The sequence below is a fragment of the Pseudomonas sp. 21LCFQ010 genome, from assembly GCF_024129905.1.
Classification (GTDB): Bacteria; Pseudomonadota; Gammaproteobacteria; order Pseudomonadales; family Pseudomonadaceae; genus Aquipseudomonas.
This window is the reverse complement of the sequence record NZ_JAMYDZ010000001.1, coordinates 114,022-344,707: the sequence shown is the minus strand read 5'-3', so window position 1 is coordinate 344,707 and position 230,686 is coordinate 114,022. Positions and strand designations below refer to the sequence as shown.

Sequence of the window (230,686 nt, the reverse complement as noted above, 5' to 3'; positions counted from 1 at the left end):
CAATCAGCACCACCCCGAACGGGCTGGCCTCCAGCGCGGCGATGGTTGCGCCGGACAACACCTCCAGCCGATGCAGGCGCCGATGCAGGGCGAACGCGGCCTGCAAATGCGGCATCAATATCTCGATAACCTGCAACTCCTCGCGGCTGTAAGAGCCGGCCTGTTCACTGCGTACCACCGTGACATTCAGCGAGCGATCGTCCTGCCGGGCGACAATCGCCGCCGATGAGTTGAAGATATTTTGCGGCCGCAACCAGTCGTTGTAGTACTCGGTGCGTTTGAGCAACTCGTCCGGGTACAGGCTGGCCGAGGTGACGATCTGCCCCTCCTTGTGCCGCAACGGGTCGTCCATCCACACATTGCGCTGGCAGTAATACTCGGCAAACGACTCCATGGCCGCCGGATCAATACCGTAATGAGTGGCGATCGAGCCGCTGCGCCCGTCGATCTGCGCACTGCGATCACTGAAGTCATGGCCCCAGATCATCGCCGCATGCGAGCCGAGCCGCGCCGCGAACATGGCCAGAAACTGATTCCAGCGCCGACTGTCCAGTGCAGCTTCATAGATGCTGCCGATCATCGCGCCCAGATCGTGCGCGTTGTTGTCTGCCATGTGAGCCCCTGACGCGGATGAGCGGCTATCGACCACCTCCCCCCGAGGTAGCGATCCGCCCCACCATTTAGCCAATTGTGGTGATGCGCGCAATCGATGCGCGAAGAAAAATACTGGCCATGTGACAGACCCAACACTTGGCAGCCTGCAGCGCACACCCGCAAGAAGGTTTCCTGCCGCGCCGCCCTCCCTGGAGCAACACCTTGATGCGCACATTGACCGTAATAATGGGCTGCCTGCTGGCAGCGAACGCCGTCGCCGTGGAATTCCCGCAAACCAGCGATCCGCTGGAGCAGTCTTATATCGCTCGGTACAAGCAGGACCGGCCGCGCCTGGAATCGCCCGACCTGTTCGCCTTCCCGGCCAGCACACCGGCCTGGCCATGTGAAGTGCCGCAGATCGAGCAATACCGCCTGGCCGGGCTGAACATGGCGCATCCTGAACTGAGCAAGGACATCGAAAAACAGACCCGCAAGCTGTTCCGTGCCCAGGGCATGTCGCCCGACAGCATCCCGGTGACGACCTATAGCAACATCCGCATCGTGCCGGTGAAGGCGCAATGCAGCGCCGGCAAACTGTCCGGTGAGCTGGTGCTGCTGGTCGCCTATGACAGCCTGATGGAGACCCGGATAGCCGCCGCCAGTGGCAATCAGGTTTCACGCATCCGCTCGCAGGTGGTCAAGCGCAGCGAACAGCGGGTCGACGCCAGCAAGGAAAACCTTGCTGCGGCCCACTTCACGCGCACAACGACCTTCATCACCACCGACAACGACAACCCGCAAATGGACGCCATGAGCAAAAAGCTCGGCTTCAAGAACGCGGAGCCGTCGACCATCATCAGCGTCAATTACATGGGCGCATTCGGCACGCTGGCCTCGTTCACGGAAATGAACATGGGCCCGGCCGGCATCCAGTTACTCAGTTCGTTCATCGTAAATCCCACTGAACAGAGCGGCCGCCACAGCAACTACCTCGACCGCAGACTCACAACAATCACGCCCACCCGCGAAGGCCTGCCGCACGGTGAGCAAATCACCTACATGGACAACTTTGCGAAAAAGAGCAACCTGAAGCTGGACAAAATTCCCGGCATGGAAAACGCCAGAGAGGTCACCCTTAATGGGGTTGACCTGATTGAAAAACGCCAGTGTTTCCAGAATGGCCAGATGGTCATGATCTCACCTTGCCCGGCGAACTGAACATGAAGCCTGTTGTGTGGACAGCCCTGTGCCTGCTCAGTCAGCTAGCGATGGCCAAAGACATCAGTGACCCGCAGCGTTACAGCTGCCTGCAGGGCGACTGCCGCATGGGTCAGGGGATCGTGCGTGACAACCTGCTGGGGGTCGATCTGCGCGGGCGCTGGTCGAACGCCAGCACGGTTGCCGGAGAAACCTACAGCGTGACCCTGCCCAGGGTGCCTGAACGCCAGTTTGTCCAGCGCTATGGCGCCGATGGCCTGCTCGACAGCGGCGACAGCCCGCTCAGCCTTGGGGTTATTGGCCAGGTGGTACCCAGCTTCAGCGGCACGTACAAACGCATCGAGCATCCGTTCGTGCGCAGTGTCGTGGCGGTCATCGACCAGGGCGTGTACGACACCGGCACCGGCATCCAGTACCGCGGCAGGTTTCAGTACCTGCCCTCGCGGGGTGTGGCCGCCGGGCACTGGACCCATGGCTATTGGGTGTTTTATGGCGACCGGGTGGACCTGGAAGAAAACGAGCGCGAACACGGGCTGTACGTCAGCAGCGAGTCGGCAGCCGCGATGAAAGTCACGTTCTTCAAAGCCGACCCCGGCTACCTGGCGATTCTGGAGAACAAGCGCCGCCGCGACCTGGAGATTGCCGGCGAAGAGTTCGATGAGCAGGCGTCGCGCAAGCGCTGGCTCTATGCGCTGTCGATCCTGGGTGAAGTCGCCACCACCGTGACCCGTGGCGGCCTGGACGCCGCTCAGCCAGGCGGTGGCTCACTGGCCGGCAGCCTGCTGGGCGCCGGCGGTCTCAAGGCCAATGTGGGCAATGACATTGCCATCGAGCTGGTGTCCTCGATGCTCAGTGGCAACACCGAGCAACTGGATATCACTCACCTGGCGTTGCAAGCGGTGGGCAGTTCGGTCAAAGACAAAGCGCTGGCCGGCCAGCTCAACACTGTGATCCGCGCTGTGCAGCAGGTGCCCTGAGCCACGCTTACTGATCCAGCGACTCGACACCCAACTCGTCCCACACCTCTTCGGCCATGTGAAAGGTCGCATTGGCCGCCGGAATGCCACAATAGATCGCGCTCTGCATCAGCACTTCCTTGATCTGGTCGCGGGTCACGCCATTGTTTTTGGCGGCGCGCAGATGCAGGCGCAACTCACCTTCGCGGTTCATGCCGATCAGCATGGCAATGGTGATCAGGCTGCGGGTGTGACGCGGCAGGCCGGGGCGGGTCCAGATGTCGCCCCAGGCATGGCGGGTGATCATTTCCTGAAACTCTTGATTGAACGGCGTGAGTTTTTTCAGGCTGTTGTCGACGTGGGTATCACCCAGCACAGCGCGGCGCACCTGCATGCCGGCGTCGTAACGGTCTTGCTCGTTCATTTGCAGTTCCTTGATTCAGTGAAAGTAGTGTGTTGCGCGACGGCGCGTTCGACCCAATGGCTGGCCTGGCCGAGGTAGTGCACCGGGTCGAGCAGCCGGTCGAGGTCCGCCGCCGACAAGTGGTGGCTGACCTGCGGGTCGTCGCCCAGCACCTGGCGCAGATGCACGCCCTGCTCCACCGCCCGGCGGCAGCTTTGTTCGATCAGGTGATGGGCCGCATCACGGCCCATGCAGCGCGCCAGCGCGATGCTCACCGCCTCGGCCAACAGCAGCCCTTGGGTGGCATCAAGATTGGTGCGCATCCGCGCCGCATCCACTTGCAGCTGCGGCACCATCAGCAACGCTTGCTGCAAGGCGCCGGAGACCAGGCAGCACAGATCCGGCAGGGTTTCCCACTCGGCATGCCACAGGCCCAGGCTGCGCTCGTGTTCTTGCGGCATGGCGCTGAGCATGGTCGCCACCAGTCCCGGCGCACGGGTTGCCGCGCCAATCAGCACGGCAGCGCCTACCGGGTTGCGCTTGTGCGGCATGGTCGAGGAACCGCCCTTGCCCGGCGCCGAGGGTTCGAACACCTCGCCGACTTCGGTCTGCATCAGCAAGCTGATGTCACGGCCCAGCTTGCCGAGGCTACCGGCCAACATGCCCAGCAGGCTGGCGAACTCCACCAGGCGGTCGCGCTGGGTGTGCCAGGGCTGTTCGGGCAGTTGCAGATCCAGCTCTTGAGCCAGCGCCTGAGCCACCTCGAACGCCTGCCCGCCCAGCGCCGCCAGGCTGCCGGACGCGCCGCCGAACTGCAGGCACAGCAAACGCGGCCTGAGTTCAGCGAGGCGCTGGCGATGGCGGGTCAAAGCGCCCAGCCAGCCGGCGATTTTCATGCCCAGCGTGACCGGTGTCGCCTGTTGCAACCAGGTACGCCCGGCTAACGGCGTGGCGGCATGGCGCTGGGCCTGAACGGCCAGCGCTTCGCCCAACTGTTGTAAATCGTCTTCCAGCAATTCGATGGCGCGACGCAGTTGCAGTACCAGACCCGAGTCCATGGCGTCCTGGCTGGTCGCGCCCATATGCACATAGCGCTCGGCCTCCGGATTGACCGCCGCGATGCGCTTGCCCAGCGCCTTGACCAGCGGGATCGCCGAGTTGCCAGCGCTGCCGATGGCGATGGCCAGCGCGTCGAAGTCAAACAGCTCGGCGCGGCACTGGCTCTGGATATCCGTCACCAGTGCCTGAGGCAGCAGGCCGACGCGCGCCTCGGCCCGCGCCAGTGCGGCCTCAAAATCCAGCATGCCCTGCACCCGACCGGTGTCGGAAAACACCTCGCGCATCTGCGCCTGGGTGAAGTAGGCATCGAACAGTTGATTGCTTGCGGTGCTCATTTCAGCGCTCCGGTAAAGATCAGGTTGCATCAGCATGGCTGACCCGGCCCTTGAGCAGGATCGCCAGAGCAGCGAGGCTGGCCGGCACAATCAGTGCGGTCAGTACCTGCTCGAAGTTCCAGCCCAGCCCCAGCAGGGTGGCGCCGGCCCAGGCGCCGAGAATCGCGCCGAAGCGGCCGATACCCAGCATCCATGACACGCCGGTGGCGCGGCCTTGGGTCGGGTAGAAGCGTGCGGCCAGCGACGGCATCGCCGACTGTGCGCCGTTAATGCACATGCCGGCCACCAGCACCAGGCTGGCGAGCAGCAACACGCTGTCAAGGCTCTTGCCCACCAGCCAGGCGAACACCCCGGCCAGCCCGTAGGCAATGCCGATCACCCAGTGCGGGTTATAACGGTCCATGGCCCAGCCGACCCCCACTGCGCTGAGCACCCCGCCCAACTGGAACAGCGCGCCAATCACTGCCGACTGCTCCAGGCTCGCGCCACTGTCACGCAACAGGGTCGGCAGCCAACTGGTCAGCAGATAGACGATCACCAGGCCCATGAAATAGGTCAGCCACAGCAGCAAGGTGCCGGTACTGTAGGTCCCGGAAAAGATCACCTTGAACACGTTGCGGCTGCTCACGGTGCTTTGCTCCGGCACACTGAAGTCAGTGACGCCGATCAGCGCGGCCGGGGCGATGGGCTCCAGCACTTTGCGCACCTTGGCGCTACCGCGGTTGCGCACCACCAGAAACCGCGCCGACTCGGGCAACCACAGCATCAGTGCCGGGACCAGCAGCAGCGGCAGCAGGCCACCGATCAGCAAAAGGCTGTGCCAGCCCAGCGCCGGGATCAGTTTCGCCGAGACAAAACCGCCACAAGCCATGCCCAGGTTGAAGCCGCAGAACATGCTGGTCACCAGCAACGACTTGAGCCGCTCAGGGGTGTATTCAGACAGCAAGGTGGTGGCGTTGGGCATCGCCGCGCCCAGGCCGATACCGGTCAGCAGGCGCAGGATCAGCAACTGATCGAGGTTGCTGCTGTAAGCCGACAACAGGCTGAACAGACCAAACAGAAACACCGCAGCCACCAGCACCAGCTTGCGCCCGAAGCGGTCGGCCAAGGGACCGGAGCCCAGCGCACCGAAGACCATGCCGATCAACGCGGCGCTCATCACCGGGCCAAGGCTTGCGCGTTCGATGCCCCACTCCTGGCTCAGGGCCGGGGCGATAAAGCCCATCGCGGCAGTGTCCAGGCCGTCGAGAAACACGATCAGAAAACACAGGATCACCACCCGCCACTGGAAGGCCGACAGCGGCTGGTCATTGATGAAGCGTTGTACATCGAGGGTCTGGCCCCCGCTTGCGCTTTTACCAAGCGTCATATGAGTTCCCTTTTGTTCTTATATGGGAAAGCCTCCGGGTTCAATGAACGCGGAGGCGTCAGGCACGCAGGATGGTTTTAGAAGTCGAAAAACACCGTCTCGCCCTCGCCCTGTACCCGGATGTCAAAGCGGTACGCCAGTTGCCCGTCGACCGTGCACCGCTTGGCCACCAGGGTATCGCGGCGCTGCACCTGCTCGACCAGGTTGATCACCGGGTCATTGGCATTGGCGGCGGCTTCATCATCGAAGTACAGGCGGGTGTGCAAGTGAATGTTGATACCGCGCGCGAACAGCGACACGTTGATGTGCGGCGCCATCGGCACCCCGGCGGCATTGTTGACCACACCCGGCTTGACAGTTTTCAGGTGCCAGACCCCGTCATCACCGGTGGCGGTGCGGCCAAAACCGTTGAACGGCCGGGCCGGATCATAGGTCGGGTGATACTGCCCCTGATGGTCGGCCTGCCAGAATTCAAGGTAGGAATCACGCATCAACTGGCCATTGCCATCGAGCACCGTCCCCAGCAGCAGAATGTGTTCGCCGGCAGCACCGGGACGGGCCATCTGGTTCCAGATTTCCAGCTCGCGGGTCGGGTTGCCAGCCACTTCCAGGGCCAGGCCGATATGCACATAAGGGCCAGCCGTTTGCGACGGGGTTTCCGGCAGTAATTGAACAGGCATGACAAGCTCCTCAGCGATTCTCGAAGTGGGTCTGGCGCTGGCCGCGCAGCACGATGTCAAAACGGTAGGCCAGGCAATCCATCGGGTTGCCCATGCCCATGTCCAGCCGCGCCACCAGGCTCTGCACAGCCTCAGGATTGGCAATCGACTTGACGATCGGGCACAGCGGGATCAACGGGTCGCCTTCGAAATACAACTGGGTAATCAGCCGGGTGGCAATCGACGGACCACTGACCGAGACATGGATATGCGCCGGACGCCAGTCGTTGGGACCGTTGCGCCACGGGTACGGGCCTGGCTTGATGGTCCGGAAACTGTAGTTGCCATCGCGGTCGGTCAGGGTCCGGCCGACACCGCCGAAGTTCGGGTCGATGGGTGCCAGGTAGCTGTCACGCTTGTGCCGATAGCGACCACCGGCGTTGGCTTGCCAGATCTCCACCAGGGTGTTGGGCACCGGCTTGCCATACTGATCGATCACCCGGCCGGCAACGATGATGCGCTCGCCAATCGGCAGGCCGCCATGGTCGAAGTTGAGCAGCAGATCATTGTCGTGACGGCCGAGAATCAGATGGGAGAAATCCGGGCCGGTGGTTTCCGAGATCGACTGGCCGATGCTCACCAGGGCCTGGCGCGGCGAGCGCAGCACGGAGGTTTTGTAGTCAGGGGTCAGGGCTTTGGGGTGCCAGTTTCGATCGCGAATGACGAAGCGGCTGTTGTCGGCAACAGACATGGCTTGGGTCCTTGAAGTTGTTGTTATCGGACGCACAACCATGGGCTGCGCATCAGGCTTGGCGCAGTGTCACGCGATTCGAAGGTTGCGAAAATTGAAAAACCTGGGGCATTCCATAACCTTTTGGTTATGGATAATCAGGCGTAAAGCCCGTCACGGTAAGCCCCGCCGACCTGGCGCAGTTGCTCGACGCACCACAGCGCCGCCCGTGACAGCGGCACTGCGGGATTGCTGCACACCCCCACCGAGCCGCCCGGCTCGCGAATACCCAGGTCCAGTTCCACCAGCGTGCCGTTGCGCAGTTCCTGCAAGACCGCATCCAGCGGCGCGATCCAGATCGCATTGCTGCGCTCCACGTAGCAGCGGCTCAAGGTCAACGACAGGGTTTCCAGACGCTGGCGCGGCGGCTGGATGCCGTACTGCACGAACAGGCTATCGGCAAAGGCGCGAATGGTGGTGCCGGCCAAAGGCAGCACCAGCGGATAATCCTGCAGGCTTTCCCGGCGCAGCGGCGCCGCCAGCAATGGATGCGCCGGGCGCGCCACCAGAGTCATGGACTCGTTATACAGATGCTCGAAACTGAGGCCATGAATCTGCGGGCTGTCGGTCATCCGCCCGACCACCAGGTCCAGTTCACCGACCCGCAGTTGCGCCAGCAGGTAGGCACTGGGTCCGGTCATGACACTGACGATCAACGCCGGGTGCTGCTCATGCAGACGAGCGATGACTTCCGGCATCAGCAGGCTTTCAGCGGTGGACAATACCCCCAGCCGCACGGTCGCGGTTTCATGCTCGCCAGAGCGCAGGCTGTTGACCCCTTCGCGCAGCGCCTGGACGCTGGGCCCGGCAAAACGCATGAAGGCCACCCCGGCCTCGGTCAGCGTGGCGCCATGCTTGCCGCGCAGAAACAGCGTGGCATCGAGCAGCCCTTCCAGCTCTTTGAGTGCCTTGGACAGCGCCGGTTGACTGATCGCCAACTGATCGGCAGCTTTGGCCAGGCTGCCCTGGCGGGCGACTTCGAGAAAACAGACCAGATGGCGGTATTTGATCCGCGTGTCGATGTTCACCGCGACGCCGGCCGGCTGAGGAAAAAGGCAATCTGCTCGGTGTCGAAGGGCCAATCCAGTTCGGCGCCGGTATCGATCCGGCGCAGTACCGGGATGCGCAGACCGTAGCGCTCGACCAGTTGCGGGTCATCGGCAATGTCCAGCAGTTCGACCAACAGGCCGTGCTCGACCAACGGCATCAGCTCGGCTTCGGCCAGTTCGCACAGGTGGCAGCCGAGGGTGCTTAAAAATTGACATTCGGGAGGCATGACAGGTACCTGCAAGCAGCAAGATATACGGCGAACAGCGTTATTCTATGCCGGGTCCGGGAACGCGTCGAGGTTGGCGGGGCGAGCATCTGCTGTGAATGTGCCGCCGTCTTCGCTGTGGTCCGGCACCCCGGCAAGCCAACGAATGCTGTGGCACATCGACAGAGCAAGCGCCCACAGGTGGCCGAACGATCACCATAATCAGTGAAGTTGCCGCTAAACCGAAGCCACCGGCGCCCGCCTCGCAAAACGCTTTTTGCAGTACGCATTGGCCCGATCCAGGATCGGCTTTTCAAACAACCGATAGCCGACCCAGCCATAACACAGCACCGCCGCCATCATCAGCAGCGCAAAGCCGACGTTGTCCAGGTAGCTGCCCGGCCACGGCCCCAGCCACGCCCACAGTCGGCCGATCACCCCGAGCACCAGCAGGTGCGACAGGTAAATGGTGTAGGACATATCCCCAACCGCCACCAGCGCCGTGCTCAAGCGCAAATGGGCACGGCGCTCCAGCAGCACCATACTCAACACCAGCGCACCGAACACCAGCGCCACAGCCAGCATGCGTGGCAGACCATGACTCTGGTAAAGGTGCCAATAGCCAACAAGCGGCATGCCCACCAGCGTGGCCAGCAGCAGCATTGCCCAGACCAGTCGATCCGGCAGCCGCGCACTGTGCGGGCTGTAAAAGAACAGCGCCAGCGCTGCACCAGCGATGAATTCCAGCGCATGCGGGTGCAGCATGATCTGCACCGCCGGCGAGTAGTCCCGCCAGTCCTGCAGGCTGTTGAACACCAGCAGAATCAGCGCCCAGACCGCCAACGCGGCAGGTAGCCAGCGTTCACGCAAAGGCAGCAACGCGCTGAACACCAGATAGAACCAAAGCTCGAACACCAGTGACCAGGCGACCATGACCAACAACACCTTGTCGCTGGGCAGCAGCAAGAACGACAGCAGCAGGTTCGACTCACCGTGGCTGCTATTGACCATGCCCGGCTGCACGAGCAACACCGCCAGGGTCAGGAAGTAGTACAGCCAGTAGGTCGGGTAGATCCGCGACACGCGGTTGAAGACAAAGCGCTGGGCCTGCACACGGTCCTGAAAGCGTCCGCGGCTGACGATCACCATCACAAAGCCGCTGATCACGAAAAACAGGTCGACGCCCAACTGGAAAAAATCCAGCCACGCCGGCAGCAGACGATCACCACCGGCGTATTTGGCCTCGACCGAGGTCATGTGAAACAGCACAACGCCCAGTACTGCCAGGCCCCTGAGCCCTTGCAGGGAAAACAGCCGCTCCATGCCCACCTCATGCACTACCCGATTCGCCGAGGATCGCTCCTCATCATGCGGCTAGAGCATAGCAAGGCTGGCAGCTATTGCCGGTTTCAGTCCTGGCTGACCGCACCGATCTTGTGGATCGACAGGTCGGCACCGTAGTACTCCTGTTCCTGGTTCAGGCGTAAGCCAACAGTAAACTTGAGCAGGCCATACACCGCAAAGCCGCCGGCCAGCGCCACCACGACACCGAGCAGGCTGCCGATCAACTGGCTGATCAGGCTGACGCCGCCCAACCCGCCGAGTGCCTGCTGGCCAAAGATTCCGCAAGCGATACCGCCCCAGACGCCGCAGATGCCGTGCAGCGGCCAGACACCCAGCACATCATCGATCTTCCAGCGCACCTGGGCGGCGGTGAAGCACCAGACGAACATCGCGCCAGCAATCGCGCCGGTGACCAGTGCGCCAACCGGGTGCATCAGGTCAGAGCCGGCACAGATCGCCACCAGCCCGGCCAACGGGCCGTTGTGCAAAAAGCCCGGGTCATTGCGGCCAACGATCAAGGCCGCCAGGGTGCCGCCGACCATCGCCATCAATGAATTGACCGCCACCAGACCACTGACTGCAGGCAGGGTCTGGGCACTCATCACGTTAAAACCAAACCAGCCGACGATGAGGATCCACGAACCCAGGGCCAGAAACGGAATGCTCGACGGCGGGTAAGCCACCAGCCGACCGTCGCGATAGCGGCCGTTACGCGAGCCCAGCAGCAACACCGCCGCCAGCGCCAGCCAGCCACCCATGGCGTGCACCACCACAGAGCCGGCAAAATCATGGAAGCTGGCACCGAAGCTGGCTTGTAACCAGGCCTGCAGGCCATAGTTGCCGTTCCAGATCATGCCTTCGAAGAACGGATAGACGAACGCCACGATCAACGCAGTGGCGCACAGCTGCGGGACGAACCGCGCACGTTCGGCAATGCCGCCGGAAATGATGGCCGGTATCGCAGCGGCAAAGGTCAGCAGGAAAAAGAATTTGACCAGCCCGTAACCATGGTCGGCATTGATCACCGCCGCCGGCTGCATGAAGGTCACGCCGTAGGAGATCCAGTAGCCGATAAAGAAATACGCCACCGCCGATACCGCGAAATCGCTGAGGATTTTCGACAGGGCATTGACCTGATTCTTCTGCCGGACCGTACCGACTTCAAGAAAGGCGAACCCCGCATGCATGGCCAGGACCATGACGGCCCCGAGCAACAGAAACAAGGTGTTGGAACTATGGACCAGAGTGTCCACGGCGCTGTGCAAATTTTCCATTGCGAAGGCAGACCTGCAAGTTCTTGGAAGCACCAAAGCGAGACGTTCTGCATCCGCGCGCACCGAACTGGAGCAGCGCACGGACTCCCCGATCCATAGGCCGTGCTCTGATAACGAGCACGAAACGAAAAAAGCTCAGGATGTTTCCCGGTTATTAAAGTTTGGCGTAAGGTTTGCGCCCGGCAGGCGCGCCTATCTGGCGCAGCCAGCGGCGTTGACGCACCATGACGAAGCAAAAGCTGTACCAGCCGCTATGAAAAACACACTGATTCAATTCAAATGAACCTTCTGCAACACGCCATACTCTGAACCCAGACACGCCATTTCACGGAGAACACCATGGCCCGCCGTACTGCCCAGACCGCCCAGGAAATCCTGCTGGCCGACTTCCAGACCCTGGTTGCCGACACCGAAAAACTCCTTGACCACACCGCCTCGCTGGCCGGTGAACAGGCCGACCAATTGCGTGATCAGATTAAGGACAGCCTTGAGCGCGCCCGTGAAACCCTGCAACTGACCGAGGACTCGCTGCGTCAGCGCGGTGAAGCGGCGGTGCAGGCGACCGAAGATTATGTGCAAAACAATCCCTGGCAGTCGGTGGGCATCGCCGCCGGGGTCGGTTTTCTGATCGGCCTGCTGGCCTCCAGGCGTTAAGGCCATGCACGGGCAAAACGAATCCGCCGCCCAGGCCGAGCAACCGGGGTCTGCGCCACGGCGCCTGGGCGCCGCGTTTCTAGGCTTGCTGCACAGTCATGTCGAGCTGTTCGGCATCGAGCTGCAAGAGCAGAAAGCCCGCACGGTGAGCCTGCTGCTGTTTGCCGGTCTCGCCCTGGTATTCGGCCTGCTGCTGCTCACCGGGCTCTCGGCGCTGCTGTTGATTGTGCTATGGGACAGTTATCGCCTGGTCGGCATCATCGGCCTGTGCGTGTTTTATTTCCTGGCCGCTGTGTTCTGTGGCTTGCGCCTGCGCGCGGCGATCTTCGACGAGTCCTCGCCGTTCAGCGCAACCCTCGAAGAGCTGGCCAACGACCGTGAGCGATTGCTGCCATGAGTGAACCGAAGTCTCATCAAGGCAATACCCGCCGGGAACTGCGCAAGGCACTGGTACGCCTGCGCATGGAAATGCATCGTCAGGAGATCCGCCACGAGTCGACCCAGGTCCTGCAACCGCTGCGCCGGGTGCGCGGCATGGCTCAAGGGTTGCCGGGCTCGCTGGGGATTCGCCATGCGCCGTTATGGGGCGTGGGCGCCGTCGCGCTGCTGGGGTTTCTCGGCGGTCGTGGCGCCAACAAGCCACCCCGGCAAGGTGGCGGCGGCCTGGCTCGGCTGATACGTCTCGGGGTAACCCTGATGCCATTGATCAAACTGGCGATCCAGAGCCGTACCCGCAAGCCCTGATGGCTGTTTGGCCTCTGTCTTGCAACACACGATCACATTGACCGCGCTGCGCAGCATCTGCACCGCGCGGTTTTTTATTATGTGCGCAAGGAGTGTCATGTGATCACGGGGCAACCCATTGCCTGCTTCCAGCCCTTCATCGACACCGCTACGGGGCGAATCGCCGGTATCGAAGCACTGGGTCGACTGCGCGATGAGCAAGGCCAACTGCATTCGGTAGGGCCGCTGTTCAATGACCCCGCCCAATCGGCCGACAGCCTGCGCCAACTGGACCGACTGATTCGTGATGATGCGCTGAGCCGCTTGCATCTGGCGCCGCAGGACTGGTTTCTGAGCCTGAACATGTCGCCGCGCTGGATCAGCAGCCTGACACCCGGCGCGCCGCTGCCAAGCCTTGAGCAGTTGCAGCGCCATGGCGTGGCGGCGCAACGGATCGTGTTTGAAATCACCGAACTGGGCGGTGATATCCAGCGCCTGAGCGAGGTCGTCAGGCGCTACCGCGAAGCCGGGGCACGGATCGCCATCGACGACTTTGGTGCCGGCTATTCGCAGTTGGATCGGGTTCTGGCCTTGCAGCCGGACATTCTCAAACTCGACATGCGCCTGTTTCAGGCTGCGGCCCGCGGTGGTCCGAGCAGCGATGTAGTACGTGCGCTGGCGCAGATGGCTGAAAAGACCGGCTGCTGGATCATTGCCGAAGGCGTCGAGACCGAGGCCGAGCTGCATTTTGCCCTGGAGTGCGGTGCACGCTATGTGCAGGGCTTTCTGTTCGCCCGCGCCGAACCGGATTTCTTCGCTGCCGACAGTTTCGTCAACGCCTTTGCCGTGCTGCGCGACCGTTACGTGCTGGCTAAAGTGGCCGAGCGCGCCAGACTGATGGTGCTGCGGCGCAAGCTGGCCGCACTGATGAGCGCACTGCAACGCTGGACGCTAAACGAACTGCCGGGCAGCGAACTCAACGAGCTGGCCCGCCCCGAAGAATACCCTTGGTTGCTGCGCTTTTATCAGTGCGACCGGCATGGCACCCAGCTCACCCCGAATCTGGAGTGGCGCAACGGCACCTGGCAGGCCGATAGCCGCTACGTGGGGCATAACTGGTCGTGGCGGCCCTACTTCTACCACCTGCTGGCCGAGGGTTGGGAAGAACGCCGGCTGATTCTCTCTACCACCTATCGCGACGCGACCAGCAACCAGTACTGCCTGACCGCCGGGCAGTTCTTCGACGCCGGCCAGCGCTTGCTGTTGATCGACATCGATGCCGCCGGGTTATGAGCGCCCTGCCCCTTGCAGCCTGCGCCTTGAACCGGGAAGCTAGGGGTTTGTGAACAGACGGAGCAATGGCCTTGGACTGGCAGACCCTGCTTAACCGCGAACGACTCGGCAAACCGCTGCATAGCCCCGAAGAACTGGGGCGCAGTCCGTTTCACAAGGACCATGACCGGATCATCTTTTCCGGCGCGTTCCGGCGTCTGGGGCGCAAGACCCAGGTGCATCCGATGTCGAGCAACGACCATATCCATACCCGTCTGACCCACTCGCTGGAAGTCAGCTGTGTGGGCCGCTCGCTCGGCATGCGGGTGGGCGAAACCCTGCGCGCCAGCCTGCCGGACTGGTGCGAACCCAGTGATCTGGGGATGATCGTGCAGTCGGCGTGCCTGGCCCATGACATCGGCAACCCGCCCTTTGGCCACTCCGGCGAAGACGCCATTCGCAACTGGTTCAAACAGGCGGCCGGGCGCGGCTGGCTCGATGGCATGAGTGACACCGAGCGGCTGGACTTTCTCAACTTCGAAGGCAATGCCCAGGGCCTGCGGGTGCTCACCCAACTGGAATATCACCAGTTCGATGGCGGGATGCGCCTGACCTACGCGACCCTGGGCACCTACCTCAAATACCCGTGGACCGCGCGCCACGCCGACTCGCTAGGCTATAAAAAACACAAGTTCGGTTGCTACCAGAGCGAGCTGCCGGTGCTTGAGCAGATCGCCAACAAGCTGGGCATCCCGCAAGTCGAAGATCAACGCTGGGCGCGCCATCCGCTGGTCTATCTGATGGAAGCGGCCGACGACATCTGCTACGCCCTGATCGATCTGGAAGACGGGCTGGAGATGGACCTGCTGCAATACAGCGAAGTCGAAGCCCTGCTGCTGGATCTGGTCGGTGACGACCTGCCCGACACCTATCGGCAACTGGGTGCCGACGACTCCCGGCGGCGCAAGCTGGCGATTCTGCGTGGCAAGGCCATCGAGCACCTGACCAATGCGGCGGCCCAGGCCTTTGTCGAACAGCAACAGGCGCTGCTTGACGGCACGCTGGAAGGCGATCTGGTCGAGCATATGCACGGTCCGGCCAAACGCTGTGTCCTCAATGCCAAGGACATGGCACGCAAGAAGATCTTCCAGGACAAGCGCAAGACCCTGCTCGAGATCGGCGCCTACACCACCCTGGAAGTGCTGCTCAATGCCTTCTGTGGCGCTGCGGTGGAGCAATTCGGCGGGCGCACCCCGTCGTTCAAGCATCGGCGCATTCTCGACCTGCTGGGTAGCAGCGCGCCGGCAGCCGATGCCCCACTGCACAGTGCGTTTCTGCGCATGATCGACTTCATTGCCGGCATGACCGACAGCTATGCCAGCGAAATGGCTCAGGAAATGACCGGCGGCGCGGGGCATCATCGCTGAGCGGAACAGGCCGGGGATCCAGCATCACCCCGGCCCGCTTTGCATCTTCAGACGTTTCCTACAAACCCACCAGAATTCTCCTATCGCCCTGTAAGCAAAGTTTTCTGAATAATCCCGGCATTCAATACTGTTGGGCACCTCTAAAAACGTAGGCGAAGCAGCCAGCGCAAGGCGAAAACCGGTGAAAAACGGTCGGAGTCGCGTTCGACTTTACGGCTTGTAAATGAGCATTTTGAGCCGGTTTTCAACGCAGCGATGGCGCGCGTAGCGCCGCAGGCGTCCAGCCAGTTGGTAGTTTTTTGAGATGCCCTGTTCCCACCTGCCGCACAGCTGGCCTGAACATTGGGCAGCCGGTACCAGAATGCCCCGGAAAACCAATGCCCAGACACAACCTGCGGATCCTGCTGGTGGAAGATCATCCGTTCCAGTTGATCGCCACCCAAGCGTTGCTCAACAATCAGGGCTATTTTCTGCTCACGCCGGCGCTTAACGCCGCCGAAGCCTTCGCCGCGCTTGAGCGCAGCCACACGCCTTACGACCTGCTGCTCTGCGATCAGGGCCTGCCCGACCTGCCAGGGCTGGAGCTGGTCGGCCAGGCCTGGCGCAAAGGGCTGGTGCGCCAGGCGATCATCTTCAGCGGTCTGACCGAAGCGGGCCTGCTGCAGCTCGAACACAGCGCCCGACGCCGCGCGCTGCCGCTGCTGGGCTGCCTGAGCAAACCGCTGCGCGCTGCCGATCTGGCCCGCTTGCTCGATACACCTTAAGCAACCCGCGCGGTACAGCCTCGCCGGCCACTAACCTTGTTACGACTAATGGCACTTAACACCACCTCACTGTCAGGCGCTGTTTAATGCATTCAACAATGATTTTATCTAGCCATCTTTTAGCGCCCTGACGCTGAAGCTTCATTAAACAATTCACTGAACATCGGGTTCATTTCGTACGCCGATACTTTAATTGCTGTAGGAACTTTCCTATATATATCAACAGACCGGATTCATTCATGTGACTCGCTAAACATCTGAGCTAATGTGCGCGCTTTCTTCGCTGCCTGTATGGATTTAATTATGAACTCAGTATTTATCATCGACGATCATCCGGTCATTCGCCTGGCCGTTCGTATGCTGCTGGAAAACGAAAACTATGAAGTGGTCGGCGAGACCGATAACGGCGTAGACGCCATGCAGATGGTCCGCGAGTGCATGCCTGACCTGATCATTCTCGACATCAGCATTCCCAAGCTTGATGGCCTGGAAGTGCTGGCGCGCTTCAACGCCATGGGCCTGCCTTCGAAAATTCTGGTCCTGACCTCCCAGACCCCCAGCCTGTTCGCCATCCGCTGCATGCAGTCGGGCGCGGCCGGTTATGTGTGCAAACAGGAAGACCTCAGCGAACTGCTCAGTTCGGTCAAGGCGGTATTATCCGGCTACAATTACTTCCCCAGCCAGGCACTTAGTGCGCCCCCCGGAGAAGATGGCAAGCCCAGCGAAATCGAACTGTTCAAACTGGTCAATGATCGCGAATTGATGGTACTTCAGTTATTTGCCCAGGGACGCTCCAACAAGGAAATCGCCAAAGGCATGTTTCTCAGCAACAAGACGGTCAGCACCTATAAAACCCGTCTCATGCAGAAGCTCAGAACCCGAACCCTGGTAGAACTTATCGACATGGCAAAACGCAATTCGTTGGTATGAATATGCTGATATCAAGATGCCTTGAACCTGGCAAGCCAGCCATCTGCCTGTTACTGATACTGGTGGCCACATCGGCGCTCGGCACCCCCGCACCATACACATTGCTGGGTCGCACCGGGCCGGTGGCGATATCACCGCAACTGAGCCACCATCAGCAGCGCTGGCTGGCCCAGCGCCACGAGCTGGTCCTTGGTACCTCGGCCCCCGATTACCCGCCGTTCGACATCAGCGTTTCAGGCCGTGACTACGAAGGGATCAGCGCCGACTACGCCAGCGTCATCTCCCAGGCGCTCAACGTGCCGGTCCGGACCCTGCGCTTCGAAAGCCGCAGCGCAGCCATCGACGCACTTAAACAGGGACGTATCGACCTGCTGGGCAGCGCCAATCGCTTCGAGGCCATTGACAGCGGCATCAGCCTGTCGCAGCCCTACGCAACGGATCAGCCGGTGCTGGTCACCCACAGCGACGATACCCGGCCACTGAGCGCCGGCCTTGCGGGCCTGCGCCTGAGCATGGTCTACCACTATCTGCCACCCGACGAGGTCCAGATCCAGTACCCGGGCGCAATACTGCAGACCTACCCGTCGTTTCGCAGTGCCATCAACGCCGTGGCGTTCGGTCAGGCCGATGTGTTCCTCGGCGACACCATCTCTACCCGCTACGTGATCAACCACGGTTATCTCAATAACATCCGCATGGCGCGCTTCGGCAAACACGAAGCCAGTGGCTTTGGTTTTGCCGTGCGCCACGACAACCCCGACCTGCTGGAGATTCTCAACAGCACACTGCGGGCCATCCCAAGCGAAACACGCAACGACATCGCGCGCCGCTGGAACGCCGCAGACGACCTGTCGCCGTCAGACCAGAGCCTGCAACTGAGCGCAGCCGAACACGCCTGGATCAGCCAACACCCAAGACTGCGCGTCGTTGTGGACCCTGCCAATGCGCCGCTGAGCTTCTTCGACAACACCGGCAACCTGCGTGGCGTCAGCGCCGATGTGCTGGACCTGCTGCGCCTGCGCACTGGTCTGCAGTTCGACATTCGCCCGGCCAGCAGCGCGCAAGACATGGCCCAGCAACTGGCCCGTGATGAAGCTGACCTGATCGGTGCTCTGCTGCCGGACCGAGCGCTGGGCGAACAACTGACTTACAGCCGCCCGTACCTGGACAACGCGTTTGTACTGGTCACCCGGCTGGGTGAGAATCAGCCGACCCTGTTGCAGCAACTGAGCGGCAAACGCCTCGCCGTCGCCGGCGCCGACACCCTGCAAGCCTGGCTCGCCCAGCACCATCCGCTGATTGAACAGACGCCCTTCGACAGCGCACACCAGGCCCTGACACTGCTGATGCGCGGCCAGGTCGAAGGGGTAGTCATGCCGCTGCTCAGCGCCAATTACCTGCTATCGGCACCCGAATTCGAAAATCGCCTGCATATCACGGCCACCGCCGGTGAAACCCCGGCCCTGATCACCCTGGCCAGCCGCAACAACAACCCGGAACTCGCCGCGATCATCAACAAGGCGCTGGTCAGCATCACGCCACAGGAAATGGCCAGCATCCACGATCGCTGGCGGACCTGGAGCAGCGCAGCCAGTCACCATGACTACCGGCCGCTGCTCTACCGCGTGCTGCTCGGCGCGGGCGTGACGCTTCTGGCGCTGCTGGCATGGAACGCCTGGATGCGCCGCCAGATCAGCCAGCGCAAAGCCGCCGAACGCGCGTTGAGCGATCAACTGCAGTTTATGGGCGCCATGCTCGACGGCACACCCCATCCGCTCTACGTTCGCGACCGCGAGGGTCGCCTGCGCCTGTGCAACGACAGCTATCTACAGACCTTTGCAACACAGCGCGACCAGGTCATCGGCCACACCGTCACCGAGGGCGTGCTGAGCGATCCGGACCAGGCACGGCAGTACGCCGAGGATTACCGCCAGGTGATGGCCAGCGGTACGCCGCTGATCAACGACCGGCCTCTGCACATCGGCCAGCGGCGCCTGACCATCTATCACTGGATCCTGCCATTTCACGACTCGCTCGGTGAGATACAAGGCATCATCGGTGGCTGGATTGATATCAGCGAGCGGCGCCAGTTGCTCGAAGACCTGCAGGCCGCCAAAGACAGCGCCGATAACGCCAACCGGGCGAAAAGCACCTTCCTGGCGACCATGAGCCATGAAATCCGCACCCCGATGAACGCCGTGATCGGCATGCTTGAACTGGCCCTCAAGCGCGCTGATCAAGGACAACTGGAACGCTCGGCCATCGAGGTGGCCTACAGTTCGGCCAATGACCTGCTGGAACTGATCGGCGACATTCTCGATATCGCGCGTATCGAGGCCGGGCAATTGAGCCTCAACCCTGAACGCGCCCGCCTGCGCCTGCTCAGCGGCGCGGTGGTGCGCATGTTCGAAGGCCTGGCGCAACAGAAAAACCTTGCACTGAAACTTGAATTCGACAGCCGGCTCGACGTTGACGTGCTGATTGACCCGTTGCGCTTCAAGCAGGTTCTATCCAACCTGATCAGCAACGCAATCAAGTTCACCGCGACCGGCCAGGTGCGCGTCACGCTGCAAGCCGGCAAGCAATCGAGCCATGAACACCTGGATCTGAAACTGAGCGTTCAGGACAGCGGCATCGGCATCAGCGCCAGCGACCAGCAACGCCTGTTCGAACCCTTCGCCCAGGTTGAGAACAACGGACAAATGCCGCGCAGCGGCGCCGGCCTGGGCCTGGTCATTTGCCGCACGCTGTGCACCATGATGGGCGGCAAGCTGCACTTGCAAAGCCGTCCAGGGCAAGGCACCTGTGTGACCTTCGAACTGATGCTGGAGCGTCTGGCAACTGACCAACCCGCTGCGCAGGAGACGTCCGTCATATTGCCTGCCGTTTCGCCCCCAACACGTGCGCTGAACATTCTGGTGGTCGACGACCATCCGGCCAACCGGATGGTGCTGACCCAGCAGCTGGAGTTTCTCGGCCATCGCTGCCAGAGCGCAGAACATGGCAAGGTCGGCCTGCAGCTGTGGCAGCAAACCGATTTCGATCTGCTGATGGTCGACTGCAACATGCCAGTGATGAATGGCTATGAACTGACTGCTGCGATCCGCGATCAGGAGCTGCTTGAGCAACGCTTGCCGTGCATCATCTGGGGCTTCACCGCCAACGCTCAACCGGAAGAAATCCAGCGCTGCCGGGACGCCGGCATGGATGACTGCCTGTTCAAACCGATCGGCCTGGGCGTGCTGGGTGAGCGACTGGCAAGCCTTGCAGCGGCACCAGAGCACGGTGCCAGAGCGCTGCTGTTCGACCCGGGCAGCCTCGAAAAGCTGACCGCAGGACGCAACGAGATGACCCGGCGACTGCTGCGCCAGTTGCTCGACAGCAACCAGCAGGACCGTCAGGCGCTGATCGGCCTCGACCCGCATCACCAGCGCCCGGACCTCCAGGCCATGGCCCACCGGATCAAGGGCGCAGCGCGGATCATCTGTGCGACCCCCTTGGTCGAAGCCTGCGAAGCTCTGGAGCGGGCCTGCACCCCGGTCGCGGCAACAGGCCAAGTCAGAGCCTGCCAGCAGCATCTTGATGCCGTCATGCAGACGCTGGAAAAACAGCTGCAGGAGCAGTTGCGCAAAAGCTGAGCGATACCCCGGCCTGAACGGATACACCCTAAGGGCCTGAAAGGGGCCTCTAAAGACAACCAAGCGTTGTCATGGCTTAGCTGTTAGACTGCGCGGCGAAAATACTCAAGAGGATTGCTTCATGGCTACTAACCGCTCCCGTCGTCTGCGCAAGAAGCTCTGTGTGGATGAGTTCCAGGAACTGGGTTTTGAACTCAACCTGGAATTCAAGGAAGACCTGTCCGAAGAAGCAATCGACGCCTTCCTCGACGCCTTCCTGACCGAAGCCATGGACGCCAATGGCCTGGACTATGTCGGCGGTGACGACTACGGCCTGGTTTGCCTGGCCAACCGCGGCTCGGTCAACGAACAACAGCGCGCAGCCGTGGAAGCCTGGCTCAAGGCTCGCCCGGAGCCAACCAAGGTCGAAGTCAGCCCGCTGCTGGATGCCTGGTACCCGGACAAGCCGATCAACCCGGCGGCCTGATCCTTCAGGGTTGCCGAGCGCTGATCAACAAGCCATCCCTTGCGGATGGCTTTTTTGTGCCCAATCGACAGCCCGGCGAACAGCGGCAGGCTCTGGAATCGGCCTGTGCAGATGAAAATTCCCGGCGCAGCGCCCGAAGCCCGGCGCGCTTGGGGCATAATGCAAGCTTGTTGCCGCGCATGCTCACTACCTCTGCGCCTTTATTGTTCAGCGAGGGCTTTTTCACCCTTATCTGGCTTTTCATCTTTGCATCAGGGTTTTATTGATGATCAGATCCTTGCGCCCCTTGTTACTGGCCAGCGTTCTTCTGCCGTTCGCTTTCCAGGTCCATGCAGCACCGATCAACACCACCCTCCCGCCCAAGGTCCAGCAGGCGCTGAAAGCCAGCAAGCTGACCGACGACGCACTGTCGCTGGTGACCATACCACTCACCGGTCCCGGCACGCCCACCGTGTTCAATGCCGATGTGTCGGTCAACCCGGCCTCGACCATGAAACTGGTCACCACCTTCGCCGCCCTGGAAATCCTTGGCCCCACCCACCAATGGAAAACCGAATTCTTCACCGACGGCACCCTGAGCAACGGGGTCCTGCGCGGCAATCTGTACCTCAAAGGGGGTGGCGACCCCAAGCTGAACATGGAAAAGCTCTGGCTGCTGATGCGCGACCTGCGCGCCAATGGCGTACAGCAGGTCACCGGCGACCTGATCCTGGACCGCAGTCATTTTGTCCAGCCACAACTGCCCGTCTTCGATGATGACGGCGGCGACCACAGCAAGCCGTTTCTGGTCCGCCCTGACTCGCTGCTGGTCAACCTCAAGGCCCTGCGCTTCGTGACCCGCAACGACGACGGGCGCATTCTGGTGGCGGTAGAGCCGCCGATCGCCACGATCCGGATCGACAATCAGGTCAAGAACATCGCCGCCAAGCAGTGCGGCGACGATGTCCGTTACAACCCGGTGCCGCAGGCCGACGGTAGCCTGCTGGTGCAGGTGACCGGCCAGTTGGCCAAAGGCTGCAACTCTCAGACTTATCTGTCGCTGCTTGATCATCAGGCCTACGCGGCCGGGGCCGTGCGCGCGATCTGGCAAGAGCTGGGCGGCAGCATCCAGGGCGCTGACAAGGTCGGTAACGTGCCATCGGGTGCCAAGTTGCTGGCCCGGGCTTTTTCGCCGGATCTGGTGGAAGTGATCCGCGACATCAACAAATACAGCAACAACACCATGGCCCAGCAGTTGTTCCTGAGCCTCGGCCAGGAGTTCCGCACCAGCGCCGATGGCGATGACGCCAAGGCCGCGCAACGGGTGATTCGCCAGTGGCTGGCCAAAAAGGGCATCACCGCACCGCATCTGGTCATGGAAAATGGCTCTGGCCTGTCGCGGGCCGAGCGGGTCAGTGCCCGCGAAATGGCCGTCCTGCTGCAAGCCGCCTGGCGCAGTCCGTATGCCGCCGAGTTCACCAGCTCGATGCCGCTGGCCGGGATGGACGGGACCATGCGCAAACGCCTCAAACGCACACCGCTGCTGGGTGAGGCGCATATCAAGACCGGCACCCTGAACACCGTTCGAGCGATTGCCGGCTACAGCCGCGACAGCAACGGCAACACCTGGGCGGTGGTGGCGATCCTCAACGACCCGCGCCCGTTCGGCGCCTCATCGGTGCTCGACGAGGTGCTGGTCGATCTGTACCGCCAGCCCAAGCTGAACGCCCCCACCGTGTCGATCCAGCAGCCTTGAAGTTTCAGGGCTGCTCGGGCTGCACCCGGTCGCGGCCAGCCTGCTTGGCCGCGTAGACCCCCGAGTCGGCGCGCAGCAGCAAGGCGTCGGCGCCCTCGCCCCGACGCCAGCTGGCGATGCCGAAACTGGCCGTCACCTGGCCAACGGTGTCCAGCGGCTGACTGCGCATGCTCTGCCATAGCTGAGTCGCCAACTGGCCGGCTTCTTCTGGATTGGTCGACGGGCAAAGAATAATGAATTCTTCACCGCCCAACCGACAGAACACATCCTCGGCACGCACACGCTGGCTGATGCTGCGGCAGATCGCCTGCAACACCGCATCACCCACCGCGTGGCCATACTGGTCGTTGATGCGCTTGAAGTGGTCGATATCCATCATGATGACCGATAGCTGGCCGCCATGACGTGCAGTGCGGCGCAGTTCAGCCTGCAGGCGCTCCTGGAAGTAACGCCGGTTGTAGGCACCTGTGAGCACGTCGGTGATCGACAAGGCGCGCAATTCATCTTCGACGCGCTTCATGTCAGTGATATCGCTTAAAAAACCATGCCAGAGAATCCCGCCGTCAGGCAGCCGCTCCGGGGTCGCCTCGCCGCGTATCCAGCGGATTCCGCGTTCGGGCAGGTTCAGGCGAAACTCGTCGCGCCACGGCTTGCACTGTTCGGTACTGGCGGCCATCACGCGCATGACCCGCGGCTTGTCTTCCACGTAGGTACGCTCGAACACCAGCGACGCATCGGCGACAATTTGCGCCTCGGTCAGCTCATACAGGCGGCACATCCCCACGCTGATGTAATTGAACTGCGGACTGCCATCGGCCGAGCGCTGGAACTGGTAGATACCGCCCGGCACCTGGGAGCCAAGGCGCTCAAGCAAGCGATCACGGGCCGCCAGGGCCTCGTGAATCTGCTTGCGCTCGGTGACATCGATACACACCGCCAGGTAACCGATCCATTGATCCTGGTCGTCGCGCACCGCCGTCACCAGCATATTGACCGTCAGGGTGCTGCCATCGCTGCGCCGGAATGTCCACTCGCGGGCCGGATGGCTATCGGGCTCGGCGGCCTCCAGCAGCATGGCCTGCTCGGGCATGACCTCGCGCCGGTAACGCTCACTGAGCCGGGCCGCGTGGGCGTGCAATTCGGCCGGGTCATGCAGGTCGCTGATATTGACCCTGCCCAACACCTGCGCCTCGTGGTAATCGAGCATTTTCTGCGCGCCAACGTTGAAGGTGCTGATCAGCCCGTTGAGATCGGTGGCAATGATCGCGACCTCCGTCGAGGCATCGAGCACGTTGCGCAACTGACCGTGGGTAATGCGCAGCTGTTGTTCACGCAGACGCAACTGGGCAGTGCGCTGGTCGACCAGCAGCAGCGCCCGCTGGCGCTGGCCGATCAGGCTGAACAGCAAGGCGCTGAGCATCAGGCTCAACAGCCCGCCCAACACCGCGACACTGCCGGCCATGGACTGGTTGTTTTGCAGAAATGACTCGGTTGGCCGCACCTCAAGCAGGTAGTCGCGATCGCCCAGACTGAGCAGGGTACTGACCCGCAAATCGGCCTGGGCCGGCTGCACCTGGGACTGGTACAGCAACTCGGGCTCAGCGGGCGAACTGAGGTCCAGCATCGTCACCGCCAGATTATCCTGGGTCGGCAGGCCTTCGTTCATCAACTCGCCGACGCTGATGACCGCCATCACGTAGCCACGCAACGCAGCACTGCCCGCATCACGATTGTGCGTGGCAAAAACCGGTGCAACCAGCAGCACGCCGTAGGCGTAATCCTGTTCCAGCCCCACCAGTTCGATGCGCGGTGTCGCGGCAATCGAGCCAAGCATCCGCGCACGCTCCAGGGTCTGGTGGCGCAGGGTTTCGGAATTGATGTCAAAGCCGTACGGCAGCGACAGCGAACTCATTGACTGAGTGAACAGCACCGGAAAGTACTCTTCGCGTTGCCCGGCCACTTGCAGTTGTCCATCAGGGCCTTTTTCGCGGATGGCGAAGTCGGCAAGTTCCTCCTCACGGCGCATTTTGGCTTCGAAGTCGGCTCTCTCTGCATTGGTAACCCGCGGGCTCCAGGAATAGGCACGAGTGCCATCGAGCAGAGCCGAGCTGAAACCATTGTATTCGTGACGCGAGACCTCCTCGGAATACAGAAAGAACCGCCGCAAGCTGTCGAGCCGGCTGATCTGGCTGTCGAGACGTTCCTGAATACGGACAAAACGCTCGCTGGCCAACAGGTCGAAGCGCTGCCGCAACTGGCGCTGATATAACTCGTAGTTGCTCAGCGCCAGCAATGCGGTGAGGGCCAGCCCGGCCATCAGTACCAGGCTGGCTACCAACCATGCCGATGCCTGTTCGCTGATGAAACCGAGGATTCTGGGTCTGGATTGTTTTGCAGCCATACTCACGACTCGTGACGCCAACAAGGCTGTGACGTCAAGCTGGCCGTGCTTCCCTTATAGCTATTCGCCATTAATTTGCCTAGCCCATGAAAGACATAACTTGGACAAATCGAGCCATCCCCGAACCGGTTGCCGGGGATGGCCAGAGCATCCTGCTCCTGTATTGCTTCAGCTGTGAGCATAGCGGCGCTGGCTGATCGGTCATGCCTGGCGTGGAGTGATTTTCCAGGCGCGGTGGATCCGGTCATTGCGGGCGAAGTCAGGATCAATGGTCTGCGCCGAAATATCCTGCACGCTGTAGCGCTGGGCAATGTGCTCATCGAGCACGAACTTGCGGAAGTTGTTGGAGAAATACAGCACCCCACCCGGCGCCAGCCTGGCCATGGCCAGATCGATCAGTTCTGCCTGATCGCGCTGCACATCGAACACCCCTTCCATGCGCTTGGAGTTGGAGAAGGTCGGCGGGTCGATGAAGATCAGCTCGTACTCTTCCCGGCACTCACGCAACCAGTTCATCACATCACCCTGCTCCAGGCGGTTCTTGTCGGAAAAACCGTTGAGCGACAGGTTACGCCGTGCCCAGTCCAGATAAGTGCGCGACAGATCGACGCTGGTGGTGCTGCGCGCACCGCCCTTGGCCGCATGCACACTGGCCGTGGCGGTATAGCAGAACAGGTTGAGAAACCGCTTGCCCTCGGCCTCGCGCTGAATACGCAGGCGGATCGGCCGATGGTCGAGGAACAACCCGGTATCCAGGTAATCGGTCAGGTTGACCAACAACCTTACGCCGCCCTCGTTGACTTCCAGGAACTGGCCCTGGGCCGATTGACGCTCGTACTGACGAGTGCCGCTCTGGCGTTCACGGCGCTTGACCACTACCCGGCTCTTGTCGATACCCAAGGTCTGCGGAATCGCCGCCAGCGCGTCAAAAAGGCGCGCCGACGCCTTTTCAGGGTCTATCGACTTGGGCGCCGCGTACTCTTGAACATGCACCCAATCGCGATACAGATCGACCGCCAGGGCATACTCAGGCATATCCGCGTCATACACCCGATAGCACTCGACCGCCTCACGGCGTGCCCACTTGCCCAGTTGCTTGAGGTTTTTCTGCAGACGGTTGGCGAACATCTGCCCGCCCTCGCTCAGGCGTGCCTGCTCGACCGCGGCCGGCTTGCTTTCGTCGCGGGTTGGCGGGCGCTCGACGTCGGCCTGGCGCTGCTCGGGGCTGCGCCGCTCGCCGGTAACGAACTGATCGGGCTGCACCTTGAGCAGCAGCAGCTTGCACGGCAAGGCGCCGTTCCAGAACGCATATTGCTTGTGGCTGCGGATCCCCATGCGCTTGCCCAGGTCCGGCGCGCCGGTGAACACTGCCGCCTCCCAGCCCATACATGCCTGGCGCAGACGCTCGCCCAGATTCTGGTAGAGATACAGCAGGCTGGCTTCGTCACCCAGCCGCTCACCGTAGGGCGGGTTGCAAATCACCAGGCCTTTCTGGTTCTGGTCGGTGCGCGGCTCGAACGTGCCGACTTCCCCCTGATAGACCTTGATCCAGTCGCTCAAACCGGCACGTTCGATGTTGTTGCGCGCCGGCTGGATCAGCCGCGGGTCAGCCTCGTAGCCACGAATCCACGACGCTGGCCGGGCCAACCCGGCTTCGGCACGCGCCAGTGCCTCGTCGTGCAGCTTGCGCCACAGCGCCGGTACATGGCCAAGCCAGGCCGAAAAGCCCCAGCGCTCGCGCTTGAGGTTGGGCGCGATGTCGGCAGCGATCATGCCCGCTTCGACCAGGAAGGTGCCCACCCCGCACATCGGGTCAGCCAGCGCCCCGCCTTCGGCGGCAATGCGCGGCCAGCCGGCCCGGATCAACACGGCCGCGGCGAGGTTTTCCTTGAGCGGTGCAGCGCCTTGCTGCAGTCGGTAGCCGCGCTGGTGCAGGCTGTGCCCGGACAAGTCCAGCGAGAGGATCGCCTGGCCACGGTCCAGGCGCAGGTGCACCCGCAGGTCCGGGTTGATCTTGTCCACCGAAGGGCGCAAGCCATCGCGGGTACGCAGCTTGTCGACGATCGCATCCTTGACCTTCAAGGCGCCGAAGTGGGTATTGTCGATGCCCGAGCCATGCCCGCTGAACTCCACGGCGATGCTGCCGTCAGCCTCCAGATGATCCTGCCAGTCGACGTGCAGCACCTGCTCGTACAGATCATCGGCATTGCTCATCGGGAAACGCTTGAGCACCAGCAGCACGCGGTTGGCCAGGCGCGACCACAGGCAGAGCCGGTAGGCGGTCTCCATGTCGGCAGTGCCGCGAATGGCACTGGTGTGTTCCCGGGTTTCTTCAAGGCCCAACCCGCAGGCTTCTTCGGCCAGCAGGCCCTCAAGGCCCTTGGGACAGGTGAGGTAAAGTTCGTAGCGATCCGACATGTGTATTCCAGGGCCTGAGCCGTCAGCGGCGGGCAACGCATTGCCCGACCAGATTCAATACAGGCGCTTTTCAGCAAACGCCTGCGTGGCACATAACGTGTGCCGGTCCACCGTGTGAAGCGTTGTAGGCTTCAACGACAGTTATGCAAAAGGGGAAATATCGCCCCGTGCCAGTGAGCCCTAGTTTTGAGGACATATAAAGTCACATTCTTACCCTTCGTCGAATAATAACTAAAAGCATTCAGCCATTATGTCGCCCGGCCCGGTTTACCGTTGATCGACGCAACTCCTTGCGGGGGCAGGATTATTGACTGTTTCGCCGGTGAAACACAGGTGTTCTTATCGCTCATCAGTCCTAAATGTGACGTGCTTATGACAAATCGATCATTCACAGCCGTTAACGCATTGGTTAGAAATCTCTTCAGGCTGTCACCGCAACGGTGTCGGCACCACGCCCGTGACGCCGGCAGCGGGCAGACAAGGCAGAAGATTTCTGCCTAACCTCGACATGAGGTTCATGGACATTACATAGTCAACAGACGAGGGCAACACCCTATGAGAAGACTTAAGCGTGATCCGTTGGAAAGAGCATTTTTACGCGGATATCAATACGGCGTTAATGGTAAATCCCGTGAGCTTTGCCCATTTACTCTACCGTCAGTGCGTCAGGCATGGATCAATGGCTGGCGCGAAGGACGAGGCGACAACTGGGACGGTATGACCGGCACCGCGGGCATTCACAGACTCAACGAACTTCACGCAGTCGGATGAGGTAATTCCGACCAGTCAATCTGAAAATTTGTCTGACTTCTCGATCAACATCGTTACTGCCTCATCCGGCAGCGGGCCACAGGCTCAGGGGCTTCTTCATGAAGCCCCTTTTTATGTCCATGGTTACCGGCTCAGTGACGCGACAACGCGGCAATCGCATCCACCGACTCGCGAATCAACGCAGGTCCCTTGTAGATAAAGCCAGAGTAGATCTGCACCAGGCTGGCACCGGCCTGAATCTTCTCGGCTGCATGGCGGCCTTCGGTGATGCCGCCAGCGGCGATGATCGGCAGACGCCCGCCCAGTTCCCCCGCCAGAATCCGTACCGTATGGGTGCTCTTGTCGCGCACCGGTGCGCCTGACAGGCCACCGGCTTCAGCGGCATGCGCCAGGCCTTCGACGCCTTCGCGGCTCAGGGTGGTGTTGGTGGCAATGACCGCGTCCATCCCGGTTTCGAGCAAGGCCGCCGCAACCAGCGCGGTTTCTTCATCGCTCATGTCCGGCGCGATCTTGATCGCCAGTGGCACGCGCTTGCCGTATTGCTGGGTCAGCGCTTGCTGACGCATCTGCAGGGCTTCGAGCAACTGCTTGAGCGAATCACCGAATTGCAGGCTGCGCAGGCCCGGGGTGTTGGGCGAACTGACGTTGACGGTCACATAGCTGGCATGGTCGTAGACCTTGTCGAGGCAGATCAGGTAGTCGTCTACCGCGCGCTCGACCGGGGTGTCGAAGTTCTTGCCGATATTGATACCCAGCACACCACGGTATTTTGCGGCCTTGACCCGGCTGATCAGGTGATCGACGCCCAGGTTGTTGAAGCCCATGCGGTTGATGATGCCTTCAGCCTCGGGCAGGCGGAACAGACGCGGCTTGGGGTTGCCGGGCTGGGCCCGCGGGGTGATGGTGCCGATCTCGACAAAGCCGAAACCCAGCTGGGCAAAACCGTCGATGGCTGCGCCGTTCTTGTCAAGGCCGGCGGCCAGCCCTACCGGGTTGGCAAAGCTCAGGCCCATGACCGTCACCGGTGCCTGCGCAGGCGCCCTGCACAGCAAGCCGTTCAGGCCCAACCGGCCACCCGCACCGATCAGGTCCAGCGACAGGTCATGAGAGGTTTCCGGAGAAAGTTTGAAGAGTAACTGGCGGGCCAGGTTGTACATGGGCGGGCGGGCTCACAGGCGGCTGGAATCAGCCGGCGATTATAGCCGTCAGAGTGCCCGGCAGGCGAGAAATCCGCATCTCCGGGCGCTGGCACATGCCTTGCACCCCTCTTCGGATCACGCCACATGCAAGGCGGCGCCTTTTTTGATCGAAGCAAGTGTGAGCAGGCAAGACCGATGATCCCTCGAGCAAGCAACGCCCTGGACTGGGTGGCGGGCAGCGATGCCCCGGAAATGAACAGCATCGACATAGGCTTCATGGCCCTGACCGACTGCGCTTCGCTGGTCGTGGCCGCGACCCAGGGGTTCGCCCAACCTTACGGGCTGACCCTCAACCTGCACCGCCAACCGTCCTGGGCAAGCCTGCGCGACCGGTTGCTCAGCGGTCAGTTGCAGGCTGCCCACAGCCTTTACGGCCTGGTGTACGCCATGCAACTGGGGATCAGCGGCGGCGCGAGTGCCGACATGGCGATCCTGATGGGGCTGAACCAGAACGGCCAGTGCATCAACCTGTCCAGCGCGTTGCAGCAGGCTGGCGTGACCAGTCCTGAAGCACTGGAACAACGCGCGCACCATAATGGCGCACGCATGACCTTTGCCCAGACCTTCCCTACTGGCAACCATGCCATGTGGCTGTATTACTGGCTGGCAAGCCAAGGCATTCATCCACTGGCAGACGTCGACAGTGTGGTGGTGCCACCGGCGCAGATGGTCGAGCACCTCAAGGCCGGGCGGATCGATGGCTGTTGTGTCGGTGAGCCGTGGGGCGCCAGCGCGATCAAACAACAGCTGGGCTTCACCCTGGCCACCAGCCAGTCAATCTGGCCCGACCATCCCGGCAAAGTGCTGGGTTGCACCCAGGAATTCGCCGAGCGTAACCCCAACACCGCTCGCGCCCTGACCATGGCGGTGCTGGAAGCCAGCCGCTTCATCGAGCAGAGCGTCGAGAATCGCCGCAGCACCGCGCAATTGCTCAGCGATGCTGACTATCTGGATACCCCGGTGGACTGCATCGAGCCGCGCTTGCTCGGCCATTATGAAGATGGCCTGGGCAACAGCTGGCAAGACAGCCACCCGCTGAAGCTGTTCGGTAATGGCCAGGTGACCTTCCCCTGGCTGTCCGATGGCATGTGGTTCATGACCCAGTTCCGCCGCTGGGGCCTGCTGCGCGAGGACCCCGACTACCTGGCCATCGCCCGCCAGGTTCACCGCCTTGACCTGTACCGTCAGGCCGCCGAAGCGCTGGACATTGCCGTGCCGAACACGCAGATGCGCAGCAGCCAGTTGATCGACGGGCGGGTCTGGGACGGCAGCGATCCGGCCGCTTATGCCCGCAGCTTTGCCCTCCACGCCAGGGTCGATGGCAGCCCTGCCGTCGCCGCTTACTGAGAGGCAGCCGACCATGTTGCGTATCCTGCTGATCAATGACACGGCAAAAAAAGTCGGCCGCCTCAAGGCCGCGCTGAGCGAGGCCGGCTTCGAAGTGATCGATGAGTCGGGCCTGAGCATCGACCTGCCGGCGCGGGTCGACGCATTACGCCCGGACGTGATTCTGATCGACACTGAATCCCCCGGCCGCGACGTCATGGAACAAGTGGTGCTGGTCAGCCGCGATCAGCCGAGGCCGATCGTGATGTTCACCGACGAACACGACCCAGGCGTCATGCGCCAGGCGATCAAGTCCGGGGTCAGCGCCTATATCGTCGAGGGCATTGATGCCCCGCGCCTGCAACCGATCCTCGACGTGGCCATGGCCCGCTTCGAAAGCGACCAGGCACTGCGCGCCCAGCTACTGGCCCGCGACCAGCAGATGGCCGAACGCAAACGCATCGAGCAGGCCAAGGGCCTGCTGATGAAAATGAAGCACTGCAACGAAGAAGAGGCCTACACCCTGATGCGCCGCCAGGCCATGAGCCGCCAGCAAAAGCTGATTCAGGTCGCCGAACAGATCATCGCCATGAGCGAGATGCTGGGCTAAGAGCAGTTACGACCCGAAATGCACCATACCACCCGCCCGACGCGCTGCAATGGAGCGTTTAAGCATCCGTAGGAGCGGCTTGAGCCGCGAATAGCGCCGTCTGTGACCTTTGTTCGCGGCTCAAGCCGCTCCTGCCGGGTAATGCCGATCAGTTAAGGTCGGCGCGATCCTTGTGGGAGCGACCTTGGTCGCGAAAGGGCCAGTAAAACCGGCACATCTGCTGTGGATGCACCGCAGCATTCGCCAGCAGAGCTGCCTCCCACAAGACCGCGTTGTCCTTTACTGATCGGCATTACCGCTGTTCGCGGCTCAAGCCGCTCCTACCGGGCGTTCGTGGATTTGGCCCAGGTCTTGCAAACACCTCCATGCAGGTAGCCAACGGCGGTTGCCCCCTTACATACGACAAAGACGTCGCCCTCTCCCTTCGCTACGCAGCGAACCGAGATGCGGCGTCTTTTGCGTTCAGGGTGCCTTTAAAAACGTAGGCGAGGCAGTCAGCGCTAGGCGAAATCAGGCGAGAAAGCGGAGTTTACAGTTTGTAAATGAGCATTTTGAGCCTGATTTCAACAACGCGATGGCAACGCAGGTAGTTTTTAGAGGTGCCCTTGAGGCCCCGGTGACGGGGTTGGGTGAGCCGCCGGCTAATCGCGCACTCACCCCTGACAACTTCCACGTCGCGGCCAAGACCCTCGACGAACTCCTTCTGGCAGATGATGAGGTGTGCAATGGATACAAGTTTCTGGAAGGCCGGACATAAACCGACCCTTTTCGCAGCCTTTCTGTACTTCGACCTGAGCTTCATGGTCTGGTACCTGCTCGGCCCGCTGGCGGTGCAGATCGCCACTGACCTGCAATTGACCACCCAGCAACGCGGCCTGATGGTTGCCACGCCGATTCTGGCGGGTGCGGTGCTGCGCTTCGTGATGGGCATGCTGGCCGATCAACTGTCGCCCAAGACTGCCGGGATCATCGGCCAGGTGATCGTGATCGTCGCGCTGCTGTGTGCCTGGCAACTGGGCATTCATACCTATGAGCATGCGCTGTTACTGGGCCTGTTCCTGGGCATGGCCGGTGCATCGTTTGCCGTCGCGCTGCCGCTGGCCTCGCAGTGGTATCCGCCGCAGCATCAGGGCAAAGCCATGGGCATTGCCGGTGCCGGTAACTCTGGCACGGTGCTGGCCGCGCTGATCGCGCCGGTGCTGGCCGCCAGTTTCGGCTGGGGCAACGTGTTCGGCCTGGCGCTGATTCCGCTGGTGCTGACCCTGATCGCCTTCAGCCTGATGGCCCGCAACGCCCCGGAGCGCGCCAAAGCCAAGTCGATGGCCGACTACTTCAAGGCCCTCGGCGACCGTGACAGCTGGTGGTTCATGTTCTTCTACAGCGTGACCTTCGGCGGCTTCATCGGCCTGGCCAGCGCCCTGCCCGGCTACTTCAACGACCAGTACGGCCTGGACCCGATCACCGCCGGCTACTACACCGCTGCCTGCGTGTTCGGCGGCAGCCTGATGCGCCCATTGGGCGGTGCGCTGGCCGACCGTTTCGGCGGCATCCGCACGCTGACGGCGATGTACATGGTCGCGGCAATCGGCATTGCGGCAGTGGGCTTCAACCTGCCCAGCTCGGTCGCGGCGCTGGCGCTGTTCGTTACCGCCATGCTTGGCCTGGGCGCCGGTAATGGCGCGGTGTTCCAACTGGTGCCGCAGCGCTTTCGCAAGGAAATCGGCGTGATGACCGGCCTGATCGGCATGGCCGGCGGGATCGGCGGTTTCTTCCTGGCGGCCGGCCTTGGCAGCATCAAACAGAACACTGGCGAATACCAACTGGGTCTGTGGCTGTTCGCCGGGCTTGCCGTGCTGGCCTGGTTCGGTCTGCTCAACGTCAAGCGCCGCTGGCGCACCACCTGGGGTTCGGCAGCCGTGACCGCCGCCCGGGTATAAGCCACGCCATGCCCTTGCAATTGAGTTGTGCGCAGTTCAGCGCCAGCGGCCCGCGCAGCGAAAACCAGGACGCTTTGCGCCTGGTGACGCCAGTGCCGGCGCTGGCGGCCAGCAAGGGCCATTTGTTTGCCTTGGCCGACGGGGTCAGCCAGTGCGCCGATGGTGCACTGGCGGCTCAATCCACGCTTCAGGCACTGGCCCTGGACTACTATTCAACGCCGGAGACCTGGGGCATCACCCAATCGCTGGACCGTCTGCTGCTGGCGCAGAACCGCTGGCTGTTGGCCAACGGCCTGCTGACCACTCTGAGCGCGCTGGTGTTGCGCGGCCGGCGCTTTACCCTGGCCCACGTCGGCGACTGCCGGGTCTATCGCTGGCACGCGGGGACGCTGCAACGCATCAGCGAAGAGCATGTCTGGGAACAGCCGGACATGAACCACGTGCTCAAACGTGCGCTGGGTCTGGACCAGTACCTGGTGATGGATTATCTGGAAGGCGAACTGCGCGAAGGCGAGCGCCTGCTGCTGGTCAGCGATGGCGTGTGGGCGACCCTGGGCGACAACGGGATCCGTTCGATCCTGGCCGACCAAGAGCCATTGCAGGCGTGCGTCACCGCGCTGGTCAACAGTGCCCATCTGGCCGGCAGCCAGGACAATGCCAGCGCCTTGCTGATTCAGGTCGACAGCCTGGGCCATGATGACCTTGGCGACACCTTGCGCCAGTTGCAGCAATGGCCGCTGCCGCCGCAGCTCAAGCCCGGCCAGTCGTTCGAGGGCTGGCAGGTCGACAAGCTCGTGGCCCGTTCGCAGCAATCGCTGCTTTATCAGGTGCTGGATGACAATGGTCAGCCCTGGTTGCTCAAGACGCTGCCCGCCAGCCGCGCAGACGAAGACGGTGCCGGTCAGGCGCTGCTGCTGGAGGAGTGGTTCCTGCGGCGGGTGGCCGGTCGGCATTTTCCGGAAGTGGCGCCGTTACCGCAGCGCCAGCATCTGTATTACCTGATGCGCCGTTATCCGGGGCGCACGCTTGCGCAGTTGTTCAGCGTGACCGGCCCGTTGCCCTTGGGCCAGTGGCAGGATCTGGCGCTACGGCTGTTGCGCGCCAGCGGGTTGTTGCACCGGCGCAACATTATTCATCGGGATATCAAGCCGGACAATCTGCTGCTCGATGATGACGGTGAGTTGCGGCTGCTGGATTTCGGCCTGGCGTTTTGTCCGGGGCTGTCGACGCAGGTGCCCGGTGAGTTGCCGGGCACGCCGAGTTTTCTGGCGCCGGAGGCGTTTCAGGGCGCAGCGCCCTCAGCGCGTCAGGATCTGTATGCGGTGGGGGTGACGCTGTATTACTTGCTGACCGGGCAGTATCCCTATGGTGAGGTGGAGGCGTTTCAGCAGCCGCGTTTTGCCAGTCCGGTGCCGGCGAGCCGGTATCGGCCGGATGTGCCGGATTGGCTGGAGCGCAATCTGGGCAAGGCACTGGCGGCGGATCCGCAGCAGCGTTATGAGACGGCTGAGCAGTGGTTGCTGGAGCTGGAACAGGGTGAGCAGCAGGTGATGACGGTACGGCCCCGACCGTTGCTGGAGCGCGAGCCGTTGAAGGTCTGGCGGACCCTGGCGCTGGTGTCGCTGTTGGGCAATCTGCTGCTGGCGATTGTGCTGTTGCATGGGTGAAGGCCTTTCGTTTTGTACACAGATCATTGCCGCGGTTGTCTGAACTGCGGGTTCCGCCCCTACGGGCGGGTTCCTTTGGCTTGTCAAAGGAACCAAATCGCTAGCTCCTGGCTTGGGTCCGCCCTGCGGGCGAACTACCCTCCGTCCGGCATCGATTCGGGGGCCGGCGCGATGGGCATCCCTGCCCAGCGCACCTGAAACCGGCTTCCCTGCCGGTTTCTCCCCCGAATCGACGCCTACCCTCGGCCAGCGCCCAAGTCGCGATTCGTGTCGTCTGTGCTATCTCGGCTCGAAGATCAAAATCACCAGCAACGGCAACGGCAACGGCGAATCAAAGCCGTACGCGGCTTTCTTTGGAATGCGGTCTTGCAGGCGCCGCGAGTCGCGACGTTTGGCGCTGGCCGAGTGGAGGTGTCGATTTGGTGGGGAAACCGACATGGATGTCGGTTTCAGGTGCGCTGGGCAGGACGCCCATCGCGCCGACCGCCAAATCGGCACCGGAGAGAGGGTACTCCGCCGCAAGGCGGGGCCAAGCCTGTCGCAATGGTTTCCCCCCTTTGCCGAAACAAAGGGGGTCGTCCGCCAGGACGAAACAGGGCGGCCTGATGAACACCACAGAAACCAACAGAGAGCACTCAAAGATCCAAAGACGCCCCGCATCCGTGCACGGCGCCTCAAGCCGGTGCAGCCATACAGACCAATACTCCAGAAAGCCCCCGATTTACCGGCCAACGCACACATGGCACGCCCCCTGCATTAACCTGAACAACACACACATTACGTGCGGTCTTCAATGGCGAAGGCGGCATTTCCCGGTTTACGGGAGCGGACAAAGGCGTCCTCGTCAGGCTACTGGCGAGGGCGCTTTTTTGTTTGCGATGGATTCATACGCATTCAGGCGGTAACCCGGAGGCCCGATGAAAAAACTCAAACTGGTGATGATCGGTAATGGCATGGCCGGGGTTCGGACGCTTGAGGAACTGCTCAAGCTCAGTGACGAGCTGTATGACATCACGGTCTTCGGCGCCGAGCCGCATCCCAATTACAACCGCATCATGCTGTCACCGGTGCTGGCCGGCGAGCAGGACTTCACCGACATCGTGCTCAATGACCTGGACTGGTACAGCCGTCACGGCATCAACCTGCTGTTGGGCCGGCGGGTGGTGAAGATCGACCGGGTCAAGCGCCGGGTGATTGCCGACGACGGCACTGAAGCCGCTTATGACCGGTTGCTGATCGCCACCGGCTCCCGGCCCTACCGGCTGCCGATTCCTGGCAACGAGCTGGACGGGGTGATCGGCTACCGCGATATCGCCGACACTCAGCAGATGATCGACACTGCCAATACCCATCGCCGCGCGGTGATCATCGGTGGCGGCCTGCTGGGCCTGGAAGCGGCCAATGGCCTGGCCATGCGCGGCATGCAGGTGACCGTCGTGCACCACGGCAAGAGCCTGCTGGAGCGGCAACTGGACAAGACCAGCGGCGACTTGCTGCAAAAAGCGCTGGAGCAACGCAACCTGACCTTCTGCCTCAACGCCCACACCGCCGAGTTGCTGGGCGACGAGCAGGGACGGGTTCGTGAAGTGTGCTTCACCGATGGCAGCCGGGTGGCAGCCGATCTGGTGGTGATGGCCGCCGGCATCCGCCCGGAAACATCGCTGGCCGAACAGGCCGGGCTGCCGTGTGACCGCGGGATTCTGGTCAATGACACCTTGCAGACCTTCGACCCGCGCATTTACGCCATCGGCGAGTGCGTCAGCCATCGCGGCATCGCCTACGGCCTGGTCGCACCGCTGTTCGAACAGGCCAGGGTCTGTGCCAATCATCTGGCCCAGCTGGGTTTTGCCCGCTATCAGGGTTCGGTGACTTCAGCCAAGCTCAAGGTGACGGGCATTGACCTGTTTTCCGCCGGCGACTTTCTCGGTGGCGAAGGCACCGAAAGCATCACCTACTCAGACCCGATCAGCGGGGTCTACAAAAAGCTGGTGATCAAGGACGACATGCTGGTCGGTGCCTGCCTGTACGGCGACACCTGCGATGGCAGTTGGTACATGGAGCAGATCCGTACCAACAGCCGGATCGAGTCGATCCGTCAGCACCTGATGTTTGGTGAACAGGCGATGCAGCCATGACCGACCTCAGCCTGCCGGTGCGCACCACCGCCTCGACCTGCTGTTACTGCGGCGTGGGTTGCGGGGTGTTGATCGAGCACGATGACCAACGTATTTACGGTGTAACGGGCGATCCTGCGCACCCGGCCAATTTCGGCCGGCTGTGCAGCAAAGGTTCGAGCCTGCACCTGACCGGCGACCTGTCGGCCCGGGCGCTGTACCCTGAGCTGCGCCTGGGTAAAAGCTTGCCGCGCAGCCGCACCGACTGGGACAGCGCACTGGATCATGCCGCACAGGTGTTTGCCCGTACCCTGCATGAGTACGGCCCGGACAGCGTGGCGTTTTACATTTCCGGGCAGCTGCTGACCGAAGACTATTACGCCTTCAACAAACTGGCCCGCGCACTGGTCGGCACCAACAATATCGACAGCAATTCGCGGCTGTGCATGTCGTCGGCCGTGGTTGGCTACAAACGCAGCCTGGGTGCTGATGCGCCGCCGTGCAACTATCAGGACATCGAGCTGGCCGACACCCTGCTGATCGTCGGCAGCAACATGGCTTACGCCCACCCGATCCTGTTCCGGCGTCTGGAGCAAGCGAAAAGCCAGCGCCCGGACATGAAGATCATCGTCGTCGACCCACGGCGCACCGACACCTGTGAACTGGCCGACCTGCACCTGGCGATTCAGGGTGGCAGTGACGTGGCGCTGTTTCACGGCATCCTGCACCTGTTGATCTGGGACGAGCAGATCGACCGCGACTATATCGAGGCGCACACAGAAGGCTTTGCCGAACTCAAGGCCCTTGTGCGCGACTACACGCCTGAGCACGTGGCACGTCTGTGCGATATCAGCATCGAGGACTTGCACACCTGCGCCCGGCTGATCGGCCAGGCGCCAGCGTTCCTGTCGCTGTGGTGCATGGGGCTTAACCAGTCCACTGCCGGCAGCGCCAAAAACAGCGCGCTGATCAATCTGCATCTGGCCACCGGGCAAATCGGCCGCCCCGGCGCCGGCCCCTTCTCGCTGACCGGCCAGCCCAACGCCATGGGCGGGCGTGAGACCGGCAGCCTGTCCAACCTGCTGCCAGGCCACCGCGAAGCCGGCAACCCCGAGCATCGCCGGGAAGTCGCCGAGTACTGGGGCGTCGACGCGCTACCGGCCAACCCTGGGCTGTCGGCGGTGGACCTGTTCGAGCAGGTGCGCAACGGCACAATCAAGGCGCTGTGGATCGCCTGCACCAACCCGGCGCAATCAATGCCGGACCAGACCGCGATTCGCCAGGCACTCACCAGTTGCCCGTTCGTGGTGTTGCAGGAAGCTTTCCATACCACCGAAACCGCACACTATGCCGACCTGCTGTTGCCGGCCGCCAGTTGGGGTGAGAAGCAAGGCACGGTGACCAACTCCGAACGGCGCATCTCCAACGTGCGCAAGGCGATTGCCGCGCCAGGCGAAGCACGGGCCGACTGGTCGATCACTGTCGACTTCGCCCGCCGCCTGCAAGCGCGGCTGCTGCCCGGCAGTGCGCCGCTGTTTGACTTCCCGACCCCCGAGTCGCTGTTTGACGAATACAAGCAACTGACCCGTGGCCGCGATCTGGACCAGTCAGGTATCAGCCGCGACCTGATCGACAGGCTCGGGCCGCAGCAATGGCCATTTCCCGAAGGCGCCACGGCAGGCACCGCGCGGCTGTATGCCGATGGGCTATTCCCGACCGCGACAGGCCGGGCGCGTTTTGTCAGCGACGCCTATGCAGCCCCGGTCGAGCGCCGCGACGCCCGGTTTCCGCTGACCCTCAACACCGGCCGCCTGCGCGATCACTGGCACGGCATGAGCCGCACCGGCACCGCAGCGCGGCTGTTCGGCCATGTCAGTGAAGCGGTACTGAGCGTCAACCCCGATGACATGCAACGCCAACGCTTGCAGGACGGCGACCTGGTGCAACTGCATAGCCGGCGCGGCAGCCTGGTGGTGCCCATCAGCGCCGACGACAGTCTGCGGGCCGGGCACGTCTACCTGCCGATGCACTGGGGCGACCGGTTTCTCAAAGGCGGCGTCAACCAGTTGACCCAGCCCGCCTATGACCCGCTGTCCAAACAGCCGGAACTGAAACACGCCGGCGTGCGCCTGGAGCGAGCCAACCTGCCGTGGCGCTTGTTCGCCCTGATCGAGGGTGACGTGCAGCGCCATTTGCAGGCGCTGCGCCCGCTGTGTGAGGCGTTCGGCTACGCCAGCCTGAGCCTGATCGGCCGCGAGCGGGCGGCGCTGGTGATCCGCGCTGCGCATCCGGCGCCGCCAGATGCCGCGCTGCTGGCGCAGATCGATCAACTGCTGAACCTGGACCACGGCCCGGTGATTGCCTACGACGACCCCAAACATGGCGTCGGCAAACGGGTCCGTATCGAGCACAACCGGATAACCTCGCTGCGCCTGGCCGGCGAAACCCTGGCTCAGCACTGGCTGCAGAACCTGTGGCTCGAAGGCCGGGCCGACCAGCCGCTGCGGCGCTGGATGCTCGCCCCGCTAAGCAGCGAGCCTGGCAAAAGCGCGTTCCAGAACCGCGACAAGGTTCTGTGTAACTGCATGAACGTCAGCCAGAGCGCGATCAGCGCCGGGATCGAACGCGGGCTGGGGCTCGATGAACTCAAACAACAATTAGGCTGCGGGACTCAATGCGGGTCTTGTGTGCCGGAAATAAAACGCCTGATCAATCTGGTCGCCGTACCCTGAATGAGGAATACCTGATGAGCGCAAAAGTCTGGCTGGTGGGCGCAGGCCCTGGCGATCCTGAATTGCTGACCCTCAAGGCGGTGCGGGCGCTGGGCTGCGCCGATGTGGTGATGATCGATGATCTGGTCAACCCGGCGGTGCTGGAGCACTGCCCGGCGGCCCGGGTGATCAAGGTCGGCAAGCGTGGCGGCTGCCGCTCGACGCCGCAGGCGTTCATTCACCGGCTGATGCTGCGCTATGCCCGGCAGGGCAAGTGCGTGGTACGGCTCAAGGGCGGTGACCCGTGCATTTTTGGCCGTGGCGGCGAAGAGGCGCAGTGGCTGCGTGAACGCGGCGTCGAAGCAGAGCTGGTCAACGGCATTACCGCCGGCCTTGCCGGGGCCACCCAATGCGATATCCCGCTGACCTTGCGCGGCGTCAGCCGCGGCGTAACGCTGGTGACGGCGCATACCCAGGATGACAGCGAGTTGAACTGGCAGGCGCTGGCGCAGGGCGGCACCACGCTGGTGGTGTATATGGGCGTGGCCCGCCTGAGCGGGATTTGCGCAGGGTTGCTGGCCGGCGGCATGCGTGCCGACATGCCGGTGGCGATGATCGAAAACGCCTCGTTGCCGCACCAGCGCGAGTGCCGCAGCACCCTGGGCAACATGCAGCGCGATGCATTGGCATTTGCCCTGCAAAGCCCGGCAGTGCTGGTGATTGGCGAAGTGGCGGCGGCACAATCGGTCGCGGCGAGCCCGCTCGCGCAGGCTGTGGCTGGCTGATTGCTGCGCGGCGAGCGCGCCCGCCAGCGCCTTCGCCGCGGACCCGCTGGCACGCTGGCACGCTGGCACGCTGGCACGCTGGCACGCTGGCACGCCAGGCAGTGTCATTTCTGTCAGGTTTCAGATGCAATGATCAGCGCTATGCTGGGCCGCAGGTTTCCATGGATGAGGACCTTGCGATGAACCGTAATCAGCAACCGGCAAACGGCTGCGCTAGCGACACCCCCCTCCCCGTCAGGCTGACCCACAAGGAACTGGAGACCCTGCACTGGGTGATCCGCGGCAAGACCGCCTGGGAAATCGCCCGGATCCTGGGGCGTAGCGAAGCGGTGATCAACTTTCATCAGGGCAACATTCGCCGCAAGTTCGGCGTGTGCAATATGCGGACGGCACTGGTGAAGGCGATTGAAATGGGGATTGTCGAGTTGAATGGATGAAGTTGAAAGCAGAGCGGCTTCGGGTAAAGCCGCTCTGTGAGAGGTGACACGGTTTCAACCTACCCTGCCCCCGGCGTCCGGCAGACACTCAATCGGGATTAATGCCCAGCGACTTGTTCTCAGATGCTGAGCGAATATCATGAACCTGCGCAGCCTGAGCCTGGCCCTGCGGCGTTATGAGTGATCGCAAATACTCTTGTCGCGGAGCGTTTTTGGCTGCTGTTCGTTTAGCCTGAAAACCCGCTAACTGATCTTCGATATCTCTGCGCGATTGCTTAGTAATACCTTGGTGACCTTGACGACTCTTCGCGTAGTCCAAGTCGGCAACCGTCGACTTCAGAGCTTTGTTATAGGTAAACAGACGGTTCTCGCTCTTAAGATATTCAGACGGATCAACCCCGCGAGCCAGCAGTTCGTCCTGGTACTTCATCAAGTCTCCGATTTTGTTCTGTTGAGCATCTTTGATCCGCTCCATATTCTGCACATCCGTAGCAGTAATCTTGCTAAGCCTTGCCGCGCCTTCCTTAGAATTGGTCGCAAACCGTGCTGGCACGCTATGAGTCCGGGTGGTCTTTACATTCCGGAACAAGCGCTTGATCGCCCCCCAGGGCGTATGCCCCGTCGGATCAGTCACATTCACCGGGTCGCCCTCGCAATACGCATACGCATTCACCCCACCCTGATCAAACGGGCTGAGGCTATCGGGGCTGTGAAAGCGCATCAGCACCGGGTTGAAGGCCCGGTAGCCGTTGCCCAGCAGTTGCCATCCGGTGGCGGGCTCGGCGTACTGTCCATTAAACGCCGGCCCGCCGTCAGCCTGGGGGCGCAGGCTCCGGTGGCCGTAGGGGGTGTAGGCACTGGCGGTGCCCCCGCTGGCGTCGGTTTCATGCAGCACGCTGTTGGCGGTGTCGGTGGCCAGCGGCCCTTGTCCGGCCTGGGCCAACAGCCTGTCGTCGCCCCATAACCAGTGTTGCCCCTGCTGGCCGTCGGTGAGGGTGCTCAGTTGCCCGGCGCAGTAAAAGCGCTGCTGGTCATCCTGGGCACTGAGCGTGTCCAGCGGATCATAGCGGTAGTGCCCGTCGCCCGCAGGACCGCTGACCTGCAACAAGCGATTGAGGGCGTCGTAGCTCAGGGTACGGCCTTGTTCGTCACGGATCAGGTTGCCATCGTCGTCATAGCTGAGCAGGATTTGCGCCGGATAATCGGCGTGGCTGTTGGTGACGCGGCTCAGCTGTACCGGGTCATCTCCGTCATAGTGATACTCGGCGTTGTTACTGCCGCCGGCGAAGGTGGTGCGTACCAGGGTCAGATTGTCCAGCGTATCGAAGCGAAACACCTGCGTTGCAATGGTTTTGCCGTACGGGTCTACCGGGCACTGGCTGCCGCTGCAGCGGTAACTGGTCAGGCGACTGCGTGGGTCGTAACCGTAAATCTCGTCACGCAGCAGCGTATCGCCTTGCTTGAGGGTCCGCTGCTTGAGCTGGTCGGTGTCGTCATACACTTGGGTCAGGGTCTGGATCACGCCGTTAAGGTCAAATTCGCGGCTGATCTCCCGGCCATGGTCGTCGTAGCCCAGGCCGGTGCCCAGACGCTGCTGGTCGTCGACGGTATCGATGCGCGCCAGCCGGCCCAGATCGTCGTAGCTGAAGGTCGCGGTGGTCTGGCCCAGGCCGGTGCTCTGCAAGCGGGCATGGGCGTCGTAACTAAGGCTCTGAGTCTGGCCCAGTACATCGATGTATTCCAGCAGCAGGCCCTGCAGGCTGTAGCGGTACTGCATCTGATACTCGCCGGTGTCGTCAATGCGCTGCTCACTCTTGAGTTCGCCGGTGCTGTAGTAAGTACGCTTCAGCGTTTGACCTTGTTCGGTGCAATCGAGCAACCGGGCGTTTTGCGGGTCATATTCGTAGCTGGCGTTGACGTTACTGGCAGGAATACGCCGCACCAGCGGGTCTTCACCCAGCGCCGGTACATAGCTGTATTCGATCCGCTGCCGGCTGGCGGTCAGCACCGAGGCCGGCCGGGTTTGTCCCGGCTCGAAGCTGTACGACTGCTCACGACCACCGACCGTGAACAGGTAGCGGCGCTCCAGGCTGTCGAATGCCTGCTGGCCCAGCTCCACGTCATTGACCGCGATGCTTACCGGCAGGTCCTCGCGGCTGTGTACGGCGTAGCGCCGGCGCACCTCGTTCTGGTCTGGCAGGATCAACGTAAGCTGGCGGTCAAACGCGTCATAGCGGTAGCCGGTGACATGACTCAGCGCGTCGATTTCTTCGACCAGCCGCCCCAATCCGTCGTAATGGTAAAGATGCCGGCCCAGGCTTTGCCCGTCGTGGGTATCGCGCTGAACATAGTCAGGCTCTTCGAACAGGTTCAACTGGGTTTCGGTCAACTCATAGCGCCTAGTGTCGCCGGCCGAGCGCTGCCGCCACTGGCGTTTGAGCGGCCCGCTGGGGCTGGCGGCCTGGTCGGTCTGCTCGACGCTCAGCACCCCGTCAGGGCCGGTCTGGCTCAGTGACTGCTGCCAGTCGTCGTAAGTGAAGGTGGTGGTCAGGCTGCGCTCGTCGCTGCCCAGCCAGTCGTACAGGGTCTCGCTACTCAATTGCCCGCGGCTGTCATATTGCGCGGCATAGATGCGCCGCCAGGCATTATCGGCATCAGCATCCTGGCGCTGTTCGGCCACCACCCGATTCAAGCCATCAAGCTCGCTGCGTACAGCCACGCCTTTGACATCCGTGACCTGCTGCCAGGCTCTCTGGCCGGTCTCGGCCACCAGCCCATAGGCATACTGGCGGGCAGCTTGATAGTCGGTGTCCGGCGCCACGGTTTCGCTCAGCACCCGCTGCAGCGCATCGTAGCGGTAGCGAATCTCTACGTCGGTGTCGTCACGGGTCAGCAGCGCCAGGCCATTGACCAGCGACTGCTCAAGCTCGATCACCTTGCGCTCAGCATCCAGGCTGCTGCTGCGGGTCTCGGTGGTGTGCAGCACAGTGCCGCCGGCGCGGCCGTTGCTGACCCGGTAGCTGTAGTCGGTCAGGTGGGTGATGCCGTTGAGGGTGACGCTCGCTTGCAGCAACCGGCCGTGGTTAAAGGTGTCGGCCGGTGCGTTGTAATAGCGTGAGGCACCGGTTTGCAGCAAGGTCTCATTACTGCTGTGCACCTGTAGCAGACGCTCTTCGGTTTGCACCAGCCACGGCTGGCCATTGCCCCCGACCGCTGGCAGGGCCTCATGGCGGTAGCGCTGGCGCAGCACCGGGGCGGCCTCGCCATGGCTGGACGACGCAGGGGTTACGGTGCTGCTGGCCAACTGACGCACGAAGCCCTCAGGGTCAGCCGGGCACTGGCCGGGCTCACCGGTTGCCGGGTACCAGGTGCGGGTTTCGATGAGGCCGCTGGCTTTGATTTCTTCGAGCAGGTTGCCAAAGCCGTCATAGCGGGTTTTCACCGTTTCGCTGCGCACCCGGTTGGGGTCGTCAAGATCGTACCAACTGTCGGTCACGGTGTCGGGCAACTGGAAAAACGCCGGTTGCTGGTCGAAGTTCAGCCGGTCATCGGCGTGGTAAACGGTTGCACTGCGCTGCGCCTTGCGGCGCTGGATGATCAGTTGTTCGGTCAGCAGATGGAAGCGGTTGAAGGTGCGCTCGGTGGTGCGCAGCGCCTGGCCGGCGTCGAACAGGGTCTCGGTGCTGCCGTACAGGTAGCTGCCGGTGATTTTGTACAAGTTGTCTTCACCGTTGTCTTCCCACACCAGACCCGAGGCGTTATTGCCGAGAAAATTGTGCACCGGGTTTACCGTGCCCGTGCCATAGCTGTAGCCCACCTCGATGAGCGGCTGGCGCGTGGCCTGGGCGTTTTCCTGCTGCGCATGATCAGCCCCGGAGACCGGACTGGGGTCAATGATGTGCCGCGTTACCCGACGCAGATTGGGCCGGCTGCTCTGGCCGGGAAAGGCATGCCCGGCGTCATCGTAGCGCAGGGTCTCGTGGGCGCCGGAAGGGGTCCAGACCTCGGTCACATGCAACAGGCCATCAAGCTCCTGATAGCCCAGGCGCCAGCCGGCCTGCTCGGCAGTGGGCAAGGTGATCCGCGACACCCGGTTATCGTGACCGCTCAGGGTAAAGGTGAACTTCGCGGCAGACTGGTCAGGGTCCAGCGTCAACACCACCTCGCTGGCGGAGCGCTCCAGGGTCAGCAAACGGCGCTGGCTATCGCGCACCTCGGCCAGCAGCGCCTGACCATTGAAGTAGGTGTAGCTCAGGCTGATGCGACGCCCGTTGGCAGCGCGGATTTCCACTGGCAAGGCCGGGCTGTCGCCACCCATGGCCTGCAGAATCTCCACCTGGCCCGACTTGTGAGCGATGCGGTACTGATTACCGACCAGTTCGGCAGCATGAAAGCTGTCGAGCTTTTTCTCCTTCATCAGCATCTGGCCGTTGGCGTGCTCGGTCACTTTGAAACTCTCGCCACTGCTGAGTGAGAGCATCTGCGACGCCGGGTGGTACTGCGACAGTTGCAGGTTCCAACCATGGCCGTAGCCGGAGTCCTGATTGTTGAGCGGGTTGAAGACCAGCGTCAGCGGCAGCGCAGGGCCGGCCAGCTCGTCGCTTTGCAGCTCCGGCAGGCTGATCGACAGCGTGTACAAACCGGTACGCGGGTCGACGCCGCCATTAATGAAACTCATGAAGTTGAATGCATTGGAATGCAGTGATGTAGAGGCAGTCATGCTGCACCTCGAGTGAGGAATAATGGCCGATGACGCGGCCCCACTGCATGGCCGCGCCCTTATGGGGTTACAGAACGCTCAGCAACAAGGTATTGCGGCTGTCGGCGGTTTCCATGGGGGCAAAGCCAATGGCCAGCCGGTGCGCGTTGCCGTTCTTGTCAAGCAGGTCGACCTTGAGCGACTGCTCCAGAGCACTGGCGTCGGCCGAACTGGTGTAGCGCACGTCGTCAGTGCGCAACAGGCTGACCAGCAACTGGCCTTCACCCACCTCTTCACCAGCGATGAGGCTCTGGTCCAGGGTCTTGCCGGGCATCAACTTGGCCAGACGTGGGTCGTACTGAATCCGTCGCGGGTCTTGCTGGTTTTGCTCGTCGTTGAACAGGTAGCCGGTGTAGCTGAACATGGTTTCGTTAACCCGGCGGCTCTCCCACTGAATCAGCGACTGGTTGGCTTCGAACTCGCAGCGCATGAAGCGCACGGTCTTGCCGTCCTTGCCGGTGAACTCCAGGTACCAGTAGTCGGTGGTGGTCAGAAAAAAGTCATAGTCTTCCTGCTGCGGCGGGTTATTGCCGCCACCGGCCACCCGTCTGGGCGCAAAGGTATAGTCACGGGCTTCGAATGTCGGCCGGGTTACCGGCACCAATTCAATGACGTAGGGCACCTGATTGCTGCGCTGGTTGGAGTTGTGCTCGGCGAACCACTCATCAATGAAACGGGCATGCAACACTTGCGGGTTGCTGGCCCTGGTGTGCACGAACACCCGCCGCCGGGAAATGGCACCCTGCACCTGGTAACTGGCATAAGCCTGGGCACTCGCCATGGCGTCGAGCCGATTGAAGCGATTGGGCTGGGTGCTGACCGCCCAGTCGTAATGCACATCGCCTTCTATGCCTTCCTGAGTCAGGGGCAGGTAGTCCAAGGCCTGGCCGCTGTCACGATGAACCAGGGTCAGGCTACTCATCTCCTCTTCGGTGACCGGATAGTCGATACCATCGACCGGTTCGGTTTCGATCTCCACATCCACGGCAATCTGCTGGTAGCCGTTGGCCGTGGCGCGGACCTGATTGGCGGCAGCGGTGAGCTGGAAGTTTTTCAGGCGCTGCCACGACTGCGCCTGGACGAAGTCGCTGAGGCTGATAATGCTGTAGCCGCTCATCCAGACGATGCCATTGTTAAGCGCCTCGCAGCGCACCACGCTGGTCGGCGCCGACAATTGCGCCGGCGCACTGAACAGCCCTTGCGGGGTCACACTGCCCGGGCCGCTGGCGATGCTCCAGCGCAAGGCCTCGGGCGGTATGTTGGCCGGCGCGGTCAGTTGCACCTGGGCGCTGCGCCCCACCCCGCTCACATGGGGAGGATCGACGGCCAGTGACTGGTTAAAGGCCAGCAACAACACCGTGGCTTCGGTTGTCTGCCCGGTGCCGGTGTCCTTGACCTCGATGCGCTGCACGGCCAGGCCTTCGGCCCCCGACAGCTCGGTGGGTGGCGTGTAGGTCACCTGATTACCGCTGCCACTGAGGCTGCCATAACGGGGTTCGAGCAGGGTCCAGGACAGCTCTGCGCCGCTCAGGCTGGCGGCCGCCAGGCGCATGGGCCTGGGGGCGCCCGTCACATAGTGGATCGAAGCCTGCGGGGCCACGCTGATCGCGTCGAACACCACGGACACCAAGGCACTGGCCCGGCGCTGCTCACCGGTTTGCGGGTCGCGATACTCGGCGGTCACCACATTGCGCACCGTTTGCTTGCCCAATTGCTGAGCAGCAACTGCAGTGTACGCACCATTGGCAATGCTGCCGGCAGCATTGCGCGTGTTCAGGCTGCGCACGCTCCATTGCACACTGGCCGCATCAAGGCTGCGCGATGCCTGGCGTACGGTAAATGTCTGGCGGCTACCGGCCTGCAGGACCTTGAACAACGGCTCCAGAGTGATGCTGGTTAAAGCCGGGTCGATATTTCCGAACACAATCAGGTCGTGAGGCACATGACGCGAGCTTTCAACGAAGACGTTTTCGCCAGGGAACAGCAAGCTGTTGAGGATATCAAGGCGCTCTTGCTCGACATGCTCGATCATGTCCCGCGACAGCACCAGGGCCGCAGAATATTGATCATTACCCTGGCCGTCGCGGTCATCCGGGATGAAATACGGAAAACCACTGCCTTCACCCGGAAAGTAGCCAGGCGAAGGCTTGCCGCGCAGGGCGATGAAAATCAGCACCCCGCCTTCACCGTAGTTCGCCGCCCTGGCATTCTTGGCCCCCGGCGCTGCTTGGGTACGGATGTAAAAGGTGGTAGGCGTCAACGGGTTGTAGCCCTTGAGGTCCAGAGTGCCCAGCTCGAACACCCGCTTGTGGCGTGGCAACGCCTTGATAAAACCCTCGAAGGCTTCACCGATGCGGTTCTGCGCCTGCAGCTGCTCGGCCAGGGTGCACTTGAACGACAGACTGTTGCGCAGGTCGAGGGTCACCCGGCCGCGGTGGTCGACCTCGCCGACCACCATCGACAGATTGATGCTCATGATCAGGCTATAGCCCTGCTGCTCGGCCAGGGTGTAACTGGACACCAGAGTGACGGGCTTGCCGACGGGCTTGGACCAGGTGGTGACCGTACCGGCCATGATGCCCAGGGTCAGGGTAGCGCTGGAGTTATTCAGCGAGGCGGTTTCGAACGACAGCAGCGGCTTGCTGAGTACCACCGCGTGCAATTGCATCCACTCGCTCTGGTCGTCGCTGAGGTAGATTTGCTCCATGCTGAACGGCGGCAGGAAACTGAATTCATCGAAACCGGCCACGAACTGCTGCTCGAGCAGGCGGTTGAGCCGGGCCCTTCCGAACACCGAAATCGCGCCCCAGCCCTGGGTGGTTTCGCCCTGCTGCATGTAGGCCAGTAATTGTTGCCTGGAGTTGCTCATCTTTGATTTCTCCAATCAAGCGGCGCACAGGGTTCAAACATCCATGAACGCGAGGCCGGAGCTACGGGTTTGCGGATAGTCGAACAGCGGTAGCGGCAGCAGGGTAAAGCCATACTGAGTTAGGCCCCAGGCCGTGGCAGAGCCGAGCACCAAGGCAAAACGCTGCGTCAGCGTTGCCGGTGAAGTAAAAATGCCATTGCTGACCGAGCCCACACCCGCCACGACTTGCCACTGCACATCAGCGTCGGGAATTGTGTGGGCCCCGGACTTGAGCAGCAGCTTGGTCTGGTTGGCAGGCAGCGACACTGAACTGTCGCGTTGGACGGCCAGCGGCAGAATGACCAGCGGCACGATGATCCAGGCCGATTTGGTCTTGCCGGTCGCCTGGTTGCGCACCACAAGCTCTTCGACGATGAATTCCTTGTCACCTACCGTGGTGGGTGCGGTGTATTTGTATTTGCCACCCTCCAGTGCTTCAAGCCGCCCGCCGTTGGCCGGGGTCTTGAGCGACCAGCTCAGGGTGCCTGAGCGGGTGCCGGCCGACAGGGTACGGCTATGCCCGCCGTCGCAGGTTTGCACCAAGGGGCTGACAGTGATGTCATTGACCACCACCGACACCAGCGCCGAGTTGCTGTAGCTGCCGGCGGTGGCCGTGACCCTGACCCGCAGGAACGCGCCCTTGATCGTGGCCGGAGCGGTGTAGCGGCCGGCGCTGCTGATACTCCCGGGGTTTTCATCGCTGCCCAGAATGTTGTGCACAGACCAGGTCACCTGCGCCGCACCCAGCGGCTCGACCCTGAATTCCAGACTTTCGCCAGTGCCCACCAGCGGTTGCAACGGATTGACCTTGAACTTGGTCAGCGACGGGCCAACCCAGCCGAACAAGGCCATATCGCCAGGCAAGGCGATATCGTCCAGGACCACGGCATCGGTATTGCGAAACAGCAACGAATGCAACGCAAAGGTGTCGATGGGCGGCACATAGCTGAGGAACTTGGGAAAATAAAACTGTAAATCCTGAAGGTTCTGCGCCAGATAGGCTGCTCGCTGCTGGTTGAAGAGCGTGACGGCCTGATCATGGTTAGAAAAGTCCGAAGCGATACCGAGCTGAAGCTGGGCAGGCGTTGCTACGGCGGGTTCTGGCTCGATGACTTGGGAGGTCTTATTGAGTCGGTAAGCTCTGGACACTCGGGCGTCGATAACGGCATACACTCCCGCATCCATGGGCCCGGCATCGGCCCAGCAGCGGGCGACGCAGCAATAGTTGGTGGAATTGCGCTGGTAATCAACACGAATCGCGCCATCCTTGATCTGGAAATGGACGTACTGCCCCTGGCCTCGCTCCCAGTTGAACGGCGGGTCGAACGAACCCGAATTGGAATTGCCACTGCCCCAGCGGAAGGTATAACTGCTGGCCGGCAACTTGCCACCGTCAGGGTTCATTTTCCAGAATTTGGTTTCATCATTAATTTGGTAGTTCCATGCGCCTGTACCGATGTAGTCGCGGCCCAGTAGCTCCTTGGTCAGCGTCTCCATCAGAAACCTGTTGCCCAGCAGCAAGGTGGCGCTGTAGTTCTTGTCACGGTCATTGGGAATCAGGTACTTGAAGCTTTCATCCGGGTTACCGCCGTTGGCCTGCCCTTCCATGGCCACGAACACCAGCACCGCGCCGTCGCCGTAGTTATCGGCATTGCGCACCTTGGCGCCGGGTGCGGCCTGGGTGCGCAAAATGATGCTGTCTGGCTTGATGGTGCTGTTGGCGGGCTTGCTGACTTCACTGATCACCATCACCCGCTTGTCATTGGGTAGCGCCTCGAACAACTGCTGGAAGAATTCGCCGCCCAGGCGCTGTTCACGCACGTGGTCCGAATAGCTCAAGCTGAAATTACTGCTGGACTTGAGGTCCAGCACCACTTGCCCGGCCTGGGTCACCGTACCTGGTACATTCACCAGTTGCAGGTCCAGGCTCAGCTCAGGGCCGTTGAGTGGATCGACCACTTCGACGCGAGTGGCTTCCCGGCCGCCGGGAACATCCTTGAACGTAACGTGGGTACCACCGACCACCTGCATGGTCAGCTTGGCATCGGCGCTGTTGTTGCCGACGTTGGCGATCTCGAACGACAACCGCGGAAAGTCCAGGGTGTAGTCGCTGATGTACTGGCCGACGGTGTCGCTATCGCCGATATAGCCCTGCACCGGTGCCAGGTAGTTGTTGGTACTGAAGCGCTGGATGTACTCCTGCAGCAGCACGGTATTGGTGTCACTGCGGTTGAACGCCAGAATCGCACCCCAGTTCAGGGTCTTGGGCCCCTCTTTGAGCCAGTTGAGCAGTTCGCTTTTGGATAAGCCGGCCATGTTGGCGGTCCTCTTGTTGCAGACAAGTTAAGGCCGGTTCAAACCGCCTTGAATCTCAAACCGGGTGAAGGGGCTTGCTGATAATTGAGCAACGGCAAAGGCAGCAGCAGACAGCCGTTGAACACCCGTCCAGGTTCACGCTGAGTGGCCAGCAGCAAAACGAAGTGATGGCGTAGCACCGGCGGCAGGGTATAAATGCCGTCGGCATCCACCACCACCCCCTCACCATCGCCGGCCAGCACTTGCCAGCTCAGTTGGTGGCTGGGGACCAGGCTGTTGCCACCGTGCAGCACCTGAAGCTTGAGCTGGCCGGGTGCAAGCCGAGTCGTAAGCTGGGCCATGTAGTCGGGCACGATGCTATGGGTCATCGACGCAAACAGGGTCATGACCCACGCCGACTGGCTGTATCCGGTCAGTTCATCGCGCACGATGATTTCGTCGACACCGTACTCCGGCACCTGGTAGCGGTCGGGGGCCTGATAGGCACAAACACCCTCTGGCCCGGGTATCAGCCGGCCACCAGCGCTGCTATCACGCAGCGACCAAGTGAGTGGCCCCGGCGTTCTTGCCGCCGCCAACAACAGACAGCGCTGACCGCGCTGAACGATCTGCACCACCGGGTTGATGGTGATGGCGTTGGCCACCACCTGAATCAGCGCCGAGGCGCTGTGGTCATCGGTCTGGGCCTTGACGCAGACCGACAGGCCGGTGCCATCAAGGTGCTCGGGGGCGGTGTAAAGGCCATCCGGGGAAATACTGCCGGGCGCATCGCTGCTATCGAATACGTTGCGCACGCTCCAGTTCAAACCACTCAGGTCCGCCGTTGTGGTGCGCAGTTGCAGGCTTTCGCCGAGCCCCAGCAGCGCCTGCGGCGGGTCGAGCCAGAAGCGCGACGGGGGCGGCCCGAGCCGGGCACGCATGAGCAGGTCACCGGGCAAAAGTACCTCTTCGGCCAGCAACGCTGCCGGCGCGTCAAACGCCGGCACTTGCCCGATAAACGTCTGCAGTGCCGGAGCTACGGCCAGGGTCTGGGTGCAAATCGAAGCCAGAAACTCACGCAGCCGCTCGTCACGGTCTGCCGCGCTGGGCGCTACAGCCTGCAATGCCTGCGGGTCATGGGGATGGTCGGGGTCAAGCTGCCAAGTGAGTTCGACCTGCGGCGCAGCCGGGTACACCGGTTCAAGCGTGCGCAGCAACGGGTCCACGGCCAGCCCGCTGCGCAGCCGCAGGTGCCAATCGGCAATCAGGGCCGCGTACAGACGCTGATTGCTTTTCAGGTTCAGCGAAGTATCTGCCTGGGTGACATGACCGATCAGCTCGAAGTACAGGTGCCCGGCCTCGACCTCGACCCAGCTCTGGGCCACTGCATTGAGGTACACCGCAGGGGTTGCCCATAGCGTTTCGACCGGCTCGTGGTAGCCCACGGGCCTGAGCCTGAAGTGCCCCGCAGTGGGCTGCAGGCGCACAAACCCCGAGGCCTGGCTGAGCACCTGCCAACGAGCCAGGCCGTTGGTCGCGGCCAGCCATTGCGCACCCACCAACGTGTCGAGCAGCAGCCGGTTACTCAGCACCAGGCTGGTTCCTCTTGGCGCGTCCACCTCATCGGCCAGCAGCCAGGGAAAATCGGCACCCGGTGCCTCGCCCTCGGGCTGCCCGTGCATGGCAACCAACAGCAGCAACGCCCCTTCGCCCTTCTGCGCTTGACCCGGTGGCGCAGCCTGGGTCCGAATGCTCAAGCGGGCAGGCTCGATCACCTGCCCCGCTGCCCGACCGATGCCCACCAACGGCAGCGTGCCTCGCACAGCGTCCAGGCTCTTGAACAGGCATTCGAAGGATGCGGTGTCGATAAAACGCTGTTGCGGCAGGTCGCTGAAGCCGAACCCCAAGGCACTGCCCTCACGCAGGTCGAGCAGCACCTGCCCGGCACGGTCGGCATCAGGCGGGGCATTGTGCAGCGCCAGCTCAAGACTCAACTGCGGCCCATGCAGCGCATCGAACAGCCACAGGCCGGTCACCTCAAGGTGCCCCTGGACCTGTTCGAGGGTCAACTGGCGGCCGCCGGTCAACTGCATGCTCAGCCGCAGGCCCGGCGCGTCCTGTTGCAGATCAGCGCCCTCTAACGACACATGCGCGCCACCAAAGGTGCAGGCGTCGAAGTACTGCCCGGCGATTTCGTGATCACCGATAAACCCCTCGAACGGCGCAAGGTGCAGTGCACGGCCGTAGCGTGCGAGCTGGCTTTGCTCAAGCAGCGTGTCAAGGTCATGGCGGCTGAACGCCAAAATGGCGCCCCAGCCCAGGGTTTGCGGCCCGGTATGCATCAAGTCCAGCAGACGGCTTGTCGACGGGCTGGTCATTGCAGCCTCCTGTTGATTGCATGGATGACGTGGGTCAGGCGGCCGTGGTCAACATCAGGCTGGGGAATTCAAGCTCGGAATGTCCTTCGTCGAAGCTGACCCACACGCGCAGGGTCAACCGTGCACCGTTACCCAACCCCAGCAGATAGGCGCGCGACAGGGTGGCCAGAACTTTGCCCGCCTGCAGGTGCGCGTCGGTCACCACGGCGGCGTCCAGCACCGTCTCGTTGCGGCTGCTCTCAGCCAGGATCGTGACCTGCTGGCCAGGCGCCATGAACATCCAGCGATTGAGGGTGACCTGCACGCCAGCGGCCGGCACACAGGCCAGGCTCAGTTGCCCGTCGCTGACGCAGGCGCACTGCACGGTGCTGAACTGCGTTCTGGGCACCGCCACCACCCGCAGGTCGAAGGACCGTGAGGTGGCCTGCGGCTGGCCGACACGACTCACGCGGTACAGCACATTCAGGCGTTTGCCCATGTTGGCCGGCACCGCACTGGCAGGAATACTGAACTGCCGCGGATCGCTGGCATCGGCCTGCTCGGCGAGGTAATCGCCCGTGCTGCCAAAGCCCTGCCAGTGCACTTGCACCTGGTCGCCAGCGTCCAGCTCGACCTCATTGGCGATGCGCACCTTGGCGCCGCTGCGCAGCAGCATGGCCTCGATGTAGCCACGCCCCGGTTGGGGGTCGTTCAGTTCCGGCAGCGCGTTGACGACGATCGGCGCGACCGGCCGCCAGGCGGCGCGTACCGCCACTTGCAAGCTGTGCGAAGAGCCGGCCGCACCAGCCCTGGCGTATTGCCAGGTGAAGCTCAGGCTGGCATCGAGCTGCGCCGTCAGCCAGTCGGGCGCCAGGCTGAACAGCAAGGCGCCGGCGTCGACCTGCTCCTGGCCGACCCGCTGCGCCAGGATCCGGCTCTGCCCGGCCCGGCTACTGGTGGCGTAGAGCAATGCCTGATCGCCAGGTTGCATGCCGTTCCAGGCGGCCACCCGCAGCACCAGGCCCTGCGGAAAATCCTCAGGGTCCAGAGCCGGGCCGGCATGGCCGTCGATGCTTGCGGCGGGTAACAGCGGCGCAGTCGGCGCGCTGATAGCGAGCCGCTGCAGCGGTGCCTGGTCCTCGGCGCGCTGTCCCTCACTGGGTTGGGCATCGGCGTACTGCACCCGGTAGCCAAGCTCGGCATGGCCACCGGCAACGAATATCACGTAGGTGCTGTCCAGCCCGGTACTCAACACCTGTCCGGGCTGCGTCACGGTAAAGCTGTGCTGCCAGGGATCATCCGCCCAGCCATCATCGAAATAGCCTTGCCAGGTCAGGGTCACCCGGTCGCCACTGGTCATGCGCGGATAGGGGGCGATGGCCAGGGTGAAGCTGGCGCCGGGCTGGTCCGGGTCTAGGTGCAGGTCGTGGGATTCCTTCAGTTGTGCTACTGGCAGTGTGTTTTGCATCTGACGGCTCCTTCTGATCGCTCAGCCAGGACATGGCTCGGTGGCCGCGTGACATTGGCTGATGGTTCAGAACTTGTAAGCCAGAGAGCAGCGCAGTTCTACCTAGCAAAGTCCGCAGGTGGTGTTCTGCGGTGCACTATTTAAAGTCTGGCTCAATGAGTGATCCGATAAACAACAGACGGTACTCGCCATGAATAAAAGTACGATAAAACGGCTGCGCAACTGCATCCTGGCGGCGCTTCTGGCAGGCTCTGCGAACAGCTTTGCGCACGCGCCACAAGCCGATCCACTCTCACAAGGAGCGATCACGTTCTATTACCCCGACGGTTCGCAACAGTGCAGTTTCGAGATCTATTCACGCGATATCTATTTTGCTGAAGAAGGAGACTCGCATAATAAATGCGCCTATCTGCAACGGGGCAGTACATTCAAAATCACCAATGCGCCTTCCACCGTGCAGATTCAGCTTTACCACCAACTCATGACCGACTGGGGGCTGCGTACTTATAACAGGCGACAAATCAAAACCATCAAAGAGCCGACCACTATCACCACCCCCGTTGCCATCGCCGACCTTAGAACATTGCCGGCCGGTAGCGTCGTCGCGCCCGGTGTCAGATATATCGGTTACGACGAGTACATCGCATCCAGCAATCCGGACAACATTGAGTTCGTCCGGATCGATTTTCAAACCGCTGCAATCGCAGCGTCCCCCAAGCTGACCCTCGAAGGCGCCAACGGCGCCAACCACTGCACCCTGAACTTCGAGACCGCCGAGTACCGCTTCGAAGACAGCGATCCGTGCAAGAACGACCAGGCGGTGGGCATCGAGCTGGAACATGCGCCGTCGGCCTCGAACATTCTGCTCACCGACGACGACGCCGTCAGCGGCACGCCGGGTTGTACCACCGACAACCCCGGCAATTACTTCTGGATCATGCTGCGCACCATCAAGGAAGACGTCAGCGTGCCGCCCATCGATCTCGACGACATCGTTGCCACCCCTCGAGGCTCGGTGGTCGCGCCCGGGGTGCAAGTGATCGACTACTACCAGAACCCACCCGGTAGCACACCGAAACGCCGCACCTCCTGCGTCAAGATCGAGGTCGATGCACCGGTGCCCTCCGTCCCGTTGCCCCGGCCCTGAGCCGCCCCCTACCGCGAGGTGCCCGCCATGGCCACTGCCCTGCACTCCAACGCCCTGAACTTCATGAGTTTCATCGAGGGAGGTGTCGACCCACGCACCGGGCTGTATACCTTCAGCGTCAACCTGCCAGAACTGCACAGCGATGATCTGGCTGGCCCCGCCGTGCCGCTGGCGCTGGGCTTCAGCCCACTGAATAACGAAGACACCGGCCTGGGCCTGGGCTGGAGTCTGCAACTGAGCCGCTACCACCGCGATACGCGGATCCTGTCGCTGAGCACCGGCGAAGCCTTCAAAGTCACCGAGGTCGATGGCCGCGGACAAATGCTGATGAAAGAGAAAAAGCTCGACAGCTTTCATGCTGCCGAGCTGGTCGGCAATCAGTACCGCATTGCTCACAAGTCCGGGCTGGTCGAGACCCTGCAGGAAATGGGCAGCGATGAGCGCCCGGTTGCGCTGCCAGTAAAGATCCAGTCGGCCGATGGCCGCCAGGTGACCCTGAGCTACGAGTATTTCAACGGCCAGCCACTGCTAGCCGAGGTGCGTGACCGCCAGCGCCGCCTGCTGACCCTGCAACGCACCAGCAATCAGGTGCTGCTGAGCCTGGACCCGGACCACAGTGCTGCGCTGTTCAGCTTTACCCTGGGCGGTGCGGACAACCGGGTCGAGCGCATCAGCTTGCCCACCGTTGAGCAGGCCGGCTGGCGCCTGCAATACCAGGCATTGGGCGGCCTGCTGCACGTCAGCGAAGTCTGGACCCCCAGCGGTGCCCACGAACGCCTGCGCTACGACGATGCCGGGCATGCCTTCCCTGGCGCCACCGGGCGGCCCAACCTGCGCCGGGTGACCGGGCACAGTACCGACCCCGGCCGGGGCCAGCCCCCCATCGAAGTGGGTTACAGCTATGGCAACCGTGACGTGCCGGCGATGCAGAATTTTCTAGGCTTCAACGCTTCGGGGCTGGTGTGGGAAGACAACGGCCTGGACAACCTGTACAGAATCACTGGCAGCTACCTGTACGGCAGCAGCGAAATCCTGCTGGAGGGCGGCCAGCCGGTGCGCACCATCGAGCGCACCTTCAACCGCTTCCATCTGCTGACCGAACAACTCACCACCCAAGGCCGCAAGGTACGCCGCAGCGCCACGCGCTACCACGCAAGCGACGACCTGGACTTCGACCAGCAACCGGCGTTTTTCCAGTTGCCCGACACCGTGACCGACAGTTGGTACGATCTTGACGACCCCAACCGGGTGCGCAGCGAAACGGTGAAAACCCGCTATGACGGCTTTGGCAACCTGCTCGAAGAAATCAAAGCCAGCGGCCTCATCGAAACCCGCACCTGGTACCCGGCAACCGGTGAGCCCGGCCAGTGCCCGGCTGACCCTGAGGGCTTCGTGCGTCAGTTGGCCAGCAGCACCGTAACCCCTGCGTCGTCCAGCCATGGCGAGGCCGCCCCGGTGCTGCGCCATCGCTATCGCTACCAGGCCCTGGCCAGCGTTGCCGACGCCGGCCAGCCCTGGCTGGTGATGAGCGAAGACCAGTTGCTGCAAGTGGAGCAAAGCCATGAGACGCTGCTGCAACGCATCGAATCCAGCTACCTCGACGCACCGGCTGACCGCTTCGGGCATGGCCGCCTGCTGCAGGAGCGCCTGACCCTCAATGGCGTGACCCACCTCACCGATTACCGCTACAGCACTAACCCGGAGCGGCACGTGCTGCACACCGAGCAGACGCTCAGCAGCAGCCTGGATGCCGAGCGCAAGCTGATCAGCCTGGAGCATTCGTTGCTCAGTGGCTTGCTGCTGTTGACCCATGAGGCCGACAATGATGTGCAGATCCGCTACCAGTACGATGCCCTGCAACGGGTGACCCTGGAGACCGTGGCCCCGGATGACCCGCAGTACCAGGCGAGCCGCCAATACCGCTATGGGCTGGTGGGCGCTGGCGGGCAAACGGCCTGGCAGGAAGTCACCGACGTCAAGGGGCTGACCCGGCGTAGCGAGCTGGACGGCCTGAGCCGGGTCATCGAAGAACAACGCCAGGACGTCGATGGCGACAACGCCCTGCGGCGTACCTATACCGCGCAGTACGACGCCCGCGGTCGGCTGGCCAGCGAGACCGAATACGACTGGCTGGCCAGCCGCAACCTGGCCCTGACCCGCAGGCAAGGCTACGATGACTGGGGCCAGGCGGTCAGCGAAACCGGCCCAGACGGGGTGCTCAGCTTTAGCCTGAACGAGCCCTTTGGCTGGCTGGATCCGCAGGGCGCCTACAGGCCGGCCCAGCTCAGTTGGCAACAACCCGATGCCGCCACCAATCAACGCTTTGGCCTGACCATCAGCCAGCTCAATGCCTTTGGCAAGCCTGACAGCATTGAGCGTTTCGACCTGGACGGGCACAGCCTGGGCCAGCAACTGAGCTTCTATGACGGCCTGGGCCGCTGTGTGCAAAGCGTCGACCTGCAGGGCTACACCACATCCTACCGCTACGACGCGTTTGACCGGTTGCTGTGCACCACCTTGCCCAATGGCGACCAGGTGCTACGCCAGTTCACCGCGCACAGCAGCGCCGAGCTGCCCAGTCAGCTTCAGGTACAGCCAGCCAATGCGGGCCTGCCAACGATTACGGTGGGCGAGCAGGACTACGACAGCCTGGAACGGGTGGTGCGGCTCAAGACCGGTACGCGCACCGAACAGTATCGCTATGCGCCCGGCCAGGCCCAGGCCAGCGAGCGGATCAGCGCTGCCGGTGCGTCGATTCACTACCGCTACGCACCGGGGCTGACCGCCGAGCCGCTGAGCACCGAAGCCCCCGACGAGCAGGTAAGCTTCGACTACGACCGGCTCAGTGCGCAGTTGCTCAGCGCCAGTAACAGCCAAGGCAGCCGCCATTACCGTTACGACAGCACCGGGCAACTGCGTGAAGCCACCTGGCACACCGCACAAGGCAGTTGGACATCCGAGTACCAGCACTCGCTGCTGGGCCGGGCGTTGCACAGCCGCGGCATCGATGGTTTGCACACTGACCGGCACTATGATGCGCAAGGCCGGCTGCAATCGCTGACCCAAGGCAATATTCAGGCCGCGTTCGAATACGACGCGTTGGGCCGGCCCAGCCGGATTGTTACCAACAGCCCGGACAACAGCCTGGACACCCGTCTGGAATACGACGAGCACTCGCGCGAGGTGCTGCGAACTCTGTACCCCACTGGCCAATCGGCACTGAGCCTGAGCCAGGCCTGGCGCAATGATGACCAGTTGCTTGAACGCCACCTGCAGCAAGGCGGCAACAGCCTGCTGCGGGAAACATTCAACTATGACAACCGTGGTCGGCTGATCGACTACCGCTGCGACGGCAGCCAGTTGCCCGCCGACGAACAGGGCAACCGCATCAAGCAGCAGCTGTTTCGCTTCGACGCGCTGGATAACCTGACCCTGAGCATCAGTCGGTTTGCCGACGCGCCCCCTGAGAGTTCCTCCGACCATGCAACCTACAGCTACGCGGCCGACGACCCCTGCCGCTTGCAGCAGATCACCCACACCCACCCCAGCTACCCAGCCTACATCGACTTCGCCTACGACGCGGACGGCAACCAGCTCAATGACCAGCACGGCCGCCGCCTGCACTACGACAGCCAGGGTCGCTTGCTGGACCTGCACGGCCCCGCCGGCGAACCCTTGGGGCAGTACCGCTATGACGGCCACAACAGCCTGCTGAGCATCACCGGGGACAATGCCGAGCCGCGCTGGCATTTCTTTGATGAGCAGGGGCTGGGCAGCACCGTACAGGCGCAAACCCACACCCATTATCTCAGCGAGGGCGGCACGCCTCTGGCGCAACAGAGCAATGACAGCGCGCCGACGCTGTTGCTTGCCTGCAACGCTGCAAACAGTGTGGTGGCCGAGCTGCAGGATCAGCAGTACCGGCATGCGCGGTATAACGCCTGGGGGCAACGCAGCAGCGGGCAAGACGAGCCGCTGCTCAGCACCGCCGGCTTCAACGGCGAACCGCAGGATGCACTGACCGGCTGCTACCTGCTGGGCCAGGGTTACCGCGCCTACAACCCGGCGCTGATGCGGTTTCACAGCCCCGACAGCCTGAGCCCATTCGGCGCCGGCGGGCTGAACCCCTATGCCTACTGCCTGGGCAACCCGGTGGCCTTCCAGGACCCCAGCGGCCACAGCGTCGGCCAGCTCGAATACAGCCGGTTCAAACCCAACGTCGGCGGCATCGCCTTGAACCTGTTGATCAGCGCGGTCTTCACAGGTCTTGCCATCGGCACCCTGGGCTCGGCCACCCCGTTCATCATGGCCATCAGCATCGCCGGCGCCGGCGCCGGCGTGATCGGCACCGGCTACACCACCGCCGCGATGCTGCAACGCGACCCGAAAAAGGCCCAGCAACAGAGTGAAATTGGTGCAGCCGCTCATCGCCTGGAAATGCTTTTCGGCTTAGCGTTCATGGCCAAGGGCATGGGCAAGTGGTTGGTGAAAAAAACTGCGGCCCTGCCGTTGAAACGTGACTGGCAAGGCAATGCCGAAGAGCTCTGGCAAACAAAGTACAAGTTCATGGGGAGCTCCGCTGACCAGCAACCCCTGATACAGGACATGCAGGTCTACAATCGTTTCAGACCGAGTAAAGCAACGCAGACTGAAGATTTTCTTATCAACCCAAGGCCGCAAACGTCGCCTTTGTCGTCGCCAGCAGTCAGCCGGCAACCGAGCATCTCAAGCTCTGGCAGCAGCGCTGTAAGCGAAGCATCGCTCCCGGTACAGGCAGCGCCGAAGATAGTTGGAAAACCCATTCCCCCATCAGCGCAATGGCCAACAGTGCAGAGCGCTAGCGGGCTGAAACATGCTACGGGCCTTCCAACAGCTGGCAATCCGACCTATCAGTTCACGGTCCCGGAAATCAGAAAACCGAACTGATTAATTTAGCAATGAGAACTCTTGCAGCAGGCCGCTAGAACTATACATGTATAGATTACTTGATGGCCTTTTGCCAAGCCTTCTAGCTCCTACAAAACTACGGGAATTTTTCCTACTTCCGCGTGGAACCTTCCTATATCGACCTTCGTGCGCCACGCCTATTCTTTGCGCCGCCTTGTAGGACGTTACTTACAACCGGTTGGTAATTCACTTACAGGCATCCACGCGCAATATCAAAGCGCAATCAGACGTTTCGTTAGTTCGCAACGTTCTGGTTTTAGCTATTAAAAGGAAGATTCAATGAAACGTGCTTTACTCGCCCTGCCACTGACTCTGCTGATGGGCGTGAGCGCCAATTCGGCCTTGGCCAACACCGGCACCATCAACTTCAACGGTGCCATCACCTCCACCACCTGCCCGATCCAGATCATCGACCCGGTCACAGGCAACCCGACCGGCAGCCATGTGAACATCGGTATTGTTTCGGCCAGCCAGTTCACCGCCACCGGCCAGGAAATCGGCAATGCCCGCTTCGGCCTGCGCCTGACCCCGGGTGGCGGCTGCACCGTGGTGCCGGGCGACGTCGCCAACGTAACCTTCACCGGTACCAAGGACGCCACTGGCAACTACTTCCGCTTCATGCCGGTCGACAGCCCGGCCGGCGGCGTGGTGGCAGCCCTGCGTGACGACCAGGGCGCGCCGGTGCTCAACGGCCAGCCATCGCGTGACTTCGACCTGGATGACACGTTGCCCACCGACATGGTGTTCCATGTCGCCCACCGCTCCGAGAGTGCCACTGTCACCCCTGGCGGCACCAAGGCTGACGTACGCTTTTCGGTAGCCATCAACTGATGCCCGGGCCCGCCCGGCGTGCCAGCGCCGGGCGCCGCCTGCCTCCAGGTCTTTTACCTTCCACAGGTATTTCCATGTCTTTGTCTTTCATGGCCAGGGCCCGCCCCGCCCTGTTGGCCGGCGCCTTGCTGCTCGGTCAACTTCCTGCCAGCCACGCCGCGCTGACGGTCAGTGGCACCCGCGTAGTGTTTCCCGGCGACAAGAACAGCGTGTCGTTGATCGTGTCCAACCCCAGTGAGCAGACCTTCGCGGTGCAGACCTGGGTCAATACCGCCGCCGACGACACCACCACCGCCGTGCCCTTCATGATCACCCCGCCGCTGTTTCGGCTCGACCCTGGGCAAGACCAACAGTTGATCCTCAACAAGCTGCCTCACGAACTGCCCACCGACCGCGAGTCGCTGTTCTATTTCAATGTCCAGGAAATTCCCCAGGCCCATGACACCGGCACGCAAAACCTGCTCAACATCGCCCTGCGCACCCGCCTGAAGCTGTTCTATCGCCCTGCCGGGCTCAAGGGCGGGCCCACCGGCCGGCTCAAAGAACTGCAGTGGTCAGTGCAGCAGGTCGGCGGCCAGACCCGCTTGCAGGTCGACAACCCCAGCCCCTTCCATGTGTCGTTCACCCGCATGGACATCAGCGGCAATGGCCACAAGCAGCGCCTGAACAGCCCGCCCATGGTCGCCCCCATGAGCCAGCAAAGCTACCCGCTACCGGGCATCAAGGCCGCCAGTGGCCTGCAGGTCACGTTCGCCGCAATCAATGACTATGGCGGTGTCAGCGACGATCACACCGCAGCACTTCAGTTCAGGCCCTGAGCCTTTCCAGCCGTACTGCCAGGAATATCCCCACATGCTTTTGCTTATCGGACCCACGGGTCTGACCGCCCGCTTGCGCCTGACATTACTGCTGGGTGCCAGTGGCGGTTGTGTTTGTTTAACCTCGCCCATCGCCGCCGCGACCCAATTCCAGGCCGGCTTCATGCGCCAGGCCGGCACCGAGGGCGCGGCCGCCGCACAACTGGCGCTGTCGAACCTGAGCGGGCACAGCCCGCTGGCGCCGGGCCGCTACCCGGTCAGCCTGACGGTCAACCTCAAGCCGTTCGAGCAACGCAGCCTGGATTTCCATCTCGATCAAGCCAACGGGCAACTGACCGCCTGCCTGCCAGCGCAGTTGCTAGAAGACATCGGCGTTAACCTGGCGGCGCTGGCCGAGCCGCTGCCCGCTGCCGACGCCTGTATCGACCTGCCGCGCCTGATCCCCCAGGCCAGTGTCCGGTTCGACAGCCAGCGCCTGAGCCTGGCGCTGTCGATTCCGCAAGTGGCGATGCGCCGCGAAGTCAGCGGGCAGATCGACCCCGCGCGCTGGGACAGCGGCATCAATGCCGCGTTCGTCAACTATCAGTTGGCGGCGCAACAGGGCAGCGGGCGCAACGGCGCACGCCATAACAGCGACGACCTGTACCTCAATGGCGGCTTCAACCTCGGCCAGTGGCGGTTGCGCAGCAGCCAGGCCTTGCGGCAGAACCCTCAGGGCCAGCGCCACTGGACCCGCGCCTACACCTACGCGCAGCGGGACTTGCCGGGCACCCACGCCAACCTGACCCTGGGCGAGACCTCGACCGGCGGCGAGGTGTTCCGCAGCCTGCCGATCAAGGGCCTGGTGATCGCCACCGACATGGCCATGCTGCCCGACGTGCTGCAAGGCTACGCCCCGGTGATCCGTGGGGTGGCCAACAGCCGCGCCAGGCTTGAGGTGTTCAACAACGGCTATCCGATCTACACCACCTATGTCAGCGCCGGCCCCTACCTGATCGACGACCTGAGCATCGGCGGCGGCAGTGGCGAGCTGGAAGTGGTGCTGACCGAAGCCGACGGCCAGGTGCGGCGCTTTACCCAGCCCTACTCGACCCTTGGCAACCTGATGCGCGAGGGGGTGTGGCGCTACGGCCTGGCGCTGGGCCGCTACAACCCGGCGGGCAGGCTCGACGACCCGCTGCTGGCACAGGCCAGCCTGGCCTTGGGCACCGCCTGGGACCTGACCCTGTACGGCGGCGTGCAAGGTGCGGGGTTCTATCGCGCCGCCACCCTGGGCGTCGCCCGCGACCTGGGTCAGTTCGGCGCCCTGGCGCTGGACGTCAGCCATTCGGCGGCGGATATCGATAACCGCACCACCACTAGCGTGTCGGGCCAAAGCTACGCGCTCAAATACGGTAAAGCGTTTGCCACCGACACCAGCCTGCGCTTCGCCGGCTACCGCTACTCCACCGAGGGCTACCGCGATTTTGCCGAAGCGGTGCGCGAACGCAGCCACGAGAGTACCTGGCGCGGCAGCCGCCGCAGTCGCCTGGAGGCTTCAGTGTTCCAGAATCTGGGCAAAGCCAGCACCCTGAGCCTGACCCTGTCGCAGGAAGACTTCTGGCACAGCACCTACCAGCAGCGCCAGTTCCAGCTCAACTTCAGCCATGTGCATCGCGGGGTCAGCTACAACCTGTTCGCCTCGCAAGCCCTGCAGGACGACAGCCGCTCCGGCCAGGACCGTCAGTTCGGCATAACCCTGTCGTTCCCGCTGGACCTGGGCCACTCCAACCGCGCCACGCTGGGCTACCTCGACAGCGGCGGTCGCCACAGCCAAAGCGCACGGCTGACTGGCAGCGCCATGGATCAGCGCCTGAACTACGCCACCTCGTTGGCCAATGACCAACACAGCGGCCAGTCAGGCTCGCTGTCCGCCACCTGGCAGGCACCGTTTGCCAGCCTGGGCGCCGGCTTCACCCAAGGCCGCGATTACCGCAGTACCTCGGTCAACGCCAGCGGCTCGGTGTTGCTGCATGGCGGTGGTATCGAGCTGGGCCCGCACCTGGGCGAAACCGTCGCGCTGGTCCATGTGCCGGACATCCCCGGCGTCGGTCTGAACAACGTGACCGGGGTCAAGACCAATGCCCGAGGCTACGCGCTGATGCCGCACCTGCGCCCCTATCGGGTCAACCAGTTGACGCTGAACACCGACGCACTGGGTGCCGACGTGGAAATCGACAACGGTGCAGCGCAAGTGGTGCCACGCCGGGGCGCGGTCATCAAGAACACCTTCAGCGCCCGTCAGGTCAACCGCTTCGTATTGACCCTGAGCCTGGAGAACGGCCAGCCGTTGCCATTCGGCGCCCAGCTGTTCGATGCCGAGGGCACGCTGCTGGGTAGCGCCGGCCAGGGCGGCCAGGTGCTGCTGGTCAGTCACGAGCAGCCGCAGACCGTACAGGTCCGCTGGGGTGAACAGCACCAGCAACGCTGCCAGTTGCAGCTGGACCCGGCGACCATGCAGCAACGCCAGGGCTATCGCCTGCAAGCGCTGACCTGCCGTGGCTGACTTTCTTACCTTGCGCCAGGCCAGCCTGGCGCCCTACAGGATTGCCCGTATGAACCCCATTTCACCCGCCGCGCTGGCCGCCCTGGCCTTGGCCGCCGCCATCCAGATCCAACCGGCCATGGCGCAAAGTACCTGCTGGATCAGGCCCGATAACAATCCAGGCATGACCTACGACTTGAACCTGGGCGCGGTGTATGTACCCAGGGACGCAGTAGCCGGCAGTGTCATCGGCGTTTTCGAGCAGTCATTTGGCCTGACCTCCAATGAGGGCCGCTATGTAGAGTGCCAGAACGATGGCGTGTCGGTGCTGACCTTCATTACCCGCTCGCAGGCACCGATTTTCCCCGGCACCCTGCCACCGGTGCTGGGTCAGGACTTCAATGGCAAGGTCTATGAGACCGGTGTGCCGGGTATCGGTGCGGTGATCCGCCTGGGCCATCCGTTCGATGGCCTGGCAGCGGATGCCTTTGAGCCGCAGGGTGAGCCGCTGGTGCCGTTCATGGCCTTGCTGCGCTCGAATGTAGCGGCCTTGCCGATTACCCCGTTGCTGGGCCAGGTGACACTGGTCAAGACCGGCCCGATCGCGCCGGGACCGCACATGGTCGACACCGCACTGTTTCATGGCGAGTTCAGCCTGGTGCCGCGTGCCATCGACTTCAACATCCGCGCCCATGTGATCCAGGCCCAGTGCAACGCTGCGGCAGTCAGTGACGACCCGGTCAAGCTCGGTGAATGGCGCGCCACCCAGTTCAGCGCACCGGGCACCACCACTACCCCCACGCCGTTCAGCATTCGCTTGAGCAACTGTGAAAGCGACCCCAATGATGACAATCTCGCCTGGGCCACGGTGCGTCTGGACGGCGTCAACGGTTCGACCCCGGTGCCGGGGGTGGACGGGGCTTTCTCGCTGACCAGCGACTCCACCGCCCAGGGCGTCGCGGTCCAGATTCTGCGCGGCGATGGCGTCACCCCGATTGCCTTGCAACAAGCGGTGCCGATCGCCACCCTGACCCCTGGCGATACCGTGCTTGACCTCAGTGCCCGCTATTACCAGACCGCTCAGGCCAATGGCGTCAAGGCCGGCCAGGCGAACGGCTCACTGAGCTTCACCATCAGCTACCATTGACATCCTCCCCGCCCTAAAGAGCGGGGATTCCTACAGCTAGACGGCGATGCCCCGCCGCGAGAATGTTCCGGGCCGCGTTTACATCGCGGTCGTGGGCTGTACCGCAGCACACGCAGGTCCATTCTCTTATTCGCAAACCGGCTCTACCTTTCGGACTGCTGGTGGAAATGCTTCCACAGCACGAGCAGGTCTGGGTGGTATAACGCTCGGCTACAACCTCAAAAACAACGCCTGCCCGTTGGCATTTCTGCTCCAGCATTGTCTTGAGTTGGCCCCATCCTGCATCAAGCGTGGATTTGGCCATTCGGGTCTTTACGAGTTTGGCGCTGGCTACATCGCCAACGAAAATGGCGGCGCAGCGCTCAACCAGGGCGGTTGAGAACTTGTGTTGCGCATCCTTGCGCCGGTTCCTGATCCTGGCATGGAGGGCGCGAACACGTGCCCTCTTGCCAGCACGCTGAGCGATGCCCAGCTTCTGCTCCAGGGTGCGATATTGGCGCCCTATCAGCACTTGGCCCTCAGACGTTGTCGCCGCTGCTTTAAGGCCCAGGTCGATGCCAATGGTGGCAGTGCCGATACACGGCTTGCTCTGAACCTGCACGCAGATATTGAGATACCAGCGCCCCCTGGAATCTTCACTGAAGCTTCCGGCCCGCAGGGCGTACTGGCTTAAACCGTAGCTGTCCCAAAGGCCAAACCTGAACCCGGCGAACTGAATCTGACCGTTCTTGTATTGCAAGGCACGAGCCTTGAATGGAATCCAGCCCAGGCTGTATTTGGGGCTGCTCCTGCTGGACACCCGCCAATTGAGCCTGGAACGCTTGAACTGCTTACGGGCCTTGGCGTAGTCCTCGCAAACCTGCTGCACGGTTGGCGAGCCGATCTGCACGCCGTCGCATTTGCTTAATCCATTGGTCAGCTTTTGCAGGTCAAAACCGGAGAGCCACTGGTGGCGTTCCCGGATGGCGCGATGACTCGTTTCATTGCAGTAGTTCCACACCATATTGACCTCGCGCGCCATCGCAAGCAGCGTTTTCGCGTGCTTGTCTTTGATTCGGAGCTTGAGGGTCCTGGTGTGGTTCATGGCATGAATTATGGTTTGGTCTTTCAAACTATGGGTGGCGTTGTCGAATCGGGTGGCTTCACTCAGAGGGTATCATCCAGACTGCTGCGTAAGCAGTTCGGGGATTTCCACCCCTGGCTCAAGCGAAGGGGTGTCCTCTGGTCGCCATCCTGCTTCGCCTCTAGCTGCGGCAGTGCGCCGATTGAAATCCTGCGCCAATACATCGAAGAACAGCAGACTCCCAACCAGGACGCCTACGGCGTCCGCGCTCTCGACCTCGGGCTAAACCTCGAGGCTTCTCGCGCATATGGTGACCGCTCAAGCCACCAATTGCAGGTTCAGGGTCGGGAAGGTAACGGTGCTGCTGCCACCATCGAAGCTGACCCTGGCCTGCACCGTCAGCGCCCCCAGCGGCAGGCCCTCCAGCAGGCTCTTGAGCGCATTGGTGGAGACATGAGCAGCATCGACATCGCCTTGTGTAATGCGATAGTCATCGAGCAACACCCGGGTGGCGCCACTGGCGAGCAGGCTGATAGTCAAACGCTGGTCGGGGGCCATGAACATCCATTTCGGCAGCCGGAAGGTGGCGTGATCGGTGACCGTGGCCAGGCTCAGACGCCCTGACGCGATAGTCGGCCGGGTGCACTGGATGGTCCTCCAGCCGTCGGTCTTTTGCTGCACGCTCAGGGTGTGATGCTGCGACTCTTCATCCGGACCATTGCCACTGACCCGGTAGTAGACCGCAATCTGCTTGCCCATGTGGGCTGGCACATACTCGGCGGGCACCTTGTAGCGGCGTTCGGCTTCAGCATCATCCGTCTGGTAGGCGCCATGGGTGCCGGGCGTGGCCCAGAACACTTCGATGACATCGCCAGGTTTGAGCACCGCTTCAGGCGCAATCACCACCGTGGCCCCGCTGCGCGCGGAGTCAGGATTGAGCGAACTCTGACTGCCTGACCCGACAGCCTCGGCCACCGTCGGCGGCGGCAATACACGCCCCACGGGTTGGGCCCGCACGGTCAGGCGCACAGGGTTGGAATAGGGCGTGGTATTGCCAGCACGATCCTTGAGTTGGTAGCAGGCATAGCGCTCACCATCACCGCGATCGCGGATCATCTGGCCGGCAAACGTCAGGCTGATGGGCTGGACGGTGCCACGCGGCAAGGGCCGGCTGGCCACTTCATCGGCTGGCAGAACCTGCTGCGGATCGCGGCTCCAGTACCAGGTGATCACATCACCCGGTGCCGCCAACTGGTATACCGGCACCTGCCCCAATAGCTGGTCGCCATGGTCGATCAGGTACTGCTCGGTAATGGTGTCGGTATCGAAGACCAGCCGCCCGCTATTGTTGCCCAGTACTGGCGCGGTCAGGTCGATGGTGACCTTCTGCTCCAGGGAGTGGGGGTAGAACTCGCTGGGGGTGGTCAGTTCGTACCAGACCTGATGCTCGCCCTGAGCAAGGCGCACCACCGGCACCTGAAACAACCGATCTTGCGCTGGAATATCCGGGTACGTGTCGCTGGGCCATTGGCGCGTCTCCAGCAAATGGTTACTCACCCCGGTGGTCCAGTACAGGCGCAGGATAGTGGTCCTGCCAGAAATCGGCGTGTGCTCCCAGGCCGGCACCTGCACCGACAGCGGTACACGGGCATCGGCCGCCGGCAGCAGGCCGGTTTCATCCCATTGCGGGTCGTCGGGCAACAAGGCCGGCACCTCAGGTGCCGGCAAGGTGATCACAGACGGGTCTTGATCAGACGGGCTCATGCTGAAGGTTCCTCGGTGCGGGGGTGGCTGAAGACCATTTAACCGCTGTACACCGAGGTGTGGCACTGGCAGAACCATCAGGCTGGCTGCCAATACCCTGAGGGTGACTCTAAATGTACGACGGCAACCGCTTACCAGTTGTAGCGCAGTCCCACGTTGGCCCCCCATGGCTGGTCGATGTGTTTGCCGTTGCTGTAGTCGAAATCGGCATGCACCTGCCACTGCTCGGCAAACGACATGGCGAGGCCGACACCCAGCTCGCCCCGCGAGCCGGACAGGTCGTTGTTGAAGCGGTTGTCGTTGACCCGCACCTGATTGTCGTCATTGAACTCATGCACCAGTGCGGCACGCACATAAGGCTGCACCGTGCGGCCCTGGCCGAGATCGAAATCACGCCCGGCCGTGGCCCCGAGCTTGCCCAGCACCGAGCCGCTGCGCTCGCCTTCGGCACGCAGGCCATTGGACAGACGGTAATCCTTGCCACTGACAGTCAGCGCCGACAGTTGACCAAACGGCTCAATGAAGTAGCCATCGTCCAGTTTGATATGGCGACCAAACTCCAGCGACGCACCCAGGCCATTGTTGTGGTAGTTACCCTTGCTGCGCTGGCCATCGCTCATGGCGACATCGGCCTTGTTACGCAAGTGGTTGAACTTGACCACCGCGTCCAGATAGTAACCGCTCTGTTGATCCAGCCAGGTGCCGTAGCCACCGACGTAGAAGCTGTCGACACTGCCACTGGTGCCCTTGCGCAGGTCCAGGTCCGACTGGCTGTAACCGGCCAGCACACCAACCAGCCACTGCCCGTCACCATACGGCAGCGGCGCGTCGGCGCCCAGGCTCAAGCCCTGCTGGGTCTGCCGGTAGCTCACATCGGTGCTGACGTCATATTTATTGCCATAGGCGCGCATCCAGCCGCCGGCCTGGCCGGGATTATGGCGCAGCTCGCCCATGCGCGTGCGCAGGCTGCTCAGTTCGCCATACCATACCGTGGGCGCGGCATTGAACAGGGCCAGCACCGAAGCCGTGCCCGGACTGATGACTTTGGTGGTGCTATCGAGATACCAGTCATTGCCCTGGCGCATCAGGTCATAAGACCAGGTACCGAGGTCCACCGGCCCGCCCAGCAGGCTGAACTGCGCATCACCGTCGGCGATCCGTACCATGTGCAGGCTGGCGTCCTTGAGCGGGTCCTGACCACTGGCGGTGACCGCCAACTGATGGTTGCCAGTGGCATGACCGGTTACATCGAGAAAGTCGTTGCGGCCCTGAATGAAGTCGGCCTGCATGGCAAAGGTTCCATTGCCAGACAGCTCACCCAGCGACAGGGTATGAAACGCATCTGGCTGGCCGAAACGTACCGTGCCGCCGTCCAGGCTCAGGCTGGCCAACTGATTGTCGCCGGCCATCACCCATTGCGCGCCACTGTCGACCGCCAGGCTGGCGACGTTGTACAGGTTGCCGGTCAGGCTGGCGGCATTGTGCAGTTTCAGGTTGGCGGTGGAGCCCTGCTCGACGTGGACATCACCGGTCAATTGGCTGTTGCTGACACTCATGTTGGCAGTGGCGCCGGTGTTGACGTTCAGCAGCACACCATTGGCCCCCTTGAGGGTCGAACCATTATTGACCTGGATCTCGACGGGATTGGAGGCCAGGCCATAGTCTGCGACCTCGATGGCTGCGCCACCGGTGCCTTCGACGGCAACGCCATCGAGCACCAGGCTGGCCGGCCGCGACAGGTCCACGCCCGGATTGAAGTGCACCCCGATATTGCCGGTAATCGAGCCGCCTTGCACCGAAGCCTGACCATTGTTGATCCACAGGCCGTAGACGCCACCACTGATCTGGCTGTCGAAGGCGGTAAAAGTGTTTCTGCTGCCAACCCTGACACCGGTGTCGCCACCATGGATGATGCTGTCGCGCACAATGGCCGTGGAGCCCTCGGCATCGGTGGCGTCACGCCCCATGAACAGGCCGGTGTCACTGGCATTGATGGTGCTGCCAGTCACGCTGCCAGTGGCGGCAGACAGATAGATACCTTCCGTTGTGCTGGTGACACTGGAGTTGTTCAACACCAGCGCCGAGGCACGCTCGACCTTGATCGCAGAAGTGCTGGCACCATTGGCCGTCAAGGTGGCGCCATTAATGACCCGGTAATTGGTCACTGGTGTCGAGGCGTCAATGGTCTTGTCAAACCGTACTGTTTCGGCGCGGGCCTGTTGCGCGACCAACATCGCAGGCAGCAAAGGCGTCATGAGTAAAAGTTTCAGGGCAGCATAAAGCGGCGCACGGCTAAAGGGCGGGCGAAGTGGCATTACGGCGTCTCCAGATTGAAAGAGCCGGCTCGATACTTTAACGAGCCGGCCAATTACGAAGGGGCGCCAAGACTAATAAGACACCACTCCACGAGCTATCAGATCAATCCGCAACCAATGTAGGAATATTCCTATTGTTGAGACAATTAATAAACAGCCCCTCATCGATAACTAAGTTGCCATTAATGGCACTTACTACTTCATGGCATTCCTGGCACTACACCAAGATCGCAACTTCCATCCGGCGTGTTCAGTTGTTCAGGTGAAACAAGTTCTTGCGCCGATTCGGATGTGACCGCTGCGCCGTTGATGGTCAGCGTATAAGTCACATCACTGCTCGCATATTTATTAACCGTATCCTCCCGTGCCGGCAGAATGTGCACGTCGTATGGGGTCACGAACCACGCCACACCATCGACATCCGCCCCGCTGGCAATCGTCAGATCTTCAACCAGCACGGTGCCGGGGACTTCAGTGGATGTTCCATACTCATACAGCACCCAGCGCAGGCTGATTTGCTCGCCGGCCACCAGATAGGCAGACGGCGGCACCTGCACCCGGTAACCGATGGCGCCATCGCTGCTGCGCCGGCGCAGTGCCGAGCAGTTGAGAATCGGCAGGCCACCTACATCAACGATATCCGGGAAGTCCGGCTTATCGAGCAATATCGGGATGGCATGCACCGTGACATCGGTAGGCCTGGAACGGACATCGTTGGGGTAGGCGGGGTTGCTCAAGCTGTAATGCACTTCGACCACCCCGGTGCCGCCTGCCTCGATTTCAGTCCACAACACGTTGAAGGTCATGGGGGTACCTGGCACCTCGGTGCCGACCAAGGTGATGACATGCTGCACCGCGACCCCCTTCCAGAACAGGGTGATGACATCACCGGCAGTTACGGGGTCATACAGGGTGAAGCTGGCCGCTGCCGGTTGGTTGGCATCGCCGGGACCCAGCAGGTTGTCCTGGCCGGCGCCGGAACTGCCCCTGACCACGACCAGATCCAACGCCGGATTGACCGGGTCCGGCTCGGCGGGGTTTTCAGGGCCGGTGTAGGCAAAATTGACATCAACCTCGATGGCATCGGCAGCAGGCAACGGAAAAGGCGCGCTGCCACGCAGGATGGTGTAGGTCACCGGCGTGACCTGGTCGAGTGGGTCGTCGGTGTATTCGGTGTCCAGGTGGTCCCAAGGCACCGGCACGGATACCGGGAACGGGTTGCCGCCCCCGACCCGCTGCGCGGGCAACTCGCCGACACCCCACTGGACCACGATATCGTCATTGGGCTGGTGCCCGGTGTAGTCGGCGATCTCCACCGTGACGCCCAGGTGTGCGTCCTCCAGGTCGATCAGCGTGTCGACACCGCCAGGGGCCAGCGGCACGAAAGGCGGCTGCAGGTTTTCCGGCACCGGCCCCAGCGCGACCTGGACCGGACGTACCCGCGACACCCGGCTGCGGTTGCCTGCCTTGTCGTACAGCTCATAGGCAACGAAGTGATCGCCCGAGCCCAGCGCATCAATGACGCTGCGCGGCATCAGCACGCGGCGGGTCTGTGCCGGCAGCAGTTCGACAATCGACGGGCTGATGGGCTGATCGGGATCCGGAACGGCGTTGGTCCAGACTACCGAGACCCTGACGCTGTCCTTTTTCTCTTCCTCGAATGCCGGGACGGTCAGCCACACACCGCCATCGGCGGCCAGCACCGCCTCGTTGACCGGACCTGGATCTTCCACCGCAGGCGGGTCATCCTGGCCCCAGATCGGCGTGCGGTCGAGGGTGATGAACTGCTGCGGCGCATCGGTGAACTGCGTGTCATTCCAGTTGCGCACGCTGTACCAGAAGGTAAACCGGCCCTCACGGCCGCGGAAAAACTCTTCCAGAATCTGCTCTTTGAGCGGGAACTGCACCGGCGCCCGCAGGGTTTCTTCATGAAGCAGTACCGGGTCAAGCTCGCCCTCGGCCCGCCACCACAGCCTCAGCCCGTAGCTACTACCTGGAGGAGGAATGGTGTCCATCCAGTTGCTTAACTCAAGCTGGATTGCCTCACCAAGCTTGGCCACCGGCATCAGGCCATCCGGGTCACCCGCAATCGCATCGACGATGCGCGCCACATCGAGTTCCAGCAGCGGCCGGTTGCGCAGGTAGTTTTCCCGGGTCTTGCGGGCGTTGCGTTTCTGTTCCGTGTCCATGGGCAGTGCCTCCTGGGCGGTTGCTGATGGGTGTCGACAAAACCAGGCAGCACCGCGGCTGCCAGACCTGACAGTTAACCCGCCCGCGCCAGCGCGCCCCACTCCCGGTTCTGCCAGCTTGACGCTGCACATAGCGCTGGCTGGCCATGGCAAAATGTGTCAGGCCTGATACATTGGCGACATTCGCCAGACATTCCCCGACGGCAAGCTTGCGCACCGCTCGCTGGCACCATGATGGCCAGCCGCTCGATCATGACTCGCCGCCTGTTCAGGCGCCCTTTCAGGCAGCAAACGCATATGCAAGCACTCCCCGACAGCCTCGCCGACGACTCAGCCAACGAACAGCGCTGGACCACCCGCGCCCTGATCGTCGATGACGACGTGGCGATTCGTGAACTGCTGTGTGATTACCTGGCGCGTTTCAATATCCAGGCCACTGGCGTGACCGACGGCGTGCAAATGCGCCAGGCATTGGCCGATGGCAGCTTCGATGTGGTGGTGCTGGACCTGATGCTGCCCGGCGAAGACGGCCTGTCGCTGTGCCGCTGGCTGCGTAGCAGCTCTGACATCCCGATTCTGATGCTCACCGCACGCTGCGAACCGACTGACCGGATCATCGGCCTGGAACTGGGCGCCGATGACTACATGGCCAAGCCGTTCGAACCCCGTGAGCTGGTGGCACGGATCCAGACCGTGCTGCGCCGCATCCGTGATGACCGCAGTGATCAACGCACCACCATTCGCTTCGACGCCTGGCGCCTGAACAGCGTGCTGCGCCAGTTGATTGCGCCAGATGGCCTGGTGGTGCCGCTGTCGAACGCCGAGTTTCGGCTGCTGCGGGTATTCCTTGAGCGCCCGCACCGGGTGCTGAGCCGCGAGCAACTGCTCGATGCCGCACGCGGGCGCTCCATCGAAGCCTTCGATCGCAGTATTGACCTGCTGGTCTCACGCCTGCGCCAGAAGCTCGGTGAAGACCCGAAAAATCCGCAACTGATCAAGACCGTGCGCGGTGAAGGCTACCTGTTCGACGCCCGGGAGCTGAGTTGATCCGTTCGGCCGACACGCTGTTTGCCCGGCTGTTTGGCGGTGCTCTGGCGGCGATCCTGCTGGCCCATCTGCTGGCCTTTGCCTGGTTTACCCACTACGGCCCGCCACCGCCGCCGCGCAATGATGCGCCGACTGTCGAGCTACGCGCCGATGATGGCAGCTCCAGGCCACCGCCCGGGCGACCCAAGCCGCCGCTGTTTGGCGGGCCGGTGGTGCCGCTGGTCTTTCAGTTAGTGACCCTGGTGATTGCTGCCTGGTATGGCGCAAAAGCGCTGGCCAACCCGGTAAGGCGCCTGAGCGATGCGGCCGAGCGTTTGTCGGACGACCTCGACAGCCCGCCGCTGGCAATCACCGGGCCGCGAGAAGCGCGCCAGGCCGCGCAGACCTTCAATCTGATGCAGGAAAAGATCCGCGAGCAGTTGCAACAACGCGCGCGCATGCTGGCGGCGGTGTCTCACGATTTGCGCACCCCGCTGGCGCGCCTGAAGCTGCGCGTCGAGCAAATCGACGATCAGCGCCTGCATGATCAGATGAGCCAGGACCTCAACGACATGATCGGCATGATCGATGCGACCCTGAGCTACTTCAACCAGAACCGCCAGAGCGAGGCCATGCAGCAGTTCGATGTGCAGGCACTGATCGAGTCGCTGGCCGAAAACGCCCAGGACAACGGCGACGAGGTGACCTATCAGGGCATCTGCCGCCCACTGAAGACCCAGCCGATGGCGCTGCGCTCGTGCCTGCACAACCTGATCGACAACGCGCTGCGCTACGCCGGCAGCGCCCACGTCGACATCCTCGATGAGGCTGATCGGGTACGCATCGCGGTGGTCGATAACGGTCCCGGTATCGCACCGGAGTTCTTTGAAAGCGTATTCGAGCCGTTCTATCGCCTTGAAGGCTCGCGCAACCGCAATTCCGGCGGGGTCGGCATGGGCATGACCATCGCCCGCGAAGCGGCCTGGCGAATGGGCGGCGACCTGCAACTGAGCCAGACACCGGGCGGCGGCCTGACCGCAGTGCTGAACCTGCCGCGCGCCTGAGGCCGGTTGTAGCAGCGTCGATACACAGCCTACATCGCGGCGACACCTGGATCGCTGAGCCTGTATGGGCCGATAACTGGTTATCGGCGCCCATCAGCCGAGCGAGTCAGTCCGATGATCAATGCAATCAGCAGCAACTATTCGAGTTACACCAGTACCAGCAATGTCGCCAGCAACCCGAGCAAGCGTTTTCAGGAAATGCTGCTCACCAAACTCGATGCCGACGAAGACGGCAGTATCAGCAAGGATGAACTGAGCAGCGCGCTGAGCAACGACAGCAAGGACGGTATCAGTGTCAGCCTGAGCCAGGCATTCAGTTCGCTGGACAGCGACGCAGACGACAGCCTCAACGCAGAGGAACTGGCCGCTTTCACCCCGCCACCACCGCCAGGCCGGCAAGGCTTCGATGTCGCCAGCCTGGCCACAGACCTGCTGGGTACACTGGACAGTGATGCCGACGGCGCGGTCAGCAACGATGAATTGACCACTGCGCTGAGCAATGCCGGCAGCAGCGCCGACAGCAGTAAAGTGTTCAGCGCCCTGGACAGCAACGAAGACGGCACGGTCAGCCTTGAAGAGCTGACCGCCGCCCTGCAACCGCAACAGCCACCGGCCGGCCCGCCGCCCGCGCAAAACCAGGCCGCCGACGCTGACAGCAGCAATACCCGCCAGCTCGACACCCAGGCATTGAACCGGATGATTGCCGCCCTCGGTGAGCGTTACGACACCGAAGGCAGCAAACCGGTAGGACGTTATCTGGACACGGCGGCCTGACCACGGGCACAGGCCCCCATCAAAGGCAACGGGATCGGCGTAGGAGCGGCTTTAGCCGCGAAAGGCTTCGCAGCTGAAGCGGATCGCCGCCCGGCCGCTCCTACGGTCAAGCGATCGCCATAAGCGCTACTGAGCCTGTTTGGCCAGCGCCCGCTGCCGGGCGGTGCGCAAGCCGCTGACGTTGCCAAAGCGCACTTCGCGTGACGGCGGGTAGCCGTAAAACGAGGTGTAGCACTTGCTGAAGTGGCTGGGTGAAACAAACCCGCAGGCGACTCCGACTTCCACGATCGGCAGATCGGAATGCTGCAGCAGGCGGCGGCTTTCGGTGATGCGCAGCTCAAGGTAGTAACGCACCGGCGTGGTGCCGAGCTGCTCCTTGAACAGGCGCTCGATCTGCCGTTTGGAACGGCCGACATAGGTCGACAGTTGGTCCTGACTCAACGGTTCTTCGATATTGGCGCTCATCAGGTTGATCGCTTCGCGCAGTGGCTCGCTCATTTTCTCGTGCAGCGACGGGCGCGCCCGGCGATAGCGCGACTCTTCGAAGGCAAGGATATCGATGACCGCATCCACCAGACCGCGGCCGTGCAGTTTATTGATCCATTCCAGCACCATATTAAAGGCGCCAGTGGGGCTGGCCGCGGTGAGCCGGTCGCGGTCGACCATGTAGCTTTCGCTGGTCACCTGGCTCTCGCGGGCAGTTTCGGCCAATGCAGCACGCTGCTCAGGGTGAATAGCGCATTTGTAGCCATCGAGCAGCCCGGCCTGCCCCAGGAACCAGGCGCCGCTCCACAGCCCGGCCAGGGCAACGCCCTTGTCCTGGGCCAAATGCAGCACATGGGTCAGCAGCGGATTGGCGCGCAATGGCGTGCGCAAGCCGGAACACACCACCAGCAAGTCCAGATCCTGCACCTGGGCGGGGTCGACAATCGAGTTCGGGCAGATCACCAGGCCCAGGTCGCTGGTCACCGACTCACCATCGAGGCTGAAGGTTCGGGTGGCGAACACCCCGGCCTTGATGAGGTTGGCCGTCACCAGGGTATCCAGCGCCTGGGTGAAGGCCGGTAACGAAAAATGCTCAAGCAGCAGAAAACCGATTCGAGCCTGGCGTGGCGCTTCACTCTTCTCACCCACGTAGCGGAGGTTCTGCCCTTGCATGCCTCCGCTGAACTGTCTTCTCTCGACCAATCGCGGCCTCTACACACTTTTGTTATTCATATGAAAAACCGGGCCCGGTACAACAGGCCCGGTTACCCGGCTTTGTTTGATCGTGACCCGCAGCATCATACGCCGCTGGCCGACACTCACTGGCCTGCGGACGACATGTTGCTACGCTGTAGCGCACCGCGAGACAACCGATCGAGCAGCAGCGCCACTGCCACGATCGCAAGCCCGGCGCGCAGCCCCAGGCCCATTTCCATGCGGGTCAGGCCGCGGGTGACTTCCGCGCCCAGGCCACCGGCACCGACCAGGCCGGCCAGTACCACCATCGCCAGCGACAACAGAATGCACTGGTTCAGGCCCACCAGCAGGGTCGGCATGGCCGCCGGAATCTCGATCTTGAACAGGATCGCCCGGGGCGGCGCGCCCATCGCCTGGCCCAGTTCCAGCAGGTCCTTGGGGATCTGTTTGAAGGCCAGCGTGGTCAGGCGCATCATCGGCGGCACGCCGTAGATGATGGTGGCGATGATCGCCGGCACCTTGCCCAGGCTGAACACCATGACTGCCGGAATCAGGTAGACCCAAGGCGGTACGGTCTGCATGACGTTGAGCAACGGGCCGACCGCAGCGTCCATGCGCTTGTAGCGCGCCGCCAGAATGCCGAGCGGGAACGCCACGCTGACCGAGATCAGCACCGACACCGTGACCAGCGCGATGGTCTGCATCGACGCGGTCCACAGCCCGCAAATCAGGCAGAAGCCGAGCATCACCAGTGACAGCAAAGCCGCCCGCAGGTTGATGAAGAAGTACGCCAGCCCGGCCACGGCGAGCATGATCAGCCAGGCCGGCAGCGCCAGCAATGCGGCTTCGCACCCCCCCAGGATGAACTCGATCACTCGGCTGATCGCAGCAAACAGCGGGTGCAGGTTGGCGTTCAGCCAGTCCACCACCGGCGCCAGGTATTGACCTGGAGAGAATCTGATATCGGACAGGCTCATGGGCGGCCTCCAGCGTCATCGCCACGGATCAGACTCTGGGTCATGCGGTCCAGAATCAGGGTCAGCACCACAATGGCGATCGACGCATTGATCGATTTGGCGATATCCAGGGTCCGGATCGCCGCATAGATTGCTTCACCCAGCCCGCCGGAACCGACGATGCCGGCAATCACCACCATGCCGAACGCCATCATCAGGCTCTGGTTGACCCCGGCCATGATGCTCGGCAAGGCAAACGGCAAGCGGATCTTGAAGAATTGCTGCCACCCCGTCGTGCCGCTGGCTTCGCCCAGCTCGATGAACTGGCGGGGCGTCATTCGGATACCCAGGCACGTCAGGCGCAACACCGGCGGCACGGCCACGATGAAAGTCGCCACCAGCGCGGTGCCCGAGCCGTAGCCCAACAAGGCGATGGCCGGCAACAGATAGATGTAGGGCGGCAAGGTCTGCAGCAGGTCAAGGGTCGGCTCGGTAACCCGATCCAGCGCTGGCATCAAGCCAGCCGCCACCCCCGCCGGCACCCCGACCAGCAGCGCCAGGCTGGTGGCGGTCAAGACCAGTGCCAGGGTGCTCATGGTTTCCGGCCACAGCCCCATCAGTTCGCAGAAGCACAGGCTCAGCGCCGTGCCGACGGCAAATTTCCAGCTGCCGGTCAGACGCCAGGCCAGCGCGCCGATCAGCGCTGCAACCACATAGAAGGGAGCCACCGCCAGCGCCCAGTAGACCGCCTGGTACAAGCTCTTCAAGGCATCGTTGAGGGCATCGAATGCGGTCGACCAGTTGTCCGCTGTCCATTCCAGGGCAGCGTCGACTTTCGCATCGAACGCCGAGGCAAAATCGGCGGGATTCATGGCGTCGACTCCACTGCCGGGCCATGGGCGAGGTCCTGGAACTCGTTGGCTGTACCCTGTACCCCGCGCAGCAGATCACGCTGGCTGACGACCCCCTGCACGACGCCGCCGTCAACCACCGCCAGGGCTTCGCAATCGCTGCGAATCAGCAGGTTGATCAGATCATCAAGGTCAGCCTGGATGTCCGCTACCGGCAGGCTGCTGACATCGGTTTGCGGATGCGCGGCGCGCCACACTGCAATAGGGGTCATGACCGCTTCGGCCTTGACCAGGTGCAGCCGCGAAATACCCGCCACGAATTCGGCCACGTAATCGTCGGCCGGGTGCAGGACGATCTCTTCAGCAGTGCCTTCCTGAATGATCATGCCGTCTTTCATGATCGCGATGCGGTCACCGATACGGATCGCCTCTTCCAGATCATGGGTAATGAACACCGCTGATTTGCCCAGCGACTTGGTAAGCTCGCGGAACTCATCCTGCAACTGGCGACGGATCAACGGGTCAAGGGCGCTGAACGGCTCGTCCATCAGGATCACCTCAGGATCGGAGGTAATCGCCCGCGCCAGGCCGACACGCTGCTGCATGCCACCCGACAATTCAGAGGGGTAACGGTTGACCCAGTCCGACAGACCGACCTTGGCCAGCGCCTGCTCGGCGACCTTGTGCCGCTCGGCCTTGGCAACCCCACGCACCTCCAGACCGAAGGCGGCGTTTTCCAGCACCGTGCGGTGCGGCAGCAGCGCCACGCTCTGGAACACCATACCGATGTGCCGGGCACGGATATCACGCAGCTCGGCGCCATCGAGTTTGGCCAGGTCCTTGCCCTTGACCAGAATCTGTCCGCTAGTGGGTGCGATCAGTTTGTTGAGCATGCGGATCAGCGTGGATTTGCCACTGCCAGACAAGCCCATGATGCAGAAAATCTCGCCACGGCGCAGTTGGATGTTGACATCGGAAACCCCCACCACACAGCCAAAATCCTGGAGGATCTGCTTCTTGCTCAAGCCACGCTCTATATAAGCCTGCATGGCGGTCTGGGCATTGTCGCCAAACACTTTCCAGACCGACTGACAGCTGACCAACACCTCATCAGTGTCATTTTTGACTGTATTCATTTCACACCCGTCGAACCAGAAGCTTCTGGTCTAATTATTGATAGCAAGTTCGGCAGATTAAGAGGCCTCTAAAAAGCTAGAGGCCAAGGCGCAAGGCGCAGTCAGTACTTCTTGATATTCTCCCAACGCTTGATCAGGTCGGCGTTTTTGTCAGTCCAGTCCTTGACGGCCTGGTCCATGGTCTTGCCGTCCTTGACCTCGCCATTGATGGCGGTGATCACCGACAGGGGTACATAGATACCGGCCAGGGTTTCACGCGCCTGCGGGTTCTCGGCCGAGAAGCCCTTGCGACCAATCCAGTAGTAACTTTGTGGCGGGGCGAAAATACCCTTGGGATCTTTAAGGAATTTAAGCTCATATTTCTGGGCCATCCACGACGGTTCCCAGACGGTCACGGCGACCCACTCCTTGCGGTCGACAGCCGACTTGAGCGCCGCGCTCATCGCCGAGCTGCTGCCTTCGATCAAGTTGAGCTTGATGCCGTATTCCTTGACCGCAGTGCTCGCCTCGTTCATCAGACCCGAACCCGGCTCGATGCCGACAATCCGGTTATTGAACTTGTCCGCGTTATCGTTGAGCTGCTCCAGCGAGTCGACCGGTACGTAGGCCGGCACTGCCACACCCTGGTACAGGCCGTGGGAAACCGGGGAGATTTTCTCCAGACGGTTCTTGTTCTTGTTCCAGTAGTCCTGGGCCACATAGTCGATCTGCGAAGCGAGGATCTGGATATCACCCTTGCTCAGGGCCGCGTAGGCAATGCCCCATTCGGAAAAGGTGGTGACCTTGACGGTGTAACCAGAGTCTTCCAGAACCTTCTTGGTAATCCCGGTGATCGGGGTCACGTCCTCATAAGAAATCGTGCCCATGTTGATGACTTTTTCTTCGGCCTGGACGGTGGTTACCGTCATGCCGACGACCGTCATTGCACAAAGCGTCTTCAATAAACGTTTCATGGTTCATCCTCTGGTTGACACACTGCTGTTCGGGCTTTTATGCGTTAAGCCCTGCTCTTCAAAAACAGACCCGCGGGTGCCGCAGCTCTGCATATTCTTGTTGTTCTGCTCGAAGGCTTACGCCCGATTATCAGCGCCCAGAGAAGCAACGATCGGTGTCGAGAACACAACCCTGTTGTCGTGGTGCCGCAGCCATTCTTATGCAAGGCGCGGGCATGCTGGGGAGCGCTGCGGGAGGCCGTTGCCGATGGCGGATGCGATGAGACTCGCATGCGCACCGACGCCGGTCAATGGAAATGTATTCTTTGTGTATACCTATTAAATTCAGCACAAATACATCAGAAGCTGTATTTTTCATGGCTTTCAAGGCGTTAGGGTGGAAAAAAACCGCCTCGGGCATGTCGCTAATGGATATGATCCAGTCGCTTTCACCAACATCTATTTATGCTTTTTCTGGCCTTGATATCTGAAACACCCGGCATTGCAATGAGCCTGCCCGGCCAATCGCCGGAATATGCTCAAATACCGCCCTGCTCGCCCGGACGACGATGGCCGGATGCGCTTTAAAAAAACGCTAGACAGGCAACCCGGCAGCTCTCAATATCCGTAATACAAAAAGTAGACAATAAACCATGGCAAGCAAAAAACCCGCGATCAAAGCCCATGCCGATGCCGAACCCGCAGGCAGCGACATTTCTCCGGACCGTAAAGTGGTACTGGGCGATACATTGCGTCGGCGCATCTTGAGCATGGAGCTGGCCCCCGGCGCGGTGGTCGATGAACTGGCTCTGTGCGACGAGTTCGGCCTGTCGCGCCCGCCCGTGCGTGAATTGCTGCGGCAGATCGCGGCCGAGGGCTATATCGAGCTGGAGGCCAACCGCGCGCCTCGCGTGGCGGCCATGAGCCACGAGTCACTGCACAGTTTTTTCCTGTCTGCGCCGCTGATCTACATCGCCACCACCCAACTGGCTGCACTGCATGCCACGCCTGCCGAGATCACCCGGCTACGTACCATCCAGGAAAATTTCCGTCAGGCGATCGAAGACAAGGACGTGGAAAACCGCATCATCTACAACGATGAATTTCACCTTGAAATCGGCAAGATGGCGCACAACGATTACTTGATGCCGAGCCTGCGCCGCCTGCTGATCGATCACGCACGGCTGGGCAAGACGTTTTACCGCCACCCCACTACCCGTGACATGCAGCAGGACCTGGAACTGGCCTGTGCCCAGCACGACCAGATGATCGAGGCCATCGAGCAGCGCGACCCGGACACCGCCGCCCAAGTGGTGCGCGCCCACTTCGAACTGTCACGCCGACGCATGGCCGAGTACGCGGCCCCGGCCGGTGTGGAAGTCGCGCTGGCCTACTGAAATCAGGCGATGTTCAACCGTACGGATAAGCCGCCATGCTGATCGTAACCCCACGCCCTGAAACCGTCGAAGGCCAGCCCATCCTGCGTCCGCTGCCGTCAGCAGGATGCCGCAGTGTCGGCCCGTTTGTGTTTTTCGATCACATGCTGCCCCACGTCTATGCACCAGGCAGCGGCATGGACATCTTGCAGCATCCGCATATCGGCCTGTCGACCCTTACCTACCTGTTCGAGGGCCAGCTGCAGCACAAGGATAGCCTGGGCAGCGACCAGCCGGTGGGGCCTGGCGAGGTCAGCTGGATGACTGCCGGCGCAGCCATCGCCCATGTCGAGCGTACCCCGCCGGCAGTCCTGCACAGCGGCTCACGGCTGCACGGGCTGCAGGTCTGGCTGGCATCGCCCAAAGAACATGAACAAGGTGCCGGCCATTACAGCCATCACCGGGCTACCGAACTGCCTGTCAGCGACGCCATGGGCATTCGCATTCGACTGATCGCCGGCCACGGCTTTGGTCTGAGCTCCCCGGTCCCGGTGCTGTCACCCACACTGTACGCCGAACTGCATCTGGGCACCGCCACCACACTGGCCATCCCTTGCGAACACGAACACGCGCAGTGTATCTACTGGCCGGCGAGGCCTCGCTGGACGGCGAAGCGTTGCTGCCACGCACCCTGGCAGTCCTGCCACCGGGCCAGATCATCAACCTGTGCGCCGAGAGTGATTGCCATGCGGCGCTGATCGGTGGCGCGCCGCTGGACGGGCCACGCCGGATGAACTGGAACTTCGTCGCCAGCGACATCGCACTGATCGAGCGCGCCCGGCAACGCTGGGCCGCCGGAGACTGGCCGCAGGTGCCGGGCGAAACCGGCCGGATCGAATTACCCCGATAGCGGCTTTAGCTGCAATACTGTTCAGATAAGCACTGCGGACCCGGTGGGAAGAGCTGGCCGGCGCTCCGGTCTGCTCGCGAAGAGGCCAGTAAAGTCCCAGCATCTGCAGCGAATGCGCCGCCGTCTTCGCCAGCAGAGCTGCCTCCCACCGAGATTTGTGTACTTAACTGAACAGTATTGGCTTTAGCTGCGAACGTCAGGGAGCCTTCGCGGCTGAAGCCATTCCTGCGCCAGTCTGCGCCTCAGCGGGCGAAGACTTCATCCAGCAGGTTGTACAGGCTGGCAAACGCCCGGCGCGAGGTCCTGGCGTCGTACATCATCTTGCCGGGCACATTAGCCGCCGGGTCAGTAAACGAATGCACCGCGCCACCGTAGCTGAGCAGTTGCCAATCAACGCCGGCAGCGTCCATCTCGGCCTCGAACGCCGGTAGCTGCTCTTTGGGCACCAACGGGTCGGCAGCGCCATGCAACACCAGCACCGATCCTTTGATGTTCTGGGCGTCCTGCGGGTTCGGTGTATCCAGCGTGCCGTGGAACGACACCGCCGCCTTCAGATCGGCCCCGCTACGGGCCAGCTCCAGCGCGCAGCAGCCGCCGAAGCAGAAGCCGAAACTGGCGATGCGCTGCGGGTCCAGATGCACATCCTGCTGGGCCAGCAACTGCGCCAATGCGGCCTGCATGCGCTGGCGCAACAGCCCACGATCATTCTTCAACGGCATCATCGCCGCCCCGGCTTCATCGCCATTGGCCGGGCGCACGTCCTGCCCGTAGAGGTCGGCCAGCAACACCACATAACCCTGCCCGGCCACCTGCCTGGCAATGTCTTCAGCGCCCTGGCTGACACCCATCCAGTTCGGCGCCATCAGCAGGCCCGGCTGCAGTTGCGCGGCGTCTGCGTCATACACCAGACGCCCTTCAAATGTCTGGCCCTCAATCTGCCAGGTGATGGAACGTACACTCAGATTGCTCATGACTGACTCCTGATTACTGGATTCATAAAAAAACCCGCCGAAGCGGGTTTTTTTAAGCGCTCATCAAACCGACAGTTCGACCAGCAGCTTGTTCAGACGGCGCACATAGGCGGCCGGGTCTTTGAGGCTGTCACCGGCAGCCAGCGCCGCCTGGTCGAACAGGATGTGCGACAGCTCGACAAAGCGGTCTTCATCCGGCTCGCCATCGAGCTTGCCGATCAGCGGGTGGGCCGGGTTGAATTCGAAGATCGGCTTGGAGTCAGGGACTTTCTGACCGCTGGCTTCGAGGATCTGGCGCATTTGCAGACCCAGGTCCTGCTCGCCGATGGCCAGGATCGCTGGCGAATCGGTAAGACGATGGGAAACCCGCACTTCACTGACCGATTCACCCAGTGCGGTTTTCAGCCGCTCGACCAGGCCTTCCTTGTCTTTGGCGATCTCTTCCTGAGCCTTCTTGTCCTCTTCGGAGTCCAGTTTGCCCAGGTCAAGGTCACCACGAGCGACATCGACGAAGCCTTTGCCGTCGAATTCGCTGAGGTAGCTCATCAGCCACTCATCGATGCGGTCAGTGAGCAGCAGTACTTCGATGCCCTTTTTGCGGAAGACTTCAAGGTGCGGGCTGTTACGGACCTGCGCATAAGACTCGCCGGTCAGGTAGTAGATCTTGTCCTGACCTTCCTTGGCGCGGCCCAGGTAATCGGCCAGCGACACCTCTTGCTCGCCGCCCTCACTTGCAGTGGAGGTGAAGCGCAACAGACCGGCGATCTTCTCCTTGTTGGCGAAGTCTTCGGCCGGACCTTCCTTGAGGACCTGACCGAAGTTTTTCCAGAAGCCCTTGTACTGCTCGGGTTCGTTCTTGGCCAGTTTCTCAAGCATGTCCAGCACGCGCTTGGTCAGCGCCGACTTCATCGAGTCGATGATCGGATCTTTCTGCAGGATCTCGCGGGACACGTTCAGCGACAGGTCGTTGGAATCGACCACACCCTTGATGAAGCGCAGATACAGCGGCAGGAACGACTCAGCCTGGTCCATGATGAACACACGCTGTACATACAGCTTCAGGCCGCGTGGCGCTTCGCGCTGGTACAGGTCGAACGGCGCACGGGCCGGTACGTACAGCAGCGAGTTGTATTCCAGCTTGCCTTCGACCTTGTTGTGGCTCCAGCTCAGCGGGTTCTCGAAATCATGGCCGATGTGCTTATAGAACTCCTGATACTCCTCGTCCTTGATTTCGGTACGCGGACGGGTCCACAGCGCGCTGGCACGGTTGACGGTTTCCCATTCTTCGCTCGGCGCTTGTTCGCCTTCAGCGGCAGCAGCCTGCTGCTTGGGCAGCTCGATCGGCAGGGCGATATGGTCAGAGTATTTCTTGACGATGTTGCGCAGACGCCAGCCATCGGCAAATTCTTCTTCACCGCTTTTCAGGTGCAGAACGATGCGCGTGCCACGCTCGGCCTTTTCCACGGTCGCAACTTCGAAGTCACCCTCACCCTTGGACGACCAATGCACGCCTTCGCTGGCCGGGGCACCGGCACGGCGGCTGTAGACATCAACCTTGTCGGCAACGATAAACGCCGAATAGAAACCAACACCGAACTGACCGATCAGGTGCGAGTCCTTCTTCTGATCACCGGTGAGGTTGCTCATGAAGTCGGCAGTACCGGACTTGGCGATGGTGCCCAGGTGGGCAATCACGTCGTCACGGCTCATGCCAATGCCGTTGTCTTCGATGGTGACGGTCTTGGCGTCGCTGTCAAAATTGACACGGATTTTCAGCTCGGCGCCACCTTCGAGCAGCTCAGGGCGGGCCAGGGCTTCGAAACGCAGTTTATCGACGGCGTCGGAAGCGTTGGAGACCAATTCGCGAAGGAAGATTTCCTTGTTGGAATACAGCGAATGGATCATGAGGTGCAGCAGTTGCTTCACCTCGGTCTGGAAGCCCAGGGTTTGCTTTTGAGTTTCCACACTCATGTCATCTAACTCCAATCAGATGGTACGAGCTGCCGAAAGCACCACGGCTGGCAGCGGGTTGTCATCTAGGTGGGGGCGGTGCGCAGGATTTCAAGGGGCAGATTGCAGCTGGGCGCACAAGCCGCGCGCCAGCTTCCAGACACTGTCAGCGCGACGCTATTTACGGCGGTTGTAAAGTAATGGAAACACGAGAAAGTTCCCCGGTCATAGCATTTTAATATTCTGACAATACGTTGGAACTTCCCTTGTGAGGCCGCGTTCTTAGCCACGTTAGGTATTCAATAAGGAGAAACACCTCATGCGTAAATCTTTTGCTTATGCCTTGATGCTGGCTGCCACTGTAGGTCTGGCCGCTTGCGACAAAAAATCCGAAAACACTCAGCAAGAGGCTAACAAAGCCGCCCAACAATCCCAGGAGTCGATGCAGAAGGCTCAGGAAAAAGTGAACGACGCGGCCAAGGAAAGCCAGGAAGCAGCCCAGAAGAACACCGAGGCCGCTCAGCAACGTGCACAGGAAAACGCAAGCCAGGTACCGACCACTCCGGCACCAGCCACCACTCCGGAAACCGGCACCAAGCCTTAACACCCCGGCTTAAATAAATAAGGCCCGCTCAATGCGGGCCTTATTTATTTGTAGCGTCATGTAAGTATTACAGTTGGGGAAACCGAAAACTTACACTTAACGATGAATGATCCATCGTTACGCCAGTACTTCGCGCGGCTTGCCGATCATCCGATCAACCATCACGGCAGCGGCCAGGGTAATCACCGACGGCACCAGCCAGGCCAGCCCCTCTGCGCTCAGTGGCAGGTTGGTCAGCGAGTCCGGCAGCCAGGCGGTCAGACCCGCTGTTTTCAGCGCATCGACAGTGCCGAACAGCAACGACACCAACATCACCGGCGCGACCACCCGGGTTGCGCTGTGCCATGCCCCCTGACAGAAGCTCAACGCCACCAGCACGATGCACGGCGGGTAGATGCCGGTCAGCACCGGCACCGAGAACTCGATCAGGCGGGTCAGCCCCAGATTGGACACCAGCAGCGAGAAGGCCGCCAGACCGATCACCAGGGTGCGGTACGACAGCGGCAACAGACGGCTGAAGTACTCCGCGCAAGCGCAGGTCAGGCCCACCGCCGTGACCAGGCACGCCAAGGCAATCAGGACCGCGAGAAAACCACTGCCCAGTGAACCAAAGGTGTATTGCACGTAGGCATGCAACACCGCTGCCCCGTTACTCGCGCCGGCGGCGATCACATGGCTGCCCGAACCCAGGCGGAACAGGCTGACATACACCAGCGCCAGCCCTACCCCGGCGATCAGGCCGGCGATAATTGCATAGCGGGTAATCAGTTGCGGGGACTCGACACCACGAGAACGGATGGCATTGACGATCACGATCCCGAACACCAGAGCGCCCAGGGTATCCATGGTCAGATAGCCTTCGGTAAAGCCCTTGGAGAACGCGCCAGCGGCATAAGCAGGCTGGGCCGAGCCGATGTCACCGGCCGGCAACATGAAGGCCGCGATGCCCAATGCGCCAAGGGCGACGATCTTCAACGGCCCCAAGACCCGGCCGACGGTGTCGAGCAGGCGGCCCGGATAGAGCGAGACCATCAGCACCAGCAGAAAATACACCAGGCTGTAGATAAACAACGCGGTCGGGCTGTTGCCGGTCAGCGGTGCGACACCGACTTCGAAAGACACCGTTGCCGTGCGTGGCGTGGCGAAGAATGGGCCTACGGCCAGGTAGCAGACGGTGGCCAGGACAACCCCGGCGACTCTGCCGATGGGACTGCTCAAGCTGTCCATGGCGCCACCCACCCGGGCCAGGGCGACCACGGTGAGCACTGGCAGGCCCACGGCGGTGACCAGAAAGCCCAATGCAGCGATCCATACGTGGGGGCCGGCCTGCAGGCCGACGATAGGCGGGAAAATGATGTTACCGGCACCGACGAACAGCGCGAACGTCATGAAGCCCAATGCCAGGATGTCCTGGCCTTTCAAAACTTTCATCTAAGAAAACCACACTGCCGAATCAGGAACGAAAAGGATGATCTGCCGCTCTTGTGAAGCAGGGGCGCAGGGCTGGGGTTCCTTGTGGGAGCCGGGCTGCACCGCGAAGGCAGCAAGGCTAAACAAATTGCGCACAAAACGCACTAGCAAAGGGCGTCCAGCCGATGATTTGCACTGCTTTGTCGCGATTCTGTACTTGGTTTGAGCAGGTAACCCGATTATTACGCACAATTCCGTATGAGCGGCCGGGCGGCGATCCGCCTGTAGAAGCAGCTTTAGCTGCAGTACTGATCATTTAGTCATCACAAATCTCTGTGGGAGCGACCTTGGTCGCGAAGAGGCCAGTAAAAACACTACATCTGCTGCGAATGTGCCGCCGCCTTCGCCAGCAAGCTGGCTCCCACAGGTCTAACTGACCAGTTTTGGCTTTAGCTAAGAAGCTTTCGCAGCTAAAGCTGCTCCTACGAGGTTCCCTGTTTGCTGCGCGACAGCGACGCCGAGACGGCGGGTGATCTGCTGCCCACACCCCGCATCCACCCAAACTCCTGTAACGACAAAGGCCACCCGAAGGTGGCCTTTGTTGTGTTCAGTCAAGGCAAGCGATGCTTACTTCTTGACTTCCCAACCGGTCAGCTCGGCCAGGGCCTTGCCGATGTCAGCCAGGGAGCGAACGGTCTTCACGCCAGCGTCTTGCAGGGCAGCGAATTTCTCGTCTGCAGTGCCTTTACCGCCGGAGATGATTGCGCCTGCGTGGCCCATGCGCTTGCCTGGAGGGGCAGTCACACCAGCGATGTAGGACACGACCGGCTTGGTCACGTTGGCTTTGATGAACGCAGCAGCTTCTTCTTCAGCGGAACCGCCGATCTCACCGATCATGACGATCGCTTCGGTCTTCGGGTCTTCCTGGAACAGCTTCAGGATGTCGATGAAGTTCGAGCCTGGGATCGGGTCACCACCGATACCGACGCAAGTCGACTGACCGAAACCGGCGTCAGTGGTCTGCTTGACGGCTTCGTAAGTCAGGGTGCCGGAGCGCGAAACGATACCGACCTTGCCTGGCAAGTGGATGTGACCTGGCATGATGCCGATCTTGCACTCGCCCGGAGTGATAACGCCTGGGCAGTTAGGGCCGATCAGGGTAACACCCAGTTCGTCGCACTTGACCTTGGCTTCCAGCATGTCGATGGTCGGAATGCCTTCGGTGATGCACACGATCAGCTTGATGCCGCCGAAAGCAGCTTCCAGGATCGAGTCCTTGCAGAAAGGAGCCGGTACGTAGATAACCGAGGCGTCAGCGCCGGTGGCCGCTACAGCTTCTTTCACAGTGTTGAACACTGGCAGGTTCAGGTGGGTGGTACCGCCTTTGCCTGGAGTCACGCCGCCAACCATCTTGGTGCCGTAGGCGATGGCTTGTTCGGAGTGGAAAGTACCCTGCGAGCCGGTGAAGCCCTGGCAGATGACTTTGGTGTCTTTATTGATCAGAACGCTCATTACTTGCCCTCCGCAGCTTTGACAACTTGTTGAGCAGCATCGGTCAGGCTGGTAGCTGCGATGATGTTCAAGCCGCTTTCTGCCAGTACTTTAGCGCCCAGTTCAGCGTTGTTACCTTCAAGGCGAACAACGACCGGGATTTTCACGCCGACTTCTTTCACTGCACCGATGATGCCTTCGGCAATCATGTCGCAACGAACGATACCGCCGAAGATGTTGACCAGTACTGCCGCCACGTTGGTGTCGGACAGGATGATCTTGAACGCTTCGGTTACGCGCTCTTTGGTTGCACCACCACCTACGTCGAGGAAGTTGGCTGGCTTGCCGCCGTGCAGGTTGACGATGTCCATGGTACCCATGGCCAGGCCCGCACCGTTAACCATGCAGCCAATGTTGCCTTCCAGCGCTACGTAGTTCAGTTCGAACTTGGCAGCGTGAGCTTCGCGAGGATCGTCCTGCGAAGGATCGTGGAATTCCTTCAGCTTGGGCTGACGGTACATGGCGTTGGCGTCGATATTGATCTTGGCGTCCAGGCAGTGCAGGTCGCCGTCAGCCTTGATCACCAGCGGGTTGACTTCCAGCAGGGCCAGATCGTGGTCCTGGAACAGTTTGGCCAGACCGGTGAAGATCTTGGCGAACTGAGCAACCTGCTTGCCTTCCAGACCCAGCTGGAAAGCCAGCTCGCGACCCTGGAATGGCTGAGCGCCAACCAGTGGATCGATGGTGGCCTTGAGAATCTTTTCAGGAGTGTCGTGAGCGATCTTCTCGATGTCCACGCCACCTTCGGTGGAGGCCATGAACACGATACGACGGCTGGAACGATCGACTACAGCGCCCAGGTACAGCTCTTTGGCGATGTCAGTGCAGGATTCGACCAGGATCTTGGTCACTGGCTGACCATTGGCGTCAGTCTGGTAAGTCACCAGGCGCTTGCCCAGCCACTGCTGAGCGAAAGCTGCTGCGTCTTCCTTGCTGCGAACCAGCTTTACGCCGCCCGCTTTACCACGGCCACCAGCGTGAACCTGAGCCTTGACGACCCACTCTGTGCCGCCGATCTTGTCGCAAGCTTCTGCGGCTGCTTCCGGGGTGTCTACTGCGAAGCCTTTGGATACTGGCAGGCCGTATTCAGCGAACAGCTGCTTACCCTGATACTCGTGAAGATTCATGCTTATTACCGTCTGTGTTTAGACATTACGCATTCGATGCTGCACACCGCATGTGTGCCGCACCACCTGTGACCGCTACTCCGGGTGGACTGCGGGAAATCCCACTGCCGCCTGAGAGGTCGAGTCCGACGCGCTTTCCGCGGTACGACCTGCGAACAGGTCTTACGACGGGCAGCGCGCCGAGGTTTCTTGTGCCTTAGCGCTTCTTGCGGTTCTGGATGTGGATGGCGCCGCCATTCACAGCCAGTGCCGCTTCGTGCAGCGCTTCGGACAGTGTCGGGTGAGAGAAGACCATCATGCCCAGGTCTTCGGCGCTGGAGCCGAATTCCATGGCGATCGCACCCTGTTGAACCAGTTCAGCAGCGCTTGGGCCGATCACGTGAACGCCCAGAACGCGATCGGTCTTGGCGTCGGCGATGATCTTGACGAAACCGCCGGTGTCGTTGGCAGCCAGGGCACGGCCACTGGCAGCGAACGGGAAGGTGCCGACGTTGACTTCAACGCCTTCAGCCTTGAGGGTCTGCTCGGTTTTACCAACCCATGCGATTTCCGGGTGGGTGTAGATAACCGACGGAATCAGGTTGTAGTTCATCTGGGCTTTGTGACCCTTGATGCGCTCAACCACCATGATGCCTTCTTCGGAAGCTTTGTGAGCCAGCATCAGACCACGTACCACGTCGCCAATGGCGTAAACGCCCGGTACGCTGGTCGCGCAGTAGTCGTCAACGTAGATGTAGCCACGCTCGTCCAGGGTCACGCCACTGTCGGCGGCCAGCAGGTCGGTGGTCACCGGGCGACGGCCCACGGCCACGATCAGGCGATCGAAGGTGATCTTCTGCTCGCCGTTGGCGTCGGTGTAAGTGACTTCGACTTCGTTGCCGTTGACCTGCGAGCCGGTCACACGGGCGCCCAGCTTGACGTCCAGACCCTGGTTGGTGAAGGTCTTCAGCGCGTCTTTGGCAACAGCGTCGTCAGCGGCTGGCAGGAACTTGTCCAGTGCTTCCAGAACGGTAACCTGAGCACCCAGACGGGCCCAGACCGAACCCAGCTCCAGACCGATCACGCCAGCGCCGATCACGCCCAGACGTTTGGGAACCTGCTGGAATTCCAGGGCGCCGGTGGAGTCGACGATGACATTCTGGTCGACCGGGGCCGGTGGAATGTCGATCGGACGCGAGCCGGAAGCCAGGATCACGTGCTCGGCTTCGATCACTTCAACGGTGCCGTCAACCTTGGTCAGTTCGACTTTCTTGCCGGCCAGCAGTTTGCCGTGGCCTTGCAGGGAAGTGACGCCGTTGGCCTTGAACAGGCTGGCAACGCCGCCGGTCAGACCCTTGACGATGGTCGCCTTGCGGCCAACCATGGTCGGCACGTCGATGGCGACTTCACCGGTGCTGATACCGTGAACGTTGAAGCTCTTCTTCGCTTCGTAGTACTTCCAGGAGCTGTCCAGCAGAGCCTTGGAAGGAATGCAACCGACGTTCAGGCAAGTACCGCCCAGCGCCAGCTTGCCGTCCTTGTCCTGGTACTTCTCGATGCAGGCTGTTTTCAAGCCAAGCTGGGCAGCCTTGATGGCCGCTACGTAGCCGCCAGGGCCCGCGCCGATCACTACTACGTCGAATTTCTGAGACATATAAAAAGATTCCTTTTTTAGCTTCGAGCTATCAGCTGCAAGCTGCAAGCTGAGCTGCGGTAGACGCAGCCCGGCATTACAACACGATAATCAGATAAGGTTACAGCCTCAAGCACCGCTCCCCGCTGCTGATGGTGGCAGCTGGAAGCCTGGCGCCCGAGGCTGCCTTGATCAGATGTCCAGCAGCAGGCGAGACGGATCTTCCAGCAGGTTCTTGATGGTAACGAGGAACGTTACAGCTTCTTTACCATCGATCAGGCGGTGGTCGTACGACAGCGCCAGGTACATCATCGGACGGATGACAACCTGACCGTTGACGGCCATTGGACGCTGCAGAATGTTGTGCATGCCCAGGATCGCGGCCTGCGGCGGGTTGACGATCGGGGTCGACATCATCGAACCGAAAGTACCGCCGTTGGTGATGGTGAAGGTGCCGCCGGTCATTTCGTCGATCGACAGTTTGCCGTCGCGGGCTTTCTTGCCGAAGGTGGCAATGCCGCCTTCGATTTCGGCCAGGCTCATGTGCTCGGCGTTACGCAGTACCGGAACCACCAGGCCGCGGTCGCTGGAAACGGCAACACCGATGTCGGCATAGCCGTGGTATACGATGTCGTTGCCGTCGATCGAGGCGTTGACGGCCGGGAAGCGCTTCAGTGCTTCGGTAGCAGCCTTGACGAAGAACGACATGAAGCCCAGGCGCACGCCATTGTGGGACTTCTCGAACAGATCCTTGTACTTCGAACGCAGTGCCATGACTTCGGTCATGTCGACTTCGTTGAAGGTGGTCAGCATCGCCATGTTCGACTGGGCTTCGACCAGACGACGGGCAACGGTGGCACGCACGCGGGTCATCGGCACGCGCTTCTCGGTGCGGTCGCCGGCAGCGAACACAGGAGCAGCAGCGGCAGCGGCCGGCTGGGCAGCAGGCGCAGCGGCCGGCGCGGATTTCTTCGCTTCAACAGCAGCGACCACGTCTTCCTTGGTGATCCGGCCGTCTTTACCAGTGCCTTTGACGCTGGCCAGGTTGATGCCGTTTTCTTCAGCCAGCTTGCGCGCTGCCGGGGCAGCGATGGCGTCTTCGTCGGCAGCGGCAGCCGGGGCAGCAGCTGCTGCTGGTGCAGCGGCAGGAGCAGCAGCGGCAGCCGGAGCAGCCGATGCGGTAGCACCCGCGTCCAGGGTAGCGATCACTTCGTTGGACAGGACGATGTCGCCCTCGCCTTTAACGATCGATGCCAGCACGCCGTCAGCTTCGGCCAGGACTTCCAGGACCACCTTGTCAGTCTCGATGTCGACCAGCAGTTCGTCGCGCTTTACCGCCTCGCCCGGTTGTTTGTGCCACTTGGAGATGGTGCCGTCGGCAACGGACTCCGGGAAAGAGGGGGCTTTGATCTCGATAGCCATTATCTGTAATTCCTTAATTCGGTTTCTAATGCGCGAAGGCGTTAAACAGTGAAGGCATCTTGCAGGAGTTTTTCCTGCTGCTCGGCGTGCTTCGAAGCGTAACCGCATGCTGGCGCGGCAGAAGCATCACGACCGGCGTACTCGAGAACGAGGCTACGGTTGTGGTTGCTGATGCTGCGACGCAGATGGTGCTGACTGCTGTACCAGGCGCCCTGGTTCATCGGCTCTTCCTGACACCAGACCACATGCTTGAGGTTGGTGTAGGTCGAAATGGCCTCCATGAGGTCATCTTCCGGGAACGGATACAGCTGTTCGATACGCACGATGGCGATGTCTTCACGACCTTCGGCACGGCGCTTCTCCAGCAGGTCGTAGTAGACCTTGCCGCTGCACAGTACCAGGCGTTCGACCTTGGCCGGATCGAGGCTGTCGATTTCCGGGATCACGGTCTGGAACGAGCCTTCGGCCAGATCTTCCAGCGTCGAGATGGCCAGCTTGTGGCGCAGCAGCGACTTCGGCGTCAGAACCACCAGCGGCTTGCGCAGCGGACGGATCACCTGACGGCGCAGCAGATGGTAGATCTGGGCCGGTGTGGTCGGTACGCAAACCTGGATGTTGTGCTCGGCGCACAGTTGCAGGTAGCGCTCCAGACGTGCCGAGGAGTGCTCCGGCCCCTGCCCTTCATAACCGTGCGGCAGCAGCATGGTCAGGCCGCACAGGCGACCCCACTTGTGCTCGCCACTGGTGATGAACTGGTCGATCACCACCTGGGCACCGTTGGCGAAATCGCCGAACTGGGCTTCCCAGATCACCAGCGCGTTAGGCTGGGTGGTCGAGTAACCGTATTCGAAGGCCAGTACGGCTTCTTCGGACAGGAAGGAGTCGTACATTTCGAAACGTGGCTGCTCGGCAGACAGGTTCTTCAGCGGCACATAGGCGCTGGCGTCCTTCTGGTTGTGCAGCACGGCATGACGGTGCGAGAACGTACCGCGGCCGACGTCCTGACCGGTGATACGCACCGGATGGCCTTCATGCAGCAGCGTGGCGTAGGCCATGGTCTCGGCGTAGCCCCAGTTGATCGGCAAGCCACCGGCCTGCATCTTCTGGCGGTCTTCGTAGATTTTCTGGACCTGACGCTGAACCACCAGACCCTCTGGCAGATCCAGCAGGCGAGCAGACAGCTCCTGCAGGGTCTTGAGGTCAAAGCGGGTGTCATGACGCGCAGTCCAGGCATGGCCCAGGTAGGGACGCCAGTCGACGAACAGATCGCGGTTAGGCTCCTTGACCAGGCTCTTGACCACGTGCTGACCGTTGTCCAGAGCAGTACGGTAGTCGTCGATCTTGGCCTGTACAGCCGCTTCGTCGAACACACCGGCCTTGATCAACTGCTCGGCATACAGCTCACGGGTGGTGCGCTGCTTGTTGATCTGCTGGTACATCAGCGGCTGGGTGCCGCTTGGCTCGTCGGCCTCGTTGTGGCCGCGACGACGGTAGCAGACCAGGTCGATGACGATGTCGCGCTTGAACTGCATGCGGTAGTCGATCGCCAGCTGGGTGACGAACACCACAGCTTCAGGATCGTCGCCATTGACGTGCAGGATCGGCGCCTGAATCATCTTGGCAACGTCGGTGGCGTACTCGGTGGAACGCGCGTCCAGCGGGTTGCTGATGGTGAAGCCAACCTGGTTGTTGATGACGATGTGCACAGTACCGCCGGTCTTGAAACCGCGGGTCTGCGACATCTGGAAGGTTTCCAGCACCACACCCTGGCCGGCAAAGGCGGCGTCGCCGTGCAGGGAGACTGGCAGGACCTTCTCGCCAGTCGAATCGTTGCGACGATCCTGACGGGCACGCACGGAACCCTCGACCACCGGAGAAACGATCTCAAGGTGCGACGGGTTGAACGCCATGGCCAGGTGAACTTCGCCACCTGCTGTCATGACGTTGGAAGAGAAGCCCTGGTGGTACTTGACGTCACCGGAGCCCAGCTCGGCCATCTTCTTGCCTTCGAACTCGTCGAACAGCTCGCGCGGGTTCTTGCCGAAGGTGTTGACCAGCACGTTCAAGCGACCCCGGTGGGCCATGCCGATCACGACTTCCTTGACGCCGTAGGAGCCGGAGCGCTGGATCAGCTCGTCGAGCATCGGAATCAGGCTTTCGCCGCCTTCCAGACCGAAACGCTTGGTGCCCGGGTATTTGGTGCCCAGATACTTTTCCAGGCCTTCGGCCGCAGTGACGCGCTCGAGCAGGTGACCCTGGTTCTCGGCAGAAAACGCCGGACGGCCACGGACGCTTTCCAGGCGCTGCATGAACCAGTTGCGCTGTTCGGAATCCACGATGTGGGCGAACTCGGCGCCGATGGTGCGACAATATGTCTGCTGCAACGACTCAAGGATTTCGCGTAGGCTCGCTTCCTCTTTGCCGATGAACAGGTCGCCGGCACGGAACACGGTATCCAGGTCCGCATTGGTCAGGCCGTAATGGGTGATCGACAGATCAGCCGGCACGGGACGTTGCCACAACCCCAGCGGGTCGAGCTGGGCCGCTTGATGGCCACGTACACGGTAAGCCTGGATAAGCCGCAACACTTCAACCTGCTTCTTCTCGTGTTCGCTGCTCACGCTGCCGGCGGATACCGGTTGTGCGCGGCGCTGGTTTTTGGCCAGCAACACGAAATGATCGCGAATTGTCGAATGCGATACATCGGTGACAGCGCTACCTTCAATCGGCAACGTCTGGAAGTAGGTGCGCCATTCATCTGGCACAGCGTTAGGGTCGTGCAGGTAGAGCTCGTAGAGCTCTTCCACATAGGCAGCGTTACCACCGGAAAGGTGGGCGCTGTTCCACATGCGCTGCATCACGCTTTCTTGCATGCTTGGTCACCCTCGGTAAGGGGACACCACCGGCGAAGACACAGAGCGAGTCTGAGACGGTCGTGTGCAGCGACCGTAACAAGCCACTAAGGATCACGCAGATAGTCCGGGCACCAGCCCGAATGCCCCTGCTGGTCTCATTTCTTCAAAGTTAGAGCACTGGCCTTGCGAGCCCTGCCCTGGTTAAAACTGCAGCGCGGACTGTGTGTCTGCGCCGCAGCGGTTGCAACGATGTAGCGGGTTACAGCAGTAAATCAGACGCCACTACCCAACAGCATGTTGCGCACGTGACCGATAGCCTTGGTAGGGTTAAGGCCCTTCGGACAAACGTTGACGCAGTTCATGATGCCGCGGCAGCGGAACACACTGAACGGGTCGTCCAGCGACGCCAGACGCTCGGCAGTGCGAGTGTCACGGCTGTCAGCCAGGAAACGATAGGCTTGCAGCAGTGCCGCAGGGCCCAGGAACTTGTCAGGGTTCCACCAGAAGGACGGGCACGAGGTCGAGCAGCAAGCGCACAGGATGCACTCGTACAGACCATCGAGCTTTTCACGCTCTTCAGGCGACTGCAGACGCTCGATGGCCGGAGCCGGCGTGTCGTTCTGCAGGAATGGCTTCACCTTCTCGTACTGCTTGTAGAAGATGCTCATATCGACGACCAGGTCACGTATGACAGGCAAACCAGGCAGCGGACGCAGCACCAGCTTGTTGCCCTTGACCACGGCAGACAGCGGCGTGATGCATGCCAGGCCATTCTTGCCGTTGATGTTCATGCCATCGGAGCCGCAAACACCTTCACGGCACGAGCGACGATACGAGAAACCTTCGTCCTGCTCTTTGATCAGCGCCAATACATCAAGCACCATCAAATCCTTGCCACCGGTATCGACGTCGAACACCTGAGTCTTGGGCGCCGAGTCGGTGTCGGGGTTGTAACGATAAACTTCGACTTTCAACATAGCGGCCACCCTTAGTAAGTCCGGACTTTTGGTTCAAACGCTGGCACGGTCTTCGGCGCGAAGTTGACGGCGCGCTTGGTGACCTTTTTGACACCCGGGTAGTACAGGGTGTGGCACAGCCAGTTTTCGTCGTCACGATCTTCGTAGTCTTCACGGGCGTGAGCGCCGCGCGACTCTTTACGGGCTTCTGCTGCGATGGCCGTGGCCTCAGCAACTTCCAGCAGGTTCTGCAGCTCCAGCGCTTCGATACGCGCGGTGTTGAAGGCCTGGGACTTGTCGTTGATCTTGACGTTGGCAATGCGCTGGCGCAGCTCGGCCAGTTGCTCGATACCCTTGAGCATGTACTCGCCGGTACGGAACACACCGAAGTAGTTCTGCATGCAGCTTTGCAGCTCGCGGCGCAGGGTCGCGACGTCTTCGCCTTCGGTACGGCCGTTGAGCGCGTCCAGACGGCTCAGCGCCCTGTTGATGTCGGCTTCGGTGGCTTCGTCATACTGAACGCCGTCAGCCAGAGCCTTCTCCAGGTGCAGGCCGGCAGCGCGGCCGAATACCACCAGGTCGAGCAGCGAGTTGCCACCCAGACGGTTGGCACCGTGAACCGATACGCACGCCACTTCGCCCACAGCGAACAGGCCCGGCAGGATCACATCGTTACCTTCAGCATCCTGGGTCATGGCCTGACCATGGATGTTGGTGGCAACGCCGCCCATCATGTAGTGACAGGTCGGAACCACTGGAACAGGCGCCAGAACCGGGTCGACGTGAGCGAACGTCTTGGACAGCTCACAGATGCCTGGCAGACGGCTGTGCAGCACTTCTTCACCCAGGTGGTCGAGCTTGAGCATCACGTGGTCGCCATTAGGGCCACAACCGTTACCGGCGATGATTTCCTTGACCATGGAACGGGCCACGACGTCACGACCGGCAAGGTCCTTGGCGTTGGGCGCGTAACGCTCCATGAAACGCTCGCCGTGCTTGTTGATGAGGTATCCACCTTCACCACGGCAGCCTTCGGTAACCAGTACACCTGCGCCAGCAATGCCGGTCGGGTGGAACTGCCACATCTCGATGTCCTGCACCGGCACACCGGCGCGCAGCGCCATGCCGACACCGTCACCGGTGTTGATCAGGGCGTTGGTGGTGGACGAGTAGATACGGCCTGCACCGCCGGTCGCCAGTACGGTCGCCTTGGAGCGGATGTACATGGTTTCGCCGGTTTCAATGCAGATGGCGATGATGCCGACGAAATCGCCATTGGCATTCTTTACCAGGTCAACGGCGTAGTACTCGTTGAGAAACACGGTGCCGGCTTTCAGGTTGCCCTGATACAGCGTGTGCAGCAGCGCGTGACCGGTACGGTCGGAAGCTGCGCAGGTACGGGCAGCCTGACCACCCTTGCCGAAGTCCTTGGACTGACCACCGAACGGGCGCTGGTAGATACGGCCGGTTTCGGTGCGCGAGAACGGCAGACCCATGTGGTCGAGTTCGAATACGGCAGCAGGACCTTCCTGGCACATATATTCGATTGCGTCCTGGTCACCGATGTAGTCCGACCCCTTGACGGTGTCGTACATGTGCCAGCGCCAGTCATCGTTCGGGTCGGCCGAAGCGATCGCGCAGGTGATGCCACCCTGGGCCGAAACGGTGTGCGAACGGGTCGGGAACACCTTGGTGACCACGGCAGTCTTGTGACCGCCCTGGGCCAGTTGCAGCGCAGCACGCATACCGGCACCGCCACCACCAACAATGATGGCGTCGAAAGAAAGAGTTTTTGTGCTAGCCATTAATCAGATACCCCAAAGAATCTGCACGCCCCAGACGAAGTAGGCGAACATCGCAATGCCGCATACTGCCTGGGCCAGGAAACGTACCGCAGTCGCCGACTTGCCCAGCGCCATCGGCGTCAGATAGTCGGTGGTGATGGTCCACATGCCGACCCAGGCGTGAGCGCCAAGGGCAACGAGGGCCAGCAGACTGAAAATACGCATCCAGGTGGCGGAGAACAGCTCGTGCCATTGGGCGTAGCTGATACCTGGGTGGGCCACCAGGTAGCCGATCAGGAAGATGAAATAAGCCGCGAGCACAACTGCCGACACACGTTGTGCCATCCAGTCATACAGGCCGGAGCGGGAAAGGTTAGTGACGTTGGTTACCATATCCAGACTCCCGCCAGCACGATCAGTACCACAGAAACAACGATTACGATTTTGGAGCCCAGCTTGCCGCCTTCCAGCGTCTCGCCTACACCAGCATCCATGATCAGGTGACGCACGCCGGCCACCAGGTGATACAGAAGGGCAGACAGCAAGCCCCAGATGACAAACTTCGCCAGCGGGCTGGTCAGACACGCCTTGACTTCACCGAAGCCTTCCTCGGACGCCAGGGATTTGTCCAATGCATAAAGCATGATGACAACACCGACGAAGAGAATGACACCGGAAACACGGTGAAGAATGGACGTGTAAGCAGTGACTGGGAGCTTGATTGTCCTTAGGTCTAGATTTACAGGTCGTTGGCTTTTCACGGCTTTTTTTCACACTGAAGAGCCCTTTGAACAACAGGGCAAGTTGTTGGGAAGTGCACTGGTCAGGTACCCACTACCCACGAAGTGACGAGCGCCTGAAACTGGCTGCAAAGCCCATGGCGCTCGGACGCCGAGTATAGACAGTTAGGCCACTAATGACAACGCGCAGACCACCCGCCAACGGCGGATTGCACAGCTTGCGCAAAAGGGGTAAAGGAGTCGGAATAATACGAAAATATGGATAGCCAAAGCCGCTTTGGAACACGACTTTAGGCAAATTGACTTTAGAATTTATCTCACTATAGTGATGCGGGCCCTGCGTGGGGGGCCTGTCTGATGATTCGAAGCATAAACAGGAGGCCATATGGCTGACAAAAAAGCGCAGTTGATCATCGAGGGCACCGCCCCCGTCGAGCTGCCAATTCTGACCGGCACTGTTGGTCCTGACGTGATCGACGTACGCGGCCTGACCGCCACCGGCCGCTTCACATTCGACCCAGGCTTCATGTCGACCGCCTCTTGCGAGTCGAAAATCACCTATATCGATGGTGACAAGGGAATCCTGCTGCACCGCGGCTACCCGATCGAGCAACTGGCCAGCCAGTCCGACTACCTGGAAACCTGCTACCTGCTGCTCAATGGCGAGCTGCCAACCGCAGAACAGAAGGCCCAGTTCGTTGCCGTGGTCAAAAACCACACGATGGTCCACGAACAGCTCAAGACCTTCTTCAACGGTTTCCGCCGTGACGCCCACCCGATGGCAGTCATGTGCGGCGTAGTGGGCGCCCTGTCGGCGTTCTACCACGACTCGCTGGACATCAATAATCCGCAGCACCGGGAAATCTCGGCCATTCGCCTGGTTGCGAAGATGCCGACCCTTGCCGCCATGGTCTACAAGTACTCCATGGGCCAGCCCATGATGTACCCGCGCAACGACCTGAGCTACGCAGAAAACTTCCTGCACATGATGTTCAACACCCCGTGCGAGATCAAACCGATCAGCCCGGTACTGGCCAAGGCAATGGACCGGATCTTCATCCTCCACGCCGACCATGAGCAGAACGCATCCACTTCAACCGTACGCATGGCCGGCTCTTCGGGCGCCAACCCGTTCGCCTGTATCGCTGCCGGTATCGCTGCACTCTGGGGCCCTGCCCACGGCGGCGCCAACGAAGCGGTCCTGACCATGCTCGACGAAATTGGCGACGTGTCGAATATCGACAAGTACATCGCCAAGGCCAAGGACAAGAACGACCCGTTCAAGCTGATGGGCTTCGGTCACCGTGTCTACAAGAACCGCGACCCGCGCGCCACCGTGATGAAGCAGAGCTGCGACGAAGTCCTCAGCGAGCTGGGCATCCACAACGACCCGCAGCTGGAACTGGCCATGCGCCTGGAAGAGATCGCCCTGACCGATCCTTACTTCATCGAGCGCTCGCTGTACCCGAACGTCGACTTCTACTCGGGGATCATCCTCAAGGCGATCGGCATTCCGACCAGCATGTTCACCGTGATCTTTGCCCTGGCCCGTACGGTCGGCTGGATCTCGCACTGGAAAGAAATGCTCTCCAGCCCGTACAAGATTGGCCGTCCACGCCAGCTGTACACCGGCGAACAGCAACGCGATATCACTTCGCTGCCGGATCGCAAGTAAGCTTCAGCGCAACGAACAAGGGCTGCCCAAGGGCAGCCCTTTGTTTTTGCAGCCAACCTTCAAGGCTTTAGCGCCCTCTCCCGCAACGCTTTGAGGGTGTTGAACGGCGCATCGACCACGAACTTGTTGCTCAGCCACGACGGCACACTGCCGCCAGGATCGGTGTGCACCTGGTAAGTCACCTCGGTACGATCAGGCCCCTTCGGCGTCAATTGCCAGTAGCCGTCGACACTCGCCACCCGCACGTAGCCTTTTTCTTCAGGAATGTAGCTCGGCTGTGCCAGCAGGGCACGCTTCAGCCCCCCATCGGCTTGCTGACTGCTGATCACCTGCAGCACCGAGTCACGCGGGGTGACCGGCCAGGGCGTCTTGAAGCGGGTGTAGGTCCAGGCCTTGTCACCTTCATGCTTGAGCAGCTTCTGCGATTCACACTCATGAATCCAGGCGCAGGCACCCGCCACGTCTTCCTGCAGGGCACGCAGTCGCTGGACGCTGGCATCAATCACGGTGACGCCACGGTAGGCCTTGTACTTCGAACCCGGCACCTCACTGAGCCACACTTTTATACCCTGTTCATCCTTGGCCAACTGCCAGTCTTCGGCATGTGCAACGCCCGTGAACAGTACAGTTACACCACACGCAACAGCCAGGCGGTACAGCGATTTCATCGTTTCACTCCTCTGCTTACGATAGAACCGCCAGCACCCGGACTCAGGCGGTAGCGGTAGCTCTTTCCCACCAGCCAATCAGACGAATCGCATCTGCCTGGTCAACACCACAGACCTCCTCATCCGCCGCAAAGCCCCCACACACGTCAGGTCGCTCGGGACGACCAAACAATCCACAGAGCATCTCCACCGAAAGATGCAGACAGCGAACGCCGGCGGGCTTGCCATCAGGCATGCCGGGGATGGGCGAAGTGATAGACGGCGCGATGCAGCACGCACCACAACCTGAACGGCAGTCCATGAAGCGATACACCTTGGGAATACGAAAAAAGAGTAGCGATATTAACGGCAGCTACAAAGGTTTGTAACTGCCATAGCACAGGGCAGACAGGGCGTTACTGCCTGAATTTGAAGTCCAGCGCCGCGCCGTCGACGTCCCGGCGGTTGTCGTTGCGCATCTGCAGCTGCATTTCGTTGCTGATAATCCGCCCGCCCAGCTCGAACGAACCCGACTCGGCAGAATTCGCCTTGTCACCAAACATCGGCGGCAGCAGTGGCTTGCGCCGACCACTGATAACGTTGGCCGGCGGCTCCAGCTCGCGCACCAACTCCTGCGGCAGGCTCAGATCCAGTTTGGCATTGCCAATGCGCACATTCTTGGCTGGCACCTTGTCGCCTTTGGCTTTCGACTCCTTGCGATCGGCCTTGGCAACCGTCTTGGCCGAAGACTTGGCGGCACTCGGCTTACCAGGCTCGGCACCGGCAACCGCCTTCGCCGTCTTATCAGGTTGCGCATGCGCAGCGACAGGCTTGCTGGCCACACCAAAATCATTTTTGTCGAGCACCACAGGCTTGACCGGCACGCTGGGCGCCAGGCTGTGCACCGGCGCAGGCTCATGCTTGTCCGCCACAGCGCCGCTCACCACCTGCGCAACGGGCTTTTCGGCAGTCGATGGCGCAACCGGCCGCGCAGGCGCTTCAGGCACCGCAGCCGCCGCCGAGGCAGCCTCTGTTTTGGGTCTGGGCGCAGACGGCTCCCGAGCATCGCAACCGCACAACAATACGACGACTAACAATCCAGCAAGGCGAAAGACAGTCATAAGCGAACAATGATTTGGGCAGAAATAAACATGCTGGCCCTTTACAACCCGATTGACAAGTCAGCAGACCGATATCGGACGAAAAGAGTGCATGCCCTATAGGTCAAAATCCTGCGGCCGCCTCATGACACAACTGCCGCGCCAACATTCCCAGCGTCATCAGGGAGCGCTCCGCCTCGCGATTCCAGGGCATTCCACAGTTCAGACGAATGCAATGATTGAACTGCTCTGTATTGCTGAAAATCAGCCCTGGCGCGATGCTGATGCCCTGTTCCAGTGCACGAACATGCAGCTCCTGAGTATTGACCCTGCCCGGCAAACTGACCCATAGAATGAAACCACCCAACGGCCGGCTCATCTGGGTGCCCTCGGGAAAATGCTGCTGCACGGCCAATTGATAGGCGCTCAGGTTCTTGCGGTACTCGATCCGGATATGCCGCAGATGGCGATCATAGCCACCATTCTCCAGATAGGCCGCCACACCCATCTGGGTCACACTGCACGCCGAATGGGTACTGAAGGTCTGCAATCGCTGGATTTCGGCCAGGTACTTGCTGCCTGGAATCATCCAGCCAATGCGCACTCCCGGCGACAGGGTTTTGGAGAAGCTTGAGCAGTAGATGACCCGGTCATGCCGATCAAAGGCTTTGAGCGCACGGGTGCGACCGATTTCGAACATCAGCTCGCCATAGATATCATCTTCGATGACCTGGATATCAAAATCGCCAACCAGCCGCAGCAGGCTCTTCTGCCGCTCCTCGGGCATGGTCGCCCCCAGCGGGTTGCTTACCCTGGCAGTCAGTACCAAGGCCTTGATCGACCACTGATTGGCCGCCAGCTGCAAGGCTTCCAGACTGATACCGGTGACCGGATCACTGGGAATCTCGATGACCTTCAGCCCCAGCAAATCCGCCAGTTGCAGCAGACCGTAATAAGCCGGCGACTCGGCAGCAATCAAATCACCCGGCCGTGTCACCACTCGTAAAGCCATCTGCAGCGCATCGACACAACCGTGGCTGATCACCACCTCAGAAGGATCGACCACCACCCCAGCATCACGCATGCGGATCGCCACTTGGCGCCGCAGCGGCTCATAGCCTGGGCTGAACATGTAGCTGAAGGCTCGCGGGCTTTGAAAACGGGTCACTTTGGCCAGTTGCTGATGCAGTGCACGGACCGGCAGATAATCGACATGAGGCACAGCCGCACCCAGGGCAAATACCCCTTCACGTCGTGATTCAACCAAAACCTGCTGGATAATGGTGCTACGAGTCACCAGGCTGGGCCGCTCGACCCGGGCGATATCAGGCGTCGATGCGGTCAGCGCCGGAGTCTGGTGCACGTAATAACCTGACTGTGGCCGGGCGCGAATCAGCCCCTGATCCTCAAGATTGGCGTAGGCCTGCAGCACCGTGGCATGGCTGACATTGAGCTGCAGGCTCATCTTGCGCACCGACGGGACACGCTCACCCGGCTGATAAACGCCGCGGCGAATATCTTCGGCAAGCTGCTGGGCGATACGTTGATACAACAGAAGATTGGTCATGAAGCGGCCTCACAGCGACCGGCATTTTGTTCTTGTAGGATAAACAACCGTAACAGTTTGCAATTGTACTGGGACAGTTCTGGCACAGAAGCCGTATTGTGCACCCTGACAGAAATATTTGGATGGCATAAATGCCAAAAGCAGCGGTCTTAATGCCAAAAAAAAGCCCGAGCACCCTACCGGGCTCGGGCTTTTTTTGGACCCTGTGTTTATCGGGCAATGCCCAGCCGTCCTTTATCATCGGAAAAGACGATTTCAACCCGACGATTCTGCGCCCTGCCCCGCTCTGTCGCATTCACGTCAACAGGAAATTGCGCGCCGTAGCCACTGACTTCAACCCGCTTTTCTTCCACTCCCAGGTCGATCAGCACATCTGCAACGGCCTGGGCACGATCCCTGGACAACTTGAGATTGTCCTGACGCTCGCCGGTGTTGTCGGTGTAACCCTCAATGCGTACCACACGTCGCGGGTGCAGTTGCAGGAACTGGACGATCTTGAGCAGGGTGCGATTGGCGGAGTTCTTCAACTGCGCATCGCCCTCATCGAACAACACATCGCCCAAGGTCATGACCAGACCGCGATCGCTCTGGGTAGTGGCCAGCATGATCTGCTCTTCGACCCACTTGCCCTGCTGCCGGGCACCGGCCAGCCTAGCTTCACGCAACCCCAGTTGCAGCCGCTGACGTTCAAGCTCCATCCTGGCCATCCGCTCTTGTGATAGCGCCAGATTAGTGTGCTCACGGGCAATTTCACTGTAGCGACTGCTCAGGTAAGCGTAATGCGCAACATCCGCGCCGCTGCCCAGATAGCTCGACAGCCGCTCGGCACGCCCCAGCGATTCTCCGGCGCGAATTACATCCTTGGGCGCACTGCGCAGCACATCAGGATCTTCCTTGACCCGCTGAAAATCGGCACTGGCTTTGTGTAAAGCCTGATCGCCCGAGTACTGCCCGGCACAGCCGGCCAACCCCAGCACTGCACAGACACTCAGAATATGCGGCAGACGATTCATTGCGCCTCCTTCAACTGCTTGCGCAGACGTTCAAGGCGAGCTTCGAGTTGCGCACGCTGCTCTTCACTCTTGAGGGTCAGGGTTTGCGCCTCGGCCAGCCGGGCATCCAGCTCAGCCCGCTCGGCCTGCATGCGCGCATTCTTGTAGGACTGCTTGAGCAGCTCGGCTCGCGCGGCGGCATAGCCTTCTTCGGCCTGCTGCATCTGCGGCAGCTCTTCACCTTCGGCCCCTACTGCCTTGGCCTGGGCAATGGCTTGCTCGGTCAGTTTCATTTGTTCGGTGGGCGCCGGATCGCTTGCACACCCGGCCACAATGACAGCCGCCATGCCGGCGACCAAAAAGCGAGTACTCACTAAACCATTCCTACTGTTTGGAGACGGGCTGCTGCAACTGGCGTTTCCACAGATCCAGATTGCGTTTTATGGCCTCATCGGCAAGGCCCGAAGCTGCCGATTCTGTCATCTTTTTCGTCAGTTGTCCGCGCAACCAGGGATCGTTGCAGGCTGAATTGGACGATAACGCCAGATGAAACCCCGGCCGATCCACCACCAGCGCCAGCGCCTGCAAGTCAGCCGCCAGGCCCAGCGACTCGACCAGCACCCGGCCTGCGTAGCGCCCTGCCAGGGCGTAGTCGACCTCACCCAGTGCCAGCTTCTGCAGCGCCGCAGTCAGGCCGCCCACGGTTTGCAACTGTAGCTGCGCACCGGCAAGCGCCTCAAACTCCGGCGTCAGCCGGGTTCTTTGAGAGCGCACCCCGGAGAACCCCTGCAAATCAGCAAGACTCTGCGCGGCCAGGCCGGAATCGGCGCGCGTCCAGAGCACGATTTCGTTATGGCTGATGGCCGGCTGAAGGTAATCGAAAGCCTCCAGTTGCGCCGAATTCAGACTGGCATCGACCAGCAGATCCATCCGCCCGCTGCGCACTTCCTCTTGTGCCTGGCTGCGCTTGCCGGCGTAGAGCACCTCGACGGTGATGCCCAACTCCTGCGCGGCCTGCCGGAGCAGGTCGGCATTGGCCCCCATCAGTTGCCTGGGGTCCTGCGGATCGCGCCACAGGTACGGTGGCGCATCCGGGCTGCCACTGGCGATCAGCCGCTCGCACTTGGCTGCCGCTGCGGCCATAGCGGGCGATATCAGCCAGCCCGCCAGCACGCACGGCCAGAGAACTCGAAAGGCGCCCATGCAAAATCCTTGATATCAGAAAACAAAAAACCCGCCGGTTCGTCAGCAAACCGGGCGGGTTCTTTTATAGGGCAGGATGCCGGATCAGACCAGCTTTTCCAGCTCCGGCACGGCTTCGAACAGGTCGGCTACCAGACCGTAGTCAGCCACCTGGAAGATTGGCGCCTCTTCATCCTTGTTGATCGCAACGATCACCTTGGAGTCTTTCATGCCAGCCAGATGCTGGATCGCCCCGGAAATACCGACAGCGACGTACAGTTGCGGCGCGACGATCTTGCCGGTCTGACCGACCTGCATGTCGTTAGGCACAAAGCCTGCGTCAACGGCCGCACGCGAGGCACCGACCGCAGCACCGAGCTTGTCGGCCAGGCTGTACAGGTGCTTGAAGTTGTCACCGTTGCCCATGCCGCGACCGCCGGACACCACCACCCGCGCCTCGGTCAGCTCTGGACGGTCAGAGGTCGCCAGCTCTTCGCTGACAAAGCTCGAGGTACCGGCGTTGTGCGCGGCAGCCACAGCTTCGACAGCAGCAGAGCCACCTTCGGCAGCAACCGGGTCGAAACCGGTAGTACGCACAGTAATGACCTTGACCGCTGCACTCGATTGCACGGTGGCAATAGCGTTACCGGCGTAGATCGGACGCTTGAAGGTGTCTGCCGACTCGACCGAGACGATTTCGGAAATCTGGTCAACATCCAGTTGCGCGGCAACGCGCGGCAGGATGTTCTTGCCATTGGAGGTCGCAGCCGCCAGCACGTGGCTGTAACCCTTGGCCAGCTCGACGATCAGTGGCGCGACGTTTTCCGGCAACTGGTGAGCGTAGGCTGCGTTGTCGGCAGCCAGCACCTTGGCCACACCGGCGATCTTCGCGGCCGCTTCGGCAACCGCCGATACGCCGGCACCTGCGACCAGCACGTGAATGTCGCCGCCGATTTTCTGGGCGGCCGCTACAGCATTGAGGGTCGCCGGAACCAGCGCACCCTTGTCGTGTTCAGCGATAACCAAAATAGTCATTTAGATTACCTTCGCTTCGTTCTTCAGTTTTTCGACCAGTTCAGCCACCGACTTGACCTTGATGCCGGCGCTGCGCACTGCTGGCGCCTCGACCTTGATGGTCTTGTTGGTCGAGGCTGTGGAAACACCCAACGCTTCAGGGGTCAGGGTTTCCAGCGGCTTCTTCTTGGCCTTCATGATGTTGGGCAAGGATGCGTAGCGCGGCTCGTTCAGTCGCAAGTCGGTGGTGATGATGGCAGGCAGGTTCAGCGCAACCGTCTGCAGACCGCCGTCGATCTCACGGGTCACGGCAACCTTGTCGCCATTGACTTCGACCTTGGAGGCAAAGGTGCCCTGGGCGTAACCGCTCAGCGCGGCGAGCATCTGGCCGGTCTGGTTGTTATCGCTGTCGATCGCCTGTTTACCGAGGATCACCAGTTGCGGCTGTTCCTTGTCGACCACGGCCTTGAGCAACTTGGCAATCGCCAGCGAGGTCAGTTCTTCAGCGGACTCAACCAGTACGGCACGGTCGGCGCCCAGCGCCAGCGCGGTGCGCAGTTGTTCCTGAGCGGTGGACGGACCCACGCTGACCACGACGATTTCGCTGGCAACGCCCTTCTCTTTCAGACGCACGGCCTCTTCGACGGCAATTTCGCAGAAGGGGTTCATGGACATCTTGACGTTGGCCAGGTCGACGCCGGAGTTGTCCGCCTTGACGCGAACCTTGACGTTGTAGTCGACCACTCTTTTGACAGCTACAAGAACCTTCATGGATTCCTCGTTACTCTCCGATGAATAGAAGCCGCCTGGACACGGCCAGGCGATTGGAATGCGTCCTCAACAAGCAATCCTGGGGCGTGCACACGCACTACAAGGCCGATTAAAGCCGGCCAATGGCCGCAAGGCCGTGTAGAATGCGCCGCACAAACAGGCACGAAGTGTTTAACCACACTTCACGGCCGCACGCCTTTACAGGTCTGGTCGAGTTTTATCGACCTGCAGCCAGTACCAAACCGCCCGTATCTTGACTGCAACCTCCCGGACGGTCAATACGACATATCGGCCAGTCATGAGTCCCGCCGCTAGGATTTATAAGGGTTTCAACCGATTCAAACAAACGTTTGTATTGGACCTTGCCGATGGTGTAGATATACTGCCTGAACTTAGAAAGAAGCCGCGAAATCGACTGTTGCCGCTGTCGTTTATCGCCAGAGCTTATAAAGACACCGTGAGCCATTTGTAGGAGATAGCCTGTGGAACGCGAATACATGGAATTCGACGTGGTCATCGTCGGAGCCGGGCCCTCCGGGCTTTCCGCCGCTTGCCGCCTGAAACAGCAGGCCGCTCAAACCGGCCAGGAAATCAGCGTCTGCGTGGTTGAAAAAGGCTCCGAAGTTGGCGCCCACATCCTCTCCGGCGCGGTATTCGAACCGCGCGCCCTGGAAGAGCTGTTCCCCGACTGGAAAGCACTGGGTGCCCCGCTCAATACGCCCGTGGTGCGCGATGACATCTATGTCCTGCGCAGCGAGCAGAGTTCGATCAAGGTGCCTGATTTCTTTGTGCCCAAAGCCATGCACAACGAAGGCAACTACATTATCTCTCTGGGTAACCTATGCCGCTGGCTGGCCCAGCAGGCCGAGAACCTGGGCGTCGAGATCTACCCAGGCTTTACTGCCCAGGAAGTATTGTTCGACGAGGCCGGCATCGTGCGCGGCATCATCACCGGCGACCTGGGCGTGGACCGCGAAGGCCAGCCCAAGGACGGCCTGTACACCCCCGGCATGGAACTGCGTGGCAAATACACGCTGTTCGCAGAAGGTTGCCGCGGCCATCTGGGCAAGCAACTGATCAAGCGCTTCGAACTCGACAGCGAAGCCGACGTGCAGCATTACGGCATCGGCATCAAGGAACTGTGGGAAATCGACCCGGCCAAACACGTACCGGGCCTGGTGGTGCACACCGCCGGCTGGCCGCTGGACAACGCCAACATGGGCGGCTCGTTCCTTTATCACCTGGAGAACAACCAGGTGGTGGTCGGTCTGATCATCGACCTGTCGTACAGCAACCCGTACCTGTCGCCATTCGACGAATTCCAGCGCTACAAGCACCATCCGGTCGCCAGCCAGTACCTCGAAGGCGGCAAGCGCATCAGCTACGGCGCCCGCGCCATCGTCAAAGGCGGCTACAACTCGCTGCCGAAGATGGTGTTCCCCGGCGGCGCACTGATCGGCTGCGACCTGGGCACCCTGAACTTCTCGAAAATCAAAGGCAGCCACACGGCCATGAAGTCCGGCATGCTGGCCGCCGACGCGGTGGCCGAGCAACTGCTGGCGGGCAACCAAGGCGGCGACGAACTGACCGGCTATGTCGAGGGCTTCAAGGCCAGCTGGCTGCACGACGAACTGTTCGCCTCGCGCAACTTCGGCCCGGCGATGCACAAGTTCGGCCCGATTCTCGGCGCCGGCTTTGCGTTCCTTGAGCAGAATATCTTCGCCAACAAGCTGCCCTTTACCCTGCACGACACCAAGCCGGACCATGCCTGCCTGAAGCTCGCTGCCGACTCAAAAAAGATCGACTACCCGAAACCGGACGGCAAGCTCAGCTTCGACAAGCTCAGCTCGGTATTTCTCTCCAGCACCAACCATGAAGAGGAACAGCCCTGCCACCTGAAGCTCAAAGACCCGAGCATCCCGATCAGCCAGAACCTGCCGCTCTACGACGAGCCTGCACAGCGCTACTGCCCGGCCGGCGTGTACGAAGTGGTGACCCAGGAAGACGGCGAGAAACGCTTCCAGATCAACGCCCAGAACTGCGTGCACTGCAAGACCTGCGACATCAAGGATCCGGCGCAGAACATCACCTGGGTGGCGCCTGAAGGCGCAGGCGGACCCAACTACCCCAACATGTAATGCACCGTAGGAGCGGCTTCAGCCGCGAAAGCTTCGCAGCTAAAGCTGCTCCTACCGTGACGCTAAACCCCTCTCTCCTGCCCCGGGCTGCGCTCGAAGTAGCGCTTGTACTCGCGACTGAACTGCGAGGCACTCTGATAGCCCACCTGCAATGCCACCTGAGCCACACCCATTGCGTCGCTGACCAGCATCTGCTGGGCACGCAGCAGACGCAGGCGTTTGAGGTATTGCACCGGGCTGAGCAAGGTGCTGCGCTTGAAGTGTTCATGGAAGGTCGACACGCTCATGTTGGCGCAACGCGCCAGGGTCTCGACATTCAGCGGCTCGGCGAAATGATCGTGCAGGTAATTGACCGCCGCGGCCACTCGGGCGAACTGCCCCTGTTGCTCGACCAGTGCCCGCAGCACACCCGCCTGCGGACCGCGCAGCGCGCTGTACAGCACATCACGCACCCGCGCCTGGCCCATCACCTGACACTCCAGCGGATCGTGCAGGCAACGCAACAACCGCTCGACACTCTCACGCATGCCCACATCGAACTGCACCGAGCTCATCGACTCAGGGGTCTGCATCCGGCTTTCGCCAGCCGCTGTCGGGCCCATGGCCTGCACCAGTTCGGCCAGCACCGTACGATCAATCGCCACTGACACACCATAAAGCGGCATGTCCGGCGCAGCGAAGGTTTCGCACTTGAACGGCACCGACAAGGCCTGGATCAGGTAATGCCCGGCGCCGTACTCGAAGGTCCGCGACCCCAGAAACGCCACCTTGCTGCCCTGGGCGACGATCATCAGGCTCGGTTCGTAGATCTGCGGGCTGCTGCCCATATGGCTGAACGCGCTGATCAGCTTTACGTCCGGCAAACGGGTATACGCCCAACCCGGCTGCGGTGCCAGAGAGCGAATCAGGGCCACAAGCGTTGTATTGGCTTCAAGGTATCGAGTCAATTGCATCAAACAGTACTGACAGAGAAACAGACACGCCTATCATCGCAGATCTGAGCAGCGATACGGCATACTCCGGAGAATCAGGCAAGAATCACGGAGAATTCGCCATCGCCGGGCGCGGCGTAGCGCACGACAATGCACCGCCTCAACAGCTTGTCATTTGCGAGGCCCTCTGATGTACACCGCTATCGGTTACGCTGCTCAATCCCCTACCGCGCCACTGGCACCGATGACCTTCGAACGTCGCGCCTTGCGCGCTGACGATGTGGCCATCGAAATTCTCTACTGCGGCGTCTGCCACTCAGATATTCACCAGGCCCGCAATGAATGGGGGATTGCCGTCTACCCGCTGATGCCCGGCCATGAAATCGTCGGCCGGGTCACTGCCACCGGTCCGCAGGCCACCCGCTACAAGACCGGTGATCTGGTCGGTGTCGGTTGCATGGTCGACTCGTGCCGCACCTGCAGCGCCTGCCAGGCAGACCTTGAGCAATACTGCCTGGAAGGCCCGACCATGACCTACGCCACCCCGGACCGGGTCGATGGCAGCAACACCATGGGCGGCTACTCCAGCAGCATCGTGGTCAGCGAACACTTCGTCGTACGCATCCCGGAACAACTCGATGCGGCAGCCGCGGCGCCGATCCTGTGCGCCGGCATCACCACCTACTCGCCGCTCAAGCTCCATGGCGTGCGCGCCGGGCACAAGGTCGGCGTGCTGGGCATGGGCGGCCTGGGCCACATGGGGATCAAGTTGGCCAAGGCGATGGGCGCAGAGGTCACGCTGTTCACCCGCTCTGCCAGCAAAGCGGCCGAGGCACGCCGTCAGGGTGCCGACCATGTGATCGTGTCCACCGATGCCGAGCAGATGAAAGCCGCCGCCGGCCGCTTTGATTTCCTGCTCGACACCATTCCGGTGCAGCACGACCTCAATCCCTACCTGGACACCCTGACCTTCGGCGGCGTGCACATTCTGGTCGGCCTGATCGAACCGATCGACCCACCGGTACATGCCGCCAACCTGGTCATGAAACGCCGGGTACTGGCCGGTTCACTGATCGGCGGCATCGCCGAAACCCAGGAAGTGCTGGATTTCTGCGCTGAACACGACATCCGTTGCGATATCGAAATGCTCGACATCCGCAACATCAATCAGGCCTACGAACGCATGCTGGCTGGTGACGTGAAGTACCGCTTCGTCATCGACATGGCGACGCTCAAGGCCTGATCACACCGCACCCAGTTCGGCCGACAGCTGCGCCGCCAGGTCTTTGATCAGCGGCACCAGTTCGGCCATTTTTTCCAGCGGCATATACGGCACAGTGCTGGCGATGCTGATGCCAGCCACGATCTGTCGGCTGGCGTCACGCACCGGCGCCGCAACGCAGCGGATCGACGGCTCGTTGTCTTCCAGGTCGAAGGCATAGCCGCCCTGCACATACTCCTCGCGGCGCTGGCGCAACTGCTCCCAGGTCTGCGGCTCATGGGCCGGCAAGGTCGAGGCACGGCCAGCGACCGGCTGGCTGATGTCGAACAGCCGCTGCCATTCCTGCTCGGCGCTGTCGAGCAACAACGCCTTGCCGATCCCGGTGCGCACCAATGGCATGCGGTGCCCGACCCGCGAGCGCATCTCCGGGCCGTTGCGCCCTGGATTCTTGTGCAGGTACAGCACCTCATCGCCGTCGCGCACAGCCAGATGCACGGTATCGCCGGTCAGTTCCGAAAGCCGGTCCAGATAGGGCCTGGCCAGCATCGCCAATGGCAATTCTTCCCGGGCCTGGAAGCCCAGCTCGATCAACTTGGGGCCGAGCAGGTAGCCGACCTGCGGCACCACCCGCAGATAGCGCTCCAGCACCAGACAACTGGCCAACCGGTGGGTGGTGCTGCGGGTGGTACCCATTGCCTTGGCGATGTCTTTGAGGTCCCGGGCACCTGCCGCGACTGCCTGAACCACGGCCAGGCCACGCACCAGAGTCTGCGTGCCCGCCAGCGCCGGTTCTTTATCGGCATCTGCCATTGAAGCCTTGTCCATATCAGGTCTGGTTCCGTCAAAAAAGCTGGCAGCATTATGGGCATCTAGCCGCCTCAGAACCAGCCGCTAAAGCTCGATCCGCTCGACCTTGCCCACCAGCAGGATGTACGACAGCGCCCCCAACAACGCCAGGCAGGCGATGTAGGTAATGGCCGGCGCGAACGAATCACCGGTGGCCAGAAAACCGATCATGATCGGCGTGGCAATGGCCGCCAGGTTGCCGATGAAGTTAAAGGTGCCCCCTGTCAGGCCCAGCAGCCGCGCCGGCGCAACGGTCGATACCAGCGACCAGGTGATCGACGCCAGGCCATTACCGAAGAAGGCTACCGCCATGCAGGCGATGATCAGCCCGGTCGAGTCCACGTAGTTGGCACCGATAATGGTCGTGGAGATCAGCAGGCCAGTGATGATCGGCAGCTTGCGCGCCAGCCCCACGCTGTGGCCGCGGCGGATCAGCCAGTCGGAGAAGAACCCCGAACACAGCACGCCGACGAACGCTGCCAGGAACGGCAACGAAGCCAGCAACCCGGACTTGATGAAGTCCATGCCGCGATACTTGACCAGATAGGTCGGGAACCAGGTCAGGAAGAACCACAGGGTCGAGTTCAGGCAGAACTGTCCCAGATAGAGACCCCACAGCTTGCGCTGACTGAGCACGATGCCGAGATCGGCCCACTTGAACCCGGCCTTTTGCCTGGCGGTATCAGCCTGGATATCCACCAGCCCGCCACCCTCGCGAATCAGCTCAATCTCGGCGTTATTGGCGCCCTTGAAGTCGCGCGGTTCGCGATACACCAGATACCAGATCACGCCCCAGAGAATACCTACTGCACCGGTGGCCACAAATACCATGTGCCAGCCGTAATGGGCCTGTAGCCAGGCCAGTACCGGAGTCAGAAATGCCAGGCCGACAAACTGCCCGGAGGTGTAGAAGCCGATGGCCGTGGCCCGCTCGCGCTCAGGGAACCACGAGGTCACCACCCGGCTATTGATCGGATAGGCCGGGGCCTCCAGCGCCCCCACCGCCATGCGCAACACGAACAAGGCAATGAAGCTGGCCGCAAAACCCAGCATCACCGTCGCCACCGACCAGGAGATCAGCGCCACGGTATAGAGAATCCGTGGCGGTACACGGTCGACCAGCCAGCCGCCGGGCAATTGCATGGCCGCGTAGGTCCAGCCGAACGCGGAAAAGATCAGGCCGACCTCGACCGGCGTCAAACCCAGCTCGCTGGTCAGCGCCGGTGCGGCAATCGACAGGTTACTGCGGTCCAGGTAGTTGATGACCACAGTGATGAACAACAGCACCATGATGAAATAGCGTTTGCGGGTCGGCGTGGCCAGCGACGCCGCCGATTCGAATGCCCGGGAACTCATGAGGTTTGCCTCTTATTGGAGTTGTATGAGTTTGTGTAGTACCGCACTTCAGGTCGCCTCTTACCACTCGGCAAAGCTGCCATCAGCATGCCGCCAGATCGGGTTGCGCCAGCGATGGCCGACGGCTGCGCGCTCGCGCACGTACGCTTCGTTGATTTCGATACCCAGGCCCGGACCGTTGGGGATTTTCACCATGCCGGCTTCGTAGTCGAAGACTTCCGGGTGTTTGACGTAGTCGAGCAGGTCGTTGCTTTCGTTGTAGTGGATGCCCAGGCTCTGCTCCTGGATGAAGGCGTTGTAGCAAGCCGCATCCAGCTGCAGGCACGCGGCCAGGGCAATCGGCCCCAACGGGCAATGCAGGGCCAGCGCCACATCGTAGGCTTCGGCCATGTTGGCGATCTTGCGGGTCTCGGTGATGCCGCCGGCATGCGAGGCGTCGGGCTGGATGATGTCGACGTAACCTTCGCTGAGCACTCGTTTGAAGTCCCAGCGCGAGAACAGCCGCTCGCCCAGCGCGATCGGTGTACTGGTCAGCGGCGCCAGTTCCTTGAGCGCCTCATAGTGCTCGCTGAGCACCGGCTCTTCGATGAACATCAGCTTGAACGGGTCCAGCTCCTTCATCAGTACCTTGGCCATCGGCTTGTGCACCCGGCCATGGAAATCCACGCCGATACCGACATTCGGCCCCACCGCGTCGCGCACCGCGGCCACGCTGGCCAGCGCGCGGTCGACCTTGTCGAACGTGTCGAGAAACTGCAGCTCTTCGGTGCCGTTCATCTTCACCGCGGTAAAACCCCGCTCCACCGCTTCCTTGGCCGCGCGGGCAGTATCGGCCGGGCGATCACCGCCGATCCACGAATAGACCCGGATCTTGTCACGCACCTGGCCACCGAGCAGGTCGCTGACCGAGACGCCCAGCGCCTTACCCTTGATGTCCCACAGTGCCTGGTCGATACCGGCCAGCGCACTCATATGAATCGAGCCGCCGCGATAGAAGCCGCCACGGTAGAGCACGGTCCAGATGTCTTCGATATTGCGCGGGTCTTTGCCGATCAGGTAATCGGACAGCTCGTCCACTGCCGCAGCAACGGTGTGGGCACGCCCTTCGACCACCGGCTCGCCCCAACCGGTCACACCCTGGTCGGTTTCGACTTTGAGGAAGCACCAGCGTGGCGGAACGATAAAGGTGGTCAGTTTGGTGATTTTCATCGTTGTGATCTCTCTTGTTATCGATGCGAGCGCCTACCGCGCCCGCCAGAAAATTAAGCGGCGCTGCTGCGAGCCCAGGCCGCGACATACGCCTGGGCGCGGCTGGCGACCTCAGCGGCGCTCAGGCCCGGCTTGAACAGCCCGGAGCCCAGCCCGAAGCCCCGCGCGCCGGCGTCCAGCCAGGGCTGCATGTTGTCCGCCGTAATGCCGCCCACCGGCAGCAACACGGTGCCCGCCGGCAGCACCGCCAGCCAGGCCTTGACCACCGCCGGCGCCATTTGCTCGGCAGGGAACAGCTTCAGAACGTCAGCGCCCTCGGCCAACGCGGCGAATGCTTCGGTCGGCGTGGCGACACCGGGCGACAGGAACAGCCCGGCCGCTTTAGCGGCACGCAGCACAGCGGCATCGCTGTGCGGCATCACGATCAACTGGCCTCCGGCGTCCTTGACCTGCTGCACCTGCGCGGGCTGCAACACTGTGCCGGCACCGACCAGGCAGTCGGCGGGCAGGCTGCGCCGCAGCAGGCTGATGCTGTCGAACGGCGATGGCGAATTGAGCGGCACCTCGATGACCCGAAAGCCCGCCTCGTACAGCACTTCACCGATGGCTGGCGCTTCCTGGGGACGCAGGCCGCGCAGGATCGCGACCAGGCCGTTGCTGTTGAGTGCTTGCAAAAACATGTCAGAGCTCCTTGAGCAAAACAGAATCGGCGCAGCTCAACAGGCCAGCCTGCCGCGCCACCTGCCAGAGACCGCGCTCGGTGGCCTGCTCGGCCAGCGTCACGGAGGAAAAACCGGCCAGCGCCAGAGCCTGCCGGTAGCGTTGGCACAGGCTGTCGCTGCCCACCAGCACCACGGCCGGTAACGGCGCCTGCTGCTGGTGCAACGAGGCACAAAGACCCGCCAGTTCGTGGCCGATCAGCAGCCCAGACAGGTAGTCAGGCTGGGCGCCGGGTGCCAGTTGCCCGGTCAGGCCGAGGGTGCGGCTGCTGAAGATGGTCGACAGCAGACCGGCCTGGCCTGCACTGGATAACGCCACCGCAACGCCTTGCTCGAAGGCCTGCACGTTGAACTCGCCGCCCGGCTGCATGGTGCGGCCCAGCAAGGTGTGGGCGCACAGCGCGGCGTAGACCTCGCCGGTCATGAACGTATCGAAGTGGACAATTCGCCCTTCGCTGACCCGGACCCATTTGCTGTGACTGCCGGGCAGGCCGATCAGCAGTGGCTGAGCATTGCCCTGCCCGGCGAGGATGCCCAGCACCTGGCTCTCTTCGCCGCGCATGACGTTAGGCAGTGCCGAGTGCTGGATCACCCCGGCAATGATGTGGATGTCGACGCCCCGCACGCTGCGCACCGTGGTGAGTGTGGCGCTCAGGGCGTCAAGGCTGGCCGGGGTTGGCTGATAGGCGGCTTCGCGCCAGCCCTGGGCGCTGCCGACCATACCGCAGGCAATCACCGGCAGGTGCGGCTCGGCATCCAGCCAGTCGCCGCAGGCCTGATCGAAGGCCAGTTCGAATCCGTTGTTGCATGGGTGCCCGGCGATCTGCCGGGGCGTGTCAGGCAGTTGCATGATGCCTGCGCTCAGGGAGCGTTGTTCGAGTACCCGGCCTTGGTGGCCGAGTCGGTAGGCCCGAAGGGAGGTGGTCCCCCAGTCGAGCGCTATGAGTTGCGCCTGCATCGCTTCACCTGTTGTTTTTCTAAGTGACTGCGAGGCGGACTATAAACCCGGAGCGGCTTAAATCTCAATATATAAATTAATATCCCATATATAGGGATTTAATGATGCGCCGCAATGATTTGAAATGGCCGCGTAGGAGCGGCTTTAGCCGCGAACTGGTCTTTCGTTTTGTGCAAGGATCATTGCCGCGGTTGCCTGGACTGCGGGTTTCGCCCCGACGGGCGGCCCTATTTTGTGCTTGGCAAAATAGGGGAAAACCGCTTGCTCCTGGCTTGGGTCCGCCCTGCGGGCGAACTTCCCTCCGTCCGGCATTGATTCGGGGGCCGGCGCGATGGGCATCCCTGCCCAGCGCACCTGAAACTGGCTTCCCTGCCAGTTTCTCCCCCGAATCGACGCCTACCCTCGGTCAGCGCCCAAATCGCGATTCGCGTCGTTTGTGCCATCTCTGTACGAAGATCAAAATCAACGGCAACGGCAACGGCAACGGCAACGGCAACGGCAACGGCAACGGCGGCGGCGGCGGCGGCGGCGAGAATCTGCGCCCATAAAAAAACCCGCGGCCTTCTCAGGGCGCGGGTTTGGCTGATACGGGGCCGTAGCCGGGTATCAACGCTCCAGCAGGATGCGCAGCATGCGACGCAGCGGTTCGGCCGCGCCCCACAGCAGTTGGTCGCCTACGGTGAAGGCGCCCAGGTATTGCGAACCCATGTTCAGTTTGCGCAACCGGCCAACCGGTACGCTCATGGTGCCGGTCACGGCAGTCGGGCTCAGTTCCTTGATGCTGGCTTCGCGGTGGTTCGGCACCAGCTTGACCCAAGGGTTGTGCTGGCTGATCAAGGCTTCGATGTCGGCGATCGGCACGTCCTTGTTCAGCTTGATGGTCAGCGCCTGGCTGTGGCAGCGCATGGCGCCGATGCGCACGCAGATACCGTCGACCGGGATCGGGTTCTTGAAGCGGCCCAGGATCTTGTTGGTCTCGGCCTGGGCCTTCCACTCTTCGCGGCTCTGGCCGTTTGGCAGCTCTTTGTCGATCCACGGGATCAGACTGCCGGCCAGCGGTGCGCCGAAGTTTTCGGTCGGGAACGCATCGCTGCGCATGGCCTCGGCCACTTTGCGGTCGATGTCGAGGATGGCGCTGGCCGGGTTGGCCAGGTCATCGGCGACCGCCGCATTGATGCCGCCCATCTGGCGAATCAGCTCACGCATGTTCTGCGCGCCGGCACCGGAAGCCGCCTGGTAAGTCATGGCCGTCATCCAGTCGACCAGACCGGCTTCGAACAGACCGCCCAGCCCCATCAGCATCAGGCTGACGGTGCAGTTGCCGCCGATGTAGTTCTTGGTACCGGCATCGAGCTGCTGGTCAATGACCTTGCGGTTGACCGGGTCGAGCACGATCACCGAGTCGTCCTGCATGCGCAGGCTCGACGCCGCGTCGATCCAGTAGCCTTGCCAGCCGGCTTCACGCAGCTTGGGGAACACCTCGTTGGTGTAGTCGCCGCCCTGGCAGGTCAGGATGACGTCGAGGGTTTTCAGCTCTTCGATGCTGTACGCATCTTTCAGAGGAGCCACGTCCTTGCCTACCGACGGGGCCTCACCACCCACATTGGAGGTGGTGAAGAACACCGGTTCAATGAGGTCGAAGTCCTGTTCTTCACGCATCCGCTGCATGAGCACGGAACCGACCATGCCACGCCAACCGATCAGACCTACACGTTTCATCGCAACACCTTAACTAAAAGTGGGACCGCCGCGTTACCCCAGGCAAACAACGGCGGGCCAGAGAGATTACAGATTTCGCAGCGCCGCGACTACCGCATCACCCATTTCACGAGTGCCGACCTTCTGCTTGCCTTGCGACCAGATATCACCGGTGCGCAGGTCCTGATCCAGGACTACGCTGACGGCCTTCTCGATGGCATCGGCGGCATCGGTCAGATTGAAGCTGTAGCGCAGCATCATCGATACCGAAAGGATGGTTGCCAGCGGGTTGGCAATGCCTTGACCGGCGATGTCCGGAGCCGAACCGTGGCAAGGCTCGTACATGCCCTTGTTGTTCGAATCCAGCGACGCCGATGGCAGCATGCCGATCGAGCCGGTAAGCATCGAGGCTTCGTCGGACAGGATGTCGCCGAACATGTTGTCAGTGACGATCACGTCGAACTGCTTGGGCGCACGCACCAGTTGCATGGCGGCGTTGTCGACGTACATGTGGCTCAGCTCGACGTCCGGGTAGTCCTTGGCAACCTGCTCGACCACTTCACGCCACAGCTGGCTGGACGCCAGAACGTTGGCCTTGTCGACCGAGCACAGCTTCTTGCCACGCACACGGGCCATGTCGAAGCCGACCTTGGCGATACGACGGATTTCGCTTTCGCTGTATGGCAGAGTGTCGTAGGACTGGCGCTCGCCGTTTTCCAGCTCGCGGGTGCCGCGTGGTGCGCCGAAGTAGATGCCGCCGGTCAGCTCACGGACGATCAGAATGTCCAGGCCGGCCACGATTTCAGGCTTGAGGCTGGACGCCTCGGCCAGTTGCGGATACAGGATGGCCGGGCGCAGGTTGCCGAACAGGCCCAGTTGCGAACGGATTTTCAGCAGGCCGCGCTCAGGACGAATGTCGCGCTCAATGGTGTCCCACTTCGGACCGCCCACCGCACCCAGCAACACCGCGTCGGCCGCACGGGCGCGCTCCAGGGTTTCGTCAGCCAGCGGCACGCCGTGCTTATCAATGGCCGCGCCACCGATCACGTCGAAGTTCAGCTCAAAGCCCAGGCTGTATTTTTCGTTGGCCAGCTCCAGCACCTTGACCGCTTCGGCCATGATTTCCGGACCGATACCGTCGCCTGGGAGAATCAGAATCTGCTTGCTCATAACATCCTCGGTAGTGTGCGCCGCGCAACGCGCTTTAAGTAAACGCTGCGGGCGGGCAAAAACTTATCGCTCGGCCCACAGCACCAGAACATCGGTGCTGAACGAGCCATCTTGCTCAATCTCGAAATACTCGCGAACCTCGGCGCCCATCGCCTGTTGCAGCTCGCGGATGGCTACCCGCATGGCCTGCGGGGTGCGCATGCGCTCAACCCAGGAAGTGAACTCCAGGCGCAGCCGCTGGCGGCTGTGACTGCGGGTGAACAACCCCGCCTCGCTGACCTGACGCAGCCACTCGGCCGCCGCATAATCACGCACGTGGCTGGTGTCACGCAGCACTTCGACGCTCTGCAAATAGGTATCCAGTAACGGGCTGCCCGGCGACATCACATCGACAAACGCCGCCACCCCGCCCGGCTTGAGCACCCGCCGCACTTCACGCAGGGCCAGGCCCAGGTCGCTCCAGTGATGCGCCGAGTAACGGCTGAACACAAAATCAAACTCGCCATCGGCGAATGGCAACTGCTCGGCGGCGCCTTGTTGCGTGCGGATATTGCTAAAACCGCGATCCTGCGCGGTCGCCGCGACCACATCCAGCATTTGCCGGGAGAGGTCATAGGCCACGACTTCCCCCACCGAGGCGGCGACATTAAAGCTAACGTGGCCCGCACCGCAACCCAGATCCAGCAACCGCGCGTCACTGCGCCCGGCCACCTCGGCCTGCAACAACGCAAACTCGCTGCCCTGGGCATGTACGGCACTGCTCAGATAGGCAGACGCCTGCTCGCCGAATTGACGCTGGACAACCTGGGTATGCACGGATTGGGTCATGGCCTGGATCCTTGGGTGAAATGCGGTAGGAGCGGCCGGGCGGCGATCCGCTTTAGCCGCGAATAGATTTAGCCGCGAATGGCTCTTCGCGGCTAAAGCCGCTCCTACCACGGGGCAGAACATTAGTTGCAGGTTTTGTCAGTCGCGGAACAGCCACGGCTGGCTGGCACGATGCCTGGCTTCAAACGCATGGATGGCATCGGCGTCGACCAGGGTCAGACCGATGTCGTCCAGGCCGTTGAGCAGGCAATGCTTGCGAAACGCATCGACTTCGAAGCTGTAGGTTTTGCCATCAGGACGAGTCACAGTCTGGGTCTGCAGATCGATGCTCAACTGATAACCTGGCTCGGCCTCAACCTGCTTGAACAGCTCGTCGACTTCCTGCTCGGTCAGGATGATCGGCAGCATGCCGTTCTTGAAGCTGTTGTTGAAAAAGATGTCGGCATAGCTCGGCGCGATGATGGCGCGAAAGCCGTATTCCTCCAGCGCCCACGGTGCGTGTTCACGACTGGAACCGCAGCCGAAGTTTTCCCGGGCCAGCAGCACGCTGGCACCCTGATAGCGCGCGTGGTTAAGCACGAACTCCGGGTTGACCGGACGCTTGGAGTTGTCCTGATAAGGCTGGCCCACGTCCAGATAGCGCCATTCGTCGAACAGGTTCGGACCGAAGCCGGTGCGCTTGATCGACTTGAGAAACTGCTTGGGGATGATCTGATCGGTGTCGACGTTGGCACGATCCAGAGGTGCCACAAGGCCGTTGAGCTGGGTAAAGGCTTTCATGCTGGACTCCTTAGTGCTGGATCAATTCGCGAACATCAATGAAACGACCGGTCACCGCCGCCGCCGCGGCCATCGCCGGGCTGACCAGGTGGGTACGCCCACCGGCGCCCTGGCGACCTTCGAAGTTGCGGTTCGAGGTCGACGCACAGTGTTCGCCAGAGCCCAGGCGGTCAGGGTTCATGGCCAGGCACATCGAGCAGCCTGGCTCACGCCATTCAAAACCGGCTTCGATGAAGATCTTGTCCAGGCCTTCTTTCTCGGCCTGCTCTTTGATCAGGCCAGAACCTGGCACCACCATGGCCTGCTTGACCGTGGCGGCAACCTTGCGGCCCTTGGCGATTTCTGCAGCAGCGCGCAGGTCTTCGATCCGCGAGTTGGTGCACGAGCCGATAAACACACGGTCGAGCTTGATATCGGTGATCGGCTGGTTGGCTTTCAAGCCCATGTATTTCAGCGCCCGCTCGATAGAGCCACGCTTGACCAGGTCCGGCTCCTGCGCCGGGTCCGGCACATTGTCATCAACGGCCAGAACCATCTCCGGAGAAGTGCCCCAGCTGACTTGCGGCTTGATCTGCGCTGCGTCCAGCTCGACCACGGTGTCGAACACGGCATCGGCGTCAGACACCAGGTCTTTCCATACTTCAACCGCACGGTCCCAGTCCTGGCCCTTGGGCGAGAATGGACGCCCCTTGACGTACGCCAGGGTTTTCTCGTCGGTGGCAACCATACCGACACGGGCACCGGCTTCGATGGACATGTTGCAGATGGTCATGCGGCCTTCGATCGACAGGTCACGGATCGCGCTACCGGCGAACTCAATGGCATGGCCGTTGCCGCCAGCGGTACCGATCTTGCCGATCACAGCCAGGACGATATCCTTGGCGGTCACGCCAAACGGCAACGTGCCTTCGACCCGCACCAGCATGTTTTTCATTTTCTTGGCGACCAGGCATTGGGTGGCCATCACGTGCTCGACTTCCGAAGTGCCGATACCGTGGGCCAGCGCACCGAAAGCGCCGTGGGTCGAGGTATGCGAGTCGCCGCAGACCACGCTCATACCGGGCAAGGTGGCCCCTTGCTCCGGACCGACCACATGGACGATGCCTTGGCGCAGGTCGTTCATCTTGAATTCGGTGATGCCGTATTCGTCACAGTTATCGTCCAGAGTCTGGACCTGCAGACGCGAGACCTGGTCGGCAATCGCCTCGATACCGCCCTTGCGCTCGGCGGTGGTCGGTACGTTGTGGTCCGGGGTGGCGACGATCGAGTCTACCCGCCATGGCTTGCGGCCAGCCAGGCGCAGACCTTCGAACGCCTGCGGCGAGGTCACTTCATGGATGATATGGCGGTCGATATAGATCAGCGACGAGCCGTCGTCGCGTTCTTTGACCACATGGGAATCCCACAACTTGTCGTAAAGCGTTTTGCCAGCCATCGGACGGTATCCTCATCAACGTCTTTCTATGCCTTGAGGGCACCTCTAAAAACTACCTGCGTTTTAGAAGCCCCTTGGGTGATCGTGCTCGATGACCCCTTGGCTTGTGCGGACAATGCTATGGAATGTGCTTAAATAACTCCAATTCATAATTTTTATGCTTTGGATAACCAACTGGAATCCGTCGTCATGGATCTCGCCAATCTCAACGCTTTTATTGCTGTGGCCGAAACCAGCAGCTTTTCCGGTGCCGGTGAACGCCTACACCTGACCCAGCCGGCCATCAGCAAACGCATCGCAGGACTGGAACAGCAACTCGACGTGCGTCTGTTTGACCGCCTCGGCCGGGAAGTCAGCCTGACCGAGGCCGGCCGCGCCTTGCTGCCCCGCGCCTATCAGATTCTAAACGTGCTGGACGATACCCGGCGGGCACTGACCAACCTGACCGGCGAGATCAGCGGCCGGCTGACCCTGGCGACCAGCCACCATATCGGCCTGCACCGTCTGCCACCGGTATTGCGCACCTTTACCCGGCTGTATCCGCAGGTGGCGCTCGACATCCAGTTTCTCGACTCGGAAATCGCCTACGAAGAAATCCTCCATGGCCGCGCGGAACTGGCGGTGATCACCCTGGCGCCCACGCCCCATACTCTGGTGCGGGCGGTCGCGGTCTGGGAGGACCCGCTGGACTTCGTCGCCGCCCCGGAACATCCGCTGGCCAACAGCGGGCCGGTAAGCCTGGAAGACATTGTGCGCTATCCGGCGGTGTTTCCCGGCGGCAACACCTTTACCCACCATATTGTCAGCGGCCTGTGCGAGGCCCGCGGCCTGAAGCCGGACATCGCCATGAGCACCAATTATCTGGAAACCATCAAGATGATGGTCTCCATTGGCCTGGCCTGGAGTGTATTGCCGCGCACCATGCTCGACGAACAAGTGGCACGCATCCCGTTGCCGGGCATACAGCTCAATCGCCAGCTAGGCTACATCCTGCACACCGAGCGCACGCTATCCAATGCCGCCAGAGCGTTCATGGCCCTGCTCGACGCACAAGCCAGCCCTCATTGAAGGGCTACCGGACGCTGAACGATCGAATTACCAGCTTTATTCATACAGGCTCGTGATCTCATGCCCGACCCAATGGACAGTATGGCGTTGCAGTTGTCCGAGCAGCCCCCAAGCCGGGAAGCCCTGCAAGAGACGCTCAGACAGACCCGCGAACAACTGCAGCTGGCCCTTGAGGCGGCGCAGCTTGGTCTATGGGACTGGCATATCCCCAGCGGCCAGCTGCAAGCCGACCCACGCGCCGCACAATTGCATGGCGGGTCGGCCGAAACGCGATCACAGCCCTGCGAAACGTTCTTTGCACCACTGCCAGAAGCCGAACGGCAACGCCTGCTGCACGATTGCCGCACGCTGATCGAAGCGCAGACCCCGCAATTGCTCAGCACCTACAGTGTCGAATCGGCCAGCGGCAGCCCGCGCCGGCTGGAAACGCGGGTACGTCTGCACCGCGATGCCGAGGGCAACCCGCTGCGGCTGCTGGGCATCTTGCGCGACATCAGTGAGCTGGCCCCGGCAAGCGATTTGCAGAACACCCGGGATACCTTTGCCAGGGCGTTCTACTCCAGCCCCGACTCGATCACCATCACAGAACGCCAGAGCGGCCGCTATCTGGAGGTCAACGAGGGCTTCTGCCAGTTGACCGGCTATCGCCCCGACGAAGTGCTGGGACGTACGGCCGCGCAAATCAACGTCTGGGGCAGTGCCGAGCAGCGCCAACAGATGATCGCCTACCTGGAGGAGCATGGTCGTATCCATCATCGGGAAATGCTCTGGCGCAACAAATTGGGTGAACAGCTGATCCTCGACATGTGTGTCGAGCCGATGGTCCTCGACGGGGTCGATTGCCTGCTGGTTACCGCCCGGGACATCGCCCAGCTCAAGAATGCCCAGGCGCAGATTCAGCACCTGGCCTACCACGATCCACTGACCAACCTGCCCAACCGCGCGCTGCTCACCGACCGTCTCAACCAGCAGGTTTCGCTGTTGCGCCACCACCAGTTGCGCGGCGCATTGATGTTTCTTGATCTGGACCACTTCAAGCACATCAATGACTCGCTGGGCCACCCGGTCGGCGACAGCGTACTGAAAATCATCACGGCGCGCCTGGAAGCCAGCGTGCGCCAGGAAGACACGGTGGCGCGGCTGGGCGGCGATGAGTTTGTGGTGTTGATCAGCGGCCTGGCAGGCAGCCGCGAACAGGTGACGCGGCAAATCCGCGAACAGGCCGATGCGCTGCGCCAGTTGCTCGCCGAACCGATGTTTCTCGATGGCCATCGCCTGCAAGTCACCCCCAGCATCGGGATTGCGCTGATTCCCGATCATGGCACCCATTCAGCCGACCTGTTCAAGCGCGCCGACATTGCCCTGTATCGCGCCAAGGACTCAGGCCGCAACACCTCGCAGCTGTTCCACCCGCGCATGCAGCAAGCGGCGGTAGAGCGCCTGCAACTGGAAAATGATTTGCGCCTGGCGCTGGTGCGCAACGAGTTCTACCTGTGCTATCAGGCCCAGGTCGATGCTCGCAGCCAGCGCATCATCGGCGCCGAGGCTCTGGTGCGCTGGCACCATCCTGAGCGCGGCCTGCTCAACCCTGCGCAATTTGTGCCGGTGCTGGAAGAAACCGGGATGATTCTGGAAGTTGGCGGGCGGGTGCTGGAACAGGCCTGCAAAGCCTGCTCGCAGTTGTTGCGGCGCGGCCTGATCGACCGCCATGGCTTCAAAATGGGCGTTAATATCAGCCCACGACAGTTTCACCAGAGCGACTTCGTCGAGCGTATCGAACATCACCTGCTGACCTGGCAACTGACCGGCAGCATGCTCAAGCTGGAAATCACCGAAGGCATGGTGATCCAGAACATCGACGACACGATTGACAAAATGCAGCGCCTGAAAAAACTGGGCATCAGTTTTGCCATGGACGACTTCGGCACCGGCTATTCATCGCTGACCTACCTCAAGCGCCTGCCGATCGACACACTGAAGATCGACCAGTCATTTGTCCGCGACGCCACCACCGACCCCAATGACGCCGAAATAGTACGCGCAATCATCGCCATGGCCCAAAGCCTGGCCCTGCATGTCATCGCCGAAGGCGTGGAGCACCCTGACCAACTGAGCTTTCTGCAAGAGGCCGGCTGCCACGTGTATCAGGGTTACCTGTTCAGCGAGCCGCTTGAAGACCCGGCCTTCGAGGCCCTGCTCCGCCTGCAGGGCCATTTGCAGCCGCTCACCGAGGGCTGACCCTGATTGAGCTCAAGACCAATACTGTTAACTTAAGTGCTTTATGCCCCAGTGGGAGCGAGCTCTGCTCGCGAAGAGGCCAGTAAAAACACTACATCTGCTGTGAATGCACTGCCGTCTTCGCCAGCAAGCTGGCTCCCACCGAGGCATACAGCGCCTAAGTGACAGTATTGAGCTCAGGACTGAGGCTGATAACCGAGCAGCTCACTGATACGCGCACAATCGGTTTCGCGGCGCAGCAGGCCGAACATCGCAGTGGCTTCAGGGTAGCTCTTGGTCAACAGCACCAGCCACTGCTTGAGGCGGCCAGGTGCCTGCAAGGGTGTCAGCTTGACCAGACACGCCGCCCAGAACTCGCGCAGCATGGGCTGTAGCGCGTCCCAGCTCATCGGCTGCACGGGCTGCCCGGCCGCCGCCGCGACGATCTGCTGCGCCAGATCCGGTCGCGCCACCAGACCGCGACCGAGCATGAAGTCCTGTGCACCGCAGACTTCACGGCAGCGTTGCCAATCCTCGACGGTCCAGATTTCGCCGTTGGCCACCACCGGCACCTTGACCACCTCCTGAATGCGGGCGATCCATTCCCAGTGCGCCGGCGGCTTATAGCCATCGACCTTGGTTCTGGCATGCACCACAATGCGCGCCGCACCGCCGTCAACCAGCGCTCTGGCGCAATCCAGAGCCTGATCGGTGTCGGCATAGCCCAGCCGCATCTTGGCGGTGACCGGGATATCGGCAGGCACCGCACGGCGCACATGGCTGACAATGCTGTGCAGTAGCTCAGGCTCACGCAACAAAATGGCACCGCCCCGCGAACGATTGACGGTCTTGGCCGGGCAGCCGAAGTTCAAGTCGAGCACTGGCGCGCCCAACTCACAGGCAAACGCGGCGTTTTCCGCCAGGCACACCGGGTCAGAACCCAGCAGTTGCACATGCATCGGCACCCCGGATGCAGTACGGGCACCGTTGTGCAGTTCAGGGGCAAGCTTGTGAAAGTAGGCGGCGGGCATCAGCCGTTCGGTGACCCGGATGAATTCGGTCACGCACCAGTCGATGCCACCCATTTGGGTCAGCACATGGCGCAGGATGTCGTCGACCAGCCCTTCCATGGGCGCCAGGGCAATTTGCATGGGTCACACTCGAAAAAAGTCCGGCAGTTTACTGGTCAACGCCGGGATTGGAAATGCCGTCCTGGCGGATCGCTGCGCCGTAGCCATCAATGAAACTCTGCGGCATGCGTTTGGGCCGCCCGCTGGACAGCTCGATGCAGACAAAGGTGGTTTGCGCCCGCAGCAAGGTCACGCCATCGACCGGGCGACGCAACTGAAAGTGCCGGGTCATTTTCAGCCGTTTGTCCCAATCCACGATCCAGGTCGCCAATTGCAACTGGTCATGCTCGTAGGCACTGGCCAAGTAGTCGATTTCATGGCGGACCACCGCCATGGCACGATCGAGCCGACGGTATTCGGTCAAATCCAGGCCCAAATACTGAGAGTGCCGCCAGGCGCAGCGCTCCAGCCAGCTGACGTAAACAGCGTTATTGGCATGACCCAGACCGTCGATATCTTCTGCGACGACGTTCAGATCGATGATGAAGGGCGTTGACTGGTCCCAGACCATGCGTGCTCCTGCGGTAATGGCGTTGATCGCAGGCAGTGTAGCAAGCGCGGCCCAGAGCCGCAGAGGGCGTCGGGAGGAAAATCGGGACGCCAGAAAAACAAAAGGGCCATTCAACATTCGAATGACCCTTGGGCCCGCATAAGCGGAAAATTGTGGCGTCCCCTAGGGGACTCGAACCCCTGTTACCGCCGTGAAAGGGCGGTGTCCTAGGCCACTAGACGAAGGGGACGCAAAACCTTCAGTCAGGTTCGCAGTTCAGCGAACCCTGGCAAATTGGTGGAGCTAAACGGGATCGAACCGTTGACCTCTTGCATGCCATGCAAGCGCTCTCCCAGCTGAGCTATAGCCCCGAATTTTACGCCCTGCGGCGGAGCTTGGCTTGCGCCTTACCCAATAACTCTTCATCTCTAAATCTGGCGTCCCCTAGGGGACTCGAACCCCTGTTACCGCCGTGAAAGGGCGGTGTCCTAGGCCACTAGACGAAGGGGACGTAAACCTTCAGTCAGATTCGCAATTGAGCGAACCCGGCAAATTGGTGGAGCTAAACGGGATCGAACCGTTGACCTCTTGCATGCCATGCAAGCGCTCTCCCAGCTGAGCTATAGCCCCGAATTTTACGCCCTGCGGCGGAGTTCGGCTTGCGCCTCACTCAATAACTCTTCATCTATAAATCTGGCGTCCCCTAGGGGACTCGAACCCCTGTTACCGCCGTGAAAGGGCGGTGTCCTAGGCCACTAGACGAAGGGGACGCAAACCTTCAGTCAGATTCGCAATTGAGCGAACCCGGCAAATTGGTGGAGCTAAACGGGATCGAACCGTTGACCTCTTGCATGCCATGCAAGCGCTCTCCCAGCTGAGCTATAGCCCCGAATTTTACGCCCTGCGGCGGAGCCCGACTTGCGCCTGACCCAATGAAAATGGCGTCCCCTAGGGGACTCGAACCCCTGTTACCGCCGTGAAAGGGCGGTGTCCTAGGCCACTAGACGAAGGGGACAAAACCTTCATGACCGGCTTGCGCCGATCGATTCAAAGTCATTGCTGGATGGCTCTGAACCTTTAATTTGGTGGAGCTAAACGGGATCGAACCGTTGACCTCTTGCATGCCATGCAAGCGCTCTCCCAGCTGAGCTATAGCCCCACATCAGTGGACGGGGCGCATATTAAGAGCGATTAAATGTTCTGTCAAATTTATTTTCGCGAAAAATCAAAAACTTTTTTCGACAGAACAATCACTTACCTGCCCTGCCCCGCCCCACAAACCCGCTTACCGCAAGGCCACCAGAAACAACTCTGGCAGCCGTGTTCAGGTATTGCCAAACCCGCTCAGCCAATGGCGCCCAGCAGTTTTTCCCACTCTTTGTTTTCTTTCTTCGATACACCGCCAAGCAGGTCCAGCGCCTGACGCAGACGGAAGCGCGTCAGGTCCGGGCCGAGGATCTCCATGGCATCGAGCACCGATACAGAGCTTGCCTGGCCAGTAATGGCGGCGAACATCAATGGCATGGCATCACGCAACTTGAGTTGCAGATGCTCGACCACCGCCTGAATGCAGGCGGTGATGGCGTCTTTTTCCCATTGGCGCAGCGACTCCAGCTTCCAGAGGATCAACTGCATCAGTTGCCGAACCTGCTCAGGCGACAGTTTTTTGCTTTCGAACAGCGCGGCATCCGGTGTCACGCCACCGGCAAAGAAGAACCCGGCCAGCGGTGCAATCTGGCTGAAGGTCTCTACCCTGCCCTGCACATGCGGGGCGATCTTCATCATGTATTCAGGGTTGAGCGCCCACTGCTGGACCCGCGCCGCGAACTGCTCGACCGGCAGTTCACGCAACCACTGGCCATTGAGCCACGACAGTTTTTCGATATCGAAGATCGGCCCGCCCAGCGAGATACGCGACAGGTCGAAGTTGTCGACCATTTCTTGCAGGGTGAACTTCTCGCGCTCATCCGGCATCGACCAGCCCATCCGCCCCAGGTAGTTGAGCATGGCTTCGGGCATAAAACCCATGCGCTCGTAGAAGGTCACGGAGGTCGGGTTCTTGCGCTTGGACAACTTGCTCTTGTCCGGGTTACGCAGCAGCGGCATGTAGCACAGCTGCGGCTGTTCCCAGCCAAAGTACTCGTAAAGCAGAATCAGTTTGGGTGCCGATGGCAGCCATTCTTCGCCACGCAGCACGTGGGTGATGCCCATCAGATGGTCGTCGACCACGTTGGCCAGGAAGTAGGTCGGCAGGCCGTCGGCCTTCATCAGCACCTGCATGTCCATGCGGTCCCACGGGATCTCGACGTCGCCACGCAGCAGGTCCGGCACCACGCACACGCCTTCGCTCGGCACCTTCATGCGGATCACGTGCGGCTCGCCAGCAGCCAGGCGGCGCTGGACCTCTTCAGGCGACAACAGCAGGGCGCGACCGTCATAGCGCGGTGTCTCGCCACGGGCTTGTTGCTCGGCGCGCATCTGGTCCAGTTCTTCAGCAGTGCAGAAGCACGGGAAGGCGTACCCTTTGTCGACCAGTTCCTGAGCGTACTGGCGGTAGATATCGCCGCGCTCGCTCTGCCGGTACGGACCATGCGGACCACCCACGTCAGGCCCCTCATTCCACTCGATACCGAGCCAGCGCAGGGCGTCGAAGATTTGCTGTTCGGACTCACGGGTCGAGCGCAACTGGTCGGTGTCTTCGATGCGCAGGATGAACTCGCCGCCGTGCTGTTTGGCAAAGCAGTAGTTGAACAGCGCGATATAGGCAGTGCCGACGTGAGGGTCGCCAGTAGGCGACGGCGCGATACGGGTACGGACAGTGGTCATGGATAGTTCCGGTTCAGGTCGATCAAACCGGGGATATTAGCAGGCCGGAGCCTCGTGGCTCCAGCGCACACCGTAGGAGCGGCTTTAGCCGCGAAAAAAAGCTTCGCGAGCGAGCTCGCTCCTACCGACGCATGGCGGGAAATTTCAAACGGTCAACAGCCGCTCGCGCAGTTTGGTGATTTCGTCGCGCAGTTGCGCCGCCGCTTCAAATTCCAGGTCGCGGGCCAGCTGGTACATCTTCTCTTCCAGTTGGCGGATGCGCTTGGTGATTTCGCTTGGCGAGCGCAATTGCCCATCGGCCCGCGCCTGCTCTTCGGCCGCCTTGGCGGCGCCCTTGCGTTTCTTGCTGCGTGCACCGGGCACCACCGCGCCTTCGAGAATGTCCGCAACTTCCCGCGACACACCTTTGGGCACAATGCCGTGGGCCTCGTTGAACGCCACCTGCTTTTCGCGGCGGCGTTCAGTCTCGTTGATCGCCCGCTCCATCGACCCGGTCATCCGGTCGGCATACAGAATCGCCCGGCCATTGAGGTTGCGCGCCGCCCGACCGATGGTCTGGATCAGTGAGCGTTCAGAGCGCAGGAAGCCTTCTTTGTCAGCATCAAGAATGGCCACCAGCGACACTTCGGGCATGTCCAGACCTTCGCGCAGCAGGTTGATGCCCACCAGCACATCGAAGGTGCCCAGCCGCAGGTCACGGATAATCTCGACCCGCTCGACGGTGTCGATGTCCGAGTGCAGGTAGCGCACCTTGACCCCGTGATCGCCCAGGTAATCGGTCAGGTCTTCGGCCATGCGCTTGGTCAGGGTGGTCACCAGCACGCGCTCCTCGACGGCCACGCATTTGTGGATTTCCGAGAGCAGATCATCGACCTGGGTCAGCGCCGGACGAATCTCCACCCCTGGGTCGACCAGGCCGGTCGGTCGCACCACCTGCTCGACCACCCGCCCGGCATGCTCTTCTTCATAAGGCCCGGGCGTTGCAGAAACGAAGATGGTCTGCGGGCTGATCGCCTCCCACTCATCGAAGCGCATCGGCCGGTTATCCAGCGCCGATGGCAAACGAAAGCCATATTCAACCAACGTTTCTTTGCGCGAGCGGTCGCCTTTGTACATGGCACCGACCTGCGGAACGCTGACATGAGACTCATCGATCACCAGCAGGGCATCGGCCGGCAGGTAGTCATAGAGGGTCGGCGGCGGCGCACCGGCCGGACGTCCGGACAAGTAGCGCGAGTAGTTTTCGATACCGTTGCAGTAGCCCAGCTCCAGCATCATTTCCAGATCGAAACGGGTGCGTTGTTCAAGGCGCTGGGCTTCCAGCAACTTATTGGCGCCACGCAGGTAGTCGAGCCGCTCCTGCAGTTCGACCTTGATGCCCTCGACCGCTTCGAGCAGGGTCTCGCGCGGCGTGACGTAGTGGCTTTTGGGGTAGAACGTGAAGCGCGGCAATTTGCTGATGACCTCACCGGTCAGCGGGTCAAATGCCGAGAGGCTTTCGACCTCGTCGTCGAACAACTCGATGCGGATCGCTTCCAGATCGGATTCTGCCGGGTAGACGTCGATCACATCACCGCGCACCCGGAAGGTGGCGCGGGCAAAATCCATGTCGTTACGGGTGTACTGCAGGTCAGCCAGGCGGCGCAGCAGCTCGCGCTGGTCAAGCCGGTCGCCCCGGTCGATGTGCAAGACCATCCGCAGGTAAGTTTCCGGGCTGCCCAGACCGTAAATGCACGACACCGTGGTGACGATGATCGCATCCTTACGCTCCAGCAATGCCTTGGTCGCCGACAACCGCATCTGCTCGATATGGTCGTTGATCGAGGCGTCCTTCTCGATGAAGGTATCCGACGACGGCACATAGGCTTCGGGCTGATAGTAGTCGTAGTAGGAAACGAAGTACTCCACTGCGTTGTTGGGGAAGAACGCCTTGAATTCCCCGTACAACTGCGCAGCCAATGTCTTGTTCGGCGCCAGCACCAGGGTCGGGCGCTGCACCTGGGCTATCACGTTGGCAATGCTGAAGGTCTTGCCGGAGCCGGTTACCCCGAGCAGGGTCTGGTGCGCCAGCCCGGCCTCAATGCCCTCGACCATCAGGCGGATGGCTTCAGGCTGGTCGCCGGCAGGTTGAAAACGGGTAACGAGCTGGAACTCGGACATGACCGGCCTCTTGGGTGATCGCTTGCGAAAAATATCACGGCCTGCTTGACCGCACCTGTAAGGATATACACCCTTTGATAGCGTTTGCACCCCTGATAAAGGATTGAGGCCGGTGGCTGTCGGTGGTTCAACAAAAGTAACGGTCAAAAAAGCGAAATATTTGGAAAAAACCCACCGGATGCCGTCGCCGTATCCGGCGTTGCTCACTATACTCATTCCCCGTTTGTGCACTGCTCTGGGGCATTCGGACCGGAGCGTGCGTCCTTTCTTCTTCCTACTCAGAGCCGCCGCAAACAATGAGCCTGTTCTCCGCTGTCGAAATGGCACCACGCGATCCTATCCTGGGCCTCAACGAAGCATTCAACGCTGACACCCGTACCAACAAGATCAATCTGGGCGTGGGTGTCTACTGTGACGAAGACGGGCGCATCCCGCTGCTGCGCGCGGTGGCCAAGGCCGAAGAGATCCGCGTCGCCCAGCATGCGCCACGCGGCTACCTGCCAATCGACGGCATCGCCGCGTACGACCAGGCGGTGCAAAAACTGCTGCTGGGCGCCGACTCGCCGCTGATCGCCTCCGGCCGCGTGCTGACCACCCAGTCGGTCGGTGGCACCGGCGCGCTGAAAATCGGCGCAGATTTCCTCAAGCAACTGCTACCGGGCGCAACCGTCGCCATCAGCGACCCAAGCTGGGAAAACCACCGCGCGCTGTTCGAAACCGCCGGCTTCCCGGTGCAGAACTACCGCTACTACGACGCCGCCAACCACGACGTGAACCGCGTCGGCATGCTCGAAGACCTGCAGAACCTGCCAGAGCGCTCGATCATCGTCCTGCACGCCTGCTGCCATAACCCGACTGGCGTCGACCTGAGCCTGGACGACTGGAAAAAGGTCCTGGAAGTGGTCAAGGCGAAAAACCACGTGCCATTCCTCGACATGGCCTATCAAGGCTTCGGCCAGGGCATCGACGAAGACGCCGCAGCCGTGCGGCTGTTCGCCGACTCAGGCCTGACCTTCTTCGCTTCCAGCTCGTTCTCCAAGTCCCTGTCGTTGTATGGCGAGCGGGTCGGCGCGCTGTCGATCATCACCGCCTCCAAAGAAGAAACCGGCCGGGTGCTATCGCAGGTCAAGCGTGTGATCCGCACCAACTATTCCAACCCGCCGACCCACGGTGCGATCATCTCTGCCGCCGTTCTCAACGACCCGGCACTGCGCGCGATGTGGGAAGAAGAACTGGCTGAAATGCGTGTCCGTATCAAAGACATGCGCAAAGCGCTGGTCGAGCGTCTGGCCAACAACCCGGTCGGCCAGGACTTCAGTTTCGTCGCTCGCCAGCAGGGCATGTTCTCCTATTCGGGACTGACCGCTGCCCAGGCCCAGCGCCTGCGCAACGAGTTCGGTATCTATGCACTGGACACCGGTCGTATCTGCGTCGCTGCGCTGAACCAGAAGAACATCGATCAGGTCTGCGAGGCGATTATCCAGGTACTCTAAGCACTGCCGTTGACCTCCCTTCCCGCAGGCATCCATTGATGCCTGCGGCACCTTGCCAGCCCATCTAGCGGCTACCCCACCCCTCTTGAAATATTTTTTTACATATTTCAGCCAATGTTGGATGCGGGTATTTCGTTCTCATTCGTCTTTATCTAGATACACCGGCCGCGTTTGCTATCGTTGCGGCCAAATGGCGTCTACCCGGAGTCTCGCTGTAGAAGGCTCCGACCCGTGAATCGAGACCTGCTTCCAATGTCCAAGAAATCCCGCTCAAAAATCTGGTTCCTGGTGCACAGCTGGGTGGCGTTGCCTATCTGGTTTTTTGTCCTGATCGTGTGCGTGACCGGCACCCTGGCCGTGGTCAGCAAGGAGATCGTATGGCTGGCCTACCCTGAGGTTCGCGCCACGGCACCTTCGGACGACGCCCAGCGGCTGAGTTTCGAACAGATCCGCAACACCATCAAACAGAACGAACCCAACCTGAATGTAGGCTTCATTTCGCAGCCCGACGGGGACTACTTCGCCCTCAATGTGCGGGTTACCTTTCCTGAGGGTCGCACCACCAATGCCTACGTCAACCCCTACACCGGGGCCATCCAGGGCTTTGCCGCGTCGTTCGACTTCCGCCAATTCACCCGCGCCCTGCATGGCTGGTGGCTGGTGCCGTTCACCAATGGTTACTCCTGGGGCTGGTATCTGGTATCGCTGCTGGGCATTCCTATGCTGGTGTCGCTGATCACCGGCCTGGTGGTCTACAAAAAATTCTGGAAAGGCTTTTTCAAGCCGACCTTGCGTTTCAACCACGGCGCACGGATCTTCTGGGGCGACTTCCACCGCCTGAGCGGCATCTGGTCGATCTGGTTCATCCTGGTCATTTCGGTGACCGGTATCTGGTTCCTGATCCAGGCCATTCTGGGCGATAACAATATCAGCCTGTCCAGCCGCGCACCGGCAGCCTCGATCCTGCCACACGCGTCGGTGCCATTGACCGCCGATGGCAAGCCAGTCCCGATGATCTCCCTGGACAAGGCGATGGAAATTGCCCAGGAACGCATTCCGGGCCTGGAGGCCAGCTTCATCAGCCCGCCGCTCAACGCCTACAGCAACATGAGCATCGCCGGTCGCAGCTGGTACCCATTGATGTTCCAGACCGCAGAGATCAACCCCTACACCGGTGAAGTGGCCTCGACCCATTTGCTGTCGGACCGCAACAAGATCGAGTTCGTCACCGAGTCGATGCGCCCACTGCACACCGGCGACTTCGGCGGTATCTGGATCAAGCTGATCTGGGCGTTTTTCGGCCTGGTGCTGAGCATGATGGTGCTTAGCGGCCTGTTGATCTGGAGCAAGCGCACCGCGCTGGCAACCCTCAACGCCCTCAAGCGTGAGGCCAAGACCGCCAACCAGGCCAAGACCAGGTCCGAGCCTGCCGTGCCCCACGTACCTGCGGAGACTTCCCTGTGAGCAAGGCTGCAACCGTGCAACAGCAACGCTCGCCCTTGAGCCGTCTCTGGCATAAGTGGCGCTTCCACATCAATGTTTTGCTGATCCTGATTCCGCTGGGTTTCATGCCCAAGTATTTTGCCGATGCGGCACTGTTTCGCGGCGACGCCGGCCTTGGCCAGCGCGATATCGGTCAGGTCCAGGTCGGTCCCTGGAGTCTGCGCCTGGCCGAACTGCGCGATGAGGCGCCGCGCCTGGATGCGCCGGTCGGCTACATGAAAAGCTTCAATGCCGCGCTGTGCACTGAATGCGCCGAGCAGGTCAAAGCCACCTACCTGCGCATCGGCAAGCCGCGCAGCCTGCGTACTGCCGGCGCGATTTTCTTCGGCCCGGCTTATCGCATGGGTGCCTTTATGCAGATACCCGAGAACAGCCCGCTTGATGCCGAGCTGTGGATCACCATGGAAGGCTGGGACGGTGCCGTCCATCAAGCCTCCATCCCCCTTGCACAAGCCTCTCCGGCAACCGTGGCCTGGCTGAAAACCCAAGGAGCCAAAAAATGAGTTTATTTTCCCTGCGCCGCGTCGCGGCAAGTGCCCTGCTGATTCTGGGCGTCAGCGGTACGGCCCTGGCGCATAACCCGATCTGTGAATGCGAGCAGATCGACAGCGAGAACATCCGCTGCACCGGCGGTTTCTCCGACGGCAGCGCAGCCGCTGGCGTGACCCTGGATGTGATCGGCTATGACGAGACCATCCTGCTGCCCGGCAAACTGGGCAACGATTCGACCCTGACCTTCAAAAAGCCGGCAGCCGAGTTCTACGTGCTGTTTGACGCAGGTCCCGGCCACGTGGTGGAAATCGACCAGGCGGATATCGCCTCCCGATGAGTACCCAGACGCGCCAGATTGTCCGCCCGGCCGGCGCCGGGCATGAAACCCTCTACGTGCTGCTGACCTGCCTGCTGATTCTCGCGGTGGCCAGCGCGGTGATCGGCCTGCGCGGTGAAAGCCATGAGCCCGAGGCCGTGGCCAGCCATCAACTGGATGCCCGCCGTGACCTGAATGCCGCCGAGCAAGGCATCTATGCCGACCTGCGGGTAAGCCTCGATGAGGCCCGTCTGTTGGCCCAGGAGCAACAAACCCCGGTGAGCGTTGAGCAATTGGCTGAAGAAGGCCTGCCGCCGTTCGTGCAGGATGTCAGCGCCACCACCCGTGGTGCGCATCAATGGCAGATGACCGGTGACGCCTGGCTGGGCCTGAGCCAGGCCAGCGAGGTGGCCGGCTCGTTTCTGCTGCGCAACCAGCGGCACGCCGAGCAAACTGCCGACGCCCCGGCGGACATCTGGATCAACCGTAACGCGCGCCTCAGCGCCCCCTCCGACCTGAGCGACGCGAGCCTGATCGCCGCTGGCTGGAAGCAGGTCGTTAGCCAGTTCGATGCGGGTGTCACCCGTCAGCATCGGCACTGAACCCACGCACTCATCGCACAGAAGATCGCCTGACCATGCCTATTTCGCTCCCCCGCCGCCCTCTGTTGGGCGTCCTGCTGGCCGGCCTGTTCGCCATCATGTTGCCGTCACTGGCCAGCGCCGAGGCGGCCAAGCGCCTGCGCATCGGCATCACCCTGCACCCGTACTACAGCTATGTCAGCAACATCGTCGGCGACAAGGCCGAGGTGGTGCCGCTGATCCCGGCCGGTTTCAACCCGCACGCCTATGAACCTCGCGCCGAAGACATCAAACGGATCGGCTCGCTGGACGTGATCGTGCTCAACGGCGTGGGCCACGACGATTTCGCTGACCGCATGATCGAGGCCAGTGAAAACCCCAAAGTCCCGGTGATCGAGGCGAACGCCGACGTACCGCTACTGGCCGCCACCGGTATTGCCGCCCGCGGCGCCGGCAAGGTGGTCAACCCGCACACCTTCCTGTCGATCAGCGCCTCGATCGCCCAGGTCAATAACATCGCCCGTGAACTGGGCAAGCTCGACCCGGACAACGCTAAGACTTACACCGCCAACGCTCGGGCCTACGCCAAGCGGCTGCGGCAGATGCGTGCCGACGCCTTGGCCAAGCTGACCCAGGCACCCAATGCCGAGTTGCGCGTGGCGACGGTGCACGCCGCCTACGACTACCTGCTGCGCGAATTTGGTCTGGAGGTCACCGCAGTGGTCGAGCCGGCCCACGGCATCGAACCCAGCCCCAGCCAGCTGAAAAAAACCATCGACCAACTGCGCGAGCTGGACGTGAAGGTGATCTTTTCCGAAATGGATTTCCCTTCCAGCTATGTCGATACCATCCAGCGCGAGTCCGGTGTGAAACTCTACCCGCTGTCGCACATTTCCTACGGCGAGTACACCGCCGACAAGTATGAAAAGGACATGACCGGCAACCTCGACACCGTGGTCCGGGCCATTCAGGAGAGTGGCGCATGACCGCAGCCGAACAGATCCAGCGGACCCGCAACGGCCCGGCCATCGAGTTTGATCAGGTCAGCCTGACCCTGGGCCGCACGGTGATTCTTGACCGTATCAGCTTCGCGGTAGAACCCGGCAATATCCACGCACTGGTCGGCCCCAACGGCGGCGGCAAGAGCTCGCTGATCAAGACCCTGCTCGGCCAGATGCCGCATCAGGGTCAACTCAGCCTGCAATGGCCCGCCGCTCAAGGCGTGATCGGCTATGTGCCCCAGGCGCTGGAGTTCGACCGTGGCCTGCCGATGACCGTCGAGGACTTCATGGCCGCCATGTGCCAACGCCGCCCGGCCTTTCTCGGCCTGTCCCGGCATTACGCCGCCGCCATCGGCGAAGCGCTGGAGCGGGTCGGGATGCACGACAAACGCAAGCGACGCATGGGCGCGCTGTCCGGTGGTGAGCGCCAGCGCGTGCTGCTGGCCCAGGGGCTGATTCCCAGCCCGCAACTGCTGGTGCTCGACGAACCCATGTCAGCCCTCGACGAACCGGGCATCCAGGTCTTCGAACGGCTGCTTGCCGACTGGCGACGCAGCGGCATCACAGTGCTGTGGATCGAGCACGATCTGGGCGCGGTAAAGCGCCTGGCTGATCGGGTCACCGGGCTGAATCGCCGGGTGCTGTTCGATGAATCGGCGCAGACTGCACTGACCCCGGAGCGGCTGCTCACGCTGTTTTCTGCCCAGCCACGCAGCAGCGGGGGGGACGCGTGATGTCTTACGAGAACTTTCGCCTGTTCGTTCAGGACCTCGCCAGTTCCGGTTATCTGCCTGAAGCACTGGCCTATGGTTTTGTGGTCAACGCCCTGTTGGCCGGCCTGCTGATCGGTCCGGTGCTGGGCGGTTTGGGCACCCTGGTGGTGGTCAAGCGCTTCGCGTTCTTTTCCGAAGCAGTCGGCCACGCCGCCCTGACCGGCGTGGCCATCGGCATCCTGCTCGGCGAGCCCTACACCGGCCCGTACGGCAGCCTGTTCGCCTACTGCCTGCTGTTCGGCATCGTGCTCAACTATTTGCGCAACCGCACCGGCTTGACGCCGGATACCTTGATTGGGGTATTCCTATCGGTATCCCTGGCAATGGGCGCCAGCCTGCTGCTGGTACTGGCCGGCAAGATCAACGTGCATATCCTCGAAAACGTACTGTTCGGCTCGGTGCTGACCGTCAATGGCAACGACCTGTTGGTGCTGACCGTGGTCGGCGCGCTGGTCATGGGGTTGAGCCTGCCGCTCTACAACCGCATCATGCTGGCCAGCTTCAACCCGCAACTGGCTGCGGTGCGCGGCGTGGCGGTCAAGCTGCTGGACTATCTGTTTGTGGTGCTGGTAACCCTGATCACCGTGGCGGCGGTAAAAGTCATCGGCGCGATTCTGGTCGGCGCCCTGCTGGTCATTCCGGCAGCGGCGGCCCGCCTGCTCAGCCAGTCGCTCAAGGGCTTTTTCTGGATTTCGGTGTTGATCGCCACGGTCAGCACCCTGTGCGGGATCCTACTGCCCATCGTCTTCGACCTGCCGGTGCCTTCCGGCGCGGCCATCATTCTGGTCTGCGGGGCGGCCTTCGCCCTGGCCGCCATCGCCCGTGGCACCCTCCCCAGCCTGAAAGGGAACATCGGATAATGCACCTGCGTACCCTTAGCCCCGCAATCAGCCTCGCAATCAGCCTGGCACTGCCGCTTGGCGGCCTGTTCAGCCCTCACCTGCTGGCCGCTACGCCGCCACCGGCCCAGCAGCAGGCCGCCAAACCCGTGCGGGTGCTGGCGAGCCTGCCGATCACCTACGGCCTCGGCCAGTTGCTGCTCAAAGACAGCGGCGTGGTGCTGGAGCGCGCCGCCGCCGCCAACCTGCCCGGCTCGCGACAAAGCGCCTACTTCAGCGGTCGCGGCGCCGAGGCTCTGCATAAGCTGGCCAACCAGGCCGATGCGGTGATCGGCCTGCGCTCGATCTGGACTGAAGACCCGCTGTACACCCACGCCCGACGCAGCAATATCCGCATCGTCGAGATCGACGCGGCGCGCCCGGTGGACGGCGCCCTGCCCGGCGTGGCCCTGCAACCCGGCGACAGCACCGACGGCCTGAACAGCCAGCCGTGGCTGGCCAGCCACAACCTCGGGCGCATGGCCGACGTACTGGCCGCCGACCTGGTGCGCCTGGCACCCGAGGCAAAGGCGAAGATCGACAGCAATCTGGCAGGCCTCAAGCAGCAGCTACTGAAACTCAGTGCCGACAGCGAAAAACGCCTGGCCCAGGCCGACAGTGTGGCGGTGGTCAGCCTTTCCGAACGGCTGGGCTACCTGATCAGCGGCCTGAACCTTGAGCAGGTCGGCCGCCAGGTGCTGGCTGACGACCAATGGACGCCTGCGGCCCTGAACACCCTGAGCACAACACTCAAGGACAATGAGGTGGCGGTGGTGCTTGACCATCGCGAGCCACCAGAGGCCGTCAAGGCAGCGATCAGTGCCGCCGGCAGTCAATTGCTGGTGCTCGGCAATGAAGCCGAAGATCCACTGGCCGGGCTGCAGAGCGATGTAGAACAGCTCATCAAGGCACTGACCAAAGGCTGAATCGCTGCACTGAAAAGCCAACGGGCGGTTCGCTGTACGAACCGCCCGTTTTTTTGCCTTACTTGCTGGCGTGCATCACTGGCTGCGGCTCCGGCATGGCCGATGAGTGGTGGTTGAGGATCTTCCACTGGCCGCCGACTTTTTCGTACAGGAAGGTGTAGCGAGCCTGCACGTCACGGGTCTTGCCGTTGGCGTCGGTCAGGGTGAAGGTGTAGACCCCGCTGTCCATCGCCGCATCATTACCCAGTTGGCGCACTTCCCGATAGTTGATACGGCCGACCGGCTTGAGCGCCAGAAAGTGCTCGAAGTAGTCAGTGATCAGCGCCGGGGTATTGCGCACCTGGTTGGACACGGTCGGCTGCAACACCGCATCCGGGGCATACAGGCTGACCACCTGCTGGGCGCTGCCGGTCTTCAAGGCCGCGTTCCACTGATCGAACAGGCTGGCGATCTCACGCTCTTTGGCATTGCTCGGCAACTCGGCCACCGTACGGTACACATAAGGAGCAATCGGGTCAGCGGCAGACACCCAGGGTGCGCCAAGGGCGAGGGTCAGAGCCAGAACAGTAGTTTTCAGTTTCATCGCGGTGATTCCTGCGGGTTGGTATGGGCTGTACTTTGCCGCGCCGCGCTGAGCCAGCCATCGGCCAACCGGGGTTATTTGCCTATGCCATTCGGCAGATGGGCAATACCCTGCCAGCCGGGTTCTAATAGCACTCTGGCGCCCGGGCGGGCGCCCCTCCGGAGCCTTCTGCATGCACAGTTCAGCCCATGACCCCGCCAGCGCCCTGGCAATCCGTACCCAGTATCGCCAGTCACAAAGCCGCGCCGCACGATTGCGCCTGCTGGTCGACACCGGCAGGGAGCTGACCCGGCTGGCTCCGCAGGCCATGCGCCAGCAAGTGGTCCAGCGCGCCTGTGCGTTTGTCGCCATGGATCACGGCCTGTTGCTGGAATGGGATGTTGAAGAGGCCGTGCAACCCACTGCCAGCGTGGGCAATCAGGAACAGCTGAGCGAACTGGCCGGCCAGGCCGATACTTCAGCCAAGGAACCGCGCTGGCTGGAGCGACTCGACAGTGCCCTGCCCAACGTCCTGTGCCTGCCGTTGCGCGGCGCCGATGACCGCCCGTTCGGCATGCTGTTGCTGGCCAACAGCGTACCGATTGGCGCCCCCGACAGCGAAGACATCGAATCGCTGCACCTGCTGGCCACCTTGCTGGCTGCGCATCTGGAGAACAGCCGCTTGCTGCAGACGCTGATCGTGCGCGAACGCAGCATGTCCGAGCTGGTTAATCGGCTGTTCAGTGCCCAGGAGGATGAACGCAAGCGGGTCGCCTATGACCTGCACGACGGCCTGGCCCAGACCCTGGCCGGTCTGCATCAGCGCCTGCAAGGTTTTGCCGGGCGCTGCCCACCGCTGAACGCGCCGCTGGACGACGATCTGCAGGCCATTCTCGATCTGGCCCAGCATTGCGTGGGCGAAGGCCGGCGCCTGATTGGCGGCCTGCGCCCCAGCGTGCTGGACGACTTCGGCCTGTTCCAGGCGGTGGACAAGGAAGTCGACCGGCTGCGCGAGGCCGGCATCACCGTGCACTGGTTCTCCCGCTCACTTTCGCGCCTGCCCAGCCATGTAGAGATCGCGCTGTTTCGGATTGCCCAGGAAGGCATCAACAATATCCTCAAGCACGCCGGGGCCGCCAACGTCAAACTGGAGCTGGAGCTGCACCAGAGCCATGTCGCACTGCTGCTTGAAGACGACGGTCGTGGCTTCGACAGCAACCTGCCAGCGAGCGGTCAGTCGCTGGGCCTGGTGGCCATGCAGGAGCGCGCCGGCCTGCTGGGCGGGCGCTTCAGCTGTACCAGTCGCCCGGCGGGCGGCACCCGATTACGCGCCATTGTTCCGTTAACCCATCACAACAAGGCAAACTCATGACTGCACCCCTGCGCCTGGTCCTGGCCGACGACCACGAAGTCACCCGCACCGGTTTCGTCGCGCTGCTGGCCGGGCATCCGGAGTTTGATGTGGTGGGCCAGGCCAGTGATGGCCAGCAGGCCGTAGCCCTGTGCGAAGCCTTGCAACCAGACATTGCCATCCTCGACATCCGCATGCCGGTGCTCAATGGATTGGGGGCAGCGCGCCTGCTGCAACAACGCATGCCTGCGCTGAAGGTGGTGATTTTCACCATGGACGACAGCATTGATCATCTTGAAGCGGCGATTACTGCCGGCGCAGTGGGGTATCTGCTCAAGGACGCCAGCCGTGATGAGGTGATTGCCAGCCTGCAGCGGGTCGCCCGTGGTGAAGAGGCCCTCAATGGGGCGGTCAGCGCCCGTTTGTTGCGGCGCATGGCCGAGCGCGGCGCACAGGCCGCTCCGACGCTCGAAACCCTCACCGCCCGTGAGCGTCAGGTGCTTGAACTGGTGGCCGGTGGCTGCAGCAACCGGGAAATCGGCGAACGCCTGGGCATCACCACCGGCACGGCCAAAGCCCACGTCGAGCGGGTGATCGGCAAACTCGGTGCGGCTGACCGCACCCAAGCGGCGGTGCGCGGTGTCGCGCTCGGCCTGGTGCCCAGCCAATGGACATAAAACCGCCTGCTGCGGCCAAACAGAGCCCGGCCAGTCGCTGGGCCGACCTGCCCTTGCGCGGCAAGGCGCTGGTGGCGATTTCCCTGCCGCTGGTGCTGCTGCTCTGTTCACTGGTGCTGATCTACACCACCGAACGCCAGACCGCCCGCGCCGAAGAAGACGTACGCCGGGTGCTGCTGGTGCAGGGCGATATCCAGACCGTGCACACCCAACTGGCCGAAGCCGCCGCCAGCGTACGCGGCTACCTGCTGACCCGCCGCGAAGACTTTCTGCCGGTTTACCTGCGCGCCGAAGCGCTGATAGACGCCGCCTTGCATCGGCTCGATCAGAACGTGCGCGATGCGCAGATCCGCGCCCACCTTGAAGCCATCGAGCCGCTGATCCAGACCAAGGTGGAGGGCCTGGCCTTGCTGCGCACTCTCAACGATGCCGACGGCCAGGCCGTTGCCGCCATTCTGGTTGAGAACAAGCACATCCTCGACGAGCTGCGCGAACGCATCAGTCTGATGCGTACCCGCGAGGACACCCTGCTCGACGAGCGCACCGCCGACGCGGCTGCCACCCGCCAACGGCTGTTGCTGTCGACGTTGCTGGCGGCCGGCTGTGGCCTGTTCGGCGCGATTGTCGCGGTGCTGTTGCTGTCGCGCGGCATCGTCACCCGGGTCCAGCAGGTTCAAGGCAATGCCCAGCGCCTGGCGCTCGGCCAACCGCTGCATCCGCAGCCCCCTGAAAACGATGAAATTGGCCAGTTGGGTAGCCGCCTGGTGGAAGCCGGGCAGTTACTGGCCGAGCGTGAACGCGCCTTGCGTGACAATGAAGAACGCTTGCGCCTGATCATCGACGGGGTCAAGGACTACGGAATCTTCGCGCTGGACACCAAAGGCCGGGTCACCAGCTGGAACGCCGGCGCCGAGCGCATCAAGGGCTATACCGAGCAGGAAATTCTCGGTCGCCACTTCTCGCTGTTCTATCTGCCCGAGGAGCGTCCGCATCACCCGGCCATGGCCTTGAACGAAGCCACCCGCCAGGGCCACTACATGGAAGAAGGCTGGCGCTGCCGCCAGGACGGCAGCCGTTTCTGGGCCAGCGTGGTGATCACCGCACAGTATGACGCCAGCGGTGTGCTGCGCGGTTTCTCAAAGATCACCCGCGACATCACCGACCGGCGCAGCGCTGAAATTGCCCTGCGCACGGCCCGTGAGGAAGCAGAAAGTGCCAGCCGGGCCAAAAGCGAGTTTTTATCGCGGATGAGCCATGAGCTGCGCACGCCACTCAACTCGATCCTTGGGTTCGCGCAACTGCTGGACATGGATGCCAGCCCTGCACACCGCGCTCAGGTCGGGCATATCCTGCGTGCCGGCCAGCATCTGCTGACCCTGATCAACGAGATTCTCGACATCGCCCGCATCGAAGCCGGACGCCTGCCCTTCAACCCTGAACCCGTCGCCCTGACCGAGGTGTTGCAGGAAGCCCTGAGCCTGGTCTGGCCCATGGCAAGCGACGCCGGGATCGAGCTGAGCGAGCCACCGGCGCTGCCTCGGGACTGGGGAGTGACGGCGGACCGGCAGCGCTTGATTCAGGTGCTGCTCAACCTGTTGTCCAATGCCATCAAGTACAACCGCAGCGCCGGGCGGGTGTGGATCACGGTGGCGCAACAACCCGGCTGCATGACGATAACCGTCCACGACACCGGCACGGGTATCCCTGTCGAGCGGCTGGATCGCCTGTTCAAACCCTTCGAACGCCTGGGCAACGACCCTAATGTAGAAGGTACCGGCCTGGGTCTGGCGCTGAGTCGTAATCTGCTGCAAGCCATGCAAGGCGATTTGCTGGTGAACAACCGGCCAGGCCAGGGTTGCAGCTTCATTGTGCAACTGCCCGCCGCTCAGATAGCGCCACAGCGAGCCATTGAACAACCGCCCGCCCTGCGCCAGGAAATACCGACACCGACTGCCGCAACGGTGCGCGGCAAGGTACTGTGCATTGAAGACAATCTGTCGAGCATGGCGTTGATCGAAACCCTGCTGCAACGCCGCCCCGGCATCCAGTTGCTGTCGAGCATGCTCGGCCAGTTGGGCCTGGACCTGGCACGCCAGCATGCACCGGACCTGATCCTGCTGGACGTTAACCTGCCTGACCTGCAGGGCCTGGAAGTGCTGCAGCGGCTGCGCCAGTCGGCGGCCACGGCCAATGTGCCGGTGCTGATGATGACCGCTGATGCCAGCGACCTGACCCAAAGCGCCTTGCGTGCCGCCGGTGCCAGCGCGATTCTCACCAAGCCGCTGCACATCCCGGCGTTTCTCGATCACCTGGACCTGCATCTACCGGAGCCTGCATGAACGGAGATTTCCGAATTCTGATCATCGACGATCAACGTCCCAACCTCGATCTGATGGAACAGTTACTCGCGCGTGAAGGCCTGCGCAACGTGCTGAGCAGCACCGAACCGCTTCGTACCCTGGACCTGTTCAACAGTTTTGAGCCCGACCTGGTGATACTCGACCTGCACATGCCGGAGTTCGACGGCTTCGCGGTGCTGGAACAGCTGAATCGGCGCATTCCGGCCAATCACTACCTGCCGATTCTGGTCCTGACCGCCGATGCGACCCGCGATACACGCTTGCGCGCCCTGGCCCTCGGCGCCCGGGACTTCATCAGTAAACCGCTCGATGCCCTGGAAACCATGCTGCGGATCTGGAACCTGCTGGAAACCCGGGCGCTGTACAAAACCCTGCGCCAGTTGATACCAGCAGAAAACATCGAACTGCTGCACCCGCGCAGCACGCCGGTGCAGCAGTGAGCGCAATGACTACTTGATCAGTACCACCGGGACCGAGACATCATGGATCACCCGGTTGGCCACCGAGCCCAACAGCAAACCGCCGAAGCTGCCCAGCCCACGAGTGCCCATCACCACAGTGTCACACCCGAGCTTCTTGACCGCATCGGCAATCTGCTCGGCGACATTGCCCATATCGACATGAACCTCATGGGCGATGCCGCTGGCATTAAGCTGCGCACTGGCTTTGTTCAGCACGCCCATGGCCTCATTGATCAAACCGGCCCGCACACCTTCGATCATGTCCGGCGCAAGATAATCGCCATAAGCCATCGGGCTGGACTGAACGTTGAGCACATGGACTTCCAGCGGCCGGGCGACCTGGCCTGCCAGATTGATCACATAGTCCAGCGCATGCCGGGCGTGAGCCGAACCATCGAAAGGAACCAGAACCTTGTGCATGACTGCTCTCCTGCAAGTGGGTATGTATTGAACATAGCCCCATGCCCGAGCAGCAGCCAGTGCGTTTCGGCGCCGCCTTGATCCAGGACAACAGCGGGTGAAATATAGTGATTACCGCCCCGCCCCACTTGATGACCGGGCACACTCAGGCAGGGATGGAATCCTGAGCCAAGCGAGCTTAAGGGGTGGTATTAAATGAGCGACTGGTGAATGCGCGTAAATCGGTTTTCCCGGTGCCGCCTCAACAAGACGACACCGGGCTTACATGGTTAACGCCCTTCCAGAATCTGCGCCGCCTGATCAAACAGCGCCAGTGGCTGTTCGGCTTTCTGGATATCGGTAGAGAGAATCTGCCGGAAGCGCCGCGCCCCCGGAAAACCCACCGCCAGGCCCAGGATGTGGCGGGTGATATGGTGCATGTTGCCACCGCGCCCAAGATAATCGACCACATAAGGGCGCAACGCCGCCATGGCCTCGGCACGGCTGATGGGCGGCTGCTGCACACCAAACAGCTGGCTATCGACCTCGGCCAGCAGATAAGGGTTATGGTAAGCCTCACGCCCCAGCATCACGCCGTCAAAGGTCTGCAAGTGCGCATGGCAGTCTTCCAGAGTTTTGATACCGCCATTGAGGATGATTTCCAGGTCTGGAAAATCAGTCTTCAATTGCGCAGCCACGTCGTAGCGCAGCGGCGGAACCTCGCGGTTCTCCTTGGGCGACAGCCCTTCGAGAATCGCAATCCGCGCATGCACGGTAAAACTGCGGCACCCCGCCTCACGCACCTGGCCGACGAAATCGCACAGTTGCTCATAGCTGTCACGACCATTAATACCGATCCGATGCTTGACCGTGACCGGAATCGCCACGGCATCCTGCATGGCCTTCACGCAATCACTGACCAGTGCCGGATGGCCCATCAGGCAAGCGCCGATCATGTTGTTCTGCACCCGGTCGCTGGGGCAACCGACGTTCAGGTTGACCTCGTCATACCCGGCCTCTTCGGCCAGACGCGCACAAGCCGCCAGATCCGCCGGATTGCTGCCGCCCAGTTGCAGGGCCAGCGGGTGCTCGGATTCGTGATGACCGAGAAACCGCTCGCGATCACCGAACAACACCGCGCCGGTAGTGACCATTTCGGTGTAGAGCAAGGTGTGTTTGGAGAGCAGACGCAGGAAGTAACGGCAATGGCGATCTGTCCAATCCATCATCGGCGCCACGGAGAAGCGGCGGGAGGGGTCGGGCCTTATGGAGCGGGGGTTTGAGGCAATATTCGGTTGCATATTCATCGTCAAATTTGGAGCGGAAATCGGGCGTTTTGGTCGGTTTATTGAGCATCACCGTAATGATGTAGCAACGCAAAAACCTCATGTAGCAAGGAAACCATTGGAACGATCACATCACGCAAGCGTAAGGACGAATCGATCGATTATGCCGCCCAGATAAGGGTTAACCGCGAAGGGCGCATAGTCTATCAGGAAAGCCAGACGTTCGACCGCAAGCAGATGGCCCAGGCATGGCTCAAACGACGAGAGACCGAGTTGGCCCAACCCGGCGCCATCGACCGCGCCAATCATAAAGGAGCGACCATCGGCCAGATGATCGATCGCTACCTGGTCGAGTACGAAATCCTTCGCCCGCTGGGCAAGACCAAACGAGCCACGTTGAACGCCATTGGCAAGACCTGGCTGGGTGAAGTTCTGGACACCAAGCTCACCAGTCAGAACCTGGTCGAGTACGCTCAATGGCGGTTCAGCAAAGAAGGCGGCGGCGTCCAGGCACAAACCGTGGGTAACGACCTGGCGCATCTGGGCGCTGTGTTGTCAGTGGCCAAGCCCGCTTGGGGTTATGCCGTTGACCCGCCGCCAGGAAGAAATCACCCGGATCCGCTGGAGTGACCTCGATCACACCCGACAATCGGTGCTGGTCAGGGACATGAAAAACCCTAGGCAGAAGATCGGCAACAACGTGTGGTGCCACCTGCCTGATGAGGCCTGGCAGATGCTGCAGCGTATGCCAAAAGTGGCCGAGCAGATCTTTCCCTACAACCACCGCTCGATATCCGCATCCTTCACCAGAGCCTGTTACATGCTGGCCATCGAAGACTTGTGCTTCCACGACCTGCGCCATGACGGGGTGAGTCGGCTGTTTGAAATGGACTGGGACATACCACGGGTGTCGAGTGTGTCAGGGCACCGTGACTGGAACTCGCTGCGGCGGTATACGCACCTCAGAGGGCGATCCGATCCTTATGCTGGATGGGAATGGCTCGACAAGGTGTGATGGTCAGCAAGGCCGCTTCAGTTGCACTTCACGGCCCACAACTGATTGGTACAGGTCGCGGAGGGAGGCTCCAGATATGAATGGGCAACAGGAGCCTTGCAGGTTTGTGACTGGCAGGCCAAGCCACTACTGCGGGCCAGCGGGCAGCGGCCCCAAATCTACCTCGGCACCCTGCTCACGCATGCACTCAACCACGCGCGCCAGGCTGTCTTCATCCAGGGTCAGCAGCGCCGCCATGTAGAAGTGCATGTGCATGCCCAGTGCGCGCGGCTCAGCACCGCCTGTGTACTTGCGCCATTGCGCGCCTTGAGCCAGCCCGGAAAGGTCAGCCATCTGAGGGCTGGTGAAACCAAGATCGTCTTTCAGGCGCGCCAAATCACCCGCAGACGGCGGGTCGTAATGCTTTATACGTTTCATGGGAATATCCGAAAGCCCCGGCACTAACCGGGGCTGGGCGGTCAGGCGATGAATCGGGTCGCGATCCAGAATACGGCCAGCGCGAACACTGCGCCGGAGCCGGCTGAAATTAGCATATTGCGGGTCTGATGCTGGGTGCCGTTGCGGACTTCATTGCCCAACTGCTCAAGATCTGCGCGCATCTGCTTGATGACTTGATCGTGGCTCATGGTCTTCCTCACTGGGTGGCGGGTCGTGCCTGCTGCGTCGCCCTATACGTATACTTTTGCTAGAAACCGCTAAAATCTCAAATCCCGCCGGGCGGTGGCCCCGATTGCTCGGGGCCGGTGCTTAGATCTTGTGGATGAAGGCGGCAGCGGTAACGATCACTGTAAATATCCCTCATGCCGCCAAGAATTCTTAAGCTCAGAGCCAAAATATAAGTTATGCGACTACTGAAACTGGCGATGTTTTAATCAGGGGTTGATTGATCCAGACAACCATCAGCATCAGTTGACCCAAATTTCGCATGGGCAGTCTCAATGATCACATCCATATGGGCCATAACTGAATCGTAAGCCCCCCTAAGCCAGGTTGCGCCAAAGACGCCTCTACTTTGGCGCGGAACCAGCATTCGTAACTATCGAGCTGCTCTTGGGTTTCGAGTTCGGAAACGATAGGAGAAGCTACCATGCTCATGTATTCCCTTCTAACTCAGAACAGGAGCTTGGTTTTCATGGCTGAGCCATCAACACATCCCTGAACACATCCGGCCGCAGCGCCGCGATATGCAACAGCGATCGAGCTGCTCCAGAGGGAGCGCGTCGGCCTTGCTCCCACTCCTGCAGTGTCCGGACAGATACACCTAGCAACTGAGCAAATTTCGGTTGTGACAATCCGGTCTTGCCCCGCGCTTCAGCAGCCTCGGTCAACTCGACCTGATGCACATCGCCGTGGCGCCCTGCTTTGACGTCCAAAATCGCGGACAGAAGCTCTTCGCCGATATTGCGCTTGGCATCACGCTCAAGCAGTTCTTTTTCAGTCAGGACCATGATTCAGCTCCTTTGCGATCTTGCGCAGAATATGCGCTGGAATGTTCTCAGTGGCGCCCTTGCCGTAGATCAGCAACGTAACCAGAGCACCGCTTGTAAGCTGAGCGGTGTAGATCACCCTCACAGCACCGCTCTTGCCGCGACCGTCCATGTTCCACCGGATCTTGCGACACCCGTCTGATCCTGGCACAACCGCACCCGAGTCAGGATTGTTCGCCAAGAAAGACATGAAGGCGCCACGCTCTTCTTCGGTCCAGTAATCTGGCCAAAGCTTGGTGAACAGAGGTGATTCGATTATCGTCAACATAGCCAAAGATCATACGTCCCTGACGTATAAATCACAACTTAAAAATGAGGCACGACCAAAGCTGATAGCTGGCGTATCAGGACACATTGCTAAAAAAATAGCTAAGTCCACTAGGGTCTGTCGCCGTTTCATCACAATCGCGCCGAGGCCCTGTGGGTTGCGCCTCAAATCGCGCCATGTGTCGTTGAAGGACTTGAAAAGGGAGTGACCATTTCCTGCGTCCTTCGCCTCGCCTGACACGATTTGGCGCTGCAACGCGGCCTGCGCTGAAACGGCAATAGGCCCTAGCAGGAAAGCCAGACGCTCGATCGCAAGCACATGGCCCAGGGATGGATCGGCAAAGAAGGCAACGGCGTTCAGACGCAGACTGTTGGTGACGGTACTGAGCAGGATGCGGAAGCGCGACCGGCGCCCTATCCTGGATCGGCTACGGGTAGTTCTCTCTGTCATCCCGACGTTTGACAGGACAAAATTCAGGCCGCATTCTGCCCTAAACCCTCCCACAGCAGGCGGAATCGACCATGTCCCTGGCCAGCCACATCAGACCCATTACCTATTTGAAGACCAGCGCCGCCGAAATCGTCAAGGAGTTCGCCGTCAATCCTGAGCCGATCATCATTACTCAGAATGGCGAAGCCAAGATGGTGGTCATGGATATCAACGAGTACGAAAGCCAGCAAGAAACGCTGGCTCTGCTGAAGCTGCTTGCGTTGGGCAGCAAGGAAATCAAGGAAGGCAAGTTCAGTGACGCACATGCTTTTCTGGATGAGATGGACGACTGAACATGGTGAGAGAAATCGTCATCCTTGACAGTGCCAAGGACGACTTCAGGGATGTGAAAAGGTACGTGAACGACCAGTTTGGCAATGGCGTTTGGGAGACGGTAAATGCGGAGTACAAGGAAGCGTTCCGGAACATTCAGACCAATCCTGAACATGGCGCCGACATTGAAGAGCTGAAGCAATTCGGCGTGACCAATATCAAGTTCAGGCTGGTACGACAGACGAAAGTGATTTATGAGTTTGATGACCGGATTGTCTATATCCGGATGTTCATCAGTACTAGAAGGGACTTCCGTCGGCATCTGACGCAAAGAGTGTTGACTCAAAAAGTCTGAGTCCCTTATCGAGCCGGTGGAAGGTCGGAGCGTCAGAACGCGAGATCAGGTAGCGCATGCGACGCCTGACGAAAGCTGCATATTCACTTAGGAAGCTGCAGGATACCCGAGCGTTAGCTCACCACCACTCAGCGCCGCCCCTCTGCCAGCATCCTCACAGCCAGGCCGGCCAGAACCGTGCCCATCAGCCAGAGTTGCAGCACCTGCCATAGCGGACGCTCGCCAAGAAAGACTGCGATGGCGCCAGCCATGACCAGTGCAGTGATCCCCAGCGCGACGCAGAACATATAGACCATGTTCGGACCGGGCGTCAGCACCATCCCCAGACAAATGAGCGCAAAGGCAAACAGACTGGCGAGTTCGGGGATAGGGCTGCTCCTGCACATGAAGATGGGTCGTCAGAAGTGCCACTATAGCGCCAGTCGGGTGCGTGATCGATTGCTTTGACCATTACAGCCAGCAGATGCTTTTTTGGGCACACGTATGCGCGGAGGCGCACGTGCGGTGTTGCTCAGTTGAATATGGGACATTCATTGATCTCCAGATAACAGATGCTTGGTAAAGCCGCTCTGGGTAGTGTTTTAGGCAGCGTACCTGCGCAACCTCACACCGGCACCCAAGCAACTCGGCACGTCACGCAAAGTGGCGAAGCTGATGAAGTAAACAGCCGGGACGGTGCTCACTCGATGTTCGAGGCGGCCAGATTGGCGAGGAAGCAAGACATGCTTTCTACAGGCACAAAAAAACCGCCTTTGGCGGTGGGTGGTTACCGGGCTTATTTGTCGTCAGGCTGGCCAGCCCTGCTCCAATAGATCAATGGTGATTGAGCCGTCTGCTAAGGCGGCGAGCAGTTCAGCCTCGCGGTCGAAGCACGCCTGTACATGAGCACGCACTGCCGAGGCCAGCGCCAGGATCTGCTGCCCGGTGAGCTGCACAAAGCCGGCGGCGGTCTTCCACTGCAAGCTGTATTCAGGATCGATCAACGCCTGGAGCGCAGCGCCTGTGATCAGGGCTTGGCTGCGGTCATCCGTGGCCACGACCATGCCGTCGATCACGATACCCAAAGTCTCGGCGGCGTAGCGGCGGGCGGCGATCATGTCCGAGGTTACTGGGGCAGGTTCGACAGGCTGAGCGGCGGGGCTCTTTTCAAATAGCATCCAGAAAGTCATATAGAACCGGGCGTAGTGAGTCTCTGGATCGAAATCCATATCGAAGTCCGGCGCAATGTCCGTCGCACCAATCGGTACTTCTGCATCGTCTTCAACGTGAAACGAGTCCAGATAGAGGCCGTTGGTGGCATCGTAGCGATAGAGGATCTTCATTACATGCTCTCCTTCGCCTTGATATAGGCCTTGAGTTTTCCGTTCGGTTTCACGAAGGGCACCTTGAACTCGGTATTACTATTCGTATCTTTGTAGGGCGCGCTACGCAGGATCACACCCCCAAGGCCAACCGCTACGATTGTTCCGTCAGGACAGACTGCAACCCCTTGCAGATGGGTGGTCACGTTGCTGCGCACAGTTTTCCATGTCCAACCGTCATCTTCGCTGATGGTGATCAGGCCGCTGGCTCCGACAACCACCCAGAAGTTCTCCCACGCGCAATCAACGCCATAAAGCTGCAACGGCATAGTCGTGCCGGCGGACGTCAGAACATCGACATTGGTCATTGCCATCTCGCCGCGCAACATGAACCCAGCAGCTCCAACAGCGATAGCCGTGTAGGAGTAGTCATTCATAGTCAATGCCGCGATCGCCGTATTAGGGACCGTCAGATTCGACAGGAGTACATTGTTTTCCCACCGAAGATCGGCCCGGGAGATCTGCTGGCCGCTGGCCGCAGTAAGGGCCGTCAGATTGGTCCTGCCACGAGTCGGGTTCGTTACCCGCATCCTTCGAGGCTCCTGCTTCGTCCACTTCGGATATGCAGCGGTTGTAGGAGAACTGACCGTATTGCTCTTCGTTACCCAGGTCACGCCATAATCAGAGCTATAACGCGTGACGCCGCTGCCTACGGCAATCCAATCAAATGCCGGATAGGCGCTGATACTGGTTATCGTGGCCGTTCCGAATCCACTAATGATCGCAGTGAAAGTTGCCCCGCAATCCGAGCTGCGGTACATGGTGCCACTGGCACCTACGGCAATGACAACGCCATAGTCATCCGCATCCACCGCAGTGAACTGTGCATTGCCGTAGATGGCCTGCGTCCAAGTCAATCCGTAGTCAGTACTTCGCCAGATGCGCCCGCTGGCTCCCACCGCGATCAATGCCGGTGTATCCGTTGACCATGGCCCGACGTTTCGCGCCCAACAGACGTCATATACGGCCACTCCGGCAGTGGGATTGGCAGGACTGACGATCTGCGTCCAGTCCAGTCCATATTCACGCAGGTCGCCTATAGCAACTGCCAAGAGCGGATACGACGATACAGGATAGCGAGCCCCATCCATTGGCAGATAATCGCTGCCTGGATCTGTTACGGACCAGATCGTTTCCCCCACCTGGCGTGTGACACTGACCCACTCGACTCCTGACTCGTCGGGTTTCACACTCAGTACCCGGCGTGCCTTGCCTTTAAGCGCAGGTACACCAGCGGCAGATTGGGCGCTGGCTGCGTAAGTTTGGGCGCTGGCCGCCTGCTGAGCGGCTTTGCCTGCCTCATCCTTCGCCTGCGTCAGACTGTTGGCTGCCGCTATCGCGGAGTTGGCTGCCGCCGTCGCAGAATTCGCCGCCGCGTTCTGGCTCTTGCCGGCTTCAAGTATCCCGGTATTGATCGCACCTGCCAGGGAATTGGTTTGCTGCACGAACGGCGGCAGCGCAGCAACAAACGCGTCAGCCTTTTCGGAAAAATCTGCCGCACCATCCGCCCGAGTCGGCGCAGGCGGAAGGGGGGTAATATTTGGTATAGCCATTAGACGATTGCCTCTACAGAAATGGAGCCTTCCGATACAGAAGGCCCGGAAAAGACCAGGGTGAAGTCCTTGTAGTAGCCGAACAGGATGGTGGCCTCGTAGCTCTCTTCGCCGATCCACACCACGGGCGTGGCGCGCATTTCGGCCAGGAGTCGGCGCACCCTGCCAACCGTGGGGGTGTCCAGAACGATGTCGAAATCTGCCCGGTTCGAGTACGAACGCCGTACGACTGTCGTGTTGCCGAAGTCGTCGACCTTCTTGATGCTGTAGTCGTTGATGCCTACGGACGTGCCGTACAGCGCGGTGCCCAGCTCCTGCTGAGCGCCAACCACGAAGTGCCCGACAGCGGCTTGTTCCGCGCCGGCGTCGACCGTCACGACGATGTTGGCAGAGCCGTAAGCCGGCAAGTCGAGCAGCACCAGGTCTGTGCGCAGCTCAACAGGCAGAAAGAAGTGGTCGTACCAATTGGTAACCCCGGCATCGACCAGGGTTACCGTTTTGCTGTAGACCACACCCTCCCCCGCATCGACCATCTGCAAAAGGACAGACTTGCCGCTGACGTTGAACATCGCTATCGAGTTCACGACGGCGCCGGGCTTGATCGTGACGGTGATCGTGCCAGGGTTTGTCGTGAGCGATTCCAGCTTGTCGTCGAACATGCGCCAGCGGTTGGTTGCACCGGTGTCCAGCCAGGCCGGCGGTTGTAAGGTGTCCGTCGCAGGATCCCGATTTGAATTCTCAACCAGCGCTTCGTAGATGCGGTGATTGCTGATCACCCTTGCGCCAATTGCGTACCTCGTAGCAGACGACCAGGCCGGATAGTCGTTCTCGGATACGTTGCTGCTGACGAGCTTGGGTTCGGTGATATCCACCGGCTTGATCAGCTTCATACATAATCTCGCTCTTGTGGTGTGCCTTCCTCGTCCCATTTGCGCATCAGGACTTCCAGCTTCTGGGTGTTTTTCGCGATCTGGAATTGGGCCTGCCGGTTCTCCTGACGCAGTTGACGAAACTCAGCCAGCAGCTCAGCGTTGCCGCTGCCCTGAATCTGGCTCGAGTTCGTATAGATTGGTGCGGGGCGAGCAAGCTGCAGCATCGGTCCCGCTTCGTCAGAGGCAAACGTCGCGAGGCGTCCTGTGTTCATCTGATCCAGCAAACCGGTACCGAACATGCGAACGGCATCAGCGCTCATCACGTACTCGCCGTTTGAAAGGCGAGCCAGGATGCTGTCGCTGGTACCGGTGCCTGGACCAGAGATCAGCCCGCCGGTTGCGTACTTCGGCAACTGTCCGTTTGCCAGCGCTGCGTTGCGCACCGCCTCTTGAAGCTGCGCAGCCGTAAGCGCCCCGGTAGTGAGCTGGGTAGCCCAGTACGAAGCACCGTCGTTCATCGCGATGCCCGCAGCCTTGTACGCAGCCTCAATCGCCGCCGCGTTCGTGATCGCGCCTGTGATGTTGCCTGCGTTGAGGTTTCCGGACGCAAGCTGGTCCTGCCAGTACGCCTTCCCGCCATCGTCAGCAGGCCGCCCCAATTTGTCCTTGTAGATCGAGTCGATGAGTACCCCGGCGCTTTGCGGCGAGATCTTTCCCGTGATCGAAGCAATCGCGGCGACCACTGCCGCGTTCATGTCCTTGATCGCGTCAGCGACGGATTTGACGCTATTGTCGACGCCGTTCAGCGCGTCCATTTGCTGCTGGGCAAATTCGAGTTGCTTGTCCAGACCGGTCAGCTGGGCTTCAAGCGCCGCGATGGTCTTCTCGGACGAACTGATCTGCTTGCCGTTAAGGCGGTTCAGTTCAGAGATCAGATTGGCATTGCGCCCCTGCTCCCGGCTGAAGTCCTCAAGCGAACTGTACAGCGATGTATCGTTGTCGCTGATGACCGAAAGTGCGTTCTCCAGCCCTTCGAAATTGCTCAACGAACCACCGGCCCGAGCTATCGCGAGCGCAGCAACGACAGTAGCTTTCGCCTGATTGCGTAACATCCGTACGGCCGAATCGCTGTCGCCGCGCAACGCCTTGAGAGCGCTGCTCAGCGCATTGCTGACCGACGTGAGGCCTGCCGCATTGCTGCGCGCCGTCGTGATCATGTCGTTGATCGACGTTTTCTGAGCGTTGATCGATCGCTGCAAAGCCGAGAATGCTGCGTTCGCATTGCCCATTAATAGTTCTTGCAACGTCAGAGCTGCATCCGCAGCAGCCTGAGTGGCTGCCTGCGTCCGGTTTTCAAGGATCGTGTAGGCCGCATCGGCCCCGGCCGCCAGGTTCATCAGCGCCACGTAGCCGTCCTGGCCCGCCGTGGTGGTGACATCCATTGCCTCCACCAACTGACGGAAACCGTCTCGGGTTTCGGGAAATGCGATGCTGAGACTGCGGAACTGACGGCCGACGTCGATCAAAACGTCATCCGCCCGCTCAGCCTCCGGCACAAATTTCTCGTAATAGCCGGCAGTGACGCCGGCGAACCGCTCCATTCCGCCGCCCAGTTCCGCCAGCCGCTCTGCCAGATGCAGCCCCCCCACCGACACGTCGAGCATGCCGTTATTGGTTTTCTCCAGGATCTCGTTCAACTGCATCAGAGCGTTGAGGGACGTAGTCAGTTTGCTGAGGGTGTAACCGACCAGGCTGGCCTCTCCAGTCGCATTGGCAATCGTGCCCACCGCAGCGTCACCCAAGGTGGTGAACCACTTGCTGATTTCTTCCTGGATCTGCTCTGCGGTCTTGTCTCTGGTGCTGATCTGCGTTGCCGCAACGCTCAAACCGTCTAGCACACCGTCGTTCAAAGTCACGTTCAATGCGTCGAACAGACCGATAGCCGTGCCCAATGTCGCCGCGTACGTGTTATCAAGTGCCGCCTGAAGTTCAGGATCCATCGCAGAAAGCTGAGTGCGTTTCTTGTTGCTGCTGAACAGACCACCTTTCTTTTTCTGGTACTCGAATGAATGGGACTCCAGCTCGCCGTTTGTGACACCGAGCTGGAAACCTTCATCCTTCGTAACCCAGTCACCACCGAACAACGACGCGCCAAACATGCCGCCCAGAACAGCGCCGATAGCCGCGCCGATCACGTTACCGATGATCGGAACCGCAGAACCTATTGCTGCACCGGCATAGGCCCCAGCCACCGCACCGCCAGCCCCCGCCACGGCACCTTTTACGCCCGCCTTCAGATAGCCCTGGATCGCGCCGCCAATGCCGTACATGACGGCGCTGGACGCCGACAGCGCCGACGTAGCAGCAGTCGTGGCACCCGACGCGGTGCCGACCACAGTACCGCCTTGGGTGACTGTGTTGCTGATCAAGTCGACCGTTGCAACCGGGGCGCTACTGCCGATCTGATAAACCCCATTGACCACACTGCCGCTCGTACTTGAGAACAGGCTGCTGACCGCAGAAGTAACGTAGGCACCACTCGATTTGATAGCGCCTGTCAGACCGCCAATAAATCCGTCGCCAGATGTCCAGCCGGCACTCCAGGCTTGCCCCAGACCAGAGGTGGTAACGTTATAAGCGCTACTGACGGTGTTCCAGACCGACTCAAGGTTGAACCCGCCGCTCGAACCGCCGCCAAGAATTTCCGAGACCTGTCCCGCCAGCCCGCCACCACCCAACGCCGCACCGATCCGGACCATAATCGGCTTGGTAATCGCCATATGCAGCATTTCGGCCAGAAAGCCTTTGAAGCTTTGCTTGAGATTGGCCATGAAGTCGTCCGACTTGGTCAGGATCGACTTCCATTTGTCGGCGAAAGCTTTCTCGATAAAGCCCACGGACGCACTGGTCACCTGCCCCCAGGTCGAAGCCGCGAACTGGTTGCGCTCGTATTCATCAGAAAGCCGTTGCAGCGCTTCGCGATACGTATTGGTCTGATCCGAATCCGCCCCGATTGCATCAGTGAGCAGCTTCTGGTCTCTCTGATATTCACGTGAACGCTTGCCGTCCGGATACAAGCGATCCATCAAGGTTGTAAACTGCGTCGATTCGGCGACCGTATTTGTCCCTGATGCACCATCCGCAGTCGCCTTACCAGGCGATACGTTTGCAGCCGCCTTGTTCGCCTGCGCCTGAACGGTCGTATACGACTGCACGGCAGACTGCGCTTTGTTCACCTTCTGCGTCAGGCCCTCGATACTCGTCGTAGCAGAGGCGGTTTTCTGGGCGGTTGCCCCAACCGCGCCCAACGCCGCGCCGGCTCGCTCCGTTACAGTCACCAATCCCTGTAATCGGGTAACCACTTTACTAACCGTGGCGAGAAACTGCGTTTCATTAGCCATAGTTTCCTCCATTCGAAAAAAAGCCCCGCCAATACGCAGGGCCTGCTTTTGGGTTTACCTCCCTCACCTGTCCATCACCGCTCATGCCTCATGCGCCACCCGGCACTGGATCGCGTCCATCTTCATCAAGGCGCGGTATTCCTCCGGGTCCAGTTTGCGGTCCATCAGCCGCGACCAGGCTTGCAGTTCCTGCCAGGTCAGTGGTTCGCTGGTGCGCTTGCACTCCCAGAACAGGCCGGGCAGGTATTCCATGCCGGCCGGCAAGGGCGGGATCTGCAGTTCTCTGGGTTTGTGGCCAGTGAGGCTCCAGACCCGGTTCAAGTGATCGCGCAGGGTTGCGTCGGAATCCTTGAGCGGCCGACTAAGGCGCAGGTCGGCTTCCCAGTGGCTCAGGAGGCTGTCGAGTCGGGCGCGAAAAAACGCGAGCGGTTACCTGCCAGGGCCTCGACTTCCTGAGCCAGGCCAGGGTTCTGGGTCAGCAATTCACTGACCGCCTGTGCGGAGAACGGCGCCTCGAACGACCAGCCGATCACCAGCGCGCTGCGGTACTTGATGGTGCCGGCCTGGGTGATGTCGTAGATTTCATCACTGGACAGCTTGCTCTCGTCGCGGTCGCGGCCTTCACGGCTCAGCTCCAGCAGGACACGGCGGGCGGCGGCCGAGTCGGCGCTGGTGACGATCAGGAACTGGTCGGTTTCGCTGCCATCGGGCAGGGTCAGGGGCAGTTTTTTGCCCTTCTCGATCGCCGCCAGGGTGTAGAAGTCCGACAAAGCGAAGGCTTTGACAGGTGCGTTCTTGGTCTTGTTGGTCATGGTCATTCTCCAAAAAAAGAAGCCCGCCACAGCGGCGGGCCGAGGGTCAGGGGGTGGTCAGGCCGAGCGGGTAATGCTCATGGTGGTGCCGGCGGTTTCGTCGTAACCGGCACTGACGGTGTACTGCGGGATGATCGCGCCGGGGCCGCTGGTCTGCTTCTGGCCTTGGGTGTAGCGCACCTTGGGCAGGGTCAGGGTGTAACGGTCGTTGCCCTCGGCGAACTCAATGCTGTGCGAGGTCGAGGTTTCGTTGAGCACCTTGTCCCACAGCACTTCGTCGACCAGATAGGCGCTCAGGCTGCCGGTGACGGTCGCCACGCCATTGCTGATGTCGAACGCCTCACGGCTGCCCAGGGCGAACAGCGCTTCCATGCCGTTATCCAGGGTCACCGACCACTCGGTGGCATAGGCCACGTCCACGCCGCCCTCCTTGAGCGCCAGGTTGGTGGTGATCATGATGTCGCTGGCGGTGGCCGGCACGAAAGTCGAACCGGCCGGCAGGCTGAACTTCTCGGCCTTGGTGCCGAGCATGCTGAAAGTCACGCCGACCGGGGCATTGAGCGGCGAGCTGATCGCCATGGAGCCGACCCGGCAACCGCGGTAGATGTAGTCGACGCCGATGTCGGTATGGCGCTCCAGAATTGCGAACGAACGCTCAGCCTTGCCGATCTTCAGCACATTGGCGGTCCAGGTGCCTTGCATCGCAGCCTGGATCAGGTCATCGAAGCTGGCGAAGGACAGCTCCACCGCGATATCGCCGGCCACGCTGTAGGTGCCGCCACGGCTGGGCGGACGCTGGCGGGACTGGTTCATTTCGGCGGTGTCGATCTGGTTGATGTTCGGGGTCAGCCCGGAACTGACGAAGCGGATCGGCTTCCAGGCAGGATTGGCCGCAATCGCGCCGCTCACTTCTTCGATGTAGTAGGTCTCGACGGCGGAGCCGTTGGCCATTTTGCTCATGTTTCACTCTCCATATAACGAAAAAACCCGCTCGAAGGCGGGTACGGGTGGGTGTTGCAGATGAAAGGGGTGTGTTGGCTTAGCGGTTACCGCCGCCGAACTTCTGACGAATCAGTGCCCACAGGTCAGCAGCCTTGATCGCCCGGTGGATGGCGGCCATGGCTGCGCCGCCGAAGCTGCCAAGCAAAAAGCCGACGCCGGCAACGTTGTTTGGCTCGGTGACGCCCAGATAGTCGCTGACCATGCCGGTGAGATACAGCGCGCAGGCCACGCCGGTTACCAGAAAGATGACCCAGGCGCGCAGGCTGGTCAGGTCGTCCTTGTGCCACCAACTGGCGACCACGGCGCCGATCAGCCCGGCCAACGCCCATTCGGCCTTGTCGAACAGGCGATGAAGAAACTCCATGTCCGGACCTCCGGTTCAGATATGTCAATGAAGTGGGCAACGGGTTGCCCGGTCGAACCTGCAGACGCAAAAAACCCGGCTCGATGGCCGGGTCTTGGTGATTTGCACAACCGGGTTGTCGGTCGCAGTAATCACATGATGGAGAAAAAAATATTGCTTTGTTGCAAACAAATCAAGCTGTTTTTGAAAATAAAATGCCCTCATGCAATAAAACAGTCTCTGCCTGTGCCAAAGCCTCACCCACCCACTGATCCAGTGTGGCTTCCACAGATTTTTTCCAACGCCAGTAGGTGGTGCGGCTCAAACCTTGGGTATCCCAGGTGCTGATGTCGTAGAACCCGTCCGGCAAGACAATGATGTCAGTGGAACGCCGCACACCTTGAGAGCCGGCCTTGAGCCCCTTGAGCGGCGGAATCGCCCAGGCTGTTACCGCCTTGTAGACAAACAGCCGTGGCGCTGCACAGTTGACTTGAGCGATCAACGCGCTGATGGCTTCGACCTTGCGGGCCTTGTGCGTGCCATACCGGGCTTGCAGCACCCGCCAATGGCAAGGCGCCAACTGGGCCTGCAGACGCGCATGCATCCAGCACCCCACCTGCGCAGGATCGATACCGGCAAAGCGCTCACCGCCCAGCACGCAGGCATCGGCCTGCCCGGTGGCGTCGGCGTTGTACAGTTTTTGCCACGCCTGCTTGCTGGTGTTATCCCGGGTCTCGGCGGCCAGGGCGGCAATGACGGCGCTCAATACGCTGCTGTAGTTCATGTGATGTCCCCAATCGAAAGTCGTATCTGATTGCAATGCAAGGCTGCTCCTTGGCTTAAGCCCTTTTCGACCGGGGCTGAGCAATCAGCAGAATTGCAAAATCCATATGCAATTAATCACTTTCCGTGAAATCAATCAATCACGATATGTGATTTCATTAAATACAGATCACTTCCCGAGACCATCAGTGGCTACAAGCACGTGCCGCCGCCAGGCGTGCTAGCGTCCGGCGTTTCGGTTAAAAGGGATTGGCAATGAAAACAGGATACCTGGCACTGACAGTGCTTCTGGCCGGCTGCTCGTCGTACAGCGAACGAGGCACTGGCGAAGGCGGACGAGAGATTGGCGAAAACGGCTACACCGTCAGGTGCGATGCCAGCCCACCGAACCAGCCGGGCTGCTACCAGCCCACACCGTCATTTTCATGGTGGCCTTCCGAAAAACTCAACCTGCGCCTCGGCCCGCACTGAGTGGATGGCACTGACGCTGATTGATGCCCGGCAACCACCTGCAGATCATTTGGAACAAGCTCACTGAATGACACTCCAACTCATTCAGCCTTCCCTAATTCACATACCCGGCGGCCATGAAAAATCACCGCTAACCCACACGGGGTGTTTTAGCCTGGCCGTCTTGAGCGGTCGACTAGGCTCGGGTAATGTCATCGCATCGCACAGGACAGAGCACACTCATGACTTCCAAGCTGGAACAACTCAAAGCATTCACCACTGTTGTGGCCGATACCGGCGATTTCGACGCCATCGCTCGTCTCAAGCCAGTGGATGCAACCACCAACCCCTCGTTGCTGCTCAAGGCGGCCTCTAACGAGAGCAATGCTGCGCTGCTGGCCGAGGCCTTCAGCGGTAGTCAGGGTGATATCGGCCTGGCCAGCGACCGCTTTGCCGTGGCCATCGGCCGCAAGATCCTGGACGTCGTTCCTGGCCGCGTGTCCACAGAAGTAGACGCGCGCCTGTCGTTCGACACCCAAGCCATGATCGAGCGCGGTCAGCGCCTGATCGGCCTGTATGAAGAGGCAGGCGTGGGCCGCGATCGCATCCTGATCAAGCTGGCTTCAACCTGGGAAGGCATCCGCGCTGCCGAGAAGCTGGAAAAAGACGGTATCCAGACCAACCTGACCCTGCTGTTCTCCTTCGCCCAGGCAGTGGCCTGCGCCGAAGCCGGAGTGTTTCTGATTTCGCCGTTCGTGGGGCGTATCTACGACTGGTACAAGAAATCCACAGGGCAGGATTACACCGGCGCCCAAGACCCTGGCGTGCAGTCAGTGACGCGCATCTACAACTACTACAAGGCCAATGGCTACAACACGGTGGTGATGGGTGCGAGCTTTCGCAATATCGGTCAGATCGAACAGCTGGCAGGCTGTGATCGCCTGACCATCAGTCCCGAGCTGCTCAAACAGCTGGATGAAGACCAAGGCAGCCTGACCCGGCAACTGGCGCCCGGCCAGGCCGGTGAAGAGCGTCTGAGCCTGAGCGAGAAACAATTCCGCTGGCTGTCCAACGAGGATGCAATGGCCACCGAGAAGCTGGCCGAAGGCATTCGTCAGTTTGCCCGCGATCAGGAAAAGCTCGAAGCCCTGCTGTCGGCAAAGGCCTGATACAAAAAAGGGCGATACCTGCGCAGGTATCGCCCCTTCTTTGCTAACGCCAGCTAACGCCCGTCAAAAACTAGCGCTGCCCCTCCAGGGCATTGACCAGGTCGTGAAACGCTTCACGATTGGACTCGTTGAGACCCATCAGAATCTTGTGCGCTTCCAGCACCTTGGCCTTGACCACTTCCTCACCCTGATCCTGGGAGGGCAAGTCAGTCAGGCACTCCGGGCACGGGACCGGGTGATCGACAATATTGAACACCTGATCGAAGCCCATCGACTGCAGCAGCCGAGTGATGTCTTCGTGGGTGGTCACCAGGGTTGGCAATAGCCCGACCTTCTGCCGCGACAATATCGAGAGTTTGGCCAGCAGGCCCAATGTGGTGCTGTCAATGCTGCGCGTTTCGGTCAGATCGATCACGATGGCCGAGAAATTCAGCGCGGTGAAGATCCGCTCGATCGTCGCATCCAAGGCCGAGCACAAGGTCAGACGTACTTCACCGACGAACTTGAGAACGAAGGTGCCTTCTTGCTCGGCGAACTGGATTCTACCGGTACTCATCAAAGATTCCTGCTCAACACTAACAAGGCGATATCATCCGGCATCTCCCCTAGCGTAGCCAATTCGAAAACCTGACGCAGACCATCCAGGCTGCCGCCCGCCGTCTTGACCAACTCTGGCAAGGCAGCTTCTTTCTCCTTGAGTGTATCACCGGGCAGCAGATCCAGTATGCCATCAGACAACAGGGTCAGGCTGAACGCCTCGGGTAACTCCAGGACGTGATCCTGATAGGTGGCTTCCTGAAACAAACCTACCGGCAGGCCGCGGCCCTCAAGATAACGGCCCTGACCTTCGCTGAACAATACCGGCAGCGGTAAATGACCGCCCACCGAATAGGTCAGCGTGCCCGCCTGCTCATCAATCACCCCGCCCACCATGGTTACGTGTTTGCCCAGCTTGCAGCTGATCAGCCCGCGATTGATATGCCCCAGCACATCGGAAGGCTTGAACTCAGGCAGGGTCCCCCCCCGCTTGGACTCGAACAGCAACCGCGTGGTCATGAACTTCAGCAGCACGGTAATGAACGCCGATGACGCGCCATGACCCGAGACGTCCGCCAGATAGAACGCCACACGGCGCTCGTCGACCCGAAAATAGTCAACGAAGTCACCCGACAGATACAGGGACGGAATGATCTGGTGGGCGAAGCTGAACTGCTCGGTGGACCAGGGGCTGGTTGGCAGCATGTTCATCTGCACTTGCCGACCGGCATCCTGATCTTCCTGCAACAGGTGCAGGCTCGCTTCAAGCTCGCGATTGGCGGTTTCGAGCTTCTCCCGGTAGAGCCGGTTTTCCTGCTCCAGGCGCGCGCGATCAAGGGCGCGATGCACCGAGTGCTCAAGCACTGCGAGGTCTTCGAGGGGTTTGATCAGGTAATCGGCAGCGCCCAGGCGCAAAGCCTCGACGGCGTCGCTCATGACACCGGCACCAGAGACCACGATCACCGGCATTTGTGGCGAGCTAGCAGTGACCTTGCGGATCAGCTCGAGGCCGCCCATCTGGGGCATGCGCAGATCGCAAATGATCAGGTCGGGGTTTTCCTGCTCGAAAATCTCGACACCCTGCTGGCCATTGATAGCCTGCAGGACATTGAAACCACTGTCTTCCAGGTAGGCGGCGATACTCGCACGCACGACCTCGTCGTCATCGATAATCAGCAGCGTTGCACTGGTTTTAGGCATGTGGGCAAACGGCGCCAGATCAGGTTGAGGTAGGCGGCCCGGTACATGCCGGTGCTGCTTACTGGATTCGCTTTCTAGCCACTCTGGACGACAATACGCCGACGCTTCAGAGGTGCCCTTCAAGGCGCAGACGGTACTCCCATCCGCCGGGCGTTTCAAGCGAACTTCCACGCTTGATTTACGTCTTTACATCACAAATCGCCGGGAGTTATAAGAACGCTTAGTTCAGCAACCAAAACTTAGGACAAACCATGAGCCGTATCGATCAGGGATATGCCGAAAAGCGGGATTTCATCCGTATGCGCGTCGATGCCGACGTCAGCATCATCCATGCCGGGCAGATCATTCCAGCCGTATGCCTGGACCTGTCCAGCAGTGGCATGCAGGTACAGGCGCCCCGCACGTTCCAGGTCGGTGACCGATTGAAAGTGCGGATCGACTCTGACCACCCAGCCCTCAAAGGCCTGGAAGCTGAAACCGAAGTGGTCTGGCTGGCCGACCAGGACGATGGCGGTCAGAAGCTCGGGCTGTCGATCATTTCCATGAGCTGAACACGCGCTCAAGCGGGCGGCAGCCCGGCAAACAATGTGCGTAACTGGCCCGCCATCCAGGCATGGGCGTCACTACGCGCATACTTGCGGTGGCTGTAGAGCCGCAGCACGTAGGGTTTGATCGGAAACGGTGGCGCAAACTGCACGATATCTGCCGCCGGCGCGAGTTGGCGCGCGGCGTGCCCGGCCAGGGTCATGATCAGATCGCTGCCGCCGATGATGAACGGCCCGACCAGCACCGCCGGAATCTGCAAGGCCACATCGCGCTGCAAGCCCATACCTTGCAGAACCAGATCCACCACCCCGCAGCTCTCGCCCCACGGCGTCACCACCACATGCCGCTCGGCCAGATACGTCGCCAGGTCCAGGCTGTTACCGATCCTCGGATGGCCGCGCCGGGCAATCACCACGTACTCCCCGCTCGACCAGTCTTCGCAGTCGATACCCGGCGGCAGGCTGTCACGCTCCTCGCCATAACCAAGGGCGAAATCGATCCGCCCACACGCCAGGTCTTCGATGCAGATCTTGCGCTCGGCGTGCACAACCTTGAGCCGCAAGCGTGGCGCGCAGTGCTGCAGCCGCGCCAGCAACCCAGGCAACAGTTGCAAGGCGGTGTAGTCGGTGGCGGCAAAGGTAAACACCCGCTCGCTGGTCAGCGGCTCGAACGGCGCCCACTGTTCGAGCTCATCGCTTAACGTGGCCAGGCTCAGCGCAACGACGCTGGCAAGCTGCTCGGCCCGCTGCGTAGGACGCATGCGATTACCCTGACGAATGAACAGTTCATCGCCCAGCGCCTCGCGCAGCCGCGCCAGAGCGTGACTGAACGCCGATGCACTGAGCGAGACTTCTTGCGCCGCAGCGGCCACTGTGGCGTGGCGGTACAGGGCATCGAAGATGCGTAGCAGGTTCAAATCCAGTCGGCTCAACACAGAATGCATAGCGCTCACTCAACCCTGAATAAATTGCACTACATGCAGCTTACTGACTGATTTAGGCTGCTGTACATCCCAACCACCGAGCCGCCAGCATGAACCTGAATATCCGCCCAGCCCGCCGCGAAGACGCCGCACAGATCCTGGCCTTCATCACCGAACTGGCCGATTACGAAAAAGCCCGTCACCAGGTGCTGGCCAGTGTTGCTGACATCGAGCGCACGCTGTTCGTCGAACAGGCCACCAGCCATGCCCTGATCTGCTGCCGCGACGAGCAGCCCATCGGGTTCGCGGTGTATTTTTTCAACTATTCGACCTGGCAGGGCCGCAATGGCCTGTACCTGGAAGACCTTTACATCAGCCCCGAACAGCGCGGCACCGGCGCCGGCAAATTGATGCTCAAACACCTGGCCCGTGAGGCCTGTGCCAAAGCGTGCGGCAGGTTCGAGTGGAGCGTCCTGGACTGGAATGAACCGGCCATTCGCTTTTATGAATCAATCGGTGCGCGCCCACAGACCGAGTGGGTGCGCTACCGAATGGAAGGCGAGGCACTGAAGACCTTCGCCGAGAGCTGACAGCGGATTGTCGGCAAGAATCAGAAGTCGTCTTCGACCTGACCGTCCTTGACCTTGAATTCGCGGTTTTGCAGGTAGGCGTTACGAATAAAGGTGTACTTGTCGCCGGTCACCAGACGCTCGGCCGACAGCAGGCTGGCGCGGGTATCGATCAGGTTCACACCCAATGCCGAATTACGGGTCGGCACGTGATCGATGTAACGCCACGGCGTGGTGTAGCTGTCCGGGTATTTGGCAAAGGTATCGCGCACAGTGCTGGGGCCGAACAGCGGCAGTACGACGTAGGGACCGCTGCCTACGCCCCAGTAACCCAGGGTCTGGCCGAAATCTTCGTCGCTGCGTTGCAGGCCCATGCGCGTGCCGACATCGACGAAACCCAGCAGGCCGAACGTGGTGTTGACGATCAGCCGCGCGGTGTCGACCCCGGCAGCGTGAGGCTTGGCCTGCAGCACGTTGTTGGCCAAATTGCCGACATCACCGATGTTGTTGAAGAAGTTGTGTACGCCATCTTCCACGAACTGTGGCGCGATGAACTGATAGCCCTGAGCGATCGGCTTGAGGGTGTAGGTATCAACCAGATCGTTGAAGCGAAAGATCGGCCGGTTGATGCTTTCCCAAGGGTCATCCTCGGCGGCCTGGACAGCCATCGGGACCATAGCGACGCCGGCGCACAGAGACAGACGGGCCAGTCGCTGGATAAAGCCGTTACGCGATTGGGGCATAACGCAAACTCCTGTCAGAGGTGATGACCCGGCCACAGCGGCGGGCAAAGGCAGGCAGTATAAAGCCTTCGCGACCAATCAGGCAGACTTGCATACGCGCGCCAGCATCGCTGACGGTCACCGCGCATTCATATTTCTGTCATCGAGCTCCGGTAGCGTGCAGGCTATTTCGGAGAATCCCGCCATGCTTGCACCGGTCGACACGCCCATGCCGGCTTTTTCCGCCCTGCTGTTCGGCCTCAGCGGCTGTCTGGTAGATTTTGGCGGGCAAGCTGCCAGCAAAATGGACAGCCAAAGCGAGGCCGCTCTCGACAGCCACGCGCAGCTGACGCCCGGCGCACTGGAAAGCCTGCACAGCCTGCGCCAGCAAGGCATTCCCTGCGCCTGGCTGGACGATCTGCCCGACCCGCTGAGCCTGAGCCTTTCAAGCCCGCTGGGCGACTTGATCAGCGCCACTGCGCGCAGCCCGGTGCAGTGGCCGGCGCCGGATGCCTGCTGGCTGGCCCTGATGACCCTGAAGGTCAGCCAGCTCGACGGCTGTGTGCTGGTCAGCGGTAATCCACAGCTGTTGCAATCAGGCCTGAACGCCGGGCTATGGACCATCGGCCTGGCCTCCTGCGGTTCACTGTGCGGCCTGAGCGCCGAGCAATGGCAGGCACTGGATCACGACCAGCGCGAGCGTCAGCGTGCCCAGGCCACGCTGCACCTGTACAGCCTGGGCGCCCACTCGGTGATCGACCACCTGGGCGATCTGGAGTCGTGCCTGGCCGATATCGTGCTGCGCCGCAGCAAGGGCGAAAAACCCTGACACCGGTCAGCGGCAAAGCGCCCCGATCTGGATTAGGCTTACTGGCAACAGGGACCTTTCGCCTGCACCAAGGGTCCATGAGTGAGGCTTATCGAAGAAGGAGCACGCCATGCCCGCCCGCGAACTGCAAGAACAACTCAATGCCCTGCATGAGCAACTGGAACAGAACCCGCCGCTGTCGGAAACCGAGCGTGTTGAGCTGCATGAACTGATGCAACAGATCAAAAGCAAGATCGAACTGGAAGACGCCACTCACACGCAAGACACCAGCCTGGTGGATGGCGTCAATCTGGCGGTCGAGCGCTTCGAACTGGAACATCCGGGTATCGCCGGCACGCTGCGTAATATCGTCGTGACCCTGGGCAATATCGGCATCTGACACCCTTCATAAAAAAGCCCGTCATTTGACGGGCTTTTTCATTGCAAAACGTTTCACTGACGCGCCAGACGCTCGTTGCTGATCGGCACGGCATGGGTGCTGCGGTACGGATTGATGTCCAGCCCGCCACGGCGTACATAACGCGCATACACAGTGAGTGTTTCCGGCTTGAGCAAGCGCTGAAGATCGAGAAAGATGCGCTCGACGCACTGCTCATGGAAATCGGAGTGCTGGCGGAAGCTGACGATGTACGCCAGCAGGCTGGCCGGGTCCAGTTGCGCGCCGCGATACTCCACCACCACCGTGCCCCAGTCCGGCTGGCTGGTCACCGGGCAATTGGATTTGAGCAGGTGACTGTAAAGGCTCTGCTCGACCACCTGGGCCGGGTCACAGCGCAACAACTCGGGACGCGGGTGATCGTAGCTGCTGACTTCGATATCCAGCTCATCGATGCACTCGCCAGGCAAGGCCGCTACACCCTGTGCAGTGATCTCGTCCAGGCTGCTGATACGCACGCCAACAGGTTTGCCGGCCGCTGCCGACAGGTCACTGACCAGCACTTCGTGCAAGGCTTCACGGCTGGCGAATACGGTCTGATTCAGGGAGTTGAGGTACAGCTTGAACGACTTGGACTCGATAATATTCGGCGAGTCGGCCGGCACGCTGAACTCGGCAATCGCCACCACCGGCTTGCCCGACGGCAGCAACCAGGACAGCTCATAGCAATTCCACACATCGACGCCCTGATACGGCAGCGTCTCGGCGCTCAGGCCCAATTCGGCCCATTTCGCGGCACGCGGAATCGGAAACAGCAACTCAGGCGTGTAGCTAGAGACGTACTCACTGGACTTGCCCAGGGGCGAGTGTTCGGCGGCAGGATGCATGGCGGTATAGGAATCTCGGAAAATAACCCGGCAAGTCTACCTGTTTTGCCGGCGGCGTTCAGCCCGTGCGGCCATGCGGCGGATTACAACGCGGTAAGCTTGCACCGCTGGCCCGCCTGACACGGTATAAAGCCTGTTTCAAGCAAGCAGCGACCGGCAGATGAAATTACTGATCGTCGAAGACCAGGCCCGCACCGGCCAATCCCTGCGCCAGGGGCTCAACGAAGCCGGCTTCGACAGCGAGCTGGCCAATGACGGCCACAGCGGCCTGCACCGCGCACTGAGCGGCGAACATGCGCTAGTGATTCTCGATGTGATGCTACCCGGCGTCGATGGCTGGCAGATTCTTGAGCAACTGCGCGCCAACGGGCTACAGACCCCGGTGCTGTTTCTCACGGCCCGCGATGCCATCGAAGATCGGGTTCGCGGCCTGGAGCTGGGCGCCGATGATTATCTGGTCAAGCCGTTCGCATTTTCCGAGTTGCTCGCCAGGGTCCGCACCTTGCTGCGCCGGGCGCCGCCTCAGGAGACCTGCCTGCAACTTGGCGAGCTGCGTCTGGACCTGTTGCAGCGCAAGGTCGAGCGCGAGGGGCAACGCCTGGATCTGACAACCAAGGAATTCGCCCTGCTGGAACTGCTGTTGCGCCGCCAGGGCGAAGTGCTGCCCAAGTCGCTGATCGCAGCCCAGGTCTGGGACATGCACTTCGACAGCGACACCAATGTCATCGAAGTGGCGGTGCGCCGCCTGCGCATGAAGGTCGATGACGACTTCGACCACAAGCTGATCCACACCGTGCGCGGCATGGGCTACGTACTGCAGGAGCAGGCGCCGTGAGCAGGCTGGCAAGACTGTCGTTGCGCAGCCGCCTGGCCCTGCTGTTCGCGGGCTGCACAGCGCTGGTGTCACTGATTGCCGGGGTGCTGTTCAGCCAGGCCAGTGCCAGTCACTTCGTGGAACTGGATCAGCAACTGTTCGACAGTCGGCTGGCCAGCCTGCGGGCTGCCTTGCAAGACGTACAGGATCCTGCGGCGCTGGCAATGCATCAAACGCAATTGACCAGCCATGCCGATCTGACGTTGCGCATCAGTGATGCCCAAGGCCATGTCTGGTTCGATAACACCCCCTCACAGCTCTCGCTGCCGTCCAGCACTGGCCTGCATACCCTGAGCGAGACTCAGGGCGACTATCGCGTCTTTACGGCACCGCTGGACCCGGCGCAGCCCGGCTCGCCGCGCCTGACGCTGGTGCTGGACATCACTCACCATCAGCACTTTCTGCAACGCATGCAGCACTTGATCTGGCTGACCGTAGGGCTCTGCGCCCTGGCCACCGCACTGCTCGGCGCCTGGGCGGCACGCAGCGGTTTGCGGCCGCTGCAGCGCATGAGCGCAGTGGCGGCCGGGGTCTCGGCCAGTTCGTTGACCACCCGCCTGCCCGACGCCCGGATGCCGGCCGAGCTGGCCGAACTTACCCGCACCTTCAACGCCATGCTCACCCGCCTGGAAGACAGCTTTCAGCGACTCTCGGCGTTCAGTGCCGACATTGCCCATGAGTTACGCACCCCGCTGTCCAACCTGCTGACCCAGACCCAGGTGACCCTGACCCGGCAGCGAACGCCCGAACACTACCGCGAAACGTTGCTCGGCAATCTGGAAGAGCTGCAAAGCCTGGCGCAGATGGTCAATGACATGCTGTTGCTGGCCAAAACCGAACAAGGCTTGCTGGCCCCGGCGCAGGATGAACTGCACTTGGAGGATGAAGCCGATGCGGTGCTGGAGTACCTTGCACCGCTGGCCGAGGATGCCGGCATTGAGCTGTACCGCGAGGGTCAGGCAGCGTCGCGTGGTGATCGCGCCCTGTTACGCCGGGTGCTGTCCAACCTGCTGAGCAATGCCCTGCGCTTTACCCCAAGCGGCGGCCAGATTGCCGTGCTGCTGCAAGACAGCGCCGCAGGCGCGCTGCTGACCGTAGAGAATCCCGGGGCGGACATCCCGCCCCACGTCGTGGCGCGCCTGTTTGATCGCTTCTATCGCGCCGATACTTCGCGGGCCGACCGTCACGAGCATGCAGGGCTGGGATTGGCGATCTGCCGCTCGATCATCCACGCCCATGGCGGGACGATCGAGTGCCAGTCACAAGGCGGGCTGACCCGCTTCGTGATCCGCCTGCCAGCTTATTCGTAGCGCAGGGCAGTCGCCGGCTCGACCTTGGCGGCACGCCAGGCCGGGTAGATGGTGGCCAGAAAACTGAGAATGAAGCCGGCGCTGCAAATCAGCAGCACGTCAGCAGCCTGCAACTCGGACGGCAGGTTGCTGATGAAATACACATCAGCGCTGAACACATGCTGGCCGGTAACCCGCTCCAGCCAGCCGACCAGCGCACTGACATTCAGCGCTGCGATCACCCCCAGCACGCCGCCGATCAGGGTACCCACCACACCGATCAGTGAGCCCTGAATAATGAAGATTCCCATGATCTGCCGCGGCGTCGCACCCAGGGTGCGCAGGATCGCAATGTCGGCGCCCTTGTCGTTGACCACCATGATCAGCGTGGCAATGATGTTGAACGCCGCCACCGCAACGATCATCAGCAGCAGCAGGCCAATCATGGTCTTTTCCATCTTCATGGCGCTGAACAGGCTGCCCTGGGTGTGGCTCCAGTCATCGGCGCGATAGCCTTCGCCAAGCCCGCCGGCAACCGCCTTGGACACTTGCGGAGCCTTGTAAAGGTCCTTGAGCGCCAGACGCACCCCTTGCACCTGACCAGGCTGCCAGCGTTGCATCTGCCCGGCATCGGCAATGTTCATCAACGCCATCGAGCCATCCAGCTCGGCACCGACCTTGAACAGCCCCACCACGGTCAGACGCTGCAGACGCGGGGTGATGCCGCCAGGCGCATTGCTGATTTCCGGCACAATCAAGGTCAGCGCATCGCCTACATTCAGGCGAAAGCGCCGCGCCGTGATCTCGCCCAGTACCACCCCGAACTCGCCGGGTTTGAGGTCTTGCAGGCTGCCACGGGTGATGTGCCGGGTCACAATCGAGACTTCATGCTCACGGGCCGGATCGATGCCGCTGACCTGAATCGGCTGCATGGCGCCACGGTACGACAGCATGCCTTCCATTTCGGTCAACGGCGCAGCCGCCACCACCTCAGGATTGCGCAGCGCTGCATCGGCAACCTGCTGCCAGTCGTCCAGCGGCTTGACCCCGAGAATCGAAGCGTGCGGCACCATGCCGAGGATGCGCGAGCTCATTTCCCGCTGAAAGCCGTTCATCACGGACAACACAACGATCATCGCCAGCACACCGAGGGCCAGGCCAATCATCGAGGTCATGGAAATGAACGAGATAAAACTTTTGCGACGCTTGGCCCGGGTGTAGCGCGCGCCGATGAAGATGGATAAGGGTCTGAACATTCGCAGGGCACCTAGCGTGGTGAATCACAAGTTAACTGCACAATACTGGCGGTGCCTTGCACTGCCATGCAGCGTTGCCACTCCTCGCCATAGCCCTGCTATGGCTCGTCGCGGCGCCTTGCCTGGCTGCAAAAATCACTCGCCATTTATCACGCGAACTTGTGACTCACCACGCCAGGCAAAGAATCGACCCGCCACCTCAGGAGGTAGCGGGCCGGCTGAATCAGTCGGCGACCAGCCGGCCGTCTTCCAGGCGCAGGACACGGTCCATCTGCCTGGCCAGATTCAAGTCATGGGTCACCACCAGAAACGCGGTGCGCGACGCGGTGCTCAGCTCGCGCATCAGGTCCTGAATCCCCTGCCCCGTGTGATGGTCGAGGTTGCCGGTCGGCTCGTCGAGCATCACCAGACCTGGCTCGTTGACCAGTGCCCTGGCAATCGCCACGCGCTGACGCTCACCGCCAGACAGCTCGGCGGGCTTGTGCGCCAGACGATGGCTCAGGCCGACCCGCTTGAGCAACGCGGTGGCCCGATCGCGCGCCTCAGGGATCGGCGTTTTGCCGATCAGCAACGGCATGCAGACGTTCTCCAGCGCGGTGAACTCAGGCAGCAGGTGGTGAAACTGATAGACGAAACCCAGCGCCCGGTTACGCAGCAGGCCACGCGCTCTCTCGTTCAGCGCAGACAGCTCTTCACCGGCCAGCCAGACACTGCCCTGCGACGGTGTATCGAGACCGCCCAGCAGGTTGAGCAAGGTACTCTTGCCGGAACCCGAACTGCCGATGATCGCCACCCGTTCGCCGGGAAACAGTTCCAGTTGCAGGCCAGACAACACCACAACTGACTCCGGGCCCTCATCGTAGGATTTACCCAGGTTGCGGCAACTCAATACAGCTTTTTCAGACATGCCCGACTCACTCATAACGTAACGCCTCTGCCGGCTGGGTGCGCGCTGCGCGCCAGGCTGGATACAGGGTGGCGAGGAAACTCAGGAGCAATGCGGCGCCACACACCTGAAGCACATCCTGAGCCATCACTTGTGACGGCAGGTAGTCGATGAAGTAGACATCCGCATTGAGAAACTTGTGGCCGATCAGGCGTTCCAGACCGGCAATCGCAGCACTGACATTGAGCGCAGCCAGAATGCCCACCCCGGCACCGATCAGGGTGCCGACCACGCCGATCACGGTGCCCTGGACCATGAAGATGGCCATGATCTGCCCCGGCGTGGAACCCAGCGTACGCAGGATCGCGATATCACCCTTCTTGTCGTTGACCACCATCACCAGTGTGGAAATGATGTTGAACGCCGCCACCGCAACGATCAGCAACAGCAGCAAGCCAATCATGGATTTCTCCATGCGGATGGCCTGGTACAGGTTGCCGTGAGTGCGGGTCCAGTCACGCGAGTAATACTTGCTGCCGCCAAGATCCTGAGCAATCTGCCAGGCGCCACGCGGGGCCTCGAACAGGTCATCGAACTTCAGGCGCAGGCCCTGCACCTGATCGGGCTGCCAACGGCGCAGGCGACCCAGGTCCTCGATATTGGTCAGACCGAGAAAACCGTCGATCTCGCCGGCACCGACATGAAAGATACCAACCACGGTAAAGCGCTTCATGCGCGGAAACAGACCGGCCGGGGTCACTGCCACTTCGGGCGCGACAAAGGTCAGCTTGTCACCGAGGCTCACACCCAGCTTGCTCGCGGCGCGGTCGCCGATGATGATGCCGAACTCACCCGGCGCCAACTGGCTGAGCGCGCCCTGACGAACGAATTGGCTGATGATCGAAACCTTGTCTTCCTGGCTCGGGTCAATACCATTGAGCAGGACTTTCTGGACCATGCCTTCGTGGCTGAGCAAGCCCTGCATCTGGGTAAACGGCGCCACCGCCTGCACGCCCGGGCTGGCGCTGACTTTGGCGGCCAGCTGCGGCCAGTCGCGGATCGGCTCGTCACCTTCGACCGTGGCATGCGGCACCATGCCCAACACGCGGGTACGCATCTCGTGATCGAAACCGTTCATGACCGACAGCACGACAATCATCACCACCACGCCAAGGGCCAGGCCGATGATCGACGTCAGGGAAATAAAGGAAACAAAATGATTACGTCGCTTGGCACGGGTGTAGCGGGTGCCGATAAAAGCAAAAAGAGGTCTGAACATTTAAGGAATTGTTCGCAGGAATGGGACATCCGTGTGGCGGGCTGCCATGTGCGGCCTTACACTCGAAACTCTCTGACCACAGCCGCAGGCACGGGTTCGCCATGTCGACATTAGATGAAGAAAGACGCCGCGAATACTACCGTATCGAAGACAGCGTCGCACTGGAAATTAACCCGCTCGACGAGGCCGCCAGCTGCACGATGCCGCGCATTACCGCGCTGTTTCAGTTGCTCAGCGAGCTGCATGTCAGCGAGTTCGAGTCCCAGCATCTGCTACGCCAGCTCGATGACCGCGACCGGGTGTTGAACGGTTTCCTCAAAGCCATGAGCAAGCGCATCGACCTGCTCGGCCAGGTCGTGGCCAATACCGCTCTGGGCGAACTGGGCACCCCGCAACCGGTACTACTGTCTGAAGGCGGGATCCAGTTCAGTTCAGCCCAGTCCTACACGCCTGACTCACGCCTCTCGATCAAAATGGTCCTCATGCCGCAAGCGGCCGGGATGATGCTCGAAGCCCGAGTGGTGAGTTGCGCGCCCAAGGCAGATAACGCCTTCGAAATTGATACCGAATTTGTCGACCTGCCCGATGCACAGCGGCAATTGCTCGCCCGTCATGTGCTGCAACGCCAGGCCCAGCAGCGACGTCAGGCGCGGGAACAGAACACAGCGCCCGACGCATGAGCGTCGGGTCCATCAATTGTCTATTCGCGGCTGAAGCGGATCGCTGCCCGGCCGCTGCTACGGAGTATTTGTGACGCTAATTTATGGCCACCGCGGCGCCAAGGGCGAAGCCCCCGAGAACACCCTTGCCAGTTTCCAGCAGTGCCTGAAGCACGGCGTGCGCCGTTGCGAACTGGACCTGCACCTGTCTCGCGACGGCGAACTGATGGTCATCCATGACCCGACCCTCAAACGCACCACCGACCGGCGCGGCAAGGTTCATGAGCATGTGGCCAGCGATCTGGTGACCTACGACGCCCGTCGCGGCGGTCCCGGCTGGGTCAGCCCCTGTCCGATCCCGCGCCTGGAAACCCTGTTCGAACACTGCGATTTCGATCACTGGCAACTGGAAGTGAAAAGCGCATCAAGGGTCCGCGCCGCCAATACGGTACTGGCCATCCGCGAGCTGGTGCAGCGCCACGGGCTGCTCGACAAGGTGACCATCACGTCCAGCTCACGGCAAGTGCTGCGCGCAGCACTGGAACTGACGCCGGACATTTCTCGTGGGCTGGTAGCCGAATATGCCTGGCTCGACCCGTTGAAGGTCGCGCAAGCCTATGGCTGTGAGATTCTCGCCCTGAACTGGACATTGTGCACCCCGGAACGCCTGCTCAAGGCTCAGCGCCAGGGGTTGCACGTGTCGGTATGGACAGTCAACGAACCGGCGCTGATGCGCCGGCTCGCCGACTTCGGCGTAGACAGCCTGATCACAGACTTTCCCGGTTTGGCCACTGCCACCCTCGGGAATCGCTGATCTCTCCGGCCGGCTCAGGCCGCCGGCCGGAGCCGCTCAAAAAAGCCGGTTGAGACCGTCGTAGGCCGCTACCCGATAGGCTTCGGCCATGGTCGGGTAGTTGAAGGTGGTATTGACGAAGTACTTCAGGGTATTGGCTTCACCTGGCTGGTTCATGATCGCCTGGCCGATATGAACGATCTCCGAGGCCTGGTCACCGAAGCAATGCACGCCCAGCACCTCAAGGGTTTCACGGTGAAACAGGATCTTCAACATGCCGACCCGCTCATCGGAGATCTGCGCACGGGCCATGCCTTTGAAAAACGCCTTGCCGACTTCATACGGCACCCGGGCTTCGGTCAGCTCAGCCTCGGTCTTGCCGATCGAACTGATCTCGGGAATCGTGTAGATGCCGGTAGGCACGTCGTTGACGTAGCGCCAACTGCCGTTATCCACCAGACTGCCCGCCGCTGAACGCCCCTGGTCATAGGCCGCACTGGCCAGGCTCGGCCAGCCAATCACGTCACCGGCGCCATAGATGTTGCTGACCTCGGTGCGGTAGTTTTCATCGACTTCGATCTGCCCGCGACCGTTGGCTTTCAGGCCGACGTTTTCCAGGCCCAGCTTGTCGGTGTTGCCGGTCCGTCCGTTGCACCACAGCAACGCGTCGGCCTTGATCTTCTTGCCGGATTTGAGGTGCAGGACCACACCGTTCTCCAGGCCTTCAACGCGCTCGTACTCTTCGTTGTGACGAACCATGACGTTGTTGTTGCTGAAGTGGTAACTCAGGCCCTGGGAGATTTCCTTGTCTAGGAAGCTCAGCAACTGATCGCGGTTGTCGACCAGCTCGACCAGCACGCCCAGACCACTGAAGATCGAGGCGTACTCACACCCGATCACACCGGCGCCGTAAATGATCAGCTTGCGCGGGGTATGGCTGAGGCTCAGGATCGTGTCGCTGTCGTAAATTCGCTTGTGGTTGAAATCGATATCAGCCGGGCGATAAGGCCGCGAGCCGGTGGCGATGATGATCTGGTTGGCGACCAGTTTGTCGACCACGCCGTTGCTGCCGACCACGCTGACGCTGTTTTCGTCAGAGAAGCTGCCGGTGCCGAAGAACACGTCAACGCGGTTACGCGCGTAGTAGCTGGTGCGCGAGGTCACTTGCTTGGCGATCACCACCTCGGCGCTTTTCAGCACATCCGGGAAAGAGAACCAACGCGGCTCGCCAATGGCGCGAAACATCGGATTGGTGTTGAAGTGGATGATCTGCTTGACCGCGTGACGCAGTGCCTTGGAAGGGATGGTACCCAGGTGGGTGCAGTTGCCACCGACCTGACGGCGGCTGTCGACCATCGCGACCTTGCGACCGGCCTTGGCAGCGTTCATTGCTGCGCCTTCGCCGGCGGGACCGGACCCCAATACCACGACATCGTAGTTGTAGACAGCCATGCGTACTCCTATAGAACAGGCCGCGCGCCGGGTTGGCGTCTGCGGCTAAATGACGCGTTGCAGTCTAGTGCTGCGCTCAAGCCGGGAACATTACCCCTTGGTCGTGACGAAGGCCACTTTTTCGTGGGTAATACATTGTTTCCGTGTGGGTAATCCTTTTTTGCCTGCTGCCCCTGCCAACCTGAACAAACCTTGAACCAGCCCTTCATTAGCTCGCTAACGGCTCTGGACAGGTTGTTTGAGGGCATTTTTACACATACTGTTACAAATAGCCCTCATCCGGGCATAGACCCGGAGTGCTGCCACGGCAGCCAGCAGACTGACCAACAACCTCAATATCCAGCCTGAAGAGTCAGAGCCATGACCACAACCACCAGCAAAGGCAAGGCGATTTTTCGCGTTGTCAGCGGCAATTTTCTCGAAATGTACGACTTCATGGTCTATGGCTTCTACGCCACGGCCATTGCCAAGACATTTTTCCCTACCGACAGCGCATTTGCCTCGCTGATGCTGTCGCTGGCCACCTTCGGCGCCGGCTTTCTGATGCGGCCGTTAGGGGCGATTTTTCTGGGCGCTTACATTGACCGCCACGGGCGCCGTAAAGGGCTGCTAATTACTCTGGGTCTGATGGCCATGGGTACGTTGCTGATCGCCTGCGTGCCCGGCTACAACAGTATCGGCCTGGCCGCGCCCTTGCTGGTTCTGCTGGGCCGCTTGTTGCAGGGCTTCTCGGCCGGCGTTGAGCTGGGCGGCGTGTCGGTTTATCTCGCGGAAATTTCAACGCCAGGTCGCAAAGGCTTCTTTGTCAGTTGGCAGTCGGCCAGCCAACAGGCTGCTGTGGTGTTTGCCGGGCTGCTGGGTGTGGCGCTGAATCACTGGCTGAGCCCTGAGCAGATGGGTGACTGGGGCTGGCGCCTGCCGTTCTTCATCGGCTGCCTGATCGTGCCGGCGCTGTTTATCATCCGTCGTTCGCTTGAGGAGTCTCCAGAGTTCGAAGCGCGCAAGCATCGCCCGACGTTGAGTGAAGTGCTGCGCTCGATCCGCCAGAACTTCGGCCTGGTATTGGCCGGCATGGCGCTGGTGGTGATGACTACCGTATCGTTCTACCTGATCACCGCCTACACCCCGACCTTCGGCAAGAACGAACTGCACCTGAGCGACCTGGAAAGCTTGCTGGTGACCGTCTGCGTCGGCGTGTCGAACTTCATCTGGCTGCCGGTGATGGGCAGCCTGTCCGACCGCATCGGGCGGCGGCCATTGCTGATCGGCGCCACCGTGCTGGCCATTCTCACCGCCTACCCTGCCCTGTCCTGGCTGGTCGCGCACCCCAGTTTTGCCAACCTGCTGACCGTCGAGCTGTGGCTGTCATTCCTGTATGGCAGTTACAACGGCGCGATGGTCGTGGCGCTGACCGAGATCATGCCCGCCGATGTGCGCACCACCGGTTTCTCGCTGGCCTACAGCCTGGCCACCGCCACCTTCGGCGGCTTCACCCCGGCGGCCTGCACCTGGCTGATTCATGAACTGGGCAACAAAGCGGCACCAGGCATCTGGCTGACCGGCGCGGCGATCCTTGGCCTCATCGCCACCCTGGTGCTGTTCAGGGCCAAGGACGCTACAAGCGGCAAGCTTCAAGCCGCAAGCTGAGCGCGCCGCCCGCACAAACTGCAGACGAAAAAAACGGGTCGAATAATCGACCCGTTTTTTCTGGTGATGCCCGGTCAGCCCAGACACCACCCACTTGCAGCTTGCCGCTTACAACTTAAAGCTGCGTTTACGCAGGAAACGCTGGCGGGTTGACCCCGGCCATGTCTTCCATCACGCGCACCACCTGGCAGCTGTAACCGAACTCGTTGTCGTACCAGACGTACAGCACAACGCGGTTGTCGTTGGCGATGGTCGCCTCGGCGTCGACAACACCGGCGTGACGCGAGCCGACGAAATCGGTGGAAACCACTTCCTGCGAGTTGACGTAGTCGATCTGCTTGTGCAGGTCCGAATACAGCGCGGTGTCGCGCAGGTATTCGTTGATCTCTTCGCGAGTGGTGGCCTTCTCCAGGTTCAGGTTCAGGATCGCCATCGAGACGTTCGGCGTCGGCACGCGAATCGCGTTACCGGTCAGCTTGCCAGCCAGTTCCGGCAGTGCTTTGGCAGCTGCGGTGGCGGCACCGGTCTCGGTGATGACCATGTTCAGCGCGGCGCTACGGCCACGGCGCGAACCTTTGTGGAAGTTGTCGATCAGGTTCTGGTCGTTGGTGTACGAGTGAACGGTTTCAACGTGACCGTTGACGATGCCGTACTTGTCATTGACCGCCTTGAGCACCGGCACGATAGCGTTGGTGGTGCAGGACGCCGCCGAGATGATCTTGTCATCGGCAGTGATCTGACCGTGGTTGATACCGTGCACGATGTTCTTGAGCTTACCTTTGCCCGGCGCGGTCAGCACCACGCGATCGACACCCGGGCAGGTCAGGTGCTGGCCCAGACCGTCGGCGTCACGCCATACACCGGTGTTGTCTACCAGCAGCGCGTCGCTGATACCGTACTGGGTGTAATCCACCTCGGTCGGGCTCTTGGCGTAGATCACCTGGATCAGGTTGCCGTTGGCGGTGATGGTGCTGTTGGCTTCATCGATGGTGATGGTGCCGTCGAACGAACCATGTACCGAGTCGCGGCGCAGCAGGCTGGCGCGCTTGACCAGATCGTTCTCGGCGCCTTTGCGCACCACGATGGCGCGCAGGCGCAGGCCCAGGCCACCACCGGTTTTTTCGATCAGGATACGCGCCAGCAGGCGGCCGATGCGGCCGAAACCGTACAGGACCACGTCCTTGCCCTTGGCAGGCGTAGCACTTTGCTGACCCACCACGGCGGCCAGTTCGGCACGCACGAATTCCTCGGCGCTGCGGCCGTTGCCTTCGGTCTTGAACTTGACGGCCAGACGGCCCAGGTCCACGGAAGCGGCGCCCAGCTTGAGCTCGCTCATGGCCTTGAGCAGGGGGAAAGTCTCGTGTACGGACAACTCGCTCGCATCGGCCTGGCGATGACGGGCAAAGCGGTGAGCCTTGAGAATCGCGATGACTGAACGGTTGATCAGGCTGCGGCCGTAGATCGAAGTGACCACATTATTATTGCGGTACAGCTGGCCGAGGAGCGGGATCATCGCCTCGGCGAGGGCTTCACGATCGATCCATTCACCAAGGCACTGGTCGGGCTTCTGAGTCACGGGAACCTTCCACATGTAGGGGCTGAAAAAAGGGGCTACATTATGACCGCCCCAGTGTTTATGAGCAATGCGCGGTTGTCAGATCTTCTGGCACTACATAAATTCCATGTTTAAAAGCCCGTCGGCAGCGCTGGAAAACTGACAGCCCCACTGCACCCCGTTACAATCGCCGCCTTTGTCGCCCAGCTGGAGTCCGACCGTCCGTGTCTGTTCTGCGCCTACCGCATCTGCCTGCCGCCGCCGGCAAACAACACTGGGGCAACCTGCAAGGTGCCGCCTTAAGCCTGGCCATCGCCGAAGCTGCCAGCGCCGCGCGGCGCTTTACTCTGTTGCTGACCGCTGACAGCCAGAGTGCCGAGCGTCTTGAGCAGGAGCTGAAATTCTTCGCCCCGGAGCTTGCGGTGCTGCATTTCCCGGACTGGGAAACCCTGCCCTACGACCTGTTCTCGCCGCATCAGGACATCATTTCGCAGCGGATCTCCAGCCTGTACCGCCTGCCGGAACTGGACCACGGCGTGCTGGTGGTGCCGATCACCACCGCCCTGCACCGCCTGGCCCCGACCCGATTCCTGCTGGGCAGCAGCCTGGTGCTGGATGTCGGCCAGAAGCTTGACGTCGAAGCCATGCGCACTCGGCTGGAGGCCAGCGGCTACCGCTACGTCGACACGGTTTACGAGCATGGCGAGTTCACCGTGCGCGGGGCCCTGCTGGACCTGTTCCCGATGGGCAGCAAACTGCCTTATCGGATCGACCTGTTCGACGATGAAATCGAAACCCTGCGCACCTTCGACCCGGACACCCAGCGCTCAATCGACAAGGTCGAGTCTGTGCGCCTGCTGCCGGCCAAGGAATTTCCGCTGCACAAGGATGAAGTGGTGCGCTTCAAGGCGCGCTTTCGCGAACGCTTCGATGTCGACTTTCGCCGCAGCCCGATCTTCCAGGACCTCAACAGCGGCATCACCCCGGCCGGGATCGAGTATTACATTCCGCTGTTTTTCGAAGAAACCTCGACCCTGTTCGATTACCTGCCGCAGGACACCCAGGTGTTCTCCCTGCCCGGCATCGAGCAGGCCGCCGAGAACTTCTGGAACGACGTACGCAATCGTTATGAAGAACGGCGCATCGACCCCAACCGGCCGCTGCTGCCGCCTGCCGAACTGTTCCTGCCGGTGGAAGACTGCTTTGCCCGCCTGAAGAACTGGCCGCGGGTGGTCGCCAGCCAGCAGGACATCGAAGCCGGTGCCGGTCGCGAACGTTTCCCGGCCCAGCCCTTGCCAGAGCTGGCCATCGAAGCCAAGGCCAGTCAGCCACTGGCGGCGCTGTCGAACTTCCTCGATCAGTTCCCCGGCCGGGTGCTGTTCACCGCCGAATCGGCCGGCCGCCGCGAGGTGCTGCTGGAACTGCTTGATCGCCTCAAACTGCGGCCGAAAACCGTCGAGGGCTGGCAGGATTTCGTCGCCGGCACTGAACGTTTGGCAATCACCATCGCGCCGCTGGATGAAGGCCTGGTTCTCGATGACCCATCCCTGGCGCTGGTCGCCGAGAGCCCGCTGTTCGGTCAGCGGGTCATGCAGCGCAGGCGCCGGGAAAAACGCGCCGAGCACGGCAACGATGCGGTTATCAAGAACCTTACCGAACTGCGCGAAGGCGCGCCGGTGGTGCATATCGACCACGGGGTGGGCCGCTATCAGGGGCTGGCGACCATTGAGGTCGACAACCAGGTCGCCGAGTTCCTGACCCTGGTGTACGCCGACGACGCCAAGCTCTACGTGCCGGTGGCCAACCTGCACCTGATCGCCCGCTACACCGGCAGCGATGACGAACTGGCACCGCTGCACCGGCTGGGTTCGGAAGTCTGGCAGAAGGCCAAGCGCAAGGCGGCCGAACAGGTCCGCGACGTGGCCGCCGAACTGCTGGACATCTACGCCCGCCGCGCAGCTCGCGAAGGTTATGCCTTCGAAGACCCCAAAGCCGATTACGCGACGTTCAGCGCCGGCTTCCCGTTCGAAGAAACTCCCGACCAACAGTCGAGCATCGAGGCCGTACGCGCCGACATGCTCGCCGCCAAACCCATGGATCGCCTGGTGTGTGGCGATGTGGGCTTTGGCAAGACCGAAGTGGCCATGCGCGCTGCGTTCATTGCCGTGCATGGCGGCCGCCAGGTCGCGGTGCTGGTGCCCACCACCCTGCTCGCCCAGCAGCACTACAACAGTTTCCGCGACCGCTTCGCCGACTGGCCGGTCAAGGTCGAGGTGATGAGCCGCTTCAAATCGGCCAAGGAAGTCAACGCCGCCGTGGCCGATCTGGCCGAAGGCAAGATCGACATCGTCATCGGCACCCACAAGCTGCTCTCGGACGATGTGAAGTTCAAGAACCTGGGCCTGGTGATCATCGACGAAGAACACCGCTTCGGGGTGCGCCAGAAAGAACAGCTGAAAAACCTGCGCAGTGAAGTCGACATCCTGACCCTGACCGCCACACCGATCCCGCGCACCTTGAACATGGCAGTGTCAGGCATGCGCGACCTGTCGATCATCGCCACCCCGCCAGCCCGTCGGCTGTCGGTGCGCACCTTCGTCATGGAGCAGAACAAGCCCACGGTCAAGGAAGCGCTACTGCGTGAACTGCTGCGCGGCGGCCAGGTGTACTACCTGCACAACGACGTGAAGACCATCGAGAAATGCGCCTCCGACCTCGCTGAACTGGTGCCCGAGGCCCGCATCGGCATCGGGCACGGACAAATGCGCGAGCGTGAACTCGAACAGGTGATGAGCGACTTCTACCACAAGCGCTTCAACGTGCTGGTGGCCTCGACCATCATCGAGACCGGCATCGACGTGCCGAGCGCCAACACCATCATCATCGAGCGTGCCGACAAGTTCGGCCTGGCCCAGTTGCACCAGTTGCGCGGCCGGGTCGGGCGCAGTCACCACCAGGCCTATGCCTACCTGCTGACCCCGCCGCGCAAGCAGGTCACCCCGGATGCCGAAAAGCGTCTGGAAGCAATCGCCAATACCCAGGACCTGGGCGCCGGTTTCGTGCTGGCCACCAACGACCTGGAAATTCGCGGCGCCGGTGAACTGCTTGGCGACGGCCAGAGCGGCCAGATCCAGGCGGTGGGCTTCACTCTGTACATGGAAATGCTCGAACGTGCGGTCAAGGCCATTCGCAAAGGCGAACAGCCCAACCTCGACCAGCCGCTGGGCGGCGGCCCGGAAATCAACCTGCGAGTACCGGCACTGATTCCCGAGGACTACCTGCCCGACGTGCATGCACGGCTGATCCTCTACAAGCGCATCGCCAACGCCACCGACGAAGACGGCCTCAAGGATCTGCAGGTCGAAATGATCGACCGCTTCGGCCTGCTGCCTGAGCCGACCAAAAGCCTGGTGCGCATCACTCACCTGAAACTGGTCGCCGAGCAACTGGGGATCAGCAAGATCGACGCCGGGCCGCAGGGCGGGCGTATCGAGTTCGCGGCCAACACGCCGGTCGACCCGCTGACCCTGATCAAGCTGATTCAGGGCCAGCCCAACCGTTACAAATTCGAAGGCGCCACGCTGTTCAAATTCATGGTGCCGATGGAACGCCCTGAGGAGCGCTTCAACACCATTGAGGCGCTGCTGGAGCGCCTGACCCCGAAATCTGCCTGAAGGATGTGCTCATGCGCCTGTACCGCTCATTGATCCTGTTCACCACCGTGCTACTGGCTGCGCTGTCCCCGAGCGCCTTTGCCAATGATCAATACCTGGTCGAAGCCATCCTGTTCCGCCAACTCGGCGAGCCGGCCGCGACCCCACAACCGGCGCCCGAGCACTGGGACGCCGGCGCGCCCCGGATTGAAGCCGGCAACCAGCGCGCCACTGCACTCAACGGCCTGGCCGAAAAACTCACCGCCAGCGGCCAGTATCAGGTCCTGATGCACCGCGCCTGGCAACAACAGATCGGCGAGCAGCCGAGCCGCGTGGCCGTGACCCAGGGCGATGAGCAGTTCGGTCATTTCCCGGTACAAGGTACGCTGAGCGTGGCGATCGGCCGCTTCACCGACTACGACGCAGAATTCTGGGTCAACCGCCTCGATAGCCACGGTATTTTGCAAGGCAGCGAGCGGCTCAAGCAGAGCGCCCGGATCAAGAACGGCGAGCTGACCTTCCTCGACTACGGCAGCCTGGCCCTGCTGATCAAGGTTTCTCCACTCTGATCCGCGCAAAGCCGGGTACACTGTCCGGCTTGTTCAAAGCATCGCCACTGCAAGGCCTTACACACCGGTGTCATCGATTCTTGAAAAAGTCCTGGCCAGACCATGGACACACTTCTTCAAAGCCCAGACGCTTGAGCGCGGTCGCGACTATGCGCGACAGAAACGCATCAGCCTTGAGCAGGTCAGCGACCAGGTCGTGCGTACCCGCTGTCGTGGCAGCGGTGGCGAGCGCTACAGCCAGTCGCTGGTGCTTCAGGACCCGGCGCTGACCCCGCATTACCTGGTATGCACCTGCACCTGCCCGGTACGCAGAGACTGCAAGCACTGCGTGGCGGCGCTGCATTACCTGCAAGACCCGCACAACCGCGATGAACTGCTGCAGGCCATGCCAGCGGCAGCGCTCGCGCAGCCGAAACTGCCCGAGCGGCTGATCGATGACCTGCAACCGCGTCCGCGCCTGACCCTGGCCAGCCTCGAATTCACCGCCTTCGAACCGCGTAACGGGCGCATGCAGCGGCAGACTCATCACCGTGCGGCGTTGGCATTTGCCTACGGCAAGCACTATGCGATAGGCACCACCCATGTAAGCATCCTGACCAGCAGCCTGGGCAGCGATCTTGTCAACCAGAAAAGTGACATCCTCGAACACACCGCGACCGAAACCCTGCGCATCCGCCGTCAAGGCGAGCGCGAACGCGAGCTGCGCCAGCAACTGAGCGACATGGGCTTCAAGATCGCCACCCGGCAAAGCAAGGCACTGCCTGACAGCGCCGGCGAAATGTACGAGCTGCCCGGCGAAAAAGCCTGGCTGCATTTTGTGCTCGATGACCTGCCGAAACTGCGTGAGCAAGGCTGGGAAATCGACATCCGCGACGGTTTCGGTTTCGATGTCACGCCGGTGGATGACTGGTATGCCGTGGTCGACGAGCAGCAAGACCGTAACTGGTTCGACCTGGAACTGGGGATCATCGTCAATGGCGAGCGCCTGAGCCTGCTGCCGATCCTGATCAACCTGCTGCGCAGCCACCCCGAACTGACCAGCCCCGCCGCCGTGGCCAAACGCGGCGATGAAGAACAATTGCTGGTGCAGCTCAACCACTTCACCCAGAGCGGTGGCAGCCCGGTGCAGATTGCCCTGCCCTTTGGCCGGCTCAAACCGGTGCTGGCCACGCTTGGCGACTTCTACTGGCGCGAGCCGGACAACACGCGCCTGCGCCTGAACACCGCCGACGCGGCGCGGCTGGTCGAACTCGACGAGCTGCCGCTGTCCTGGGAAGGCGGTAACCGACTGCGGCATTTCGCTGAACGCCTGGCCAATATCAAGGATGCGACCGTCAACCTGCCCGAGGGACTCAACGCCCAGTTACGCGCTTATCAGCTTGAGGGTCTGAGCTGGATGCAGTCGCTGCGCGAGCTGGAAGTCGGTGGCGTGCTGGCCGATGACATGGGCCTGGGCAAGACCCTGCAGACCCTCAGCCACTTGTTGCTGGAAAAACAGGCCGGGCGTCTTGATCGTCCGGCTCTGGCGGTGATGCCCACCAGCCTGATCGGCAACTGGCTCGACGAAGCAGCACACTTCACCCCGCAGTTGAAGGTACTGGCCCTGTACGGTGCCCAGCGCCATCAGGACCTGGCCGACCTGCAACGCTATGACCTGATCCTGACCACCTACGCGCTGCTGCCCCGCGATGTCGAGCATCTGGAAAAACTGCCCCTGCATGTACTGATTCTCGATGAAGCGCAGTACATCAAGAATCCCAAGAGCAAGGCCGCCCAGGCGGCCGGTCAGCTCAAGGCCCGGCAGCGCCTGTGCCTGTCCGGCACACCGCTGGAAAACCACCTCGGGGAACTCTGGTCACTGTTTCACTTCCTGATGCCCGGCTGGCTGGGCAGCAGCAAGGAGTTCAACAGCAACTACCGCTCCGCGATCGAAAAGCATGGCAATGTTGATCGGCTCAAGCACCTGAATTCGCGGATCAAACCGTTTCTGCTGCGCCGCACCAAGGAGCAGGTTGCTACCGAGCTGCCGCCCAAGACCGAGATCATCCAGTGGGTCGAACTCAACGATGGCCAGCGCGACGTGTATGAAACCGTGCGCCTGGCGATGGACAAGAAAGTCCGCGACGAGATCGACCGCAAGGGCATGGCGCGCAGCCAGATCGTCATCCTTGAAGCGCTGCTCAAGCTGCGCCAGGTGTGTTGCGACCTGCGACTGGTCAACAACATGCCGATCAACCCGCGCCACGGCAGCTCGGCCAAACTTGCCGGGCTGATGGAAATGCTTGAGGAACTGCTCGCCGAAGGACGGCGCATCCTGCTGTTTTCGCAGTTCACCTCGATGCTCGAACTGATCGAGCAGGAGCTTGAGCAACGCAACATCGCCTATTCGCTGCTGACCGGCTCGACCCGTGACCGGCGCACGCCGATCCGCGACTTCCAGGAAGGCCGCCATCCGGTATTCCTGATCAGCCTCAAGGCCGGCGGCACGGGCCTTAACCTCACGGCTGCCGACACCGTGATCCATTACGATCCGTGGTGGAACCCGGCGGCGGAAAATCAGGCCACCGACCGCGCTTACCGGATCGGTCAGGACAAGCCGGTGTTCGTCTACAAGATGATTGCCCGGGGTACGGTGGAAGAGAAGATCCAGCGCCTGCAGCAGGATAAATCCGCACTGGCCGCCGGTGTTCTCGATGGCCGTACCCAAGGCGACTGGAAGCTCAGCGATGACGATCTCAAGGCGCTGTTCGCGCCGTTGCCGCCAGCGCCGAAGAAGGACCGCCGCTAGGGTCAATACTGTTCGGTTAGGCGCTATATACCTCTGTGGGAGCTACCTTGGTAGCGAAGACGGCGGAATGCCGGACCACAGCAACCTGAACGCCGGCCGGCTGTTCCCACCGGTCTGACCGAACAGTATTGGCGCCAGGCCCCCTTAGATCAGGGCGATCAACTGCTGGCGCTGGGCATCGGTCAGGGTCGGGCCGAAACCTGCACCGGCGTTATCGGCCATGTATTTCGGGTTGCCGGTGCCGGGGATCACACAGGTGACCGCCGGGTGGGCGAGCAAGAATTTCAGCGCCAGTTGTGCCCAACTGCTGGCCTCCACCTGCGCCGCCCAGCCGGGCAGCGGCTTATCCTTGAGCCGCGACAACAGCCCGCCACCGCCAAACGGCCGGTTGCAGATCACCGCCACCCCACGCTCCCGGCACAGCGGCAACAGCCGGGCTTCGGCCGCGCGATCATCCAATGCATAGTTGATCTGGAGGAAATCCAGCTGTTCAGTCTTGAGCACCGCCTCGACCTGATCGTAGGCCGACGAGGTGTAGTGGCTGATGCCGACATAGCGAATCCGCCCCTGGGCTTTCCAGTCACGCAGCACCGGCAAATGGGTCTGCCAGTCGACCAGATTGTGAATCTGCATCAGGTCGATGCGCTCGGTCTGCAACAGACGCAATGATTCCTCCATCTGTGCAATGCCCTCCTTGCGGCCGCGGGTCCATACCTTGGTGGCCAGAAAAGCCGGCGAGCGCGGCTCGTGGATAGACAGCAGTTCGCCGGTGGTCTGCTCGGCCCGACCATACATGGGCGAACTGTCGATCACGGTGCCACCGGCGGCGAACAGCGCATCGAGTACGCTACGCAATTGTTTATAGGCCGGGCTTGACGTGGCGACGTCGAAGCCGCGATAGGTACCCACGCCGATCACCGGCAAAGGCTCGTTGCTTGAAGGGATTGCACGAGTCTGCATGGTGCGGTCTCCTGAAAGCTTGGCGGAAAAATCGGTGACAGGCTGCATGACCGGCTGCTGAGCACCGCTGGCCGAATCAAGGCTCAGGGCTGCGGCAGTGCCAGCGGCCAGCGCCAGCAGACGGCGACGGGTCAGGCATGAGGATGGCGTCATGCGGATTCTCCTTGTATGTGACGCACCCGCGCTGAACGCTCAGCGCCGGGCAAGCAAAACCATAAGCCTAGACCCGCACGCGGCAACCGCGAATCGTAAGCTCAATCATCAATACCCAACTGTCGCCACATCGCCTGAGTGATGCGCTGGCGATTGTGATAGCCCGCCCATGGATCTTCGTCCAGATCGCGCAAGCGCTCCGCCAGGTTGCCAACGTGCCATTGCCGGGCCGAGCTCAGGGTCGCCAGTTCATCGCGACCGACAGGCACTGACACGGGCAGGCCAGGTCGGGCGCGCACTGACCAGGCCGACACCGTAGTGCCGCCGCGGGTATTGCGCAGATAGTCAATAAAGATCCGCCCGACCCGGTTCTGTGGGCCGGCCGTAGCGCTGAAGCGTTCGGGCAACTGGCGACTCATGAATTCGGCGACCGCCTTGCCAAAGCGCTTCACCTGATCCCAACCGGTGTGCCGGGCCAGCGGCACAATAAGGTGCATGCCCTTGCCGCCGCTGGTTTTCAGAAAGGCCTGCAGGCCCAGCTCATCGAGCACCGCCAGGAGCATCTGGGTGGCCTCGATCATGCTGCACCACGGCAGCGCCGGATCGGGATCAAGATCGAAGATCAGCCGGTCCGGAGTTTCAATCCGGTCACTGGTAGCACCCCAGGTATGCAACTCGATTCCCCCCATCTGCACCACACCGGCCAGCGCTGCCCGGTTATCGATCTGCAGCAGCGGCGCATGACCGGGGTCCAGAGACGCGTCAAGTTGAGTGATATTCGGGATGCTCAAGCGCTGGGCATGTTTCTGGAAAAATTGCTCGCCCTCGATGCCTTGCGGGCAACGCAGCAACGCGACCGGACGTTTGCTCAGCTCAGCCAGCAGCCGGTCGGCAATGGCCAGATAGAACTGCGCCAGAACGGCCTTGCTGACGCCGCTTTGCGGATCAATGACCCGTTCAGGGTGACTGATCGCGACGCCGGCGACGCAGGCTTTAGTGGCCTGCTCTGAGGAGTCCGGCTGCGCCTCATCCACCAACGGCAGAGCTGCTCGGCGGGCGACCTCACGCACCACCTGCGCCGCCGGCTTATCGGTACGCAAGCCGATGAACGAGGCCTGACGCAAAACCGCATCTCGGGTCCATTCGGCAAATTGCACCTCGGCGACCAGCTGCGGTTCAACCCATTGCACATCGCGGCTCAACTCACGACTGAGCGGCTTGCATAACGGCGAGCTGTCACGCTGCAATGCATCAAGCTGTTGCTTGAGCTGGCGCAGCGTCTTGCCGTCAAAGCCGCTGCCGACCCGCCCGGCGTACACCAATCCTGCCGCCCTGGCATCATTGACCGCCAGCAACAACGCGCCGAAACCACTACGGCTACCCTCGGGCGGTGTGTAGCCGACGATCACAAACTCCTGAGCCAGACGGCACTTGAGCTTGATCCAGTCAGCACTGCGCTTGCCCAGGTAGAGACTGCCAGCACGTTTGCCAATGACCCCTTCCAGGCCCATGGCCCTTGCACTCTCGACAATGTCGTGATGACTGGCGGCAAAGCCTGCGGAGAATCTGATCAATTTGCTGCGCTGACCTTCAAGCACTTGGGCCAGAGCCTCACGCCGCGCTTGCAGCGGCTGCTTGCGCAGGTCATCGCCATTGAGCCAGGGCGCATCAAACAGGTAGTAAACGATCTGTGCATCGCTGTGCTCATCAAATGCCCGTTGCAACGCCTGAAAATCCGGCAAGCCGTCACGATCGAGAACCACCACCTCGCCGTCGAGCCAGCTGTCTTCAAGCCCCAGCCTGGCCAGCGCCTTGGCAAGCCTTGGCATCCGTGCTGTCCAGTCATTGCCGGTACGGCTCAGCAGGCGCACTTCACCGGCGTGGATGCAGGTCAGGATCCGATAGCCGTCGTACTTGATCTCATACAACCAGTCGCCGGGCGGCGGTCGGTCGATCAGGGTGGCCAGTTGCGGGCTCAACGTGTGTACAAAGGCTGTGTTTTTTTTCGGCTGCTCAGGCCTGGCCGGCCGGGTTCGGCTGAGGGTGGCGTCACTCAAGACACTGTCGGGGCGCTCGACGGTGATATCAAATTCATCGACCGGCCGCGCCGCATCGTCGCTGCGCTTGATCAGCAGCCATTGCTTGCGATTCCCGCTGCCCTTGAGCCGGGTGCGCACTAACGCCCACTCGCCATTGAGTTTTTCCCCGATCAGGGTGAATTCCAGCTTGCCAGCTTCATACCCCTTGCGCGGATCACCGTGCGGCTGCCAGATACCGCGATCCCAGACAATGACCTCACCGGCACCATACTGCCCTTCGGGAATACGCCCTTCAAAGCTGGCGTACGCCAGCGGGTGGTCTTCGACCTGCACTGCCAGGCGCTTGTGTGCCGGGTCCAGGCTCGGGCCTTTGGGTACCGCCCAGCTTTTCAGAGTACCGTCCAGTTCAAGACGCAAGTCGTAGTGCAAGTGACTGGCGTCGTGCTTCTGGATCGCAAAGCTAAGCGCCTCTCCAGCGGCCTTGCGCTTGCTGCGGGTGCCGGTCTCTGGCGGTTCGCGGGTGATATCGAAACGGCGCTTGCGGGTGTACTCGCTGACCATCTGGCGACTCCTTCAATCACTACCCGGCGCGGCGGCGTTTGCCAGGGCTTGCCGGTTTGGCCTCACCGGACTTGGCGGCAGGCTTGGCCGAAGCCCTGGCTGACGCCTTGGTCTTGCGCGGGCTGCTCTGGCCGGCCAAGCTCTGGCGCAGCAACTCGGTGAGGTCAATCACGTCTGCCTGTTTGCGCTCAGGATCCGGGCTTTGCCCACCCACGGCTTCCAATTTGCCGCGCTTGGCCTTGGTCTTGACCAACGCCATGATCTTGTCCTGAAACGTGTCGCGGTAGTCCTCGGGCCGCCAGTCGACACTCATGTCCTTGACCAGCTTTTTCGCCATATCCCGCTCGCCTTTACTCAGTTTGACGTCCGTCACCGCCTCGCTCAGTTGCAGCGTCTCATCCATATCACGCACCTGCTCCGGCCAACGCAGCAATACCAGCACCAGCGCCGAAGCCAACGGCATCAATGCCGCCAAATGCTCGCGGGTGTGCAGCACCACATTGGCCAAGGCCACCTTGTTGCTGGTATGCAGGGTCTCGCGCAGCAAGGCGTAGACCTTTTCACCACGTTGCACCGGCGCCAGGTAATAAGGCGTATCAATGTGCTGCAAGGGAATCTGCTGGCTGTCGACAAAGCCAAAGATGTCGATGGTCTGGGTCGCCTCGGGATGGGCGGCGCGAATTTCCTCCTCGCTGAGCACCACGTAGCGGTCTTTCTGATACTCCACGCCCTTGACAATGGTTTCTGCGCTGACCTCTTTACCGGTCACCTTGTTGACCCGTTTGTAGCCCACCGGGTCCATGCTGCGCTTGTCGAGCCAGTCGAAATCCACGCCCTCGCTGCTGGTCGCTGACACCAGTGCCACCGGGATATGCACCAGACCGAAGCTGATCGCGCCCTTCCAGATTGCCCTTGCCATTGTCCTGTTCCCCACGCGTTGGTTCAGAGGTGACTGCCCGGCGAACAGCAAAGTTTCACCTGTGAGACCAACGCCCCAACTGGCTGTTGCTCCAGCAACAGTGCCCGGTTCAGTCAGTAGCCAGAAAACATTCAAAACGCCATATATTCCATATAGAGATAAAAATATGATTCCAAGATATTTTGAGGAATAAAAATACGTCCGTATAAAGACTGGGTGATCCCTGCTCTGTTGACCCACTGTCTGCCAGCCAACAGTACCCATTGGTCGACCCCAGCCTCTGAAGGACTGCTATGAACGTTTTCTGGTTTCTCCCCACCCATGGCGACGGCCACTATCTGGGCACCACCAAAGGCGCGCGCCCGGTGACGCTCAACTACCTCAAGCAAGTCGCGCAGGCGGCTGACGATCTGGGCTACTACGGGGTGCTGATTCCTACCGGCCGTTCTTGCGAAGACTCCTGGGTAGTGGCTTCGGCACTGGCCCCCTTGACCCAACGCCTGCGTTATCTGGTGGCGATTCGTCCGGGGATCATCTCGCCGACGGTCTCGGCGCGCATGGCTGCGACTCTGGACCGGTTGTCAGGCGGCCGGCTGCTGATCAATGTGGTCACCGGTGGCGACCCGGACGAGAACCGCGGCGATGGCATTCACCTGAGCCATAGCGAACGCTATGAAGTCACCGACGAATTTCTCCAGATCTGGCGCCGGGTGTTGCAGGGTGAGGCGGTGGACTTCAAGGGCAAACATCTGCATGTGGAAAATGCCAAGGCACTGTACCCACCGCTGCAACAGCCCTACCCGCCGCTGTATTTCGGTGGTTCTTCCGACGCAGCCCATGACCTGGCTGCCGAGCAGGTCGACGTATACCTGACCTGGGGTGAACCCCCCGCTGCGGTCGCCGCCAAGCTGGCCGATGTGCGTGAACGTGCAGCGCGCAAGGGGCGTACCGTGAAGTTCGGGATTCGTTTGCACGTGATTGTCCGGGAAACCAGCGAAGCGGCCTGGCAGGCCGCTGCCAGCCTGATCGAGCCGATCAGTGATGAAACCATCGCCGCCGCGCAAAAATCCTTCTCGCGTTTTGATTCCGAAGGCCAGCGGCGCATGGCGGCGCTGCACGATGGCCAGCGCGATAATCTGGAAATCGCCCCGAACCTGTGGGCCGGTGTTGGCCTGGTGCGTGGCGGCGCCGGCACCGCGCTGGTCGGCAATCCACAAGAGGTGGCAGCACGGATCAAGGAATACGCCGATTTGGGCATCGACAGTTTCATTTTCTCCGGCTACCCGCACCTGGAAGAAGCCTACCGCTTCGCTGAACTGGTGTTCCCGCTGCTGCCCGAGCCCTACGCCAGCCTGGCCGGGCGTGGGGTGACCAATCTGACCGGCCCGTTCGGCGAGATGATCGCCAATGACCTGCCGCCACAGCAGGCGAAGTGAGTATGGCCGTGCCGCTGCGTGACCGCGCGCTGCCTGCGCCGCCGCTGGTGTTCGAAGACCCGGCCTCGCAGGCCTTGCTCGGGCATGTCCGCCAGGTCGCACCCAGTGACGCCAGTGTCTTGATCATCGGCGCCACCGGGACCGGCAAGGAACTGGTCGCCCGGCAGATCCACGCCCTCAGTAGCCGCAGTGCAGGACCCTTTGTAGCGGTCAACTGTGGGGCGCTGTCCGCCTCCCTGGTCGAGGCCGAGCTGTTCGGCCACGAAAAAGGCGCCTTCACCGGCGCCCACGCGGCCAAAGCCGGCTGGTTCGAAGCGGCCAACGGCGGCACCTTGTTTCTCGACGAAATCGGCGACCTGCCAGTGCCCCTGCAGGTCAAGCTGCTGCGCGTCCTGCAAGAGCGCGAAGTGGTGCGGCTGGGCTCACGCAAGAGCCAGCCTATCGACGTGCGGGTGCTGGCGGCCACCAATGTGCAACTGGACCACGCCATCAGCGCCGGGCAGTTTCGTGAAGACCTGTTCTATCGGTTGAGCGTGGTGAGCCTGGTCCTGAAACCCTTGCGTGAGCGGCCATTGGACATTTTGCCGCTGGCCCGGCACTTCATCGAAAGCTACTGCCGACGCCTCGGTCATGCACCGGCACGGCTCGCCCGCGCAGCCGAACTCAAACTCAGGCAACACCCATGGCCAGGCAATATCCGCGAACTGGAAAACGTGATTCATCACAGCCTGCTGGTGTGTCGTAACGGCCTGCTCGAAGCCGACGACCTGCACCTCTCGCAGCGCCAGCTCACACCGTCAGTGAGCCCTTCGGCAAGCGCGGCAAACGATCTGACGACCGAGCAGCTACTCGCTCAGGCCTTTGCCAAACTGTTCGAGGATCAGGCCGGCGCGCTGCATGAAAAGGTCGAAGATGCCCTGCTGCGTGCGGCCTACCGCTTCTGTCATCAAAATCAGGTGCATACCGCGAATCTGCTGGGCCTGACCCGCAATGTGACCCGCAGCCACCTGATTCGCCTGGGCGAACTGACCGTCAACAAACGCCGGGTCGGCCAGTATCGACAAGGCGATCGGGTATTGAACCTGTCGGTCTGAAATCAAACGCGAGGCGGCACGTGATTAAGCACCTGATAACTGCCGAAGCTCGCCGCCCGGACCCGATGCAGGCGAATCAGGCCGTTGAGGTCATACACGCTGGATTCGATCGCTGACAACGCCGCCTCACAGGCCTGTCGTGATTGCCAGAGCACCTGATGCAGCACCCGCCTGCCATCTTCGCTGGCCTGCACACTCGCCCCCATGAATCCGGGGCAACTGCTGGTGTATTGCTCATCTACTTGCGCCAAGGCAGTGACCAGCGCTGATTGCTGAGTAGCTTCGACGCTGAATTCGACAAGTTGACTGTAGCCATGCATAGGCATCTCCCTGAGCGCGATGATTGCGGGTAATGGCTGCGCAGGGTAAAACCTTGAGTTAACTTTAGGTCAAGCAGGAATTTGCTCATGAACAAGACCCCCGCCCCGGCCCAACAGCAGCTCAGTGTCGGGCAACTGGCGGCGCGCAGCGGCGTGGCGGTCACGGCACTGCACTTTTATGAGAGCAAAGGGCTGATCAGCAGCCAGCGCAACGCCGGTAACCAGCGCCGTTATCCCCGCGAGATGCTGCGCCGTGTCGCGCTGATCAAGGTGGCCCAGCGTCTGGGCCTGCCACTGGCAAGTATCCATGCGGCTTTGCAGGCACTGCCCGAGGGCCGCACGCCGACCGCTACTGACTGGCAGAAACTTTCAGAACAATGGCGCGTTGAGCTGGACGAGCGCATTCGGGGACTCACGCAATTGCGTGATCAACTCACCGGCTGCATCGGCTGCGGCTGCCTGTCGATGCAGGCCTGCCCACTGCGTAACTGGGGCGACGAACTGGGCAGCCAGGGTGCAGGGCCGCAGTTGCTGGACCAGACATAGGTTCAATATTGTTCGGCCAGGCGCCGCAAATCCCTGTGGGCACGCGCTCGCTCGTGAACAGGCCGGTAAAGTCACCGCATCTGCTGCGAATGTACCGCCGTCTTCGCGACCAAGGTCGCTCCTACAGGGGCCTGCGGTGCCTGCCAGAGCCGTTAAGCCAACACCTCAACCAGACGCGCCGCCAACGCTTTGGCCTGACTGGCTACGTCCGGCACTGCAGTGCTTTCCCACCATAATCCGCGCAGCGGTGGGCCCATGGCGAACAGGCACGCCGAGGGTTGCCCATCGGCACCGCGTACCGCGCCGCCCGGATCCGCGTCGATACCGAGCGCCAGCGGACCGGGGCGCACCAGGCCGCGCGCCAGCAACTGGCGCGGCAAGGGCCGGTCGACCCGACGCCAATCGTATTGAATACCGCTGGAGTTGATCCAGGCATCAGCACTGATGAACTCGGCCTGTGTCGCGCCGCGACGCCGAATGCGCACCTGCAACGGCTCACCGGGCCGTGACTCGACACCCAGCAGGGTCGCAGCCAGTATGCCCAGACGCCCTTCGCCCAGCAGCCGCTCCAGCAACGCAGCTCCCTGCGGCGGCGAGCGGTGGTGGTGGCTCTCCCACCAGGGCCGCACATGCCGCACGAACTGCCGGCGCTGCCGATCACTGGCCTGGCTCCACAGGCGGCCGATATGCGCCCGCACGGTATCCAGCGGGGCCTGCCAGTCAATGCCGGCGGCCATGGCCTGGCGGCACTGCTGACGCAGGCTGCGCAGCAACTGCAAGGGACTGCGGATACTGTGGTCGTGAGCGAGAAAGTCCGGCCATTGCGGCGGCTGGCGACGCACATGAGGCCATAATCCGTGGCGTGAAATCACCTGAATGGGGCCACAATGCCCGGCCTGCTGCAACGACTCCAGGGCATCGACCATGGTCAGCCCGGAACCGACGATCACCACCCGCGATTGCGCATCAAGACCGCGCATGGCCTCGATTCCCCAGGGATCCAGCGCGGCGGCACCCAACGCCTCGCTGTGATGCTGCGGGGTGCGCGCCGCCGCGTACATACCGGTGGCCAACACCACCACCCGGCCATGCACGGTGTCGGTGTTGTCGAGGGTCAGCGTCATGCCTTGCTCAGCCGCTTGCAGGTCAACCGCTTCGCCACGTCGGTGTTCGACAGTCGAACCGTGACTGGCGCCCAGCCGCCGGGCCTGCTCCAGACGCTGCTGTACATAAGTGCCGAACAACCCGCGCGGCGGGAACAGCTCGGCCACCGGCAGCTGCTGCGCATGGGCTTGCGGCCAGCCGCCTGCAGCCAGATGCTCGGCCAGCCATTGGCTCAGATCATCCGGGTTATCCGGTTCGACGCCCATGCGTGCCGCGTTGCCGTTCAGGGTATGCCCCAGCTCGGTGGCACTGTAGGCCTCGCCACGGCCCAGTTCGGCGCGTGACTCGACAATCATGATCCGTCGCCGGCCCGGCAAGCGCAGCAACTGCATGGCCAGCAGGCTGCCACTCAGACCGCCGCCGATAATCAGCACATCGACGCTGTCAGGGCTCATTCAGGTGCTCCAGGCAAAAAAACAAAGCTATAACACGACATTGCGCACAAAGCGCAGCAGTGTCGTAGCGTCGTTGCAGAATGAATGGGTCTGGTTGCTGGGGAACATGAAGAACTCACCGGCCGCGATCTGCCGAGGCTGCTCATGGCTGCCCAGCCGCAGGCTCAGTTGACCTTCGATCACATACACCTGCTCGCTCCAGCCTTCCGGGTCAGGCTCGGAATCATAGCGATCGCCTGGTTCCAGACAGAACTCCCACAACTCCACCTCACGTCGGGCCAGCGCCTTGGACAGCAACACAGCCTTGCTGCCTGGCTGGGTGCCGGCCCACGCCAGCTCATTGATACGACTATGGTCGTGCACATCCGGTGCCTGGATCAGGTCACTGAACGCCACATCCAGTGCCTCGGCAACCCGGTCCAAGGTCGCCAGGCTGACATTGTTCTCACCGGCCTCGATGGCCACCAGCATGCGCCGGCTGACCCCGGACTTGTCGGCCAATGCGCTCTGGCTGATGCCAGCGGCATTGCGCAGTCGTCGAACATTGAGACCCACATGCTGCAACACCGGGGCACGCGGGGAAATATCTTTGTGCATCATATTGCTCACTCGAAGCGCTTGCGCATTATACTGCTCAACTTGCGGCGCATTGTGGGCCGCCCTTCCCTCACCATGCAAGGTTCCACAGCGGTAGCGCAATGAAATTACCCAACCGATTGCCCCGAGTCAGTAAAGCAGAAGCCGTCCTGATCTTTATCACCATGCTCTGGGGCGGTACGTTCCTGCTGGTGCAACACGCCATGACCGTCAGTGGACCGATGTTCTTTGTCGGCCTGCGGTTTGCGGCGGCAGCCCTACTGGTCGCGCTGTTCAGCCTCAAGGTACTGCGCGACCTGACCTGGCTGGAACTGCGCGCCGGGGTGTTTATCGGCACTGCGATCATGCTCGGTTATGGCTTGCAGACTGTCGGTTTACAGACCATCCCCAGCAGCCAGTCGGCCTTCATTACCGCGCTGTACGTACCCTTTGTGCCGCTGCTGCAATGGCTGGTACTCGGCCGCCGCCCCGGCCTGATGCCGAGCCTGGGCATCATGCTGGCGTTTAGCGGGTTGATGCTGTTGTCAGGCCCGCAAGGCGCAGCCCTGAATTTCAGCCCCGGTGAAATCGCCACCATCATCAGCGCTGTGGCCATCGCCGCAGAAATCATCATGATCAGCGCCTACGCCGGCCAGGTCGATGTACGCCGGGTCACCGTCGTGCAACTGGCCACGGCATCACTGCTGGCGTTTTTAATGGTGGTGCCGACCGGTGAACGTATTCCAGACTTTTCCTGGCTGCTGCTGAGCACCGCCATCGGCTTGGGGATGATGAGTGCAGTGATCCAGGTAGCCATGAACTGGGCACAGAAAAGCGTTTCGCCGACCCGCGCCACCGTTATCTATGCCGGCGAACCGGTCTGGGCCGGCATCCTCGGCCGCCTTGCCGGCGAACGCCTGCCAGGCCTGGCCTTGCTGGGCGGCGCGCTGATCGTCGCCGGGGTGATCGTCAGCGAAATGAAGAAGCGCAAGGCTGAAGACCAACAGCAGGCAAGCGAAGCATTGCCCAAGGCTGACTGACGTTTTCTGCTGATTGAATCAAGCCCTCAACGGCGGCCTGCAACGGGCCGTCGCGCTTCATCCTCTGCTCTGTGGGTTTAAACATTGGCGAAACAAAGGGTTACCGGGATTTTTACTTGAACAGTGAAAATCTCGGAAATGCCCTACAAGCTGTGTCAAAAAAATCTGATCGCCAAATGCCGCAACCCACCCCAAGATGAAGTCACTCCGCAATATTTTGTCGTACTGCATAACAACTTTAAAAATTGTGCCTCGCGCACCAGCGGCACATTAAACCCGGGACTTAGATATTTAAAAAAACCGGCCAATGACACGCATAACCGATAAGGCGAGAGACAACGGCCTCTCACGATCTGTTATTGCCATGAAACAACAAGTCTAATAATCAGGGTAATGCCATCATGATTTTTAAAAACGCTTTTATGATCACACTGACTGCAGGCAGTATTCTTGCGAGCCACCTGGCACAAGCAGGGCCACCGGTACATATCACGGTAAAAAACCTCAGTGATCAGGAGATGTACTATCAATCTACAAGCGCCATGACCCAAGCTCATGCGAGCCCGACACCAGCACTATCGATCCAAGGTCGGAGTTCAAATGATTTCAGAGTGATGAATGCCGCGCTTCCGGACGTAACGACTGCGTCATTACGCTACACCATGGGTAATAAAGCCTGTGAATTCAGAACCTCGTACATCAGAAGTGTCGCCCCTGGCAGCCTGTTCAGTGGCAAACTGAACACTGTCCCAAAGTGGGACAAAAAGGCTATCGGTAGCGGTAATGCAACCTGTACGGTCACGGTAACTTCGACCAGTTTCTCTGACCACTCATGGAGTGTCGTATTCACTATGAGATAAACAACACGACCGTTGCGGCTACAGCCTGCGTCATTGGTTTTAGCCACAACAGGCTTTGCAATTGCGATGTTCTTTATCATGGGAGTGAATCATGCCTGGCTTGACTACTTGCACATCTTCGAACAGTGCCTGCAAAGCGCTGACACCAACGGCCAAACCTGCTCAAGTATCCACAACCCTGACCCAGAACCTGAAGGCCACATCCGATGAGCCTGGTGCAGACAAGATATCCCCCATGGCCCGCCAGTTGAGTGACGCCTTGCAGCGCGCCAAGCATCGCGATGCCAGCCTGAACCGCGACCAGTTAAGGGCCGTAGCGCAAACAGCGCTTACCCAGATTCATAGCGTGCGTCTCGCCGCCCCCCATACCATCAATGACGCCGAACAGCCCAATAGCGATGACCCCGAGATTCTGGATCGGGCCCGCAGAGCCACTGACTTTAAAAACAATCAAGGTCCAAACCCGTTCAAGGGCATGTCGCCTGAACTGCTTGCCGCCATTACTTACGATGACAGCGGTGCCTTCACCCTTCACGAACGCAGAGCCGCCTGGTCTGAATCCTATGATCAAAGGGAGGTCTGGGGACGTCGGGTCGTAGCCGAAGCGATGCTGGAGTACAGCCTGACCCGCGGCGACACGAGAATTTACGGGCAAATGCTGGACTACTACCGCACCCAACCAGCCATCGAACAAGCGCAGATGCCCGACAACCATGAAAAGCACCTGCTGGAAAAGATCACCAGCATCATCGATAACCCGGACCAGTGGCATGACGTTTCACTGTACGACGTGTTGCGCCGCTGGCTGACCGCGCAGCCCCAACAAACATTATTTTCGATCATGGCAAGCGACAGTCAGATGCCGGAATCCACGCTGCCCGAAGTTGCCAGGCCGTTTAAAACCTCTACACAACCCGGTGACGCCATGGCCGTCAAGATCGCGCTCGAAAAGGCCATCGCCCCTTGTCTGCCCGTCAAACCGCAAGCTTCATGACACTGTCTCAATCTGCGGAAAATACTCTGCCTGTCGTTGGCACCTTGGCTCTGGCCTCAGGGTCATAGCTGTTACCTGACAGCCATCACCTGCTGCCGTCATGACATGACCGATTGGTCCTTTCAGTGACAGCTCATTGATTTCCAGACATTTCTTGTAGGAAATTTCAGAGCAACGGCGTTTGGTGATGAACGATCTGGCACGTATGATGCTTAATATTTCTCTGCAGATTAGAAGCCTATGTCCCTGATAGTTCTACTGCTTCTGCCCTTTATCGGCAGCTGTCTGGCAGCTTTGCTGCCGCATAACGCCCGCAACGCGGAATCCCTGTTGGCCGGCCTGATTGCCATTGGCGGCGCACTACAGGTCGCGCTGTGGTACCCACAGATTGCCGATGGCGGGGTGATCCGCGAGGAGTATCTGTGGCTGCCCAGCCTGGGCCTTAACTTCGTGCTGCGCATGGACGGCTTTGCCTGGCTGTTCTCCATGCTGGTGCTCGGGATCGGCGCGCTGGTGTCGCTGTATGCCCGTTACTACATGTCGCCGGATGACCCGGTGCCGCGTTTTTTCGCGTTTTTCCTGGCCTTCATGGGCGCGATGCTCGGCCTGGTGATCTCCGGCAACATTATCCAGATCGTGTTTTTCTGGGAGCTGACCAGCGTCTTTTCGTTCCTGCTGATCGGCTACTGGCACCACCGCAACGATGCGCGGCGCGGCGCTTACATGGCGTTGCTGGTCACCGGCGCCGGCGGCCTGGCGCTGCTGGCAGGGATGCTGGTGCTCGGTCATGTGGTCGGCAGTTATGATCTTGAGCGGGTGCTGGAATCGGGTGATGCGATTCGTGCCCATGCCCTGTACCCGGTACTGCTGGTGCTGATTCTGATCGGCGCACTGAGCAAGAGCGCGCAGTTCCCGTTTCATTTCTGGCTGCCCCACGCCATGGCCGCGCCGACCCCGGTCTCGGCTTATCTGCACTCGGCGACCATGGTCAAGGCCGGGGTATTCCTGATGGCCCGGCTATGGCCATCATTGTCCGGCACGGAGGAATGGTTCTGGATCGTCAGCGGCGCGGGCGCCTGCACCCTGCTGCTGGGTGCGTTTGCCGCCATTTTCCAGAATGACCTCAAGGGCCTGCTCGCCTACTCAACCATCAGCCACCTGGGCCTGATTACCTTGCTGCTGGGCCTGAACAGCCCGCTGGCGACCGTCGCTGCAGTATTTCATATCCTCAACCACGCAACCTTCAAGGCCTCGCTGTTCATGGCCGCCGGAATCATCGACCACGAGAGCGGCACGCGGGATATCCGCAGGCTGTCGGGGCTGGTCAAGATGATCCCGTACACCGCCACGCTGGCCATGGTCGCCAGTGCGGCGATGGCTGGCGTGCCGCTGATGAACGGCTTTATCTCCAAAGAGATGTTCTTCGCCGAAACAGTGTTCATTACCTCGTCAATGTGGGTCGAAATCGCCCTGCCGGTGGTGGCAACCATTGCCGGTGCATTCAGCGTCGCCTACTCACTGCGCTTTACCGTCGATGTGTTCTTCGGCCCGATGGCCAAGGACCTGCCGCTCTCGCCCCACGAGCCGCCGCGCTGGATGCGCATGCCGGTCGAGCTGCTGGTCATGGCGTGTCTGGTGGTTGGTATTTTCCCGGCGCAGTCGGTGGGTCCGATACTGGCCACAGCGGCGCAACCGGTGGTCGGCGCAGAGTTGCCCGAGTACAGCCTGGCCATCTGGCATGGCTGGAATGCGCCGATGATCATGAGCCTGATCGCGATGGGCGGCGGCATTTTGCTGTACTTGTTGCTGCGCAACCCGCTGCGCAACGAGCGCTTTAGCGGGCCGCCGCTGATCGGCCGGCTCAACGGCAAGCGCTCGTTCGAAAAACTGCTGGTGGCAACCATGCACTGGGCGCGTCGGGTCGAACGCCGGCTGACCACCCGCCGCCTGCAACCGCAGTTGTTCGCACTGGTTCTCACCGCCGTGGTGCTGGGCTTTATCCCGATGTATTACAGCGGTCTGAGCTGGGGCGACCGGCCGAAGATTTCCGGCTCCGGGGTGTTCGTCACGCTCTGGCTGATCGCGATTGCCTGCGCCATCGGCGCCGCCTGGCAAGGCAAGTATCACCGCCTGGCGGCATTGATCATGGTCAGTGTCTGCGGCCTGATGACCTGCATCACCTTCGTCTGGTTCTCTGCACCGGACCTGGCCCTGACCCAGCTGGTGGTCGAAGTGGTCACCACAGTGCTGATCCTGCTAGGCCTGCGCTGGCTGCCACGGCGTAGCGAAGAAGTGGCCACGGTCAGTTCGCGACTCAAGGCCCGTACCCGGCGGGTGCGCGACCTGAGCCTGGCGATTCTGGTCGGTGGCGGCATGGCGGCGTTGTCTTACGCGATGCTGACCCGCCAGACACCGAACATGATTTCGTCCTACTACCTGAGCAGAGCGCTGCCCGAAGGCGGCGGCACCAACGTGGTCAACGTGATGCTGGTGGACTTCCGCGGCTTCGATACCTTCGGTGAAATTACGGTACTGGGTGTGGTGGCGCTGACCGTGTTTGCCCTGCTGCGGCGCTTCCGCCCGCCCAAAGAAAGCATCCCGCTGCCCGCCCAGCAGCGCCTGCTGGCCCGCGATGTGGCCACCGACCTGGTCAACCCGCGCAGCGCCAGCGACACCGCACTGGGCTTCATGATGGTCCCGGCAGCCCTGGTACGCTTGCTGCTGCCGATTGCCTTCATCGTCTCGATGTACCTGTTCATGCGCGGTCATAACCAGCCCGGTGGCGGCTTCGTCGCCGGGCTGGTGATGTCGGTGGCGTTCATCCTGCAATACATGGTCGCCGGCACCCAGTGGGTCGAGGCGCACATGAGCCTGCGTCCGCAACGCTGGATTGGCGTCGGCCTACTGTGCTCGGTGCTCACCGGCCTGGGCGCCATGGCCCTGGGTTACCCGTTTATGACCACCCATACCGCGCATCTGCATTTGCCGGTGCTCGGCGACATGCATGTGGCCAGTGCGCTGTTTTTTGATATCGGCGTGTACGCCGTGGTGGTCGGTTCGACCCTGCTGATGCTCACCGCCTTGGGTCACCAGGCGGTGCGTAGCCATCGCCCGACCGCGCTGCCCAAGCCGGTGGGCGCACTGCCACCGGGCCAGCCTGTCCACGCACCAGAAGGAGTCTTGTGATGGAAGAAGTGATTGCCGTTGCCATCGGCGTACTGGCCGCCTCGGGCGTCTGGCTGATCCTGCGCCCACGGACCTTCCAGGTGATCATGGGCCTGTGCCTGCTGTCGTATGGGGTGAACCTGTTCATCTTCAGTATGGGCAGCCTGTTCATCGGCAAAGAGCCGGTGATCAAGGACGGTGTGCCGCATGACCTGCTGCACTACACCGACCCGCTGCCCCAGGCATTGGTGCTGACCGCGATCGTGATCAGCTTTGCCATGACCGCGCTGTTTCTGGTGGTTCTGCTGGCTTCCCGTGGCCTGACCGGCACTGACCATGTCGACGGCCGGGAGCCGAAAGCATGAGTGCAATCAACCAACTGATCATTGTCCCGATCCTGCTGCCGCTGTTCACCGCCGGGCTGATGCTGATGCTCGGCGAGAAGCACCGCCCACTCAAGGCGCGCATCAACCTGTTCTCGACCCTGCTCGGCCTGGCCGTCTCGATCCGCCTGCTGATGTGGGTTCAGGAAAGCGGCGGAATGGGCTCGATCGGCGTGTACATGCCCGGTAACTGGGACGTGCCGTTCGGCATCGTGCTGGTGGTCGATCACCTGTCAGCGTTGATGCTGGTGCTGACCGGGATCATCGGGGTCTGCGCCTTGCTGTTTGCCCTGGCGCGCTGGGACAAGGCCGGTACCAGTTTCCATGCGCTGTTCCAGATCCAGCTGATGGGCTTGTACGGTGCATTCCTGACCGCCGACCTGTTCAACCTGTTCGTATTTTTCGAGGTGCTGCTCGCCGCCTCCTACGGCCTGATGCTGCACGGCTCGGGGCGTGCGCGGGTATCGGCGGGCCTGCATTACATCGCCATCAACCTGCTGGCTTCGTCGCTGTTCCTGATTGGCGCAGCCTTGATCTACGGCGTGACCGGCACGCTGAACATGGCCGACCTTGCGGTCAAGATCCCGCAGGTGCCTGAGGCCGATCGCGGCCTGCTGCACGCCGGTGCGGCGATCCTGGCCACGGCATTTCTGGCCAAGGCCGGCATGTGGCCGCTGAACTTCTGGCTGGTGCCGGCCTACTCGGCCGCCAGTGCGCCGGTGGCGGCAATGTTCGCTATCATGACCAAGGTCGGGATCTACACCTTGCTGCGGCTGTGGACCCTGCTGTTCTCCAGCCATGCTGGCGAGTCAGCGTTCTTCGGCGGTGAATGGCTGATTTTCGGCGGCATGGCGACCATTGCCACGGCAGCCATTGCGGTGATTGCAGCCCAGCGTCTGGAGCGTATGGCCAGCCTGAGCATTCTGGTCTCGGCCGGCATCCTGCTGGCGGCGATCGGTTTCGCCCAACCGAGCCTGACCGCCGGCGCGCTGTTCTATCTGGTCAGCTCGACGCTGGCACTCAGCGCACTGTTCCTGCTCGGCGAACTGATCGAGCGTTCACGCTCGGCCAACCAGTACGGCGAGGACGAGGACGCCGACCAGTTGCCACACAATCTTGAGTCCCTGCACCCACCCCGTGGCGTCAACCTCGATGAAGAGGAAAATATCGTGGTCGGTCAGGTGATCCCGATGACCATGGCATTTCTGGGCCTGTGCTTCGTGGCCTGCGCGCTGCTGGTCATCGGTATGCCGCCGCTGTCGGGCTTTATCGGCAAGCTGACCCTGCTCAGCGCCCTGCTCAACCCGTCCGGCCTGGATGTCGCCAAGGATCAACCCGTGTCACTTGAGGCCTGGCTGTTAATTGCGCTGTTGATTTTCTCAGGCCTGGCAGCGCTGATGTCGTTCGTCCGCCTGGGCGTGCAACGCTTCTGGACGCCGACTGAAACCGTCCCGCCGTTGCTGCGCCACAGTGAGTACCTGCCGATTGTGGTGTTGCTGGGCCTGTGCATCACCCTGACCTTCCGGGCCGAACCGCTGTTGCAGTACACCCAGGACACCGCAGCGACCCTGCATGATCCGCAGCAGTACATCCAGTCGGTCATGGCGACCCGCCCGGTGCCGGGGCCAACCCTTCAGACTTCGCAGGTGCAGCCATGAAGCACTTCTTCCCTGCCCCGTTCCTGTCGCTGGCGCTATGGGCGCTGTGGCTGTTGCTGAACCTCTCGCTCAGTGCCGGGCACATTCTGCTCGGCGCCATCCTGGCATTTCTGGCCCCGCTGATGTTTGCCTCGCTGCGACCAATGCCGGCGCGGATTCGCAAGCCCGGCACCATCCTGCGTTTCATCCTGCGGGTGGGGGTGGATGTGGTGATATCGAACCTGCAAGTGGCGCGTTCGGTATGGGCCCTCAAACGTCGGCCGCCGCGCTCGGCCTTCGTCAAGGTGCCGCTGGAGCTGCATGACGCCCACGGCCTGGCGGCGCTGGCCATGGTCTGCACCGTGGTACCCGGCACGGTCTGGTCGGAACTGGCGCTGGACCGTAGCATTTTGCTGATGCATGTGTTCGATCTGGAGGATGAGGCGCAGTTTATCGAGCATTTCAAGAGCCACTATGAGCGCCCCCTGATGGAGATTTTCCAATGAGTGCCTTGCTCAGTGTGACGATTCTGATCAGCCTGTCGATATTTGCCCTGGCCATGGTGCTGACGCTGTGGCGTCTGTTCACCGGACCGTCGGCGCAGGATCGGGTGCTGGCGCTGGATTATCTGTACATCATCGGCATGCTGATGATGCTGGTGCTGGGTATCCGTTATGCCAGCGACACGTATTTCGAGGCCGCGCTGCTGATTGCGCTGTTTGGCTTTGTCGGCTCCTTCGCCCTGGCGAAGTTCCTGTTGCGTGGTGAGGTGATCGAATGACCTACGATGTTCCCTTCTGGGTCGAGGTGCTTACCGCCCTGTTGTTGCTGACCAGCAGCCTGTTCACCCTGACCGGTGCCATCGGCCTGGTGCGTTTGCAGGATTTCTTCCAGCGCATGCACCCCACGGCACTGGCGTCGACAATCGGTGCATGGTGTGTGGCGCTGGCGTCGATTGTGTATTTCTCGGCGCTCAAGTCCGGGCCGGTGCTGCACGCCTGGCTGATTCCGATTCTGCTGGCCATTACCGTGCCGGTGACGACCTTGCTACTGGCACGAACCAGCCTGTTTCGCAAGCGGATGGCGGGTGAGGACGTACCGCCGGAGGTCAGTGGTGACCGACCGGACAGCAAGCAGGCGTAGGCGCGGCTTCAGCCACGCAGACCAAAGTCTGACCCGTCCTCAGCGCGACGCCCTGATCCTCGCCGCATCGCCGTTACGCGCCGATATGCCGTTTTGGCACAGCGGCGCTTGCTCGGCACGAAACCCAAAAAGCGAAAGCAGGATCTCAAACTTGCAGCAGTCAGTTACTCGCTGGCACGAAAGGTCAGTTCGCCTTTGCGCCATTTGGCGGCTTTGGCGATGGCGGCTTTGAGGGTCTGGGTCAGGCCGGTCTGCAGTTGTTCGGTAGCGGCGAAGACCAGCATGACACCATGGCCTTCCTTGAAAACGATGCCGTGGCCGGCAGGCGTGTCGACGAACGCGTACTCCCCCAGCCCATAGATTGTCATTTTGATATCGCGAAAGCGCAGCTCGAGTTTGCCGCCTTCGCGGCTGGGCAACACGGCAGCACGGAAGTGGTCGCCTACCTTGAGCTCAAGCCGAGGCTTGTCATCAACCACCAGCGCACTTTCGGTATCGATCTCAGCCATGTAGACGCCATCAGGCGATTGCTCGGCGACATAGACGAAGCGCGATTGAAACTGCTTTACCAACTTTGCACGAAGATCACCAAGCACGAACAAGGCGTGCGTATCCAGGTTACTTACAGCCAAAGTACAAACCCCCAACGAACTGAAAAATGAACTGCTCTGACAATGCCAGGGCAGTCAACCGATTGTTATCACTCCTATGTGGCCGTCTGGCGGCTGAAACTCCTGATGGGCACCTGCTGGTGCGCTGCAGTTGACGACGCAGGCAGGCAGGCGGCGATTCTACCGCCTGCGCACAACTATGGCATCCAGAGTGTGTATACAGTTCCTGCTCATTGTTGCCCTATCTGCCATTTTTGATCGAACTCCCCTGCCCAGGGACAATCGGATACTCAACAACTGCTCACATTACGCTCAGGAGAGACCATGGAACTGCCAAACCCTAGCCTGCCCGACCTGTTCGCCCAACTGGGCCTTGAGAGCGACGAGGCGAGCATTGAAGCCTTCATCGCGAATCACTCGCTGCCCGACGGGATCAAACTGATCGATGCCGAGTTCTGGACCCCGGCCCAGGCCCAGTTGCTCAAAGAAAAGCTGCGCAGCGATGACGACTGGGCTCTGGTGGTCGATGAACTCAATGAGCGCTTGCATCTGCCGCCGGTTTGACAAAGCGCCGATGCCACGCGCAATGCTTGCCTTTGTGGGAGCGACCTTGGTCGCGAAGAGGCCAGTCAAATCATAGCCTCTGCTGCGAATGTGCTGCCGTCTTCGCCAGCAAGCTGGCTCCCACCGGGGCATAAGGCACCTAAGTGAACGGCATTGGCTTTAATACGGATAATCGGACGGGGCGACATTAGGGTGAATTTTACGCCCCCCAGGCTGGGGTGCATGCACGAACAATGCATCGCCCAGTCCGCCCAGCGTCCCGATGAGCGGCTCCCAGTGGGCAGAGTGGTGGATATAGCGCCAGCGCAGCAGTTGTTGCTGCTCTGGCGTCAGCCCGACGGTATCGCCCCGCGCCTGACCGATCAGGCGCCTGCAGATATCTTCGAGCGCCTGCGGTAACGCCAGGTCAGGGCTATCACCAATGGCTTCAAAGGGCACCCCCTCATCACAGGCCAGCGTGTGCATGATGCGCAAATGAATGCGCGAAAGATGCCCGCAGACCTGCCGCCGCATACAGACGGTGGCCATCACCAGGCGGCCCCCGGAACCTGCGGCATGCCTGGCACTGGCCACCGTTGAGCTTTGCACCTGCAGGCAGGCGTGTGGATCAGCAGGGTCAACCCAATACGCGGCATCCATGGCCTGCAAGTCTGCCTCAGCCTCTCGCCAGGCCGGGCTGTCCTCATCACGGACATCCCGGCCAACCACACTGGTGTGCGGGCGGCTCATCAGGACCTCTTCGTAGGTCAACTGATGGTAGCCACCGCCAATGTCCGAATGCGCCCCCGGCAGCACAATCTCCCGCTCCCAGCCCGGCGCAATACTGTTGAGGGCGAAATTGCGCCGCCACTCGTCCCGTGCCACCAGATGCAGCACCTGCCTGGCGCAGCCAGGTGGCAGATACAGATTGACCCGACGGTTATGAGAGTCGCGCACATTGCCCAGGTCTCGCCAGCCGCCTACTGCCGCAACCGTGTCGAACAGGCCGACCAGCATGATCCGCACACTGCCTTGCTGCCAGCCGAAAGTCGGGCTCCAGGCCAGTGCCGTATCGGCCAGCAGACGGCCTAGCGCTCCGCGCTCCTGCTTGAGAATCTCGTTGACCAAATGGCGGGCCGATGCGGCGCCGCGGCTGAAGCCGAAGATGTCCAGTTCCAGAACATCAATTACACACCCCGGATTATCCAGCGCAAAAAGCGCCAGGCACTCGGCCAGCCGACTGACCGCCTTGTCGACCTTGGCCAGCACCCCGGTGCTGCCGCGCCCCAGACTTTGCCCAGGCCAACGCGAATCGCGCCCGCCTGAGGTGGTGCCGACCCCGCCGATATACACCGGCCAGTAAACTTTCCAGCCATCCGTTTCACGCCGGGCAACGGCCTGTTTACGATAAAGTTCGAACAAACGAGCGATATTACTGTAGTCGTTAGTGTAACTACCGTGTGACCCGGCGTGGCGCCCGGCGCACTCGCGGGTATGCTCCTGCTGGCCGGCCTGCATCTGTTCGCGGCAGTGGGCGGCGATACCGCTATTGACCCGGTTATTACCGGTGCCATCGAAAAACAGCCCGACCCGCACGGTCACAGGGAACCGGGTAACTTGCGCAGTATCAGGGTGTACATTTACATGTGCTGTAGTATTCATCGTGTATCCATCCTTAGATGCGTCGACTGCAAACTATTTATTGGCGCCTTTTTTCTGCGCATACAAACAGCTTGCTCAACGTGACACGACAGTCAAGCAGTCATAGATATTTCAGAATATTCCTACACAATTAAACCAATTCCTACACACCCCACGCCCAATAATTCTTTAGCTGTTATCAATTACAACAACCTTGGCTGACCAGCCCCCCCCTATGGGGGGTGCCTTTAAAAAACACAGGCCAGGCTGCCAGCAAGTCGGTTTCAAAAAGGCTGTTATGCCTGCTCGGGCCGATACCCCAGACGCAATCCACCCCAGTGCCGCCCCTTGACCATGATCGGCACCGACAGATCATGCATAAGCTCACCGGTATCACGGGTGTAGGTCTGCAACAGCACCGCCTGCTGATGGCTACCACAACGAATTCCGGTGCGGTCATCGAACTTGCGCTTGCTACGATTGCGCGCGGTGTCCACTGCCGGGTCGCCGGTCAATGGCTGATTGAAAGCCGCGTTATGGGTCGGCACATAACCCTGCTGGGTGCAGGCAATGGCAAACACCAGCCCCTCATGGCGCTTGAGCAAGGGCTCCTGAATATCCGGCAGCACCTTGTCGGTGTAGCCGTCAAAGCGGGTATGAAAGCGCGGCGGGCTGGTCTTGGCGATAGGCTGGTAACTGCGGTCGAACAAATCATCCAGGCTCACCGCGCCCCTGGCGATATCAGCCTCGAAGCGGGCGCCGATCTGCACAGCGCCTTCGCGGGCCAGATCGTAGATACGCTGGTGGTAATCATCCAGCCCGACCTCGGCCAGGCGTTGGCTGATGCTCTCTGCCTGACCTTCCATCTGCACGGCAGAGTCGGCCAGCTGGCGGGTCTGCTGGTTACTGACCGACAGGTCGGCGCGCATGTGTTCGATGGATCCAAACAGGCTGCCCAATTGCTCCTGATTGATCTGCGTGCCCTGAGCAATCTCGCTGACCTGAACTTCGACGTCGGCGGCCAGGCTGGCGATGCGTTGCAGATGCTGGCCAGTGTCCTCGACCTGACGTACGCCTGTGTCGAGATCGACGGATAACTGCTGGATCTGCGCGACCACCTGGGTGGTCCGCTGCTGGATATCGGCAACCATCTGCCCGACCTCCTCGGTCGCCGTCGCCGTACGCCCCGCCAGGCCGCGCACTTCATCGGCGACCACCGCAAAACCTCGGCCGTGCTCGCCGGCCCGCGCCGCCTCAATGGCGGCATTGAGTGCCAGCAGGTTGGTCTGGCTGGCAATCGACTGGATAACCTGAGCGACCCGTTGGATCTCTTCACTGCGCTGGCTCAGCGCCTGGATGACCAGGCGGCTGTCCACTGCGCCCTGACTCAGGCGGCGCATGCACTCGATAGACTCAACCAGTACCGTACGCCCGGCCTCACTGCTCTGCCGCGCTTCACTGGCTGCACTCAGGGCCTGCTGGCTCAGTTGCGCAGCCTGCTGTTCGGTGGCGATCATCACTTCGGCACTGCCCACCACCTGCTCGGCGGCCTTGAGCTGCGATTGAATCCGGCCAGCGAGTTGCCGCACCGAAAAGGACACACTGGCGGCGGACAACGCGTTATGGCTGGTGGTGAATGACAGGTCGCGGGTCAGGCGGGTGATGTCACTGGCGCTTGCGGCCTCAGGGGCCGATGCCGGTTGGCGCTTGCGCAACCGGGGCAGCCAGATCAGCGCAACAGCCAACGGTGCTGCGAGCCACACGGGCAATAGATTCAACCCGGTGACGACCAGTAGCACGACAATGCCAAGGCTTTGTGTCAGTGCCAGCCACAAGGGCGCGAATACGTGTGAAACGGGGGCCTGCACGCCGGGCTCTGCCAGCTTCCCTGCATAGGCTACGTTGTCGGTCATGATCCCTCCACCTGTCGTTTTTCTTATTGAAAAACATTAAACGCCACGAACAGGCTATTTGCCATGGTTCGTTAGTGGTACATCCGGCCCGAATCAATACAACGCAGTAAAAAACGATAAACGGCAGGCACAACAAAACCGGGAGGCAGTTGCTTGCCTCCCGGTCAGGTCCCCCTCAGCACTGAGCGATCAGTACTGGCGCTGGTGCTTGTCAATTGACTCGTGACGTTCCTGCGCTTCGATGCAGTAACGGGTGGTCGGGCTGATCAACAGACGCTTGAGGCCAATGGGCTCGCCGCTGTCATCGCACCAGCCGAAAGAATCATCAGCGATACGGGTCAGGGCCATTTCCAGTTGCGGCAGCATGCGCTGGTCACGGTCGATGGAGTTCACCAGCCAGTGACGCTCTTCTTCAACAGAAGCAGCGTCGGCAGGATCTGCCGGGGTGTCCAGGCTTTCGATGGCAACACGGCTCTTTTCGATACGCTCGTGGATTTCAACCTTCATCGATTGCAGCAGCTCGGTGAAAAAACCGTGCTGTTCAGCATTCATGTAGTCATCGGCCGGCATGGCCAGCAACTGGTCCTTTGTCATTGAATTCTCTAATAAAAACGTGCATTTAGCCGGTCTGGAGAGGCCTTGGCGTGGCGTGTCGACGCCATGGCTTTTAAAGGCACCGCCCTGCACTCCACTCAAGAGGGGCGGCAGTCTACGGCTGCCATGCTCAGTCGGCAACCCGTTTGACCCATCTATGCCGAACAATTGCGCAAAAAATGTGCAAAAAGGCTGGAGTTCGCCGCGACTCGACCAGAGTGCCCGGCCGGCAAGCTGCAAGACCATAAAATGCATCTGGCATTTGCTGGCACCGGTAATACCCCTGCCCTTTTCAAGCTCACCACACCCGGATGCAAAGTGACAGGCTGGATGAGTTATCGTTCCCTCATACACATCACTACAACGCACTATTTTTCACAGTGACCGGGGGATTTGAGCAACTCTCTTAACATCTTTTAACTTCAGACAAATTGCATTGTACAAAGCAGCAAAGTGCCATCTATAGTGCGCTCAATGCACACGGACAAGCATGCGAACCTGTTCGCATCATCATGGACCGGACCCGAGCCTGCCGCTTCGTGAGCTTGCCGCTATGTTCTTCAAATCAAACACTAAAGAAATTATTGCCCTGCAACAGCTCGTCGAGCAGCAGGCCAGCCTGCTAAAGGCGATCAACCGCTCGATGGCCAGTATCGAGTTCGATCTGAACGGTGTCGTGCTCGATGCCAATGACAACTTCCTGAGCGCCATGGGCTATCGCCGCGAAGATATCCTTGGCAAACAGCACCGGATGTTCTGCACGCCTGAAGATGGCCGCAGCAGCGAGTACGATCGGCTTTGGTCACGCCTGCGTAACGGCGAGTTCGTTTCTTCGACCTTCCGCCGTGTCGCCCGCGACGGCCACATCGTCTGGCTTGAGGCCAGTTACAACCCGGTGCGCGATGCTAATGGCAAAGTGACCAAGGTGATCAAATACGCCACCGATGTCACGGTACGAATCGAGGCCGACAACGAGGCGCGCCGTAAGCTCGAAGCCATCGACCACGCCATGGCCGTGATCGAGTTCGACCTTGAGGGCCGGATTCTGGCCGTCAATGACAATCTGACACGCACCATGGGCTATAGCGAAACCGATCTGATCGGCAAGAACCATCGCATGCTATGCCCGCCGGAGCAGAGCAACAGCAACGAATACGCCGATTTCTGGCGACGCCTGAACAAGGGAGAATCGTTCAGCGGCCAGTTCAAGCGTGTCAGCCGTAGCGGCCAGCCCGTCTGGCTGGAGGCGACCTATAATCCGATCTACGACGCCAGCGGCAAGCTGTGGAAGGTGATCAAGTTCGCCGCCGATATCACCCCGCGTATTGAGCAGCACGAACGTGATGCAAGCAGTGCCGCCCAGGCGTATCACATCTCGGTCGAGACCCGCAAAGTCACCGAACACGGCACCGAAGTGATTCAGCAGGCTGCCCAGGAAATGCGCCAGATCTCATCGAGCATCGAAGATTCGTCGAAGATCATCACCCAACTGGGCGCACGCTCCGAGCAGATCACGGCCATCGTCAATACCATTCGCAGCATTGCCGAGCAGACCAACCTGCTGGCGCTCAATGCCGCTATCGAAGCGGCACGGGCGGGTGATCAGGGCCGTGGCTTTGCTGTGGTGGCCGACGAAGTCCGGCAATTGGCCGGGCGCACCAGCCGCTCGACGGCGGAGATTTCCGAGATGATCGGGATGATCCAGAACGAAACGCGCCAGGCCATCGACAGCATGGACAATACCCGCAACAACGCGATCAAGGGCGTTGACCTCGCCGACCAGGCCGGCTCGGTCATCGTGCGAATCAGCGAGGGCACCAATCACGCGGTGGACGCTGTGAAGATGTTTGCCAGAGTCGCTCACTGAACCGCGCTACTGAGCATCCAGCGCCTGGCGATTTTTCTGACCCAGGCGCTTGGCGCGCTTTTCCAGCACCAGGTACACCACCACCGCCAACAGCAGCGGCAGCAAAAAGTAAATTGCCCGGTAGCCGATCAGCGCCGCCAGCAAGGTACCTTTGGAAAACTGGTGCGCCAACAGGGTCATGAATACGGTTTCCAGCACACCGAGCCCGGCCGGGATGTGGGTAATTACCCCGGCAATGCTGCTGATCAGCAACACACCCAGAATTGCCGGGTAAAACGCTTTGTCCGGCAGCAGGGTGTAAATCACCAGCGCCATCAGCGACCAGTTCAAGGCACCCAGGCTGGCCTGGATCAGCGCCTGACTCAGGGTCGGCAAGACAATCTCCTGGCCGCGAATGGTCCAGCACCGGCGCTTGGAAAACCGGCAAGCCGCCAGATAAGCCGCGCACAGGATCAGCAGCGCCACGCCTATCAGCTGCAAGCTCGTGCTGCCAATCGCCCACTCCGGCGGCAACTCAAGAAAGCCCAAGGCGAATACCAGACCTGCCAGCAGCATATAGCCCAGCCAGTTGGTAATCAGGCTCAGGCTGAGAACGCGGGTGATGGTCGGCACATCCAGCCCCAGCCGCGAGTACAACCGATAGCGCAAGGCAATGCCGCCTACCCAGGAACTGAGGTTGAGGTTGAACGCGTAGCACACGAAGGTGACCGGCACGACCTGGGCAATGCTCAGCCGATGCCGGGTGTAAAAGCGCGCCAGGATGTCAAAGCCGCAGTAGACCAGGTAGCTGCAGGCCGCCACCAGCACGGCGATGAACAAGGTACTGGCCTTGTAGGAGCGCAAAGCCTGCATGACCTCCTGCCAATCAAGGTTCTTGACCAGCAGAAACAGCAACACCGGGATCAGTACGATGAAAAACACATTGAGCAAGCGTTTGGCCCACAGCCATTTGCTTGATTGGGTTTCGGATGCAGCAGCGCCAGCCTGGCTCATGACGATTTCTCCGAATTGGACAGCTCATGGGCCGCCTGTTGTCGCTCTTCAACAACCCGCGCCTCGGGCATCACGTCCGCCGCACGCAGGGGCTTGAGGCGCATGCCGTGCACCGGAAACAGCCCGGCGATGGCCGGAAAGTGGCGCAGGAAGTGGAAGCACAGAAAAATCATCGGCGCCCTCCACCACTGGCCACGCGCCGCCCCTTTGAGGGTGATCGGCACGCTGTGGGCAGCCGCCAGTCCAAGCAGATGCTCCTGCAACTGCTGATTGAGTGGCGCATCACGGATGAACAGATTGGCTTCCAGATTCAACGCCAGGCTCAGCGGGTCGAGGTTACTGGAGCCCACAGTCGACCACTCATGGTCGATCAGCGCCACCTTGCCATGCAGCGCGCGCTGCTTGTATTCGTGGATCACCACCCCGTCGCGCAACAGGTAGGTGTAGGTCAGCCTTGAGCAGACCCGTACGAACGGCATGTCCGGCTTGCCTTGCAGAATCAGGGTGACCTTGACCCCGCGTCGCGCGGCGTTACGTAACTCGCGCAAGAACCGATAGCTGGGAAAGAAGTAGGCATTGGCCAGGGTGATCCGCGAATTGGCGGCCCTGATCGCCTGCAAATATTGCTCTTCAATGTCGGTGGTGTGCTGACGGTTGTCCCGCTCAGCCAACAACATCCGGGCATGGCCGGCCTGCTCGAGGCGCAGCGGCACCGGCGCCAACCGCTCACGCACCGCCGCGCTGAGCATGCCCAAGGCGCTGCGGTGGATATCGGCAATGATCGGCCCACGGACCCGCACCGCATAATCCTGCTTGGCAGTCAGCCCGGTTTCAGTCATGTGATCGACGCTGTAGTTGATCCCGCCAATAAAGCCGAGCTCACCATCGATCACCACCACCTTGCGATGCAGACGGCGAAACAGATTGGTGCGCATGCCCAGCAAACGCGGTTGCGGGTCGAACAACTGGATATGAATGCCCGCATCGATCATTTGCTTGACGAACGCTGAACTCAGATCACAGGTGCCGTAGTCATCCACGGTGACCACCACCTGTGCGCCATTACCCGCCGCTTCGATCAGCGCCTGCTGCAAGCCTTCGCCAATCCGGTCTTCAAAAATGATGAAGGTCTCGACCAGCACCTGACTGCGTGCCGAGCGGATGGCCTGGAATACGGCGGTAAAGAAATCCTCGCCATTGATCAGCAACTCAACCGAGTTACCGTCACGCCATTGCCCTTGTTTCATAAGCTCACCTCCACCGCCAGCGGTGCATGATCGGACAGATGAGACCAGGGCCGATGGCTCAACACCTGCGGCCGCCGGGTCGTGGCGTTGGCGACATAGATCCGGTCCAGCCGCAGCAGCGGCCAGCGCGCCGGGAAACTGCGCGCCGGCGCCCCTGTGTGCTGGACGAACACTTCGCGCAACCCGGTGCCGGCCAGCAGCGCATCGGCACGCAGGCGCCAGTCGTTGAAGTCGCCGGCCACAATGACCGGCTCACCGTCCGGCAGGCCCTTGACCAGCTGCGCGAGCAGCCGGATCTGCGCCTCACGGTGCTTCTCACGCAGGCCCAGATGCACGCAGATCGCATGCACCTGGCCATGGTGTGCAACATCAAGCACACAATGCAGCAGACCGCGCTCTTCAGTGCCATGAATGGACACGTCGAGATTCTCGTGGCGCAGGATCGGGTATTTGGAAAGCAGTGCGTTACCGTGATCGCCATGCGGGTAAACCGCATTACGGCCATAGGCGTAGCTGCTCCACATACTGTCGGCCAGGAACTCGTACTGCGAGATGCTCGGCCAGTCCTTGACCCGGCTGGCATGGCGCTGGTGCTCACCGTGCACTTCCTGCAGAAACACTACATCGGCCGACACGCTGCGCACGGCCTCACGCAGTTCGGGAAGGATGAAGCGCCGATTCAAAAAGCCAAAGCCCATATGCATATTCATGGTCAGTACATTCAGTGAGAGGTTGGCCGATACCGGCTGCAATTGGCCGACGGGCGTATGGGCTCGGGTCAAGAACGTTTACTCCTTGAGGGCAATCACTGCATATGAAGCTTGCCAAACGAGCCGGTTCCGTCGTTTATCGACCAACGCGCAGAATGCAACGCTGGTCAGCGATAAATGAGCGTTATGCCGCGCACAGCACTTACCCGCTCATAGGTGCGGGCAAAGCCTGTGATGGCGCGGCCCACGCACCTGGCGGGGCGCTTGGTTTTTTACTGAACACTGAAACCTGAAACGGCACGCGGGTTGCTTGCACAGGGGGCTGAGAACCACCGGTGACAGATTTTTCCACCCGCTGGAAACGCAGCAAAACCGGCTAAGCTGATTTCATTCAAGACGACGACAGGAACCGAGCCGTGGCCGCTTCGTCAATCGCACGCTATACCGCAAAGGCCCGCTGGCTCCATTGGCTCATGGCACTGCTGGTTGTCCTGGCTTATGGCCTGATTCTGTGCCGCAGTGAGTTCAGCCGCTTTTCCGAATACCGCATGATGGTGGTGCAAGGGCATTACCTGACCGGCATCCTGTTGCTGGGCCTGGCGTTCTTTCGCCTGGCCGAACGACGCCGTCATGCGCCGCCAGCCATTACCCCGCCCCTGCACAACAGATTACGCGTGGCCTCCCGAGTGACGCATTACCTGATGTACGGGTTCCTGTTCGTGCAGCCGATATTGGGCATGCTCACCGTACTGGTAGAAAAAGGCGAACTGCCGATCCTGTTCACCGGGCTGGCCATCCCTTGGCCGCTGCCGACCTCGGGACGTACCGCCGAGTATTTTGAAGACCTGCACAAGCTGTTCGCCTCGCTGTTTTACTACCTGGTCGGCCTGCACATTGCCGCCGCGCTCTGGCATCACTTCATCCGCAAGGACGACACCCTCAGCAGAATGCTGTGAACCCTGTGGGAATTTTCAACACACCGCCGTGCATGACGGACATGACGGACAAGGCGGGCTATGATCTGCGCCTGTGTTCTAGCCATGATTCAAGGACTCTTCATGCACATGCGGTTGTTGACTGCCCTGACAGTGACTGTCGGCTGCGCGTTTTCCCTTCAAGCCCAGGCCAGCAGCGACGACTCCTGCTACCCGCGCTGGTCGTTGATCAAGGACAATCTGGAGCCGTGCAGCAACCTGGCCTTTCTCAGCCCTGGCAACGATAGCCAGATCAACCTGCGCCTGTTGCTGGCCGACAAGGGCGTGCTGCCGCCAAGCCCGCAGCCGTTGCAAGCCCTCGACCTGGAACAAGGCTACGGTCAGGTGCCATTCCCGGTTTACCGGCTCAGGCCAGAAGCGACGCCTGCCGACGCACAACCAACCAGCAAGGCTGTCGACCCCTTGGCTGCACCACTGCAACGACTGGGCCTGAGCCGACCGGCAACAACCGCCGGGCAGGAGTTTCTGCAAGGTGAAGGCAGCCGTTGCCGCAGTAACGATCAGGCCAGCGCTACGGCCTTCATTAGCGCCGTGCTGAACAGCCCCGAACTGACAGACAACGAGCGCAAGGCACTGGCCGACAGCCGTCTGCAAATGCTCGGTGCCTGCAGTTGGGATCCGGACCAGCAAACGAGCCTGCTACCGGCCAATCTGGCGTCCAGTGAGGCCCAGGCATTTGCTCTCTACCTGGCTGCAGCAGCGGACTTCTACAGTGGTCGTTTTGATGCAGCCGCCAGCGGATTCGCCCGCCTGGCCGACAGCCGCCAGCCATGGCTGAACCAGACCGCTGCCTACATGAGTGCTCGCACCCTGCTAAACCAGGTTCAAGAAACGGGCTTCACTGAGTACGGTGAAATCGACCCTGATCGCCTGGACCTGGCCTTGCTGGGTCGCGCTGACCAGGCGTTCCAGCAATACCTGGCCCAATGGCCGCAAGGTGATTACGCGGCATCAGCGCGCGGCTTACTGCGCCGCGTACACTGGCTGGCCGGTAACGACGACAAGCTGGCTGACGAATATGTCTGGCAGTTGACCCAAGCCAGCGACGCACAGCGCAACGCCAGCCTGGATGGTTTGATCAACGAGATCGATATCAAGTTACTCATCAACCGTGCCCATACGCTGCAAGAACCTCTGCTGCTGGCGGTCATTGACCTGATGAGCATGCGCGAACAGGCCCGCCCCGGCCTGTCGCTGGAAGATCTGCAGGCCCAGCAGCCGGTATTTGCCAACGATCCGGCCATGTATGACTACCTGCTGGCCGCCCACGCATTTTATGTGCAAGACAATCCAGCGAAGGCACTGGAGCACTTGCCGCAGCCACCTGCCGCAGGCGACACCCTGAGTTATCTGAGCTTCAGCCAGCAAATGCTGCGCGGCCTGGCCTTGCAAGCTCGCCAGGACTTCAAGGGTGCACAACAGACGTGGCTCGCCATCCTGCCGATGGCCAAGGCGCCGCTGCAACGCGAGCAACTGGAGCTGGCCCTGTCGATGAGCTACGAGCACGACGAGCAACTGTCCGGCGTGTTTGCCGCCGACTCGCCGATCCAATCCCGGCAAGTGCGTAACATCCTGCTCAGCCATGTGGCCGATGCGCAACTGCTGCGCGAGCAGACCCTGAACGGGCTGGACACCAGCGAACGCAACCTGGCGCTGTTCGTGCTGCTCTACAAAGACCTGCTGCGCGGTCGCTATGCCGACTTCGCACAAGACCTCAAACGCTTGCCTGAACCGCTGCCCAAAGAGCAATTGGGCTACGGCCTGGGCTACGTCTACCAGCAAGGTCCATCATTGGAACTGTTCCAGTGGCAAGGCGACAAGGCCGAGTCTGGCTACAGCTGCCCGAGCATCGCTCAGACCGCTGCCGCCTTGCAGGCTGATAGCAAAGACCCTCAGGCGCTCAATTGCCTGGGCGAGTTCATCTTGCGCAACCGCCTCGACAGCATGCCGCTGGATCAGCGCCGCGATGCCGACACCCTAGGAGGCAGCGCACCGGGCTTTGCCGGCGAGGTGTTCTCACGGCTCGACGGCTATCGCCAGGTGATCGACAACCCCAAGGCAGGCCGTGACGACAAAGCCTATGCGCTGTTTCGCGCCATCAACTGCTATGCACCTTCGGGTTACAACAGCTGTGGCGGCCAGGAAGTCGAGCCGGCCACCCGCAAAGCCTGGTTCCGCCAGCTCAAAGGCAGCTACGCCAGCACTCAGTGGGGCAAAACCCTGCAGTATTACTGGTAAAGCCATGATGAAAACCTGGCCCTGGCTGCTGCTCAGTTGGCTGCTGGCGACTGAGCCCGGCCATGCGGCGGTAGACGCCAGCCACTACGACCAGTTCTGGCTATGGGCCGGCGTCGACCAGCAGCCGGTGCTGCAACACGCCAATACGCTCTACGTGCTGCAAGGCCAGATCAGCCAGTCACGCCGCGACCCGCAGGTGCACTTCATCGCTCAAGGGCCGGGCGTGGCCCGCCTGCCGCAAAAACAGGTGTGGATCGTCTACCGCGCCCACACCCTGCGCTGGCCCGACACCGTGTATCGCCAGTTGTTCGCCCAGGTCGAGCGCTGGCGCAGGGCCGGCAACCCGGTGGTCGGCGTCCAGATCGACTTCGACGCCCGCACCCGCCACCTCGACGAATACGTGACCTTCCTGCGCGACCTGCGCCAGCGCCTGCCTCCCGACTACCGCCTGAGCATCACCGGCCTGATGGACTGGAGCAGCAACGCCGACGCCAGCGTGATTGGCGAACTCAACGGCGTGATCGACGAAGTCGTGGTCCAGACCTACCAGGGCCGCCACAGCATCCCCGACTACGGCGCCTACCTGCCGCGCCTGAGCCGCCTGGGCCTGCCGTTCAAGGTCGGCCTGATCCAGGGTGGCGAATGGCAAGAGCCGGATTTTTTACAAGCCAGTCCCTGGTTCAAGGGTTATGTGGTATTCCTGCAGAACCCATAACCCCACCAGGACGGCTTTTTTGCTTAAGCACATGAAAAATCTGAAAAAAACATTTGCATAAGGAAAAACGTTCGACTACATTAGCGCACCTCGACGGACGCAACGTCTGAAACGAGATACGGTGAGATGTCCGAGTGGTTTAAGGAGCACGCCTGGAAAGTGTGTATACGAGAAATCGTATCGAGGGTTCGAATCCCTCTTTCACCGCCATATTCGATACAAGTTAAAGCCCTGGTCTTGAAAAAGACCGGGGCTTTTTCTTTTCTGGCTTTCCCGCTTGCGGACAGATTCAGGCCATAAAGAACAACTTCAGGTCGGTATCGCCACCTGCGCCGGCTGCAGCCTGGACCGCCACACCACCCTCTCCTGCTCACTCATCAGTTCAAAGGCCAGATCCTCGACCTTCATCCCGCCTGCGCAGTCGGCGTACGCCTTGGCACTGCCCAGATGCAGAAACGTATGAATCGCCCCCGCCCGGCTATCGCCAACATTGATCGCCAGGATCATTTCGTAATAAAGCGCATCACAGACCACCCGCGCCAGCCTGTTTTCACAGAACAGAAAGTCATGGATAACGCCACATGGCCGGTCCTCGATACCGGCCAGCAGGGGCCTGACAATCCAGGGTGTGGAGGCCAGATCGGTGATGAAGTATTTCGGCGCTGTGTAGGTCTCGCCGTCAGCCGACTGGTAGCGGAAGTCGTGCATCAGCACCCACTCGCCTCTGGCGTAGGCCTGCAGTACCAAAGGATCAGGGAAGCGGCCGGTCATGGCGCGCCGCCGCAAGTGACCTCAATACGATCGGGCGCAATTGAGGCATTGACTAGAATACGGTTTGCCAGGCGCGCCGGCTCCGGAGCCGCGCAATAGGCACCGGTTGCGTAGCGCATGGCCTGAACGGCGCAGCCCTGAAGCAGCAGCAGGCCCGCAATCAGGACCAGGCGCGTCATATCAGCACCCCGCCGCAAGCAGAATACATGGCCAACAGATCCGCCTCTGATGCCTCTTCCCGAGCCCGCTCAGCAGCGTAAATCTGCAGCAGGCTGGCAAGCTTGTGCTCTCGCTGGCCATAACCGGCGCCGGGCAAACTGGCCCAGATCGGCGCGGCCCTGGCGATAGCCGTCTTGATGTCACCGGCCTTGATGCACGGCATCGCGCCGCACTCGATCAGCAGCTTGATCGCGGCCAGATCCTGAGCCTCGGGAATAAACCGACCCTTGAAGCCGTAGTTGCGCACAATGGCGTTCCAGGTGCGTGCCAAAAACTGGTAACGGCCGGCTGCGCTGGATTTGATCCGGTAGCGCGGCAGGTCGACCAGCACCTGAGGGTGCGCGCTGTAATCGCTGAACAGGGTGCCGCCGACCAGCACGTTGTAGCCATCCTCAGAGGCCTTGATGGTGGAAGTACCCTCCGACCAGGCGAGCATGTCGAGGAACGCCAGGACGTTAATACCGCCGGCCTGTGTTGCGTCAATTCGTGCCATTTGAATTTTTCCCAGAAAAAAGCCCGCTCGGTGGCGGGCAGGTCAACTGAATCCAGATCGTCCTTGTGCCACTTAACTGGCGAAAGCCACGCCAAGCCCGCCGGCCAGCAAAAGCGCGGTCTTTTCGAGCAGGCGATGCAGTAGCTCCATGCTCGTGAGCTCATGATGGAATGTAAGAAAAAGGCCCAGGAGCCTGGCCGGAACAAACCTGGTGCTTTGCAAACTGAATGATTTACTGCGTCGCTCAATGGCGATCTGGCCTGACCTCAAGAACCTCGAGAGTCAGAGAGTCAGTTGCTGATAAACAGATCCAGGCTGGTCGAATCGCAGGAGTAATCGCCCTTGCTATCAAATACGAAATACAGCGGCGCTCCGGTCGTCACCGCAATGGCGTCGGTGCTGACCACCACGCTGCCGCCGTTGGGTACATCGAAGGACTGCAGTTGGGTGTCGCCTGACTTGAGGATCAGGGCAACACCGTTACCGCACGCCGCGTGCAGGTCGTTGACGCGACCATGAACCTTCACGGTGCCAGTGATCGGGCTGGTCCAGCGGATGATCGACTGGGTGTTGACGCCCGGATGAAGCGCAGCATCGCCTTGCCTGAAAACGAAGCTGCCACCGCTCCCGCCAAACCCGTAATCAGCTTTGGGAATGGCAATCCATGCGCCCGAACTTGTGTTTTGCCAGCAAGTGGCAGGGGAAGAGCCGCACTGGTCGGCCAGGAAGGAAGGCAGAGGCGTATAGCCGGACGACAGGCCACCGCCCGGCGCACTTTGCAAGAATGCCCATGGCGAACCGGCCGGGGCGCTTTCTTTCATCAGGTACATGTCACGCGCCAGATTCCACGACTGGGCGGCAGCCCACGTGTTCATGGATGCAATGGACGACATAAAAGCGGTCGCCAGCAGAATGTTTTTAATCAGTTTCATAATTCACCTCGATGATTGATGTTGAGCGGGATTCAAATCGCACGGACTGGCCGCGCTTGGCTCGCTCAAAGGCGCTTTCTCGAGGCTCGCGGCCTTCACATGATTCAACGTTCCGCAACGGGAACATTTGATCTGGAGTTCGGTAAAACCGCCCACACGGGCGAGAAGTCTGTTGCACTTACCGCATCTGCAATCTTTAAGCATCTGCATAATCTTCCTTTATCTGCCATGCCCACCACGCTATCGCCAGTGACGAAAGGCGGCATGCAAGCTGACTCTGCATCCGGCCTCACTTGATCCGGGGCCAGAAATCCCTTTCAAAAACTGTTGCTCCAGGTCCGTTCCGCTTGATGCTTTCGCCTTGCGGGGTTGACTCGGTAATTCGCTGCCGACTGCTGGCCGGAGAACCTCCAGCCTGTTTGTCGCCGTGCGTTTCTTGCTGCGACGGACACCAATATCACCCAACGTGTTTTATCTGTCAAACACCAAATGTGTTTTTATTTTTGGCGGACGTTGCTGAAATTTCCTATCGCGAAGGGTTATCAAGCCACGCAACGTGTTATATCCTCTCGCAACAACTGGATATATATACAGCAAAGGAAGATCACTATGACCAAACAGAACAAGCCTGAAGCCCGGGTAATGAGTGAGGTAGAACGGCTGGGGTTGCGTATCGCAGAGATGATCAATTCACCCAGAGCCCAGGAACGCTGTGCCGCGCTGATCCACCGGCTGGACACAGATACGGATCAGGCATGGGAAGCGGTCATGGAGCTTTTGGCGGAAACCGACGGGATCAATATGACCTTTCAGGATGACGGGGGCGTGCTGCTGGAATGGGTCAAGCCGACCGATGAGGATCGGATAGTGGAGCAGGCAGAGGTCGAGACCGTCGAAGCGGCGCCTTTCTGAACCAACGAGGGGGGCTTTGCGGCCAGCACGACAGATTGGCGAGAGCAGCCGGGCAAGCGCGCGCCGGCTGCCAACGAAGACGGCGGCACATTCGCAGCAGATGTTGTGACTTAACCGGCCTGTGCGTCGGTGTGCCGCCCAGACCAAGCTCGCTCCTCCAGAGCTTTGTGATGCTTAACCGAACTGTATTGGCCTCAGACCTTTTTGGCATTCCAGACCAGCAGCACTTTGGCGTGAATGGTCACGTCTTCGATACGGGCTTGCTGGTCCTTGTGCTTCTCGTTGTCCGAGATCAGCCAGAACCGCTCAGCGTCGAACACTTGCAGGCGTTTGATGTACAGCATGTCGTGCCAGGTGATCACATACACGCCATCGCCGATGAACTCATTGACACCACGATCCACAATGACCGGGTCTTTGTCGTTGATCGTGCCTTCCATGCTCTGGCCCCAGCCAGTGATCATCGCCAGAGAATGCCTGGAGGTGTAGGTCACGCCCTTTTCACGCAACACATCTTCGCTGATGATCAGGTTGCGGATGACCTCTTTGTAATCTGGTGGTATTTGGCCGTGCCCCATCGAGCCGCGTATGTCGTACTGACGAATCACGATTTCGTCCGGCGTGGCCTTCAACCCGGAAAAATCAGCCTGGATCACATTGCCAGCACTCACTTCATCTGCGGTGTCGCGCACTGCGTCAGCGATCTTCTTGCGCGCTTGCTCGTCGAGGTTCTTGCCGTGCCTGACCAGCATCTGGGTCACCAGGTCAGCGGCAGAAGTCTTGGCAGGCGCTGGCAGGTTGGTCAGGCCCCCACCCGGCTGGAGCGCGCGCATATCCAGCAGCAGCTGCGATTTGTCGATTTGCAGGGCCGTGGCAATGGCCTCGATATCGGCAAACGAGGGCTCGCGCGAGTCAGCCTCATAGTTGCCCACCCGTGATTGCGATTTCCAGCCGCAGGCTTGCGCAAGCTGAGCCTGCGACATTTTTGCGGCCGTTCTGAGACGCTTGATGCGTTTTCCGATGGTTTCGTTCATACGCAGGATTTGACCACGAAATGAAATACCTGTGTCTACATTTATTGTGTTTTTCATTAAAACGATACGTGTTTTTCTGCCTTGCCGATTACGCGATGCGCTTCGGGCCTCGAACTGCCGACCAACGGCCTGCCATTACCCGCCCCCTGAGCTAGCTTGAAATTCAGCAGTCCATGACGGACTGGTCGTCGAATTCAGGAGTAATACCATGCGTAAACCGATTCTGGCCCTGGCAGGCGCTCTGGTTCTGGCCGCCACCCTGTCGGCACAGGCGTTTGCCGAGACGCCACTGGAAAAGGGCGTTCGCCATGACAACCGCGAGCTGGACAAAGGGGTCGAGCATGACGCCAAAGAGCTCGATAAGGGCGTCAAGCACGATGCTGATGAAGTCGATAAAGGTGCGCGGCACGCCGATGATGAACGACACAAGGCCGACAAGCAGGTCGACAAAGAGGCCAAGAAATATCTCTGAGCGCGTGCGGCAGGCGCAGGCCGTGTGCAAAATCACGGCCTGGCGTGGGTTACCCCTATCCGCCCCCTATCCGCAAAAGGTCTGATTAGCAAAGGCTGCGAACCCCGTCCCGAAATCCACCCAACAGCGTCGTCGCCCTGCCCGCGCCACGGTTATGATCACGGCCTTCTAGTAAAACCTGAGCTGGCACGATGTCTGGCATTCCCTATCAAGACAAAGACAATTTCTTCATCGTGCTTGCAAAGCTGTTGATCAACCTGGCGCTGCTGGTCATTCCCTTTGTCATCCCGCTCTATCTGCCGCCGGCCCTGATCATCGCCTATTGGGTCCTGGCGCACCTTGCCGAATGGCTAGAGAACCGCATTCGCGGTGAAGTAGACAGCACCTTCATGTGGATGCTGGGCAGTTGTTTCGGCGTCAGTTATCTGCTGGGTAGCCTGGTGTCGTCCGGCTTTACCGGGGCGCTGGTGGGCATCCTGTGCTTCATCATGCTTGTGGTCGTGCATAAGGGCTGGCAGAAACTCGCCAGGCTTAATATTCCCGAACCGCACAGCAAGCCGCGGATTACCGAATGCACGCCCCTGGACATTGCGGGACCCAACGCCTGGAGCGGTCAGGCGCCGCTTAGTCCCGAAGGCGAGGCAGTGCGGGTGCTGTCTTGCAGCGAGTTTGTCATGGGCGGGCCGGCCGTGTGCGATTACCTGCTGCCTGATGGCAGCGTTATTTACGGCGGCGGTGCATCGAGCGGCTTTTCCCCGAACGGACGCTATTTCGTGACCCCAGCGCCTTCGCGCAGCCACTGGCCGTTGATGATCTACGACCGCAAGCAACATCTGCTGCATGTCTGCGATGTCGACAGCCGTTTCTGGGAGATCGATCTGGTCGGCAACTTGACAATCACCGGCCGGGAAAGCCCGCTGGTCTCCAACAAGACCTGGAGCGCGATGATCGACGATTTGATCGCCCACGCGCAGCCGCACAAGATGGTTCAGGTTGCCGATCTGTGGATTGCGCAGAACCAGTGGAACATTTTGCGCCAGGCCCATGAGCAGCCATTTCCGTCCCCCGCGCCGCCGGGTGGCCCGGTGTTCGATTGGCAGTGGCACTTGCCGCACAGCCTGCGCACGCTGGACAACCCGCTTGAGCCACTGCACAGCCCGCAGGCCGAGATCAGCGTCGATCAGGTTGCCAGCGGCCTGCTGGTCTCAATGACCTTCCCTGAACTGCTCTGGCATGACGATCAGCAGGCGATGGTTTGCAAAGCGCGGCGCAAGGACCGCCACGGCGAACCGCGCCTGTGGCGCTGGACGGCTCAGCAGGGCTGGCAAA

The 230,686-nt window shown here is 61.2% G+C and carries 194 protein-coding genes, 9 tRNA genes and 6 pseudogenes (2 of these 209 running past the window's edge); 90 read left to right on the top strand and 119 right to left on the bottom strand.

What is annotated here, in order from left to right:
• A protein-coding gene (locus NJC38_RS01585) for a PAS domain-containing protein (protein ID WP_253110686.1) crosses the window boundary here: on the bottom strand, positions 1-613 show its 5' portion. The gene continues 560 nt to the left of window position 1, outside the view; 613 of the gene's 1,173 nt are visible here — the first part of the coding sequence; its start codon is at positions 611-613; its stop codon lies off the left edge, out of view.
• 206 nt (positions 614-819) lie between these two features.
• Here NJC38_RS01585 and NJC38_RS01580 point away from each other — a divergent pair, with 206 nt between their 5' ends.
• Both NJC38_RS01580 and NJC38_RS01575 read left to right on the top strand, forming a co-directional pair.
• On the top strand, positions 820-1,812 hold the full coding sequence (locus tag NJC38_RS01580; protein WP_253110683.1) for a hypothetical protein: 993 nt from the start codon (positions 820-822) through the stop codon (positions 1,810-1,812).
• Between the two features lie 2 nt (positions 1,813-1,814).
• Positions 1,815-2,789, top strand: a complete 975-nt coding sequence (locus NJC38_RS01575) for a hypothetical protein (protein ID WP_253110680.1) — start codon at positions 1,815-1,817, stop codon at positions 2,787-2,789.
• A 7-nt stretch (positions 2,790-2,796) separates the two neighbouring features.
• Here the strand turns inward: NJC38_RS01575 and pcaC are convergent, their stop codons facing one another.
• From pcaC to NJC38_RS01530, 9 genes are all read right to left on the bottom strand, one after another.
• On the bottom strand, positions 2,797-3,192 hold the full coding sequence (gene pcaC, locus NJC38_RS01570) for a 4-carboxymuconolactone decarboxylase (protein ID WP_253110677.1): 396 nt from the start codon (positions 3,190-3,192) through the stop codon (positions 2,797-2,799).
• Positions 3,189-4,565 (bottom strand): 3-carboxy-cis,cis-muconate cycloisomerase, encoded by a 1,377-nt coding sequence (locus NJC38_RS01565; protein WP_253110674.1) that lies wholly within the window; start codon positions 4,563-4,565, stop codon positions 3,189-3,191. The genes pcaC and NJC38_RS01565 overlap by 4 nt, the downstream gene beginning before the upstream one ends.
• Before the next feature lie 19 nt (positions 4,566-4,584).
• On the bottom strand, positions 4,585-5,934 hold the full coding sequence (locus NJC38_RS01560) for an MFS transporter (RefSeq protein WP_253110670.1): 1,350 nt from the start codon (positions 5,932-5,934) through the stop codon (positions 4,585-4,587).
• 77 nt (positions 5,935-6,011) lie between these two features.
• Positions 6,012-6,614, bottom strand: coding sequence for a protocatechuate 3,4-dioxygenase subunit alpha (gene pcaG, locus NJC38_RS01555; protein ID WP_253110667.1), 603 nt, complete (start codon positions 6,612-6,614; stop codon positions 6,012-6,014).
• Between the two features lie 10 nt (positions 6,615-6,624).
• Entirely contained in the window at positions 6,625-7,344 is a 720-nt protein-coding gene (gene pcaH, locus NJC38_RS01550; protein ID WP_253110665.1) for a protocatechuate 3,4-dioxygenase subunit beta, read from the bottom strand.
• Between the two features lie 137 nt (positions 7,345-7,481).
• Entirely contained in the window at positions 7,482-8,411 is a 930-nt protein-coding gene (gene pcaQ, locus NJC38_RS01545; RefSeq protein WP_253110662.1) for a pca operon transcription factor PcaQ, read from the bottom strand.
• Entirely contained in the window at positions 8,408-8,659 is a 252-nt protein-coding gene (locus tag NJC38_RS01540; RefSeq protein WP_045490256.1) for a glutaredoxin family protein, read from the bottom strand. Before NJC38_RS01540 ends, pcaQ begins: the two co-directional genes overlap by 4 nt.
• 216 nt (positions 8,660-8,875) lie before the next feature.
• Positions 8,876-9,961, bottom strand: coding sequence for an acyltransferase (locus NJC38_RS01535; protein ID WP_253110647.1), 1,086 nt, complete (start codon positions 9,959-9,961; stop codon positions 8,876-8,878).
• A gap of 86 nt (positions 9,962-10,047) precedes the next feature.
• Positions 10,048-11,256 carry an ammonium transporter gene (locus NJC38_RS01530; RefSeq protein WP_253110644.1) on the bottom strand — a complete coding sequence of 403 codons (1,209 nt, stop codon included), beginning with the start codon at positions 11,254-11,256 and terminating at the stop codon, positions 10,048-10,050.
• A 339-nt stretch (positions 11,257-11,595) separates the two neighbouring features.
• Between NJC38_RS01530 and NJC38_RS01525 the strand changes: the two genes are divergently transcribed.
• From NJC38_RS01525 to dacB, 10 genes are all read left to right on the top strand, one after another.
• Positions 11,596-11,910, top strand: coding sequence for a YqjD family protein (locus tag NJC38_RS01525; RefSeq protein WP_045490249.1), 315 nt, complete (start codon positions 11,596-11,598; stop codon positions 11,908-11,910).
• A 4-nt stretch (positions 11,911-11,914) separates the two neighbouring features.
• Positions 11,915-12,307, top strand: a complete 393-nt coding sequence (locus tag NJC38_RS01520) for a phage holin family protein (RefSeq protein WP_045490247.1) — start codon at positions 11,915-11,917, stop codon at positions 12,305-12,307.
• Positions 12,304-12,654 (top strand): hypothetical protein, encoded by a 351-nt coding sequence (locus NJC38_RS01515; RefSeq protein ID WP_045490246.1) that lies wholly within the window; start codon positions 12,304-12,306, stop codon positions 12,652-12,654. The genes NJC38_RS01520 and NJC38_RS01515 overlap by 4 nt, the downstream gene beginning before the upstream one ends.
• A gap of 99 nt (positions 12,655-12,753) precedes the next feature.
• Positions 12,754-13,926 (top strand): EAL domain-containing protein, encoded by a 1,173-nt coding sequence (locus NJC38_RS01510; protein ID WP_253110641.1) that lies wholly within the window; start codon positions 12,754-12,756, stop codon positions 13,924-13,926.
• 71 nt (positions 13,927-13,997) lie between these two features.
• Positions 13,998-15,332, top strand: coding sequence for a deoxyguanosinetriphosphate triphosphohydrolase (locus NJC38_RS01505; protein ID WP_253110638.1), 1,335 nt, complete (start codon positions 13,998-14,000; stop codon positions 15,330-15,332).
• A gap of 377 nt (positions 15,333-15,709) precedes the next feature.
• Positions 15,710-16,096, top strand: a complete 387-nt coding sequence (locus NJC38_RS01500) for a response regulator (protein ID WP_253110635.1) — start codon at positions 15,710-15,712, stop codon at positions 16,094-16,096.
• A 303-nt stretch (positions 16,097-16,399) separates the two neighbouring features.
• On the top strand, positions 16,400-17,026 hold the full coding sequence (locus tag NJC38_RS01495) for a response regulator transcription factor (RefSeq protein ID WP_045490239.1): 627 nt from the start codon (positions 16,400-16,402) through the stop codon (positions 17,024-17,026).
• A 2-nt stretch (positions 17,027-17,028) separates the two neighbouring features.
• The gene (locus NJC38_RS01490; RefSeq protein WP_253110631.1) at positions 17,029-20,664 is read left to right on the top strand and encodes a transporter substrate-binding domain-containing protein; all 3,636 of its coding nucleotides are present in this window, start codon (positions 17,029-17,031) and stop codon (positions 20,662-20,664) included.
• A gap of 121 nt (positions 20,665-20,785) precedes the next feature.
• Positions 20,786-21,130: a YggL family protein gene (locus tag NJC38_RS01485; protein ID WP_253110629.1), complete on the top strand. Its 345-nt coding sequence runs from the start codon at positions 20,786-20,788 to the stop codon at positions 21,128-21,130.
• A gap of 265 nt (positions 21,131-21,395) precedes the next feature.
• Positions 21,396-22,865 carry a D-alanyl-D-alanine carboxypeptidase/D-alanyl-D-alanine-endopeptidase gene (gene dacB / locus NJC38_RS01480; protein WP_253110626.1) on the top strand — a complete coding sequence of 490 codons (1,470 nt, stop codon included), beginning with the start codon at positions 21,396-21,398 and terminating at the stop codon, positions 22,863-22,865.
• 4 nt (positions 22,866-22,869) lie between these two features.
• On the opposite strand, the gene NJC38_RS01475 is transcribed toward dacB, so the two are convergent.
• Positions 22,870-25,266: a diguanylate cyclase gene (locus tag NJC38_RS01475; RefSeq protein ID WP_253110623.1), complete on the bottom strand. Its 2,397-nt coding sequence runs from the start codon at positions 25,264-25,266 to the stop codon at positions 22,870-22,872.
• A gap of 201 nt (positions 25,267-25,467) precedes the next feature.
• Positions 25,468-27,684, bottom strand: a complete 2,217-nt coding sequence (gene rlmKL / locus NJC38_RS01470) for a bifunctional 23S rRNA (guanine(2069)-N(7))-methyltransferase RlmK/23S rRNA (guanine(2445)-N(2))-methyltransferase RlmL (protein WP_045490228.1) — start codon at positions 27,682-27,684, stop codon at positions 25,468-25,470.
• A 555-nt stretch (positions 27,685-28,239) separates the two neighbouring features.
• Between rlmKL and NJC38_RS01465 the strand changes: the two genes are divergently transcribed.
• On the top strand, positions 28,240-28,455 hold the full coding sequence (locus NJC38_RS01465; RefSeq protein WP_010448881.1) for a ribosome modulation factor: 216 nt from the start codon (positions 28,240-28,242) through the stop codon (positions 28,453-28,455).
• Positions 28,456-28,586: 131 nt separating this feature from the next.
• Here NJC38_RS01465 and NJC38_RS01460 read toward each other — a convergent pair whose 3' ends face one another.
• A complete protein-coding gene (locus NJC38_RS01460; protein WP_253110621.1) occupies positions 28,587-29,612 on the bottom strand; it encodes a quinone-dependent dihydroorotate dehydrogenase in 1,026 nt (341 codons plus the stop codon).
• Positions 29,613-29,789: 177 nt separating this feature from the next.
• Here NJC38_RS01460 and NJC38_RS01455 point away from each other — a divergent pair, with 177 nt between their 5' ends.
• The 8 genes and pseudogenes from NJC38_RS01455 (at position 29,790) to NJC38_RS29000 (ending at position 41,241) form a co-directional block, all read left to right on the top strand.
• A complete protein-coding gene (locus NJC38_RS01455; RefSeq protein WP_253110618.1) occupies positions 29,790-31,001 on the top strand; it encodes a CmpA/NrtA family ABC transporter substrate-binding protein in 1,212 nt (403 codons plus the stop codon).
• A gap of 13 nt (positions 31,002-31,014) precedes the next feature.
• Positions 31,015-31,590, top strand: coding sequence for an ANTAR domain-containing protein (locus tag NJC38_RS01450; RefSeq protein ID WP_253110616.1), 576 nt, complete (start codon positions 31,015-31,017; stop codon positions 31,588-31,590).
• Positions 31,591-32,315: 725 nt separating this feature from the next.
• Positions 32,316-33,527, top strand: coding sequence for a nitrate/nitrite transporter (locus tag NJC38_RS01445; protein ID WP_045490216.1), 1,212 nt, complete (start codon positions 32,316-32,318; stop codon positions 33,525-33,527).
• An 8-nt stretch (positions 33,528-33,535) separates the two neighbouring features.
• Positions 33,536-35,194 carry a bifunctional protein-serine/threonine kinase/phosphatase gene (locus NJC38_RS01440; protein ID WP_253110613.1) on the top strand — a complete coding sequence of 553 codons (1,659 nt, stop codon included), beginning with the start codon at positions 33,536-33,538 and terminating at the stop codon, positions 35,192-35,194.
• 917 nt (positions 35,195-36,111) lie between these two features.
• Positions 36,112-37,320 (top strand): annotated as a pseudogene (locus NJC38_RS01435) (FAD-dependent oxidoreductase); the annotation flags it as partial.
• A 5-nt stretch (positions 37,321-37,325) separates the two neighbouring features.
• A complete protein-coding gene (locus tag NJC38_RS01430; protein ID WP_253110610.1) occupies positions 37,326-40,040 on the top strand; it encodes a nitrate reductase in 2,715 nt (904 codons plus the stop codon).
• A 14-nt stretch (positions 40,041-40,054) separates the two neighbouring features.
• Complete coding sequence (cobA, locus tag NJC38_RS01425; protein ID WP_253110607.1) at positions 40,055-40,804, top strand: uroporphyrinogen-III C-methyltransferase; 750 nt, start codon at positions 40,055-40,057, stop codon at positions 40,802-40,804.
• A gap of 179 nt (positions 40,805-40,983) precedes the next feature.
• On the top strand, positions 40,984-41,241 hold the full coding sequence (locus NJC38_RS29000) for a helix-turn-helix domain-containing protein (protein WP_290447098.1): 258 nt from the start codon (positions 40,984-40,986) through the stop codon (positions 41,239-41,241).
• 88 nt (positions 41,242-41,329) lie between these two features.
• Here NJC38_RS29000 and NJC38_RS01415 read toward each other — a convergent pair whose 3' ends face one another.
• From NJC38_RS01415 to NJC38_RS01395, 5 genes are all read right to left on the bottom strand, one after another.
• Positions 41,330-45,961, bottom strand: coding sequence for an RHS repeat-associated core domain-containing protein (locus tag NJC38_RS01415; RefSeq protein ID WP_253110604.1), 4,632 nt, complete (start codon positions 45,959-45,961; stop codon positions 41,330-41,332).
• Positions 45,962-46,028: 67 nt separating this feature from the next.
• On the bottom strand, positions 46,029-48,869 hold the full coding sequence (locus NJC38_RS01410) for a hypothetical protein (RefSeq protein WP_253110601.1): 2,841 nt from the start codon (positions 48,867-48,869) through the stop codon (positions 46,029-46,031).
• 33 nt (positions 48,870-48,902) lie between these two features.
• The gene (locus NJC38_RS01405) at positions 48,903-51,224 is read right to left on the bottom strand and encodes a hypothetical protein (protein ID WP_253110599.1); all 2,322 of its coding nucleotides are present in this window, start codon (positions 51,222-51,224) and stop codon (positions 48,903-48,905) included.
• A gap of 38 nt (positions 51,225-51,262) precedes the next feature.
• A complete protein-coding gene (locus NJC38_RS01400) occupies positions 51,263-53,581 on the bottom strand; it encodes a hypothetical protein (protein ID WP_253110596.1) in 2,319 nt (772 codons plus the stop codon).
• A gap of 34 nt (positions 53,582-53,615) precedes the next feature.
• Positions 53,616-55,028, bottom strand: coding sequence for a hypothetical protein (locus NJC38_RS01395; RefSeq protein ID WP_253110594.1), 1,413 nt, complete (start codon positions 55,026-55,028; stop codon positions 53,616-53,618).
• Positions 55,029-55,218: 190 nt separating this feature from the next.
• Between NJC38_RS01395 and NJC38_RS01390 the strand changes: the two genes are divergently transcribed.
• From NJC38_RS01390 to NJC38_RS01365, 6 genes are all read left to right on the top strand, one after another.
• On the top strand, positions 55,219-56,175 hold the full coding sequence (locus NJC38_RS01390) for a hypothetical protein (protein WP_253110592.1): 957 nt from the start codon (positions 55,219-55,221) through the stop codon (positions 56,173-56,175).
• Positions 56,176-56,202: 27 nt separating this feature from the next.
• Positions 56,203-61,101: an RHS repeat-associated core domain-containing protein gene (locus NJC38_RS01385; RefSeq protein WP_253110589.1), complete on the top strand. Its 4,899-nt coding sequence runs from the start codon at positions 56,203-56,205 to the stop codon at positions 61,099-61,101.
• 300 nt (positions 61,102-61,401) lie between these two features.
• Positions 61,402-61,953, top strand: a complete 552-nt coding sequence (locus NJC38_RS01380; protein ID WP_253110586.1) for a fimbrial protein — start codon at positions 61,402-61,404, stop codon at positions 61,951-61,953.
• A gap of 89 nt (positions 61,954-62,042) precedes the next feature.
• Entirely contained in the window at positions 62,043-62,771 is a 729-nt protein-coding gene (locus NJC38_RS01375; RefSeq protein WP_253111360.1) for a molecular chaperone, read from the top strand.
• A 34-nt stretch (positions 62,772-62,805) separates the two neighbouring features.
• The gene (locus NJC38_RS01370) at positions 62,806-65,316 is read left to right on the top strand and encodes a fimbria/pilus outer membrane usher protein (RefSeq protein WP_253110583.1); all 2,511 of its coding nucleotides are present in this window, start codon (positions 62,806-62,808) and stop codon (positions 65,314-65,316) included.
• 49 nt (positions 65,317-65,365) lie between these two features.
• Complete coding sequence (locus tag NJC38_RS01365; protein WP_253110581.1) at positions 65,366-66,442, top strand: fimbrial protein; 1,077 nt, start codon at positions 65,366-65,368, stop codon at positions 66,440-66,442.
• Between the two features lie 13 nt (positions 66,443-66,455).
• Here the strand turns inward: NJC38_RS01365 and NJC38_RS01360 are convergent, their stop codons facing one another.
• Positions 66,456-67,526 carry a transposase gene (locus NJC38_RS01360; RefSeq protein WP_253110578.1) on the bottom strand — a complete coding sequence of 357 codons (1,071 nt, stop codon included), beginning with the start codon at positions 67,524-67,526 and terminating at the stop codon, positions 66,456-66,458.
• A 34-nt stretch (positions 67,527-67,560) separates the two neighbouring features.
• Between NJC38_RS01360 and NJC38_RS01355 the strand changes: the two are divergent.
• A pseudogene (locus tag NJC38_RS01355) lies at positions 67,561-67,751 on the top strand (transposase); the annotation flags it as partial.
• A 72-nt stretch (positions 67,752-67,823) separates the two neighbouring features.
• Here the strand turns inward: NJC38_RS01355 and NJC38_RS01350 are convergent.
• The 3 genes from NJC38_RS01350 to NJC38_RS01340 form a co-directional block, all read right to left on the bottom strand.
• Complete coding sequence (locus NJC38_RS01350) at positions 67,824-69,269, bottom strand: hypothetical protein (RefSeq protein ID WP_253110574.1); 1,446 nt, start codon at positions 69,267-69,269, stop codon at positions 67,824-67,826.
• Between the two features lie 131 nt (positions 69,270-69,400).
• Positions 69,401-71,524, bottom strand: coding sequence for an autotransporter outer membrane beta-barrel domain-containing protein (locus tag NJC38_RS01345; RefSeq protein ID WP_253110571.1), 2,124 nt, complete (start codon positions 71,522-71,524; stop codon positions 69,401-69,403).
• Between the two features lie 260 nt (positions 71,525-71,784).
• Entirely contained in the window at positions 71,785-73,773 is a 1,989-nt protein-coding gene (locus NJC38_RS01340; RefSeq protein ID WP_253110565.1) for a hypothetical protein, read from the bottom strand.
• A 297-nt stretch (positions 73,774-74,070) separates the two neighbouring features.
• Here NJC38_RS01340 and NJC38_RS01335 point away from each other — a divergent pair, with 297 nt between their 5' ends.
• The 3 genes from NJC38_RS01335 (at position 74,071) to xopAW (ending at position 76,637) form a co-directional block, all read left to right on the top strand.
• Positions 74,071-74,820, top strand: coding sequence for a response regulator (locus NJC38_RS01335; RefSeq protein WP_253110562.1), 750 nt, complete (start codon positions 74,071-74,073; stop codon positions 74,818-74,820).
• Entirely contained in the window at positions 74,817-75,863 is a 1,047-nt protein-coding gene (locus tag NJC38_RS01330; protein WP_253110559.1) for an ATP-binding protein, read from the top strand. The genes NJC38_RS01335 and NJC38_RS01330 overlap by 4 nt, the downstream gene beginning before the upstream one ends.
• A 114-nt stretch (positions 75,864-75,977) precedes the next feature.
• Positions 75,978-76,637, top strand: a complete 660-nt coding sequence (gene xopAW, locus NJC38_RS01325) for a XopAW family type III secretion system calcium-binding effector (RefSeq protein WP_253110557.1) — start codon at positions 75,978-75,980, stop codon at positions 76,635-76,637.
• Positions 76,638-76,763: 126 nt separating this feature from the next.
• Here the strand turns inward: xopAW and NJC38_RS01320 are convergent, their stop codons facing one another.
• From NJC38_RS01320 to NJC38_RS01300, 5 genes are all read right to left on the bottom strand, one after another.
• On the bottom strand, positions 76,764-77,795 hold the full coding sequence (locus NJC38_RS01320; protein WP_231906445.1) for a GlxA family transcriptional regulator: 1,032 nt from the start codon (positions 77,793-77,795) through the stop codon (positions 76,764-76,766).
• A gap of 146 nt (positions 77,796-77,941) precedes the next feature.
• Positions 77,942-78,796 carry an ABC transporter permease subunit gene (locus NJC38_RS01315; protein WP_253110555.1) on the bottom strand — a complete coding sequence of 285 codons (855 nt, stop codon included), beginning with the start codon at positions 78,794-78,796 and terminating at the stop codon, positions 77,942-77,944.
• Complete coding sequence (locus NJC38_RS01310) at positions 78,793-79,647, bottom strand: ABC transporter permease subunit (RefSeq protein WP_045490174.1); 855 nt, start codon at positions 79,645-79,647, stop codon at positions 78,793-78,795. The genes NJC38_RS01315 and NJC38_RS01310 overlap by 4 nt, the downstream gene beginning before the upstream one ends.
• The gene (locus NJC38_RS01305) at positions 79,644-80,762 is read right to left on the bottom strand and encodes a glycine betaine/L-proline ABC transporter ATP-binding protein (protein WP_253110552.1); all 1,119 of its coding nucleotides are present in this window, start codon (positions 80,760-80,762) and stop codon (positions 79,644-79,646) included. Before NJC38_RS01305 ends, NJC38_RS01310 begins: the two co-directional genes overlap by 4 nt.
• Positions 80,763-80,863: 101 nt before the next feature.
• Positions 80,864-81,715, bottom strand: coding sequence for a glycine betaine ABC transporter substrate-binding protein (locus NJC38_RS01300; protein WP_253110549.1), 852 nt, complete (start codon positions 81,713-81,715; stop codon positions 80,864-80,866).
• Positions 81,716-82,347: 632 nt separating this feature from the next.
• Here NJC38_RS01300 and NJC38_RS01295 point away from each other — a divergent pair.
• Positions 82,348-83,091: a GntR family transcriptional regulator gene (locus tag NJC38_RS01295; RefSeq protein WP_253110546.1), complete on the top strand. Its 744-nt coding sequence runs from the start codon at positions 82,348-82,350 to the stop codon at positions 83,089-83,091.
• Positions 83,092-83,126: 35 nt separating this feature from the next.
• Positions 83,127-83,980, top strand: a pseudogene (locus tag NJC38_RS01290) (pirin family protein).
• Between the two features lie 242 nt (positions 83,981-84,222).
• Here the strand turns inward: NJC38_RS01290 and NJC38_RS01285 are convergent.
• Both NJC38_RS01285 and htpG read right to left on the bottom strand, forming a co-directional pair.
• Positions 84,223-84,951, bottom strand: a complete 729-nt coding sequence (locus NJC38_RS01285) for a dienelactone hydrolase family protein (protein WP_253110544.1) — start codon at positions 84,949-84,951, stop codon at positions 84,223-84,225.
• 63 nt (positions 84,952-85,014) lie between these two features.
• Positions 85,015-86,922 carry a molecular chaperone HtpG gene (gene htpG / locus NJC38_RS01280; protein ID WP_253110536.1) on the bottom strand — a complete coding sequence of 636 codons (1,908 nt, stop codon included), beginning with the start codon at positions 86,920-86,922 and terminating at the stop codon, positions 85,015-85,017.
• A 298-nt stretch (positions 86,923-87,220) separates the two neighbouring features.
• Here htpG and NJC38_RS01275 point away from each other — a divergent pair, with 298 nt between their 5' ends.
• Positions 87,221-87,505 carry a hypothetical protein gene (locus tag NJC38_RS01275; protein ID WP_253110533.1) on the top strand — a complete coding sequence of 95 codons (285 nt, stop codon included), beginning with the start codon at positions 87,221-87,223 and terminating at the stop codon, positions 87,503-87,505.
• Positions 87,506-87,622: 117 nt separating this feature from the next.
• On the opposite strand, the gene brnQ is transcribed toward NJC38_RS01275, so the two are convergent.
• The 10 genes from brnQ to sdhC all read right to left on the bottom strand — a co-directional run bounded on the left by brnQ (position 87,623) and on the right by sdhC (position 100,983).
• Entirely contained in the window at positions 87,623-88,936 is a 1,314-nt protein-coding gene (brnQ, locus tag NJC38_RS01270) for a branched-chain amino acid transport system II carrier protein (RefSeq protein ID WP_253110530.1), read from the bottom strand.
• A 606-nt stretch (positions 88,937-89,542) separates the two neighbouring features.
• Positions 89,543-90,427, bottom strand: coding sequence for a succinate--CoA ligase subunit alpha (gene sucD, locus NJC38_RS01265; protein ID WP_045490153.1), 885 nt, complete (start codon positions 90,425-90,427; stop codon positions 89,543-89,545).
• Entirely contained in the window at positions 90,427-91,593 is a 1,167-nt protein-coding gene (sucC, locus tag NJC38_RS01260; protein ID WP_045490151.1) for an ADP-forming succinate--CoA ligase subunit beta, read from the bottom strand. The genes sucD and sucC overlap by 1 nt, the downstream gene beginning before the upstream one ends.
• 196 nt (positions 91,594-91,789) lie before the next feature.
• Positions 91,790-93,226 carry a dihydrolipoyl dehydrogenase gene (gene lpdA / locus NJC38_RS01255; protein WP_045490149.1) on the bottom strand — a complete coding sequence of 479 codons (1,437 nt, stop codon included), beginning with the start codon at positions 93,224-93,226 and terminating at the stop codon, positions 91,790-91,792.
• Between the two features lie 171 nt (positions 93,227-93,397).
• Entirely contained in the window at positions 93,398-94,627 is a 1,230-nt protein-coding gene (gene odhB / locus NJC38_RS01250; RefSeq protein WP_253110527.1) for a 2-oxoglutarate dehydrogenase complex dihydrolipoyllysine-residue succinyltransferase, read from the bottom strand.
• 41 nt (positions 94,628-94,668) lie between these two features.
• Positions 94,669-97,500: a 2-oxoglutarate dehydrogenase E1 component gene (locus tag NJC38_RS01245; RefSeq protein ID WP_253110526.1), complete on the bottom strand. Its 2,832-nt coding sequence runs from the start codon at positions 97,498-97,500 to the stop codon at positions 94,669-94,671.
• 254 nt (positions 97,501-97,754) lie between these two features.
• On the bottom strand, positions 97,755-98,459 hold the full coding sequence (locus NJC38_RS01240; protein WP_045490142.1) for a succinate dehydrogenase iron-sulfur subunit: 705 nt from the start codon (positions 98,457-98,459) through the stop codon (positions 97,755-97,757).
• Between the two features lie 11 nt (positions 98,460-98,470).
• Positions 98,471-100,243 carry a succinate dehydrogenase flavoprotein subunit gene (gene sdhA / locus NJC38_RS01235; RefSeq protein WP_253110524.1) on the bottom strand — a complete coding sequence of 591 codons (1,773 nt, stop codon included), beginning with the start codon at positions 100,241-100,243 and terminating at the stop codon, positions 98,471-98,473.
• Between the two features lie 3 nt (positions 100,244-100,246).
• The gene (gene sdhD / locus NJC38_RS01230; RefSeq protein ID WP_045490137.1) at positions 100,247-100,615 is read right to left on the bottom strand and encodes a succinate dehydrogenase, hydrophobic membrane anchor protein; all 369 of its coding nucleotides are present in this window, start codon (positions 100,613-100,615) and stop codon (positions 100,247-100,249) included.
• Positions 100,609-100,983, bottom strand: coding sequence for a succinate dehydrogenase, cytochrome b556 subunit (gene sdhC, locus NJC38_RS01225; protein WP_045490135.1), 375 nt, complete (start codon positions 100,981-100,983; stop codon positions 100,609-100,611). Before sdhC ends, sdhD begins: the two co-directional genes overlap by 7 nt.
• A 364-nt stretch (positions 100,984-101,347) precedes the next feature.
• Here sdhC and gltA point away from each other — a divergent pair, with 364 nt between their 5' ends.
• Positions 101,348-102,637 carry a citrate synthase gene (gene gltA / locus NJC38_RS01220; RefSeq protein ID WP_045490133.1) on the top strand — a complete coding sequence of 430 codons (1,290 nt, stop codon included), beginning with the start codon at positions 101,348-101,350 and terminating at the stop codon, positions 102,635-102,637.
• Between the two features lie 59 nt (positions 102,638-102,696).
• Here the strand turns inward: gltA and NJC38_RS01215 are convergent, their stop codons facing one another.
• The 9 genes from NJC38_RS01215 to NJC38_RS01175 all read right to left on the bottom strand — a co-directional run bounded on the left by NJC38_RS01215 (position 102,697) and on the right by NJC38_RS01175 (position 109,910).
• Entirely contained in the window at positions 102,697-103,305 is a 609-nt protein-coding gene (locus NJC38_RS01215; RefSeq protein WP_253110522.1) for an START domain-containing protein, read from the bottom strand.
• Positions 103,306-103,348: 43 nt separating this feature from the next.
• On the bottom strand, positions 103,349-103,606 hold the full coding sequence (locus NJC38_RS01210) for a YkgJ family cysteine cluster protein (RefSeq protein ID WP_253110520.1): 258 nt from the start codon (positions 103,604-103,606) through the stop codon (positions 103,349-103,351).
• 94 nt (positions 103,607-103,700) lie between these two features.
• Positions 103,701-104,405 (bottom strand): translation initiation factor 2, encoded by a 705-nt coding sequence (locus NJC38_RS01205; protein ID WP_253110518.1) that lies wholly within the window; start codon positions 104,403-104,405, stop codon positions 103,701-103,703.
• Between the two features lie 103 nt (positions 104,406-104,508).
• Complete coding sequence (locus NJC38_RS01200; RefSeq protein ID WP_253110514.1) at positions 104,509-105,951, bottom strand: PLP-dependent aminotransferase family protein; 1,443 nt, start codon at positions 105,949-105,951, stop codon at positions 104,509-104,511.
• A 209-nt stretch (positions 105,952-106,160) separates the two neighbouring features.
• Positions 106,161-106,964, bottom strand: a complete 804-nt coding sequence (locus tag NJC38_RS01195) for an OmpA family protein (RefSeq protein ID WP_253110511.1) — start codon at positions 106,962-106,964, stop codon at positions 106,161-106,163.
• A complete protein-coding gene (locus tag NJC38_RS01190) occupies positions 106,961-107,317 on the bottom strand; it encodes a DUF4398 domain-containing protein (protein ID WP_253110508.1) in 357 nt (118 codons plus the stop codon). The genes NJC38_RS01195 and NJC38_RS01190 overlap by 4 nt, the downstream gene beginning before the upstream one ends.
• A 10-nt stretch (positions 107,318-107,327) precedes the next feature.
• A complete protein-coding gene (locus NJC38_RS01185; RefSeq protein ID WP_253110505.1) occupies positions 107,328-108,146 on the bottom strand; it encodes a transporter substrate-binding domain-containing protein in 819 nt (272 codons plus the stop codon).
• A gap of 84 nt (positions 108,147-108,230) precedes the next feature.
• The gene (locus tag NJC38_RS01180; RefSeq protein ID WP_045490117.1) at positions 108,231-109,160 is read right to left on the bottom strand and encodes an FAD-binding protein; all 930 of its coding nucleotides are present in this window, start codon (positions 109,158-109,160) and stop codon (positions 108,231-108,233) included.
• Positions 109,161-109,910, bottom strand: coding sequence for an electron transfer flavoprotein subunit beta/FixA family protein (locus tag NJC38_RS01175; RefSeq protein ID WP_045490115.1), 750 nt, complete (start codon positions 109,908-109,910; stop codon positions 109,161-109,163).
• Between the two features lie 482 nt (positions 109,911-110,392).
• On the opposite strand from NJC38_RS01175, the gene NJC38_RS01170 reads away from it, so the two are divergent.
• Positions 110,393-112,048: an electron transfer flavoprotein-ubiquinone oxidoreductase gene (locus NJC38_RS01170; RefSeq protein ID WP_253110502.1), complete on the top strand. Its 1,656-nt coding sequence runs from the start codon at positions 110,393-110,395 to the stop codon at positions 112,046-112,048.
• Between the two features lie 62 nt (positions 112,049-112,110).
• Here NJC38_RS01170 and NJC38_RS01165 read toward each other — a convergent pair whose 3' ends face one another.
• Entirely contained in the window at positions 112,111-113,001 is an 891-nt protein-coding gene (locus tag NJC38_RS01165) for an AraC family transcriptional regulator (protein ID WP_253110501.1), read from the bottom strand.
• Between the two features lie 169 nt (positions 113,002-113,170).
• Here NJC38_RS01165 and NJC38_RS01160 point away from each other — a divergent pair, with 169 nt between their 5' ends.
• On the top strand, positions 113,171-114,223 hold the full coding sequence (locus tag NJC38_RS01160; RefSeq protein ID WP_253110498.1) for an NAD(P)-dependent alcohol dehydrogenase: 1,053 nt from the start codon (positions 113,171-113,173) through the stop codon (positions 114,221-114,223).
• Here NJC38_RS01160 and NJC38_RS01155 read toward each other — a convergent pair whose 3' ends face one another.
• The 10 genes from NJC38_RS01155 to leuC form a co-directional block, all read right to left on the bottom strand.
• A complete protein-coding gene (locus tag NJC38_RS01155; RefSeq protein WP_045494592.1) occupies positions 114,224-115,012 on the bottom strand; it encodes an IclR family transcriptional regulator in 789 nt (262 codons plus the stop codon). It abuts the gene before it with no gap.
• An 81-nt stretch (positions 115,013-115,093) separates the two neighbouring features.
• On the bottom strand, positions 115,094-116,404 hold the full coding sequence (locus NJC38_RS01150) for an MFS transporter (RefSeq protein WP_253110495.1): 1,311 nt from the start codon (positions 116,402-116,404) through the stop codon (positions 115,094-115,096).
• 60 nt (positions 116,405-116,464) lie between these two features.
• On the bottom strand, positions 116,465-117,613 hold the full coding sequence (dgoD, locus tag NJC38_RS01145; protein WP_045490104.1) for a galactonate dehydratase: 1,149 nt from the start codon (positions 117,611-117,613) through the stop codon (positions 116,465-116,467).
• A gap of 53 nt (positions 117,614-117,666) precedes the next feature.
• Entirely contained in the window at positions 117,667-118,293 is a 627-nt protein-coding gene (locus NJC38_RS01140) for a 2-dehydro-3-deoxy-6-phosphogalactonate aldolase (protein WP_253110492.1), read from the bottom strand.
• Position 118,294: 1 nt separating this feature from the next.
• Entirely contained in the window at positions 118,295-119,290 is a 996-nt protein-coding gene (locus tag NJC38_RS01135) for a 2-dehydro-3-deoxygalactonokinase (RefSeq protein ID WP_253110489.1), read from the bottom strand.
• Positions 119,291-119,896: 606 nt separating this feature from the next.
• Positions 119,897-121,009, bottom strand: coding sequence for an aspartate-semialdehyde dehydrogenase (asd, locus tag NJC38_RS01130; RefSeq protein WP_045490095.1), 1,113 nt, complete (start codon positions 121,007-121,009; stop codon positions 119,897-119,899).
• A gap of 66 nt (positions 121,010-121,075) precedes the next feature.
• On the bottom strand, positions 121,076-122,158 hold the full coding sequence (gene leuB / locus NJC38_RS01125) for a 3-isopropylmalate dehydrogenase (RefSeq protein WP_045490094.1): 1,083 nt from the start codon (positions 122,156-122,158) through the stop codon (positions 121,076-121,078).
• 63 nt (positions 122,159-122,221) lie between these two features.
• The gene (locus NJC38_RS01120; RefSeq protein ID WP_045490092.1) at positions 122,222-122,986 is read right to left on the bottom strand and encodes a class I SAM-dependent methyltransferase; all 765 of its coding nucleotides are present in this window, start codon (positions 122,984-122,986) and stop codon (positions 122,222-122,224) included.
• A gap of 138 nt (positions 122,987-123,124) precedes the next feature.
• Positions 123,125-123,766 carry a 3-isopropylmalate dehydratase small subunit gene (leuD, locus tag NJC38_RS01115; protein WP_045490090.1) on the bottom strand — a complete coding sequence of 214 codons (642 nt, stop codon included), beginning with the start codon at positions 123,764-123,766 and terminating at the stop codon, positions 123,125-123,127.
• A gap of 10 nt (positions 123,767-123,776) precedes the next feature.
• On the bottom strand, positions 123,777-125,201 hold the full coding sequence (gene leuC, locus NJC38_RS01110) for a 3-isopropylmalate dehydratase large subunit (protein ID WP_253110487.1): 1,425 nt from the start codon (positions 125,199-125,201) through the stop codon (positions 123,777-123,779).
• Between the two features lie 189 nt (positions 125,202-125,390).
• On the opposite strand from leuC, the gene NJC38_RS01105 reads away from it, so the two are divergent.
• Both NJC38_RS01105 and NJC38_RS01100 read left to right on the top strand, forming a co-directional pair.
• Positions 125,391-126,269 (top strand): LysR family transcriptional regulator, encoded by an 879-nt coding sequence (locus NJC38_RS01105; RefSeq protein WP_045490084.1) that lies wholly within the window; start codon positions 125,391-125,393, stop codon positions 126,267-126,269.
• An 81-nt stretch (positions 126,270-126,350) separates the two neighbouring features.
• The gene (locus NJC38_RS01100; RefSeq protein ID WP_253111358.1) at positions 126,351-128,507 is read left to right on the top strand and encodes an EAL domain-containing protein; all 2,157 of its coding nucleotides are present in this window, start codon (positions 126,351-126,353) and stop codon (positions 128,505-128,507) included.
• A gap of 176 nt (positions 128,508-128,683) precedes the next feature.
• Here NJC38_RS01100 and NJC38_RS01095 read toward each other — a convergent pair whose 3' ends face one another.
• The 12 genes from NJC38_RS01095 to uvrB all read right to left on the bottom strand — a co-directional run bounded on the left by NJC38_RS01095 (position 128,684) and on the right by uvrB (position 135,092).
• Entirely contained in the window at positions 128,684-129,637 is a 954-nt protein-coding gene (locus NJC38_RS01095) for a tRNA-dihydrouridine synthase family protein (protein ID WP_253110484.1), read from the bottom strand.
• A gap of 28 nt (positions 129,638-129,665) precedes the next feature.
• A complete protein-coding gene (locus NJC38_RS01090; RefSeq protein WP_253110481.1) occupies positions 129,666-130,127 on the bottom strand; it encodes a thioesterase family protein in 462 nt (153 codons plus the stop codon).
• 153 nt (positions 130,128-130,280) lie between these two features.
• A tRNA-Glu gene (locus NJC38_RS01085) sits at positions 130,281-130,356 on the bottom strand.
• Between the two features lie 45 nt (positions 130,357-130,401).
• Positions 130,402-130,477: transfer RNA gene (locus NJC38_RS01080), tRNA-Ala, on the bottom strand.
• Between the two features lie 64 nt (positions 130,478-130,541).
• Positions 130,542-130,617, bottom strand: a tRNA-Glu gene (locus NJC38_RS01075).
• A gap of 43 nt (positions 130,618-130,660) precedes the next feature.
• Positions 130,661-130,736 (bottom strand) — tRNA-Ala (locus tag NJC38_RS01070).
• Positions 130,737-130,800: 64 nt separating this feature from the next.
• Positions 130,801-130,876 (bottom strand) — tRNA-Glu (locus NJC38_RS01065).
• Between the two features lie 43 nt (positions 130,877-130,919).
• A tRNA-Ala gene (locus NJC38_RS01060) sits at positions 130,920-130,995 on the bottom strand.
• Between the two features lie 50 nt (positions 130,996-131,045).
• Positions 131,046-131,121: transfer RNA gene (locus NJC38_RS01055), tRNA-Glu, on the bottom strand.
• A gap of 68 nt (positions 131,122-131,189) precedes the next feature.
• Positions 131,190-131,265, bottom strand: a tRNA-Ala gene (locus NJC38_RS01050).
• A 185-nt stretch (positions 131,266-131,450) separates the two neighbouring features.
• Positions 131,451-132,932, bottom strand: coding sequence for a glutamate--tRNA ligase (gene gltX / locus NJC38_RS01045; protein WP_253110478.1), 1,482 nt, complete (start codon positions 132,930-132,932; stop codon positions 131,451-131,453).
• 144 nt (positions 132,933-133,076) lie between these two features.
• Entirely contained in the window at positions 133,077-135,092 is a 2,016-nt protein-coding gene (gene uvrB / locus NJC38_RS01040) for an excinuclease ABC subunit UvrB (RefSeq protein ID WP_253110475.1), read from the bottom strand.
• Positions 135,093-135,388: 296 nt separating this feature from the next.
• Here uvrB and NJC38_RS01035 point away from each other — a divergent pair, with 296 nt between their 5' ends.
• From NJC38_RS01035 to NJC38_RS00995, 9 genes are all read left to right on the top strand, one after another.
• On the top strand, positions 135,389-136,585 hold the full coding sequence (locus NJC38_RS01035; RefSeq protein WP_045490070.1) for an amino acid aminotransferase: 1,197 nt from the start codon (positions 135,389-135,391) through the stop codon (positions 136,583-136,585).
• 252 nt (positions 136,586-136,837) lie between these two features.
• Positions 136,838-138,049, top strand: coding sequence for a PepSY domain-containing protein (locus NJC38_RS01030; protein WP_253110460.1), 1,212 nt, complete (start codon positions 136,838-136,840; stop codon positions 138,047-138,049).
• On the top strand, positions 138,046-138,591 hold the full coding sequence (locus NJC38_RS01025) for a hypothetical protein (RefSeq protein ID WP_045490066.1): 546 nt from the start codon (positions 138,046-138,048) through the stop codon (positions 138,589-138,591). The genes NJC38_RS01030 and NJC38_RS01025 overlap by 4 nt, the downstream gene beginning before the upstream one ends.
• Complete coding sequence (locus tag NJC38_RS01020; RefSeq protein WP_045490065.1) at positions 138,588-138,917, top strand: hypothetical protein; 330 nt, start codon at positions 138,588-138,590, stop codon at positions 138,915-138,917. Before NJC38_RS01025 ends, NJC38_RS01020 begins: the two co-directional genes overlap by 4 nt.
• Positions 138,914-139,498, top strand: a complete 585-nt coding sequence (locus NJC38_RS01015) for a DUF6162 family protein (protein WP_253110457.1) — start codon at positions 138,914-138,916, stop codon at positions 139,496-139,498. The genes NJC38_RS01020 and NJC38_RS01015 overlap by 4 nt, the downstream gene beginning before the upstream one ends.
• A gap of 35 nt (positions 139,499-139,533) precedes the next feature.
• Complete coding sequence (locus NJC38_RS01010; RefSeq protein WP_253110455.1) at positions 139,534-140,463, top strand: metal ABC transporter substrate-binding protein; 930 nt, start codon at positions 139,534-139,536, stop codon at positions 140,461-140,463.
• Positions 140,460-141,212, top strand: coding sequence for a metal ABC transporter ATP-binding protein (locus NJC38_RS01005; protein ID WP_253110453.1), 753 nt, complete (start codon positions 140,460-140,462; stop codon positions 141,210-141,212). Before NJC38_RS01010 ends, NJC38_RS01005 begins: the two co-directional genes overlap by 4 nt.
• Positions 141,212-142,111 carry a metal ABC transporter permease gene (locus tag NJC38_RS01000; RefSeq protein WP_253110451.1) on the top strand — a complete coding sequence of 300 codons (900 nt, stop codon included), beginning with the start codon at positions 141,212-141,214 and terminating at the stop codon, positions 142,109-142,111. Before NJC38_RS01005 ends, NJC38_RS01000 begins: the two co-directional genes overlap by 1 nt.
• Positions 142,111-143,055 (top strand): zinc ABC transporter substrate-binding protein, encoded by a 945-nt coding sequence (locus NJC38_RS00995; RefSeq protein ID WP_253110449.1) that lies wholly within the window; start codon positions 142,111-142,113, stop codon positions 143,053-143,055. Before NJC38_RS01000 ends, NJC38_RS00995 begins: the two co-directional genes overlap by 1 nt.
• A gap of 58 nt (positions 143,056-143,113) precedes the next feature.
• Here NJC38_RS00995 and NJC38_RS00990 read toward each other — a convergent pair whose 3' ends face one another.
• Complete coding sequence (locus tag NJC38_RS00990) at positions 143,114-143,638, bottom strand: SgcJ/EcaC family oxidoreductase (protein ID WP_045490055.1); 525 nt, start codon at positions 143,636-143,638, stop codon at positions 143,114-143,116.
• A gap of 172 nt (positions 143,639-143,810) precedes the next feature.
• Here NJC38_RS00990 and NJC38_RS00985 point away from each other — a divergent pair, with 172 nt between their 5' ends.
• Genes NJC38_RS00985 through NJC38_RS00970 form a run of 4 tightly spaced genes read left to right on the top strand, consistent with a single transcriptional unit; the run spans position 143,811 to position 148,445 of the window.
• Positions 143,811-144,989, top strand: coding sequence for a sensor histidine kinase (locus NJC38_RS00985; protein ID WP_253110447.1), 1,179 nt, complete (start codon positions 143,811-143,813; stop codon positions 144,987-144,989).
• Complete coding sequence (locus tag NJC38_RS00980) at positions 144,986-145,645, top strand: response regulator transcription factor (RefSeq protein ID WP_045490053.1); 660 nt, start codon at positions 144,986-144,988, stop codon at positions 145,643-145,645. Before NJC38_RS00985 ends, NJC38_RS00980 begins: the two co-directional genes overlap by 4 nt.
• Positions 145,636-147,984 (top strand): ATP-binding protein, encoded by a 2,349-nt coding sequence (locus NJC38_RS00975; protein WP_253110445.1) that lies wholly within the window; start codon positions 145,636-145,638, stop codon positions 147,982-147,984. The genes NJC38_RS00980 and NJC38_RS00975 overlap by 10 nt, the downstream gene beginning before the upstream one ends.
• Positions 147,981-148,445 carry a response regulator gene (locus NJC38_RS00970; protein ID WP_045490050.1) on the top strand — a complete coding sequence of 155 codons (465 nt, stop codon included), beginning with the start codon at positions 147,981-147,983 and terminating at the stop codon, positions 148,443-148,445. Before NJC38_RS00975 ends, NJC38_RS00970 begins: the two co-directional genes overlap by 4 nt.
• A 9-nt stretch (positions 148,446-148,454) precedes the next feature.
• On the opposite strand, the gene NJC38_RS00965 is transcribed toward NJC38_RS00970, so the two are convergent.
• Together NJC38_RS00965 and dusA are read right to left on the bottom strand one after the other, a co-directional pair.
• Positions 148,455-148,886 carry a universal stress protein gene (locus tag NJC38_RS00965; protein WP_253110443.1) on the bottom strand — a complete coding sequence of 144 codons (432 nt, stop codon included), beginning with the start codon at positions 148,884-148,886 and terminating at the stop codon, positions 148,455-148,457.
• A gap of 269 nt (positions 148,887-149,155) precedes the next feature.
• The gene (gene dusA, locus NJC38_RS00960; protein ID WP_253110441.1) at positions 149,156-150,172 is read right to left on the bottom strand and encodes a tRNA dihydrouridine(20/20a) synthase DusA; all 1,017 of its coding nucleotides are present in this window, start codon (positions 150,170-150,172) and stop codon (positions 149,156-149,158) included.
• A gap of 96 nt (positions 150,173-150,268) precedes the next feature.
• Between dusA and NJC38_RS00955 the strand changes: the two are divergent.
• Positions 150,269-151,166, top strand: a pseudogene (locus NJC38_RS00955) (tyrosine-type recombinase/integrase).
• A 126-nt stretch (positions 151,167-151,292) separates the two neighbouring features.
• Here the strand turns inward: NJC38_RS00955 and NJC38_RS00950 are convergent.
• From NJC38_RS00950 to NJC38_RS00925, 6 genes and pseudogenes are all read right to left on the bottom strand, one after another.
• Positions 151,293-151,583, bottom strand: a complete 291-nt coding sequence (locus NJC38_RS00950; protein WP_253110439.1) for an XRE family transcriptional regulator — start codon at positions 151,581-151,583, stop codon at positions 151,293-151,295.
• 41 nt (positions 151,584-151,624) lie between these two features.
• Positions 151,625-151,792, bottom strand: a complete 168-nt coding sequence (locus NJC38_RS00945; RefSeq protein ID WP_253110438.1) for a hypothetical protein — start codon at positions 151,790-151,792, stop codon at positions 151,625-151,627.
• Positions 151,793-152,034: 242 nt separating this feature from the next.
• Positions 152,035-152,261 (bottom strand): annotated as a pseudogene (locus NJC38_RS00940) (stability determinant).
• 35 nt (positions 152,262-152,296) lie between these two features.
• Positions 152,297-152,614: a helix-turn-helix domain-containing protein gene (locus tag NJC38_RS00935; RefSeq protein WP_253110435.1), complete on the bottom strand. Its 318-nt coding sequence runs from the start codon at positions 152,612-152,614 to the stop codon at positions 152,297-152,299.
• Positions 152,601-152,921, bottom strand: a complete 321-nt coding sequence (locus NJC38_RS00930) for a transcriptional regulator (protein ID WP_253110433.1) — start codon at positions 152,919-152,921, stop codon at positions 152,601-152,603. The genes NJC38_RS00935 and NJC38_RS00930 overlap by 14 nt, the downstream gene beginning before the upstream one ends.
• A gap of 9 nt (positions 152,922-152,930) precedes the next feature.
• A complete protein-coding gene (locus NJC38_RS00925) occupies positions 152,931-153,371 on the bottom strand; it encodes a hypothetical protein (protein WP_253110431.1) in 441 nt (146 codons plus the stop codon).
• Positions 153,372-153,442: 71 nt separating this feature from the next.
• Between NJC38_RS00925 and NJC38_RS00920 the strand changes: the two genes are divergently transcribed.
• Both NJC38_RS00920 and NJC38_RS00915 read left to right on the top strand, forming a co-directional pair.
• Positions 153,443-153,703: a type II toxin-antitoxin system Phd/YefM family antitoxin gene (locus tag NJC38_RS00920; RefSeq protein WP_045490591.1), complete on the top strand. Its 261-nt coding sequence runs from the start codon at positions 153,443-153,445 to the stop codon at positions 153,701-153,703.
• Between the two features lie 2 nt (positions 153,704-153,705).
• The gene (locus NJC38_RS00915; protein ID WP_253110429.1) at positions 153,706-154,038 is read left to right on the top strand and encodes a type II toxin-antitoxin system RelE/ParE family toxin; all 333 of its coding nucleotides are present in this window, start codon (positions 153,706-153,708) and stop codon (positions 154,036-154,038) included.
• A gap of 128 nt (positions 154,039-154,166) precedes the next feature.
• Here NJC38_RS00915 and NJC38_RS00910 read toward each other — a convergent pair whose 3' ends face one another.
• From NJC38_RS00910 to NJC38_RS00865, 10 genes are all read right to left on the bottom strand, one after another.
• Entirely contained in the window at positions 154,167-154,406 is a 240-nt protein-coding gene (locus NJC38_RS00910) for a hypothetical protein (RefSeq protein WP_253111356.1), read from the bottom strand.
• 417 nt (positions 154,407-154,823) lie between these two features.
• Positions 154,824-155,360: a DUF4376 domain-containing protein gene (locus NJC38_RS00905; RefSeq protein ID WP_253110427.1), complete on the bottom strand. Its 537-nt coding sequence runs from the start codon at positions 155,358-155,360 to the stop codon at positions 154,824-154,826.
• Entirely contained in the window at positions 155,360-156,952 is a 1,593-nt protein-coding gene (locus NJC38_RS00900; protein ID WP_253110425.1) for a hypothetical protein, read from the bottom strand. Before NJC38_RS00900 ends, NJC38_RS00905 begins: the two co-directional genes overlap by 1 nt.
• Positions 156,952-157,842, bottom strand: a complete 891-nt coding sequence (locus tag NJC38_RS00895) for a hypothetical protein (RefSeq protein ID WP_253110423.1) — start codon at positions 157,840-157,842, stop codon at positions 156,952-156,954. Before NJC38_RS00895 ends, NJC38_RS00900 begins: the two co-directional genes overlap by 1 nt.
• Positions 157,839-161,225: a hypothetical protein gene (locus NJC38_RS00890; protein ID WP_253110422.1), complete on the bottom strand. Its 3,387-nt coding sequence runs from the start codon at positions 161,223-161,225 to the stop codon at positions 157,839-157,841. Before NJC38_RS00890 ends, NJC38_RS00895 begins: the two co-directional genes overlap by 4 nt.
• Before the next feature lie 81 nt (positions 161,226-161,306).
• Complete coding sequence (locus NJC38_RS00885; RefSeq protein ID WP_253110420.1) at positions 161,307-161,546, bottom strand: hypothetical protein; 240 nt, start codon at positions 161,544-161,546, stop codon at positions 161,307-161,309.
• A gap of 68 nt (positions 161,547-161,614) precedes the next feature.
• Complete coding sequence (locus tag NJC38_RS00880; protein ID WP_253110417.1) at positions 161,615-162,037, bottom strand: phage tail assembly chaperone; 423 nt, start codon at positions 162,035-162,037, stop codon at positions 161,615-161,617.
• 57 nt (positions 162,038-162,094) lie between these two features.
• Positions 162,095-162,997 (bottom strand): phage tail tube protein, encoded by a 903-nt coding sequence (locus NJC38_RS00875; RefSeq protein ID WP_253110414.1) that lies wholly within the window; start codon positions 162,995-162,997, stop codon positions 162,095-162,097.
• Positions 162,998-163,076: 79 nt separating this feature from the next.
• A complete protein-coding gene (locus NJC38_RS00870; RefSeq protein WP_253110412.1) occupies positions 163,077-163,403 on the bottom strand; it encodes an MFS transporter in 327 nt (108 codons plus the stop codon).
• Between the two features lie 172 nt (positions 163,404-163,575).
• Positions 163,576-164,166, bottom strand: a complete 591-nt coding sequence (locus tag NJC38_RS00865; protein WP_253110409.1) for a hypothetical protein — start codon at positions 164,164-164,166, stop codon at positions 163,576-163,578.
• A 254-nt stretch (positions 164,167-164,420) separates the two neighbouring features.
• Here NJC38_RS00865 and NJC38_RS00860 point away from each other — a divergent pair, with 254 nt between their 5' ends.
• Positions 164,421-164,636: a hypothetical protein gene (locus NJC38_RS00860; RefSeq protein ID WP_253110406.1), complete on the top strand. Its 216-nt coding sequence runs from the start codon at positions 164,421-164,423 to the stop codon at positions 164,634-164,636.
• A 221-nt stretch (positions 164,637-164,857) separates the two neighbouring features.
• Positions 164,858-165,784, top strand: a complete 927-nt coding sequence (gene tal / locus NJC38_RS00855; protein WP_253110403.1) for a transaldolase — start codon at positions 164,858-164,860, stop codon at positions 165,782-165,784.
• A 70-nt stretch (positions 165,785-165,854) separates the two neighbouring features.
• On the opposite strand, the gene rssC is transcribed toward tal, so the two are convergent.
• Together rssC and rssB are read right to left on the bottom strand one after the other, a co-directional pair.
• Complete coding sequence (rssC, locus tag NJC38_RS00850; protein ID WP_045490038.1) at positions 165,855-166,340, bottom strand: anti-sigma factor antagonist RssC; 486 nt, start codon at positions 166,338-166,340, stop codon at positions 165,855-165,857.
• A complete protein-coding gene (gene rssB, locus NJC38_RS00845) occupies positions 166,340-167,521 on the bottom strand; it encodes a two-component system response regulator RssB (RefSeq protein ID WP_045490037.1) in 1,182 nt (393 codons plus the stop codon). The genes rssC and rssB overlap by 1 nt, the downstream gene beginning before the upstream one ends.
• Positions 167,522-167,772: 251 nt before the next feature.
• Here rssB and NJC38_RS00840 point away from each other — a divergent pair, with 251 nt between their 5' ends.
• On the top strand, positions 167,773-168,072 hold the full coding sequence (locus NJC38_RS00840; protein WP_045490035.1) for a PilZ domain-containing protein: 300 nt from the start codon (positions 167,773-167,775) through the stop codon (positions 168,070-168,072).
• A gap of 8 nt (positions 168,073-168,080) precedes the next feature.
• On the opposite strand, the gene NJC38_RS00835 is transcribed toward NJC38_RS00840, so the two are convergent.
• The gene (locus NJC38_RS00835) at positions 168,081-169,010 is read right to left on the bottom strand and encodes a LysR family transcriptional regulator (protein WP_253110400.1); all 930 of its coding nucleotides are present in this window, start codon (positions 169,008-169,010) and stop codon (positions 168,081-168,083) included.
• A gap of 89 nt (positions 169,011-169,099) precedes the next feature.
• On the opposite strand from NJC38_RS00835, the gene NJC38_RS00830 reads away from it, so the two are divergent.
• On the top strand, positions 169,100-169,579 hold the full coding sequence (locus NJC38_RS00830) for a GNAT family N-acetyltransferase (RefSeq protein WP_045490031.1): 480 nt from the start codon (positions 169,100-169,102) through the stop codon (positions 169,577-169,579).
• Positions 169,580-169,599: 20 nt separating this feature from the next.
• Here the strand turns inward: NJC38_RS00830 and NJC38_RS00825 are convergent, their stop codons facing one another.
• Positions 169,600-170,301 (bottom strand): VacJ family lipoprotein, encoded by a 702-nt coding sequence (locus tag NJC38_RS00825; protein WP_253110397.1) that lies wholly within the window; start codon positions 170,299-170,301, stop codon positions 169,600-169,602.
• 184 nt (positions 170,302-170,485) lie between these two features.
• On the opposite strand from NJC38_RS00825, the gene NJC38_RS00820 reads away from it, so the two are divergent.
• Positions 170,486-171,109 carry an HAD family phosphatase gene (locus NJC38_RS00820; RefSeq protein ID WP_253110393.1) on the top strand — a complete coding sequence of 208 codons (624 nt, stop codon included), beginning with the start codon at positions 170,486-170,488 and terminating at the stop codon, positions 171,107-171,109.
• A 109-nt stretch (positions 171,110-171,218) separates the two neighbouring features.
• Positions 171,219-171,488 (top strand): DUF4404 family protein, encoded by a 270-nt coding sequence (locus tag NJC38_RS00815; RefSeq protein ID WP_045490025.1) that lies wholly within the window; start codon positions 171,219-171,221, stop codon positions 171,486-171,488.
• Positions 171,489-171,541: 53 nt separating this feature from the next.
• Here the strand turns inward: NJC38_RS00815 and queF are convergent, their stop codons facing one another.
• Positions 171,542-172,372, bottom strand: coding sequence for an NADPH-dependent 7-cyano-7-deazaguanine reductase QueF (queF, locus tag NJC38_RS00810; protein ID WP_253110390.1), 831 nt, complete (start codon positions 172,370-172,372; stop codon positions 171,542-171,544).
• Positions 172,373-172,532: 160 nt separating this feature from the next.
• On the opposite strand from queF, the gene NJC38_RS00805 reads away from it, so the two are divergent.
• Positions 172,533-173,207, top strand: coding sequence for a heavy metal response regulator transcription factor (locus NJC38_RS00805; RefSeq protein WP_253110387.1), 675 nt, complete (start codon positions 172,533-172,535; stop codon positions 173,205-173,207).
• Between the two features lie 5 nt (positions 173,208-173,212).
• Positions 173,213-174,556, top strand: coding sequence for a heavy metal sensor histidine kinase (locus tag NJC38_RS00800; protein WP_253111354.1), 1,344 nt, complete (start codon positions 173,213-173,215; stop codon positions 174,554-174,556).
• Here NJC38_RS00800 and NJC38_RS00795 read toward each other — a convergent pair.
• The 3 genes from NJC38_RS00795 to NJC38_RS00785 form a co-directional block, all read right to left on the bottom strand.
• Positions 174,547-175,791 carry a lipoprotein-releasing ABC transporter permease subunit gene (locus NJC38_RS00795; protein ID WP_253110384.1) on the bottom strand — a complete coding sequence of 415 codons (1,245 nt, stop codon included), beginning with the start codon at positions 175,789-175,791 and terminating at the stop codon, positions 174,547-174,549. The two genes, NJC38_RS00800 and NJC38_RS00795, sit on opposite strands and share 10 nt — an antisense overlap.
• 223 nt (positions 175,792-176,014) lie before the next feature.
• Positions 176,015-176,698 carry a lipoprotein-releasing ABC transporter ATP-binding protein LolD gene (gene lolD, locus NJC38_RS00790; RefSeq protein WP_253110381.1) on the bottom strand — a complete coding sequence of 228 codons (684 nt, stop codon included), beginning with the start codon at positions 176,696-176,698 and terminating at the stop codon, positions 176,015-176,017.
• A gap of 7 nt (positions 176,699-176,705) precedes the next feature.
• A complete protein-coding gene (locus NJC38_RS00785) occupies positions 176,706-177,956 on the bottom strand; it encodes a lipoprotein-releasing ABC transporter permease subunit (RefSeq protein ID WP_253110378.1) in 1,251 nt (416 codons plus the stop codon).
• A 101-nt stretch (positions 177,957-178,057) separates the two neighbouring features.
• Here NJC38_RS00785 and NJC38_RS00780 point away from each other — a divergent pair, with 101 nt between their 5' ends.
• Both NJC38_RS00780 and NJC38_RS00775 read left to right on the top strand, forming a co-directional pair.
• Positions 178,058-178,636 carry a PilZ domain-containing protein gene (locus NJC38_RS00780; protein WP_253110374.1) on the top strand — a complete coding sequence of 193 codons (579 nt, stop codon included), beginning with the start codon at positions 178,058-178,060 and terminating at the stop codon, positions 178,634-178,636.
• A 70-nt stretch (positions 178,637-178,706) separates the two neighbouring features.
• The gene (locus NJC38_RS00775; RefSeq protein ID WP_045490017.1) at positions 178,707-179,429 is read left to right on the top strand and encodes a glycerophosphodiester phosphodiesterase; all 723 of its coding nucleotides are present in this window, start codon (positions 178,707-178,709) and stop codon (positions 179,427-179,429) included.
• 36 nt (positions 179,430-179,465) lie between these two features.
• Here the strand turns inward: NJC38_RS00775 and sthA are convergent, their stop codons facing one another.
• A complete protein-coding gene (gene sthA / locus NJC38_RS00770; protein ID WP_045490016.1) occupies positions 179,466-180,860 on the bottom strand; it encodes a Si-specific NAD(P)(+) transhydrogenase in 1,395 nt (464 codons plus the stop codon).
• A gap of 360 nt (positions 180,861-181,220) precedes the next feature.
• On the opposite strand from sthA, the gene NJC38_RS00765 reads away from it, so the two are divergent.
• Positions 181,221-182,507, top strand: coding sequence for an MFS transporter (locus NJC38_RS00765; RefSeq protein ID WP_253110372.1), 1,287 nt, complete (start codon positions 181,221-181,223; stop codon positions 182,505-182,507).
• A 127-nt stretch (positions 182,508-182,634) separates the two neighbouring features.
• Here NJC38_RS00765 and NJC38_RS00760 read toward each other — a convergent pair whose 3' ends face one another.
• Positions 182,635-184,098 (bottom strand): glyceraldehyde-3-phosphate dehydrogenase, encoded by a 1,464-nt coding sequence (locus NJC38_RS00760; RefSeq protein WP_253110369.1) that lies wholly within the window; start codon positions 184,096-184,098, stop codon positions 182,635-182,637.
• 188 nt (positions 184,099-184,286) lie between these two features.
• Here NJC38_RS00760 and mfd point away from each other — a divergent pair, with 188 nt between their 5' ends.
• From mfd to NJC38_RS00745, 3 genes are all read left to right on the top strand, one after another.
• Positions 184,287-187,736, top strand: a complete 3,450-nt coding sequence (gene mfd, locus NJC38_RS00755; RefSeq protein WP_045490013.1) for a transcription-repair coupling factor — start codon at positions 184,287-184,289, stop codon at positions 187,734-187,736.
• 11 nt (positions 187,737-187,747) lie between these two features.
• A complete protein-coding gene (locus tag NJC38_RS00750; protein ID WP_253110366.1) occupies positions 187,748-188,284 on the top strand; it encodes a CsiV family protein in 537 nt (178 codons plus the stop codon).
• 67 nt (positions 188,285-188,351) lie between these two features.
• The gene (locus NJC38_RS00745) at positions 188,352-191,072 is read left to right on the top strand and encodes a DEAD/DEAH box helicase (protein ID WP_253110363.1); all 2,721 of its coding nucleotides are present in this window, start codon (positions 188,352-188,354) and stop codon (positions 191,070-191,072) included.
• 144 nt (positions 191,073-191,216) lie between these two features.
• Here NJC38_RS00745 and NJC38_RS00740 read toward each other — a convergent pair whose 3' ends face one another.
• The 3 genes from NJC38_RS00740 to NJC38_RS00730 all read right to left on the bottom strand — a co-directional run bounded on the left by NJC38_RS00740 (position 191,217) and on the right by NJC38_RS00730 (position 195,704).
• Positions 191,217-192,185 (bottom strand): aldo/keto reductase, encoded by a 969-nt coding sequence (locus NJC38_RS00740; RefSeq protein WP_253110360.1) that lies wholly within the window; start codon positions 192,183-192,185, stop codon positions 191,217-191,219.
• Positions 192,186-192,286: 101 nt separating this feature from the next.
• Complete coding sequence (ligD, locus tag NJC38_RS00735) at positions 192,287-194,785, bottom strand: DNA ligase D (protein ID WP_253110357.1); 2,499 nt, start codon at positions 194,783-194,785, stop codon at positions 192,287-192,289.
• Positions 194,786-194,804: 19 nt separating this feature from the next.
• A complete protein-coding gene (locus NJC38_RS00730; RefSeq protein ID WP_253110354.1) occupies positions 194,805-195,704 on the bottom strand; it encodes a Ku protein in 900 nt (299 codons plus the stop codon).
• A 293-nt stretch (positions 195,705-195,997) separates the two neighbouring features.
• On the opposite strand from NJC38_RS00730, the gene ssuD reads away from it, so the two are divergent.
• Positions 195,998-197,140, top strand: coding sequence for an FMNH2-dependent alkanesulfonate monooxygenase (ssuD, locus tag NJC38_RS00725; protein WP_045490008.1), 1,143 nt, complete (start codon positions 195,998-196,000; stop codon positions 197,138-197,140).
• Between the two features lie 47 nt (positions 197,141-197,187).
• Positions 197,188-198,234: pseudogene (locus tag NJC38_RS00720) on the top strand (sigma-54 dependent transcriptional regulator); the annotation flags it as partial.
• A 2-nt stretch (positions 198,235-198,236) separates the two neighbouring features.
• Here NJC38_RS00720 and NJC38_RS00715 read toward each other — a convergent pair.
• Positions 198,237-198,554, bottom strand: a complete 318-nt coding sequence (locus NJC38_RS00715; protein WP_253110351.1) for an antibiotic biosynthesis monooxygenase — start codon at positions 198,552-198,554, stop codon at positions 198,237-198,239.
• An 87-nt stretch (positions 198,555-198,641) separates the two neighbouring features.
• On the opposite strand from NJC38_RS00715, the gene soxR reads away from it, so the two are divergent.
• Positions 198,642-199,100, top strand: a complete 459-nt coding sequence (gene soxR, locus NJC38_RS00710) for a redox-sensitive transcriptional activator SoxR (protein WP_253110348.1) — start codon at positions 198,642-198,644, stop codon at positions 199,098-199,100.
• Between the two features lie 152 nt (positions 199,101-199,252).
• Here soxR and NJC38_RS00705 read toward each other — a convergent pair whose 3' ends face one another.
• Together NJC38_RS00705 and NJC38_RS00700 are read right to left on the bottom strand one after the other, a co-directional pair.
• Positions 199,253-200,659: an FAD/NAD(P)-binding protein gene (locus NJC38_RS00705; RefSeq protein WP_253110345.1), complete on the bottom strand. Its 1,407-nt coding sequence runs from the start codon at positions 200,657-200,659 to the stop codon at positions 199,253-199,255.
• A gap of 27 nt (positions 200,660-200,686) precedes the next feature.
• Positions 200,687-201,256: an XRE family transcriptional regulator gene (locus tag NJC38_RS00700; RefSeq protein WP_045490003.1), complete on the bottom strand. Its 570-nt coding sequence runs from the start codon at positions 201,254-201,256 to the stop codon at positions 200,687-200,689.
• A gap of 101 nt (positions 201,257-201,357) precedes the next feature.
• Between NJC38_RS00700 and NJC38_RS00695 the strand changes: the two genes are divergently transcribed.
• The 8 genes from NJC38_RS00695 (at position 201,358) to NJC38_RS00660 (ending at position 210,457) form a co-directional block, all read left to right on the top strand.
• Positions 201,358-202,275 (top strand): DMT family transporter, encoded by a 918-nt coding sequence (locus NJC38_RS00695; RefSeq protein ID WP_253110342.1) that lies wholly within the window; start codon positions 201,358-201,360, stop codon positions 202,273-202,275.
• A 951-nt stretch (positions 202,276-203,226) separates the two neighbouring features.
• Positions 203,227-204,129, top strand: a complete 903-nt coding sequence (locus NJC38_RS00690) for a hypothetical protein (protein WP_253110340.1) — start codon at positions 203,227-203,229, stop codon at positions 204,127-204,129.
• 240 nt (positions 204,130-204,369) lie between these two features.
• Entirely contained in the window at positions 204,370-207,315 is a 2,946-nt protein-coding gene (locus tag NJC38_RS00685; protein WP_253110337.1) for a monovalent cation/H+ antiporter subunit A, read from the top strand.
• Positions 207,315-207,659 (top strand): Na+/H+ antiporter subunit C, encoded by a 345-nt coding sequence (locus tag NJC38_RS00680; RefSeq protein ID WP_045489999.1) that lies wholly within the window; start codon positions 207,315-207,317, stop codon positions 207,657-207,659. Before NJC38_RS00685 ends, NJC38_RS00680 begins: the two co-directional genes overlap by 1 nt.
• Positions 207,656-209,335 (top strand): monovalent cation/H+ antiporter subunit D, encoded by a 1,680-nt coding sequence (locus tag NJC38_RS00675; RefSeq protein ID WP_045489997.1) that lies wholly within the window; start codon positions 207,656-207,658, stop codon positions 209,333-209,335. Before NJC38_RS00680 ends, NJC38_RS00675 begins: the two co-directional genes overlap by 4 nt.
• Positions 209,332-209,820, top strand: a complete 489-nt coding sequence (locus NJC38_RS00670; protein ID WP_045489995.1) for a Na+/H+ antiporter subunit E — start codon at positions 209,332-209,334, stop codon at positions 209,818-209,820. Before NJC38_RS00675 ends, NJC38_RS00670 begins: the two co-directional genes overlap by 4 nt.
• Complete coding sequence (locus NJC38_RS00665) at positions 209,817-210,095, top strand: K+/H+ antiporter subunit F (RefSeq protein ID WP_045489993.1); 279 nt, start codon at positions 209,817-209,819, stop codon at positions 210,093-210,095. The genes NJC38_RS00670 and NJC38_RS00665 overlap by 4 nt, the downstream gene beginning before the upstream one ends.
• A complete protein-coding gene (locus NJC38_RS00660) occupies positions 210,092-210,457 on the top strand; it encodes a Na+/H+ antiporter subunit G (protein WP_045489991.1) in 366 nt (121 codons plus the stop codon). The genes NJC38_RS00665 and NJC38_RS00660 overlap by 4 nt, the downstream gene beginning before the upstream one ends.
• Positions 210,458-210,621: 164 nt before the next feature.
• Here NJC38_RS00660 and NJC38_RS00655 read toward each other — a convergent pair whose 3' ends face one another.
• Complete coding sequence (locus tag NJC38_RS00655) at positions 210,622-211,089, bottom strand: hypothetical protein (protein WP_045489990.1); 468 nt, start codon at positions 211,087-211,089, stop codon at positions 210,622-210,624.
• A gap of 303 nt (positions 211,090-211,392) precedes the next feature.
• Here NJC38_RS00655 and NJC38_RS00650 point away from each other — a divergent pair, with 303 nt between their 5' ends.
• Positions 211,393-211,632, top strand: a complete 240-nt coding sequence (locus NJC38_RS00650) for a DUF2789 domain-containing protein (protein ID WP_045489988.1) — start codon at positions 211,393-211,395, stop codon at positions 211,630-211,632.
• Between the two features lie 159 nt (positions 211,633-211,791).
• On the opposite strand, the gene NJC38_RS00645 is transcribed toward NJC38_RS00650, so the two are convergent.
• The 3 genes from NJC38_RS00645 to NJC38_RS00635 all read right to left on the bottom strand — a co-directional run bounded on the left by NJC38_RS00645 (position 211,792) and on the right by NJC38_RS00635 (position 215,759).
• A complete protein-coding gene (locus NJC38_RS00645) occupies positions 211,792-213,273 on the bottom strand; it encodes a DUF2235 domain-containing protein (RefSeq protein ID WP_253110335.1) in 1,482 nt (493 codons plus the stop codon).
• 275 nt (positions 213,274-213,548) lie between these two features.
• A complete protein-coding gene (locus tag NJC38_RS00640; RefSeq protein ID WP_253110331.1) occupies positions 213,549-215,165 on the bottom strand; it encodes a methyl-accepting chemotaxis protein in 1,617 nt (538 codons plus the stop codon).
• Positions 215,166-215,354: 189 nt separating this feature from the next.
• Positions 215,355-215,759, bottom strand: coding sequence for a TraR/DksA C4-type zinc finger protein (locus NJC38_RS00635; protein ID WP_045489981.1), 405 nt, complete (start codon positions 215,757-215,759; stop codon positions 215,355-215,357).
• 553 nt (positions 215,760-216,312) lie between these two features.
• Between NJC38_RS00635 and NJC38_RS00630 the strand changes: the two genes are divergently transcribed.
• Complete coding sequence (locus NJC38_RS00630; protein WP_045489980.1) at positions 216,313-217,626, top strand: PAS domain-containing methyl-accepting chemotaxis protein; 1,314 nt, start codon at positions 216,313-216,315, stop codon at positions 217,624-217,626.
• 6 nt (positions 217,627-217,632) lie between these two features.
• Here NJC38_RS00630 and NJC38_RS00625 read toward each other — a convergent pair whose 3' ends face one another.
• From NJC38_RS00625 to NJC38_RS00615, 3 genes are read right to left on the bottom strand one after another with little or no spacing between them, the layout of a single operon-like run.
• Positions 217,633-218,619, bottom strand: a complete 987-nt coding sequence (locus NJC38_RS00625) for a lysylphosphatidylglycerol synthase domain-containing protein (RefSeq protein ID WP_045489978.1) — start codon at positions 218,617-218,619, stop codon at positions 217,633-217,635.
• The gene (gene clsB / locus NJC38_RS00620) at positions 218,616-219,866 is read right to left on the bottom strand and encodes a cardiolipin synthase ClsB (RefSeq protein WP_253110327.1); all 1,251 of its coding nucleotides are present in this window, start codon (positions 219,864-219,866) and stop codon (positions 218,616-218,618) included. The genes NJC38_RS00625 and clsB overlap by 4 nt, the downstream gene beginning before the upstream one ends.
• The gene (locus tag NJC38_RS00615) at positions 219,863-220,648 is read right to left on the bottom strand and encodes an endonuclease/exonuclease/phosphatase family protein (protein WP_253110325.1); all 786 of its coding nucleotides are present in this window, start codon (positions 220,646-220,648) and stop codon (positions 219,863-219,865) included. Before NJC38_RS00615 ends, clsB begins: the two co-directional genes overlap by 4 nt.
• Positions 220,649-220,992: 344 nt before the next feature.
• Here NJC38_RS00615 and NJC38_RS00610 point away from each other — a divergent pair, with 344 nt between their 5' ends.
• The 4 genes from NJC38_RS00610 to NJC38_RS00595 all read left to right on the top strand — a co-directional run bounded on the left by NJC38_RS00610 (position 220,993) and on the right by NJC38_RS00595 (position 224,734).
• Positions 220,993-221,532 carry a cytochrome b gene (locus tag NJC38_RS00610; RefSeq protein WP_052483433.1) on the top strand — a complete coding sequence of 180 codons (540 nt, stop codon included), beginning with the start codon at positions 220,993-220,995 and terminating at the stop codon, positions 221,530-221,532.
• Positions 221,533-221,634: 102 nt separating this feature from the next.
• Positions 221,635-223,809 (top strand): outer membrane assembly lipoprotein YfiO, encoded by a 2,175-nt coding sequence (locus NJC38_RS00605; protein WP_253111352.1) that lies wholly within the window; start codon positions 221,635-221,637, stop codon positions 223,807-223,809.
• Between the two features lie 7 nt (positions 223,810-223,816).
• On the top strand, positions 223,817-224,524 hold the full coding sequence (locus NJC38_RS00600; RefSeq protein WP_253111350.1) for a DUF3142 domain-containing protein: 708 nt from the start codon (positions 223,817-223,819) through the stop codon (positions 224,522-224,524).
• 120 nt (positions 224,525-224,644) lie between these two features.
• A tRNA-Ser gene (locus NJC38_RS00595) sits at positions 224,645-224,734 on the top strand.
• 99 nt (positions 224,735-224,833) lie between these two features.
• On the opposite strand, the gene NJC38_RS00590 is transcribed toward NJC38_RS00595, so the two are convergent.
• The 5 genes from NJC38_RS00590 to NJC38_RS00570 all read right to left on the bottom strand — a co-directional run bounded on the left by NJC38_RS00590 (position 224,834) and on the right by NJC38_RS00570 (position 227,095).
• Positions 224,834-225,295, bottom strand: coding sequence for a DUF1353 domain-containing protein (locus tag NJC38_RS00590; protein WP_253110322.1), 462 nt, complete (start codon positions 225,293-225,295; stop codon positions 224,834-224,836).
• Positions 225,292-225,474 carry a hypothetical protein gene (locus NJC38_RS00585; protein WP_045489966.1) on the bottom strand — a complete coding sequence of 61 codons (183 nt, stop codon included), beginning with the start codon at positions 225,472-225,474 and terminating at the stop codon, positions 225,292-225,294. Before NJC38_RS00585 ends, NJC38_RS00590 begins: the two co-directional genes overlap by 4 nt.
• On the bottom strand, positions 225,471-226,007 hold the full coding sequence (locus NJC38_RS00580; RefSeq protein WP_253110319.1) for a glycoside hydrolase family 104 protein: 537 nt from the start codon (positions 226,005-226,007) through the stop codon (positions 225,471-225,473). The genes NJC38_RS00585 and NJC38_RS00580 overlap by 4 nt, the downstream gene beginning before the upstream one ends.
• A gap of 290 nt (positions 226,008-226,297) precedes the next feature.
• Entirely contained in the window at positions 226,298-226,939 is a 642-nt protein-coding gene (locus NJC38_RS00575) for a hypothetical protein (protein WP_253110317.1), read from the bottom strand.
• A 3-nt stretch (positions 226,940-226,942) separates the two neighbouring features.
• The gene (locus NJC38_RS00570) at positions 226,943-227,095 is read right to left on the bottom strand and encodes a Com family DNA-binding transcriptional regulator (protein ID WP_253111348.1); all 153 of its coding nucleotides are present in this window, start codon (positions 227,093-227,095) and stop codon (positions 226,943-226,945) included.
• On the opposite strand from NJC38_RS00570, the gene NJC38_RS29120 reads away from it, so the two are divergent.
• On the top strand, positions 227,039-227,236 hold the full coding sequence (locus NJC38_RS29120; RefSeq protein ID WP_253111372.1) for a hypothetical protein: 198 nt from the start codon (positions 227,039-227,041) through the stop codon (positions 227,234-227,236). The two genes, NJC38_RS00570 and NJC38_RS29120, sit on opposite strands and share 57 nt — an antisense overlap.
• A 312-nt stretch (positions 227,237-227,548) precedes the next feature.
• On the top strand, positions 227,549-227,851 hold the full coding sequence (locus NJC38_RS00560; protein ID WP_253110314.1) for a DUF1654 domain-containing protein: 303 nt from the start codon (positions 227,549-227,551) through the stop codon (positions 227,849-227,851).
• Between the two features lie 194 nt (positions 227,852-228,045).
• On the opposite strand, the gene NJC38_RS00555 is transcribed toward NJC38_RS00560, so the two are convergent.
• Entirely contained in the window at positions 228,046-228,885 is an 840-nt protein-coding gene (locus NJC38_RS00555; RefSeq protein WP_045489958.1) for an XRE family transcriptional regulator, read from the bottom strand.
• A gap of 208 nt (positions 228,886-229,093) precedes the next feature.
• On the opposite strand from NJC38_RS00555, the gene NJC38_RS00550 reads away from it, so the two are divergent.
• Positions 229,094-229,357: a hypothetical protein gene (locus NJC38_RS00550; protein WP_253110311.1), complete on the top strand. Its 264-nt coding sequence runs from the start codon at positions 229,094-229,096 to the stop codon at positions 229,355-229,357.
• A gap of 191 nt (positions 229,358-229,548) precedes the next feature.
• Positions 229,549-230,686: the 5' portion of a hypothetical protein gene (locus tag NJC38_RS00545; protein WP_253110307.1), read on the top strand. Its footprint extends 8 nt past the window's final position; only the first 1,138 of its 1,146 coding nucleotides appear in the window; it begins with the start codon at positions 229,549-229,551; the stop codon falls past the right edge of the window.

Coding starts and splice junctions, on each gene's coding strand:
- NJC38_RS01365 (WP_253110581.1), top strand. CDS start 65,366: ATGAACCCCATTTCACCCGCCGCGCTGGCCGCCCTGGCCTTGGCCGCC.
- rssC (WP_045490038.1), bottom strand. CDS start 166,340: ATGAGTACCGGTAGAATCCAGTTCGCCGAGCAAGAAGGCACCTTCGTT.
- NJC38_RS00730 (WP_253110354.1), bottom strand. CDS start 195,704: ATGGCAAGGGCAATCTGGAAGGGCGCGATCAGCTTCGGTCTGGTGCAT.
- NJC38_RS01405 (WP_253110599.1), bottom strand. CDS start 51,224: ATGGCCGGCTTATCCAAAAGCGAACTGCTCAACTGGCTCAAAGAGGGG.
- NJC38_RS01300 (WP_253110549.1), bottom strand. CDS start 81,715: ATGAAACGTTTATTGAAGACGCTTTGTGCAATGACGGTCGTCGGCATG.
- sthA (WP_045490016.1), bottom strand. CDS start 180,860: ATGGCTGTCTACAACTACGATGTCGTGGTATTGGGGTCCGGTCCCGCC.
- sucC (WP_045490151.1), bottom strand. CDS start 91,593: ATGAATCTTCACGAGTATCAGGGTAAGCAGCTGTTCGCTGAATACGGC.
- NJC38_RS00750 (WP_253110366.1), top strand. CDS start 187,748: ATGCGCCTGTACCGCTCATTGATCCTGTTCACCACCGTGCTACTGGCT.
- NJC38_RS00970 (WP_045490050.1), top strand. CDS start 147,981: ATGAACGGAGATTTCCGAATTCTGATCATCGACGATCAACGTCCCAAC.
- NJC38_RS00555 (WP_045489958.1), bottom strand. CDS start 228,885: ATGAACGAAACCATCGGAAAACGCATCAAGCGTCTCAGAACGGCCGCA.
- NJC38_RS00915 (WP_253110429.1), top strand. CDS start 153,706: ATGGTGAGAGAAATCGTCATCCTTGACAGTGCCAAGGACGACTTCAGG.
- NJC38_RS00930 (WP_253110433.1), bottom strand. CDS start 152,921: ATGTTGACGATAATCGAATCACCTCTGTTCACCAAGCTTTGGCCAGAT.
- NJC38_RS01560 (WP_253110670.1), bottom strand. CDS start 5,934: ATGACGCTTGGTAAAAGCGCAAGCGGGGGCCAGACCCTCGATGTACAA.
- NJC38_RS00580 (WP_253110319.1), bottom strand. CDS start 226,007: ATGGCACGAATTGACGCAACACAGGCCGGCGGTATTAACGTCCTGGCG.
- NJC38_RS00665 (WP_045489993.1), top strand. CDS start 209,817: ATGAGTGCCTTGCTCAGTGTGACGATTCTGATCAGCCTGTCGATATTT.
- NJC38_RS01295 (WP_253110546.1), top strand. CDS start 82,348: ATGGCAAGCAAAAAACCCGCGATCAAAGCCCATGCCGATGCCGAACCC.
- NJC38_RS01010 (WP_253110455.1), top strand. CDS start 139,534: ATGCCTATTTCGCTCCCCCGCCGCCCTCTGTTGGGCGTCCTGCTGGCC.
- soxR (WP_253110348.1), top strand. CDS start 198,642: ATGAACAAGACCCCCGCCCCGGCCCAACAGCAGCTCAGTGTCGGGCAA.
- NJC38_RS01485 (WP_253110629.1), top strand. CDS start 20,786: ATGGCTACTAACCGCTCCCGTCGTCTGCGCAAGAAGCTCTGTGTGGAT.
- NJC38_RS00715 (WP_253110351.1), bottom strand. CDS start 198,554: ATGCATGGCTACAGTCAACTTGTCGAATTCAGCGTCGAAGCTACTCAG.
- NJC38_RS00675 (WP_045489997.1), top strand. CDS start 207,656: ATGAGTGCAATCAACCAACTGATCATTGTCCCGATCCTGCTGCCGCTG.
- sdhD (WP_045490137.1), bottom strand. CDS start 100,615: ATGGTAACCAACGTCACTAACCTTTCCCGCTCCGGCCTGTATGACTGG.
- NJC38_RS01155 (WP_045494592.1), bottom strand. CDS start 115,012: ATGGCAGATGCCGATAAAGAACCGGCGCTGGCGGGCACGCAGACTCTG.
- NJC38_RS01580 (WP_253110683.1), top strand. CDS start 820: ATGCGCACATTGACCGTAATAATGGGCTGCCTGCTGGCAGCGAACGCC.
- NJC38_RS29000 (WP_290447098.1), top strand. CDS start 40,984: ATGAACCGTAATCAGCAACCGGCAAACGGCTGCGCTAGCGACACCCCC.
- NJC38_RS01515 (WP_045490246.1), top strand. CDS start 12,304: ATGAGTGAACCGAAGTCTCATCAAGGCAATACCCGCCGGGAACTGCGC.
- NJC38_RS01540 (WP_045490256.1), bottom strand. CDS start 8,659: ATGCCTCCCGAATGTCAATTTTTAAGCACCCTCGGCTGCCACCTGTGC.
- NJC38_RS00995 (WP_253110449.1), top strand. CDS start 142,111: ATGCACCTGCGTACCCTTAGCCCCGCAATCAGCCTCGCAATCAGCCTG.
- NJC38_RS01565 (WP_253110674.1), bottom strand. CDS start 4,565: ATGAGCACCGCAAGCAATCAACTGTTCGATGCCTACTTCACCCAGGCG.
- NJC38_RS01500 (WP_253110635.1), top strand. CDS start 15,710: ATGCCCAGACACAACCTGCGGATCCTGCTGGTGGAAGATCATCCGTTC.
- NJC38_RS00875 (WP_253110414.1), bottom strand. CDS start 162,997: ATGAGCAAAATGGCCAACGGCTCCGCCGTCGAGACCTACTACATCGAA.
- clsB (WP_253110327.1), bottom strand. CDS start 219,866: ATGAAACAAGGGCAATGGCGTGACGGTAACTCGGTTGAGTTGCTGATC.
- NJC38_RS01205 (WP_253110518.1), bottom strand. CDS start 104,405: ATGACTGTCTTTCGCCTTGCTGGATTGTTAGTCGTCGTATTGTTGTGC.
- NJC38_RS00700 (WP_045490003.1), bottom strand. CDS start 201,256: ATGCACAAAGATATTTCCCCGCGTGCCCCGGTGTTGCAGCATGTGGGT.
- NJC38_RS00640 (WP_253110331.1), bottom strand. CDS start 215,165: ATGACCGACAACGTAGCCTATGCAGGGAAGCTGGCAGAGCCCGGCGTG.
- NJC38_RS00560 (WP_253110314.1), top strand. CDS start 227,549: ATGACCAAACAGAACAAGCCTGAAGCCCGGGTAATGAGTGAGGTAGAA.
- NJC38_RS01140 (WP_253110492.1), bottom strand. CDS start 118,293: ATGTTTTTGCAAGCACTCAACAGCAACGGCCTGGTCGCGATCCTGCGC.
- NJC38_RS01285 (WP_253110544.1), bottom strand. CDS start 84,951: ATGAGCAATCTGAGTGTACGTTCCATCACCTGGCAGATTGAGGGCCAG.
- NJC38_RS00950 (WP_253110439.1), bottom strand. CDS start 151,583: ATGAAACGTATAAAGCATTACGACCCGCCGTCTGCGGGTGATTTGGCG.
- NJC38_RS01105 (WP_045490084.1), top strand. CDS start 125,391: ATGGATCTCGCCAATCTCAACGCTTTTATTGCTGTGGCCGAAACCAGC.
- NJC38_RS01495 (WP_045490239.1), top strand. CDS start 16,400: ATGAACTCAGTATTTATCATCGACGATCATCCGGTCATTCGCCTGGCC.
- NJC38_RS00705 (WP_253110345.1), bottom strand. CDS start 200,659: ATGAGCCCTGACAGCGTCGATGTGCTGATTATCGGCGGCGGTCTGAGT.
- NJC38_RS00695 (WP_253110342.1), top strand. CDS start 201,358: ATGAAATTACCCAACCGATTGCCCCGAGTCAGTAAAGCAGAAGCCGTC.
- sdhA (WP_253110524.1), bottom strand. CDS start 100,243: ATGGCTAGCACAAAAACTCTTTCTTTCGACGCCATCATTGTTGGTGGT.
- NJC38_RS00865 (WP_253110409.1), bottom strand. CDS start 164,166: ATGAACTACAGCAGCGTATTGAGCGCCGTCATTGCCGCCCTGGCCGCC.
- NJC38_RS01320 (WP_231906445.1), bottom strand. CDS start 77,795: ATGCAAGGGCAGAACCTCCGCTACGTGGGTGAGAAGAGTGAAGCGCCA.
- NJC38_RS01450 (WP_253110616.1), top strand. CDS start 31,015: ATGTTGCGTATCCTGCTGATCAATGACACGGCAAAAAAAGTCGGCCGC.
- uvrB (WP_253110475.1), bottom strand. CDS start 135,092: ATGTCCGAGTTCCAGCTCGTTACCCGTTTTCAACCTGCCGGCGACCAG.
- sucD (WP_045490153.1), bottom strand. CDS start 90,427: ATGAGCGTTCTGATCAATAAAGACACCAAAGTCATCTGCCAGGGCTTC.
- NJC38_RS00765 (WP_253110372.1), top strand. CDS start 181,221: ATGACCACAACCACCAGCAAAGGCAAGGCGATTTTTCGCGTTGTCAGC.
- NJC38_RS00820 (WP_253110393.1), top strand. CDS start 170,486: ATGCTTGCACCGGTCGACACGCCCATGCCGGCTTTTTCCGCCCTGCTG.
- NJC38_RS00985 (WP_253110447.1), top strand. CDS start 143,811: ATGCACAGTTCAGCCCATGACCCCGCCAGCGCCCTGGCAATCCGTACC.
- dgoD (WP_045490104.1), bottom strand. CDS start 117,613: ATGAAAATCACCAAACTGACCACCTTTATCGTTCCGCCACGCTGGTGC.
- NJC38_RS01020 (WP_045490065.1), top strand. CDS start 138,588: ATGAGTTTATTTTCCCTGCGCCGCGTCGCGGCAAGTGCCCTGCTGATT.
- pcaG (WP_253110667.1), bottom strand. CDS start 6,614: ATGCCTGTTCAATTACTGCCGGAAACCCCGTCGCAAACGGCTGGCCCT.
- NJC38_RS01490 (WP_253110631.1), top strand. CDS start 17,029: ATGCTGATATCAAGATGCCTTGAACCTGGCAAGCCAGCCATCTGCCTG.
- NJC38_RS01575 (WP_253110680.1), top strand. CDS start 1,815: ATGAAGCCTGTTGTGTGGACAGCCCTGTGCCTGCTCAGTCAGCTAGCG.
- asd (WP_045490095.1), bottom strand. CDS start 121,009: ATGAAACGTGTAGGTCTGATCGGTTGGCGTGGCATGGTCGGTTCCGTG.
- NJC38_RS01100 (WP_253111358.1), top strand. CDS start 126,351: ATGGCGTTGCAGTTGTCCGAGCAGCCCCCAAGCCGGGAAGCCCTGCAA.
- NJC38_RS01395 (WP_253110594.1), bottom strand. CDS start 55,028: ATGCAAAACACACTGCCAGTAGCACAACTGAAGGAATCCCACGACCTG.
- NJC38_RS01015 (WP_253110457.1), top strand. CDS start 138,914: ATGAGTACCCAGACGCGCCAGATTGTCCGCCCGGCCGGCGCCGGGCAT.
- NJC38_RS01215 (WP_253110522.1), bottom strand. CDS start 103,305: ATGAAATCGCTGTACCGCCTGGCTGTTGCGTGTGGTGTAACTGTACTG.
- NJC38_RS00690 (WP_253110340.1), top strand. CDS start 203,227: ATGCCTGGCTTGACTACTTGCACATCTTCGAACAGTGCCTGCAAAGCG.
- NJC38_RS00870 (WP_253110412.1), bottom strand. CDS start 163,403: ATGGAGTTTCTTCATCGCCTGTTCGACAAGGCCGAATGGGCGTTGGCC.
- NJC38_RS00550 (WP_253110311.1), top strand. CDS start 229,094: ATGCGTAAACCGATTCTGGCCCTGGCAGGCGCTCTGGTTCTGGCCGCC.
- ligD (WP_253110357.1), bottom strand. CDS start 194,785: ATGGTCAGCGAGTACACCCGCAAGCGCCGTTTCGATATCACCCGCGAA.
- NJC38_RS29120 (WP_253111372.1), top strand. CDS start 227,039: ATGATTCAACGTTCCGCAACGGGAACATTTGATCTGGAGTTCGGTAAA.
- NJC38_RS00840 (WP_045490035.1), top strand. CDS start 167,773: ATGAGCCGTATCGATCAGGGATATGCCGAAAAGCGGGATTTCATCCGT.
- NJC38_RS00660 (WP_045489991.1), top strand. CDS start 210,092: ATGACCTACGATGTTCCCTTCTGGGTCGAGGTGCTTACCGCCCTGTTG.
- NJC38_RS01415 (WP_253110604.1), bottom strand. CDS start 45,961: ATGACTGCCTCTACATCACTGCATTCCAATGCATTCAACTTCATGAGT.
- ssuD (WP_045490008.1), top strand. CDS start 195,998: ATGAACGTTTTCTGGTTTCTCCCCACCCATGGCGACGGCCACTATCTG.
- NJC38_RS01185 (WP_253110505.1), bottom strand. CDS start 108,146: ATGGGCGCCTTTCGAGTTCTCTGGCCGTGCGTGCTGGCGGGCTGGCTG.
- odhB (WP_253110527.1), bottom strand. CDS start 94,627: ATGGCTATCGAGATCAAAGCCCCCTCTTTCCCGGAGTCCGTTGCCGAC.
- NJC38_RS00835 (WP_253110400.1), bottom strand. CDS start 169,010: ATGCATTCTGTGTTGAGCCGACTGGATTTGAACCTGCTACGCATCTTC.
- NJC38_RS01150 (WP_253110495.1), bottom strand. CDS start 116,404: ATGAGTTCCCGGGCATTCGAATCGGCGGCGTCGCTGGCCACGCCGACC.
- NJC38_RS01350 (WP_253110574.1), bottom strand. CDS start 69,269: ATGAGCCCGTCTGATCAAGACCCGTCTGTGATCACCTTGCCGGCACCT.
- NJC38_RS01380 (WP_253110586.1), top strand. CDS start 61,402: ATGAAACGTGCTTTACTCGCCCTGCCACTGACTCTGCTGATGGGCGTG.
- NJC38_RS00925 (WP_253110431.1), bottom strand. CDS start 153,371: ATGACAGAGAGAACTACCCGTAGCCGATCCAGGATAGGGCGCCGGTCG.
- NJC38_RS01335 (WP_253110562.1), top strand. CDS start 74,071: ATGCAAGCACTCCCCGACAGCCTCGCCGACGACTCAGCCAACGAACAG.
- NJC38_RS01525 (WP_045490249.1), top strand. CDS start 11,596: ATGGCCCGCCGTACTGCCCAGACCGCCCAGGAAATCCTGCTGGCCGAC.
- NJC38_RS00975 (WP_253110445.1), top strand. CDS start 145,636: ATGGACATAAAACCGCCTGCTGCGGCCAAACAGAGCCCGGCCAGTCGC.
- NJC38_RS01400 (WP_253110596.1), bottom strand. CDS start 53,581: ATGACCAGCCCGTCGACAAGCCGTCTGCTGGACTTGATGCATACCGGG.
- NJC38_RS01120 (WP_045490092.1), bottom strand. CDS start 122,986: ATGACCCAATCCGTGCATACCCAGGTTGTCCAGCGTCAATTCGGCGAG.
- NJC38_RS00890 (WP_253110422.1), bottom strand. CDS start 161,225: ATGGCTAATGAAACGCAGTTTCTCGCCACGGTTAGTAAAGTGGTTACC.
- NJC38_RS01210 (WP_253110520.1), bottom strand. CDS start 103,606: ATGGACTGCCGTTCAGGTTGTGGTGCGTGCTGCATCGCGCCGTCTATC.
- leuC (WP_253110487.1), bottom strand. CDS start 125,201: ATGGCTGGCAAAACGCTTTACGACAAGTTGTGGGATTCCCATGTGGTC.
- NJC38_RS00825 (WP_253110397.1), bottom strand. CDS start 170,301: ATGCCCCAATCGCGTAACGGCTTTATCCAGCGACTGGCCCGTCTGTCT.
- NJC38_RS01310 (WP_045490174.1), bottom strand. CDS start 79,647: ATGAATCCCGCCGATTTTGCCTCGGCGTTCGATGCGAAAGTCGACGCT.
- NJC38_RS00990 (WP_045490055.1), bottom strand. CDS start 143,638: ATGAAACTGAAAACTACTGTTCTGGCTCTGACCCTCGCCCTTGGCGCA.
- NJC38_RS01275 (WP_253110533.1), top strand. CDS start 87,221: ATGCGTAAATCTTTTGCTTATGCCTTGATGCTGGCTGCCACTGTAGGT.
- leuD (WP_045490090.1), bottom strand. CDS start 123,766: ATGAAAGCCTTTACCCAGCTCAACGGCCTTGTGGCACCTCTGGATCGT.
- NJC38_RS01030 (WP_253110460.1), top strand. CDS start 136,838: ATGTCCAAGAAATCCCGCTCAAAAATCTGGTTCCTGGTGCACAGCTGG.
- NJC38_RS01375 (WP_253111360.1), top strand. CDS start 62,043: ATGGCCAGGGCCCGCCCCGCCCTGTTGGCCGGCGCCTTGCTGCTCGGT.
- NJC38_RS01475 (WP_253110623.1), bottom strand. CDS start 25,266: ATGGCTGCAAAACAATCCAGACCCAGAATCCTCGGTTTCATCAGCGAA.
- gltX (WP_253110478.1), bottom strand. CDS start 132,932: ATGACCACTGTCCGTACCCGTATCGCGCCGTCGCCTACTGGCGACCCT.
- NJC38_RS01035 (WP_045490070.1), top strand. CDS start 135,389: ATGAGCCTGTTCTCCGCTGTCGAAATGGCACCACGCGATCCTATCCTG.
- NJC38_RS01440 (WP_253110613.1), top strand. CDS start 33,536: ATGCCCTTGCAATTGAGTTGTGCGCAGTTCAGCGCCAGCGGCCCGCGC.
- NJC38_RS01180 (WP_045490117.1), bottom strand. CDS start 109,160: ATGACTATTTTGGTTATCGCTGAACACGACAAGGGTGCGCTGGTTCCG.
- NJC38_RS01175 (WP_045490115.1), bottom strand. CDS start 109,910: ATGAAGGTTCTTGTAGCTGTCAAAAGAGTGGTCGACTACAACGTCAAG.
- NJC38_RS00760 (WP_253110369.1), bottom strand. CDS start 184,098: ATGTGGAAGGTTCCCGTGACTCAGAAGCCCGACCAGTGCCTTGGTGAA.
- NJC38_RS01390 (WP_253110592.1), top strand. CDS start 55,219: ATGAATAAAAGTACGATAAAACGGCTGCGCAACTGCATCCTGGCGGCG.
- NJC38_RS01535 (WP_253110647.1), bottom strand. CDS start 9,961: ATGGAGCGGCTGTTTTCCCTGCAAGGGCTCAGGGGCCTGGCAGTACTG.
- leuB (WP_045490094.1), bottom strand. CDS start 122,158: ATGAGCAAGCAGATTCTGATTCTCCCAGGCGACGGTATCGGTCCGGAA.
- NJC38_RS00605 (WP_253111352.1), top strand. CDS start 221,635: ATGCACATGCGGTTGTTGACTGCCCTGACAGTGACTGTCGGCTGCGCG.
- tal (WP_253110403.1), top strand. CDS start 164,858: ATGACTTCCAAGCTGGAACAACTCAAAGCATTCACCACTGTTGTGGCC.
- NJC38_RS00635 (WP_045489981.1), bottom strand. CDS start 215,759: ATGACAAAGGACCAGTTGCTGGCCATGCCGGCCGATGACTACATGAAT.
- NJC38_RS01410 (WP_253110601.1), bottom strand. CDS start 48,869: ATGAGCAACTCCAGGCAACAATTACTGGCCTACATGCAGCAGGGCGAA.
- NJC38_RS01370 (WP_253110583.1), top strand. CDS start 62,806: ATGCTTTTGCTTATCGGACCCACGGGTCTGACCGCCCGCTTGCGCCTG.
- NJC38_RS01200 (WP_253110514.1), bottom strand. CDS start 105,951: ATGACCAATCTTCTGTTGTATCAACGTATCGCCCAGCAGCTTGCCGAA.
- NJC38_RS01520 (WP_045490247.1), top strand. CDS start 11,915: ATGCACGGGCAAAACGAATCCGCCGCCCAGGCCGAGCAACCGGGGTCT.
- NJC38_RS00650 (WP_045489988.1), top strand. CDS start 211,393: ATGGAACTGCCAAACCCTAGCCTGCCCGACCTGTTCGCCCAACTGGGC.
- NJC38_RS00860 (WP_253110406.1), top strand. CDS start 164,421: ATGAAAACAGGATACCTGGCACTGACAGTGCTTCTGGCCGGCTGCTCG.
- htpG (WP_253110536.1), bottom strand. CDS start 86,922: ATGAGTGTGGAAACTCAAAAGCAAACCCTGGGCTTCCAGACCGAGGTG.
- NJC38_RS00945 (WP_253110438.1), bottom strand. CDS start 151,792: ATGAGCCACGATCAAGTCATCAAGCAGATGCGCGCAGATCTTGAGCAG.
- NJC38_RS00830 (WP_045490031.1), top strand. CDS start 169,100: ATGAACCTGAATATCCGCCCAGCCCGCCGCGAAGACGCCGCACAGATC.
- NJC38_RS00575 (WP_253110317.1), bottom strand. CDS start 226,939: ATGAAACTGATTAAAAACATTCTGCTGGCGACCGCTTTTATGTCGTCC.
- NJC38_RS00740 (WP_253110360.1), bottom strand. CDS start 192,185: ATGACGCCATCCTCATGCCTGACCCGTCGCCGTCTGCTGGCGCTGGCC.
- NJC38_RS00645 (WP_253110335.1), bottom strand. CDS start 213,273: ATGAATACTACAGCACATGTAAATGTACACCCTGATACTGCGCAAGTT.
- xopAW (WP_253110557.1), top strand. CDS start 75,978: ATGATCAATGCAATCAGCAGCAACTATTCGAGTTACACCAGTACCAGC.
- NJC38_RS01465 (WP_010448881.1), top strand. CDS start 28,240: ATGAGAAGACTTAAGCGTGATCCGTTGGAAAGAGCATTTTTACGCGGA.
- cobA (WP_253110607.1), top strand. CDS start 40,055: ATGAGCGCAAAAGTCTGGCTGGTGGGCGCAGGCCCTGGCGATCCTGAA.
- lolD (WP_253110381.1), bottom strand. CDS start 176,698: ATGTCTGAAAAAGCTGTATTGAGTTGCCGCAACCTGGGTAAATCCTAC.
- NJC38_RS01455 (WP_253110618.1), top strand. CDS start 29,790: ATGATCCCTCGAGCAAGCAACGCCCTGGACTGGGTGGCGGGCAGCGAT.
- NJC38_RS01165 (WP_253110501.1), bottom strand. CDS start 113,001: ATGCAATTGACTCGATACCTTGAAGCCAATACAACGCTTGTGGCCCTG.
- rssB (WP_045490037.1), bottom strand. CDS start 167,521: ATGCCTAAAACCAGTGCAACGCTGCTGATTATCGATGACGACGAGGTC.
- NJC38_RS01090 (WP_253110481.1), bottom strand. CDS start 130,127: ATGGTCTGGGACCAGTCAACGCCCTTCATCATCGATCTGAACGTCGTC.
- NJC38_RS00630 (WP_045489980.1), top strand. CDS start 216,313: ATGTTCTTCAAATCAAACACTAAAGAAATTATTGCCCTGCAACAGCTC.
- NJC38_RS00795 (WP_253110384.1), bottom strand. CDS start 175,791: ATGTTCAGACCCTTATCCATCTTCATCGGCGCGCGCTACACCCGGGCC.
- NJC38_RS00895 (WP_253110423.1), bottom strand. CDS start 157,842: ATGAAGCTGATCAAGCCGGTGGATATCACCGAACCCAAGCTCGTCAGC.
- brnQ (WP_253110530.1), bottom strand. CDS start 88,936: ATGAAAGTTTTGAAAGGCCAGGACATCCTGGCATTGGGCTTCATGACG.
- NJC38_RS00965 (WP_253110443.1), bottom strand. CDS start 148,886: ATGCACAAGGTTCTGGTTCCTTTCGATGGTTCGGCTCACGCCCGGCAT.
- NJC38_RS01385 (WP_253110589.1), top strand. CDS start 56,203: ATGGCCACTGCCCTGCACTCCAACGCCCTGAACTTCATGAGTTTCATC.
- pcaC (WP_253110677.1), bottom strand. CDS start 3,192: ATGAACGAGCAAGACCGTTACGACGCCGGCATGCAGGTGCGCCGCGCT.
- NJC38_RS01460 (WP_253110621.1), bottom strand. CDS start 29,612: ATGTACAACCTGGCCCGCCAGTTACTCTTCAAACTTTCTCCGGAAACC.
- NJC38_RS00590 (WP_253110322.1), bottom strand. CDS start 225,295: ATGACCGGCCGCTTCCCTGATCCTTTGGTACTGCAGGCCTACGCCAGA.
- NJC38_RS01445 (WP_045490216.1), top strand. CDS start 32,316: ATGGATACAAGTTTCTGGAAGGCCGGACATAAACCGACCCTTTTCGCA.
- NJC38_RS00900 (WP_253110425.1), bottom strand. CDS start 156,952: ATGGCTATACCAAATATTACCCCCCTTCCGCCTGCGCCGACTCGGGCG.
- dacB (WP_253110626.1), top strand. CDS start 21,396: ATGATCAGATCCTTGCGCCCCTTGTTACTGGCCAGCGTTCTTCTGCCG.
- NJC38_RS01240 (WP_045490142.1), bottom strand. CDS start 98,459: ATGTTGAAAGTCGAAGTTTATCGTTACAACCCCGACACCGACTCGGCG.
- NJC38_RS01160 (WP_253110498.1), top strand. CDS start 113,171: ATGTACACCGCTATCGGTTACGCTGCTCAATCCCCTACCGCGCCACTG.
- NJC38_RS00685 (WP_253110337.1), top strand. CDS start 204,370: ATGTCCCTGATAGTTCTACTGCTTCTGCCCTTTATCGGCAGCTGTCTG.
- dusA (WP_253110441.1), bottom strand. CDS start 150,172: ATGAATATGCAACCGAATATTGCCTCAAACCCCCGCTCCATAAGGCCC.
- NJC38_RS01530 (WP_253110644.1), bottom strand. CDS start 11,256: ATGGAAAATTTGCACAGCGCCGTGGACACTCTGGTCCATAGTTCCAAC.
- gltA (WP_045490133.1), top strand. CDS start 101,348: ATGGCTGACAAAAAAGCGCAGTTGATCATCGAGGGCACCGCCCCCGTC.
- NJC38_RS00905 (WP_253110427.1), bottom strand. CDS start 155,360: ATGAAGATCCTCTATCGCTACGATGCCACCAACGGCCTCTATCTGGAC.
- NJC38_RS01315 (WP_253110555.1), bottom strand. CDS start 78,796: ATGAGCCTGTCCGATATCAGATTCTCTCCAGGTCAATACCTGGCGCCG.
- NJC38_RS00935 (WP_253110435.1), bottom strand. CDS start 152,614: ATGGTCCTGACTGAAAAAGAACTGCTTGAGCGTGATGCCAAGCGCAAT.
- NJC38_RS00815 (WP_045490025.1), top strand. CDS start 171,219: ATGCCCGCCCGCGAACTGCAAGAACAACTCAATGCCCTGCATGAGCAA.
- NJC38_RS01345 (WP_253110571.1), bottom strand. CDS start 71,524: ATGACGCCTTTGCTGCCTGCGATGTTGGTCGCGCAACAGGCCCGCGCC.
- pcaH (WP_253110665.1), bottom strand. CDS start 7,344: ATGTCTGTTGCCGACAACAGCCGCTTCGTCATTCGCGATCGAAACTGG.
- NJC38_RS01305 (WP_253110552.1), bottom strand. CDS start 80,762: ATGAATACAGTCAAAAATGACACTGATGAGGTGTTGGTCAGCTGTCAG.
- NJC38_RS01005 (WP_253110453.1), top strand. CDS start 140,460: ATGACCGCAGCCGAACAGATCCAGCGGACCCGCAACGGCCCGGCCATC.
- NJC38_RS00805 (WP_253110387.1), top strand. CDS start 172,533: ATGAAATTACTGATCGTCGAAGACCAGGCCCGCACCGGCCAATCCCTG.
- lpdA (WP_045490149.1), bottom strand. CDS start 93,226: ATGTCTCAGAAATTCGACGTAGTAGTGATCGGCGCGGGCCCTGGCGGC.
- NJC38_RS01135 (WP_253110489.1), bottom strand. CDS start 119,290: ATGCAGGCGCAACTCATAGCGCTCGACTGGGGGACCACCTCCCTTCGG.
- NJC38_RS01095 (WP_253110484.1), bottom strand. CDS start 129,637: ATGCAAATTGCCCTGGCGCCCATGGAAGGGCTGGTCGACGACATCCTG.
- NJC38_RS00980 (WP_045490053.1), top strand. CDS start 144,986: ATGACTGCACCCCTGCGCCTGGTCCTGGCCGACGACCACGAAGTCACC.
- NJC38_RS00625 (WP_045489978.1), bottom strand. CDS start 218,619: ATGAGCCAGGCTGGCGCTGCTGCATCCGAAACCCAATCAAGCAAATGG.
- NJC38_RS01430 (WP_253110610.1), top strand. CDS start 37,326: ATGACCGACCTCAGCCTGCCGGTGCGCACCACCGCCTCGACCTGCTGT.
- NJC38_RS00920 (WP_045490591.1), top strand. CDS start 153,443: ATGTCCCTGGCCAGCCACATCAGACCCATTACCTATTTGAAGACCAGC.
- NJC38_RS01195 (WP_253110511.1), bottom strand. CDS start 106,964: ATGAATCGTCTGCCGCATATTCTGAGTGTCTGTGCAGTGCTGGGGTTG.
- NJC38_RS00585 (WP_045489966.1), bottom strand. CDS start 225,474: ATGACGCGCCTGGTCCTGATTGCGGGCCTGCTGCTGCTTCAGGGCTGC.
- NJC38_RS00780 (WP_253110374.1), top strand. CDS start 178,058: ATGTCGACATTAGATGAAGAAAGACGCCGCGAATACTACCGTATCGAA.
- NJC38_RS01245 (WP_253110526.1), bottom strand. CDS start 97,500: ATGCAAGAAAGCGTGATGCAGCGCATGTGGAACAGCGCCCACCTTTCC.
- rlmKL (WP_045490228.1), bottom strand. CDS start 27,684: ATGTCGGATCGCTACGAACTTTACCTCACCTGTCCCAAGGGCCTTGAG.
- NJC38_RS01340 (WP_253110565.1), bottom strand. CDS start 73,773: ATGGACACGGAACAGAAACGCAACGCCCGCAAGACCCGGGAAAACTAC.
- NJC38_RS00880 (WP_253110417.1), bottom strand. CDS start 162,037: ATGACCAACAAGACCAAGAACGCACCTGTCAAAGCCTTCGCTTTGTCG.
- NJC38_RS01360 (WP_253110578.1), bottom strand. CDS start 67,526: ATGAACCACACCAGGACCCTCAAGCTCCGAATCAAAGACAAGCACGCG.
- NJC38_RS00600 (WP_253111350.1), top strand. CDS start 223,817: ATGAAAACCTGGCCCTGGCTGCTGCTCAGTTGGCTGCTGGCGACTGAG.
- NJC38_RS00670 (WP_045489995.1), top strand. CDS start 209,332: ATGAAGCACTTCTTCCCTGCCCCGTTCCTGTCGCTGGCGCTATGGGCG.
- NJC38_RS00680 (WP_045489999.1), top strand. CDS start 207,315: ATGGAAGAAGTGATTGCCGTTGCCATCGGCGTACTGGCCGCCTCGGGC.
- NJC38_RS00785 (WP_253110378.1), bottom strand. CDS start 177,956: ATGTTCAGACCTCTTTTTGCTTTTATCGGCACCCGCTACACCCGTGCC.
- NJC38_RS01000 (WP_253110451.1), top strand. CDS start 141,212: ATGTCTTACGAGAACTTTCGCCTGTTCGTTCAGGACCTCGCCAGTTCC.
- queF (WP_253110390.1), bottom strand. CDS start 172,372: ATGCATCCTGCCGCCGAACACTCGCCCCTGGGCAAGTCCAGTGAGTAC.